This is a genomic window from Flagellimonas spongiicola (assembly GCF_023502425.1).
GTDB lineage: Bacteria > Bacteroidota > Bacteroidia > Flavobacteriales > Flavobacteriaceae > Flagellimonas > Flagellimonas spongiicola.
Window position 1 is genome coordinate 634388 of sequence record NZ_JAMFMA010000001.1, and the last position, 230686, is coordinate 865073.

A 230686-nucleotide genomic window follows, 5' to 3' on the forward strand; every position below is an offset into this window, starting at 1 on the left:
AGCTTTGACGTTGAGTTATAGGCTATAAAAAAACCGCCTCAATCGAGGCGGTTTTCAAATAGAGCTTTGTTTCAGCATTATTTGAATTAGTCAAAGGTATACCCGTTATCCGCAGCTACTTTATCCGCAACTAAGGTACGTAGCGCCACGACATTGGGTTGATTTGTATATTTCGTAAAACGTTTTAATCCCATCAGCATCATGCGCTGTTCATCGCCTTCTGCAAAAGAAACAATGGCTTCTTTTCCTTTTTGATTAATGATGTCCACTGCGCGATACAAATAAAGCTTGCTCATAGCAATTTGCGCTTCTTGTGCTTCTTCACCAAAGCGTTTAGCATTTTTCTCTGTTCGTAGAATCGTGGATTCAGCCAAATAGATTTGAATCAAGATATCTGCCGCTGACATCAATAACATTTGATGCTCCTCTAATGCAGGACCAAATTTTTGAACTGCACTACCGGCAACCATAAGGAATACTTTTTTCAAACGGGCCACCAAGTCTTTTTCCTCAGCGAACAATTCTGAAAAATCTGGAGTGTCAAAAGAAGGGATGCCCATAAGTTCTTCGCCAACCGCTGTTGCGGGCCCTAACAAATCTACATGGCCACGCATCGCTTTTTTGACCAACATCCCAACAGCCAACATCCTATTGATTTCATTGGTGCCTTCATAGATTCTGGAAATCCTTGCATCTCTCCAAGCTGATTCCATCGGTGTATCAGCACTAAAGCCCATGCCACCAAAAATTTGGATGCCTTCATCTGTCGTGTGCTGTACGTGTTCTGAAACAGCTACTTTCAAAATGGAACATTCAATTGCATACTCTTCCACACCTTTCAACTCAGCTTCTTGATGTGAGTTTCCTTCTGATTCACGAATCGCAATTCGGTCTTCAATATTTTTTGCAGCTCTATAACATGCAGATTCGTCAGCATATGCATTGGTTGCCATATCTGCTACTTTGGCTTTAATGGCACCAAAATTCATGATAGGCGTCTTGAATTGGATTCGCTCATTGGCGTATTTCACAGCTTCCGTGGTCACTCTACGTTGTGCTTCTAAACAAGCGGCAGCCAACTTGATCCGCCCAACGTTTAGGGCGTTCATAGCTATTTTAAATCCATTGCCTCTTTCGGAAAGCATATTTTCCACGGGTACTTTGGTTTCATTAAAGAAAACCTGACGCGTGGAGGAAGAATGGATACCCAACTTCTTTTCTTCATCACCCAATGTGATACCATTATCTGGATCATTATCAACTATGAAACCTGTAATGTTTTTGTCATCCTCAATTCTTGCGAATACAATGAACAGATTGCAGAAACCAGCATTGGAAATCCACATCTTTTGTCCAGTAATATTATAATGCTTGCCATCTTTGGATAAAACCGCCTTTGTTTTTCCTGAGTTGGCATCTGAGCCAGCGCCAGGTTCCGTTAGACAGTAGGCACCAAACCATTCGCCAGAAGCGAGTTTAGGAACGTATTTTTGTTTTTGTTCATCCGTTCCATATAGGGTTATTGGCATAGTTCCAATACCGGTATGCGCACCAAAAGCAGTACTAAACGATCCCGTGGCACCTGAAATGTAGTCGCAAACAAGCATAGTTGAAACAAATCCCATACCCATACCGCCATAAGCTTCAGGTACGGCAATGCTCAACAATCCCAATTCACCAGCCTTTCGCATGGTTTCTTCCGTATAGGCGTAGTCTTTTTGTTCAAAACGTTCCCAATGTGCCCAAAGCTCTCGATCAACGAATTCTTTGGTGCTTTCACGCATCATTTTCTGTTCTTCATTTAAATCTTCTAAGGTGAAAATGTCTTCACATTTGGTTTCTTTGACCAAAAACTGTCCACCTCTTAGGATATCTTTATTTATAGTTTCTGTGCTCATGCTAGTAAGAATTAAGATTCAAGAACCAAGAACTAAGACTTAAGGGAAAGTCCATTTTGGAAGCCTGAAATCATTTTTTGTAATTGTTCAATTTTTTTTGATAGTTGGAGAAATTGTTTTCTCTCAATATAGTTTCTTCTATACGCTATGGTCAGTTGAGTTTCCCATTCAAAACTTGACCCTAAACTCGTTTCCAAGTAAGTATTTAGATGTTTTTTTGAGGATTTATTGGTACCTTCTGCTATATTACTTGGAATTGAAATAGCACATCTCATTAGTTGTGAAGCTAAATTGTATTTTTCAAAATCAGGGAAGTTGTTGATGAACCTGTATGTTTCTTCAACAATGTTCATTCCTTCTTCCCAAATTTTTAGCTTCCTGAAATTATGCCGTTTCATTCTCTTGTTTCCTTTCTCTAATCGTCTTGCCTCTAATTAAGGAACTCATAAATACCTGCGGCACCTTGTCCTGTGCCAACACACATGGTTACCATACCGTATTTACCTTTCATTTCACGCTTGCGCATTTCATCAAAAAGTTGAACGGACAACTTTGCACCTGTGCATCCTAATGGATGTCCTAGGGCTATGGCTCCGCCGTTAACATTTACTATTTCTTGGTTTAATCCGAGTTCTCGGATTACTGCAAGTGACTGGGATGCAAAGGCTTCATTGAGTTCAATCAAACCTACATCCTCTTGTTTTAAACCTGCTTGTTTCAACGCTTTTGGTATGGCTTTGACTGGGCCTATACCCATGATTCTGGGCTCTACTCCGGCAGCGGCATAATTTACCAATCGGGCGATGGGTTCCAAATTCAATTCTTTAACCATGTCCTCACTCATCACCATTACAAAGGCAGCGCCATCACTCATTTGAGATGAATTTCCGGCAGTAACGCTTCCACCAGCTGCGAATACAGGTTTCAATTTGTTTAATGTAGGGATGTTGGTGCCTTTTCTTGGTCCCTCATCTTTGTTTACTGTATATGATTTGGTTTCTTTTTTACCCGCATCATTGATAAAGGTGTGTTCCACTTCAATAGGGACTATTTGATCCTGGAATCTATTTTCCTCTTGTGCTTTCAAAGCTTTCATATGCGAATTGTAGGCAAACACATCTTGATCTTCACGGGAGACTTTGAATTGTTGGGCTACTGCTTCCGCAGTAAGTCCCATACCCCAATAGTAATCTTCATTTCCTTCTTTGGCAGTGGCATAATCCGGAGTGGGTTTATACCCTCCCATGGGAATATAGCTCATGCTTTCGGAGCCGCCTGCTATGATACAATCGGCCATACCTGACTGGATTTTTGCCGTTGCAATACCGATGGTTTCCAACCCAGACGCACAGTAACGGTTTACGGTTACACCAGGGACATCGTCAATATTAAGTCCCATTAGGGAAATTAATCGAGCCATATTCAATCCTTGTTCGGCTTCTGGCATGGCGTTACCAACGATAACATCATCAATACGTTTTTTATCTAGATTGGGTAGCTCTTTCATCATGTGTTCAATGGTTTCTGCTGCCAATTCATCAGGTCTTTTGAATCGGAAGAGTCCCCTAGGTGCTTTACCCACTGCTGTTCTATATGCTTTTACGATATAGGCTGTTTTCATTTCTTAATTTTTAAATTCTGTTTTAGCCTTAAATTCTTCTTTATAATGTTTGTCATACTTAGAGTCGTAATACCAGTACTCGTCCAACACGGACTTATAACCGATACGGATTCTGATATTTGGGATATTATGTTTTACAATGCGAGTTTGGTCATTGTAAGGAAGTCCAAATAGCATCATTGACTCACCAGCGGTAAATACGTAATTGCCAATGGTACTGTTGGTCAAAATATCGTAACCAAAGGTCCTTTCTGGATTTAAGGAACTCATGAGTTCATCTATATCGTTCATCGTTTTACCCTTGTATTCCACTTGGACAGAAGTTACTATTGCTGGACCAGTGCCCTTATTTGTAATTTGAATCCCAAAATGCGCATTGTTTGACTGTTGCGTTAAACTTAAATAGGGCCATACCATCGATTTCTGCTGGGATTTCATAATCCCTGCTTCATAAATAGAGGTAACCATGGCGATAATACTAATAACTAATGCCATAAGTGTTCCAATACTCTGAAGACGATCAGCTCTGGTACTTGACATATTCCTTAATTACGCAACGGTTTTCCAGTTTTCAACATATGCTGAATACGCTCCAAGGTCTTTCTTTCAGTACATAATGATAGAAAAGCCTCTCTTTCAATATCCAATAGGTATTGCTCTGTTACATAACTGGCTTCTGACAAATCGCCACCAGCCATTACATAGGCCAATTTATTTGCCATTTTCTTATCATGTTCAGAGATATAGTGGCCTGCTTCCATTGAATCGGTTCCTACTAAGAACATTCCGAGTGCTTGCTTTCCGAGAACCTTTACATCCTTTCTCTTAACTGGTTTGGTGTATCCTGCCTCCGCCATCAACTTGGCATGTGCCTTGGCTGTTGCTATTTGTCGGTCTTTGTTGACCACCACTACATCTTTACTTTTTTGGAGGATACCCAAGTCAAATGCCTCATAGGCCGATGTGGAAACCTTGGCCATACCGATGGTCAAGAAGTATTCTTGCAGCACATTCAATTCCACATCATTTTTGCGGAAGGTATCTGAAGCACGCAGGGCCATCTCCTTAGAGCCACCACCGCCTGGAATAACGCCTACACCAAACTCTACCAGACCGATGTAAGTTTCTGCTGCTGCGACCACTTTATCTGCATGCATGGACAATTCACAACCTCCACCCAAACACATGCCATGAGGTGCAGAAATTGTTGGTATTGACGAATAACGCATTCGCATCATTGTGTCTTGGAAATATTTGATTGCCATGTTCAGTTCATCATACTCTTGTTCCACCGCCATCATGAAAATCATTCCAATATTAGCACCTACTGAAAAGTTGGCACCTTGATTTCCAACAACTAGTCCTTGGAAATCTTTCTCGGCAAGATCTACGGCTTTATTAAGGCCTGCGAGAACATCACCCCCTATGGTATTCATTTTAGATTGGAATTCAACATTTAGAATTCCGTCACCTAAATCTTCTATTACAACACCGCTATTTTTGAATACTTCATTGGTTTTTCGGATGTTGTCCAAAATAATAAAGGCATCTTGACCAGGAACTTTGGTCATTTCCTTTGAAGGGATATCGTAAAAATAGGTGGCACCGTCTTTGACTGCATAGAAGGCTGTATTTCCTACCTTTTGCATTTCGGTTACCCAAGCTGCAGGTTCAAGACCTTCAGCTTTAATAAATTCCAAACCTTTCTCCAATCCAACGGCGTCCCAGATTTGAAATGGACCATGTTCCCAGCCAAAACCGGCCTTCATGGCATCATCAATCTTGTATAACTCGTCCGTAACCTCTGGGATTCGATGTGATACATAGGCAAAAAGTGCACCAAAACTCTTTCGGTAAAACTCGCCAGCTTTGTCTTTCCCATTGGTTAATACAGAAAATCTATCAACAACCTTGTCAATGGTTTTGGTCAATTCGAGTGTAGCGAATTTTGCACTCTTTTTTGACCTGTAGTCCATGGTGTCCAAGTCCAAAGTGAGAATTTCACTTTTACCGTTGTCACCTTTAATTTTTTTATAGAAACCTTGCCCTGTTTTACTTCCAAGCCATTTATTGTCAACCATGGTCTTGATGAAGTCTGGTAATTGAAAGAGTTCCAATCGTTCATCTTCCTTGCAATTTTCATGAATTCCATTTGCAACATGAACCAAGGTATCCAAGCCAACGACATCCACTGTTCTGAAGGTGGCTGATTTTGGCCTTCCGATAACTGGGCCGGTCAACTTGTCTACTTCTTCTACTGTCATTCCTAAATCCTTCACCGCATGAAAAAGACTTTGAATACTGAAAATCCCAATACGGTTTCCAATAAACGCTGGTGTATCTTTTGCAACTACGGAAGTTTTTCCTAGGAATTTCTCACCATATCCGTTTAGGAAGTCCAATACTTCTTGTGAAGTGTTTGGGCCAGGAATGATTTCGAAAAGTTTTAGGTATCTAGCAGGGTTAAAGAAGTGTGTGCCACAGAAGTGTTTTTGGAAATCTTCACTTCTTCCTTCATTCATGAATTTAATTGGAATACCTGAAGTGTTGGATGTGATCAAGGTACCTGGTGTACGATGTTTTTCAAGATTCTCGAAAACCTGTTTCTTGATGTCCAAACGCTCAACTACAACCTCTATAATCCAATCTACATCACCAACTTTGGCAATATCATCTTCCAAATTCCCAGTGGTTATTCGGGAAGCGAATTTTTTATGGTAAATAGGGGAGGGTTTGGATTTTAAGGCACCTGCTAGGGAGTCATTTACAAGACGGTTACGAACTATCTTATCTTCCAAGCTGAGCCCCTTGGATTTTTCCTTTTCATTCAATTCTCTTGGAACAATGTCCAATAAAAGGACTTCGACTCCAATATTGGCAAAGTGACAAGCAATGCCGCTACCCATGATTCCTGAACCGATAACAGCAACTTTATTGATATGCCTTTTCATTAATGGATTGTATTAATTTGTTGATTTTATATATATTTTCTTGTCGACAATAAGCTTGTTTATCACCGAAGCCGTTTTGAAGAAGCTTTGTAATTCCTCTTCTGAAACATTTTCTTTTACCACTTCATTGAATCGCAATACCACGTCCTTAGAATCCTTTCTTTTTTCAAGCCCCAAAGCTGTTAAGTGTATTAACACACCTCTTCCATCTTTTGGATTAGGTTTGCGTTGAATGTAACCGCGTTCCTCGATACTTTTTAATATTCGGGAAAGACTTGTCGCCTCCATGCCCATTTTAGGTCCTAATGCAGTACTCGGAGTCCCCTTTTTTGGATCAATACTGAGTAAGGTAAACCCAATGGCCATGGTAAGTCCGTAGTTCTTGGCTTCTTCGTTATACATTTTACTTACTGCTTGCCAAGTGGCCCTGAGCGCATAATCAATGGTCAAATCTTTCATAGAACAGGATTGGTGTCTCCAAATATACAAAAATATATTATGCATGCATAATAAATTCAGTATTGTTATTCTATCCTTGTTTCCTCCCATGATGTATCCGTCAATTCAAAAGCACTATACGTCAATCGAGCCAAAAAATATCGAATGTATTGCCATAAACTGCATTAAAAATTTAAACATGATGAAATCGATTTACACGTTTTTGTTTGCAATTTTTGCAATCGCAACACTTTTTGTTTCCTGTAGTAAGGATAAAACAGATGATCAGGCTACACCTGAGGTTGACTTACCTGAAGTTAATAGTTTTAGTCCGCAAACAGGACCTGTTGGAACGACAGTGACCATTAATGGCAGTGGATTTTCTGAAACTTCTGGAGGTAATGTGATTCAGTTTGCTGGTACTACAGCGGAAATTACTTCCGAAGCCACCAATAAATTAGTTGTAACTGTACCTTCTGGAGCAACAACTGGTTCGATTACGGTGAAAGTAGGAGCCAACACGGGGACTTCAAGTACAAGCTTTACCGTAACCACTACCAATGAAACCGCAATTGAGTTAGATGTTTCAAGCTTGGAGATGTTCACTTTTGATATTGAATCCATAGAAATCACAAATCTGCAGGATTTAGAGGGGCAAACTGTTTCCTGGACTTCCGAGGATGAAAGCATTGTAACCGTAAGTGAAGGTACAGTTATAGCCCACGCAGCAGGCGAAACCAATATCACAGTTATGGTAGGGGAACAAACTAGCATCGTATCTGTTATTGTAAATCCTAATATTTATGCGGTAGGGTATCAAGATGGATATGATTTTGCGATGCTTTGGAAAAATGGAGAATCCATCGCCTTAACAAACGGTTTGTCAGAGTCTAGTGCCAACTCAATTGCTGTTTCTGATGAGGGCGATACTTATATTGGAGGTTATGTTGTCGAAAACAATGTCTACAGAGCTACCGTATGGTGGAATGATGTTGTGCATTATACCTTGGGAGATCCTATGTTTCATTCCGTAGTAAACAGCGTCTATTTGGCGGATAACGGAGATATTTATACAGCAGGGTACATTCGAGATGAAAATGGGGATAGACATGCCCATATTACACTAAATGGTCAACTTCTATATTATGATGAAGATGAGTCGGAAGCTGAAGACATTATTTTGAATGGATTTCAAGTTGTGTTTGTTGGCAATAAATTTGACATAGAAAATGATAATGATGTTGCCGTTATGTGGGTAAATGGTGCAGAGGATTTAGTATTTGATGATGAATACGATCAAATTGGCGCATACTCAACGGCTAGTAAGATTCAAATTGTTAATGGTAGTCCTTATGTATTAGGGTCAAGCTATTATTATGAGGATCAAATTCAAAAGGGTCTATTTTGGGATACCGGTGAGTTAGACTATTCGGAGGGGAATGACGTACGATTTTATGATTTAACAGTTGATGCTTTTGGAAATAATACCTATTTGGTAGGGACTAGAAATGGTCATGCTGCATTGTGGCAAAATCAAGAAATATTGTATTCCTACTCTTTTGGTGAAGGCACAAATTCAATTGCGAGGGCCGTGGTAGAATATAATGGAGAAATACTAGTCGGTGGTTCGAAAAATGAAGGAAATGGTTATGTTGGAAAAATTTGGTCAGGCAATATGGAAGAGTTTTCTTTTACTGGTGATAATGGGAATACTGAGGTATACGATATTCTAGTAAGGTAATAGAGACTAACTTGGAAAGTTAAAAGGGCACTACATCTAGTGCCCTTTTTTTAATACCCGTATATACTATTATAAAGGTCGATATACTTTTCTTTTACAATCTTTCTTCGGAGTTTCATGGTTGGTGTTAAATGTCCATCATCTATGCTCCATACATCAGGCGTCAGACGGAATTGTTTTACTTTTTCCCATTTGGCAAAGTCTTCATTGGCCAAATCTACTTCTTCTTGGATACGGGCAATTACTTTTTCATTTAATGTGATATCCGAGTTTGCCCCAACCGTCAAGTTATGGCGGGTAGCCCATTCATTTAAAAATTCAAAATTAGGCTGAATCAATGCCGCTGGCATTTTTTCCCCTTCACCAACTACCATGATTTGCTCAATGAATCTGGATTGCTTAAATCTGTTTTCCAAAAGTTGCGGTGCTACGTATTTACCACCTGAAGTTTTGAACATCTCCTTCTTGCGATCGGTAATACGAAGAAACCCTTCGGCATCGAATTCACCGATGTCACCAGTGTGGAAATATCCATTCTTTAATACTTCGGCGGTTTTGGCCTCGTCTTTATAATAGCCCATCATCACATTAGGGCCTTTGCAAAGAATCTCGCCATCATCGGCAATTTTCACTTCAACACCTTGAATAACCTTACCCACGGAACCGATTTTCCAACCTTTGTTTCTTTCGTCGTTAACCGTGATAACAGGTGAAGTTTCTGTTAAACCGTAGCCTTCCATAACCGGCATGCCGGCCGCAGCAAATACCCGTGCCAAACGGGCTTGTAGGGCAGCACTTCCTGAAACCATTGTTCTAAGGTTTCCACCCAAGGCTTCCTGCCATTTACTAAAAATAAGCTTTCGGGCTATCCCTAGTTTCTTTTCGTACCACCACCCATTTTGGCCATAGGGTTCATATTTCAAGCCTAATTCAACAGCCCAGAAGAATAATTTTTTCTTGATTCCGGTTAAAGCGGCACCCTTGGCAATAATGGCGTCATAGACCTTCTCCAGTAATCTTGGCACAACCGTCATCACATCTGGTTTAACCTCTTTTACATTATCACTGATTTTGTCCAGGCCTTCCGCAAAATGAATTTCAATCCCGCAATAGCAATAGAGATATAAGATCATTCGCTCAAAAATATGGCATACGGGTAGAAAACTAAGTGCAATTCCACCTGTTTCAAATGGTACCCTTGGTTGACTGTTGAGTACATTGGATACTATATTATCATGTGAAAGCATTACCCCTTTTGGACGCCCTGTTGTCCCTGAGGTGTAGATTAAGGTAGCCAAATCTGCAGCTTGAACCGATTCTTTTAATTCCTCAACCTTGGACTGGGTATTTTCGTCTGCTCCTTTTTCCTTCACTTGGGACCAATGGTTGCAATTGTCTAATTGGTCAAAGGAATAAACATCTTTTAGATTTTTGAGATTTCCACTAATGGCAAGCACCTTTTGAAGTACTTCCTCACAGGACACAAAGCAATATTTTGCTTCGGAATGATTTAGAACATATTCGTAATCTTCTTCGGAAATGGTAGGATAAATTGGGACGGTCTGGGCACCTAATTGTAAAACGCCAATATCCATGATGTTCCATTCCGTTCTATTGGTCATGGAGATAATGGCAATTTTATCATTGGGTTTTACCCCCATTTGTAACAACCCCCGGCTAATGGCATTGGCTTGGTTTAAATAGTCCTGTGTAGAGGTAGCTATCCATTCACCATTTTGTTTGGTAACCAGCGATTTATCAAGGGGGAAATTTTCCAATTGAAAGTATGGAAAATCAAATAATCTGGTAACTGTTTGCATAGTAAGTTTCTGTAAAGTAATTGCAAAATAGGGAAAGGAGGCGGGATTTTAAAATGGAATTACCAAATGAAGCCCTATTTAATTGCAATATCTTTAATGAAAATCTAAAACCTTTTTCAGGCCTTGGAATATATCAATGATGTTTTTATTCCACTTAACTATAAGTAAACAAACTACTTACCCTGATGTTCCAAAACCCAATCTCGGGCATTCACAAACGCTTGGAGCCATGGTGATACGTCGTCATTTCTATCCTTTGGATAGTGTGCCCAGTTCCAGGGGAAGGTAGATCGTTCAATATGCGGCATGGTCACCAAATGCCTCCCGGTTGTATCGCACAGCATGGCCGTATTAAAATCACTTCCATTGGGATTTGCAGGATAACCCTCATAACCATATTTGGCCACCATATTATAATCCTCTTCCGTTTGGGTCAAATCAAATTTTCCTTCACCATGTGATATCCAAACACCCAATGTAGTGCCGGCCATATTGCCAAGCATCACAGAATTGTTTTCCTGAATTTTCACAGAAGTAAAACTACTTTCGTGTTTACCCGAATCGTTGTAGGTCATCTTTCCGTGTTCTTTATGCTCTGGATTAATCAAATCCAACTCCATGAACAATTGACAACCATTGCATATTCCAACAGATAAGGTATCCGGTCTTTCAAAGAAATTTTTGATGACTTTGTTGGCTTTTTCATTGTATTTGATAGCTCCTGCCCATCCTTTCGCACTTCCTAACACATCCGAGTTGGAAAATCCACCAACAGCTCCTAAGAATTGTACGTCTTCCAAAGTTTCACGACCACTAATCAAATCGGTCATGTGAACGTCCTTTACATCAAAACCGGCCAAGTACATGGCATTTGCCATTTCACGCTCCGAATTACTTCCTTTTTCCCTTAAGATAGCAGCAATCGGTCGCTTCCCTTCCGATTTATTTCTTTCCGGTAGATTTCCATTGAATTCTTCAGGAAACTGGTATTGAAGCGCCTGTTCCTTGTAATTTTCATATCGGTCCTTTGCCAAACCATTTGAAGTTTGCTTGTCATCCAATAAATAGGAGGTTTTATACCATGTGTCTCTAAGTGAATCCACATTAAGACCTATTTCCACGCCATTATTTTTTAGGAGCAATGTACTTTCGGAAACGACTTTACCGATATTAATGTAATTGATACCTGCTTTGTCCATTAGTTCAACAGCACTATTGTCCCTTACTTGAATCACTATCCCAATATTTTCGGCGAAAAGTAGTTTGATAATGTCTGATTCGCCAACAGCTGTCAAATCCAAAGTTGCGCCCAAATCGCGATCCGCGAAGCACATTTCCAATAGTGTTGTAATCAATCCACCCGACCCAACATCATGACCCGCCAAAACAAGGTCTTTTTTGATTAACTGTTGTAGGGTATTAAAAACGGAAGTGACATAGTCAGCATCCAAGACTGTTGGTGCAGCGCTACCGATTTCATTCTGGGTTTGTGCAAATGATGACCCTCCCAATTTGTGCTGGTCTTGCGAGATATTGATATAGTAAATATCCCCGCCATCCTTTTGGAATACGGGTTCCACAATTTTAGTGATATCATCACAATTGGCGGCCGCCGAGATGATCACTGTTCCAGGAGATAAGACCTCACCATCTTTATACTTCTGCTTCATGGAAAGCGAGTCCTTTCCAGTGGGTACGTTAATGCCTAAAGCAATAGCGAAGTCCGAAACAGCTTGGACCGCCTCATATAATCTAGCATCTTCCCCTTCATTTTTACAAGGCCACATCCAGTTGGCGGAAAGTGAAACCGATTTCAAACCATCTTTCAATGGTGCCCAGACAACATTCGTCAAGGCTTCGGCAATACTATTTCTGCTGCCTGCCACGGGGTCTATCAACGCAGAAATAGGAGAGTGTCCAATACTTGTAGCTATGCCTTCCTTTCCTTTAAAATCCAGTGCCATTACACCGCAATTGTTCAACGGTAACTGTAATGGACCGGCACATTGTTGTTTGGCCACACGACCACCCACACAACGGTCAACTTTGTTGGTTAACCAATCTTTACAAGCCACAGCTTCAAGTTGAAGCACCTGTTCCAGATAGTCATGGAAATGCTCCAATGCATACGGTACTTGGGGATAAGAACGGTTGATTTTAGTATCTTTTAGTATAGTTTTCGGAGAGCTTCCGAACATATCCGAAAGTTCCAAATCCATAGGCTTTTCTCCGGTTTTTTCCGAAGCAAAGGTGAATCGGTGATTACCGGTTACCTCTCCAACATTATAAAGGGGAGATCGTTCCCTCAACGCTATTCGTTCCAAAAGTCCTAGGTCGTTTTCCCCAATGACCAATCCCATTCGCTCTTGAGATTCATTTCCAATCAACTCTTTAGCAGAAAGGGTAGGGTCTCCTACAGGAAGGGCATCGGTATTGATTTTTCCGCCTGTTTCTTCTACCAATTCAGACAGACAGTTCAAATGCCCACCAGCGCCATGATCATGTATGGATACAATAGGGTTTTCATGGCTTTCCACCATGCCCCGAATAGCATTGGAAGCGCGTTTTTGCATTTCTGGATTGGATCGTTGCACCGCATTGAGCTCGATGGCGGAACTGAATTCACCAGTATCTGCACTGGACACGGCAGCACCACCCATACCAATACGATAATTATCCCCACCTAAAATAACAATACGGTCATTTTTATTCGGAGTATCCTTTAAAGCTTGTTCGTTTTTCCCATAGCCAATACCACCGGCCAACATGATTACCTTATCAAATCCTAATTTTCTTACTTCTTCTTGATGCTCAAACGTTAATACAGAACCAGCAATCAAGGGCTGCCCAAATTTGTTTCCAAAATCTGATGCGCCATTGGAAGCCTTGATTAAAATATCCATAGGAGTTTGATACAGCCAATCCCGTTCTTCCATACCTTCTTCCCAAAGTCGGTTTTCTTCCAATCGCGAGTAGGAGGTCATATAAACAGCCGTACCAGCCAAGGGCAGAGATCCCTTACCACCCGCCAAGCGATCACGGATTTCACCTCCTGAGCCTGTGGCAGCGCCGTTGAAAGGTTCCACAGTAGTGGGGAAGTTGTGGGTTTCCGCCTTTAGGGATAACACGGATTCAAATTCCGATTCTTTATAAAAATCAGGTTTGTCAGCTGTTTTCGGCGCAAATTGTATCGCTTTTGGTCCTTTGATGAACGCAACATTATCCTTGTAAGCGGAAACAATATCGTTGGGGTTTTCCTGTGAGGTTTTTTTAATGAGTTTAAAAAGGGAACTGGGTTGTTCCTCACCATCGATTACAAAGGTGCCATTGAATATTTTATGTCTGCAATGTTCAGAATTGACTTGACTAAATCCAAACACCTCCGAATCGGTTAGTTTCCGACCTATTTTTTTGGCGAGGTCCTCCAAATAACCTACTTCATCATCGCTTAGGGCCAATCCTTCTTTTTGGTTGTATTCGGAAATATTAGCTATCTCCTTAATTGGTTCTGGAGTAATGGCAATGGTGAAAATACCTTGATTTAGTTGCCCATATTTTTGAAACAACATGGGGTCATAATCCTGAAATCCATCCGTTACACAATTGAATTCCTCAATTCGGATGATTCCGGAAATGCCCATATTTTGCGTTATTTCCGTGGCATTGGTACTCCATGGTGTAATCATGGCAGCCCTAGGACCAACAAAAAAGGCGTCAAGAGACGCCGCGTTTATCTTAGGTTGGTTGCCGAACAACCATGTGAGTTTTTGAATGTCTTGTGGAGTAATTTCTTGTTCAGTCTGGACGGCCAAAACTTTTTTGGTCTGGTCCCCAAAGAAATGAATCATATCAGTATTGCAATTGAGCGGTTCAAGAAAGTGCAAATTTACACTTTTAAACAGGAAAAAATCGATTGGGAGGTAACAGTTTTTAACTGCAATTGTTGATAGGTTTAAATTCAAAAATTCAATAGTATGAACTAGGAATTTGAAGTTGCTCCTAACGCAAACTAAGGGTTACAACCTAAAATTATAACGCACCTTAAGTAATATTTGACGGTTTTGTAGTTCCCAAGGTTGCCCCATGGGGTTGAAGGAGTTGTTATTGAAAACCAAGAATACATCGCCTAAAGGCGAGAATATCCAATGCACGCGGATATTTTGTCCTAGGGTTCTGCTATCTGTATCGTATTGGAGGTAACTGTTCAATTGCAAATTGGAAGTTACATTGAAACGAACTCGGAGACCTGCCAAAGTCTGGTCAAAATCCCCAAATGGCAATCGTCCCACATTTCGGATGCCATTGAACTCAAATCCCAAAAGTGCGCTAGGATTCCAATTAAGACTTAATTCAAACTCGTCCAAAGTACCATCGTAAAAACTACCAAACCACCAAGTGGCTTGCCCGCTAAGTCTGCGTTTGGCAGCGAACTCGGCTTCTAGGCGGTACCGCATAAAGTGGTATTCGCCTTCCGGGATGGTAACATTATCCGCAATTTCAAATGGGACCAAAATATTCTCGCCAACAGGGCGCACGTTCGCTTCTACACGGTCACCACTCTCCAGTCGCCAGTTAATTGGAGCGGTAAAAACACTATAGGATTGCCATGGTCCTGATAAATTTTCAATGTAGGTCACAAAAAATTGGTGGAACATTTGTCTTAGCCAAGGTAGCTGAGGCCTAGGTGCGAAGGTTGCGCCTACACGCGAAAAATGTACGCCTCTCCGCGGTACAAAACCTAAAGATGGGTCAAATTCCTCGCCAATTCTGGCATATGTTGCAGCGATATCCCACCGGTCATTGGGATAATCCACTTTAAAACCAATTGCTGAACGATCTTCTGTCAAATCAGCTCGATTTGTCACCATAGCCCATGCGCCTACCAAAAAATTCTTGTCGCCATTGAAGCTCGTGGTCTGATACGTGAAATCCGCACCCGTCATCCAGCTGTTTTCCCGGCCCAAAGGATCCCCTGAAGATGCTATTAGGCCAACAGAACTTTCTTTCAAAACATTTCTTCGTAGCCGGATAACACCCATATTGGTTGGATCATATGGTTGCCCATCAAGTTGATAAGAATCGGTTCTGATACCGAGACCGCCAAAGGCAGTTTTCCCGATTCGGCCATTGAGTTTGGTACCAAGAATGATTGGAATCTGTGTATCGCCCCGCAGTCCGATTCTTCGACTAAAGAATGGAATAACGGTGCTTCTTCCGGTCCCAAAACCAAACTCGAAAATGTCAGAACCCTCAAGGAAAAAGGTTCTTTTTTCTGGGAAAAATAATGGGAAGCGAGTTAAATTGGTCTGACGGGTATCCACCTCGGTTTCTGCAAAATCGGTGTTTACGGTAAAAGTCGCCAAAACATTTGGGCCAATACGCTGATTGACATCCAAGCTAACATCCGGGTCAAAAACAGTGCTGCCATCCGCACCAATTTTATTCAGTTCTCCAACAAGTGATGGTCGTACATTAAGGCCCAACCCATAATTAAAATCGGGAAGACCGGTGACCAATCCCGCACGACTTGTTTGGATTAACCACTGATCTCGTTTGACGTTGGCCCATCGGATTGTTTCTTGATTGCGCTGTATGCGGCGTTCAATATTGAAACCCCACTCGTGCAGTCCTTTTTTAAACGATATGCTTTGAATCGGAATCACTAGCTCTGCTGACCATCCCTCTGCCGTAATTTGTGTTTTGGCATCCCATACGGCATCCCAGTCCGCATTTTCATCCTCTCCACGGTCCGATACAAGTGCATCGTATCTGGCAGCTAATGAATTTACCGCGAAAATGTAACCAGATTGCCCATCCAAAAAGGGGTCAATAACCAGTTTTACGTGATCTTCCTCGGAAACATCTGCATCCCTAATCTTTGAAAATCGAATAATTCCTTCGGTGTCCGTGTCATAACAAACAATTCCGATGTAAACCATTTTTGAATCGGTCAATACTTGTACCGTTGTTCGTTGTGAAGGTTCGCCACCCTCTTCCGGAACGGTGGTTTTAAATGTATCCAAAACAGGCGCGTTGGCCCAATCAGGTTCGTCTAAAATACCATCCAGTAGCATTCGCTCGGTGATTCGTCCTGATTCAAAGGAAGGTCTTTCTGTCATTTGTGCCCAGCAAAAGCTATTGGCCAATAAACAAATAACAATGGATATTTTAAATAGGTTGACGGTCAACGGTTTTGTCAAATGGAGAATCAAGGTTTAAGAATAACAAAATCGATTTATCCAAATGTAAGCTATTGTTCGTTTAGTCTGATTCTTAATTAAAAATAGAAAGAAAAAAGCCCCAAAATTGGGGCTGTCAAATCCAAAAACGGAAAATGACTATAACAACATTCCCCCGGAGGCTTCAATACGTTCTCCATTTACCCAATAGGCGTCATTGGTACAAAGAAATGCCACGATACTACCTATGTCATCGCTTTCACCTACGCGTCCTAATGCTGTTAAACTGGAAATGTAATCGACTACCCCTTGCGCTTGATCAAATCTTTCCTTGTTGAAATCGGTATAAATAGCTCCAGGTGCCACGGTATTTGCTCGAATTTTTCGAGCACCAAGTTCTTTGGCCAGGTAGCGTGTAAAAACTTCAATAGCCCCTTTCATGCACGCATAAGCTGCGTAACCTGGGAATGAAAACCGTGCAAGACCACTGGAGATGTTTACAATTCCACCTTCGTCGTTTAAAGTGTCCAGCAAGCCTTGCGTTAAAAAGTAGACGCCCTTGAAATGTACATTGACAAGTGCATCAAAATCCTCTTCAGAAGTCTCTGCGATGGAAGCGTTAAGGCCAAAACCAGCGTTATTGATCAAGTAATCAATTTTTTCAACTTCCCAAGTTTGCTTTAAGCGTTCTTGAAGTTGTTCTCTAAAGGTGGGAAAGGAAGCTATAGCTGTGGTATCCAATTTCAAAGCAATTCCACGCCCTCCTTGTTCTTGGATTTGCCCAAGTGTCTCCTGTGCGGCAGATTCATTGCTATTATAGGTTATGACTATGTCAAATCCTTTGTTGGCCAGCTTCACGGCCATATTGCGACCCAGTCCTCGGCTACCTCCGGTAACCAATGCGATTTTTCTTTTGCTCATCGTATTCGTTTTAGTGAGTGAATACGGCAAAGATCATTTTATGGCTGTTACTGGAAATGTGAATTAGAAACGATTTGTTGTAAAATTCAAACAATTTCAAGTTTGCGATAGGAGTTGGGCGAATACCCGGTCTGCTTTTTAAAAAAATTGGAGAAATGCGCTGGTTCCTCAAAAGCCAGTACATGCGATATCTCGGCAATGTTCCAGGTCGTATGTTTTATTAGGATTTTTGCTTCCTGGGCAATTCGTTCAGAAATAATTTGACTGGTATTTTTAAGCAGGCATTCTTTTAGTGCCCGATTTAAATGATTTACATGAATGCCCAATTGATCGGCAAAGCTGGATGGCGATTTGAGTTTTAGTCGTTGCATAGGGCTTTCCATAGGGAATTGGCGTTCCAAAAGATCCATAAATAGTCCAGATATCCGCTCAGAAGCATTGGAACTTATCAAGGTTTCATGCCGAGCTGGTTCCAATTTCATAGCAGTATGGATCAATTCAAAAACCAAATTGCGCAGCACATCATACTTAAAGGTGTAATCTGAGTTTATCTCTGAGAACATCCGTTCATAAATAGGTGTTATGGTAGCCATTTGTTCTTCTGTTAACAAGAACACCGGGTTGCTATTGGGCTGGAAGACTGGATACTGGGTTAAGTCCCCAAATTGATGGAAAAACGTATCAGTGAATACACAGAAAAAACCCGTTAATTGCTCATCAATCCGTTCCCAGTTGTATGGAATCTGGGGATTGGAAAAAACCAAAACCTGAGCATTCACGTTCACGATTTTATCCGCGTAGTGCACTTTACTCTTTCCTTTCACCAGGCTTATCTTAAAATAATCCCTTCGATTAAATGGCATGGCCTTAGGTTTGGGGCCAGCAAACTCATCCAATTTGAACACATTGAAATGACCTATTCCAGTACGAACACTTTCAGGGATGTAAGTGTTGGTTTTTTTGTAGAAATCCTCCAGTGAAACACGTTTGTCCATGTTTCAAAGTTATAGAAATCAAATAACAAGTATGGACGAACAGTTATTGTTTTTGAAGCAAGGCCATGTAAAATCCGTCGTAACCACTCTTGGAAGCGTATACTTTGTTTTCCTTGATCAAGGAAAATTCGGTTCCTGCTTCCGTGGCCAAAAACTGATTTACCTGTTCGCTGTTTTCCTGGGGTAGTACGGAACAGGTAGCATAGACCATCTGCCCACCTTTTTTGAGTATTTTACTGTAATTCTGCAAGATTTCCTGCTGTACGCCCATGATTCTATCGATGAATTCGGGTACCAGTTTCCATTTTGAGTCAGGATTTCTGCGAAGTACACCAAGCCCGGAACATGGGGCATCCAGTAACAAACGATCTGCGCTGTTGTGAAGCTTTTTGATGGTTTTATTGGATTCTATGACACGAGTTTCAACATTGTGCACCCCATTTCGTCGTGCGCGGACCTTGAGTTTCTTAAGTTTACTTTCGTAAATATCCAATGCAATCAATTGACCCTTATTCTGCATTTGGGCCGCCAAATGAAGGGTTTTTCCCCCAGCACCGGCACAAGCATCCACAACACGTTGTCCTGGTTTTACATCCAAATAGGGTGCAACCAATTGGGAAGAAGCATCTTGTACTTCAAATAGACCATCCTTAAAACTCTCTGTGGTGAATACGTTTTTACGTTCTTTGAGTTTTAAAGCGTACGGATAATCCGGAATGGTTTCTGTTTCAATCTCATGCTCTTGCAGTGCGGTACCCAGACCTTCTCTTTGGATTTTAAGTGTATTGGTGCGGAGGATTACTTCCGCTTGTTTGTTCAATGCTGCAATCTCTTTTGTCCAAAGTTTATCCCCCAAGGATTTCTCGCCAAGTTGGTCCATCCAATCGGGAATGGATTCCCTATACTTCCGAATTTTGGATAATTCATCAAACCTACCTTTAATGCGGCGCTCAGGGGTGCCTTCCAACTGTTTCCAATCTGGAATTCGGATACCTTTCAATACACACCAAACCGCAAACAAACGGAACAGATGAGGCCTAGTATAGGGTTCCTTTACCTCTGCGATTTCAGCATATAGTCGTTTCCATCGAACGATATCATAGGTGGTTTCTGCTATAAATCCACGGTCCCTTGCGCCCCAACGTTTGTCATAGCGCAATACTTTTTCAATGACTTTATCGGCATATTCGTTTTCATTGAAAATCAAATTCAAGGCATCAATTACTGCAAAAACAAGGTTTCTATGTAGGCGCATCAAATTATTTTAAGCATGCAAAGGTATGGTTTCTAAAAGGATTACCTGTAGTTTTGAAAAAACCATATTCCGTGAGATACCTATCTATTATTTTAGTTCTGTTGCTATTAATTGCGTGTTCTCCAATAGAACAAAACAAAAATATCACCTCTGTAGAATGGATGATAGTATTTAATGATTCTACCAGTATCCGAGCTATTGAATTCATAGATACCCAAACATTGGCATTTGCAGGTAGTAATGGGTTTTTTGGCACTGTGGATGTACAATCACAAAACGTTCGGTCCAATATACAAGTGCATGATACTTTAACACCTGGTTTTAGGGCTATTGCATGCACTAAAAACGATTTTTTTATGCTTTCAGCTGGTAATCCAGCATTGTTGTATAAGACTGGTAACAATGGAACCATGGAATTGGTATACAAGGAGGAAGGTGAAGGTGTATTCTATGATTCCATGCAATTTTGGGATGACGAAAATGGGATTGCAATTGGTGACAGTATGCATGGATGCCTGTCCATTATCCTTACACGCGATGGTGGAAAAAGCTGGAATAAGGTGGCGTGTTCCGAGCTACCCTCTTCTGAATCTGGTGAAGGCGCATTTGCTGCAAGTAATACTAATATTTCCATTTTTGGAAGCAATGCGTGGATTGCTACCACCGCAGGAAATGTATACAAGTCTGATGATTTTGGAAAAACATGGTCAGTGGTTAAAACACCAATAACCCATGAATTGCCAACCCAAGGCATATATTCCATGGATTTTTACGATAATAAGCTGGGCTATGCCATTGGTGGGGATTATACTCAACCAGATTCCAATTCCCGTAATAAAATTAGAACCCAAGATGGGGGCCTTACTTGGCAGACTGTGGCTGATGGATTGGAACCAAATTATAAAAGCTGTGTACAATTTGTCCCTAATTCCAATGGGGATAAGTTGGTTGCAGTAGGTTTTACAGGTGTCAGTGTTTCCAACGATGGGGGAGAACAATGGGATAAAATTAGTGATGAAGGTTTTTACTCCATTCGATTTTTAAATGACTCCATTGCCTATGCTTCCGGCAGGTACAAAATTGCAAAACTCACGTTTAAATAAAATAGCGGTGCAAAGCACCGCTATTTGAACTAACAACTAATTAAACCAACGTTATACGGTGACAACTACGTAGTGTCGTCCCGATTTTTTATACCAGACACCTCTGTATTTGTAGAGTTTTCTCCCGTTTACAACCACCACCCTCCTTGCGCTAGGTAATCGTCTTACCTTTATTCCTCTTGGCGCTGCACAGACCACATATCTTTTGCCACGGGCTTTGTACCATATCCCGTCAGCAAAATAAAAATTTGTCTTATTATGAACGACCACCTTTGGCTTATGTATGGTTGTCACCACTGTGCCGTGTTTGGGATAGACTTTTACTACAGTTCGTTGTGCACTTGCAACTATAGTTCCTAAAAGAGCCATTGTTATCATTAGGGTTTTCATTGTTTTCATAATGTAGATTTTAATGGGTTTTGATTCTTTGACTATAAATAGTTTGAAGGGTTTAATAAAAAAAGGAGCCAATTGGCTCCCTTTTTATGTATTTCATCGAATAGGTGTTTATCCACTATTTCTTCGCTTACGCATTTGTTGCAGCAACCGTTTTTTAAAATCTTCTTCAGCCTTTAGCAATAGAAGTGTTTTCTTGGGAGAAATAACATCCCTGATTTCTTCTAGAAACTCCTTTTCGGCCTCGTATTTGGCTTTCTGTATCGTATTGTATTGTTGCAATAAAGTTGCGGACTCATTGCTTGACAATTCTTCAATGAAAGCAATTCGTGAACGCAGCTCCAATCGTTCTTTTCTTCGAATCGTTTCCAGTTTGGCCTCATAGGCATTATATATGGGCCAAAAATTCTGCGCTTCACTACTAGTTAGATTTACCCTTTCGGTTATGAACGCTATCTTCAATGTTCTGATGCGTTCACGTGCAGGTCCCTGTGCGGTCATACTTGATGAAACCAGGACAAACGCCAATACTATAAACAGATTCTTAATCATAATTTTCATAATCCAAATTTAGGTCTTCCAAATCATCCACATTTTCATCTAGATATTCCAAAATGTTTTCGTCTTCCAAATTGGTCTCCAATACATCATTTAACTCTAATTCCTGTAAATCCAATACTTCCGCTATTTCATAGGTGGATAATGCATAGTCGGTAGATTCAAAGTAATCGGTGATTTCGGTACTTGCCAAATCATCAATGGTTAGTTTGGATTCATTATTCCAAATCAACCCAAAAAATAGAATAAGTACGGCAGCAACAGCAGTAATCCTATAGTATATCTTTCGGGAACCATTGAATTGAATAACCTTGGTGTCCTTTGTTTTGAGCTTTTTGAAAACAGATTGTGGGAGTCCTTCGAAATAACCTTCCGGAATAGTAAAACCATCCGATTCAGGAATGAGGGATGTTGATTTGATGTTCTCTTCCTCATGGATTTTGTCCATTAAACGGTCGTGAAAACTATCAAAGTAGCCCTCTGGAGTTTTGAATTTATTTTTTTTGTTCTCCTCCATCTTTTTTGGTTAGACCAAATTAACCAGCAATAGTTTAATTGCTCTTAAGATACGTTTCAATTTTTTTAACTGCCAGGTGGTAGGAACTTTTTAAGGCGCCTACCGATGTTTCCAGTGCCACTGAGATATCTTCGTACTTCATGTCCTGGTAATATTTCATGTTGAATACTAATTTCTGCTTGTCTGGGAGCGTTGCCAATGCCTTTTGCAATTTCAGTTGGATCTCGTCGCCTTCAAAATATACATCGGACTCCAATTTTTCCACCATTGCTGTTTTCAGTTCCCCATCGCTGATACCAGCCTTTTTTGATTTTTGCTTGAGAAAGGTCAGTGATTCATTGGTTGCAATTCTGTACATCCAAGAATATAGTTTACTGTCACCTTTAAATCCGTCAATATTTCGGTATACTTTAATAAAAGTATTTTGAAGAACGTCATCAGCATCATCGTGGTCCAATACAATTCTTCGGATATGCCAATAGAGTCTTTCTTTGTAAGTGTTTACCAACACTTCAAAGGCCTTGGCTTGACTTTCCTTATGCTTAAGCTCTTCTACTAAGGTTTCCTCAGTGATCAAATTTTTGTCGATTTGATACTATGACCACTAAGGTAACGAAAGGTTTAATCAACAGCTGACAAATTATGCCAAGCGAGTATATTGTTATCAACGACCAGAGAAGGAATTAAAGGGAGAAGGATTGCATTTCGACCAGCTTTTTGTAACCCTTGCCTAGTTTCATGAGCTCTTCATGTGTACCCTGTTCTTCGATTTTGCCTTTACTAATAACTACAATGGTATCGGCATTTTGAATTGTGGACAAGCGATGCGCAATAACCAAGGAAGTTCGGTTTTGCATCATTTTCTCTAAAGCGTCCTGCACCAACCTTTCGCTTTCGGTATCCAAAGCTGAAGTTGCTTCATCCAAAATCATAATTGGTGGATTCTTAAGAACGGCCCTAGCGATAGACAAACGCTGTTTTTGACCACCACTAAGTTTATTACCACTGTCCCCAATATTTGTGTTATAACCATTTGGCAATTCCATAATGAAATCATGTGCATTAGCAACCTTAGCAGCCGCTATGATTTCTTCTTCTGACGCATTTTCTTTTCCAAGTCCGATGTTGTTCCTCACCGTATCGTTGAACAAAATGGAGTCCTGGGTTACCAACCCTAGAAGTCCGCGAAGGGATTTTTTGGTGATATCCTTTATGTTGTTTCCATCAATACAGATTTCACCTTTGTTCACATCATAAAAGCGAGTAACGAGATTGGCAATCGTGCTTTTACCGCTTCCAGATTGACCTACCAAGGCAACCGTGTGTCCCTTGGGAACCACAAGATTGAAATCCTCCAACACGTAATCATCTTCATATTTAAAACTGACCTGATTTAGTTGAATATCAGTATTAAAATTAGATTTTTCGATAGCAGATGCTTTATCCTCAATGGGGTTTTCCGATTCCAGAATTTCCAAAACCCGTTCCGCTGCTGCATTACCCTTTTTAACTGAATAGGAGGCCTTACTAATTGCTTTTGCGGGCGTAAGAATATTATATGCCAATCCCATATACGCAATAAATGAAGCTGCATCCAAACTTCCTTCTATCAACACCAATCTTCCCCCGAACCAAAGCAGGATCCCAATGACCAATATTCCTAAAAATTCGCCTGTTGGCGAGGCAAGATTCTGTCTGTTCAGCAATGAGTTGGAAAAATGGAAAAAACGATCTGTTGATTTTTTAAAAGTGTTGAAAAACCGCGATTCGGAATTAAAAGCTTTGATAACACGTAAACCACCTAAGGTTTCCTCCACAATAGATAAAAATTCACCTTGCTCTCGTTGGACCTTGTCTGACTTACGTTTTAATGACTTTCCAATTCGTGAAATAAGCATCCCAGCTATAGGAATAAAAACAAAAACAAAGATGGTGAGTTTCACGCTGATCAAAAACATGACCATTATCGTGAAAAGTATGGTCAAAGGCTCACGAACGATCAATTCCAAGATGGATAAAAATGAATGTTGAATTTCCAACACATCAGAAGTGATCCTTGCAATTACATCTCCTTTCCTTTTTTCGGAAAAGTAGGAGATGGGTAGATCCACGATTTTGGAGTACATCTTGTTCCGAATGTCCTTAAGGACACCATTTCTTAAAAAGGTAATGAAATACATGGCCAAATAATTGAACACGTTTTTTAATAAAAACAGTGCCAATACCAACCCGACTACCAGAACCAGACCTTTCATTGGGTCCTCCCCAGAGTATTGGGTGACCTGGTAGTTCATATAGTCCATAAAGTAATCCTTCGCTTTTCCAATCCCCTCAAAATTGGGAGGTGCGCTCAATTGTTTGGTCTTGTCAAACAAAACGTTGAGCATTGGTATCAATGCTGCAAAAGATAATGCACTGAAAAGCGCATATAGAATATTGAAAAAAATGTTCAGAAAGCCATATTTGCGGTAGGGTACCGCATAACGGAGAATCTTCTTAAAGTAATTCATTCACTACAAGTTCAATTCGGAAACAATGCCTTCTAATTTGGCATCCAACTGCGAATTTACGGATTTGTAATCTGCTGCATTTTCCAGTGTGGTATTCGTGCTCATGTAAAACTTCACTTTTGGTTCAGTTCCACTGGGTCTAGCTGCAATTCGGGTACCATCTTCGGTTTCGTAGATAAGTACATTGGATTTTGGAAGGTCAATGGCCTTTTCCTCACCAGTCTGCACATTTTTAGCTAACGATGTGTTATAATCTTCAATCCAAACCACTTTAGAACTTTGAACAGTTTCTACAGGGTTCTCTTTGAAATCTTTAAGCATTTGCTTGATTTCTTCGGCACCACTGATGCCTTTTTTTGTCAAGGAAATTAATTTCTCTTTGTAAAATCCGAAACTCACATAACTATTGATGAGTTCTTCATAAAAGGAGCTGCCTTCTGCTTTGGCGTCAGAACCTATTTCGCAGGCAAGTAGAGTGGAGGTGACCGCATCTTTATCGCGTACAAAGTCTCCCACCATATACCCAAAACTCTCTTCACCACCACCTAGGAATTTGGAATCCGGAAAATCCTTGATCATTTTTCCAATCCATTTAAAACCGGTAAGTGCCGTTTTGAATTCCACGCCATAAGCTTTGGCCATCTGTTCCATCATTGGAGTGGAGACAATGGTTGAAGCAACAAATTCATTTCCTTTGAGTCCTTTTTCCTTGTATTTGTCCAAAAGGAACTTGGTCATCAAAATCATGGTCTGATTACCATTCAGCAGTTCCATTTTTCCTTCTAGGTTTCGAACAGCAATCCCCAATCGATCACTGTCTGGGTCCGTACCTACAACCATGTCTGCGCCAATTTCCTCAGCTTTTGCAATAGCCATGGCCAATGCAGCCGGCTCTTCAGGGTTTGGTGATTCCACAGTGGGGAAAGCACCATTAGGCTCCGCTTGTTCTGCTATCACGGTTACATTATTGTAGCCAGCCCTTTTCAAAACTTCAGGAATAGCGGTAATAGAAGTTCCGTGCAAAGAAGTGAATACAATTTTAAAGTCATCTTTGCCTTTGGCATTGAAATTTCCATTGGCTAACGAAGCTTCAAAAAAGGCTTCATCAACATCCTTATCAATTAGGGTAATTAAATCTGGATTGGCATCGAATTGAATATCCTCAAAAGACAGCGAATCAATTTCCGCAATGATCTCTCCGTCTTGCGGTGGAACGATCTGGCAGCCATCTGACCAATATACCTTATACCCATTATATTCTGGAGGGTTATGGGAAGCTGTAAGCACAATTCCAGCATCACATCCCAAATGTCTTACTGCAAATGAAAGCTCAGGGGTAGTCCGTAATTCTGAAAACAAAAATACCTGTATCCCATTTGCGGAAAAAACTTCAGCAACGGTTTTGGAAAGTGTATCAGAATTATGTCGGCAATCATAGGCAATCACCACCTTGATTTCCTTGTTCCCATGAACCTTTTTAAGGTAGTTACTCAATCCTTGGGTATTCTTGCCAAGTGTATATCTGTTGATACGATTAGTTCCAACGCCCATTACACCACGCATACCTCCTGTGCCAAATTCCAAGTTTTTGTAAAACCGCTCTTTGAGCTCTTCAGAGTCGTTTGCGATTAGATGTTGTATTTCATTTTTGGTTTCTGAATCGAAAAAATCGGTAAGCCAAGTTTGGGCAATTGAAGTGATGGAATCCATGTAAAGAATAGTGATTAAATACGGGGTAAAAGTACGAAGAATCTGTAATTACAGGACGCTAAACGTTAATTTTATTGGAGATGTTGTAGCGTGTATCATTTTTCCGCGAACGAACCATAATCTCTCCCAAAAAGCCTGCTAGAAAGAGTTGCGTTCCGATAATCATTGCGGTCAAGGCAATATAGAATTGCGGGCGCTCTGTAATAAGTCTTCCTGTTGGGTTCAAAAACAACTTATCAATACCAAGGTAAAGCGAGAAACCAAATCCAACCACAAACATGAAAACTCCTAATGCGCCAAATAAATGCATGGGCTGCCTCCCGAATTTGGAGACAAACCAAATTGTGATCAAATCCAGGAAACCGTTTATGAAGCGCTCTGCCCCGAATTTGGTATGCCCATATTTCCTGGCCTGATGTTGCACGACCTTTTCGGTGATTTTAGAAAAACCAGCATTTTTGGCCAATACAGGTATGTAACGATGCATATCTCCGGACACCTCAATGTTTTTAACCACCATTTGATCAAATGCTTTGAGTCCGCAATTAAAGTCATGTAACCGAACACCAGAGGTTCGTCTAGCCGCCCAATTGAACAATTTAGAAGGTAAATTTTTGGCAATGACAGAATCGTAACGTTTCTTTTTCCATCCTGAAACGATGTGATATCCTTCCTCCTTGATCATTTTGTAGAGCTCAGGAATTTCCTCCGGATTATCCTGTAAGTCGGCATCCATGGTGATGACTACTTCTCCTTGTGCTGCATGAAAACCGGCATGTAGTGCCTGCGATTTTCCGTAGTTCCTTAAAAATTGAATTCCTTTCACATTGGAATTCTTTTGTGCCAAGGCCTGTATGGATTGCCATGAGCCATCGGTACTGCCGTCATCAATGAAAATTACCTCATAAACAAAATGATTGGATTGCATCACGGATGCAATCCAATCATGAAGTTCAGTAAGGGATTCCTTTTCGTTTAATAAAGGGATAACAATGGAAATTTGCATTGATATGTTCTGGAATTCCCCTCAAAAGTAGCATTTTTTGACTTAGTATGCTGGCTTGTCCTTTTTCATGATCAAGCCGGCAATAAGGCTTACTACGAAACCCCAAATCACGGATATGATCATGAAAACTGCCATGATCACCCAGAAGAAACGCTTTTGCATTTCAATTCCTTGATCTGCCTGTTCTGCAGTTAAATTAGGATTTTGTTCCATCATTTTTTGCCTTCCAATCTCATATGCCTCTTCCATGAAATTAGGTTCGATGACATTTGAAAAAATCAAAAAATAAATTGTTCCTACTACAAAACTAATCGCAGCTACTCCAGCTCCCATTTTAAAGGCTTCAATGAGATTCAGATAACCTGAATTGGCTTTTTTGTATTGCATTATTGCAAGTACAACAAATAAGGCAACAATTGAGAACTGAACGGCTTGGATGCCGAATCCTTGTTCATGTTGCATACCGGCAATATAAAGCATTAGTGAAAAGACGATACCTGCTAGTCCAGCTAGAGCACCGAAGTTAAGTGAGAACCGACTCACTTTTGGTTGATTTTCTTCCATTATGAAAAAATTAAGGTTGTTAGCAGTTTGTTAGTGACCTTTGTGAAGGATTTGTTACAATTAAAATTAGAATTTTTCTTTTTTACTGAAATTAGGTTGGCATTATAAAAGAAATGATTAAATTTGCACCTCGAAAATTCTGAGATTAAGTATTAAAGGCGATGAGAAAAGGTATACACCCGGAAAATTATAGATTGGTAGCGTTTAAGGATATGTCCAATGATGACGTATTCATCACTAAATCTACCGCTGAAGCAAAGGAAACTATCACCGTTGATGGCGTAGAATATCCTTTGGTAAAATTGGAAATCTCCAGAACTTCGCATCCATACTATACTGGTAAGACCAAATTGGTTGATACAGCTGGTAGAATTGACAAATTCAAAAATAAGTACAAGAAATTCAGCAAAGACGAAAAGAAAGCCGAATAGGCAGAAATTTCTTAATAATATAATGACGCCCTTGATTTTTTATCATGGGCGTTTTTTATTTTTATAGCAGAAACTACGAACTACTAACATGAATTATATTTTAGCTGACGGCCCAAGAAGGGATGCTCTTCTGCCGTTCACATTTACCCGCCCAGTGGCCGAAGTACGAATTGGTATCTTGACCATCCGTGAGAAATGGGAAAAACATCTACAAACCCAAGTTAGTTTTAAAACCGAGGCTTATTTAGCGGAGAAATACCCATTGGTAACTGCACCGGACAATGTCGTAATCATTTCGTCCATAGTACCAACCAAGGAATTTGTGGATTTGGTGACATCGCTAAAAAAGAACCAAGCCATTTCTTATCAAGAAAATATTGTTGCTTACCGCACCGAAGCGCCGGAGCTAGAAAATGATATCTCTTCGTATGAGGTAATTGATTTTCAAGGATCCTTGATTACTGTAGACTATACCTGGGATATTTTTTCTAAAAATGGAGAAGCGCTACAGCAGGACTTCGATTTTCTAACCCAAGGCCGAAAAAGTGTCCCTATATCGAATACCAATAAGGTTATAGCTCCAGAGAATATATTTCTGGAAGAAGGCGCGAGCGTAGAACACAGTATTTTAAATGCATCCAAAGGTCCTATTTATATAGGTGCCAACGCGCAAATATGGGAAGGTGGACTAATTCGCGGTGCTTTGGCTTTATGTGACAATGCTATTGTGAAAATGGGTGCCAAGATTTATGGACCGACCACTGTTGGTCCTCATGGGAAAGTGTGTGGTGAAATCAATAATTCAGTGATTTTTGGTTATTCCAGTAAAGGTCACGAAGGTTATTTAGGAAATGCAGTTTTAGGGGAATGGTGCAACATTGGTGCGGATTCCAATAATTCGAACCTCAAAAACAACTATGCCAAGGTTCGCATGTGGAATTATGATACGCAAAAATTTGATCATACTGGTCTTCAATTTTGTGGTCTTATGATGGGAGATCATAGTAAAACGGCAATCAACACTATGTTCAATACCGGGACCGTAATTGGTGTTAACTCCAATATCTATGTCCCAGGATTTCCAAGGAACTTCATACCAAGTTTTAGTTGGGGCGGAGCATCTGGATTTTCAACTTATATGCCTAAAAAGGCCTTTGAAGCTGCAAAGGTTATGATGGCAAGACGTGGTAAAGAATTCAATGCCGTGGAAGCCAAGATTTTGGAACATGTATTTGAGTTGACCAAAAAATGGAGAAATTATTGATTGTCCTATTAAGATATTGGGTCATTAAACGCTAACTCGTTATCTGCTAACTTATTTCTATATTTGTAGCCCTTATTTTTTAATGTTGAATGAATAAGAAAGTTGCCTTTTATACCTTAGGTTGTAAGCTTAATTTCTCCGAAACTTCCACTATTGCCAGAAGTTTTGAAAAGGAGGATTTTGATCGTGTGGATTTTACGGAAACGGCGGATATTTATGTGATCAATACCTGTTCGGTAACCGAAAATGCGGACAAGCGTTTTAAGACCATTGTAAAACAGGCGCAACAAAAAAACCCAGAGGCTTTTGTGGCCGCAGTTGGCTGCTATGCACAGCTAAAACCTGAAGAGTTGGCGGCTGTGGATGGTGTAGATTTAGTTTTAGGCGCTACAGAAAAATTCAAGATTACCGACTACCTAAATGATCTGTCCAAAAATGTGCAGGGTGAAGTCCATTCTTGTGAAATAGCAGATGCAGATTTTTATGTGGGCAGTTATGCCATTGGCGACAGAACACGTGCATTTTTAAAAGTTCAGGATGGTTGTGATTATAAATGTACCTATTGCACCATACCATTGGCAAGAGGTATTTCAAGAAGCGACTCCTTGGAAAACGTGCTAAAAAATGCTTCGGAAATTGCTTCCAAGGATATTAAGGAAATTGTATTGACTGGTGTCAATATTGGCGATTACGGCAAGGGTGAGTTTGGGAATAAGAAACACGAACATACTTTTTTGGATTTGGTGAAGGCTTTGGATGATGTTGAAGGAATTCATAGGTTACGCATCTCTTCCATTGAGCCCAACTTATTGAAAAATGAAACCATAGATTTTGTGGCGCAAAGCAATTCCTTTGTACCTCATTTTCATATACCACTTCAAAGCGGCTGTGACGAAATCCTTAAAAAAATGCGACGCAGGTACCTTACCAATCTTTACGTGGATAGGGTTAAACGTATTAAGGAAACCATGCCACATGCCTGTATTGGTGTTGATGTTATTGTTGGTTTTCCTGGCGAAACTGAAGCTCAATTTTTGGAAACCTATCAATTTCTAAATGAGTTGGATATCTCTTACTTGCATGTATTCACCTATTCTGAACGTGACAATACCTTGGCTGCGGATATGGAAAATGCAGTACCAAAGAATGTTAGAAGCAAGCGGAGTAAAATGCTTAGGGGTTTATCAGCGAAAAAACGCCGAGCGTTTTATGAAAGTCAATTGGGTACTATGCGTACTGTTCTTATTGAAGGAGAGAATAAATCGGGATACATACATGGCTTTACAGAGAACTACGTAAAGGTAAAGGCGCCATGGAACCCAGAATTGGTGAATACGTTACACCAAGTTGAGCTTTCCAAGATTGATGAGGATGGTCTGGTTCGTTTTGAATTTGTTTCACAAAAAGTCATCGCATAAAAAAACCCCCAAATCTGGAGGTTTTCAATTAGTCAGTTTGTTGTTTTTAGATGCGTATTCCAACAGGAAGCATCTCCTTGTACTGTCTGTTCTTTCTTAAAAAACCTGCAATGTGAGGGCTGGTTGGGACCACTCGTAGGTTCTTTTCTTGGATTTCATGCAAAACGGCTTTAATAAAAGTTTCTTTAAAACCTTCTTGTGTAATTTCCTCAGGGATAACCAATTTGGTCAAAAATACTTTGCGTTCTTGAGAGGAATACTCAATTTTAGCCAAATGTCCATCAACCCTAGTTTCAAATTGGCGTAAGAAACTATTGTCATTAATTTCCATTTCTGTCATATAGTATTGTTTTAAAATTGACATAGCACATTACCGAAGTGGTAATATTTAATTGTCCTTTTGGTATTTTGTTCAAATTCAATGGGGCTTATTGCAAAAGGGACACAAAATTAGTCAAAATTTTGTTAATTTCCTAGTTCAAACGAGATTAGGTAAGAAATGCCCCAACCTAAAATCCATGTTTATTTGATGCCAGGGATGGCTGCCAATCCTTCGATTTTCGATGGCCTAAAATTGCCTGAGGAACAATTCGTATTGCATCGTCTTGAATGGTTCCTGCCGGAAAAAGGCATGAACTTTTCCGAGTATGCGAAAAAAATGGCCTCCAAAATCAAACACGATTCCCCTGTTTTGTTGGGTGTTTCTTTTGGTGGGCTTTTGGTTCAGGAAATGGCTCAATTTGTTTCCGCAAAACGGGTTATTGCCGTTTCCTGTGTTAAGCACCATTCAGAATTGCCTAAAAAAATGTTGTTCGCGAAATATACAAGGGCTCACAAGCTACTGCCCACGGGGTTGGTGAACAATGTTGAACTTTTGGCGCGCTACGCTTTTGGTGAAAAAGCAACCAAAAGATTGGAGCTTTATGAGCAATACTTGTCCGTTCGGGATAAACGCTATATAGATTGGGCTATTGATAGCATTGTGAATTGGAAACAAAAGCATTCACCGTCTACTTTGGTTCACATTCATGGGACAAAGGATGCGGTCTTCCCAATTGATAAAATCAAAGAGTGTATCGCTGTCAAAAATGGAACACACACCATGATCATTCATCGTGCGCGATGGTTTAATGAGCATCTTCCGGCAATTATTTTAGAAGAAGGAAGTTCTATATAGTATATTTATCCAAACAATACGGTATTCTATGAAACAGATAAAAAATATTTTGGCCGCAATAGGGCTTATGGTAGTAGTGGGTAGTTTGATTTTTGCAGTACAATCCACACCTAATGAAAAAGCTGAGGTCAAGACAGCAGGGGAAAGTGATGGGATTGCTAAAAGTGTTTCAGATGGTTATCAAATCAGTGCTATAGAAATACCAGAAGACTTGAACTTTGCCGGAGAATCCGTGCCGTTGGATGATCCTGAAATATTGGAACGTGTTGATCGTGAGTTTTTGGTGAATACCTATTGGCAATCCAATGCACTATTATTGATGAAACGCGCCAATAAGTACTTTCCAGTAATTGAGCCCATATTGGCAAAAAACGGCATTCCTGATGATTTTAAATATCTAGCAGTGGCAGAAAGTGGATTGCAAAATGTAGTGTCACCTGCTGGTGCAACAGGCTTTTGGCAGATTATGAGGGCTACCGGACGAGAATACGGTTTAGAGGTCAATGCCAATGTTGATGAAAGATACCATGTAGAGAAAGCTACACAGGTTGCGTGTGAGTATTTAAATAAATGGAATAAACGATTTGGAAGTTGGACCTTGACAGCTGCTGCATATAATGCAGGCCCTGCAGGTATCCAAAAATATATGAACATACAAAAGGCGGATGATTACTATGATCTTCTTTTAGGTGAAGAAACCAGTCGCTACGTATTTCGTATCATGGCCATAAAGGAAATCATCTCAAATCCAGACAAATATGGTTTTGCGGTCCAAAAAGATGACCTTTATCAGGCTGTGCCCACATTTTCGGTTGATGTGGATACAGCGGTTTCTAATTGGGCAGATTTTGCCAAGGATTATGAAATCAGCTACAAGGTGTTGAAAAGACATAATCCATGGTTGCGGGAACCACATTTGAACAATGCCTCTCGAAAAAAATATGTGGTTGAGATTCCGAATAAAGGATACTATCGGGAAACCAAATAAAGATTAAATCTTTTTCATTTGCTGCTGCATCATTTTGATCTGTTCAGACAGCATATTATTCTTATCCAACTTTTTTGCCTCTTGTAGTAATTGAGTGGCCTCTCTCTTTCTGCGCTTTTGCATGGAGATTCCAGCCAAACTTAGTTTGGCCATTGCCAAATCATAATCCATGGTCAACCCAAATTTGATGGCCTTTTTGAAGTATTTTTCAGCTTGGGTAAGATTTTTTTGTGAATAGATGATTCCGTGAAGGTAATTGTAATACCCTTGTTGTTTTTTAATCAGGGCAGTCTCAGGATTCTTTATTTTGGTAAGCCATTTCTGCGTTCCTTCCATATCTTGTTTACGCATCCGAAGAAAAGCCATCAAAATCATTTCATTCCTAAAATATAGGAAGATGAAAATCAGGGATAGTAGAATCAAGGCAATGCCGTTGCCAATGTAACCTTCTATAAACTGATACACAGCATAGGCATTGATAAGAACGGCAATTACGAGTTTTATATTTTTATTGAACATTATAGTAGAAATTAGTCCTGATTTCAGGAGGAGGCAAAAGTAGTGAAAACAAAATTAAATATTTTTTATTTCCACTTGTTAAAGTAAAAACTCTTCGTATATTTGCGCGCAGAATTTTTGAGGAAGAAAAACCTTCCGAACGTAAATCCATTAAAAAAGTTCCGAAATGAAAAGAACGTATCAGCCGTCAAAAAGGAAGAGAAGAAACAAACATGGTTTTAGAGACCGCATGGCGACTGCCAATGGTAGAAAAGTTCTTGCTAGAAGAAGAGCTAAAGGAAGAAAAAAACTAACTGTTTCATCCGAGCCAAGACATAAAAAATAATGAACAATAAATCGTTCATAATTAAAGGTGTTACTTTTCTAAGTAACACCTTTTTTTTGGACTTTCGTAAAATCAACGAGTAACACCCTATAGAATGCCGAAAAGAAAAGATTTAAAATCCATTTTGATTATTGGTTCTGGCCCTATCATCATCGGTCAGGCATGTGAGTTTGATTATTCCGGTTCCCAATCACTTAGATCCTTAAGGGAGGATGGTATTGAAACCATCTTGATCAATAGCAATCCCGCTACGATCATGACAGATCCTACCATGGCGGATCACGTGTATTTGAAGCCATTGAATACCAAATCTATCATTGAGATTTTAAAGAATCACCCAAATATTGATGCGGTATTGCCAACAATGGGTGGCCAAACGGCTTTGAACCTTTGTATTGAAGCAGACGAAAAAGGCATTTGGGAAGATTTTGGTGTTGAAATCATTGGGGTAGATATAGATGCTATCAACATTACTGAAGACCGTGAAAAGTTTAGGGAGTTGATGCTGAAAATAGGAATTGGAATGCCACCTCAGGCTTCCGCAACCTCTTTTCTTAAGGGTAAGGAAATTGCCCAAGAATTTGGATTTCCACTGGTTATTCGTGCTTCATTTACCTTGGGTGGGGCAGGAGCTTCTATTGTTTATGACCCAGAGGATTTTGATGAATTATTGAGTCGAGCCTTGGAAATTTCACCAATCCATGAGGTAATGATCGATAAGGCCTTGATGGGATGGAAAGAATATGAGTTGGAGTTATTGCGTGATAAAAACGACAATGTGGTCATTATTTGTACCATTGAAAATATGGATCCTATGGGGATTCATACAGGAGATTCAATAACTGTAGCTCCTGCAATGACGCTATCAGACCGCACGTTCCAAAGAATGCGGGACATGGCAATTCATATGATGCGAAGCATCGGGGATTTTGCCGGCGGGTGTAACGTACAATTTGCCGTTAGTCCTAATGAAAAGGAAGATATCATTGCTATTGAAATCAATCCTAGAGTTTCTCGTTCTTCAGCTTTGGCATCCAAAGCAACAGGTTATCCTATTGCCAAAATAGCTTCAAAGTTAGCGATTGGTTATACTTTGGATGAGTTGGATAATCAAATCACACAGTCCACATCAGCATTGTTCGAGCCCACTTTGGATTATGTTATCGTAAAAATTCCAAGATGGAACTTTGACAAATTTGAAGGTTCAGACCGAACGCTTGGATTACAGATGAAGTCTGTTGGAGAAGTTATGGGAATTGGGAGGTCATTCCAGGAAGCATTGCACAAGGCTACCCAATCTTTGGAAATAAAGCGAAACGGCTTGGGTGCTGATGGTAAGGGATACAAGGATTACGATAAAATTATAGGGAAGTTGAAAGTTCCTAGTTGGGATCGCGTATTTGTTATTTATGATGCGATTCAATTGGGTATTCCGTTGAAGACGATTCACGATATTACCAGAATTGATATGTGGTTCTTGAAGCAATACGAAGAACTACATTATCTGGAACAGGAAATCTCCAAGTATACGATAGAAAGTTTACCAAAGGCACTTCTTTTGGAAGCCAAGCAAAAAGGTTTTGCTGACAGACAGATTGCCCATATGTTGGATTGCTACGAAAGCGAGGTGCACAAGAAAAGAATGGCCTTAAATATAAATAGGGTATACAAACTTGTTGATACTTGTGCCGCGGAGTTTAAGGCGATGACACCGTATTATTACTCCACTTTTGAAGAGGAAATCGAAACCGCCGATGGGACTCGATTTGTTGCTAATGATAGTGAAGTGACCGACCGCAAGAAAATTGTGGTATTGGGCTCAGGTCCAAACCGAATAGGTCAAGGTATTGAATTCGATTATTGTTGTGTTCATGGCGTTTTGGCTGCTGCTGAATGCGGCTATGAAACAGTAATGATCAACTGTAACCCCGAAACCGTATCAACGGATTTCGATACCGCAGACAAACTCTATTTTGAACCCGTATTCTGGGAACATATTTATGACATCATCCTTCATGAAAAACCAGAAGGAGTCATAGTTCAACTTGGGGGTCAGACCGCCTTGAAATTAGCTGAAAAATTAGACCGATACGGCATCAATATCATCGGTACTAGTTTTGAATCTCTGGATTTGGCTGAAGATAGGGGAAGTTTTTCTACCTTGTTGAAAGAAAACAATATCCCTTACCCGCGATTTGGTGTAGCTGAAACGGCTGATGAGGCCTTGGAACTTGCGGACGAATTGAATTTCCCGTTACTAGTAAGGCCATCTTATGTTTTAGGCGGTCAGGGAATGAAAATTGTCATCAACAAAGAAGACCTGGAGGCCCATGTTGTTGATTTATTGCGTAGCATCCCAAACAACAAGTTACTTTTGGATCATTATTTGGATGGTGCTATTGAAGCGGAAGCGGATGCGATTTGTGATGGTGAAGACGTATACATTATCGGTATTATGGAGCATATTGAACCATGTGGTATACATTCAGGGGACTCCAATGCCACTTTGCCACCATTCAACTTAGGTGAATTTGTGATGCAGCAAATCAAAGATCACACAAAAAAGATAGCCCTAGCTTTAAATACCGTTGGACTCATCAATATTCAATTTGCCATAAAAGACGATGTGGTTTATATCATTGAGGCTAATCCTAGAGCTTCACGAACAGTACCATTTATTGCGAAAGCCTATGGTGAGCCTTATGTAAATTATGCCACTAAGGTAATGTTAGGCGAGAAGAAGGTGAAGGACTTCGAATTCAACCCGCAATTAGAAGGTTACGCCATCAAACAACCGGTGTTTTCATTCAATAAGTTCCCTAACGTCAATAAGAATTTAGGTCCAGAAATGAAAAGCACCGGCGAAAGTATATTGTTTATTGATAGTCTTAAGGATGATGATTTCTACAATCTGTACTCCAGAAGAAAAATGTATCTGAGCAAATAATACTAGCTTATTCTTGGTATCCACATGCCCATGGTGGCGGCAAAGGTTCCCAATGCCGTAATTAGGGTAAATACCACTAACGAAACGAACATGACTGCCTTCAAATTGGAGGCAGTTTTTCTTTTACTGATCCTATAGAGTTCATAAACAGCCAATGGAATGATATATTGACCAAAGCCTAGAAACACCAGAAACGGACCTCTAAACGTCTCCATATCAAAACCAACGGGACCGCCATTCACAAATAACCAGAACATTAGACCTATTCGGAAAAACCAAACACCGCCCATGGCAAGGAACAGCCGCATTACCCATTGACTATGGGATAAAAAATCCCGCTTCATCGCCGTACGAAGCGCCAATACTGCGAAGAGCAAGATCAATATCCCATTTAAACTAACACTGATATCGCCAACTAGGCCACTTATAGTGCCTTTGGCGATGACCATATAGATGCCGCTAAGACTTAAAAGGAAGGCCGCAGTTATATAGAACCGACCACTCCAACGGTGCAGTGTTGGTATTTTTTTTCGTAGTTGTGGGATAAATTGCATTGGACCCCCAAAAAGCACGATTACTGCAAAAAGAAGGTGTGTTGCTACCGCCAAATTCCCCATTGTTTCTCCTTCAACATAACCATGTGGAAGCACTCTATTCCATTTCATAAAATCTCCGTCCATTGCCGCTCCTCCATAAAATAAGGCAACATAGGCCGCAAATATCCATTGACCTAAAACGGTCACTATAAACCAAATTTTGGAAGTTTTATCCAATAGTGCATTGGACCAAATTGTTCTTTTTTCCCCAACAAGGGAAGTTTTATTTATCGTAGACATGAAGTATTGTTTAGTTGTTGGTGTGGTCTTTTATAACCTCTGGCGTAGCAAATCCTTTAAATAATAGCCACCCCATAAAAAGGATGAGATGAATGCCGTTTTGCGAGTAGAAATAAAAGCTCACGTCCAATTTGAAAATATTGGCCCAAGAAGCTGAAAAGACAAGTGTCATGGCCAACATTCCCCAGATAGCAAGCCAAGCTGGAATGTATTTGCTTTTTAGCAGAAAGTAGTAGAATAAGAAAGTAGCTGTCGCGTAGCTAATGAGTGCCAGAAAGTGAGAGCCGTAGTAATCCTCTATTTTCAAATCCCCCAAGGTCATTAAAACATCTGCAGGAAAACCTGTTTCAAGAGCGTAATGTTGCGCCAATTCCAGTAAAGATAGCGTGCTGATGTCTCCGTAGATTACAATGCCAAAGTTGATCAGCCAAATACTTAAGATTGCCAATGCAAGTTTAATATCATATTCCTTGATCCGCTTGAACAAGAGTAGCACTATAGCTAGCCATATAGTACTTGACAAAATGTCCAGAACTACCGCATATCTTGTATTTAAGGCATTTTCGTAAAGCAGCTGTAAATAATTAGGGTCTGATGTATCTAAGCCGCTAAGGCCCCTCAAGCTCAAGGATGGTACACCTACTGCTATGACCAATACCAGCAGAATCCCAACTATTCTTCCAAGTTTTTGATTTGATTTCATGATGTTCGTTTTTTGATTGATGAAAACGGATGGTACGCTGTGAATACCATCGCGTATAATTGATTGATGATGAAATGTTGTTGTAGTTTAAAGTATGCCCCGCTTTAAATCAAACATGGGTTTGAGGTAGTTTTGTATCACATAGCCCCAAGGAATCACCAGGGTATCTATAATAACCGCAGTGATGCAAATTGCATAGAAGGATTCGGCTTCCGGGGTTATGGCCCCCGTTAATTTCATTGGCGGATATACCGTTAATGCCCATGTTGCTTTATAGCCCAACTGCAAAAGGATCAAGGGTAGCATTTTTACAGGATAGCGTATACCTAAACCCATTAATGTGGCGTATACCGCCCAAAAACTGAACGCTACACCTTCCAAATACCCCAATGGTTCAGCAGGCTGCAAGAGATATGCCCATGCCTCATAGGCCAAACCTATGAAGGTGAGGAAGTAAAGTCCACGCATGAGCCATAATCTCCATTTTGGTGGTTGTTTCCCTAGATTAGGGACAAGTTTTTCTTCTGTTGGTTTCATGATTGTCCGTCTTTTGATTGATGATTGATGATTGATTGATAATGATTGTTCGTTTTTTGATTTTGTTATTCTTCCATTATTTGAATGTTTTTGATTTTGCCATTAAGATTCACTTTTCCACTCGTCAAATTTTTATAGAGGACTTCGCTGAAATCGATATCCAAATCCGCAGAGCAGGCGTCCATTAATTCCAAATACAAGTACTCACCTTTTAAGGTGTTCTCGGATTTAAAATAGACTTGGGAGGTTAACATCAGAGAATCCAATTGTGGTGTTCCCAGTTGTATCAACACCGTATCTTTTTTCCGTATATCCTTTAGCATTTGAATATCCAATCTATTGTTGTCCACTATAGTTTGAATTGAATCCATTACATAATCTGGTGCAGTTATCTTCAAATAGGGACTGTCAGATTGTTCAAATACCAGAGTGAATTTCCCAATTGCTTTTAGCGATGTAAATGCTCCCGGTGTTCTTTGTTCTTCCAGTATTTCTGTTGATTTCAACTTGGCTTTTTCGGATTTTACACTGCGATGCACTGCAAATTGAAAGAGCAGGGAGAAAAAGAAAACGGAGATCAACGCTCCCAATAAAAGAAGGTTACTTTTTTTCATTTTTCTGTTCGTTGTAAGCGTTTTTCAATTCCGTGAAAGAAATATTCAGCAAATCCATTTTTTTGAAGACATCCGGTAAGCTTTGTTCTAAAAATTCCTTTCGCTTGATTTCCAATACTTTGGAATATCCGTCTTCTGCAACGAAATAACCAATGCCACGCTTGTTATAGATAACTTCAAGATCTTGCAGGTAGTTGAATGCCCTTATGGCGGTGTTAGGATTGACTTCAACCATCATGGCCACTTCCCGTACAGATGGAATCCTGCCGCCTTCCTGCCAATCTTTTATCAATATGTTTTCGTAAAAGAATTCCACAATTTGTAAATAAATGGGTTTGCTATTGTCAAAATCCATCCTATACCTCCTTTTCTTTCATCTTAAAGTAGGCTACGACTAGCATGAATGGTCCAAACAACAAACCGTAAAACCATCTCCCCACGGTCGAAAAATCAGCTCCTATAAAGGATACCGATGCCATTCCATTTTTTGGCATGACATCGAAGCCACCGTTTAGAAGACCAAAAAGTATCAAATGGAAAACTATAAACCCAAGTGTTAGCAAGCCTAAAGCAAGCAATGTTTTCACGAGTCTGTTTTTTGCAAATGTCATTGCACCAACCATGAATATAGGTTGGATGAACAAATACACCCCTACAATGCTCCAATAGGACGAAGAGAATAGGGCCAATGGATCTAGGTTTGCACCAAAAAGAATTCCTCCAACGAGTAATGCTATAAAGCCTACTGCTAGGGCAATGATTGAAATTGTCACTATATAGAGTAGGGTGGCAGTGATCCATTTGGATAGTAGACGTTCGGAGGTAGACACCGGCAAAGCCAAGTATAAATGATTGGTTTTAGGACTACTGAATTCACGGAATAAGGCAAAACTGAATAACAGACCCATTGGAATGAATACCAAAGTGAAAATTCCAACGAACTCCTCCGAGGTCAATTGCTTGTCCCAAATCATATTGAAAATGGAAAAAAGAAATATCAAAATGGCCGCTACGGCAAGACTGGAGGTAATCGTACCACGTAACAATAGCAAATCCCGTTTGATAAAAAGGAAAACCCTGGTGATGTTGAAACTTTGATTCATTTTAGGCGTGTTCCAATAATTGATTTATAGTTTGACGTTCTTGTAAAACGCCATTGAAAAGGAGCTCAAGATCCATTTCAGATTCATCTTTTTCTCCGCGTTTGACAATGGTTTTACCTCCAAATGCACCTTCCGAGTGCACTATTTCATTCTTATCCTGACCAGAGGCCCGTCCAAACCAAAGCACTTCCGAAATCCTTTGTAACGATTGGTTGAGCACAACTCTGGCATCATCAAGTATGATGACATGATTGATAAGACTGTGAAGGTCTCTCACCTGATGGGTTGATATCACGATGCATTGACCTTTGTCTACAGAAGCGGCCATAACTTTTCTGAATTGACTTTTGGATGGAATGTCCAAACCATTGGTGGGTTCATCCATCAATAATAAACTTGTATTTACAGCAATACCAAATGCAATTAAAACCTTCTTTTTCTGCCCGAAAGAGAGCGTTGGTATCGTTTTTAATGGATTGATATTGAATTCTTTGAGCAATGAATCAAAATGTTCTTGTGAAAAATTCGGGTAGAACTTTGAGTTCATTGTAGCAAAAGTATTGACAGATACAGCAGGGAGTTCAAAATCTTCAGGAACCAAAAATACTTCTTGTAGTACACTGGGATAACGTTGGGATGTCGGTATGTTGTCAAATCGGCATTCCCCAGATTTAGGATACAACAAACCCGTGATTACTTTGATCAGTGTGGTTTTCCCTTCGCCGTTTTTGCCAAATAAACCATAGATGTTGCCCGTATCTAGGTTTAAGTCAATGGACTTTAGCACTGATACTTGATTGGGATAGTTGAAATACAGGTCTCTGATATGCAACATTTATAGTGTATTAGATAACTAGAACACTACAAATGTAAATAAATATTTTGATCTGCCAAATCTTTAAGATAGTTTTGGGTCGTTCAAGTGTGGCTAATGGAAGGAGTGGGGCCATTGTGATGACCCCTTGGATGGCTTATTGCGATACGAATTCTGATAGTCTGTCAAATACGGACCCCCAACCATTGTAAAAGCCCATTTGTTCTTGTTGCTTGCAATATTCTTCGGTTTCATGTACACAATGAAACGTAAATTTAGTTGTATTGCCATTTGCTTCAAATAGGGCCTGGATTTCAACGCCCTCCGTCATTGGTTTAAAATTAGCAGTTGAAATGATACGCGCTTTTGGAACAATTTCCTTGTAAATGCCATCGGCTATAAACTCGCTTCCGTCCTGCATGGTCATGGCGTATTTCCAATTGCCACCTTCCTTGAATTCATGTTGTAGCACCTTGGTTTGCATGCCTTTTGGTCCCCACCAGTTTGCAATATGCTCAGGTTGTGTCCAAGCTTCCCATACGAGATCTAAGGGTGCATTGAATGTTCGTTCCAGTGTTAATGTTCGATTTTCAGGATTGTTCATCGGTCTTATTTTGTATTTGATTTAAGTAGTTTTCGAATGCATCTAGTTTGTCCTCCCACAGTTGTTTGTATTGATCAATCCAGAGAAATGCAGGAATCAGTTTTTTAGGCTGAATCAGACAATGGCGCTCCCTTCCTTTTTGGCTAAAGGCTATTATACCGCATTCCTCCAGTATTTTAAGATGCTTGGATATGGCAGGTCTGCTGACATTGAACTGCTCGGCAACCTCATTCACCGTAAGCACTTCCTTGGCCAACAATTGAATGATGTCTCTTCTAACGGGGTCTGCTATAGCTTGAAAAACATCACGTCTCATATTTAAGTAACCATTTGGTTACAAATATATATGTAACTATCTGGTTAAGCAAAAAAAATTGAGAAAAGGGTTTTCGATAAACCCTTTTTCCAATGAATTTATGAATTGGTTGCTTCCGCGATAGGCGTAAGTGTGCTAATTGCAACTCGATTCCATACGTTGATTGTGGATATGGCCATTACAATGTTGGCAAAGTAATGTGCATCAAAAAGTGATATGGCGTGTTGATAGGTTTCTTTGGTTAAACCGTGCTCGTGAATTTTTGTGATTTCTTCGGTCATTTTAAGAATCACCTGTTCTTCTTCCGAAAAGGTATCTGTATGCCACCATGCATCCAATAAATGCATCCGTTCATGTGATTCCCCCATTTTAATGGCTTCCTTGGTATGCATATCGATGCAAAAAGCACAACCATTGACTTGGGAGGCCCTGATTTTTATTAATTTGTAATGATTGGGTTGGAGCTTACTGTTTTGTAAATACCCTTCAAGACCGAAAATGGCTTGATACGCTTTTGGCTCAACTTCACTTATTTGGATTCTTGATTCCATGTTTTAAGATTTAATATTTGAATGCAAGTTAGCCTGCAGCCAAATGGATAAACTTAAACAGGTTTAAGAACGTTTTTTAGCGCGAATTTCACTAACGTACTCTGGGGTTAGTCCTAAGAAGGAAGCGATTAACTTTTGTGGTACACGTTGGGCAAATTCAGGGAAGTTTTCTGTAAAATGAAAATAGATTTCTTCTTTGGATAGGTCGTAGAGGTATCTCATTTTAACCAAAGAAGCACCATAAGCAATCTGGTATACCTTTCGAAAATAGCGTTCCATGATTGGATAATCCTCCAATAACGCTTTGTAATTTTCGCGACTTATTGCCAACACAGTTGTTTGGGTAACGGCTTGTATATTGAAATTCGTTTTTCCGCCTTTTTGGAATTGGAGAAAATCCGTTAACCACCATCCTTCTATAGCGAATTGAACTGTTCTTTCCGTGCCTTTTTCAGTAAGGAAATACATGTTCAAGCATCCGTCCAGTACAAAATAAAGTGTGTTACAGTGATGCTCAGCAGTTTGGAGCATCTCCTTTTTAGCTGATTTTTTAAGTTCAAAACGGTTTAAAACACTATCAAAGTCCGAAGGACTTAAATCCACATATTGCTTTATATGATCATAAAACCGATTCGTCATTACTTAAGTGAAGATTACGGCTATTCTTCCCATTCAGTATGGAAGATGCCATCACGATCTAGACGCTCATACGTGTGGGATCCAAAATAATCCCTTTGCGCCTGAATCAAGTTTAATGGTAGTCTACTGCTTGTATAAGCATCAAAATAAGTAAGCGCATTGGATAGGCCAGGTAGCGGGATTCCATTTGCAGCTCCAAAAGCTACCAATTCCCTAGCTGCGCCCACCGTTTCTTTTACTTTTTCAACAAAGGAAGGTGATAACAATAAGTTTTGTAGACTTTCATCTGCTTGAAAAGCTTCTGTAATGTCCGCCAACAGCGCAGCACGTATAATGCATCCAGCACGCCAGATTTTCGCAATTTCACCTAACTCCAACTCATAGCCATATTCTTTAGAAGCATCCGCTAATTGGTGCATACCTTGGGCATAAGTGATAATGAAGGCGAAGTAAAGCGCTTGTTCTGCTTTGCTGACCAATGAAGCCTTGACTACGGATTCTACATTGGGCCTGTCATAGAGTTCATCGGCTTTTATGCGTTCATCTTTGAGTGCGGATATTTCCCTCATGCTCACGGCAACATCTATTGTTGGCACAGGGATACCTAAGTCCATCGCATTCTGGGAAGTCCATTTACCAGTACCCTTTTGTTTGGCCTTGTCCAATATTTTGTCCACCAGGTGACCATCAGATAATTCGTCTTTTTGTTCAAATATTTCCGAAGTGATTTCCACTAAAAAGGACTGTAGCCGACCAGCATTCCACTGGGCATAGGTTTCATGCAATTCTTCATTAGTCAAATTCCCAGCTTTTTTGAGGAGGTCATAAATCTCAGAGGTCAATTGCATTAAACCGTATTCAATGCCATTATGAACCATTTTCACATAGTTGCCTGCTGATTTTGGCCCCAAATAGGTCACACAAGGTTCGCCGTTGTATTTGGCGGACACCGCTTCAAATATTGGTTTTACATATTGATAGGCTTCTCTAGATCCCCCTGGCATTATACTTGGTCCTTTTCTGGCTCCCTTGGCACCTCCAGAAACACCTGCGCCAAAAAAGTTGATACCTTTTTCTTTTAAGTAAGCTTCTCTGCGATCTGTATCTGTAAAAAAGGAGTTTCCACCATCTATGATGATGTCACCTTTATCTAAATGTGGCAAAAGACTATCAATTACAATATCAACTACTTTTCCTGCAGGTACAAGAAGCATAATTTTTCTCGGAGAGGTAAGTCCTGCTACAAATTCGGCAGCGTCAGTTGTGGCATTCACTTTATCGGTATTTCCACCTTCAGCTATCAAGGCATTCACCTTTTCTTCATCCAAGTCATTTCCAAAGGCGGTAAAGCCATTATCTGCGACATTAAGGATGAAATTTCTTCCCATTACACCGAGACCAACCAATCCAAAATCGTAAGTATTTGCCATTTTTGTTTCTATTTTTATGTCTTTTGTTAAGACATGACTTAGTAAGTACTATCAAGAATTACGAACCTAAAATAAACCTTATATTCGTTATGCTCAAAAATACGATGGTCCCATAAAATATTAATGGTAAATCGTTATTTCAATTCAATTTTTGCGCATAAAAAACTAATCCACAGGAGTTTTATGAAAAAGACGGAAAACCAAATACTTGTCATTTTTGGTGCATCAGGGGATTTGACCGCTAGAAAATTAATACCAGCCCTTTTCAATTTATATGTTGCAAGGCAATTGCCAAAGAATTTTGTAGTTCTTGGAGCAAGTCGAAGTGACCTCACCGATGAGGAATTCAGGAATAGAGTTGTTTATGAAAGCCCATATTTAAAAGAGAAAATTGAAGACCTCAAAGAAAATTACATCCAAGGGTTTGCTGATAAAATATTTTATGAGGATTTGGGTGGAACCTATGACACGGCATATGATGGCTTGCGAAAAAGGGTTGAAGGATTAAAAAAGGACTTCCAGACATCGGGGAATATCATTTACTATTTATCTACTCCTCCTACTTTGTATGAAACCATTGCACAACGTTTGGCTGATGCGGGCATGAACACGCAAAACAACGGTTGGAAACGCTTGATAGTTGAAAAACCATTCGGCTATAGTTTGGATACCGCTCGAAAATTAAATCAGGGTCTGCACCAGTTCTTTACTGAGCCGCAGATTTATCGGATTGATCATTATTTGGGTAAGGAAACCGTACAGAACCTATTGGTTACTAGATTTTCCAACAGCATTTTTGAACCCTTATGGAACCGGAATTACATTCACCACGTAGAAATTACAAATGCCGAAAGTGTTGGTGTGGAAAAAAGAGGTGGTTACTATGACAAGTCTGGAGCTTTACGCGATATGTTCCAAAACCATTTGTTACAGATAGTTTCGTTGGTGGTTATGGAGCCGCCAATTGGAGATCAACCTGAAGAAATTCGAAACGAAAAGGTTAAGGCCTTGAAATCGCTACGAATCATGAAGGATGAAAAAACCTTGTGGGACAATACGATACGTGCACAATATGTGGCATCTGAGGTGAACGGGAAAAAAGTAAAAGGTTATCGTGAAGAAGAGGGCGTGGACCCAAACTCTACTACAGAAACCTATGCTGCCATTAAGTTCTTTGTGGACAACTGGCGTTGGGAAGGCGTACCTTTTTACGTTCGGACTGCAAAACGAATGCCAACCAAGGTAACCGAAGTAGTGATACACTTTAAGACACCGCATCATCAAATTTTCAAAGATTCTGGGGTGAATAGTAAGGACAATAAATTGATTATCAGGATACAACCAGATGAAGGTATCCTGATGAAATTTGGTGTAAAAGTGCCAGGACAAGGTTTTAAGGTAGAGCGTGCAAATTTAGATTTCTATTATTCCAGTTTGGCTGAAACGTATGTCATGGAAGCCTATGAAAGATTATTGTTGGATGCGATGCAAGGTGATGCCACCCTATATGCGCGTGCTGATGAGGTTGAAGCTGCTTGGGAGTTTGTAGATCCTATTTTGGATTATTGGAAGAATGGAAAGGATGTGCGTATGTATGGATATTCAGCAGGAGTTTGGGGACCAGAGAATGCAGATGAACTTATAGATGATTTAGGTACTTGGCGAAATCCAGGTGCAAGTTTGGCTGAAGATCCAGGGTACTGTGTGATATGTTAATTGCTTAATTGTTGATAAAAAGGAAACAAAGTAAATGGAATTGAAGGTTTACAATAATAAACAAGAAGTTGCTGAAGCGTTTTCAAACTACTTTTTAGAACTGACCAAAGGTCAAGAAGAAATTCATGTCGCACTTTCAGGGGGAAGCACTCCAAGGGTGATTTTTGACATTCTTGCGGCTGATTTTGCGGACAAAGTTGATTGGGGGCGTATACATTTTTATTGGGGAGATGAACGTTGTGTGCCACCTACCGATGAGCAGAGCAATTACAAAATGACAGTGGATCATTTGTTTTCCAAATTAGCAATACCAGCGTCAAATATTCACCGGGTATTAGGAGAAAACGACCCCAACGCTGAAGCAATGCGATATGCGAACTTATTGGAAATCAACTTGGATAGGGTAGGAGGGATTCCACAATTTGATCTTGTTATTTTGGGAATGGGCGATGATGGCCACACGGCATCCATATTTCCGCACGAAATTGAGTTATGGGAGGCAGAGGATCATTGCGTAGTCGCTACGCATCCAGAATCAGGGCAAAAAAGGGTCTCTATCAATGGCAAGGTGATCAACATTGCCAAAGAAGTGGTGTTTTTGGTCACTGGTTCCTCCAAGGCGGAAAAAGTGCATGCTATTATTGATCAAACCGAGAATTTCCTAAATTATCCTGCGGCATTGGTCAAACCAAGTTCTGGAAAGTTAAAATGGTTTTTGGATAAAGAGGCAGCTTCTCTTATTGCTCAAGATTAAGTTGAACATTTTCTCCTTCCAAAAAATGTAGGTATTCATTGACCTGGAATTTTTTTGAACGGTATTTTGAATCCCTATCTGATGCGGATAGCTTGCGTTCTTTGCTTCGCGCAAACCTTCGCAATCCATTTTTATCATTAACAATTAACCCAGGTATAGAGATGTTGTTTCCTTCGCCATCTTTTGCAACCATTGTAAAATAAGAGGAATTACAATGTTTGGTCTTCCCGGTCTTCACATTTTCAGATTCCACACGGACACCTACCACCATTGAGGTTCGACCAGTATAATTGATAGAGGCCTTTAACGTAACCAACTCGCCAACTTCAATGGGGTTCAGAAAGTTTACACGATTTACGGAGGCAGTTACACAATAGGCCTGCGAATGCTTTGAGGCACAGGCAAAGGCAATCTGATCCATCAAGTTAAGGATATGTCCACCATGGACCTTTCCTCCAAAATTGGAATGTGAAGGAAGCATTAATTCTGTAATTGAAACACGGGATTCTTTTGCGGTCTTGTACTTTTTCATTTGTCTAAAGGGTACATTTTGTTGAATCAAAAAATTACAGTTCTAACTTAGGTTCCTCGTAATTGTCTTCCTCCGCTCGTTTTAGAATTGGTTCTGGGATGGATTTTTTGGCCTTGGCGCCCATTTTTTTCAGTTTTTCAATGCTGGTCACAATGTTACCTCTGCCTTCAACCAGTTTGTTCATGGCGCCACGATATTCGTTTTTGGCCTCATCCATTTTTTTGCCAACTTTGGTCAAGTCGGTAACAAAGCCTTCAAATTTGTCGTACAATGCACCGGCCTGTCTAGCAATTTCTATCGCATTCTTCTGCTGCTTCTCATTGCTCCACATGGTGTCTATTGTACGAAGCGTGGCCAACAAAGTTGAAGGGGTTACTATTACAATGTTCTGTTCAAAGGCTTTATTGTATAGACTATTGTCATGGTTTATAGCCACTGCAAAAGCGGGCTCAATTGGTACAAATAACAACACAAAATCTGGGCTTTCCATCTCATAGAGATCCTCATATTTTTTTGCCGATAGCTGTTCAACATGTTTCCGCAAAGAATTGATATGATCTTTTAAATGCTTTTGCTTTGATTCTTCGTCCGCGTTGGTGTAACGTTCATAATCAGTCAAGGAAACCTTTGAATCCACTACCATTTTTTTGCCATCTGGTAAATGGATGATAACATCTGGCATAACCCGTGATCCATCTTCACGTGCAAAACTTTGTTGAACACTGTATTCGCGGTCTTTTTCCAAGCCCGATTTCTCAAGAACACGTTCCAAGACCAGTTCACCCCAATTTCCTTGCATTTTGCTGTCACCTTTTAGGGCTTTGGTCAAATTTTCCGCTTCTTGGGTGATTTTCAAGTTTTGGTTCTGTAGATTTAGTAATTGCTCCTTTAAGGCTGAATGTATGCTGATGTTCTCTTTTTGAGTGGCCTCCACTTTTTTCTCAAATAGTTGGATTTTTTCCTGCAGAGGGGTAAGAATTTGTTTAATGTTCTTTTGATTTTGTTCGGTGAATTTGGTGCTTTTCTCGTCTAAAATCTTGTTCGCCAAATTCTCAAATTCCTTAGTGAACTTTTCTTGAAGCTTTTCTACTTCCTCTTTTTGTTCGGTATTGATGCGTTGAAGGTTCTCCAAATCCGCCTGATACCGAACTATTTGGTTGCTTTGCTGCTCTTTTTCCGAAAGTAATTGCTTTTTTTCTTCATCCGAAGTCAACAATTTATCATTTAAAGACTTTACCGAAGTATTCAGCTGTGATTCCCGTTCGACCCAAACACTTTGGTCCGATTTAGTCTTTAGCTTTTGAATATACATGCCCAACAAAAGACCAATTCCAGTGCAAACCGCACCTAGTATTACATAAATCAACTCGCTACCCATTAGTATATAATCTTCAGATAAAGATAAAGGAGGAATGTTAAACTAGACTATTTTTTTACTTTAAAACCACCAGTTCGTTCATCGAATTCCAATAGGTTTTCCGGGAATAGGTTGTCAAACTGTTTTTGTGCGATTAATTCCTGAGGTGATCCAAATGGGTTTTTGGTGCCATTTAGGATAAGAATTTTATCGCATAATTGGATGGCCAAATCTATTTCGTGCGTACTGAAAACTATGGTTTTACCCTTTTTATGTGCTAATTGCCGTAGCATTTTCAGAATTTGAACCTTGTTGTATAGATCCAGATGGGTCGTGGGTTCATCCAACAATATTATGGGCGTGTCTTGTGCTGCGGCTCGAGCAATAAGTACTCTTTGTAGTTGTCCATCACTCAATTCGTGACATTTTCGCATTGCTAACTCTTCCAAGTGAAATGCGTCAAGATTCTGCTGAATATGCCTTTTATCTTCATCGGTCAACTTACCGATCCAATTTGTATAAGGTTGTCTGCCCAAAGCAATCAATTCGGAAACCCTGAGGTTTTTTGATGCAGGTTGTTCGGTAAGTACCAAACTAATGGTCTTAGCCAACCCATGTGGTTTTAATTCAGCTATTTTATGGCCATTAATAAATGCTTCACCGCCTAGTGATGGTTGTAACTTTCCCAATGTTCGAATCAAGGTGGATTTTCCAATTCCGTTTACCCCAATTACTGCACACAGTTCTCCCTTGGGCAAGGTCATTTCAATGTTATTGCAAATGACTTTTGTGCCATAACCAATACTCAGATTTTCAGTGCGTAAAGAATAGCTTTGATTGGACATTAAAACATCATTTTACGTTTTCGAACTAAAAGCCATATCACAACCGGGGCACCGACCAATGAAGTAATCGCATTGATAGGAAGAATTTCAGCCGAATTTGGTAATTGCGCAATGGTATCACAAAGTAGCATTAGTATCGCTCCATACAAAAAGACGGCAGGAATCAAGATTTTATGTTCCATAGTATCAAACAGCTGCCTGGTTAAATGCGGCACGGCCAGACCAACAAATGCGATAGGACCGGCAAAGGCAGTTACACCTCCAGCCAATATGCCAGTGGCAATGATGATGACCAATCGTGATTTTTTTAAGGATACACCTAGACTTTGAGCATAGTTTTCACCTAACAGATAGGCATTGAGTTTCTTTATGGAGAAAATTGCCATAAGTGTCCCTAGACCTACAATAACGGCTAGGAGGGACACCTGGTGTGATGATAAGTTACCCACGCTCCCAAAAGACCAAAAAACAAAACGTTGAAGGTTCTCGGCACTGGTAAAATAGGCCAAAACACTTACTACGGCTGAGGTTATGCTACCAAACATCAATCCTATAATGAGCAATGCCATGGTATCCCTAATGCGTTGTGCCACCAAGATTACCACCAGAAGAACTAAAAAACTTCCCAAACTAGCAGCCACCACCAACGAAATATCATTCAAAATACCAAAGGCAAAAATTCCTGATAAAAAGGAACTGCCCATTAGTAATAATGCAGCACCCAGACTAGCACCAGAACTGATACCCAAAACAAATGGCCCAGCAAGAGGATTGCGAAACAAAGTTTGCATTAGCAGTCCACTTAGGGCTAAACCACCGCCTACTAAAATAGCCGTAAAAGCTTTTGGTACCCGATAATTCCAGAGAATATAATTCCAGGATTTCGTTTCCATATTGTTGCCGGAAAGACCGGACAGGACATCTAAAAAGGGAATATTCACCGATCCAGAACTGATATTTAATAAAACTGCTAAAATCAGGGCAAGCCCAATGAAGATAAATGTAATTGAATATGTGGTTTTGGTATTCATTTACTCCAAAGGACGGAAAAAATGTGGTTCATAATTGGGTAATAAACCTGGATGCAAAATTGAAATCAGATCTTTAAGGACCAAGTCCGGTCGTTGCGGTGCCAATTCATAAAACAACAAACCGCCAGTTTCACCTTTTCGAATGGCATTTGAATATATTTTTGAATTGTCAAAGGCCCTAAATTGTTCATAGTGTGAATTGGCTTGTAGCAATTCGCGATAACTTGCGTGTAAGGAAGGATTAAACCAATACTCTGCCTGGGAACCTTTTTCCAAGACGGCTTCTAAACTCAAACCGATGCTTCCTTTCTCATCGGAATCAGACCATAGGTAGTTTGCATTGGCATCTTCTAAAAACTGGGCCATCCAACTATTGCCGCCGGCAACATACCAAACATCTTTATATAATCCACCCGTTAAAACAGAGGGCTGTGTTGTTGCTTTGAGTGCTAATTTCTTGGCTGTTAAATAATCCTTTTCAATTTTATTGAAAATGCTATCTGCCAATTCATTTTTATTGAAAAAAGGAGCAAAGAATTTTATCCATTCGGCTTTACCCAAAGGGGATTGCTCTGTCCAATCACCATTGTACACCAAGGGAATTCCAGATTGAACTAGGGTCTCGTAAGCCTTGTTGGTGTCATTGATACCAAAGCCAACTACGAGTTCTGGATTAAGTTCCAGAACAATCTCGGTATTAACATTTTCATTGGTTCCCAATTCCTTGATTTTTCCTTGAGACACTTTTTTACGAGCAGTGGGTGAAGAAATCAAATCAGTATTGGGGAAACCTACAACTGCATTCAATACCCCTAATGCTTCTAGTGAGGGGATATGGGTGGTTGAAGTAATCACTAAATTCTGAACTGGAGTTGCGATTATTGCATCATACGTATCAGCCGGTAAACTAATGGATGCCAACCCTTCTTTTGGAACTAAGGCATAACTAAATGTGGTTTCTGAACCCGGCCAGGGAGATGAAACTTCAATGATTGTAACCGAACCTTCTGATCTGATTTGAAAGCCTGTGGCATATTTCAATCCATTTGAAACAGAAGATTGGTCAACCTTTTGCGCCTCCTTTTTTTGGATACAACCTGATAATCCAACTAAGACTACGCCAATAAAAATCTTGTAAATGATGCGATACCTACCCATTCCGTCAAAAGTAATATTATTTAACTTTTTCAAAAAAAGATTAAACAGAATCATTAATTTCGCGCTGAATTTTGGTTTCTGCATGCGTTGCATGCAGAATTAAAAGGGAATCTGGTGCAAATCCAGAACTGTTCCCGCAACTGTAAATTTTTTACCGCTATGTCGGTGCCTCTTTTTGAGGATATCGTTTTCTGCAATGCCACTGCCTAATGGGTGGGAAGGCAAAACGATATAAAATAAGTCAGGAGACCTGCCATGTTCGAAACAAACATTGTTAAACTTTCGGGATAAAGGTTTACGTATGGGACAGCATACTATTCTCCCGTTTATTCACTTAAACGAAATGAAAAAAAGTAATTTATGGTTAAGTACTGCTTTATTGGCAGCACAAGGAATTGTTGCGCAAAACCAACAGCAAGATTCCATTCAACTACAACAATTGGACGAAGTAATCGTCAGTGACTCTCGATTTGAACTTAAGCGAGAGAATTCCGGTAAAACAGTAATTAAGATAACCGCAACCGAATTGGACCGCAGCCAAGGATTGACCGTTGCGGAATTGATCAACACCAAAAGTGGTATTGAAATTGCTGGAACAAGAGGACGGGATGGCTCTGTATTTGGTGTGTTTGCCCGAGGAGGTCGGGGTAGACAAGCATTGGTCATAATCGATGGGGTTCGTGTTTCCGACCCGTCTTCATTCTCGCAAGAGTATGACTTAAGATTGCTTTCCACATCCAACATTGAATCCATTGAAATCATAAAAGGTGCGGCGAGTACACTCTATGGAACTAATGCTGCCACCGCGGTAATCAACATTACAACAAAGAAAAGTGAAGAAAAACCTATTACTGCCAACTTTAAAACTACGTTGGGGACTAATCAAACAGCTAATGATCGGAACAACAACCTTGGTCTAATACGAAATGAAGTCGCTGTGAATGGCAGCTTGAACAAGTTTTCGTACGGTGTGGATTTTTCCAATAGATATGCAAGTGGTTTGTCGGCCGCTATTACTGCTGAAAACGAAGAAGATATCACATCGCAATATGCGACGAATATTCGCTTGGCCTATAGATTTTCCAATAGCTTCAATGTGGCGATTTACGGGAACCAAACGCGTTTTACAACTGATTTTGACCAGGATAGGGCTGAAGCACCAAATACATCAAGGATTGAACAAGAACGCTTAGGGATTTCTGCAGATTTAGATTATGGAAGTGGTTCCCTGTTTTTAAATGGTGCCTATACCACCTATGATAGCTTCAACGTAAGCACCTTTGGCGAAAGCACTTCGGAAGGGGAGAACTTGGTATTGGACCTTTATAACAAAATGGTCTTATCCGATAAATGGCATACCATACTTGGTGTGAATTACATAAAGGACAAAGCAGTGTTCTCCAGTGAAGCCGATTTTACCATTTTAGACCCCTATTTCAATGTGGTCTATGTTTCTGATACCGGTTTTAATTTAAATACTGGTGCAAGGCTCAATACACATTCTGAATATGGAAACCACTTTGTTTACAATGTGAATCCTTCTTATGCTTTTCCAACAACTGATGGATATATAAAACTATTGGGTTCTTTCGCAACCTCCTATATCACCCCTAATTTGATTCAGTTATTTGGTGATTTTGGTGCCAACCCTGATTTGGAGCCGGAAGAAAATAGAACTTTAGAAGGTGGGATTGAGTATTATGTGAATGACAAACTCCGATTAAGTGGATTGTATTTCAATCGTAATGAGAAAAACACCATAGGTTTTGATCAGAATTTTACTAGCATCAATATTGCAGATGAAATTGATGCAAGCGGTGTGGAAATTGAAGCTAGTTGGAATCCAATAAAGACAATTTCGGTGGATGCGAACTATACCTTTACAGAACGCAAGGGCGATGCTGCAATCCGTATACCAAAGCATAAAGCCAATTTGACTGTAGGATATCAATTATGTAAAACCACCAATTTATCGTTCAGCTACGCGTATACGGGACAGCGTTTTGACACGGATTTCTTTACATTCACTAATGAATCCCTGGAAGCTTTTTCATTGGTAGGTTTGTATGTAGAGCATGAGTTAATACCAGAGCGATTAAAAGTTTTCATCAATGGTTCAAATCTGCTAAATGAGGATTTTGTTGAGGTAATTGGATTTACGACTAGGGGTAGAAATGTAAGCGCGGGTCTCAATTTGAAACTTTAAGCATAACTATATTGTAGAATGATAAAAGTCTGTTCTTTCTTACCTGCGGTTACTCAAATGCTATATGATATGGGTTTGGAAGACCATTTATATGGCATCACATTTGAATGTCCGGAACGGGCTTTGGAGGAAAAGCAACCGATTGTTCGTTGTGTATTGGAGGGTAAGGATTTAAGTAGTCAAGAAATTGATGCGCTTTTTTCCGCAAGCAAACATCAAGGCAAGGACTTATATTATGTAGAGGAGGAGCTATTGGCGCAAATTGCCCCAGATATCATCTTTACCCAAGATATGTGTGATGTTTGCCAGATTGATACCGCTTGCACTGCTGCTGCAGTTGCCAAGCTGGAAAAGCAACCCCAGTTGATATCCATAAGTCCAGAATCCTTGGATGACGTTTTTGAATCTGCAGTCACCATTGCAAGAGCTCTGGGTAAGGAGGAATTGGCCTATGTCTATCTGGAGAAGCTTCAATTACGTATTCAATCTGTCGTGGATAAACTGCGTAGAGCCAAAGCGCTGCCAAAGCGTGTACTTTTGATGGAGTGGTTGGACCCAATTTTCAATTGCGGACATTGGATACCATATCAAATTGGATTGGCTGGTGGAATCGATATGCTTTCCAATCCCTCAGGCGACAGTATTGTTACCTCTTGGGATAAAATTCTCAAGTATGACCCTGAAATATTGGTGATTGCACCTTGTGGTTTCAATAGCACCCGTACAAAGCAAGAAATTCATATTTTGACCGGTAAACGAGGATGGAGTGGTTTGACGGCCGTTAAAAACAATCAGGTATTTATTACGGACTTTGATTTGTTCACCCAATCATCTGCAAATACCTTGGTAAATGGTATAGAATTATTAGCCGGGATTTTTCATCCTGAAGCTGTTCCCATTCCAAAAGAATTGAACTCTAAGTATCACAAACTGGACATGCTTACAGTAACTCAATAGCATAAAATAAAAGCGGCTTATTAGCCGCTTTTATTTTTTATTTTTCGAAGTTTAACACTTTGTCCAAGTACATATTATCAAGCATAGGTGTCTGCAATCTTGAACTTGTAAACGACTTGGCAGGCATTTGAACGGAAAACCCTCTTTTGGTGGTTAAGCCTGTGATTTCTTCAATGGCCTTTGCCAATAAAGGTTCATTAGGGTCTCCTAATTCCCCTAGGTTTTCCAAATCCTCTTCCAAAAGAATATTTGGAGCCAGACCTTCAGTATAATCAAAGAATCCATCGGCATTCTCGTTTCTACCTACCAAAGGTTGTATTCCCCAGCTGTTATCCGGGTTGATTTCATTTTCGCGGTCTGCATTGTAGATGAAACTATTGTCCCTGTCGTCAACCAACGTAATGGAAAACTCATTTTTACCCCTTGTAGTTTCTCCAATATGAATGACGTCTACGTAAGGTGCAAGTCCATTCATCACCAACTCACTTGCCGAAGCTGAACTGTTGGTTGCCAATACGTAGACACGATTAAGATTCAAGGTATTGATAGGAGTAGTACCAGTGGTGCTTGCAAAATAATCCTCCAATTGTGCATCACTTAACTGATTTTGTATTTTACTGTTCCAACGTTGTCTGATATACAATTCATCGGTATTGGTGCTATAAACCATACTGGCTAATAACCTAGAGGTATTGACTGAACCACCAGGATTGTATCGCATATCCAACACCAACTCTGTGGCTCCTTCTGCAACGAAATCAGCAAAAGCAGCATTCAATTCCTCATTGAAACTGCTCAAAAAGCGATTGTACATCAAATAAGCGATTTTTGTACCGTTAATATCCAAGGTTTTGGCCACCAAAATAGGGTCCTCAACCTGGTTTTCAATTTTGGTGAGTTCAATTTCAGTGGAATTATCTGTAATCACACCATCAGCGATATCGGCAAGTCCTAGCGTATAGGTATCGTTATCACCAAATAGTAATCCAACATAATTATTTAGGGTAAGCTGAGTGCCATTCACCCTTGTGAAAATGTCCCCTCTTTTGATATCCGTGGTGGATGCGTTGGAGTTGGGTACAATATATTGTACGTAGCCAAATATATCATCACCTTCAGAGAATCTGACCAAACCAAATTCCAAGCCATTGCTTTTGGAAACACCACCTAAATTATTCACCAATTCCTTGTAATCCTCATTAAGGAAACTGAAACGGTCTTCACCAAACAACAGAATGTCAAAGAAAAAATCAGAAGGATTTTGGTGCTGGGAGAGAAACTCTGTGAATTCCTCGTCGTTGGCAAAGCGTGTATCTGCAAGCACCGGAACATCCGCTTGCCAGAAGTACCATAAATTCATGGCATTCCACATGAATGCCTGGGCATCCAAATCGTCATTGATAGTACCTGGAGGGTCTGGATTAGGATTGTCAATTCCGTTATCATCACTGGAACAGCTAACAAATAGCAGTCCAGATGCAATAAAAGCAAACAGTAATTTCTTCATAGCTAAATTTTGGTAAAATTCATCAAATTTCGTTCCACAAGTTTTGGAGGCACAAAGGATTTGTAGAATATTTTTCTAATTTCTTACAATTAATTTTACCACAAAATAGCCACTTAACGGCAGATTACAAATTTTTTGTAACAAATTTCGATATGCGTCGTCGTGATTATGTAAGCGACAATTTAAAGCTTGCAACAACTAGCAAAACCAAATGAAACAAAGCGAATTTTTAAATGTAGTGATGCCCTTCAAGGATAAACTATACCGACTGGCAAAACGTCTGTTGGTGTCCAAAGAAGAAGCTGAAGATGCTACACAAGAAATTTTGCTGAAACTCTGGTCAAAGAACGAGTCCATGGGTGAGTATAAAAATGTAGAAGCATTTGCCATGACAATGACCAAGAATTTCTGTTTGGACCGATTAAAATCCAAACAGGCCAGTAATTTGAAATTGGTACACAGCAATTACGAGGACGAGAAGACCTCATTGCAAAAACAACTTGAGGCTGAAGATAGCGTAAGATGGATGGAGCGTATCATGGAGGAATTACCGGAACAGCAAAAAATGGTATTGCAACTACGTGATGTGGAGCAATACGAATTTGAGGAAATCTGCGAGCTGCTGGATATGAAACCAACCGCGGTACGTGTGACCCTCTCAAGAGCAAGAAAAGCAGTACGACAAGAATTGATTAAAAAGCATAACTATGGAATTGGATAACATAGAAAGATTATTGGAAAAGTACTTTGAGGCAACAACAACAGTAGCCGAAGAGCAAACATTACAGGCTTATTTTTCACAAGAAGAAGTTGCTTCCCATTTGGAGCAGTATAGGCCCATGTTCAACTACTTTTCCATTGCCAAAGAAGAGCGATACACCAAGCAGGTGCCACTAAAACCTAGAAAAAGAAATTACAAGTGGCTATCCATTGCGGCAGTGGTCGTCTTAACAGTAGGCATCTATTTTGGAAATTACCAAATAGAGCGCAATAAAGAGCGCGAGCAGGCAAGAATTGCCTATGAAGAAACAAAGAAAGCTTTTGAACTTCTTGCTGAAAATTTTGGAAAAGGCACGGACAAAGTGGCTTACCTACAAGAGTTTGAAATAGCAAAACAAAAAATTTACAACAACAATTAATACAAAAACGATGAAGCGCAATATTTTAATTTTAATGATGGCCATTATGCCTTTGGCCGGTTTTTCACAATCACTTTTTGACCGATTTGAAGATTTGGACGAAGTGACCTCAGTTGTGGTCAACAAGAGTATGTTCAATTTATTGGCGAAGATTGATGTAGAAGTAGATGACCCAGAAGCTCAAGACTTTATGGACATTGCAAGCAGTTTGAAAAGTTTAAAGGTGTTTACTACAGATAACAAGGAAATTGGGGATGATATGAAAGCCTCTGTCCAAAAATACCTTAAGTCTTCAACCATGGAAGAGCTAATGCGGGTAAAGGACAAGGATGCCAATGTGAAGTTTTACATTAAGGAAGGTAAAGATTCCGACCATGTAAGCGAGTTGCTAATGTTCGTTACAGGGCTAAAGGAAGTGGAAGCAGATGGCCGAAAATTTGAAACGGTACTGTTGTCTCTGACCGGGGATATCGATTTGAATAAAATCAATTCCCTTACCAATAAGATGAACTTGCCAAAGGAATTGAACAAAGCAGGTAAAAAAGAATAAAAACCATCAATCAAAAAACGTTAATCATGAGAAAATTAGGTTTAATCATTATGGCAATGGCACTTCCCTTGCTAGGTATGTCCCAATCCATATTTGATAAGTATGAAGATTCGGAAAAAATTGGTACGGTAACGATCAACAAAGGAATGCTGAAGCTTGCGGCTACAGTAATGGAACATGATGAGGATGAAGATACCCAACAATTTGTGGAAATCGCCAGGAGCATCAACAACATCAAGGTTTTTATGTCGGAAGATGCAGATGCATCTGCAGATATGAACGCTACCATGAAGAAATACGTGAAATCCTCTAAACTTGAGGAGTTGATGAAAGTGAGAGATGGAGACACACATGTAAATTTCTACATCAGAAATGGCAAAGATGATACCCATGTGGCCGAACTTCTGATGTATGTCACCGGCATAGACGAAAAACACCATGACAAAAATGGGCGTAACTTTGAGACCGTGCTATTGACCATGACTGGAGATATTGATTTGACCAAAGTGGGTTCGCTCACACGGAAAATGAAGCTGCATAAAGGCTTGAACAAATTAGAAGAACATTAAATTGAAATACCCCTGGCCCTACATCAAGGCCGGGGATTTTCAGCATAAATTACCAACAATGAAAAAAGTAGTAAAAGGAATGATGCTGGCAATTGCGGTGGTTTTGGCTTCCTGCTCCTCTCAGCAAAGTCTTCAGGAATATTATGTTGACAATTCCGAGAATCCCAACTTCATCTCAATAGATGTTCCCGCAAGTATTCTTAAAATGGATGGCGTAGACCTAACAGAAACCCAATCTGATGCCATTGAATCATTAAGAAAATTCAATCTATTGGCATTTAAGAAAACAGCGGATAATGTTGCGGAGTACAAAGCTGAGAAAATTAAGGTAAAGGAAATCCTCAAAGGAGAGGATTTTGTGGAGTTGATGAAAATCAATTCACAATATGGAAAAGGAGTCATAAAGTACATTGGGGATGAAGATGCCATAGATGAGGTAATTCTGTACGGAGATAGCAAGGACAAAGGATTTGCTTTGGTTCGAGTACTCGGTAAGGACATGAATCCAGCACATATCGTACAATTAATGCAAGCCATCCAAAAATCAGATTATGACGGTTCTGGATTGGGCGAAATAGGAGAATTCCTAAAAGGATAAACTAAACCATCAATCAAAGAACGAATCCCGTGGCAAACTGTCACGGGATTTTTTTTGTGGTATACCAAGAGAATAAATGTGACCTTCTCGCTATCTTAGTGTCTCATTCAGAGAACAATAACTTATCAAGAAAATCATATGGAAAAAGCAGAGGAATGGATTAATTACGGTTTAGAACTGGCCAAGGAATTTGGCCCAAAATTGCTAACGGCGATTCTGATTTATATCATTGGTTCTTGGGTAATCAAAAGAATCATTTCCGCCACGAGGAAAGTAATGTCCAAAAGCAAGTATGAAGAATCGCTTCAGAAGTTTTTATTGAACCTTTTTTCATGGACCTTGAAAGTGTTCTTGATTATTCTTGTGATATCCAGATTAGGCGTGGATGTAACCACCTTTGCGGCGGTAATTGCAGCTGCTGGTTTGGCAGTTGGATTAGCGTTACAAGGGTCGCTTTCCAATTTTGCTGGAGGCGTATTGCTTATGATTTTCAAACCTTACCGCATAGGGGATTTGGTGGAAGCACAGGGTGTGCTTGGCGTTGTCAAGGAAATTGAGATTTTCACCACTAAATTGGTTTCCCCGGAGAACAAGCTGTTGATTATTCCCAATGGAGCCATGGCCAATGGCAATATTACCAATTACACAGCAGAAGGACAGATAAGGGTAGATACAGTGATTGGAGTTGATTACGGAGAAGACATCAAAAAGACAAAAGAAGTATTGTTGGGTGTGCTAACCTCAAATCCACTGGTTTTGAAAGATCCCGCTCCGTCAGTAAATGTACTGGAGTTGGCAGATAGTTCTGTGAATTTTGCAGTACGACCCTTTTGTAAACCAGAACATTATTGGGATGTGTATTTTGCAACTTACGAAAATTGCAAATTGGCACTTGACGAGGCAGGTATAGAGATTCCTTACCCACATCAAGTAAATATCAGAAAGCCGGAATAAGACACTATCCTTAACAGCTATTTACCCGATGTTTTGCATCGGGTTTTTTATGTAACATTATTGCGTATTACTTTCAACTATTTTGCTGCTAATACTAAAAATACTACATTTAAAAATCCGGAGCCTTAAAAAATATAATCCAAAACCTATTTTTGGATTTAAAGTGCTTGGATAAAACAACCTCATTAATTTTTTCAACCTCTCATTTTCAACCTCATTTGGATAAGGTTTTTTTCGCTTATCCCAAATGAAAAATGTCGCATTACGTCACCTTTGGGTCACGGTGCGCAATAGCATAAATACAAATACTATATAACTATGAAAATGAGTAGATTACATTTAATTGTGCTTGGTGTTATGATGTCCATATTCACCGCAAATTCGCAAGAATTTAAACTTGGGGCAGGCCTAGCTGTGGGTACTGAGGCAAGTATTGACGAAGATTTTATGGGTGACCCCGCACTTGGCGTAAACCTAAGAGGTGTTTACAAGATTACCGATAAATGGGGTCTTACAGGCGGAGCTACGTATTTCTTTTCCAAAGTCCCTGAACCACTTAAAAGCACCATTTATGTACTCAATTTTGACGGCACTTACTCTTTCGTTAGTAATCCTGTCTTGGATTTTTATGGCCTTGTTGGCTTTGATGTTGGCTATATAAAGATGGAAGATACTGTAGAAGGTATTGAGGCTGATGACACACTTACAGGAATGGAAGTGGGTATCGGTATAATTACACGATTTGGTTTGTTTTTTGAAGCCAAAGCAGAGGCAGCATTGGAACAAGGTCAGTTTACCTTGGGATATCTGATTCAGCTGTAGCTCCTAAATGGTCACACAATGGTAGGTTTGCCATTCATGCATTGATGATTGTGTCTAAACTAAAATCCTGTAAAAACTTCTAATTAAGTGAACAAGGATTGCCCCAAATACAAACCTTTTAACCTATTTAGAAAATGAAAAAAATACTATTTATCCTAACTGCAGTGCTTTTTATAAGCTGCGATAAAGATGATACAGATTTGACTTGCCTTAGTGATTGTACACTAATTCAAGGACAATTTTTAACCTCTAAAGGAGCACCATTACAAAACGTTAATGTAAGCATAAATTACTATGAAAGTCATGGTATTGGTGCTTCTATAAGAAGAATTAAGAAAGCAAAAACTGATGAAAACGGAAACTTTCAAATGAAGTTTTACATAAATAACGATGAGTTAGGTAAGGTCCCTGGGTATTTTCAGTTTGTGTACGATTATAGCGAATTGGACTCTGAAGTTTTTATTGACTCAAGCGAATACAACAGTTATGTTATTGGTTCAATTTATTCGCGCGATACTATTATTGATGTGGAATTCTATAATCCTAAAAAGGCTTATATCACCATTAACTTAAATAATTTCATACCTACCAATCAAGATGATTTCTTCACTGTTAGTTCCCTTTACCCCATCGGCAGGAGAATTGGGCAAAATCAATTTATCAGTTCACCTTATCAATTAGGGTATGATGGCAATAAAGCTTTTGCAACAGCAATATATACAACTGTAGATAGCGTACTTGTCGCAGAAAGTGATTATAACCGTCTAAGTATTATGAAAAGAAAAAATGGCGGAGAGACACTTGAAGAAAACCATGAAATATTTGTACCAGTTGACAGCTCGATCGTGCTCGACTATGATTATTGACTATAGTTGATTCATATTCTACAATTTGAAAGCAACGCACCCATTACTAACTAACCCCAAATACTAATCTTTTAACCTATTTAGAAAATGAAAAAAATACTAGTACTATTTGCTCTTTTTGTGGGGCTTGATGCCCACGCGCAGTTGCATATTGATTTTGAAATTGCCAACAAGACCAATGAAGTTTTTGGTCCCTTGGATAAAAGTAAGATCCCGCATGGCATGTTATTGGATTATGGCTATGACTTTTTGGAAGTAACCAATTACGATGGGGTGTTACGGGACAATAATTATATTGTTCCCTCGGTATACCGGGATCTGTACAATAGTGTAGTCTCCATGCGTACCCATCTACTCGTGCCCAAATTGGTAGACCCCATAGCATTGGAGCAAAGTTGGAAAAGTACTTCCAAATCCTTGGCGAACAAAGTAGGCAAGGGCACCTTAACCACATCTGTGGTGGTCAACGGACTTTACTATCACTATTCCAAAATCAGGGAGGATGCCCTAGATCAAGGCTTGATTCAAGTAATAGATGGAAAACAGTATGAAGATGTCTTTATAAATACACAATGGCAAAACCCCTACGAGACCAAGGAAGTGTTTGCCATGACCTTACCCGTTACCCGTATCAACAATTCCAAGATTGCCCTCTTGTTGGAAGAAAGTGAATGGCGGACCAACCAAGATGCATTGGTGGAAAGTTTTGCGGTGGATTTTGGTGATGGCAGCGGTTTTCAGCCTTTGGTATTGGGCAAGACCCTGGGACATCATTTTGCGCAAGATGGCGATTTTGTCTGGACGTTTCGGTTAAAATTGATGGATGGCACTTTTAGGTATTGTAGAACCCCCGTGAAAATCACAGGGAAAGCAAAATTAGAAACTTTGACCACTCGCAACCCAGCTTGTTTGAATGATCCATGGGAAGTAATTATTCAATCAACCCAAGCATATAAAGGTAGTACTGGTTCTGCAAGCATTCAAATTGCTCCAGCTGATGTTTGTAATTTAATCAATAAGCCGCTAATCGTAGTTGAAGGTTTTGATCCTCATCTTTTAGGAAACCACCCAATTTATGGGGATACTCATCTTGAACAATTTTTATACGATATTGATGTAAAATATGGAAGTGAAGGCTTGATTAATCTTATTACTGAGCATAATGCAGAAGGCTTTGATATCATATACGTCAATTGGGATAATGGCACGGATTGGTTACAACGTAATGCCTTTGTACTGGAAGAAGTCATCCGCTGGGTCAACCAGAACAAAACCGATGATGCCGCTCCCAATGTAGTGCTGGGGCAGAGTATGGGCGGGGTCATTGCACGTTACGCCTTACGAGATATGGAAAATAATAATGAAGACCATGATACCAGTCTTTACATTAGCCATGATGCACCGCACCAAGGCGCACATGTGCCACCCGGAGCTTTGTACATGGTAAGGCACGCCTTAAATGAGATCATCCAAACCCCGGCTGGGGATATTGGTGTAGCCATTGCCAGTGGGCATTTTCCAGTAGATGACGCACGCAAACTAATAGACAGACCTGCGGTAAAACAATTATTGGTCAACTATGTGAACAAAGAATATGAAGTAAACAATGAAGAACATAAGATATGGCAAGAAGCTTTACAAAATATGGGCTATCCGCGGCAGACACGGAACATTGCATTAAGTAATGGCAGTCATTGTGCGCAAACCTATGGTTTGGCGCCGGGGCAAAGCCTGTTCAGACTTTATGGCTCCGGTAGCACTAGTCCCGGCACGGATTTGATCACTTTTATAACAGGATTGGGGTCTGTAGTGGGTGCTGCCTTGGGCGATATAGCGGCATTATTTATGGGATACTTGCCCGGGCAGACCAAACTTAAGATTGACTTTCATATATGGGGTTTTCCCGGGAACCAAGAGGATCAATTGTACAAAGGCTGGATCCAGTACGAAAAAAAGTTTTTATGGGTTGCACCTTTAATGCGTAACATTACCAATAAAAGCTTTAAATGGGAAGGGAGTGATTTGTTATTGGATAATTATCCAGGAGGGGCCATGCCTTTTATTGACAAAATTAAGGAATTTGAAGAATTTGAAATAAATTTCTTTGGTTCTTATAATCTGGATTTGGAATCGACTTCATCTATGAATTTTATTCCTACCGTAAGTGCTTTGGATGTGGGAGGTGGTCTAACTCCATTAGCTGCCGAGAATTACCTCGCCAAATATAGTATAGGTATCCCACAACCACCTGAATTCCAAGTCCCTTTTGATAACTATACCACCACCTACAACGCACTCAAAAGTAATGAAGGGCACATCACCTTTAACGCCCAAAACGGGGATTGGCTTGCCAATGAACTTAACAATGCTGCTACACTTTTTGACTGTATTTTTCTTTGTGAACCAAAGCAAATAGAAGGTAATGATGTCCTCTGTAAAGAAGAACTCTATTTTGTGGATGTGGTAGGGGACACCCAAGTACAATGGAGTTCAAGCAACCCTGATGTGGCTTTTCCAACAGCACCTAATAGTGCGGCTACATCGTTTACTACGCCTCCCAATACTTATAGCCAAGAGGTAACAATTACAGCTGTATTGACTTCAGCTGCTTGCGGCAATGAACCTGTAGTCCTAGAGAAAACAGTGCAAGTAGGAAAACCTGGCTTACCGTCGGATTTATACGGTCCGGAATTGGTTGCAACAGGTGCTATGGTCAGTTACTTTGGTGGTCCGGCTCAAGGTGCCGATTTTTATGAATGGCGCTTGCCCTATCCTTTTGACCGGGTAAATGTAATTGACGTATTCGGGGATACCTGGCAAATTTTAAAATCTGTGGATACCTACCAAAGTGCACATGTATTTACGGGTAATGCCGCGGATGATGGTTATGTCCAACTTATGGGGGTAAATGACTGTGGTCTTGGCCCTGCAAAATTGCTGTATGTGGAACATTCTGGCGGTGGAGGTGGTGGAGGCGGGATTCCGCTTCAAGAGATGAAAGCTGTAGAAGGAGATGCCATCAATGACGGAATCTTGATTTATCCAAATGTGGCATCAAATGAAGTGCATATTTCCATAGCTCCATATACGGAGGGAGAGGCGGAACCTCCATCAAGAATATTGGGTGTGACTATTTTTCCGCAGTTCCAACAATTGCCAATCAAGCAGATTTCTTATCACGTTCCGGGAGTTGTACACGCCGAAGTTCCGGTTTTTGATTTGGCTACAGGGTATTATGCAATGGTGGTGAACACCAATCGGGGCCCGGTGTACAAAATTCTAATTAAGGACTAGGAAATCGTAGTATAGCTAGTTTTAAACCCCAGTATAATTTGCTGGGGTTATTTGTTTCAACTCTTCTTTGATACCAGCGGAAACGTCTAAAGTGTCGATAAAGTCCGCAATGGATTTTTGCGTGATTTTTGTATTGGTCCTAGTTAAACCCTTTAATGCTTCGTAGGGATTTGGATAGCCCTCGCGGCGCAAAATGGTCTGAATGGCCTCTGCAACTACAGCCCAATTATCTTCTAAATCCTGCTCAAACTTTTCGGCGTTCAGCACCAATTTGTTCAATCCTTTTAACGTGGATAACAATGCAACTTGGGTGTGCGCAAAAGGTACACCAACATTTCTTAAAACGGTACTATCGGTTAGATCTCGTTGTAGTCTCGAAATCGGTAATTTGGCTGATAAATGTTCAAATAAGGCGTTGGCAAGCCCTAGATTTCCTTCGGAGTTCTCAAAATCTATCGGGTTTACCTTATGCGGCATGGCAGAAGAACCTACTTCTCCTTTTTTTATTTTTTGTTTGAAGTAGTCCATGGCGATATAAGTCCAGATATCCCGATCCAAATCAATGTAAATGGTATTGATTCGCTTTAGGCAATCAAACAGAGCTGCCATATGATCATAATGCTCTATTTGTGTAGTAGGGAACGAATGGTGCAATCCAAGTTTTTCCTGAACAAAACTCTTTCCAAAACCTTTCCAATCGATATCTGGATACGCAACTTTATGGGCATTATAGTTTCCGGTTGCACCGCCAAATTTGGCAGCACTTGGAATGTCATTTAAGAGATTGAACTGCTCTTTCAGGCGTTCCACAAACACATCGATTTCTTTGCCTAATCGAGTAGGGGATGCGGGTTGACCGTGGGTTCTTGCCAGCATTGGTATTGCTTCCCATTCTGTGGCCAGTCCCTTTAATTTTTCAAAAACTTCAAAGTACAAAGGAACATATGCCTCGTTCATTGCTTCTTTGATGGACAATGGAATAGCGGTGTTGTTGATATCCTGGGATGTTAAACCAAAATGGATGAATTCCTTGTACTTCTGAAGTCCTAGAGCATCAAATTTTTCCTTGATAAAATACTCAACCGCCTTTACATCATGATTGGTTGTTTTTTCAATTTCCTTGATGGCCAAAGCGTCCTCAGCGGAAAAATCCAGATAGATTTTTTGCAAGTCACCAAACATAGTGGTATCAAAATCCCCTAATTGTGGTAGTGGAATTTCGCAAAGCGCGATAAAATACTCGATTTCCACCCGAACGCGGTATCTGATCAGAGCCTCTTCAGAAAAATAAGTGCCAAATGCTTCAGTTTTGTTGCGGTATCTGCCATCAATAGGAGAGATGGCGTTGAGTTGGTTCAATGACATGCCGTACTTTTTGAAAGCTGCAAAGATACTTAAACCAAAAGAGTTTAATGGCCTAATTTGGCAAGCTTGTCCAAGGTTTTTTTCGCACTGTTTTTATAACCGGATGTGCCTTCAGAAATTGTTGCTTCCAAAATCATTTTCAATTCAGGATGTACCCAATCAAATTTTCCGCCTAAATAAAACAAAGTACGCATTGAAAAAACTTTGGCTGCTACTTTGTGTTCTCCAATAAACCAGTCAAAACAGCAGGTCATGATCGCTTCCAAGTGATTCTGGCTTATATTTTTAACGAAAATGGGATCTTTGTGCTTGAAATACGTTTCGCAAAGCATTTGGCAAACATGGGCCATTGGTCGAATACTGGATTGATCTTTTAGTTCAGTCAATACTTGTGAAAAGTCATCCATAAACGGCAGTAAGTAGACCAATTTTTTGCGCATTAAATGGTCAAAAGTCCAACTGGCATTAAAAGTATCTTCCTTGTCCTGCGCTTTGATTTCTTTGAGCAGGTCTCCAACCAGATCAGGCGCTTGTTCTAAAATAGCTACTAGTCCGGTAATTTGCAATTTGGATAGTCGGCCAGAATTAACGGCCAAATGGAGCTCGTCTGCAGTCAATTTATTGCCTATTTAGAAGTTGTTGTGTTAACTCTGGGACTCCCGTGGTAGCAGTATTCGGAATTATTGTCAAATTCTGATACTCCGTTGCTGTAACATTCGGCTTGGGATCTATAAAATAAATGGGTATACCACTGGGCACATAATTAATGAGGCTTGCCGCAGGGTACACTTGCATTGAGGTTCCAATTATTATCAATAGGTCCGCAGTTAATGTAATCTCTATGGCATGTTCCAACATAGGAACCATTTCACCAAACCACACAATATGCGGTCTAAGTTGATGTCCTTTGGGGTCTAAATCACCGAGGACCAAGTCCTTTTTCCATTCTAGCACATAATTTTCATCAACTGTACTTCGTACTTTGAATAGTTCGCCGTGAAGGTGCAATACATTGGTGTTTCCTGCTTGTTCATGCAAATTATCAACGTTTTGTGTTACAATATGCACATCATATTTGGATTCAAGAGCTACAAGTGCTTCGTGTCCGGCATTAGGATTCACCTCCAAAAGTTGCCTTCTTCTTTGGTTATAGAACTCCAATACAAGCTCCGGATTCCGGGCATAACCTTGAGGTGAGGCAACCTCCATAACATCATGACCTTCCCAAAGTCCATTGGCATCCCTAAAGGTTTTCAGACCACTTTCGGCGCTCATTCCCGCACCGGTCAATACTACAATTTTTTGTTTGTTATCCATGTGTGTCTAAAAATATGAAAATCATTTTTCGCTATCTTGGGTTTTATGTTTAATTCCGATTTGTTGACTTATCTGGAAACCTATTTGACCGAAGAGCGTAAACTCCGGTTTATGAATGTTCTGGAGAATAGAACCAAGTATTTAACAGTGGCCATTGAGGATGTATTTCAATTGCACAATACCAGTGCCGTTATTCGAAGTTGCGATGCTTTTGGTATACAGGAAGTACATGTGATCGAGGATCGTTTTGGACAACGTTTGGATAAAAACATTGCGATGGGTGCTGAGCAATGGGTGGATGTGAATCGATTTAATACCACTACGGATTGTGTGAACGCATTACGGGAAAAGGGATATCAAATTGTGGCGACCACACCACATACAGCATCTAACTTTTTGCATGAATTTGAGATTGATGGTCCAACAGCTTTGTTTTTTGGTACCGAAAAGGAAGGGTTAAGCGAAGAAGTATTGCAACAAGCGGATAAATTTATAAAGATTCCCATGGTGGGTTTTTCTGAAAGCCTCAACATCTCAGTATCAGCAGCCATTATTATTCAGGAACTTACCCAAAAATTGCGCAGTTCGGATTTGGATTGGGAAATGACAGCTATTGATATCTTGGAAAAACGTTTGGATTGGACCAAAAAGTCTATAAAGGATGTTGAGGGAATAATTGCGCGCTATCAGACCCAATAAACTTTTTTGTATTTTGTAGGGTAACCAATAAATAACAAATCAAAATGACTATGCTACTCTATATTTTAGGAGGGATCGTACTTCTTATCATTGTTTTGGCAATGATAGCACCAAAATCCTATAATGTGTCACGTTCAATAGAAATTGACCAACCACGGGCTGTGGTTTTTGACAACCTTCGGTATTTAAAGAACCATGATCAATGGTCTCCTTGGAACAAGAAAGATCCCAATATGGAAAAAAAATTCACTGGTACCGATGGTGAAGTCGGGGCGATAAGTTATTGGAATGGAAATAAGGATGTTGGTGAAGGAGAACAAGAGTTGAAGAAAATTGAGGATGGACATCGCATAGAGTCTGAATTACGCTTTTTAAAACCTTGGAAATCTACTTCGGATGCTTATTTGGTAACTGAAGACAGTTCAAATGGGGGTACCAAAGTAACATGGGGATTCTCAGGCAAAAACAAGTTTCCGTTTAGTATCATGATGCTGTTTATGAATATGGACAAAGCCGTTGGTGGAGACTTTGAAGAAGGCTTGGCTAGTTTAAAGGCCATATTGGAAAAATAAGAATTGTAGCAAAACCATGGCGATGGAACAAAATATGGTAGGCTGGTTCGAAATTCCGGTTCTGGATATGGAACGGGCGAAAGCGTTTTACGATAAAGTATTTCAGATAAAGATACAGGTACAGGATTTTGCAGGTACCTTGATGGGGTGGTTTCCTTGGGCTGAAGGCAAAGCAGGCGCAAGTGGGTCATTGATTCAAAATAAAGCGTATGAACCAAGCAATACGGCCGGAGTATTGATTTATTTTTCGAGCCAAGACCTACAACAGGAATTAGATAGAGTTATTGAGGCAGGTGGAAAAATCCTAAACCAAAAAACACAGATAAGTCCTGATGTTGGCTATATGGGTGTGTTTGAAGATACGGAAGGTAACCGAATAGCACTCCACTCCAGAGCTTAAATTATTCCGCAAGTTCCAAAAGCGCAATATCGTAGTCATTATCCAACTCAACCCTTCCTTTTGAAACCATAACTTCGGTTCCTGAATAGGTGTCATATAGCATTGTGCCATCGCCAAAGAAACCTTTGACATATAGCGATTTTTTACCTTTTGGAAGGTCTAAAGCAACAACCACCTTATCCTTGTAGTCACCGTCAACATAAGTTCGAGAGAATACATAAGGCTTTTTTGCCAAACGTTTGTGTTTGCCAGCTCCTACAGCAGGGTGATCTCTTCTAAAGCTTCCCAGTTTTTGCCAATGTTTATGGATTTTCTGGGTTTCTGGAAGGCTGTCCAAATCTTGCCAATTCATAAAGGAACGCAGCGTTGCATCCCCTTCTGTACCTTCAATAATCAAACTTCTTGAAGTTTCGTCACCATAATAGACTTGTGAGGCTCCTGGTGTTAGCAACAGCACATTGGCAGTATAATACGGTTGAGTACGTTCTTTGTCGAATGGACTTCCATCATCATGAGAGGTCAAATAATTAAGGACACTCTTGCCTTTTAGTTTGGTATGTAAAAGGCGGCTGTACTTCTTAAATATCTTTTCGTAATCTTCATTAGCATCGATTTTTAAATCGAAATTGATAAGACTTTTGAAGCCATAATCGAAAAAGTCCACTTTTTTGTCGCCAAAATCAAATTCGCGACCACCGCTTATCCCATAATTATAGACTTCGCCTACCATATAAAAAGGATTTTCGTCCAAAACCTGATCTGGATGCTTTTTCTTCCAAGTCTCAAAAGCATACGACGCCTCTTTGTAAAGATCCGACCAAGATTCCTCATTTACATGTTTAACGGTGTCTACACGGAAACCATCCACACCATAATCATTGATGTAATCAGTCAACCATTTAATGATATAAAATCGAGGGGCTCTTGGGTAACCCGTACGTTCAAAAAAGAGTTGCAATTCGTCTAACTCCTGGCTCAATCTACCTTCGTCTTTCCATTTGGCCAATAACGCATCAGGAAGTTCCACCGCCTCATCCGATTCTGTTAGGATATCTGGGAGATTCTCAACCAAAGTGCATGCTGTGGTGTTTTCATAGGTGGTAAATTCACATTTGGGACCAGTTCGTACCCATTCTTCGGGCCATACAGGGTCTATATCGGTAACAGGTCCAGTATGATTCAGCACCACATCCAGTAAGACACGTATTCCGCGTTTATGGGCGGCCTTGACTAGTTTTTCAAGATCTTTCTTGGAGCCAAAATTTGGATCAATGGCAGTCCAATCTTTTGCCCAATACCCATGATAGGCATAGGTATTCCCAGTTCCTTCATCAGTAGAACCGTGCACTTGCTCCACAACAGGGGTGAACCAAATGGCATTGATTCCCAGATCAGAGAAATAGCCCTCTTCTATTTTTTGCGTTACTCCCTGAATATCCCCGCCTTCAAAGCCTCTTAAAACCGCTGTTTCATTGTTTTGGTCAAATTGCACTCCCTTGTCGGGATTACCTATGTTGAAGCGGTCTGTTAAAAGGAAATATACATTGGCACCTTCCCAGGCAAAAGGAATATCTTTTTCAATGATAGCTTCAGCAACCACTTGGGTATCTTTTTTTTCTGGTTTTTTGGCTTCTTTACATCCAAAAACAAGGGAAATAAGGGACATGATAGCAAGTAGTTTTTTCATCAATTGGGATTTTAGTTAAAACTATAAAATGCTTGTGGAACTAGAAAATTTATTTAGTGCCAGCCCAAAATGAAATATGTTTAAGAGATTTTACCTGCGATTCAGTACGCGATATTCCTCATAACAACTGGATATGGCATCCAAGATTTGAAGGTCATTGGCGGTATTGATAAATGATCGGGAGTAATTGCAATTATTAAGAATATCTTCTATATCAACCTTTTCCAATTGTAGTAGTTCGGTCAAGGTCTCTCGGTCAAATTTTGAAGCCAATAAGTCCCGGATGTCATCATCTTGCTTCATCTGTTGAAGCTTGCGCATTTGCTTGGGTTTTTTTCCAAACAAGTTCCGGAGTAGGTCAGCGGGATTGAGAATCGCTCCCAAAACCTTGGTTACAGCACTGGGACTTTTGCTTCCGCCTTCGTAACTTTTAGATAATCCAGAAATACTGTATTGGTAGGCATTGTTGCTTATGGGGAGATTCTTGACATCAATCTCCAAATAGCCTGTTAATTGATATGGCCTTACAATAACTTCTTCCAAGGCATAGGCCAATTCAGTCAATGCAATTTCCGTTTCTTGGAATTTGAACATATCACTGGTAACCCTGACTTTTTCGGATTTATATCCAAGAAAAGTTAAGTACAAGGTATCATTAACAGCCGCTGGAATGGTGAATTTTCCTTTTTGCCCCGTAATTGTTCCGACAACCTTATTTAGGTTGATAACGTGAACGCTGACCATAGGAAATCCATTTTGTGCATTGACAACAGTGGCAGTGATTTCACCTTCTTCCACTGGCTCTTCAGCATCCTGTCCAAATCCTAAATATGCGGTAAGAATAAATAATGTAAGTAGAACTCTTTTCATGCAATCTTTGTAGCCATAAATGTACTAAACAAAGAAATAAAATTGGGAGTTATCTTGGTTTTAATATAGAATTAACTAATGAAAACCGGGTTTCCTTCTACCGCCTCTTTTACCGGAACCTCCTTTTCTACTTCCTCGGAAAGACCTATTATCGCCACCTTTTCGATGTCCTCTTTTGCGATCCCTCTTTCTTCCGCCTTTACCCGAGGATGATGGGTTTTTGGACACCTCAACATTTATAAATCGACCCTTGACCTTGAATTCAGTGAAAGTTTGCAGTACCAAATCAGTGAGTTGCGCGTCTGTATTGAAAAACGAAAAACTGTCCTTGGTGTCAACATTGAACACATCGTCTTTATCCAGATTTAAGGTGTCTCGTAAAAAGTCTTTTAGGGACATCCAATCGTACCCATCCCGCTCTCCAACGTTAATGAAGTAGCGCACAGATCCGTCGCTTTGTTTGTTACCTCTGCCTTCACTTGATTCACTTCTATCCCTGCGTCCCTCATCAGAAGAATTTAAATCGCGGGTTTTGCTGTAATAATTATAGAAGCGTGTAAATTCTACTGAAACTATCTTTTTTATCAATTCTTCTCGATCCAGTCCTTCCAAAACATCATGAATGGCCGGCAAATAAGCATCAATTTCAGTGTTGGTTTCAGTTTCCTTTATTCTACTGGCAAGATGATACAATTGGATTTCACAAATTTCGATTCCCGTTGGTATTTTTTTGGAAATGAACTCTTGCTTGATTTTCTTTTCTATCGCCTTGATTTTCCGAAGCTCTGATCTGGTCACGATAACCATTGATATACCGGATTTACCAGCTCTACCAGTTCTTCCACTACGGTGGGTGTAGGTTTCTATTTCATCGGGAAGCTGATAGTTGATAACGTGCGTTATGTCATCAACATCTATTCCCCTTGCGGCAACATCTGTGGCCACCAACATTTGTACCTGTTTCTTTCTAAAAGAATTCATTACCAGATCTCGCTGGTTTTGACTTAGATCACCATGCAGCGCACCTGCATTGTAACCATCTTCTATCAATTTTTCCGCAACACGTTGGGTATCTCTTTTGGTTCTACAGAATACTACCGAAAATATTCCTGGGTTGGCATCGGCCAATCTTTTTAATGCAGGATATCGATCACGACCCCCTACTTGATAATACTCATGTTGCACTGTGGAAGCTCCTGCATTCTTAGTCCCAACGGTAATTTCTTGGGGCTTGTGCATGAATTTTTTGGCGATCGTAGCAACTTCTTTAGGCATGGTAGCTGAAAACAACCAAGTGAACTTCTCCTGCGGGGTATTTGAAAGAATATCCTTGATATCCTCATAAAATCCCATGTTCAACATTTCATCTGCTTCATCCAGCACGCAATAGTCTATTTTAGAAATGTCGACCATACCACGACCGATCATATCCTTCATTCGACCCGGGGTGGCTACCACTATCTGCGCACCACGCTTGATCTGTCTTGCTTGCTCAGTTATGCTCGCACCCCCGTAAATGGCTACAGTGTTTAGTCCCTTAACGTATTTTGAATACAGTTTTAGTTCGTTTGTAATCTGAAGACAGAGCTCACGGGTAGGGGACAAGATCAGTCCCTGTGTGGTTCTACTTTCGGACTGGATCTTCTGAATCATTGGGAACCCAAATGCAGCGGTTTTTCCCGTACCAGTTTGGGCCAAGGCAACCAAATCTGTTTCTTCTTGTAATAAAATAGGAATGGCTTTGTCTTGAACTTCAGAAGGAGTTTCAAATCCAAGATCGGAAATAGCATCCAATAGGGGTTTGTCCAACCCCAAGGTTTCAAATTTTGTCATAGCGGTGTATACCTTAAATCGCAAATATGTTGTGTTGCATAGAGCGATTTTTGGAATACGCATTTAAGCTCCGCGCAACACCATGCCCATACCGGCGGCGTTTATAAAGGCGCAAAGGTACACCAAATTGTTTAGCTGGAGATTATAATTGCCTGTTTTTGAAAAAGGAAACCAATTTTTGCATAGCCCTGGCTCTGTGGCTGATCCTATTTTTTTCGGCTGCGGACATTTCGCCGAAGCTTTTTGAGTACCCTTGCGGTTGAAATATGGGGTCGTATCCAAACCCGCTTTGTCCCTTTTTCGCGTTTAGAATGGAACCTTCAACAATCCCACTAAAAACAAAGCTCTCGTCATTTAAATTCAGATGAATCACAGTTTTGAAATGTCCATTTCTGTCATTTTCGTTCTGTAATTTGGACAATACCTTATCCATGTTCGCATTGGCGTTTTTACCTAGTCCGGCATAACGTGCTGAGTATACACCGGGATCACCATTAAGAGCATCAATTAATAAACCCGTATCGTCCGAAAAGCAATTGAAACCATAGGTTTCTGTTACATGATCTGCTTTTATTTTAGCATTTTCTTCCAAAGTTTCACCGGTTTCCGGAATCTCCTCCATACACCCTATATCATCCAACGAAAGCAATTCAATTTCTGCAGGAAGCAGTTGTTGGACTTCCCTTAATTTGTGTGCATTGTGGGTGGCAAATACAAGTTTCACGTAATTGGTTTAATCGAAATTAGACCCAAAAGTAGTAATTTAGATGCTTTCGAATTTTCTTATGAAACTAAAGCTACTTCCTCCGTTGGTCATGGTTATTTTTGGGGTATTTATGTATCTCTTGAATCGATTTTTACCGGTTGGTGATTTTGATTTTTTTGGACGGATGGAACTTTCCTATGGACTCTTTATGCTTGGACTGCTGGTCATTGCTATTGGAATAGGCCAATTTGTTTATGCCAAGACCACAACCAATCCCATAAACCTTGATAAATCCTCCCAATTGGTAACGAACGGGATATTCAAATTCTCAAGAAATCCAATGTATTTAGGGATGCTGCTTCTTTTACTAGGGTATGGCTTGCGGCTGGGGAATGCCTTCAACACATTATTGGCTGCGGGTTTTGTGTATTACATGAACCATTTTCAGATCAAACGGGAAGAGGCGGCCTTGACCGAGCTTTTTGGAAAACCGTATTTGGACTATTGCAAAGCAACTAGACGTTGGTTCTAAGGTAATAATGGTCTGTTTCTATTCATTTTGAAACATTTTAGGGGTGTTTTTTGATATATCCGCAATTGTCTACTGATTTTGTAGTGTATTAGATCCATGGATGGATATTATGTTTAATTTTATGCCTTAATTTTTGTAAGAAATACATGGTTGAAGTGGGACGCAAATACGTATTTGATTTTGATAGCACCCTTACAAGGGTGGAAGCATTGGATGTTCTGGCGGAGATGACGCTTCAGGGTAAATCCAACCGAGATGAAGTTATTCAGGAAATTCAGGATATTACCAACCTTGGTATTGATGGGGACATTTCTTTTACCGAATCCCTGGAAAGAAGAATAAAATTATTGAATGCCCATAAAAATGATTTGGATGGATTGGTGGATGAATTGCGTCAAAAGATCTCTAAATCCATTGCTTCAAATAAAGAATTTTTCCAGAAGTATTCAGATGATATCTATGTGATTTCATGTGGTTTCAAAGAATTTATTGACCCTATTGTGGAGGCGTATAACATTCCTTCAGAAAGAGTCTATGCCAATACTTTTACGTTTGATGAAGAAGGAAATATTACTGGATTTGATGAAGGCAACGTATTGGCTTCCCATAATGGTAAGATAGAATGTCTTAAAAATCTGGATTTGGATGGTGAGGTACAGGTTATTGGCGATGGGTATAGTGATTACGTAATGCGCGAAGCTGGTATTGCCGATAAGTTTTTTGCCTACACGGAAAATGTGCATCGGGACAAAGCTGCAAATAATGCTGATCATGTTACCCCTAATCTGGATGAGTTTTTGTTTGTCAACGATTTACCACGAAATATTTCCTATCCTAAAAATCGAATAAAGATTTTATTACTGGAAAATGTGCATCCTGATGCGTTTGACAACCTTTCAGAGGATGGATTTTCGGTTGAATTGGTAAAGCACAGCCTGTCTGAAGAAGAATTGATAGAACGTATTAAAGGTGTGCATGTATTGGGTATCCGCTCTAAAACCCAGGTCACCCAGAAAGTTTTGGATGCTGCCAATAAATTATTGGTCATCGGCGCATTTTGCATTGGTACTACTCAAATTGATTTGGAATATAGCAAACAAAAAGGGGTGGTGGTTTTCAATGCTCCATATAGTAATACGCGTTCCGTTGTGGAATTGGCCATTGGTCAAATAGTGATGTTAAAACGTAACATATTTACAAGGAGCACGGAGATTCATAATGGGGAATGGAATAAAACAGCAATAAATTCACGCGAGGTTCGAGGTAAGAACCTAGGAATTGTAGGTTACGGTAATATTGGTAAACAATTGTCCGTACTGGCCGAATCCATGGGAATGCGTGTCTATTATTATGATGTTTCAGATAAATTGGCCTTGGGTAATGCTATTAAATGTTCTTCTTTGGAGGATTTACTATCAGTTTCTGATGTGGTCACGCTTCACGTAGACGATAATAAAGCGAATAAAAATTTCATCGGCGAACGTGAGATTGAACAAATGCGGGATGGTGCAATCTTGATCAATCTGTCTAGAGGGTTTGTTGTGGATATTGATGCTTTGGCATCGGCACTAAAAAGTGGAAAACTTGGCGGAGCAGCTGTGGATGTATATCCATCGGAACCAAGAAGCAACGGAAAATTTGAAACGGCTTTACAAGGACTGCCCAATGTAATCCTAACTCCACATATTGGTGGTAGCACAGAGGAGGCCCAACGTGATATTGCGGATTTTGTGCCGAACAAGATTATGGATTATATCAATTCTGGAAACACTGTGGATGCCGTTAATTTCCCTAACATTAGGTTACCCAAACAGACCAACGCCCATAGGTTTTTGCATATTCATAAAAATGTTCCGGGAATTATGGCCAAGATCAATGAAGTATTGGCCAAGTTTGAAATGAACATAACAGGTCAATTTCTCTCCACGGATGACAAGGTAGGATACGTAATTACCGATTTGGACAAGGAGTACAACAAAGAAGTTGTAAAAGCATTAAAAAACGTAGAGCATACCATAAAGTTCAGGGTGCTCTATTAATAGCAAATTGGGATTCCTTAAAATGGGTTTTCACCAATTGATAAACCCGTTTCACAACATTTTTAGTGGTGCCGAGTATATTCAACCTAAATTGTAGGCATATTCTTACTTATAATTGCCTAAATGAAGATTGGAAACTTCGAAATATTTAAAAAAGGTTTTAGGGCCTATTACCTACTTGTGATATCTATTGTGGTGCTGACGATTACCATTCAGTCCATGACGCAATATTCCCTGAACAAGCAGCGTTCCACCGCGTTAATTGTCAATTTATCCGGAAAACAAAGGATGTTGAGCCAAAAAGTACTCAATGAACTCTATTCCTGTAGATACCATAATTGCGATTATGCCGAAATGAAGCTGGCCTTGACCAAGTTGTACCAAATGAATCGGTTTTTACAGGAAGGAAATGCGGCATTACGTTTAGAACCTTTGGAAGACGAAACGATTCTGAAGGAATTCTCAAGATTGGAACCTCATGTGGAGTGGCTTTACAGTGAGTTGAAAAACTTCCGGGATTTCGAAGAAGTATCTTTTAATGATGTAAGGTACCGGGTGGATCGTTTTGTTACGATAATGGATGGAATTGTGTCTTTGTTTCAGAAAAAAGCGGAGAAGGATATCAAGACAATGATGATCATAGAGCTGGAATTGGCCATTTTTTCTATCGTAATTCTCATTTTTGAAATATTCTTTATTGTAAATCCGATTATCAGTAGAATAATGGATCAAAAGAAAAAGCTTTCGGAAATAGCCTGGCATCAATCACATGTTTTTAGTTCACACATGAAAAATATTGCTGATCTACAATATGTGTTAAAAGTTGAAAAGGATCCGGTGCGCCAGAAAGAGATTTACGGATTTATTGCTGAGGAATTGGACGAACTAAAGAAAGTGTCAAAGCGAATGGTAAAATCATTGGAAAAAACCACAAGTGAGGCTAAACCCCATCATTTAGTTATACGGAAAGTAGAAAGTTTTTTGGAGAAATATAAACTAATGCCCTCCAATTCCGAGCTTATTGATGATGGTAAGGTTCATTCCGTAAAATCGTAAATCCGCGATAAACTTGTTCAACTAAGAATAAACGGACCATCTGATGGGAGAACGTCATTTTAGATAAACTCAACTTCTCGGTACAACGTCTGTAAACAGCCTCGCTAAAACCGTAAGGCCCACCAATAATCATAACCAATCGTTTGGTGCCACTGTTCATTTTCTTCTGCAAGTAATTGGAGAAATCTACCGAGGAAAATTGCTTGCCTTTGTTGTCCAATAATACCACCGAATCCGAGACTTGCAACTGATTCAATATAAGTTCGCCTTCACGCTCTTTTTGCTGATTTTCGGAGAGGTTTTTGCTGTTTTTGATATCAGGTATGAGCTCAAAGTTAAACTTTACATAGTGTTTTAGGCGTTGCTCATACTCCTGAATTAAGAGAGCCAATTCTTTATTATCTGTCTTGCCAATGGCCAGTACCGTTATTTGCATGACCAAAATTAATTTTTTCCTTTTAAACAAGGACCAAGGACATTGCACAGGGAGTAATGTTTTTATTATTTTCGTTAAAACCCCATTTTGATGATTACCCAAAATCAATTTCAAACAGAATTAGACCTTATAATTGCCAATGCCATTAGAGAGGATGTTGGAGACGGTGACCACAGTTCATTAGCTTGTATTCCCGAAACAGCAACGGGTAAAGCCAAGCTCCTAGTGAAGGATAAAGGTATTTTGGCTGGCGTGGAGTTTGCCCAACAAGTCTTCAAATACGTAGATCCAAAATTAACTATGGAAGTTCAACTTAAAGATGGTACTGAAGTTAAATACGGCGATATCGCATTTTACGTTGAAGGAAGTTCCCAAAGTATTCTAAAAGCAGAACGACTCGTGCTCAATGCTATGCAGCGAATGAGTGCAATAGCTACCAAAACCAATTTTTTTGTAACATTATTGGATGGCACGCAGACTAAGATATTGGATACACGTAAGACGACACCTGGAATAAGAGCTTTGGAAAAATGGGCGGTTAAGATTGGCGGCGGTGAAAATCATAGATTCGCCCTTTATGACATGATCATGCTCAAGGATAATCATATTGACTTTGCAGGAGGTATTAGCGGTGCCATTTCAAAGACGAAGAACTACTTGAAGGACAATGGAAAAGATTTAAAAATCATTGTTGAGGCCCGAAATTTGGAAGAAGTGTCAGAAATTTTGGAATCCGGTGGTGTATATCGAATCTTATTGGACAATTTCAATTATTTAGATACCCGTAAGGCTGTTCAAATGATTGGCGAAAAATGCCTTACCGAGTCATCCGGCGGGATTACGGAAGAAACAATCCGCAAATATGCAGAGTGTGGCGTAGATTACATTTCTTCCGGGGCACTTACACATTCGGTCCATAACTTGGATTTAAGTTTAAAAGCTGTTTAATGTCAGTTGCAATAGAAGAGCGGTTAGAGAAAATTCCAGTGGTCAATTGGCTGGTTCGATTGCTGAAAAGCATCAAATTAAAGGCATTTGAAGGACTATCGTTTTATGACCTCTTGGAAATGTATCTATTGGGCATTGTAAAGGGTACACTATCTGCCCGTGCCAGTTCTATTGCCTTTAGTCTCTTCATGGCCTTGTTTCCGTTAATGATATTTTTGGTGACGCTGGTTCCATTTTTAATCCCTTATGTTAGCGTGGGAAATGAAAATTTTGACGGACAATTTTTGTTGTTCCTGGAATCCTTTTTACCCTCTGCTACCAGCGACTATTTTGGTGAGATCTACCAACAAATCAAAGATCAAAAACGAGGTGGCTTACTTTCTTCTACTTTTTTGCTTTCCATTTTTTTAGTCGCCAATGGCGTTAATTCCATTTTTGGTGGATTTGAGAATTCATATCATGTGGAGTTGACAAGGAATTTCCTTAGACAATATGCCTATGCCTTGATGGTCGGTTTAATACTTTCCATTTTATTGATTGTTGGCGCCGTCGCATTTGTGTATTTCGAATTCTATATTGTGGAATATACTAGCGAGTATTTGGGTAAAACACTGGGTTACGATGTGGAAAAAGGAGATACCATAGGCGTACAGTTGACTAAAATCCTGTTTTTTATGGTTTTATCTTATCTAACAACCGCAATACTCTACTACTTTGGAACTGCAGAGGGGCGTAAGGCAAGATTCTTTTCCGCAGGTGCCTTGATGACCACACTTCTTTTTGTGCTTACTTCCTACCTGTTTGGTGTTTACGTGGAAAAATTTGCCAGGTACAACGAACTGTATGGTGCACTAGGAGGGTTATTGATTCTTATGGTGTTTATCTGGTTAAATTGTAACATTCTTTTGTTAGGATTTGAGCTTAATGCGACACTAAACTCATTAAAGAAAAAGCATGAAAGGCAAAAAGCTAGTTAACGGAAGCATTTTAATACTATGCTTGTTTTACTGTTTGAGTGTGCGTTCCCAATCGGTTTTCGGTAAATGGCGCACTGTGGATGATATAAGTGGCGTAACCAAGGGGATTGTGGAAGTCTATGAAAAAAATGGCTTGCTACAAGCAAAAATTGTGAAGATACTTGAAAAGGGTAGGGAGAATGCGGTATGTATCAAATGTAAGGGTGATTTAAAAGATAAGCCGGTTCTAGGTATGCATGTGATGCAAAACTTCAAACCCAACAATAAAGGAGAGTACAAGGGCAGTACGTTACTGGAGCCTGAAAGTGGCACTACCTTCCGCGGTAAGGTTTGGTTGGATCCAGAGGATAGCAATAAATTAATGGTAAGAGGGTATCTTGCCTTCTTTTACCGGACCCAGACCTGGCATCGGTTAACAGAGGAATAGTGTATGCAGTATTTTTTGGATGTGGTGCTCCCCATTCCATTGGAGCGTCTTTTTACCTATAGGATATCTGAGCAGGAGGCCAAGTTTCTTGTCCCAGGTATGCGTGTGGCGGTACCCTTTGGCAAATCCAAAATTTACACCGCTTTGGCGTTTCAAGTGCATGAAAATGCACCCACCGCTTACGAGGCCAAAGCAATTTACCAAATACTTGATGAAGATCCTTTGGTCAATGGATTTCAGCTAAAACATTGGCAGTGGATTGCCAGTTACTACATGTGCACCATGGGAGAAGTTCTCCGCAGTGCCCTGCCCAGTGCCTTTTTGTTGGAAAGCGAAACCTTGATTTTACCCAACAAAGAAGCCGAAATTGATGAAATGGGCCTTAAGGATGATGAATTCTTGATTTTTGAGGCATTACAACATCAATCTTCTTTGAAAGTAGGGGAGGTAAGCGGAATTGTGGATAAAAAAAATGTCCTTCCTCTCGTAAACCGATTGGTTCAAAAAGGTGTGATTTTACAAAAGGAGGAATTGTATGAACAGTACAAACCAAAATTGGTCCGTTATGTAAAACTAGGAGAGGCGTATCAATCGGAAGAAAAACTGGAAGCATTGCTTAACGAATTGACCAGGGCGCCAAAGCAGAGTCAGGTTGTATTATCCTTGTTTCAATTGGAAGCCTCCACCAAAAAACCAATTCGTGTGTCCGATTTAGAACGCGATAGTGGTGCATCCAAGGCTGTCATAAAAGCGTTGATAGATAAAGACATACTTGATGAATACCACCTTCGAAGAGATCGGGTGGAACAAGGTCAGGAATCCGATTCCGTAGCGCATATTTTGTTGAATGAACATCAGCAAAAGGCTTTGGACGCAATTCAACAAGGTTTTGCCAATTCAAAACCAGTGCTGCTTCATGGGGTAACTTCTGCAGGTAAGACCGAAGTATACTTTAAATTGATTCAGGAGGCACTAAATGATGAAAGGCAAGTACTTTATTTACTTCCTGAAATTGCATTGACCACCCAGTTGATCAATAGACTACAACATTATTTCGGTTCCAAGGTGTCCGTTTATCATTCCAAATACAGCATTCATGAACGAGTAGAAGTTTGGAATAACGTCCGCGAGAATGCCGAAAAGGCCCGAATAGTCATTGGAGCACGTTCCGCTCTTTTCTTGCCCTTTTCCAATTTGGGGTTAATTGTTATTGATGAAGAACATGAGAGTTCATTCAAACAATTTGATCCAGCACCGCGTTATCATGCTCGGGATGCGTCCATAGTTTTGGCAAATCTACATGGTGCAAAATGTTTATTGGGCTCGGCTACGCCAAGTATTGAGAGCATGGATAATGCTAAAAAAAATAAATACGGATATGCGTCCATTGCCTATCGCTATGGTAATGTTTTGCTTCCGGATATCAATTTGGTGGATATTAAGGAAGCTACTCGAAAAAAAAGAATGAAAGGGCATTTTTCTGAAACCTTGTTCACTGCAATAGAAGAAGCTTTGGAGGAAGGTGAGCAAGTAATTCTGTTTCAGAACAGGCGCGGTTTTGCACCCATTGTGGAATGTACAACATGTGGACATTCGGCCCAATGTCCCAATTGCGATGTCAGCCTTACTTATCATCAACATAGGAATCAATTGCGTTGCCATTATTGCGGTTACCATATGGCATTGCAACAAGCATGTTTGGCCTGTGGCAGTCATACTTTAGATAAAAAAGGTTTTGGTACAGAGCAAATAGAACAAGAACTAAAGGAGCTTTTCCCTGAGGCCAAAACAGGAAGAATGGATTTGGATACGACTCGGGGCAAATATGCTTATGAAAAAATAATCACCGCCTTTGAGCAACAAGAGATGGATATCTTGGTCGGAACACAGATGGTGACCAAGGGATTGGATTTTAGAAATGTGAGTTTGGTGGGTATCATGAATGCTGATTCTTTATTGAATTTTCCAGATTACCGTGCGCATGAAAGAAGTTATCAGTTGTTGACTCAAGTGGCTGGTAGGGCCGGAAGAACTAAAAAAAGGGGACGGGTACTTATTCAAACGTATAACCCATACCATCAAATATTGCAGCAAGTAACGACAAACAGTTATGATAAAATGTTTGCAGAACAATATTATGAAAGAGAGCAATTTAAGTATCCGCCTTTGGTGCGCATCATTAAATTGACCCTAAAGGATCGGGATTACAATAAACTCAATGAAGCATCGGATTGGTTTGCTGGTTCCTTGCGAAATGTTTTGGGTCAACAAGTCCTGGGACCAGAATACCCACCCGTTTCAAGAATCCGAAGACACTACCTAAAAAACATTTTGGTGAAGACGCCCAGGAATCTCTCCATTGCACAAACAAAAAATAGCATTAAAAGAATTGAAAAATCTTTTAATGCTATTTCCAAGTATAAAAGTGTACGACTGATCTACAATGTAGACCACATATAATCGTCTTATACGTTTGCTAGAGCCTCTGCGAGCTCTGTCTTTTTGTTTCTGCTCAACGGAATCTGTCTTCCCCCTACCTCTACATTCTTACTGTTGAACTTTTCTATTTTTTCCAGATTGACAATATAGGATTTGTGAATCCTTAGGAATTTTTCAGCCGGTAATTGTTTTTCAAAAGCTTTCATGGTGGAAAGGATAACAATGTTGGCCTCATCGGTTACTAACTTAATGTAGTCGCCCAATGCTTCAATCCATTTAATATCGTTTAAGATAACCTTACGTTTCTTAAGGTTACTTTTTACAAAGATGTGCTCTTCATCCTCATCCACACGGTTCATCTGCTCGTATTTGGCAACAGCTCTTTTTACAGAGGATTCAAAACGTGCAAGTGTGATGGGTTTATGAAGGTAATCAGTTACATCATAATCAAAAGCTTTTAAGGCATAATCCGGTTTTCCGGTGATTAAAATAACCTGTGGTGGGTTTTCCAAAGCTTCCAATAAATCAAATCCGCTGATGATAGGCATTTCTACATCAAGGAAGATCAAATCGATGTCGTGGTTCTTTAATCCGTTTTTGGCTTCAATAGCATTACTGTATTCAGCTACCAAGGCAAGATGAGGGTGATTGTTGACTAATTTTGCAACGGCCATCCGCTGCATGGAAGAGTCGTCTACAATTATACTTTTTAATTTCATAGAATGGGGTGATTTGTAGGGTTTTAAATCATCGGCAAATTACACAAAAACAACGTTTAAGTGCAACAAAAGATGTAAACATGGTCTATTTTGTTGTGTACATTACCATATACGTTACGTAGGTTTAAATGGTTCATAATTGTTAATAACTATTGACTCTTAAACGAAGAATTTCACCTTTTCTTGCGGAGATGAGCTTTTATTACTAATTTTGCGCTCCTTTAAAATAATAATGTATGAACCATTACGAAACTGTTTTCATTTTGAATCCCGTTCTATCTGAGACCCAGATAGAGGAAACAGTCAAGAAATTTGAAGATTTCTTGATTAAGAATGGTGGCAAAATGGTCTCCAAGGAAAACTGGGGACTTAAGAAATTAGCCTATCCCATTCAACACAAAAAAAGTGGCTTTTACCACTTATTTGAATTTACCGTTCCAGGTGAGGTAATTACCCCTTACGAATTGGAATTTAGAAGAGATGAACGAGTTATGCGTTTCTTGACCGTTAAGTTGGACAAACACGCTATTGCTTGGGCAGAGAAAAGAAGAACCAAATTAAAAGCAAACGCATAGGGTATGGCATCTATTGAACAACAAGCAAAGTCTAAAAAAGATGGGGAAATCAGGTATTTGACCCCATTGAATATTGAGACCAACAAACAAAAGAAGTATTGCAGGTTCAAAAAATCAGGTATCAAGTATATCGATTACAAAGACCCAGATTTCTTGATGAAGTTGGTAAACGAGCAAGGTAAATTATTGCCAAGAAGACTTACAGGAACTTCCTTGAAATACCAAAGAAAAGTGGCTCAAGCCGTTAAACGTGCACGTCACCTAGCTTTAATGCCGTACGTAGGCGATATGTTGAAATAAAAAATACTGAAGAATGGAACTTATTCTAAAAGAAGATATACAGGATTTAGGATTTAAGGACGATATCGTTACGGTAAAGAACGGTTACGGAAGAAATTACCTTATTCCTAAAGGATTGGCTGCGTTGGCTACTCCGTCAGCAAAAAAAGTTTTGGCTGAAAACCTTAGACAACGTGCGCACAAGGAAAAGAAAATTATTGATGAGGCCAACACTAAGGCAGAAGCCTTGAAACAATTGGAAATCAGAATTCCTGCAAAAGTAGGAGCTGGTGACAAATTGTTTGGTTCAGTAAGCAACATTGATTTGGCTGCTGCATTGGATAAAGCTGGTCATCAAATCGAAAGAAAGTTTATCAATATCAAAGGTGGAACCATTAAAAGAGTTGGGCCATATGATGCTCAAATCAGGTTGCACAGGGAAGTTATCGTTGATTTTCCATTTGAGGTAATCTCCGAAGCCAAGTAGGAAAACACTTTATTTTCGGTTGATAAGTTAAAAAGAGCTATGCGTGCATAGCTCTTTTTTTTGTTTATGTTTGTAGTTACTCAAAACTAACTCTACATGAAGAACATTTTAGCAATCGGAACACTGTTTTTAATGGTGTTCACATCGGGTTTTGCCCAAGTCACGACATCCAACATCAGGGGAACTGTTGTTGATGATCAGAACGCTCCACTCTTTGGAGCAAACGTAGTTGCTGTTCACACTCCAACGGGAACACGCTACGGTGCCATAACCAATGAAGAAGGACGTTTTAACTTATTGAACTTAAGGGTTGGTGGACCGTATGAGGTTACCATTTCTTATGTAGGTTTTGCAACAAACGTTAAAAACGAAGTTTTCCTTTCCTTGGGTAAAACGTATAATCATAACATTTCCATGGTATCAGACAGCCAAGCACTCGATGAAGTAGTGGTGGTATCTGATCAAACCGGGACTTTTGGTAGTGATAGAACGGGTGCGGAAACCAGTGTGGGTAGAAGGGAATTGACTCGATTGCCTACCATTTCCAGATCAACAAATGATTTTACGCGATTGGAACCCACTGCCAGCGCGGGATCGTTTGGCGGTCGAAATGATCAATTCAATAATTTTTCATTGGACGGAGCTATTTTCAATAATCCATTTGGTTTGGATGCCGCACAACCCGGTGGGCAAACGGAAGCTAATCCAATTTCCATTGATGCGATTGAGCAAATTCAAGTTAGTACAGCACCTTACGATGTTACCCAATCTGGATTCACGGGTGCTTCTGTGAACGCGGTTACTAAAAGTGGAACCAATGAGTTTTATGGAACGGTTTATGGATTTTATCGCAATGAAAGCTTAACCGGAGGCAAGGTAGGTGGAGATGATGTCTTTAAAGCTGATTTGAGTCAGTCCCAGTACGGTATTAGTATTGGTGGTCCAATAGTGAAGAACAAATTATTCTTCTTTGCCAACTTTGAAAAGGACGATAGAACGGATTTAGGATCTAATGGATTTGTACCGAATAGAGGTTCTGGAGCCATCAATGAATCTAGGGTGTTGGCATCAGATTTTGAATTGGTATCCAATATATTAAGCCAAGTTTCAATTGGAGATGGTGTATTCTACAATCCAGGGCGATATGAAGGCTTCAATTTTGATCAAGAATCTACCAAAGGTATTTTTAAATTGGATTGGAACATCAATGAAAATAACAGATTGGCCATTATCTACAATTTCTTGGATGCATCCAAAGAAAAACCTGCGCATCCAACCGCATTGGGCTTTAGAGGACCAAATTTGAGCACACTGCAATTTGAAAATGCTGGGTATGAAATAAACAATAGGATTCGGTCCGTACAGTTGGAATTGAATTCTACATTATCTGATGAAGCCATCAACAAACTACAGGTTGGTTATACCCATTTTGATGATTTCAGGAATCCACTTTCAACTCCTGCACCTACTATCACATTGCTGGACGAAAATGGTGCATCAAATTACATCATTGCCGGTCATGAACCTTTTTCAATCAACAATAGATTGGATCAAAAAGTTTTTCAATTGACTAACAATCTTAACTTTTTTAAAGGGGACCATACCTTTACAGTAGGTTTCTCATTTGAAAAGTTTGAGTTTGACAATTCATTTAATTTAGGCGTATATGGGGCTCAAGGTGTATTCTTTCCAACAGGTTCCATAGCGGATTTCCGAGGACTGGATGCGGCTGGTGAAGCAGCATTGGTTAATTTTTATCAGGGTGCGTTCAATGCGGCAAGGGCTGCGGACAATGCTTTGAATGCTGCAGGTGAAGGAAATCCTGGAGGATGGGCATTAGCAGAAACCAACGTAGGGCAAATGGCATTTTATGTTCAAGACGAATGGAATGCTTCCGAAAACTTTAAGTTAACCTATGGATTGCGTGTGGATAGACCTTTGTATTTTGATTCTGCCCAAAAGGCACAGGATGTAATTGATAGGGCGCCTGCTGTTGTACCGGATATTCCATATGTGAATCCTAATAACGGAGAAACGGTCTTGATAGACAATACCCAATTGCCGACCAATGCCTGGTTGATTTCACCACGTGTCGGGTTTAACTGGGATGTGGAAAATGCAAATAACCTGCAAATTCGAGGTGGGTCAGGTATTTTTACCGGTCGTTTTCCATTTGTGTGGTTAGGAAATCAAATAGCCAATCCGAACGTATTTTTCCTAACCGCTGTTGATCCAGATTTCCAATGGCCGCAGGTCTGGAGAACCAGTTTGGGTGTGGACAAGCAATTGGAAAGTGGTTGGATATTGACTGCTGACCTATCGTACTCCAAGGATTTTAATGGTCCACATGTGCAAAACTGGGGCTTGCTACCTCCATCCCAAAACCTTCAAGGGGTTGATAACAGACCAGTTTATGCAGCTACTGATTTGATAAATAACGCCTATGTTTTCTCAAATTCTGATGAAGGAAGAATATGGAATGCGGTTTTTAAAGGACAGAAAACATGGGACAATGGATTATACGCAAGTTTGGCCTATAGCTATTTAAATTCGAAGGATGTAAATTCCATTGAAGCAGAAATTACTAGTGATGCTTTTGCTGCTAATGCTATTGTTGATGATGCCAACGCAGATGTACTTTCCTATTCAAGATACGGTGATACACATCGTTTTGTTGGGGTGATTTCCAAAGCATTCAAAACTGGAACTACGGTATCCACGTTCTTTGAATATGCGCAAGGCGGAAGGTTCAACTATATCTATGGTGGGGACATAAACAGAGATGGTTCTAGTATCAATGACCTATTATACATTCCAACTGCCGCGGAAGTCAACCAGATGAATTTTGCTGAGCCCGGGGATGCTGCTGCATTTGAAGCATTCATCCAACAAGATGATTATTTAAGTGATAACAGGGGGTCTTATGCTGAACGTTACGGGGCTTTGGCACCATGGAGAGGACGTTGGGACCTGAAAGTACTTCAAGACATCAAAATTGCAAATAAAAATACCATCCAGTTAAGTTTGGATGTTTTGAACGTTGGAAATCTAATCAGTTCTGATTGGGGAATTGTTGAAATCCCTACGAACCAGCAAGTATTGGGGGTAACCATAGATGATAACAATAATCCAACCTATAGTTTTGATGAAAATCTAACAGAAACATTTAGTTCAGATACAAGCTTGCTTTCTAGATGGCAAGCGCAGTTTGGTGTGCGCTACATCTTCAACTAATTAAGGCAAATTTATAAGGGAAAAGGTCGTGCGAAAGCCCGGCCTTTTTTATTTTTGCCCGATGAAATATGCTAGATTGACACAGCAGCAATTGGAAGAGCTGCATCCAGAATTTATCAACTTTTTGGCAACCCAATCCATTACAGCAGAAGAATGGGCTACCATCAAAGAAGAGAAACCAACCGTTGCTGAAGAAGAAATCGATGTTTTCAGTGACTTGATTTGGGAAGGCGTGCTGTCCAAAGTGGAATACTTGGAAAATATATCGGAGATGCATATGCACTTGTTTCATTTGACCGATAAGGAAATGAAATTGTTCTCTGTCAAAATCCTTAATCCAGAAATTGATTTAAGAACCGAAGAAGGTTTTGGTTGGTTTAAACGTAATTTTCAATCCGATTTTGTGGAATACCTAACAGCTTCCAAAGCGTATTCGGAGGATAAGAACAAGGATAAATTTGATTTGATTCAGCAAGGTGCGGTCATTACTAAAGGTGACTTGTATCAATGGTTTGAACAGATCATGGAGTAGTTGACGGAAATCAGAAATCGGATATCAGATTCCGGATGTCAGATATTAGATATCAGAAACCTGACTTCTGACAACTGTCTACTGACAACTGATTTCTGACAACTGACCACTGAACTCTGACAGCTGAGGACTGACCACTGAACTCGTATATCACTTATATTTGCACCAGAATTTTAGCGCATGCCACAAAAACCGTCTATACCAAAGGGAACAAGGGATTTTTCGCCAACTGAAGTTGCCAAACGAAACCATATCATTCAAACGATAAAGCGGAATTTCGAATGCTATGGCTTTCAGCCGATAGAAACACCTTCATTTGAAAATTCTGAAACTTTGATGGGCAAGTATGGAGACGAAGGCGACCGACTGATCTTCAAGATTTTGAATTCAGGGGATTTTATTTCCAAGGTCGATGATGTAACCTATAGCTCCAAAAACTCGGCATCTTTAACCCCGAAAATCTCTGAAAAGGCCCTGCGATATGACCTTACTGTGCCTTTTGCGCGTTATGTTGTAATGCATCAAAATGAAATTGATTTCCCATTCAAACGCTATCAAATTCAACCGGTTTGGCGTGCTGATAGGCCACAAAAAGGACGTTTCAGGGAATTTTACCAATGCGATGCAGACGTGGTGGGTGCCAAATCACTTTTGCAGGAAATTGAATTTGTACAGCTTTATGATGCGGTTTTCTCTGATTTAGGTCTAGTTGGTACCACAATCAAACTCAATAATAGGAAAGTACTGTCTGGTATTGCTGAAGTCATTGGCGCTCAACACTTATTGATTGATTTTACAGTGGCCTTGGACAAGTTGGATAAAATTGGGGAGGAAGGCGTAAAAAATGAAATGTTGGCCAAAGGGATATCAGAGAACGCCATTGCAAAAGCTGCCCCATTGTTTTCCATGAATGGTTCCAATCTTGAAAAACTTGAACAATTAAAAACATTATTGGTGACTTCCGAAATTGGAATGGCGGGAGTAGCTGAACTACAGAGGATTGTATCTCAAATCAGCCAACTTGGTTTAACATCTGCCAAGATGGATATTGATGTAACCTTGGCAAGGGGACTGAATTATTATACCGGTGCCATTTTTGAGGTATCTGCGCCTGATGGAGTGAAAATGGGTTCCATTGGTGGTGGTGGTCGTTATGATGACCTTACAGGTATTTTTGGTTTGAAAGATGTTAGTGGTGTTGGAATTTCCTTTGGGTTAGATCGTATCTACCTGGTGATGGAAGAGTTAGGATTGTTCCCTGAAAGCTTGGAACGTTCTATAGAAGTTCTGTGCATTAATTTTGGTGATGACGAGAGTATCCAATCCTTAAAGCTTGTCGGTAGTTTAAGGGCAAGTGGGATTAAAGCGGAAGTGTATCCGTCAGCTGCTAAAATGCAAAAGCAAATGAAGTATGCCAATAATAGGGATATCCCCTTTGTTGTTTTAATTGGGAAACAGGAATTGGACAACGGAACATTTATTGTCAAGAATATGGAAAGCGGTGCACAGGAGACGTATCAATTCAATAATCCGGATATCTTTATTAAAAAGCTAGGCGCTTAAGAATTTCCTCAATTACAAATTGGTAGTATTGGCTTCCATGAGGAACAAAATCAGGCAATCCCTTAGCATTCACCTTAGATTGGAAACTGGAAATAGATACCAATTTTAGGTCATCCACTTCACTATCTTGTTTTACTAATGTAGAAACGGATTGATTTAGCTGACACAAGAAAACATTGTGATACTCATTGTCAATCAATAAATCCGAATGTTGATGCGATGACTTGAAGTACCCAATCTTAACGAGTTCTTCTGGATTAATCGTTAGGCCGATTTCTTCTTGTACTTCACGCAGCACTGCCATCTCTGGGTTCTCACCACTAGCCATATGACCCGCTACAGAAACATCCCATAAAGATGGGAAGGTGTCCTTAGTATCCGCTCTTTTTTGAAAAAGTAACTCTCCTTGTGAAGTGTAAAACCAGATATGCACCGTTGGGTGGAAATAACCATTTAAATGTGCTACTGATTTTAGACACGTCTTACCCGTGGGTCTACCATCGGAATCCAGAATGTCCACTAGTTCATCCATGTATACAAATTACAGTATATGGATGAATTTGAATTCAATTAATCGAAGTAACTAAAAGTTTCCCCGGATTCGATATTCAAAAGCGTTTCATATATGAGTCTGATTACATTCTCAACATCGTCCTTGTGAACCATTTCCACGGTGGTATGCATGTAGCGAAGCGGCAACGAAATCAATGCAGATGCTACACCGCCATTACTGTAGGCAAATGCATCGGTATCTGTACCTGTATATCGGGATGAGGCCAATCGCTGGAAAGGTATTTTTTTAGCTTCCGCCGTCTCAATGATACGCTCGCGCAGTTTGTTTTGCACCGCAGGCGCATAAGAAATTACGGGCCCAGAACCGATGGCTGTTTCCCCTTCTTTCTTTTTATCGATCATTGGGGTAGTGGTGTCATGGCAAACATCCGTAACAATAGCTACATCAGGTTTTATGGTTTGGGTGATCATTTCTGCACCACGTAAACCAATCTCCTCTTGCACCGAATTGGTAATATATAGGCCAAATGGAAGTTTAACGTTATTCTCATGAAGCAATCGTGCTACTTCCGCAATCATAAATCCACCTGCACGGTTATCAATAGCGCGACAAACAAATTTGTTGTCATTAAGAACCTGGAATTCATCCGGATAGGTTATCACACATCCTACATGTACCCCCATTTTCTCTACTTCCTCTTTGTCTTTGGCGCCTATATCGATGCAAATATTGTCCAATTTCGGAGGTTCCTCTTTGGATCGATTACGTGTATGAATCGCTGGCCAACCGAATACACCTTTCACAATTCCTTTTTTGGTATGGATGTTCACCCATTTGGATGGTGCTATTTGGTGGTCGCTTCCACCATTTCTTATGACATATAATAAACCATTATCTGTAATGTAATTCACGTACCAGGAAATTTCATCCGAATGCCCTTCAATAACTACTTTGTACTTAGCTTCTGGGTTGATTACGGCTACAGCGGTCCCGTATGTATCCGTGATAAATTCATCAACATAGGGCTTTAAATAATCCATCCAGATTTTTTGACCTTCCCATTCATAGCCCGTGGGAGAAGCATTGTTTAGGTACTTTTCAAAAAATTTCAAGGATTTAGTGGTGATGATTTTAGATGCTGCCATGTAAAAGGTTTAGTACACAAACATAGTAATATTCACTTTTATTTAATAGCCATTTTCCAGCTTTATACTTAATTTTGATTGACTTTTGACCTATGAATCGAATGATGCGTTTTTACGTTGCTGGCATTTTTCTTTTACTATGCTTGTCTGGTTTTTCCCAGGAAATCAAGAACGATTCCCTTAGCGATTATTATGTCAGGTTTGAAGGGGATTCTATTCTCTATAGCTCCATTGCTTTGGATGAGGTATTTCTTTTTGATAAACTTGAATTTGGGGATCGAAAGGAAAAATTAAGGTATTACATACTTCGCAGAAAGACCTTGAAGGTATATCCCTATGCTAAGTTGGCAGCTGAGCGACTTGTGGAGCTCAATGATAGTTTGGCACACATCAAAAAGAAACGACACCGAAAGAAGTACACTAAAAAAGTGCAAAAGTACATTGAGGGGGAGTTTTCCGCAGAACTTAAAAAATTGACCAGGACGGAAGGTCAGATTCTTGTAAAACTCATTTATCGTCAAACCGGAAAGACTGCTTTTAGTTTGGTAAAGGATCTAAGAAACGGTTGGCGTGCCTTCTGGTACAACACTACGGCTAAAGCTTTTAAAATTAGTATTAAAGAAGAATTCCACCCGGAGCGAATCCATGAGGATTATTTAATTGAGGACATTTTACAACGTGCATTTGCCTCAAATAGATTAGATCGGCAGAAATCTGTTTTGGATTATGACTACGCCCAGCTTAGCAATAAGTGGAAAAAAAGTCCTCCAGAACGGAATTAGGATTTGGTCTCTTTACCAAAGATAGCGTCCAACATAATCTTTACTGACCGAAACCCCAGATAAATGGCAAGTGCTCCAAAAAAAAGGCTTAAAATCAAAACAGGCAAGAAAAAAGGGTGCTCTTCATTTTTTATGGCCTGATAGAAGGTTGCCGGGGCCAAAAACATAAAAAATGCGGTAAGCAAAAAGGATTTGATTCCTTTTACCAGTAAATCCTTGTTTGTATGTTTCATACCGCAAAGTACCAACTTTGGGCTATATTTAGAACAACTTATTCAAAATTTCATGGAATTATTGGTCGTGGCTTTGGTTGTCACTTTTATTATTGTTGCTACCATAAGGTTTAAAATGCACCCTGTCTTTTCACTTACATTGGCAGCGGTATTAGCGGGATTTTTCTTGGGTCTTTCTTCTCAAGATATAATGAAACATATGGCTGAAGGATTTGGTAAAACCCTTTCCGGTATCGGTTTGGTAATAGCTTTTGGTACTGTAATCGGTATTTATTTGGAAAAAACAGGAAGTACTAAGGTTTTAGCCAATACCATTTTGAAGCTTATAGGGTTAAAACGATCACCTTTGGCGTTGAATTTAGCAGGATATGTAATTTCCATTCCGGTGTTCTGTGATTCTGGTTTTATTATTTTATCGTCTTTGAATAAGGCACTAAGCAAGAAATCTGGGATTCCAATAATGGTGTTTGCCGTGGCGTTGGCCACGGGTTTGTACGCTGCACACGTATTTGTACCTCCTACACCTGGGCCGCTTGCGGCTGCTGCAATCTTGGATGCAGATTTAGGTATGGTGCTCATTTTGGGTCTTGTGGTTTCTGTACCGGTAGCACTTTCTGGTTATCTATGGGCACGATTTATTGGTAAAAGACTGATTCAGGACAGGGTAATATCCGAAGAAAATGATTCAAATGATGATATAACGCCAGACATAAAGCCGGTAAATGCATTTCTTCCTTTAATCATCCCTATTCTTTTAATCGCATTGAAATCCGTAGCCAATTACCCAACCTTACCTTTAGGTAATGGACAGTTGTTCCAAGTATTGGATTTTCTTGGAGCGCCAATAATTGCATTGTTAATTGGTGTGTTATTCGCTTTTATAATGGCACGGAATATACCCCGAGAGAAGCAAAAAAAGTGGGTTCCGGAAGCTTTTAGGCAAGCAGGTTCCATAGTATTGATTACTGGTGCCGGCGGTGCTTTTGGTGCCATCCTTCGGACGCTGGATATGGCAAGTATTTTTGATTTATCCCAGACTTCAGGACTGGGAGGTATTTTAATCGCATTTAGCATTGCAGCGGTATTGAAAACAGCTCAAGGTTCTTCTACTGTAGCTATAATCACAACATCCGCAATATTAGCACCTTTGTTGGAGCCCTTCGGATTGATTTCAATATCTGACAAGGCATTAACAGTACTTGCCATTGGTGCAGGTGCAATGACGGTCTCGCATATAAATGACAGTTACTTTTGGGTTGTATCCCAATTTTCCAATATGAATGTTAGAACAGCATTAAAAGGGCATACATTGGCCACTCTTTTTCAAGGTTTAACGGGAATAGCAATTATAGTGCTGCTATATTACTTATTGTAGTGTAATCTGATATTTGTATTCCTGCACAACTGCAAAATAGCCCAACGCGAAAGATTCCGGTCTTTGCACGTTGTCAAATATTTCAATGTTATCCAATCCCGTAATGTCAAATACATTTCCTCGTGGCGTTACAGCTGGCGTTTCAAATACCCCGCCATCGTCCTGGGTTTGTTCTACCAGTAGATCAATGTAATTGAAGAATTGTTGGTCGGCGCCCATTAAGCTAATCTCGATTTGATCACCCGCTTCAGCATCTCTTTCCAAGAAATAGGAAAACTCAAATTGTTGTCCGTCAATAAATTGATCATCAACAGCTAAAAACTCCCCAAGGCCAAAATCAAAAACATAATGGTTTTTTTCTTCAGGAATATCTGTGAATGTGACTTTTATTTCAGTGTCGTCTTCATCAAAAAGAGTATCAAAGCCTTGTTCTGCATTATCTATTGGTACGGCTGGGACATAATTGGTCTGTGCTGCGTAACGTTTGCCTTCATGTTCTATAATCAAGAAGAACACGGTATTTGGGTTTAAAAACTCCGTTCGTATACGATCATCAACGGTTCCTACGGTATCCGGTTCATATAGTCCGGTTCCAGGAACAAATTCCTTTAGAATTTTAGGACTTAGGTTTAAGAGGTCTGGTGAATCTGGATTTGGTTCACCAACTAAGACAACTGCTCTTTCCAGCTCAGTGACGGTAGGTTCTTCAAAAAAGCCATTGGTTTTGGTTACCTGTATGGCAATTGGAACAAACTCGTCCCCGAGATTTACACGAGCCAGCCCATTTACAATAAGTCTGGTTTCCGTTTCCGGTAAGTCTACATCGATTACATCTTCGCAAGCAAGTAGTAGAAGGCAAGTAATCATAAATGCAATTCTACAACTCATAGTATTCAATTTTTAGTCCAAATAATCGGATTTTGGGTGTGATTTACTCAATTACCAAACTTGCTTTACGTTCTTGTACCACAGCGAAATAGCCTAAAGGGAAGTCTTCCGGCCGGTTAACATTATCAAATACCAAGATGTTGTCCAGGCCAGTTATATCAAAGACATTTCCTCGGGCGGTCGCTGCCGGTGTTTCAAAAACGCCACCATCATCTTCGGTCTGTTCCACCAATAAATCCATATAGTTGAAAAACTCCAAATCGGCGCCCATCATACTAACTTCTATTTCATCTCCAGGTTCCAAGTCAACATCATAGAAATATGAAAATTCAAATTGTTGCCCATCTATAAATTGGTCGTCTGCCGCTAAAAACTCCCCAAATCCGAAATCAAATACATAATAATTGTCAATGCCTTTAACATCCGTAAACGTTATTTTTATTTCGGTATCATCCTCGTCAAATAGCGTTTCATCACCTTGCTCAATATTATCAATCGGGACCACAGGGGAATAGGGCGTTCTTGCAGCATATGTCCTGCCTTTATGTTCAACTACCAAAATAAAAACGGTCCCTGGGATAATTTGGGCACTGATACGCTGATCCTCATCAAAGGTAGGGTCAGGTACGTAAATTCCAGTTCCCGGATTTACCTCTGCAAGTGAGGAAGAAGCTAGATTTTCCAAAATTTCTGGGGCATCCGGATTTGGTTGGCCGTAAAATATTATAGCACTTTCAAGCTCTGTCACTGGGTTATCCTCGAAGAAATTGGTGGTTTCCGTCACTTTAATTTCAACAGGAATGAATTGTTGGCTTTCGTCCACACGAAGTACGCCATTGACTATTAATCTAGGCTCTGTGGTTGGTACTTCTACATCGATAACGTCTTCACAACCCCAAAGACAAACTACTAAAACGAGATATGGTATAATGCGTTTCATGTCAAAATTTGAAGTTATAAGTTATGGCAGGGATAATTCCGAAAATGGCAGTTCGCACGGCTTCATTACGTCCCGTATCTTGATTTTGCCTAAAGTTGATGGAAGCTGCGTTCTTTCTATTGTATACATTGTAAACGCTAAAAACCCATTCGGATTGAAAGCTTCTATTCCGCTTTGGCTTGTTCTTTAATGTTGCAGATATATCCAGTCGATGGTAATCTGGCAATCTCGTTTGGTTTCTCAATCCAAAAAATGGAACTACCAATTCTTGGAATTCAAATTGCCCCACAGGAAAATTTGTAGGTTGGCCAGTTTGATATACAAAATTGGCATTGAAGTTTAAGCGTTCATTGTAATCAAAGCTTCCATACAGTGCAATATCATGCGTCTTGTCAAATGGAGTGCTGTACCATTCCCCAAAATTGATACCAGTCTCCAAATTAGAACGGCCATTATCCACCACCGGGTCTCTTCCAGGGGTGCGTTGCTCAGAACGGGATAAGGTGTAGGCCAACCAACCCTGGAATCTACCCTCATTTTTCCGAAGCAGAAACTCAAGTCCGTAAGCCCGTGCTTCTCCATTTAGAATCACCTGTTCTATAGCATTGTTTGCAATAAGGTCAGCCCCATCTATATAGTCAATTCTGTTTTGGATGTCTTTGTAAAAAGCCTCAACTTCTACGGAATATTCACCCTCATTTATGTTACGGAAATAGCCCAAAGCGTACTGATCCAATAATTGGGGTTCTACAAAAGGTCCACTCGGCGTCCATACATCCAATGGAGTAGGGGAGCTGGTGTTGGATAGTAGATGGAGGTATTGGGCAAGTCTAGTGTAACTGGCTTTTATGGAGTTGTTGGGATTCATGGCATAGGCCATGGACACACGTGGCTCCAAATTTGTAAAACTAGATAGGTTGGTGCCTCGTCCAGGATTAATGGTATCAATCGGAGTAGCTTCTCTATATACTAATTGAAACGGGTCAAATTCAACAGGCTGGTTGTTTTCATAGACAAATAGTTCATCCTGACCCAATCGATTAAATAGGCTCACACGCAGTCCATAATTGACACTTAGCTTATCCGAAATTTTATGCTCAACATCCACATAGGCAGCAGATTCATTTGCATATTTTTTAGTTAGCTGTTCCTCAATAATTCCGGAATCCTCGCTATTGGGTTTTATTTTTCCTGGATTAAAAACATAATAGATGTTATTGAGTCCATAATTCACTTGAAATTTATCGTTCAGGTAATGTTTTAAGTCGTATTTGAGGTTAAAATTCTGAATACCTGAGTCCCATTCAAATCCAACAAAATCAAGTTCCAAACCATAAAAGTAGTCTGAATAGATAAGCGATAGGTTTGAAAAAAGGCGATCGGAAAACAAATGGTTCCATCGAAAATTACCAACGGCATTACCATAGGTGTTCACAAAACTGTCGTTAACGCTAAAGAGATCTCTACCAAAATATCCGGAAAGGAAAATGCTGTTGTTCTCGTTAATCTTATGATTGATTTTGGTGTTTAAGTCGTAGAAATAAGCTTTATTACCCACATCAAATAGCGGTAAGAAAAGATGGGCATATGAGCCTCTACCTCCTACTAGGAATGCAGTACGATCCTTTTCAATAGGTCCTTCAATGAGTAAGCGGCTTGCAACGGCACCGATACCCCCACTGACCTTTAAATCTTTACTATTTCCTTCTTTCTGGAAGATTTCCAATACCGAAGAAACACGTCCACCGTACCTTGCTGGAATTCCCCCTTTAAATAATTTCACATCCTTGATCGCATCTGGATTAAATACCGAAAAGAAACCAAACAGGTGTGATGAATTGAATATGGTCGCCTCATCCAATAGAATTAAATTTTGGTCCGCAGCACCTCCACGAACATTGAATCCAGAAGATGCTTCTCCTGCATTGGTAACTCCAGGCAACAGCACCAAGGATTTAATTACATCGGCTTCACCTAGGACTACAGGTATTTTTTTTATGGTCTGCGCAGACAAGGTATTCACGCTCATTTGCGGTTTTCGAATATCCAAACGTTCCGCATCATCCGTTACCACCACTTCTTCCAACTCCTCAGCTTCTTCGGAAAGTTCAAAATCCCGTCGAATATTTGAGTTAAGATTAATGGTTTGTCTCACATCTTGAAATCCCAAGTAGCTTACCACAATTTCATATTGACCACGGGGAAGGGTGATGGAATAAAAACCATATTCATTGGTAGTGACTCCAGTTTGTAAATCTGGAAAAGCCACAGTTACACCAATTAAAGTTTCATTACTGCTTCCTTCTGAAATGGTTCCGCTTAGGGTAAACTTTTGTTGGGCATGCGATTGAAATAGCGTAAGAATTAGCGTAAAGATCAGTAGTAATGGTCTTTGAAGCATGCTTTTTTGAGTTTTTTAAATTTAGGAATATCTACTTAACTACCAAACAAGTAATACTACCGTTATTCAATAGTGAGTGACCGCGTATTGAACTCGGACAATACGAAGTAACCAAATGGAGGGTGATTGGGATTGGTTGTATTGATTATGTTGCCCCGAACATTTGAAACCGGTACGGAAAATGGCCCGCTATTGCCTTCTTCTCCAGCTTGTGTCAAAACCTGTTCGGCATAATTGGCAAAATCTTTGTCAACACCAAACAGCGTAACGGTAATCAACCTTCCTGGATTTATATCTTCATAAAAATAAGAGAAGGTCAATTGTTGATTTTGAAAAAATTCATCATCCACCACCAGAAAATTCTCGAATCCAAAAGCAAAAAAATAATAATTACGTTGATTGGGAATATCCGTGAAAGTAACTTTCACTTCCGTCTCTTCCTCTTCGTCAAACAAAAAGCCATCTGCCTGCTCCAAATTATCGATGACTGTTCCATTTACCAATTGTTGGGTTGCCCTATAAGTTTCACCCTGGTACATTACTTCCAGCGTGTATTCCCGGCCAAATTGCAAGGTGGGCATTCCCAAATCAAAAACTCCGGTCTCACTTTCAGAAAGCGGATATTCTTGACCAGTTGATTCATCAATAAGCTTCACTTGAGCATTTACGGCTGCTGGGACATCATTGACCAGAAACGGCGCTGTCAATGTTAGTTTTATCTGTCCAGCGGTAATTGGGTTGCCATTATTGGCATTGTAACCCAGTAGGGCATCTATGACCAATTGTGGGTCGGATGTTGGTAAATCAGGATTTATGACATCTTCGCATGATGCCATGCATAAACTCAACAGAATAAGTAGCAGACTGTGTTTCAAACCATAACGATATTGGGACATTGGTCTAATATAGACAAAAATCCTTTCGAAAGATATGGTCAAAAAACACTGGTAAGTGTTCGAAAACCTATGCTAAACTTGCAAGAATAGTATTTAGTGTAGCGCTTGGACGCATCGCTTCAGCTGCTTTGTTAGCATCTGGAAGGTAATAACCACCGATGTTTACCTGCTTACCTTGGGCATCTATTAATTCTTGGGCAATTTTAGCTTCATTATGGCTTAGCTGCTCGTAAACAGCTCCAAAAATTGATTTTAGCTCAGCATCTTCATTTTGGTTGGCCAATTGTTCAGCCCAATAAAGACATAGGTAAAAATGACTTCCCCTTGTGTCTAGTTCATTGACTTTACGAGAAGGTGATTTATCGTTATCCAAGAATTTCTCCGTTGCCTTGTCTAAAGTGTCCGCTAAAACGGAAGCTTTTCCGTTCTGGTTTTTCTCGCCATAAAATTCGAGTGAAACGCCTAGAGCTAAAAATTCTCCTAAGGAATCCCAGCGTAAGTGACCTTCTTCCAAAAATTGTTCAACGTGCTTAGGTGCTGAACCACCCGCTCCTGTTTCAAAAAGACCACCACCATTCATTAATGGTACGATTGATAACATTTTTGCGGAAGTACCAACTTCTAAAATTGGGAATAAATCGGTTAGATAATCCCGTAGTACGTTTCCAGAAACGGAAATGGTATCTTTTCCATCCTTTACTCTTTGCAATGTGAATTTCGTTGCTTCGATTGGAGAAAGAATATGGATTTCCAATCCATTTGTATCATGATCTTTGAGGTAATGTTTCACCTTTGTGATCAATTCAGCATCGTGCCCCCTAGCTTCATTAAGCCAGAAAACGGCAGGTGTGTTGGTTGCGCGCGCACGGGACACAGCCAATTTAACCCAATCTTGAACTGGAGCATCTTTAACTTGGCACATTCTCCAAATATCACCTTGGGCTACATCATGGGCAAGTAAGTTCTTATTTGTTGAGGTGCTAACCACGTTAACTATACCGTCAAAAGGAATTTCAAATGTTTTGTCATGTGATCCATATTCCTCGGCTTTTTGCGCCATTAGACCTACATTGGGAACGGTCCCCATGGTAGTTGGATCAAACGCACCATTTTCTTTACAAAAATCGATGGTGGCTTGGTATACGCCAGAATAACTACTATCTGGAATTATTGCTTTGGTATCCTGCAACTCACCATCTTTATTCCACATTTTACCAGAAGTCCTGATCATTGCAGGCATGGATGCATCAATGATCACATCACTTGGCACATGAAGGTTAGTGATGCCCTTATCCGAATTGACCATAGCCAAATCCGGGCCATTTTCTATATTGGCCGCAATTGCAGTTTCTATCGCTGCTCTTTTATCCTGGGGTAGTTCCTGCAACTTGTCCAATAGGGTTTCTAAACCATTGTTAGGATTGATTCCCAAACTATCGATTGTTTCCCCATATTGCTTAAAAACATCGGCGAAATATACTTCTAAGGCATGGCCAAAAATAATTGGGTCTGAAACCTTCATCATTGTAGCTTTAAAGTGCAAAGACAACAATAGTCCTTGTTCTTTGGCCTCAGCAATCTCTTTTTTAAGGAAATCCACCAATGCTTGTTTGCTCATAACGGTAGCATCAATGATTTCATCTTTCTGCAAGGCAACGTTTTCTTTCAAAACGGTTGTATTGCCATCTTTGCCAACAAGTTCAATTCGGATTGCGTCAGCGTTTGGCATGGTCAGGGATTTTTCATTACTTCTGAAATCTCCATGATCCATTGTAGCTACATGGGTTTTGGAATCTGACGACCAAGCTCCCATGGTATGCGGATTCTTTTTGGCGTAGTTTTTAATTGCCTTTGGTGCCCGACGGTCTGAATTCCCTTCTCGCAGCACAGGGTTTACCGCACTACCTTTTATTTTGTCATATTTGGCTTTGATAGCTTTCTCTTCCGCACTATTCGGTTCATCTGGATAGTTAGGTAGATTGTATCCTTTTGCCTGCAGCTCTTCAATGGCTTCCTTCAACTGCGGAATGGAGGCGCTGATATTTGGAAGTTTGATAATATTGGCCTCTGGAGTCTTCGCCAAATCACCTAATAATTTCAAATCATCTGGAATTTGTTGGGAATCTTCAAGAACTTCTGGGAAAACCGCTATAATTCGACCAGCAAGGGATATATCCTTGGTTTCTATTTCAATATTTGCGGTTTTTGTAAAGGCTTTTACAATGGGGAGAAAAGACTGGGTTGCCAAAGCTGGGGCTTCATCAGTCTTAGTATAAAAAATCTTAGCCATTTAGGTGTTTTTATTCGAGCGGTGCAAATATACAATTTATGGCTGTTGGTATACTAAGGGAAAAGTGGAAAAGTGTGATATTGGGGTGTTAAAGAACAAAAGCCATATCTATGTCGAAACATTGATATGGCTTTCTGAAAAGAGCTAAAAGATTTTATTTTGCGTTGCCACAAAATTGCAACCATTGATTGCATCCGTTGCTCCTTTGACGTTTACTCAACACTATGTTTTTAATTATTCAACTAAACAACATCTTGAAAAGTTTCCTTTTGTTTCCTAAATCCTATCAAAACGAAAAATTGCTCTTTCGCCCGCACATAGGATTTTGTATTTCTATTTAGGTCCTGCCGAAGCTTTTCCTCTTTCGAAATTCCTTTTGTGATCAGTAGTGTTACCAATTTAAAAGGGAAACATCAGTATTTAAAGAACGTCAACTTTAAATGTAAATATGAATTTGATTGCTCTCCTTCATATTTGTTTGACTAAATTATAATAAACTCTTAGAAAACCAAATTTTGTAAGCCATTAAAAATCAACAACATATGAACTACACTTATTAACAATTGTTCATAAAAAAAGCACCTCGAAAGGTGCTTTTGTTTTGTTGTGCGGAATTGGGATTAGCCCCTAACTTCCTTGATACGTGCTTTTTTACCAGTTAACCCTCTGAAATAGAAGATTCTAGAACGACGTACCTTACCTTTTTTGTTGACTTCGATTCTTTGAAGTGCAGGCATATTAATCGGGAATATTCTCTCTACCCCAACCGTACCAGACATCTTTCTAATGGTAAAAGTCTCCGTTGCACCAGTTCCTCTACGTTGGATTACAACGCCTTTGAAAAACTGTGTACGTGTTTTTTCTCCTTCCTTAATCTCATAATAAACTGTAATAGTATCACCAGATGAGAAATTTGGAAATTCTTTTTTTGGAACAAATTCGTCTTCAACAAATTTTATTAAGGATTCCATGTTATTTTATTTATGGTTTTAACAAGATCAACTTTCACGGATTTCGTCAGAGGTTGATTTTGAGACTGCAAAAGTAATGCAATATTTAGAATTGACAATATAAAATTATCTTTTTGAATACGTATTGCGCCTTAAGATGCCTTCTGAACTCTTTTAAAAGCATACATAGCGAGTCCTATAGCAAAAAGTAAATGTGGCAAAGGTGATAGCATTGCACTTATGCTGCTCCATGTCAGCACAGCTTCCGGACTTTGTCCAGCGGCTAACATACTTGTGGCAAAACCCAAAAAGGTAAAAAACAATGAAAGTATGCACCCAATCAACATCAGGATGGTACTTGGATGTTTCCTCTTACTGACCAGAATTCCGCTACCAACTATAATAATCAGTTGAGCCACTACTGCCAAGATTGAACCTATTGCAAAGTAAATCGTGTAAGCTTCGCCCATTTCTTTTATTTTAATAAATCAGGTCGTTTTTCTTCCGTTCGTTCCAGTGCCTTTTCCTCGCGCCACTTTTCGATTTTGGGAAAATCACCGCTTAAAAGGATTTCCGGCACATCCATTCCCTTATACGAAGATGGTCTTGTATAAACCGGGGGTGCGAGTAAATTATCTTGAAAAGTATCAGTCAAGGCAGACGTTTCATCATTTAAAACACCAGGTAGCAACCTAATGACGGAATCACAAAGCACGGCGGCTGCAAGTTCTCCTCCTGAAAGTACATAATCACCAATTGAGATTTCCCGCGTCACAAATTTATCTCGAACCCGTTGGTCCACACCTTTATAATGGCCGCAAAGAATAATGAGGTTTTCTTTTAAAGAGATTTCATTCGATATCCCTTGGGTTAGCGTGTCTCCATCGGGAGTCATATAGATGATTTCGTCGTAATCCCGTTCAGCTTTTAGTTTAGAAATACATTTGTCAATGGGTTCAATCATTAGGACCATTCCTGCTCCGCCGCCAAATTGGTAATCATCTACTTGTTTGTAATTACCGATACTATAATCCCGTAGGTTATGGAAATGCACTTCTACCAAACCTTTTTCCTTGGCCCTATGCAATATGGATGCATTAAATGGACTTTGCATTAACTCTGGTAAAACTGTTATGATATCTATCCGCATAAGTGCAAAAATAGTGGAATAATGGGATGCTCTATTTTGGATTTGTCCAAAAGTAATGCAAGTAGGATTCATCCTTGTCCCAACCCAAGCGTTCGTAAAGTTTCTGGGCAGGATTATCCAAAGCCGTCTCTAAACCTACCCCTTTGAAATTTTTTGATTTACAAAGTTCTTTCGACTCATTTAACAGAGCTTCGCCAATTCCTTTATTTCGAAATACCGGATCAACGTATAGATCATTCAAAATATACATGGGTTCCATGGAAACCGAGGAAAATGTGGTGTATAGTTGTGTAAAGCCAGCAGCTTTGCCTTCCACAAAAGCCACAAAAATTACATTTTCGTTATTGTTGAATCGTTCTATTAGGAATTTTTCAGCAGAAGCTATATCCGATTCCTGACCATAAAATACCCGGTAGGCATCAAAAAGTGGTAGGACAAGCTCTAGCTCATCTATGGTGATTTCCTTTACCATTTTCAGAAGGAAGTGGAAATTGGTTTACTTCTTGTTTTTATTCAGTTCGTCTTGAAGCTGTCTGCTTATTTTTTGCTCTCTTTCTAGAGCACGTCTTCTGTGATCTTCGAATTCATTCTCAAGATCGGCAAGGGATTCTTTGGCCTGGTTGGTAAGCACATTGCTGTTTCTGAACTTATAAATGAACAGTAGCAAGAACAAGGTTAAACTTATAATGATGCCCCATAGAATCAATTTATAAGTTCCCTTACTTACTTGGGCTCCAAAAAACGACATGCTGTCTTTTTCGTTGGTAACGGTTTTCAGATTATTGGAGGTTTCCTGAAGCTTGGCATTTAAATCTTCGATTTCCGCCTTGTTACTTGTGATGGTAGCAGTCAAATCCTTTATGGATTTGCTAGCAGTGGTTACGGAATCGAAAATACTTGCTTTGATTCTGTTTAGATCGCTTAGGCGAATCACTTCATAACGAATGCCATTGGCCCTATAGTTTCCCGACTTTTTCTCCAATTGTTGGAACTGTCCGACCAAGGTATTGTCTTCTTCAGCTGCCGAAGATTCCTGAGCGGAAAGCGTAAACACTGGGGTGAGTAGGGCTAGTGCAAAAATTAATCGTAATGTTCTCATGGTCAATGTTCTTTATATTTTAGATTAAGGGAAGGGCGAAATTACACCAATAAACCAAAATTCAAAAGAAAATCACCATTGGTCAACGGTCTCAACCGTTTGATTACGCCATTAATAATATGTGTAACGTCTTACCTTTGCAATGTATTTTGCAAGTCTGATCACTTGATGTGAATATCCATATTCGTTATCATACCATATATATAATACGACACTTTTACCATCTTTGGATACCAAGGTTGCTTGACTATCATAAATTGATGGGGCAGAAGCACCTACAATATCTGAGGAAACCAGTTCATTGCTAAGCGAGTATTGGATTTGTTCCACCAAGTCACCTTCCAGTGCATATTTTTTAAGAATAGTATTCAAACTTTCTTTTGATGTCTTGTTTTTGACCTCTAGATGCAGAATGGCCAAAGATCCGTTAGGTACAGGAACACGGATGGCATTGGAGGTTAATTTTCCCTTTAGGGATGGAAGTGCTTTTGCCACAGCAGCACCGGCTCCCGTTTCTGTAATCACCATATTCAATGCAGCGGCTCTACCTCTTCGGTATTTCTTGTGCATATTGTCCACTAAATTTTGGTCGTTGGTGTACGCGTGAATGGTTTCCAAGTGTCCCTTTTTGATTCCAAGCGAATCCTCCATCACCTTTAAAATAGGCGTGATGGCATTTGTGGTGCAGGATGCAGCTGAATAGATCTTTGTTTTTTCGGGATCAAACTCAGTATGGTTTACGCCGTGTACAATATTAGGTACTTCTTTACCTGGGGCGGTAAGAAGGACCCTGCTAGCGCCTTTGGCCTCCAAATGTCTGGAAAGGGCTTCCTTGTCTCTAAAAGCGCCAGTATTGTCAATGATCAAAGCGTTGAAAATACCATACTTGGTATAATCAATGGATTCTGGTTTGTCTGCGGTGATAAATCTTACCGTAGTGCCGTTCACAAGTAGTGCATTGTTTTCCACGTCCACATCAACAGTACCCATGAATTGTCCATGAACAGAATCGGTTTTGAGCAGTGCAGCGCGTTTTTCCAATATCTCTTGAGTAACTTCACCTCTTACCACAATAGCACGGAGTCGAAGTTGACTACCGCGACCAGTTTTGGCCATTAATTCTCTTGCGACCAAGCGTCCAATTCGTCCAAATCCATAAAGTACTACATCTTTAGGTTTAATTTCTTTGGATGCATGGGCATCTTTTAATTTTTCAAGCACAAAGGCTTTTACATTTAGATGAGTGTTGTCATCGGAGTGGTACTCATAGGTTAGCTTACCAATATCCAACTTGGCTGGTGGCAGGCTAATGTCATTTATGGCTCTTAATATCTCAACAGAATCGAATATAGAGATGGGTTTTTGGACAAACTCCCCTGCATATTCGTGTAAATTAATGATATCACTGACATTTTTGTCAATGATTTGGTTCTTGAAAAGGACAACTTCAATGGCTTTATCATACCAGAGGTCACTGATGATTTTAATGAATTCAGTAGTTGCTTTTCTACGGTCTGCTTGGAAAGCAAGTTCCTTTTCATAGGACTTAATGTCGCTCATAAGTGTTTGATTATGGTTATCATTAAATATTTGGCAAAATTATAGATTTCAAACGTTTTCGTAAAAAGAAAGGGCAATAAAAAAGCACCCTTTTAGGGCGCTTTTCAAGGTCTTGCAAAGAAATTGGATTATTGTAGAATTAATCGTTCTTTTTCTCCTTTTTCGTTGATCATTGTGAAGCTTGTCCGACCATATCTTGAGATTTCCCCAAAATGCTCACGAGCATCATCAATGTTGTTGATTTCATTGTCATCCAAGGCAATGATGACTTTGTTTTCCAAATCATATCTGCCATAGCCTTCTGGAACGTCAATGATTTTTACACCATTTTTTACACCAAATTTCTTTTTATCGGCATCCGATAGATTTTTGACCATAAAACCGGTATTTGGTAAAATGATTGAGTTTTGTTTTTTGAGCGTAACACTTTTGACGAGTCTTCTACCTTCTCGATCTACAGTTACTTCTATGGTGTCACCTGGTCTTTTGGAAGAAAGATATCCTGTAAGCTCCGAAAATTTACGCACCTTGATATTGTCCACTTGCTTAATAATGTCGCCTTCCTGCAAACCTGCATCTGCAGCGCCAGAGTCTTCGGAAACTTGGGAAACATAAACGCCTTCAATTTCATTCAAGCCCATTTCAATAGCAGCTCTGGAATTTACATTGGCAGCAGAAATTCCTAGCAGTCCTCTTTGAACGTTGCCAAATTCCATAATGTCCTCAACTACCTTTTTGGCAATATTACTAGGAACCGCAAAAGCGTAGCCTACATAAGAGCCTGTTTGGGAAGTAATTGCGGTGTTGATGCCTATTAAATCTCCATTGGTATTTACTAAAGCACCACCACTATTTCCTGGATTCACGGCGGCATCGGTTTGTATAAAACTTTGGTTGCGTCCTAAACTTCTTGCCTTGGCGCTTACAATACCAGCAGTAACAGTGGACGTAAGACTGAACGGGTTGCCAACAGCTAGTACCCATTCGCCAACACGGGCATTATCGGAATTCCCAAATGCTAAGTAGGGGAGTGGATTATCCACGTCAATCTTCAATAGTGCGATATCTGAGTTGGAATCCGTACCAATTACTTCGGCATCATAGGTTTTCTTATTGTTTAGTGTGACCTCCAATTGCGTGGCGTTATCGATTACATGGTTATTTGTAACGATGTAGCCATCTGGGGAGATTATTACTCCAGACCCAGTCCCAATTTGAGGTGTTTGTTGACGCTCAAATCCATAAAAGAAATCGGCAAGGCTACCAGAATTACCTTTACTAACGCTTAAATTCTTCACGTGAACAACGGCATTCACGGTTTTTTCAGCAGCTATTGTGAAGTCAACTTCGTTAATACCAGCACCTTTTGCGGAGGTGGTGAGTGCACTAGTGCTAATCAAAGGAGTTTCTTCTCCTGTAGCCACCCACTTATAGGTATTATCTTCAAAAAAAAGTTTATATGCGCCCAAAGTAATGGCACCTGCAAATATGCTTACAAGTAGTAATCCGCCTAGTCTCTTCATAATTCAGTAATAATTTAACATTTAGGTTCAACAAAATTAAATGAATCTGTTAATGCCTTAGTCGGTTTAACTCGTTTTTAACTACAAAAAAATCCTTAAAGAATACGCTATCTTTGTTCCTTTGCTAAACGTTATGCAGGTCGATTTTTACAAATACCAAGGCACTGGAAACGATTTCATTTTCATTGATAATCGTCAAGACATTTTCCCCAAAAATGATACCAAATTGATTTCAAAACTTTGTGACCGAAGGTTTGGGATTGGGGCTGATGGATTAATATTACTTGAAAATGATTCCGAAGTGGATTTCCATATGGATTATTATAATTCTGATGCAAGCCAAAGCATGTGTGGTAATGGAGGTAGATGTGCTGTGGCATTTGCCAAATACCTTGGGATGATTCCTGAAAAAACAACTTTTAGGGCTATTGATGGTATCCATGATGCCGGAATTGATTCCGAAAACGTGGTGACATTACAGATGCATGATGTTACTGAAGTACGCGAAAAACCGGCATATAGTTTTTTAAATACGGGCTCACCACATCATGTGCAGATTGTAGAGGGACTGGAAAAATTTGATGTAAAAAAGGAAGGTGCAAAATTGCGTTATGGGATGTATGGTGAATCCGGTAGTAACATCAATTTTGTAGAACAGCAGAACGAGGATTCTTTTGATGTCCGTACTTATGAACGAGGTGTTGAAAATGAGACCTTATCATGCGGTACTGGCGTAACTGCAGTTGCCATAGCAATGCATAAAATCGGCAAGACCCAATCCAATAAAATCAACATCAATACTAAAGGAGGGGATTTGGCCATAAGTTTTGAAACAAGCAACGGAGCTTATTCAGATATTAATTTAATTGGTCCCACACAACAGGTGTTCAAAGGAGAGATTACATGGTAAACCTCACGGGAAAACATATATACTTACGAGCGTTAGAACCCCAGGATTTGGATTTCCTCTATCTGTTGGAGAATGATACTGCGGTTTGGGAGATCAGTGGCACACTTAAACCGTATTCCAAAAAAGTGCTACGCTTGTATTTGGACAATGCGCATCGGGATATATTTGAAGTAAAACAATTGCGTTTATGCATATCTACCATGGATGACAATTGTATCGGTCTTATCGATTTGTTTGATTTTGACCCAAAGCACAAGCGAGCGGGTATAGGTATTATTATCATAAAGCCCGAAGATAGAAACAAGGGATGGGGTGCAGAAGCATTGGAAATCCTTTGTTCCTATGCGTTTTCCGTTTTGGATTTGCATCAATTGTATGCTAACATTTTAGAAGAGAATAAGGCGAGTATACACTTGTTTGAAAAATTAGGATTTGTTCAGATAGGAACTAAAAAGGATTGGATTAGAACCAATTCGGGATTCAAGAATGAACTGCTATTTCAAAAAATTAAATCATAATGCACCTTAAAAGAGTACTTTGGGCAACAGCCGTTTTAGGATTGGTAATCTGTGGAGTTATCGCATATCAAATCTACAGTGCCATATTTAGTCCCAATACCCAATTCAATAATGATGAAGCTTATGTATTTATCCCATCGGATGCAACTATGGCGGATGTTAAAGTGTTATTGGAACCCTTAGTGAAGAATATTTCCACATTCGAGTCTGTTGCAGAACGGAAGGGATACAGCGGCAATATCAAAGGAGGAAAGTATGCTATTATGAAAGGGATGAGCAATAATGATATGATCAATACGCTCAGGAGCAGAAATATTCCGGTAAAGGTGTCTTTTAATAATCAAGAATCAGTTGCTGCATTAGCAGGAAGAATCGCCCAACAGATTGAGGCGGATAGTGTATCACTTTTAAAGGCGTTCAACGATGCGGAGTATCTGGACCGCAATGGATTTGATGATGATACCAAATTGGGGATGTATCTTCCAAATACCTATGAGTTCTTTTGGAATACCAACGCAGACGGATTTAGATCACGCATGCTTAAGGAGTATCAAAAATATTGGACTGCAGAGCGGTTGGATAAAGCCCAAAAACAAAAAATGACCCCTGCACAGGTAATTTCTTTGGCTGCTATTGTGCAAAAAGAAACCGTAAAGTCCGATGAACGAGCTAGAGTTGCTGGGGTTTACCTAAATCGAATTAAAAAAGGGATTTTATTGCAGGCCGACCCTACGGTGATATATGCCATCAAAAAAGAAACGGGCAATTACGACACCATTATTAAACGTGTGCTCTACAGGGATTTGGAAATTGAATCGCCTTATAATACCTATAAAAATAAAGGAGTACCCCCTGGTCCAATCACTATGCCGGACATTTCTTCTATTGAAGCAGTTTTGAATCCCGAGAATCACAAGTACCTGTATTTTGTTGCTGATGTTTCCAATTTTGGTTACCACATGTTTGCTGAAACCCTTGCGCAGCACAACCGAAATAAGGTGCAATATGTCCGATGGCTAAATCAGAAAAATGTACGTCGATAGTACTGCTTGTCGTTAATATTCAGCATTTTAACGTGTTTTAAGCCACTTTTAAGAAATTCTTAGGAGCTTTATCATTGTTAAAATAAAGTCTCCCCCTATATTTGCCGGCCAAATTTAATTTTAATGTGATAGTGCATTGAAATATTAAATATGTTGATTATGAAAAGATGGATTGGTTTTATACTGCATCTTGCCATGGTTGTAATTTTGACGAGTTTCGTTTCCTACACAGCCCCTGTTAAAGTGGATGTGAAGATTCCAAATTCGTTGATTGTTAGCGGAAATGAAGAAACTAAAGTTATGTTTCAGCCTGCCGCTTATGTTGAAGAGATGCAAAACCCTCCCTTTGTTGGGACAGCGTACAACGGATTCAAGGAAGCATTGGCTTTTAAGGAATCACAAGGACGATATGATGTGGTGAATACATTGGGGTATATGGGAAAGTACCAATTTGGTGCAGGAACCTTAAAACTTTTGGGTGTATACAATGCCACTAATTTCTTAAATGACCCTGTATTGCAGGAAAGGGCTTTTGAGGCCAACGTTGCAAGGAACAAGTGGATTTTGAGAAGGTACATTAAATTGTACAACGGAAAGAAAATCCGAGGTACGGAAATTACGGAATCCGGAATCATTGCTGCCGCACATTTGGCAGGTGCCGGTAACGTGAAAAAGTACTTAAGGTCTTATGGTAATGATGATGTTGCAGATGCTTATGGCAGTAATATCTCGTATTATATGCGTAAGTTCTCTGGATTTGATATCTGTTCCATTCCCCAGAAAAAGAATGCAAAGATTTAAATTGGAATTATAGTATTGTAAAAAAACCAAGGCCATGCCTTGGTTTTTTTATGCCTGTAAAACAAATATGGCAGGCCGTTTGTTCAAATCCAGTGTTATTTCACTCCATTCGTGCACGCTTTTTGTCTGAATGAATTCCGTTGGAAGGGTTATGTCACAGGCTATGCATAACTGCGTGCCTTTTTGAAGCACCCTTGTTAGTTCATCAATCAGTTTTTCATTTCTGTATGGAGTCTCCATGAATATTTGGGATTGGCCTTTCTCTTTGGATAGCTTTTCCAATTGCTTCAGCTTGGATTTTCGTTCAGCCTTATCAATTGGTAAGTATCCGTTGAAAGCGAAATTTTGACCATTCATGCCACTGCTCATCATCGCCATTAAAATGGAAGATGGCCCTACAAGAGGAACAACTTGGATACGTCTCTCATGCGCAGCTTTAACCACGGCTGCACCTGGGTCAGCAATACCTGGACAACCTGCTTCTGACAAGACTCCAATATTGTGTCCGCTTATACATGGGTCTAAATAGGAGGGAATCACCTCTGGGTCCGTGTATTTATTTAAGGTCTCAATATGCAATTCTGGTTGTACTTTCCCGGGGCTTACTTTTTTTATAAAACGTCTAGCGGTCTTTTCATTCTCAACCACATAGTAGTCGATGTTCTCAATGGTACGTTTAATGGAGATGGGCAATACTTCCAATGGAGCATTATCACCCAAAGTGGTAGGAATCAAATATACTTTACCTAATACTAGTCCTGGTTTGTTTTCCTCCATATCCTCAAATCAGATTTTTTGCAATGGCCTCACAAGCTTCATCAACCATTTGGTAAACGTCCTCAAATCCATCTGGTCCTCCGTAATAGGGGTCAGGAACTTCCGTAATTCCTAAATCGACTTCATCCAATAACAATTTTACTTTTTGGGTATCATCATTGTTCCTCGCCAATGCCATAATGTTTGATAAGTTACTGCGATCCATTGCATAAATCATATCAAACGTCTCAAAGTCGGTTGCGCTGAACTTGCGACATCTTTGTTTGCTGATATCAATTCCATGCGTACCGGCAACTTTTATTGATCTTGGGTCCGGAGGGTTGCCAACGTGGTATCCTGCTGTACCAGCGGAATCCACATAGACCAAATCCGGATTAACTTTAGATTTTAAAACACCTTCAGCCAAGGGTGACCTGCATATGTTACCCAAGCAGACCATTAAAACCTTGGTTTTCATTGTAAAGAAGTTTGGTTTAGGAGAATTTCTTGTTCAGGTCTTCTATATACTTTCTGAACTGCTTATCGGTTTCGGCCAAATTGTCTACAGTCTTGCACGCATGCAATACTGTGGCATGATCTCTTTTTCCAATTTGAGATCCAATACTTGCCAAAGAGGCCTTAGTGAATTTTTTGGCGAAGAACATGGCCAATTGTCTTGCCTGAACGATATGGCGTTTTCTGGTTTTGGATTGAAGTGTTGCCACATCCATTTCAAAATAGTCAGAAACCACCTTTTGGATATAATCAATAGAAACTTCGCGCTTGGTATTCTTCACAAATTTTTCAACAACCTGTTGTGCCAACTCCAAAGTAACCTCACGTTTATTGAAAGAGGATTGGGCAATCAATGAAATGATGGCTCCTTCCAGTTCCCTAATATTTGTTTTGATGTTCTTGGCAACATGGTCGATGATCTCTTCTGGCATTTCAACACCATCGCGGTACAATTTGTTTTTAAGGATGGACACCCTTGTTTCATAATCCGGACTTTGTAGCTCTGCTGAAAGTCCCCATTTGAAGCGGGAAAGCAATCGTTGCTCTATGTCTTGCATATCCACCGGCGCTTTATCCGATGTAAGTATGACTTGCTTCCCATTTTGGTGCAAATGGTTGAAAATATGGAAGAACACATCCTGGGTACCTGATTTCCCGGATAAGAATTGGACATCATCAATAATCAACACATCGATCAACTGATAAAAATGGATGAAATCATTACGAGTGTTCTTTTTGACCGACTCAATATATTGCTGTGTAAATTTTTCTGCCGAAATGTACAACACAGTCTTTTCAGGATACTTGTCTTTGATTTCTACGCCAATGGCATGTGCCAAATGGGTTTTGCCCAAACCAACACCTCCAAATACCAATAAAGGATTAAAGGATGTGCCGCCAGGTTTATTGGCAACCGCCATTCCAGCCGATCTTGCCAAACGATTGGAATCCCCTTCAAGGAAATTCTCAAAATTATAGTTTGGATTCAGCTGTGATTCTATTTTGATATTCCGTATACCGGGAATCACAAAAGGATTTTTAAGCTCTGGGCTTTTAGATGTAATTGGAACATCCAATTCCTGAGGTCCAACTGCGGTACGGTTCGAACTAGGTATTTGTTCTGTAAAAGGTTCTTTATTGCCGTACTTATTCTCCATTTTAATGATGTAAATAAGTTTGGCGTTTTTTCCCAACTCCTTGGTCAAGGCAACTTTTAAAAGTTTTACGTAATGTTCTTCCAGCCATTCGTAGAAAAATTTACTGGGAACTTGAATGCTCAGCGCATTGTCTGTTAACTTGATAGGTTTAATAGGTTCAAACCAAGTCTTGAATGCCTGCGGTTGGATATTATCCTGGATAAAAGCCAAACAACTGTTCCATACGGAATTTGCAGTAACACTCATAAAAGTTTTTCCTAGTTTTATTGGTTAGCCTTAAGCTTTGGGTCAAAGCATCAAAAGGTTAATGGATGCTCATTGAATGCGACAAATATGTGAACAAAACTTTTAAAAAAAAAATCATTTTGCCATTGAATTATTTGTTTTTTTTTCGCATGTTTCCTTAACGTAAACAGAGCCTCTAAATATATAATTTTTCAGTTAATAAATGCGGATAAATTCATTTTCTTTTCGGGTCCGATATGTGGAAACCGACCAGATGGGCATTGTCCATCACTCTAGCTATGTGCCTTACTTGGAAATGGGCAGGATTGAATGGTTGAGGGCACTTGGTGTGTCGTATATGAAGATGGAAGAAAATGGTATCATCCTTCCTGTAATTTCCCTACAAATCAATTATAAAAAATCTGCCCTTTATGATGATCTCATAACCGTGGAAACGCGCATTAAAAAAATGCCTTTGGTCAAGATTGAATTTGAATACAGGATTTTTAACGAGAAAAAGGAACTTTTGACCGAAGCGACCACCGTCCTTGCGTTTATGGACAAGGCTACCAACAAGCCAATTAAATGTCCGGAATATATCTTGGAAAAACTAAGGGATTAATCTATTGAAGTGATTTTCACATTTTGCATTTGTTCAAAAAGCTGGTGTGTTTGTTCCGCTTCACTTTTTCGAACGGCCACGGTCATGTTACACGTAAAGGCCATTTCCTGATACGCAATTTGAATTTTGTTTTGTTTTATGGTTCGCATGACCTTGTCCATTTCTGGATACCCAAATTCCAACTTGAACGACGACTTAACAAGTTGTTCCACCACGGTAGCACCTGCTAAAGTTTCCTGGGCTGCAGTTTTATATGCCTGGATCAATCCGCCAACACCTAATTTTGTTCCTCCAAAGATGCGCACCACTGCAACAAGTATATTGGTTAATCCATGGGCTTGAATTTGGCCGTATATGGGCATGCCGGCTGAATTATTTGGCTCACCATCGTCGTTAGCCCGATAACGAATCTGATCCGTACCTAATTGCCAAGCATAACAGACATGGTTTGCTGTATGGTGCTTTTTCCTTAAGCTATCAACCAAAGGTTTAACCTCATCTTCTGAAACAATTGGATAAGCATACCCGAAGAATTTACTTTTCCTGTCTTTGTAGAGGATTTCTGGTGCAGGTTCTTTTAAGGTTTTAAAACTATCCATGGGTTAGAACAAGGCTACCAATATAATACTTAGCACTGCCAACCCAATACCACACCAATTTTTAATGCTAAGCCTTTCCTTGAACAATACTATAGCCAACAATGTACACAACATTACCACTGCTACATTATTAATGGTAAATATGGCGGCGCTGCTTAAACTTTCATTTTGCAGGGCTTTGAGTAAAAAGAATATGGAGAAGTAATTGGGGATTCCCAATAATACACCACCAATTACATTTTTGAGGTTCATACCTACCTTTTCTTTTGTGACCTTGTACCCAATGAAGACAAATCCAGATAAAGCTGCAAAACCAAAGGTCATTGAAGAAAAAATGGCTACCTCATTAGCCTCCAACATTCGCTCTTCGAAATATTTAATGCTGGTATCTATAATTCCAGAACCCAAAAAAACAAGTAATGGCAGAATCAAGGTCTTTTTTGAGATGACCATTGAATTAGATTTAATGGAAGTGAAATACACCGCTGCGAGGGCAAGTACAATACCCAGTACTTGCAGGGTAGAGAGATGCTCCTGGTACAACCAAACACCAATTGCCACAGGGATGACCAACGACATTTTGGTGGCTACCGAGGCAACAGCGACACCGGCAACTTGGGATGCCTTAGCCATTAAATTAAATATTAGGATGAAAAAAATACCCAGGGCCATAGCGCCAAGGAGCCATGATGAGCTTGCCAATTCACTTAAACTAATTTCCCCATCATAGACAAATAGACCTACGGTGAATGCAACCACATAATTAACAACAATGGCGTAAGGAGTTTGAACCTTATAGACATCAAACATCTTGAATACCACAAATATGGTACTGGTGCAAAGAACACTAAAGAGTAATGCGAGCATTAAAGGTGGTTTTTTAATTGCGTGATATCTTCTTGACCAACTTTCAAATTCCAAACATGAATACCTAATTCTGCAGCGGCATCCGTGTTTTCCTTGGTATCATCCACAAACAGGGTTTCTTTGGCGATCAGGTTATTTTCGTTCAAAACAAATTCAAATATTTCGGCATCCGGTTTACGCATACCCATCTCATAAGAAAGATAAAACACTTCAAAAGCATTTTTAAACCGGTTGAATTTATCAGCCCCAATATAATCACGGACAAATTCAATATGAATGTCGTTGGTATTACTCAACAAAAACAATCGGTATTTGTTGGATTTGGCCATTTCTTCCACGAATTCCAATCGGGAATCTGGAAATTCCTTTAGTACTGCGTTCCACGCAGCTATCAGTTCTGTTTCCGATGCTTTTGGAAAAAGTTTGGCCACGGTATCCAGAAAGTTTCTGGAACTAATCAAGCCCTTTTCGTAGGTGTTGAATAACTGCTCCAGTTCCGGTGTAATTCCGCTGAAACCAAATTTCACCATTTCCCTTGCAGTTGCAGGTTTGTCCAGGTCGATGAAAATATCGCCAAAATCCAAGATTATATTCTTAATCATTGCGTAGTACAGTTAAGGTATCCGATATAATATTTTTGCTGTCAATAGTGTGTCCATATATGGTTGGACTTTTTACTCCAGAACCGAATTCAGCGTTTCCAGTAAAAACGCGTGCTTCGTCCCAAAGGTTTGCATCAATGAAACTTTGTAATGTTTCCCTACCACCTTCAATCAAAAGACTGGTAATAGATTGGCTAAACAGGTAATTGCAAATTTGCTGTGGTAAATTCTTGGTGAAATCAACGAAATGATATTGGACTCCACTATTACTTTTGCCTTCTACAGTTTGTGCAGTAAGTACATGTGTTTTTATTGAGCCGTCCAAAACGTTGAACTCAGCGGGAATGCGCAAATTTCTGTCCAAAACAATCCGAATGGGGTTTTTACCTGACCAATTTCGAGTAGAAAGTTTGGGGTTATCTGTTAGAACCGTATTGGTGCCAACCAATATTGCCTGCTCTTCACCTCGCCATTGGTGAACCAGTTGCTTGGAACTTCCGTTACTTATCCAAAAAGGTTCCGGATTGTTTTTCCTTACTGATTGTTCTGGAGCTATAAAACCGTCCTTGGTTTCTGCCCATTTTAAAATTATATACGGTCGCTTCTTTTCTTGAAAGGACAAAAAACGTTTGTGATGTTCACGACATTCTGCTTCTAAGACACCAAGAGTTACTTCACACCCCGCTGCTTTTAACTTCTGTATGCCCCTTCCAGCAACCTTGTCATGCGGGTCTTGCAATCCGATAACGACCCTTGGAATGTTTTTTTGAACGATCAAATCCGCGCAAGGAGGCGTTTTTCCAAAATGCGAACATGGCTCCAAAGTAACATACAGCGTAGCGGATTTCAGCAGTTCCTCATTGGAAACAGCGCCAATGGCATTTACTTCAGCATGAGCACCACCATAAGGACTTGTGAATCCTTCCCCAATGATCTTTCCATCATTTACAACAACACTGCCCACCATAGGATTAGGAGCCACTTTTCCTAAGCCTTTTTTGCCCAATTCAATGCATCGCAGCATGTATTTTTCGTGTATATTCACCAGACAAAAATAGAACATAAAAATACAATATGACCAAGGTCGAAATAAGGGAAATCCAACCTGAGGATAATGTTCAAGTAGCCCAGGTAATACGTAGGGTACTTGAGGATTTGGGAGTGCCAAAAGTAGGCACAGCATATGCCGACAAAGCCTTGGAAGATATGCATGGAGCATACAACGTGCCAAAGGCAACCTATTTCGTGGTAGAAGAGGAAGGAAAAATAATTGGATGCGCCGGCATTGCGCAGTTGGACAACTTTGAGGGGAACGTCTGTGAGCTGCAAAAGATGTACTTCCTGGAAGAAGCCAGAGGAAAAGGATTGGGTGCTAAAATGATACAAACTTGTCTGGACAAGGCGAAAACATTTGGCTTTGAACAATGTTATTTGGAGACCATGCCATATATGGAGGCTGCTCAAGAGTTATACAAGAAAAATGGATTCGAATACATTGATGCCCCGATGGGAAATACGGGTCATTATTCATGTCCTGTTTGGATGCTAAAAGAGATTTAAGTGCTTTTAAGGGATATTAAAAATATTTTCCACAAGGAGTTGGACGAAATTTACCCCAAGGAAGAAGTAGATTCTTTTTTCTATAGTTGTGTAGAACACTATTTGGGTCACGAACGATTTATTTTAGTCGTTCAACCCAATTTGACATTGACCAAAGATGAGGAGGAACCTCTATTTTATGCATTGTCGGAAATAAAAAAGGAAAAGCCTTTGCAATACATTCTCGGCGTTGCACATTTTATGGGCATGGATTTTAGTGTGAATTCCCATGTGCTGATTCCACGTCCTGAAACAGAAGAATTGGTAGAATGGATAGTATCGGAAGTGACGGCAATGCGTGAAGTTTCTGAATTGAAAATATTGGATATCGGAACAGGTAGTGGTTGTATAGCAATAGCATTGGCTAAGCGTTTACCACAAGCACATATAACAGCAATTGATGTCTCAATAGAAGCATTGAAAGTTGCGGAAGCTAACGCCAAATCAAATAATGTATCGATCAAGTTTAAGAATCAGGATGTCCTAGACCCCAATTTTAACCTTGAAACCAAATTTCATATTATAGTTTCCAATCCTCCTTACGTACGTGAATTGGAAAAGGAGTCCATAAAAAGCAATGTCAAAAATTTCGAACCGCATCTAGCCTTGTTTGTTAAAGATGAAGATCCATTATTATTTTATCGCGTAATTACAAACATTGCCAGAAACTCTTTATTACTTAAAGGACACATCTATTTTGAGATCAATCAATATCTGGGATCCCAAACACAGGCGCTTTTAGAAGCGGCCAATTTTTCAGAAATTGAACTCAGAAAGGATATTTTCGGAAATGAACGCATGCTAAAAGGATGTTACCAATGAAAAACATAGCCGTATTTTGTGGTAGTAGTGATGGCAATGAACCAAAAGTATTGGATTTGGCCTACGAGTTAGGAAGAGTTTTGGCCAAACAGAATATTGGTGTGGTATATGGCGGGGCCAAAATTGGCTTAATGGGCAAGGTTGCGGAGGGGGCACTTTCAATGAATGGCAAAGTATTTGGGGTAATTCCACTTTTTTTAAAGCGAAAGGAAGTTTTTCATCCTCGGTTGACTGAACTTATTACAGTGGATACCATGCATGAACGTAAATTGAAAATGCATGAACGATCAGATGGATTTATCGCACTACCAGGTGGGTTTGGAACGTTAGAGGAACTATTTGAAATCATCACATGGGGCCAATTGGGATTGCACCAAAACCCTATTGGGGTGTTGAATCCTGACGGTTTTTATGACCCGATGTTGACCTTATTGGACACCATGGTTGCCAAAGAATTTTTAAAAGAAGAAAATAGGGATATGGTATTGGTCGACCATACCATTGATGGTTTATTGACGCAAATGAAGAACTATCAGCCAATTGCCGTTCCCAAATGGATAGCGAAAGAACAGACATAAATGAGTATAGCTTCAAAAATAACTGCACTTAGAGAAGAACTACGGGAGCATAATCATAATTATTATGTGTTGGACAACCCAACCATATCGGATTATGATTTTGATATTAAACTCAAGGAACTCCAAAAACTGGAGGAGGAACATCCAGAATTCCATGACCCAAGTTCACCTACCTTAAGGGTAGGAGGAGCAGTAACAAAGAACTTTGAGACAATTCAGCATGAGCACCGAATGTATTCTTTGGACAACTCATATTCCAAGGAAGATTTGGAGGACTGGGAAAAACGAATTCAACGAATATTGGGTGATGTTGCGGTGGAGTTTACCTGTGAATTAAAATATGATGGCGCATCCATAAGTCTAACCTATGAAGAAGGCAAGTTAGTGAGAGCCGTAACACGAGGCGATGGTTTTCAGGGCGACAATGTAACCACAAATATCAAGACCATTAAATCAGTACCCTTGCAATTGAAGGGCAGCTATCCGCCAAAATTTGACATAAGGGGTGAGATCATATTGACCTTGGAAGGTTTTGCCCAAATGAACAAAGAACGTTTGGAAGCTGGTGAAGAGGCGTATATGAATCCTAGAAATACGGCATCAGGGAGTTTAAAACTACAAGACAGTGCTTTGGTGGCGCAACGCCCTCTAGAATGTTTGCTTTACAGTATTGTAGGGAACAACTTGGAAATCAATTCCCAATTTGAAGTACTGGAAATGGCCAGGTCCTGGGGCTTTAAAGTACCCACGGTGGCAAAGCTTTGCAAAACCACGGATGAAGTGATGCAGTTTGTGGAGTATTGGGACCAAAAGCGTCATGATTTGCCCTATGAAACAGATGGTGTGGTAATCAAAGTGAATAACCTTAGACATCAGGAAGAACTGGGTTATACGGCAAAAGCACCACGTTGGGCAATGGCCTATAAATTTAAGGCAGAACAAGTTTCCACGATTCTTAATGAAATAACGTATCAAGTTGGTAGAACAGGAGCAATCACGCCGGTTGCCAATTTGGAACCTGTGTTGCTAGCAGGAACTACGGTGAAGCGCGCTTCTTTGCACAATGCAGATCAGATTGAAAAATTGGACATTCGCGAGGGAGACACGGTGTTTGTTGAAAAAGGAGGGGAGATCATACCAAAGATCATTGCCGTTGATTTTGCGAAACGCCCAGCTACTTCAGTGTTGACCCAGTATATCCAACATTGCCCGGAATGTCAAACGCCTTTGGTAAGAAAAGAAGGTGAAGCGCAGCACTTTTGTCCAAATGACACAGGTTGTCCTCCACAGATCACAGGTAGAATTCAACATTTCATTTCCAGAAAAGCCATGGATATTGAAGGACTAGGCGGTGAAACGGTTGAGTTATTGTTTAAAGAAGGACTTATTTCCAACTATGCGGATTTATATACGCTGACCAAGGAGGAAATTGTGCCGTTGGAACGCATGGCGGAAAAATCTGCGGAAAATTTGGTTAACGGGGTTTTGGCCTCCAAGAACATCCCTTTTGAAAGGGTGCTGTTTGCATTGGGAATCCGCTATGTGGGGGAAACCGTAGCCAAAAAATTGGCGAAGGCCTATAAGAATATTGATGCCCTGATGACAGCTACGGAGGAAGAATTAATTGCAGTTGATGAAATTGGAACCCGAATTGCGGAGAGCGTAGTCGCATTTTTTGCGAACCAGAAGAATTTGGAAATTGTTGAACGTTTAAAATCCTACGGATTACAGTTTTCATTATCGGAAGCGCAATTGGAAAACCAATCTGAGAAGCTTAAAGGACAAACTTTTGTGGTTTCTGGTGTGTTTGAAACCGTTGGTAGGACAGAACTAAAAAAACTCATTGAGGATAATGGGGGAAAGGTGGCATCTTCCATTTCATCCAAAACAAGTTTTCTTGTAGCAGGGGCAAATATGGGACCCAGTAAAAAAACGAAAGCAGAAAACCTGGGTGTACCTATTATTTCTGAACACGATTTCCTGTCAAAATTGAATTAATCTTCATTTCATGGGAACCAAGACGAAAACTATGGTGTAAGTTTCGCTTTTGTCAGTTTTTTCCTTAAATTGAATCCATGGGAGATACCTATCAAATTGTAACAGGAATCATGGCGGGTTTTGCCGTGATCTACATTTTGATGGAAATCATATTGAACGTAAATGGTATAGATGATGATACTTCCAATATTATACTTTTGGAAGCCTCAAAAAAGAAACTGTTTTTTATTCCATTTGCCTTAGGGGCAATTCTTGGACATCTTTTTCTAGGGACTACAAATACTGCTTTTGAAATGTCCGATTCACTTTATCCTGTTGCCATTTTGTTTGGGTCAGCAACCATTTCCGTAGGGATTGCGTATTGGAAAGACTTTAAAAAACCATTGTGGTTTTTGAGTCTGTTGTTGGTTTTGGGATTGGTATATGGACATCTTTTTTGGTCAATGAATTATGCATCATGAAAAATTTCGTTGAAAAAAATAAAAAAGCCTTAAAAATAATCAAGATCGTAATTGCTACGCTATTGGGTATTATGGTGATTATCGATATCATACTAGTCCGGCTGGAAGATCGCGGTTTCCCAACCTTTAGTGAAGTGATCAAAAACAACCGAACTTCTTTGATTTGGCTAAATTTTCTCTTGGGAGGATTAGTTGCAAAAGTTTTTTATAATAGGGTGGTGACTACGAAGGAACGTGAAATCTCTGGCTTTTTCACTTTTCTGGCCATGTTGATTTTATTGTATGCTTTTGGTCGCTTATTCACCATCGAAATAGATACGCCGTATCATTTATTGATTATGATTTGTGGTGGAATCCTGGCCTACAGGGCATGGCCCCAATATATCCAAGATGACGAAACCCATTGATTACAACCAATTTTTGGAAACCTTGTCACAAAATGAACCGCCAACCCTTTGGGATGAAGGTTTGCAAGCACTTTGGTACGATGCAAAGGGCAATTGGAATGCTTCCCATGATATTGCACAAGACATGCAAAACCCCACAGGAAGTTGGATACATGCCTACTTACACAGAAAGGAAGGTGACAAATGGAATGCAGGATACTGGTATCGTCAAGCTGGAAGACCATATCCAACTATTAGTTTGGAGGAGGAGTTGCAAGTGATGGTAGAACATCTTTTAATTCATTAATCTGTTCGGACAAAACGTTGTTCTCCTGCGTCGAATTCAAATTTGTAAATATCGTACTTCCCACTTCTTGCATCTTTTTCCAATTTTTGGGCCATGACCAACTGATCCCCATCACTTCGAAGACTTATCATTCCATATCTGGTCAAATACGAATTGATTTTCTTGTATTTCTCAACCATATCTGCCTTTAAGTCAGCTAAAATTTGCTGATTGGCCGGAGAGTCTACAAAATTAGCCTTGAAATCATCAAAGGCTTTTTGCGCTTCTTCCCATTTTTGGTATTTGTTCACCAATTCAGGTATGGTAGCTGACGAAAAGTCCTTATTAGATCTAGCCAATTCAGTACTGAAAATCAGTGGTTTTTTACTGTAACCAGTTTTGCCCAAAGCGCCTAGCGTATCTGGTCTAGGGTGACTATAATTTTCATCGTCCCCGCTAGAAATTACAGTGCCCAACGCATTGATATTTTCAAGAAATTCGTAGCTAAATAAGTGGCTTCCATGATGACAGGCTTTCGCAATATCAGCTTGTAAAACGGATTTTGCATTGCTTCCCAATTTTCCATTGATATATTCCCCAGCTTCTTCGTTGATGTCGCCACCTAACATGACTCTTAGTTTCTTGAACTTTAGCATCAAGAGTACGGAATGTCCGTTTTTGGTTTTACCATTGTTTTTTAGAAAGGGCAGCACTGTATGACCATCCTGTTGATCCAAAATAGGGGCTATGACCTCTACAGAACACTCGTTGGCACCACCGTTTCCAATCATAAAACCAGAGTGATTGTTGAGGGCCACAAACTCGGGTTGATTGGTTTGGTTTAAAGCCAAAGCCATGGTTTCTGGGAATTGAGAGCCATTTCCACTGGAATTATTGGGGTCGTTCAAAATATTTTTCACCGCCAAATCTGTGAGTTCAAGCGACAGCAAATAGTCTTTTTGGTCCGAAAGCTCTTCCACTTTGCCTAGTTCAGTATTCCAACCTTTAGCATGATCTACAGGTCGCTGCACGATGCCACTGTGGAAGATTTTATCGAATTGAATGGCATTTTCTTTAAAAATGTCCGCAAACCCTAGGTAATGGTCATTATCTGGATGACTGACTATGGCTTTGAATTTCATGGGAAGACTATCATTTTCATCCAAATTAAAGCGCCAATACAGATATCGGTACATATTGTCGCCTTTCCCAGCGTCAATAAGATAATGTTCATCGTCTGGGGTAACCATATGACACCCATCACCTTGGCCAATGTCTACAAAATTGACTTCCAACACCCTGTTTTTTTGAATGTTGTCCACGGAAATCCAACCTGTTTTATTTCGAGAATGTACTTGAACTCTATTATTGACTACTTCTGTGTCCAGAATAGTAATGAAATCTCCAAAAAGTAGATGTTGTACCCACGTATTGGATGTTTCATCTTTTAAGATTTTGGCATCAGGAAATCCAGCGAATGTAAATTTAATTGGCCCATTTGTGGTGAACAAAGCGGAATTCAATTGTGGCATTTTAGTAAGGAATTAAGTTTGAAACTGTAGACGTTGTTGCATCTTAAGATAAGAAATTTCGCATTTCAAACCCTTGTTCTTGTGGTAGTTGTAAGAAAAGATGTGTGGATTGGCAATTATTTACACCTTTAAGATCAAGATAGCTCAATTTGGGCATCCATCAACTCAAAATAGGCATCCGTCAATTAGGAGGCTGTTTTCCTTTTGGTACTGCTCATATTTGGGGTTTAACTAAAACTCTAAAATTATGAAACTGAGAATTTTGCTACTAGCCGCATTGGTTGTCTTTATGCTGCACTCTTGCGGAAAGGATGACACACCGGAAACGGCCAATAGGGCCCCTAAAATGGCAAATCAAAATAAATCCATTTCTGAGGATACACAACCTGGCACTTCCTTTTATACTGTGGTAGCAAGTGACGAAGATAAAGGAGATACATTGGAATTTTCCATTACGGAAAACGACAACGGACTGTTTACCATTAATACGAAGACTGGAGCTTTAAGTGTGGCCAGTGGGCAATCCTTGGATTTTTCCGTAAGTCAGACACACACCATAACGGTAAGTGTTACTGATGGTACGGATTCCACATCCGCCACCGTTACAATCACTGTTACCGAAGGAGAAGTACTAGTTGGAGCCGCTCCGGTAATGGTAGATCAGGAATTTGAAGTGGGCGATAATACCTCTGATTCTGATATCCTTGCATTAATAATGGCTACAGACGACGATTCCGAAAACTTGCAGTTCTCCATCAAAACCGATGAAGATAACTTGTTTAAGATTACACCTGAGGGAGCGTTAAGTCTTAAAGAGGGTGAGGAACTGGACAATTGGGAAGCTGATACGCATGAGCTAGAGGTAAGTGTTACTGATGATGAGATTATTGTGGATGCGAAGATCACGCTTAATGTTGTTGACAAACGTTCGTTTATTACAACTTGGAAAACTAATAATCCGGGAGAGAATGTAACTATTGCTATAGGCATGCTGGACTATGATTTTGAAATTAATTGGGGAGACGAATCCGCGGTTGAAAACGTCACAACAAATTTCTCTCCTCTTACACATGATTATGAGTTCGCAGGTACATACAAAGTTTCTATTCGTGGCAAGTTTCCTGGAATGTTTGCCGAAGGGGGTACTACATCTGATAAATTGTTTTCCATTGATCAATGGGGTGAAATAGAGTGGGAAAATCTGCATAGTACGTTTGCAGGATGCATCAATATGATTTATAAAGCAAAAGATGCGCCGAATTTAGCAAAGGTATCAGATATGTCATACATGTTTGCAAATGCAAATGTTTTTGATGGGAACCTAAACGAATGGGACGTCCAAAATGTGACGAATATGTCCAATATGTTTCGTAATGCCGCAGCTTTTAATGGAAATTTAAGTAATTGGAAAACTTCGAAAGTAACTGATATGTCATTCATGTTCAAAGGTGCTGCTTCTTTTAATGGGGATCTTTCTGGATGGGATGTTACCAAAACTGAAACCATGGAAAATATGTTTGAGGATGCAACTTCTTTTGAAGGGAAAGGTCTGGAAAGTTGGGAAGTAAAGGGTGTTTCAGATATGTATCTCATGTTTAAAGATGCCAGCTCATTTAATGGTGAAATTGAAGACTGGGATTTAAGCAATGTTGATAGCATGACTGGCATGTTCCTAAATGCGATTAGTTTTAATCGCTCTCTAGAACATTGGAACCTTAAAAAGGCACCAAATATGCTTAACATGTTACAAAATTGTGGAATGTCTGTAAATAATTATGACGCAACTTTAATTGGTTGGGCAAATAACCCCAATACTCCAAATAATTTAGCCATGGGTGCAAAGGGTTTATACTACTGTGAAGGTGCCGATGCTCATGAAACTTTAACTGAAGTCAAAGGATGGACTATATCTGATGAAGGTACGGACCCTAATTGCGAACTTTAAATACCTATTCAAATAAAACTAAAACACCAGTGGTATATGGTATGCTACTGGTGTTTTTTGTTTTCTAAACTGAAATACTCACTCCATCCGCAGAAATAGAATGCTGCTCATCAAAGTAAAAATCGATACGGCCCAGGTTAAGGCCATAGGCCCCAACTTGGTTGACTAAAACAGAAGCTCCGTTTAAGTTGGTTCGAATTTCAGGTTTATCTAAAAAGGTATGAGTATGACCTCCTATGATTAAATTGGTGTTGTAAGTGCGCTGGGCCAACAACACATCCGATGGCCGTTGCGGATTTTCATATTCGTAACCTAAATGCGAAAGACAGATAATTAAATCACATTGTTCTTCCTCCTTAAGCAAGCGTTCCATATCCAAGGCAATTTCGTAAGGGTCGTTATAAATAGTCTCCTTACTAAGTCGTTTGGTCACCAACCCATCCAAGGCGATTCCTAACCCATACACCCCAATTTTCAAACCATCCAGCTGGTAAGTTTTATACGGTTTTACAAATCCGTCGAGCACCGTTTTCGAAAAATCATAATTGGCAGAAAGTAAATCAAATGTACCATGGGGTATTTGAGCCAACAGCCCATCAACTCCATTGTCAAAGTCATGGTTGCCAATGGTTGCCGCATCATAGTTGAGTTTGCTCATTAATTTAAACTCCAATTCACCGCCGTAAAAATTAAAATAGGGAGTGCCTTGAAAGATATCCCCAGCATCAAACAACAAGGTATTGGGGTTTTCGTATCTAATTTGCTCTACCAAGGTAGCTCTGCGGGCCACCCCTCCTAAATTGGCATAACGCGAATGCGTAGTTGGAAAAGGGTCAATATGACTGTGTACATCATTGGTGTGCAAAATGGTGATATGCTTTCGGTTTAAAGTGGAACAAGCGTTTAAACTTAATCCGCCGAGTCCCACTAAGGCTGAAGCACCTGCAGTCTGGGCAATAAATTTTCTTCGTTTCATCTATTTACGTTGAATGAATCGGTTGTCTACATTTGCGGTTACCGTATCCACTTTTTTGAAATAATCGATAATTGCATTACGCACAAGATATCCGGTATCATGGACGGAGACCATATCATTGAAAAAACCAATACTAGGACCTCCTTGGACCAAATAATCAGATGTGGCTACGTAATAATTTCTGTTTTCGTCAAAAGGGCTACCATTGACATTGACGGATTCCAAATTGCCATTTTTGTCCAAAACAATTTGCATTCCGGCAATAGGGTGTACACGAGACGAATTGATTAAATAATCAATTAAATTTCGCATGGCCTTGCCATCCAATTCCACCACAGCAATGAAATTTTCGAAGGGCATCACCTCATAGGCGTTCCTCGCGGTCACATTTCCGGCAGAAATTATAGATCGAATACCACCACGGTTGAATACCGCAAAATCCAACTCCTTGTCCGTCTGTTTTAAAAACAATGGTCTGGTTTCCTTCAACAAGATATCCACCAACAAATTGCCCATACTGGTATTGCGTTCACCATCATCCAAGACCAAATCTTTTGGTACAATGGCCAATGTGCTGTCCAAAACCGCATTAATACGATTTCTATAAGGTGCCACGTAGGCCTCAATGGAATCGACGGCGGTATAGCTTTCAGTTATTGGAATAATAGTACCCTTGACTTCAGAGAGTTGCGTGGGGTCGTTCTTGCAAGAAGCTAAAATACAAATTGTTATAATTGAAACAATTTGTTTTATTTTTAAAATATTCACTAACGTATCTTTGTTTTAAGGAGTCTGGGTAGAATATTTACCTTTGTAAAAATGCATAAAAATAATGTTTTTAAAAGGGCTCCAAGATAAATTTAAGGTTAAATCGGGTCAAAAATACTTGCAGGAAGTAATGCTAAAACCAGCAGCAGTAGTTGGTAGAAGCAAGGGAATCTCAAGTATTGGTTGTATTGTGGATGTGGATAATTTTAAGAATGCTGAGGTATTCTATGACCTAATCGATGAATACGAATTAAGACCCAATGCCATCAAGATCATTGGCTATAAAAGAGAATATGATAAAAATTCACCATATGCCATCCAGATTTTTTCCGACAAGGATTTAGGTTGGAAAGGTGAGATTGAAAATGGCTACGTATTGGAGTTTTTGGGTAGGGAGTATGATATGCTGATAAATTATTATCAGGAAGACAATTTATTAATGAAATTATTGTCCGTTAAAACCCCGGCCCGCTTAAAAGTAGGTTTTGGTGCATTGGATCCTAAAATCAACGATTTGATTTTGAATACGACCTTAAATGATTTTGATTTATTCAAAAGCGAGTTGAAAAAGTATTTAAAGGTTTTAAACGAATTGTAATGGAGCAATTAATGGGAACAGGGGTTGCATTGGTGACGCCTTTCCAAGAAGATTTTACGGTTGACACAGCTGCTTTGGAGCGCATTGTGGAGTTCAACATTCAAGGAGGTATTGATTATTTGGTGGTACTGGGTACTACGGGTGAATCTGCTACCTTGTCCAAAACGGAGAAACAATTGGTTGCAGATACTGTTGTGCGTGCCAATGCTGGAAGATTGCCTTTGGTTTTGGGTGTTGGGGGAAACAATACTGCTGCTGTAATTGAAGATTTAAGGATATTGGATCTTTCGGAATTTGCTGCTATTCTATCTGTTTCTCCATATTACAACAGACCAACCCAGGAAGGGATTTACCAACATTTTAAAGCAATTGCCAAAGCATCGCCTGTACCTGTAATCATGTATAACGTACCCGCACGAACCGGTAGTAATATGTTGGCCGAAACTACAGTGCGTCTGGCTCATGATTCACCCAATATAGTTGCCATAAAGGAAGCCTGTGGGGATATGACCCAAATCGACAAGATCATCAAAGGGAAACCCGATGAATTTATGGTAATTTCAGGAGATGATTTTACGGCATTGCCCACGGTCTTGGCCGGCGGAGCAGGGGTTATCTCAGTATTGGGCCAAGGATTACCAGAATCCTTTTCACAAATGATTGCATTGGGGAGCAATGGAAATGCCGAACAGGCTTATGAAATCCACTATTCATTGTTACCTATGATGCATCTGATATTTGAAGAAGGCAACCCCGCCGGAATCAAGAGTATTTTTGAGGCATTGGATTTATGCAAGGCTGGGGTAAGACTGCCGTTGTTGGAAGCTACGCCATCGTTAAAACAACGAATCGCAGATTACTTAAAATCACTGGATAGGGTACCGGCATAGCCAAAGTTAAATGTTCGCCAAAACCCTTGGCGAAAACTATCGCACCACCTTATTTTTAGCGTTGGATTTCTATTTTTTAAATCCATTGATTATCACTAATTTTGCAAAATGTTTTTGAAAATGAGGTCGATTCTTCCGTTATTTTTCGCGCTAATTTTATTTTCCTCCTGTAATGAGTACCAAAAGGCACTTAAAAATGAGGACGTTAAGGTAAAGTACGATTTAGCACAGAAATACTATGACGCTGGTGATTTTAAGCGGGCAAAACGCTTGTTCGAACAAATCGCACCAAGGTATGTGGGTAAACCTCAAGGTGAACGGGTGATGTTTTTCTTTGCCAATTCTTATTTTGAAACCAAGGATTACTATTTGTCCGGTTATCAGTTTGAGCGTTTTATCAAATCATATCCTAGAAGTGATAAAGTACAGGAAGCTTCTTTTTTAGGCGCTAAGAGTTATTACAAACTTTCTCCGGCCTATTCCCTTGACCAAACCGACACAGACAAGGCATTATCAAAATTGCAGACTTTTATCAACACCTATCCAGAATCTGAATTTTTTGAAGAGGCAAATACCATGGCCAGGGAGTTGACCGCCAAAAAAGAGAAAAAGCAAATTGAGATTGCCAAACAGTTCAATAAGTTGGGGAAATTCAACTACCCTATATTGGTTTCTGCATTGACAGCTTTTGATAATTTCATTTCGGACAACCCTGGTTCCATATATAGAGAGGAAGCCTTATATTATAGAATAGAAGCGGCTACCAATTTAGCCTTGAACAGTACTGAAAATAAAAAGCAAGAACGTTTGCAGGAAGCACTGTCATCGTATAACAATTTAATGCGTTATTTCCCGGAGACCTCTTTTAAAAAGAAAGCGGATAATCTCTCCGAAAAAATACAGAAAGAATTGAGCGTTTATATTGAAAACGCCAAATAAAAGTTTAAACAATCCGTATATGCAAGATTTAAAAAACACCAAAGCTCCCGTTTCTACTGTTACGCACAACCGAAACGAATTTGATGAGAAGACGGAAAACATCTACGAAGCAATTTCAATTGCTTCAAAAAGAGCGATCCAAATCAATTCTGAAATAAAGAAAGAATTGTTGGAAAAACTAGAGGAATTCGCAACATATAGCGATAGCTTGGAAGAAGTTTTTGAGAACAAAGAACAAATTGAGGTTTCCAAGTTTTATGAAAAACTTCCAAAGCCACATGCGCTTGCTGTTATGGAGTGGTTGGAAGATAAAATCTACTACAGAAACACAGAGAAAGACGCCTAACATATGCTGAGCGGTAAAAATATCCTTTTGGGCGTTACCGGGGGAATTGCCGCATACAAGACAACTTTTCTTGTTAGGTTATTGATAAAAGCTGGTGCTCAGGTCAAAGTAATAATGACCCAAAGCGCCAGCTCTTTTGTTTCCCCCCTTACACTTTCCACCTTATCCAAAAATCCAGTTTTATTGGATTTTGTGAATGAAGAGGACGGAAGTCTATCGTGGAACAATCATGTAGAACTAGGTCTTTGGGCAGACCTGATGGTAGTGGCACCGGCCACTGCAAATACCTTGTCCAAAATGGCAAATGGTACTTGCGACAATTTGTTGTTGGCGACCTATTTGTCTGCAAAGTGTCCAGTTTATTTTGCTCCTGCTATGGATTTGGACATGTACAAACATCCCTCGACGGAAGCTTCTCTAAATAAACTCAATTCATTCGGAAATATAATGATACCCGCAGAATCCGGGGAGTTGGCAAGTGGATTGCATGGTGAGGGTAGAATGGCAGAACCAGAAAATATTCTGAGCTTCTTAATGGATGACTTAAAACAGGGGCTACCATTACAAAACAAAAATGTACTGATTACCGCAGGCCCTACCCAAGAAGCTATAGATCCTGTCCGTTTTCTGGGAAATCGTTCTTCTGGAACAATGGGCTTTGAACTGGCAAAAAGAGCGGCCAATTTAGGTGCCAAGGTGTTTTTAATAGCTGGACCAACTAATTTGGATATTGTTCATGAGAACATTCAATTGGAACGTGTTACATCAGCTCAGGAAATGTACGATGCCTGTCACAAGTATTTTGATCAAATTGATGTAGCCATTGCGGCTGCGGCTGTTGCGGATTACCGTCCGAAACATGTGGCAAAGGAGAAAATGAAGAAGAAAGCGGGCGATTTGACACTGGAATTGGAGCGCAGCCCAGATATTCTTTTGTCCCTTGGAAAACGAAAACAAAATCAATTTTTGGTTGGCTTTGCCTTGGAGACGGAAAATGAGTTGGAAAATGCCAAAGGAAAGTTGGAACGCAAACATTTGGATGCAATCGTTTTAAATTCCTTGAAAGATGACGGAGCAGGTTTTGGGGGTGCCACGAATAAAATAACCTTCATTGATAAGAATTCACAGATAAAAACGTTTGCATTGAAGACGAAGCCAGAAGTAGCTTCGGATATTTGGGAAGAAATTATCACCAGAATTCATGCGTAGGCTCATTACCGCTGTTTTACTTTTATTCATCCTGCAAGTTTCCTTTGCCCAGGAACTAAACTGTACGGTTACCGTCAACTCTGATCAGGTAAGCCAGACCAATCAACAGATTTTTAGAACCTTGGAAAGGTCGCTTAGTGACTTTGTAAACAAAAGCAAATGGACCAACAGGGTATACCGAGAAAATGAACGCGTTAATGCAAGGATGTTCATTACCGTCAGTCAATATGAATCTGATAGGTTTGAGGCCAATATTCAAATTCAATCTTCAAGACCGGTATTCAATACTTCCTACGAAAGTCCAATTTTCAACTATAAGGATGATGCATTCAACTTTCAATATTTAGAATTTCAGCCTTTAGTCTACAATGAAAATGTCTTTGAATCCAATTTGATTAGTGTTATAGCTTATTATGTGTATGTAATCCTCGGTTTGGATGCTGATACGTTTTCATTGGAAGGTGGTGATGAGATGTTTCGCAAAGCTCAAAATATTGTTACCCAGGCGCAAGGATCCAATTTTTCTGGTTGGAACCAAGAAACAGGTGAGCGCTCTCGGTTTGAGTTGGTGGATAACCTAATGAGCAATTCATTTAGGGAGTACAGGATTGCGATGTACAATTACCATAGAAAAGGGTTGGATATCCTCGGCGATAACAATAGTACGGGCAAACAGGTGATTGCTGGTAGCATGCGATTGTTTGAGACCTTGATCAAAAGAAGACCCAATGCTTTTTTGATTCAAACTTTTTTCGATGCGAAATCTGAGGAAATCCGTAATATTTTCTCCGACGGACCTAAAGTGGATATTGTAAAGCTTAAGGAAACCCTCAATCGCGTAGCTCCATTTTATTCCAGTACTTGGAACGAAATAAATTACTAGCCATTTTCTTCAAAGTGCTATATCTTTACGGGATAAATCCGCTGTATTGCTAACAAATCTTTCCATTCAGAATTATGCATTGATTGATGATGTGAATGTTCCATTTTCCAATGGTTTCACAACCATCACCGGTGAAACAGGAGCAGGTAAGTCCATTTTATTGGGTGGGCTTTCCTTGGTTTTAGGAAATAGGGCAGATTTGTCCTCACTTAAAAACCAAGACCAAAAATGTATTATCGAAGCGGATTTTGATGTTTCCAAATACGATTTAAAACAGTTTTTTTCTAAAAATGATTTGGATTATGAGGATCACACCATTTTGAGAAGAGAGATTTTACCTAGTGGCAAATCAAGGGCGTTCGTGAATGACACACCTGTAACATTGGACATACTAAAAGGACTTGGTGGGCGATTGGTGGATGTTCATTCCCAGCACCAAACCCTTCGCATGACTGAAAATGAATTTCAGTTAAAGGTTGTTGATGCTCTTGCTGCTAACCAAGACAAGCTTTCCTTGTATAGAAGTCAACTAACCGTTTATCGAAGCGAGACAAAAGCACTTCAAGAATTGTTGGATTTCCAGGCAAATGCGTCTAAGGAGCATGATTATAATAGCTTTTTATTGTCAGAGCTTGAAGCGGCCAAATTGACCAGTGGGATGCAGGAAACCTTGGAAGCGGAATTTGAGCAATTGAACAATGTTGAGCAAATCATGGAGCAATTGGCTGCAGGTCATCAATTGCTAAATGATGAGCAGCTAGGTCTTTTAGGACAATTGTCGGAATTGAAAAGGGTGTTTCAGAACTTGGCCAATTTTGGAGATTCCTACACCAACTTAAATGAGCGCGTGCAATCCTTGTTTATTGAAATGGATGATGTAGCAGAAGAATTGGAAACCATCAAAGATAAGGTAGAGGCAAATCCGGAAAGATTGGAAACCGTCAATGCCAAATTGCAACAATTGTACGACCTCCAAAAAAAGCATCAGGCGGCAACAGTTGAGGAATTGATTGTTATTCGGGAAGAGTTGTCTTACAAAGTAAGTACCATTGAGAATATTGAAGATAGTATTGCCGAAAAGAAGTTGTTAGTGCAAAATGCCACTGACGAGTTGGAAGCTGCAGCGATTGCTATACGAGACGCAAGAAATGCTGTGATTGCAAAATTAAAAACGTTGCTCCAGGAATACCTATACGAATTAGGGATGCCATCAGCCAGTTTTAAAATTGAAATCAATCCTTCGGAAGCCTTCAAGACCAATGGGAAAGATGATTTGGTTTTTCTCTTTTCTGCAAACAAAGGGTCTGACTATGGGGAATTAAAAAAAGTGGCTTCAGGTGGTGAACTCTCAAGAATCATGTTAGCTATCAAATCCATTTTAGCAAAATATGAGCAATTACCAACCATGATGTTTGATGAAATAGACACTGGGGTTTCTGGAGAAATTTCGAATAAAATGGGTGAGATAATGAAGGATATGAGTGCGCATATGCAAGTATTTTCAATTACCCATTTACCACAAGTGGCCTCTAAAGGTCAGCAACAATTCAAAGTTTTTAAGGAAGAGAACCAGTCAGGCACGACTACGCACATGAAAAAACTAAATGTTGATGAACGCGTAACAGAGTTGGCAGAGATGCTAGGTGGCAAAAATATTTCAGAGTCGGCGTTGGCACACGCAAAGCAGCTTTTACAGTAAAAAATCACCGGTTTGGGATATCCTTCAAAATCATTTAGAATGGATATCTTTGCCGCAAAACCAACAATAAATATTCAGTATGTCATATAATCTATTAAAAGGCAAGCGAGGAATCATTTTTGGCGCCTTGGATGAAAATTCCATAGCTTGGAAAACAGCAGAGCGAGTGCATGAAGAAGGTGGGACCTTTGTTCTTACCAATGCACCTATTGCTATGCGAATGGGTAAAATCAATGAGTTGGCGGAAAAAACCAATTCCCAAATCATTCCAGCGGATGCAACTAATGAAGAAGACCTTCAGAATTTGGTTGCTCAAGCAATGGAAATCCTTGGTGGTAAATTGGATTTTGTTTTGCATTCCATAGGCATGTCTGTCAATGTTAGAAAAGGACGTGCATATACAGATGAAAAGTATGATTTTACTGCCAAAGGTTGGGATGTTTCAGCGCTATCCTTTCATAAAGTAATGCAATCCTTGTTTAAGGCTGATGCCATGAACGAGTGGGGTAGTATTGTGGCATTGACCTATATGGCAGCACAACGAACTTTTCCAGATTATAACGACATGGCGGATAACAAGGCATACTTGGAGTCTGTTGCAAGAAGTTTTGGATACTTTTTTGGGAAGGAAAAGAAGGTTCGTGTGAATACCATTTCCCAGTCGCCAACTCCAACTACAGCTGGTCAAGGTGTAAAAGGATTTGATGGGTTCATCAATTATGCGGAAAAAATGTCACCATTGGGTAATGCAACTGCGGCAGACTGTGCTGATTACACTGTGAGTCTTTTCTCAGATTTAACCCGGAAGGTAACCATGCAAAATCTTTTCCATGACGGAGGATTTTCCAATACAGGCGTAAGCCAAGAAGTAATCGACGAATTCAGCGAATAATTCAGCTGTGAACTCATAAGGGCCATCCAATAAAGGATGGCTTTTCTGTTTAAGGATGAATGTACAGTTTTCCATAATAGTCCCGGTATACAATAGACCAGAAGAAGTGAGGGAATTGCTCCTCAGCCTCAAAAACCAAGAGTTTTCTGAGCCTTTTGAGGTGGTCATTGTTGAGGATGGTTCTTCGGAGACTTCAGAGCCCATCGTCGCTTCTTTCCAAAATGAACTGGATATTTCCTATTATTTCAAACCAAATTCCGGGCCGGGCGACTCTAGAAATTTCGGAATGGCAAAAGCCAAAGGCAATTACTTTATCATTTTGGATTCCGATTGCATCCTTCCGAGTCAGTATATGAATGAGGTGCGGCGTGAATTGAAATCAGAATTCGTTCATTGCTTTGGAGGACCTGATGCAGCTGACGAATCCTTCTCAGCTGTCCAGAAGGCCATCAACTATGCTATGACATCCTTTTTTACCACAGGAGGTATTCGAGGTAGAAAGAAGGCTGTTGGGAAATTCCAGCCACGCAGCTTCAACATGGGATTATCCAAAGAAGTATTTGAGAAAACCAAAGGGTTCGGGAGAATTCATCCAGGCGAGGACCCTGATTTGACTTTTAGAATTTGGGAAGCTGGTTACGATTCACGATTGTTCCCGAATGCATATGTTTATCATAAGAGACGAATTGATTGGAGTAATTTTTTTGTTCAAGTAAACAAATTTGGTCTGGTAAGGCCCATATTGAACAAATGGCATCCAAAAACCGCAAAACTGACATATTGGTTCCCTTCACTATTTATCATGGGTATATTAGCAGCTATCTGCCTTTCATTGTTCGGATACCATATCCCCATTTTAATTCTAGGAATCTATTTTATTGTACTTTTCCTAGATGCTTTGTACAGCACAAAAAGTCTTTTAGTTTCGATTTTGGCTATCTGCGCAACCTTGTGCCAGTTTACTGGATATGGATTAGGTTTCTTAAAATCCACAATCTTGCTTAATTTTAGTAACAAAGAACCAGAAGCGATTTTTCCCAAATTGTTCTTCAAAAACAACTAAGGTGGTCAAGAATATCATGCAAGGCTTAAACCGGAAGAAAGTGAAGGTGTTTTTACTTTTTTTGATATGCTCTTTCTTCGCTTGGTTCTTGAGTAATCTTTCGGAATCATATGAATCACGGGTTAATCTAAACCTGAATTACCGAAATTTACCGGACACCCTGTTGTTGGGAAACAATGCCGTTGAAACCATGGAGGCCAAATTAAGGACTAGTGGATTCCAGTTTCTTTATTATAAGTTTTGGAATAAGCGTGTGAACTTGGATTTAGCTGAGGTAGAATATAGAAACGGACGATTTTTGTTAAGTGAAGACCAGTTAAAGAAGCAATTGGATAGGCAGTTGTCGCAAAATATTTCCTTACTGGATCTTGATAGAAACCAACTAACGGTTGACTTGTATCAAGTTGCGAGAAAAGAAATACCAGTCGTAGCACAGCTGAACATTGAATATGAGCAGAACTACATTTTGGATGGGCCACCAGTTATAAATCCAAAAAATGTGACTATAAAGGGGCCAAATAGCGAAATAGATACGATCCAACGTATTTTAACCGCAGAAATTAAATTGGTCAATGTCTCTACCGACTTTACGCAAGAAGTGCAGCTGGTTTTTCCAAAAAATTTGGTCAACAGTATCTTCTCGCATTCCCGGGTGGCAGTAACCGGAAAGGTTGCAAAATTTTCAGAAGAAGTATTTGAGGTTCCAGTTCGGGTAATCAATCATCCTGAAGGTTATCAAGTGAAGACTTTTCCTAATTCGGTCAAATTACTATGCAAGGCCACAGTGGAACGTTTAAAATTGCTTTCCCCCAATAATTTTGAAGTAGTTGCGGATTACAAACAACTAGGGAATGCAAATGGGGATGAATTGATACTTGAGGTGTTTCGTCAACCGGAAAATGTTTATGATTTAAAGTTGATGGTAAACAAAGTTAATTTTGTTTTAGAGCAAGAATGAGAATAGTTGGGCTTACAGGTGGAATAGGGAGCGGAAAAAGTACAATTGCCAGGATGTTTCGGGAATTGGGTATACCTGTGTACGATTCAGACGAAGAAGCCAAAAAGTTAATGGTTGATTCACCAAAAGTAAAATCCGCTATTATGGATTTGTTGGGAGCGGAATCATATGTTGATGGTAAATTGAATCGCTATTATGTTGCTTCAAAGGTGTTTGTGGACCCTGATTTGCTCCTTTCCCTGAATGAGATAGTGCACCCAGCAGTCCGCGAGCATTTTAACTTGTGGGTAAAAAACCAAGAAAGTCCATATGTAATCCAAGAGACTGCATTGATATATGAAAATGGAGTTCAGGAGCAATATGATGCGGTAATACTGGTGGTTGCTCCGAAAGAAATTCGATTGAAACGTGTTATGGATAGGGACAATGTGGATTCGAAAAAAGTCCAAGATCGCATGGACAACCAAATGGATGATTCGCTCAAAAAAGATTTGGCCCAACATGTGATCACTAATTTGGATTTGGAAAGTACACGCCGACAAGTGTCAGATCTTCACCGTGTACTGGTGAAAGCCAAGAATTGATTTACCATTTTAACATTTTTGTTAAGGTTAGGTTAAACGATAAAAGGCCTAAATGTTAAATTTCTAATTTTACCCCAATGAACAAGAAGCTATTTGTTCTTCTCGTCATTCTTATGAGCTTGTCCTTAATCGGGATAATTTTTGTTCAGGTTTACTGGATTAGAACTTCGATAAATGACAAGGAGGAGCAATTCTCAAGAACAGTTACGGACATCCTGGATAAGGTAGCAAGTAGGGTGGAGAAAAGGGAGATGAAGGATTATTCAGATCGTTTGGCTTCATTGGTAGATAGTGTGGACCAACCCAAATCTACCCAGTTCAGAAATTTTTTGTTTGTAGACAGGGATTTAAACTCAGATGAAATTCTCTTTTATTCCCATGGAATACTTGAGGAAGATTACAATATATCATCAACGTTCTTTGATAACTTAACAGGGGAGGAGGATTCAACAACCATTACCAACTTCACAAGCAAGCGTACAAAAGCGGTTTTTCGTGAGGAGTACGGCTTGGATGGTAAGAGTTATAGTTTGACACCCATACAACGTGCAGAAAAAATTGGTGGCCTTTCAAGTATTGAGAAGCTTGCTTTGGAAGATGTATTTATGGAATATGCCAAAAGTAGGCCTATCCATAAAAGGGTGACCAAACAAGAATTGGAACTGTTACTTGGACAAGAACTTGGAAACAGGAACATAGATATAGACTACGAGTATGGAGTCTATAGTCAAGGTTACCCGACCAAAGTGAAATCCAAGAAGTTCAAATTTTCGGAATCTAAAATGTACAAGGCGCCAATATTCAAGGATAGTGAAGGGCTTAGTAATTTTTCATTGCTGCTCACTTTCCCATCCATGAATAAATTCTTGTTTCAATCCATTATGGGCATGGCTTTGTTGTCTTTGGTATTTACGTTGGTCATTATGGTGGCATATTCCAGTGCGATCTATCAATTGATCAAACAAAAGCAGATTTCAGAGATTAAAACAGACTTCATCAATAACATGACCCATGAATTCAAAACGCCGATTGCGACAATCAATTTGGCAGTAGAGGCCATACGAAATCCAAACTCAATAGAGGATAAGGAAAAAGTACTTCGCTATTTGGGAATGATCAAGGATGAAAATAAACGTATGCACGCCCAAGTAGAAAATGTCTTGCGGATATCCAAATTGGAGAAAAACCAGCTGGATATCAGTAAAGACAGGGTTGATGTTCATGATATTATTGAAGATGCGGTAACCCATATTGAATTGATTGTTGCAGATAGAGGTGGTTATGTGCATACGCATTTGGATGCTGGACGTTCAGAAGTTCTAGCTAACGACACCCATTTTACCAATGTGATCGTGAACATGTTGGATAATGCCGTCAAATATTCACCTGAATCCCCAAAAATTGATGTATATACCGAATTGGTGAAAAATAGCATCATAGTTAAGATCAAGGATCAAGGTGCAGGAATGAGTAAAGTGGTTCTTAAAAAAGTGTTCGAAAAGTTCTATCGAGAACACACCGGAGACATTCACAATGTTAAGGGACACGGATTAGGACTAGCTTATGTAAAACGAATAGTAGAAGATCATCAGGGAGAGGTTTATGCCGAGAGTGAAAAAGGTAAAGGCAGTACTTTCTTTATAAAACTCCCCTTAATTTAAAACATATGGAGACAGAGAAAAAGAAGATTCTATTGGTAGAAGATGATCCCAATTTTGGGATTGTTCTCAAGGATTACTTATCCATGAACGACTTTGATGTTGTTCTTGCCAAAAATGGAATGGAAGGGTTTGAAAAGTTCAAAAAAGACAATTATGACGTTTGTATTTTAGACGTCATGATGCCTTACAAGGATGGATTTACCTTGGCTCGCGAAATCAGGGAAAAGAATGAGAACGTTCCAATTATTTTCCTAACAGCTAAAACCATGAAGGAAGATGTCCTAAAAGGTTATAAGGCAGGAGCAGACGACTATTTGAACAAGCCATTCGATTCTGAGGTATTGCTAATGAAACTTAAAGCAATTCTTCAAAGAAAAGCTTCAAGTACTCTGGCTGACAGCAAGCAATTCGAATTCGAAATTGGTAATTTCCATTTGAATTCCAAGCTGAGGTTCCTAACATATATGGAAGAAGAACCTATTAAATTGTCTCCTAAGGAAAATGAGTTATTGCGTTTGCTTGCCTTGCATGAAAATGATCTAATGCCAAGGGAATTGGCATTGACCAAAATCTGGCGGGACGATAATTATTTCACTTCTCGAAGTATGGACGTATATATCGCCAAATTGCGTAAGTACCTTAAGCGAGATGATGTGGTCGAAATCCTAAACATTCATGGTGAAGGATTTAGATTGGTCGTTAAAGCAGAAAATCAATAAAAGATTATAAAACACATAAAAAGCCACCTTTGGGTGGCTTTTTTTATTGATTGTTATTTGATGCCAGATACTCCAGAATTTTCGCGACAATCTCCTCTGGACCGGAAGTGATAGAAACTTCAAGTGCCGAAGCTGGTGTTTCCAAAGTATCAAATTGTGATTGCAATAATGCAGATGTCATATAATGTGATTTGCGTTTTTCCAATCGGGATTTTATAAGGTCGAATGAACCTGTTAAATGAATAAAAGCCATTTGACCTTCAATTTTATTCCTTAATAGCTTCCGATAGGTCTTTTTTAAGGCCGAGCATGCAATTATTGCTCCATGCAATTTATGCTCAACTGCTAGTTCATTCAGACGAATAAGCCATCCTTCCCGGTCATGGTCATCTAATGGAATGCCATTGGACATTTTATCAATATTCGCTTTGGGGTGGAAGTCATCGCCGTCAAAAAAAGGAATGTCCAGCTGGTCGGACAGCAGGTGACCAATAGTGGATTTACCTGTGCCGGAAACACCCATGAGGATAATGATGGTATATTTTGAGGTCATGGTGTCTAGTTTAATTGCAATTGATTCAATACAGTGGTTAAATCATACATATAATCCACCCATATGATCTGTTCGTTTTTACGGAGCCATGTAAGTTGCCGTTTTGCAAATCTTCGGGTATTCTTTTTTATTTCCTCCACTGCAGTGGCCAAATCAAAACTGCCATCCATATGTGCAAACAACTCCCTATAACCCACTGTTTGAAGGGCATTCAGATTTCTAAATGAATACAGTGCCTTGGCTTCTTCCAATAATCCATTTTCCATCATCAAGTCAACTCGCTGATTGATTCGATCGTAGATGACTTCCCTTTCGGCATTTATTCCCACATAAACAGCATTAAAATTACGAATAGGTTTATCTTGTTTTAAGAATGAGCTGTAAGGTTTTCCTGCGGAAATGCTTACTTCTAAAGCCCTAATAACACGATGCGGGTTCTCTAAATCCACTTGTTCGTAATAGTTGGGGTCTCTTTTTTTAAGTTCATCTTGCAAACTAACAAGTCCCAGATTTTCAAGGTTTTTATTTAGCTGAATTCGAAGCCCAGGGTCCACCTGTGGAAAATTGTCGAGTCCTTTTATTACTGCATCCACATATAGTCCGCTCCCACCTACCATAACCACGGTCTTATGCGATTTATACAAGGAATCCAATTTGGCAATTGCATCATGCTCAAAATCGCCAACCGAATAAGGCTCATTTATGCTGATGTGTTGGATGAAATGATGCGTTACAGTATCAAGCTCTTCACGCGTGGGGACGGCGGTTCCTATCTGCATTTCTTTGAAAAACTGTCTTGAATCCGCAGATATAATCTCCGTTCCGAAATGTTGGGCAAGTTCTATTCCCAATCTCGTTTTTCCAATGGCCGTTGGGCCTACCACCGCAATGAGGGTTTTGGAACTCATAGTAACTCGCCGCAGTTATAACAATGGGTCGCATCATCGCGATGTCCTTCAGCGGTACAACTAGGACAAGCTTGAGTGTTGGTGTGGACCAAATGATTGCCCTTTTTACCTTTTTGATGCTTGGAAAACTCTACTGTGACAATGCCAGTGGGCACCGCAATGATTCCGTAACCCAATATCATGATTACGGTTGCAAAAAACTGTCCTAGATTGGTTTGCGGAGCAATATCACCATAACCTACGGTGGTTAGTGTTACAATGGTCCAATAGATACTACGCGGAATACTGGTAAAGCCAGCCTCATCACTTTCAATTAAGTACATGGCCGTACCAAGCATTACAGAAAGTATCAATACAACGTAAATAAAGACTGCAATTTTAGCACGGCTCGCCTTTAAGGCTGCCTTTAATTGCGAAGCTTCGCCCAAGAATTTCACCAACTTCAAAATCCTAAATATCCGTAGCAATCGAAATGCCCGAATGGCCAACAGAACCTGAGAACCTGCTAAAATATAGGAGAGGTAGAGCGGAATGGTAGAAACAAAATCCACAATTCCATAAAAACTGAAGACATATTTCCAAGGACGGCGGATACTAATAAGACGTGCGATATACTCCAAACTAAAGAAAATCGTAACGACCCATTCAAGGGTGAGCAATAGTTTGTGATGGTTTGCATCAATCTCCTTTACACTTTCCAGCATTACAAGGACAACACTGAGTACAATAAGAAAGACCAGGACGATATCAAAGATTTTACCTAACGGTGTATCCGCTTCATAAATGATTTCATGAATGGTATTTCTCCAGCCTGACTGTGTTTTTTGTCTTTTCAATCGGTGGGTGTTAACTCCAAAATTTTGAGATGGTCGTTTTTCCTCAGATACGACTCCACTATGAAGGTGGTATTATCATCACTTGTCATTGGAGTGGTAATTGATTCCAATATATGAATATTATTTATTTGATGGTTGAGTTCCACATAGCCATAGCCTTTTAAAACGCCTTCTCTAATAAGTATAAAACTGCGTTCTCCTAGCTCTCTACCTTTATCCAAAATCGCAATATTCTTTTGGTTGATGCTGTATTTTAGGAATGCCTCTTCTAGTTTCAGGTTAAATTCCTCTGCGTTGTTATGGTTAATACAATTGTTCGCGGGTGTTAAATTTGTGCCATTTGAAGCCAATGCCAAAGTATCCGGGCAGAGATTGTATTCTTCACTGATTTTTTTGAGGAAGCTTTTTGCTGAAGGAATCCCGTTGAATCCAATGTTCCGCTGTTTTTTAAATCGATGTTTCACAATTTCCAGTGTTATATGATCCGTACCGTTTTGATAAAAATTCAGCACATGCGAAAACAGCTTCTTTTTGGCTACCTGGTTATGTTTTGGCCTTGTCTTTTGCATTTCTTCATACTCCTTTAGAATTGCGACCAATTCACTGCCTGTTCGTTCAAAAGAAACTTTTTTGGTCTCTTTTTGAAGCTTTCTTGCCAGTTGCCCAACGTTGGTAAAATGCTGATTGACTCTTTTTTTAGCGTTTTTGGTCTTTCCCAGAAAAATTATCTCGCCGTCTCGGTCATGCATATAATACACTCCAGTTTCAGAAGGTAACTCTGATACAATATCCAATTGGGTAGGCGATAATTCACCTTCGGTTTCTTCACGGATAACCTCTGTTAAAATGCGTTTATCTGAATCTTTGTCTAGAAGTAGCCTAAAAAGTTTTAATGTGGCGATGGCATCTCCGTTGGCCCTGTGTCTATCGCTCATAGGAATTCCAAGCGAGCGTACCAGTTTACCTAGGCTATGCGATTCGGCATCAGGGATAAGTTTCTTGGATAGGTCAACAGTGCATAGGGTCTTGCGTTGAAAATCATAACCAAGTCTTCTAAACTCAGTACGCAAAATTCGATAGTCAAACTGGGCATTATGGGCAACCAAAACTGCACCTTCCGTAATTTCCACAATTCGTTTGGCAACTTCATGGAACTTTGGCGCTGTACGTAGCATTTTATTATTGATGCCAGTAAGTTTAGTGACAAAAGGTTGAATTTCCCGTTCAGGATTCACCAGACTGATGAATTGATCTACCACCTGATGTCCATCAAACCTGTGGATTGCAATTTCCGTTATACCTTCTTCATTGTATTTGCCTCCGGTGCTTTCTATATCAAGTACAGCGTACATGGAACTGACAGATAAATGGATTAATTGTAGTTACGCACACCAAAGATACTACTTCCTATGCGCACCATGGTACTGCCTTCCTCAATGGCCACTTGGTAATCTCCACTCATACCCATTGAAAGTATGCTGAGACTATCAATTTTTTTCTTCACGGAATCATAAATGGTTTTGAGATTCCCAAATTCTTTGCGAATCTGAGTTTGGTTCTCGGTAAATGTGGCCATTCCCATAAGTCCACAAATCCTTACGTTTTCCAGTGCTTTGAATTCATTAGAGGTAAGCAAAGCGTTCAATTCTGACGTATTAAGCCCGAATTTGGTGGATTCCTCGGCAATATGTATTTGCAACAAGCACGGTATAATTCGATTGTGCTTCATCGCTTGCTTATTGATTTCAGTTAACAATCGTAAACTATCAACACCATGTACAAGTGACACAAATTCCGCCATGTATTTGACTTTGTTGCGCTGTACATGTCCGATCATGTGCCATTCAATATCCTTGGGTAGCTTTTCCCATTTTTGGGCCATTTCCTGAATTTTATTTTCCCCAAAAACGCGTTGTCCTGCTTCATAGGCAGCCATAATATCCGTTTCAGGTTTGGTTTTGGAGACCGCTACAAGCGTTACGTACTCTGGTAAAGCATCTTTTATATTGGCAAGATTTTCTTTGATCATAGGCGCTAAAATTCGTAAATGGTCATTCCGCTGCGTAATTTGGGTTCTATATAGGTGCTTTTGGGTGGCATTACCTGTCCGGCATCAGCTATCGCCTTAATTTCCTCAATGGTTGTTGGCACCAAATTAAATCCAACCGCATAATCCCCTTTATCTATGTTATCTTTCATTTTTAGCACATTATGTTTGCCGTATCCATATGAAATGCGCTTGTCCTTCCTTAAATCGTGAATACCAAGAATGGGCTCCAAAATGGTTTTATATAAAATTTGTGTGTCCAATTTACTCAATGCATCGGTGAACCCATATACAGTTTTACGTAGGTATAGCGAATAATACTCGCCATCCAAATACATTCCAAAATGGTGTTTTTGTGTTGGCTTGTACAAACCGTCATCACGTTTTTCAATTCTGTAGAGTTCATCCAGTTGTATTAGGAATTCCTCCTTTGTGAATCCATTTAAGTCCTTGACCATCCGGTTAAACTCATATATTTTGATTTCCGTCTCTGGAATCAAATACGCCATAAAGTAGTTATAGGGTTCTGTGCCCGAATGATTTGGGTTTGCTTCTTTCTTCTTTTTCGCTAGCAAGTTGGATGAAGCACTACGGTGATGGCCGTCCGCAATGTAAAGTTTGTCCGTTTGTGCAAAACAGGTTTGTAGATTGCCAATCGTGGCGGAATCATCAATTTTCCAAAGTTGGTGATTGTATTTGTCTGTTGTAGTAAAATTGTATTCGGGTTCTTTTGATGCTTCATTTCTAATTATCTCATCAATGGCGCTGTTATTGGCGTAAGTAAGTAAAACGGGTTCGGCGTTAAAGCCAACTACATCCAAATAATCGGCAAAGAGTTTTTCACGTCTTTGGATGGTGTCTTCGTGTTTTTTAATGACATCATTTTGATAATCCAATACACTACAAGCGCAAAAGAAACCTAAACTATTGAAATCGCCTTTGGATATTTGATACAGATAAAAACAAGGTTCATCATCCTTTAAGAATATGTGGTCTTCCAAAAACTCCAAATAACGGTTGTGAACCAACCTAAAACGCTCCCTACCTTTGGTGTTTTTATGGAATTTAAATCCCGGATTGATGATATGCAAAAAGGAAAACGGATTGTATTTCAAAACCGATTTCAATTCATCCTTAGGATATTCTTCATAAGAGCGAGAAGCAACAAATGAAGCTTTGTCCTTAGCAGGTCTAATTGCTTTAAAAGGTTTTATAACCGCCATCTATCAGCTAAATTGACCCGCTACTTTTTCTGCCTTTCGAGACTCCGAATAATCATAAAACCCTTCTCCGGATTTGACACCCAACTTACCTGCCATAACCATATTGACCAATAGGGGGCAGGGTGCATACTTCGGATTTTTAAATCCATCGCACATCACATTTAAAATGGAAAGACAAACATCTAGACCAATAAAATCTGCAAGTTGAAGTGGTCCCATGGGGTGTGCCATTCCCAGCTTCATAACCGTGTCAATTTCAGAAACACCAGCCACCCCATTGTATAGTGTTTCTATAGCTTCGTTTATCATCGGCATAAGAATCCTGTTGGCAACAAAGCCAGGATAATCATTTACCTCAGTCGGCGTTTTTCCCAATTTAACGGAGAGATCCATAATGGTTTTGGTTACCGCGTCAGAAGTACTATAACCTCTAATGATTTCAATTAATTTCATTATTGGGACCGGATTCATAAAATGCATTCCAATTACCTTTTCCGCTCTATTGGTGGCGGCAGCGATCTGCGTAATTGAAATTGATGATGTATTTGTGGCAAGAATGGTATTCGCAGCACATATCTCATCCAATTCTTTGAAAATCTTTAGTTTGATTTCCAAATTTTCAGTTGCTGCCTCTACAACTAAATCAACATTTTTAACACCTTCAGAAAGACTGGTGAAGGTGGATAGGTTATTCAATGTATCTGATTTTTGTGCCTCAGTTATTTTTTCTTTGGACAACATACGGTCCAGGTTTTTGGTTATGGTGGCAATTCCTTTGTCCAGGGAGGTTTGTGAAATATCAATCAGATTGACTTGATGACCGTTTTGGGCAAAAACATGTGCTATTCCATTACCCATGGTTCCTGCTCCAATTACTGCAATTGTATTCATGCTATGTATTATTTGTATTGAGGGTTCTAAGTGAACCCTTTGGGTGAATCAAATTAAAAAGAACCGATGATCTGCAACGCGACGCGTAATGCTTTGGTTCCTTGCTCTAAAGTAACCACCGGTACCGTATCATTATTTATGGCATCTGCAAAAGTCTCCAACTCGTCCATAATGGCATTATTGGCTTCAATCTCCGGATTCTCAAAATAGATTTGTTTTTTTTCACCTTCGGCGTTTTGCAGGATCATATCAAAATCACCAGGTTGTTCCGGTGCATCTTTCATTTTCACAACCTCTACTTTTTTCTCGAGGAAATCTACTGAGATATAGGCGTCGCGCTGAAAAAATCGAGATTTTCTCATGTTCTTCAGGGAAATCCTACTGGAGGTAAGATTGGCCACACAGCCGTTTTCAAATTCGATGCGGGCATTGGCAATATCTGGGGACTTACTAATGACGGAAACCCCGCTGGCATTGATTTGTTTCACCTCAGAATCCACAACGCTGAGAATGGCGTCAATATCATGGATCATGAGATCCAATACTACGGGCACATCCGTACCTCGTGGATTGAATTCAGCCAATCGATGGGTCTCAATGAACATTGGTGTGTCAATATTGTCCTTAACTGCCAAAAAAGCTGGGTTGAAGCGTTCTACATGTCCAACCTGCCCTTTTACTTTATGCTTTTTGATCAATTCCAACAATGCCTCAGCTTCTTCCAAGGTATTGGTGATGGGTTTTTCAATAAAGATATGCTTCCCTTTTTCAATGGCCTTTTGGGCACAATCATAATGTGATAGCGTCGGGGTAACAATGTCCACTACGTCAACAGCATCCATTAGCGTATTGATGTTGGCATAATGGGTGTAGCCAAATTCATCGGCTACTTTTTTTGCATTGATTTCGTCTGGATCATAAAAACCAATCAGTTCGTATTTTTCCGATTCGTTTAGGAGTCTTAGATGGATTTTACCCAAATGTCCGGCACCAAGGACACCAACTTTTAGCATACCTACTGTTTTTGTCAAAAATAAGGATATGCCACCACTCTTCCATGAAAAATAAGCGTTGAAGACGCTATTAATTTTGATGGGTTCTTTTTAAATTCGTGGGCCAGACCCAGCCAATGAAAGACACTTTAAAACATCAAGGAATGCGCAATCAGCTAGCAGATGTGTTGATTGCCAAAGGAATACAAGAACAAAAGGTGTTGGATGCCATAAGAGCTATTCCAAGGCACTTGTTTTTGGATAGTGGCTTTGAAGATCATGCATATCAGGATAAGGCGTTCCCAATTGGAGCTGAGCAAACCATTTCACAACCTTACACTGTGGCATTTCAAACAGAACTACTCCAGATAAAGCCAAATGATGCTATTTTGGAAATTGGCACGGGTAGTGGTTATCAAACGGCTGTTTTGTTGCATTTGAAGGCTAAGGTCTTCACCATTGAACGGCAACAGGAATTATTTAAGAAAACGAAACTGTTCTTTGGCAAAATGAACTATAGGCCTAAAAAGGTAATTTTTGGAGACGGTTACAAAGGGTTGCCCGAGGATGCGCCATTTGATGGCATAATAGTGACCGCGGGAGCCCCACATGTACCCAAGGCCCTACTTTCCCAATTAAAGATAGGCGGCAGATTGGTTATCCCAGTTGGTGTGGATAGCCAGGTTATGACCTTATTCCAAAGAAAATCGGAGAAAGCGTTTGAAAAACAGGAATTGGGTTCATTTCGTTTTGTTCCACTACTGGAAAACAGAAACTAGGTCATCCTAGTTGTTGAAGTTCTTTTTTATCCGGGATAAATCCCGCTTGTTGTCCCGGTCCTTTATGGTTTCACGTTTATCATAAAGCTTTTTACCCTTGGCCAAACCTACATTTATCTTTGCCAATCCTCTTTCATTGATAAAAAGATTAAGAGGGATAATCGTTAACCCGGTAGTAGTAACCTCCCGTCTAAGCTTTTTAAGTTCTCTTTTATTCAACAATAATTTGCGAACGGCCTTGGGTTTATGATTGTAATGTCCTCCGTGGCTGTATTCATCTATCTGCATATTGACCACGAAAAGTTCACCACGATCATTGAATTCACAAAAGCTTTGGGACAAGGAAGCCTTGCCTAGCCGAATGGATTTAATTTCCGTTCCGCCAAGAACAATGCCAGCGGTATAGGTATCCAAGATTTCATAATCGAACCTTGCCCGCTTATTTTTTATGTTAATGTTTTGTTGCATCGGCACAAAAATAGAAACTCTTTGTAATGTTGCAGTGCATTTTACGAATATCTATGAAACCTTTCCAAATGAAAAAAGCACTCTTCGGATTGATTCTAGTAGCAATCATCTCATGTAAACAGGAAACGAAACCCAAATTAACGGCACAGGAAATTGTGGATAAGTCCATTGAGGTGAGCGGTGGCAAACTTTATAAGGAAAAAGGAACATCTTTTATGTTTCGCGAAAGGAAATATATTTCAGCGTTATCGAACGGTGGAAAGGTTTTAAAGCGAATTACTTATTTGGATTCCGTAACAATTACAGATGTAAAGACCAATGCTGGGTTAACACACTACTTTAATGATACTATAGTGGAATTGCCCGATTCCATTGCTTTTAAGTATGCAAATTCCGTGAATTCAGTGCATTACTTTGCACGTTTGCCATATGGTTTGAACGATAAGGCCGTGAACAAAGAATTTTTGGGCGAGGAAGTTATAAAAGGTGAATCATTTTACAAGCTTAAAGTTTCATTTCAACAAGAAGGTGGAGGAAAAGATTTTGATGATACGTATTTGTATTGGTTTGATAAGCAAACATTTAAGCCAAGGTATTTAGCGTATGACTATCACACTGATGGGGGCGGACAACGTTTTAGGGAAGCATACAACGAGCGCTATGTTGGCGATATCCGATTCGTAGATTATAACAACTTTAAACCAAAAGATAAGTCCTCCAATCTTATGGATATTGGCAAACTGTTTGAAGAAGGTAAATTGGATTTGTTATCCAAAATAGAGTTGACTGATATTGCAGTGGAATAAACTTAATCCATCTGTAAACGTATATCGGTAGCTTCGCCGTCTATAATGCGGACAATGAAAAGACTGCTGTTGTCCGAATCATCTATATGCTCGTATTTTTCAAAACCAAGCATATTATTTACGAATTCCGGGGTTGTATTACTATGTCCTACCACAAGCACATTTTGGCCCTCATTTTCTGCTTTAAAGGCTTCAATATCCACATTTGAAGGGTCGTAATATTGAATGGTGATGTTCTTTTTTACTGATGTAGGAGCCGCTGTCATGGAAGTTCGTTCGTAGTTGGTGGAATAAATGGCATCCATTTGGATTGGATCAAAAACTTCTGCCCATTTGATGGCTCTTCCCAAACCGTCCTGGTTTAGTTCAGGGTCTCTATTTTCTGGATTCGTTCTATCTTTCTCTGCATGCCTAATAAAATAGAACGTGGAAATAACTGGGTCTTTTTTAATTTCCATATCTTTATTTGAGTCGTTGCAGCTAATTACCATTAATGTGGTAATGGTTAGGACAAAAAATAGTTTGGTGATTCGCATAATTACTGATCTAGAGTTCCCTTTATTTTACGTTTGTTGCATTTAAAAGTAACGTTTAAATTTCATTTTATCGTATGCTCCGAAATCTGGTTTGGCTGTCCATGTTATTGTTGACAACGGTGTTAAGGTCTCAGGAACTAGCGTTGCCTGCTGATTTACGACAGCATAATTTGACCCAGTTTAATGCAAGTCTGGTCAATCCAACCTATGCACTGGACTGGAATATGCCAAATGCTATCGCTTTATGGAGTCGCTGGCAATGGCAGACGGTAGACGGGGATCCAACAACCATTTTATTGAATTACACCCAACAGATAAATTCTGATGCCGCGGCGGGCGTTGGTTTTTTGCAACATAACACGGGAACATTTCTTAATACTGGACTTAACTTAAATTATGTGCATTCATTTTCACTGGAAAATAATATTAGTTTTTATGTTGGGGCCAATGTTTATGGATTTCAACAAAAACTCGCAGACGATAGGTTTATGCCCAATCCAGACATAGATCTGCCTGAATTGGAGATATCAGAAAGTTTTATTCTATTGTTTTCGCCGGCAATTCGTTTACAGGTTAACCAATTTAATTTAGGGCTTATGGTGGAAAATGCCCTCGATGTCAATTTTTCGGATAGTGAGGGTGGAAGCGGGGATTCTGGAACTGTAGTCACCGGGACAATTAGCAATGATTTTCCCGTTGGGTTGTTCAACGGCTTTATACGCCCAATAGTTTATGTAAAGTCCATTCCTAATGCCGATACACAATTTGGGCTAAACGGACTTTTATCAACTTCCAAGTTTTGGGTTCAAGGCGGATATAACAGTTTTTATGGCGCATCTGGTGGTGCAGGTGTGACTTTTGCCAAGCAATTTTCAGTAGGTGCACTCGTCGAATTTGGTCTGGATGATCAGCTTCAAGACGAGAAATCTACCATAGAATTGGTGATGGCCTATCACATCGGAAAAACTGATACCGATAAAAGTGATTTAGAGCAGGAGTTGAATGCTGCGGAAGAAGAGGCCTTGGAACGTCTGGAGAAAGAAGAAGAACAGAAGCAACTTGAAGCGCAGCAAAAGCGCGAAGCAGCTAAAAAACAGCAGGAAGAAGAGTTGAAATTGGCCGAGGAACGTGAGCGTGAAACGGCACTTCAAAAACAAAAAGATTCCATAGCGGCAGCGGCACTTGCTGAAGAGCAAAGAATAGCCCAAGCAAGACAACGTCGCCAAGATTCTTTGTCCAATGCAGAACGGATACAGCAGGAAAAAATCGAACGGGAAGTGGCAAAGGCTGCAAACCAACGTAGACTGGATTCCATTGCAGAAGTCCAAAAAGAACAGCAATTGCTGGAAGAACAGCGAATTCGAGATAGTATTGCACAGGTACAGCAAGAAAAAGTAGAAGTCAGACCCAATGAAAAATATGAGGAAGTGGCAACTGCCGATGGTCTTGAACCAGGATTTTATCTGATTGCCAATGTTTTCGGAACCAAGAAGTATTTTGATAGCTTCATGCAAGAATTGCAACAAAAAGGATTGAATCCAAAATCATTCTTTAGGTCACTTAACAAATACAACTATGTTTATTTAGCGCGTTACAACTCTATGCAGGAGGCCAGACAGGCAAGGGACAGCAAATTCAACGGGAAATACGATGGCAAAACCTGGATTTTTAGAGTAAGGGCCGAATAACCCCTTATCTTGTCGACTCTTTATTGTTTTGGCCAAATGGCCTGTTTTCTTTTTTTCTTTAATTGGAGTTTTCGTAATGGCAGTTCATAGATGTTTTCAATACGTATCTCATTTTGAATAATCGTCCTTGAGAAAAGAAATCTTTTGGTTTTTAGTGCTATCGTGGGACAAAATTCACTTGCTTTTGTATTAATGAAATCACCTAGATTTTGTGGTGTACTCCAGAAATCATCTTTATTTTTAAAACTTATATAGAGGTCAGTATTACCGTAGCCTCCATCGCGGTTGGAGATAAATATCAAAAAATCTTCATTTGCGGATATATAAGGATTTGAATCACTAAACTTCGTGTTTATCCCACCTTTGAGGACTTCAGCTTTGCTGTAACCTTCATTAGACCATTTGCTAACATAAATGTCGTTGCTTTCATTTCTACGCGTAAAATAGATATTCCCATTTAACGCCATGGTCGCATAAAATTCATGCTTTGCAGTATTAATGGTTTTCGGAAGTAGTTTAGGTTTCGTCCAACTTTCCGCTGTTTTAGTGAGCATGTAAACATCGTATCCTCTTTCTTCTGTTAGTAGACTGTCGAACAAAATGTGTTTGCCATTAGGAGAAAAAGTGGGGTCGATTTGGTTTACATTAGTGTTCGCGAAAAATGCCTTTTGTGCTTTTTTCCATTTTCCATTGATACGCCGTGATTCAAAAAGATGCAAAGAATCCCGTCCTCCATAGGCTTTTACAAATAACAGTTGATTGCCTTCAGGAGCTATGCTGATACCGAAGGATCGGTTGTCAGAAATATGTTGTGGCTCAAAGATTTTTATTTGCGCATGCAGCTGTGAACCAGTTAACAAGTAGGCTAAGAATAGGATACGGAACATATTGATGATATTTAATCGATTTGTCTTATTCTTACGGCATTGGGTTGCTTTAAACCAGCTGCACCTGCGGTAACAAAATCTTTGATGAATACTCCGTTGGCGCCGTACATTTTGATTTCAGAAGTGCCGCCGCTGCCTATTAAGATGTCCCCGTTTGGGAAAAAGTCCACACCTTCTGGTTGATTCAAACCACTTGCAACAAAATCGGTAACATATTCACCTGCGGCATTGAATTGTACGACTTTGTTTCCAGACCAATCGTTAACAAATAGATTGTTCTTTTCATCAAACCAAATATCTGTAGGACCCGCCAGACCTGCACTGATAAATAAACCTAGATCATTGCCTTCCGGGTCAAATTTTCGAACAGTTTTATCTCCAAAAGATGAAACATAAAGATTGCCGCTGGAATCCCATGCCAGACCAATACTTCTGGAAATGGCTACATCCGTAAACTCGTCCACAAATGTTCCATCCAATTGATAGCGAAGTACAAATCCGTTTCCTGCCCATTGTAGAACGTACAATAGATTGTCAGCACCTATTTTCATACGGGTTGGACCACCAATTCCTGATGCGAAATTTCCTGTTGGTGCACCTGTGCTGGCATTGTATTTAGTGATTTCTCCGGAGTTAAGGTTGGAAATGAGTACTTCTTCATCAGTTTCCATAAAGAGGATATCCTGAGGCCAAGCTAAATTTTCGTCGATAAATACAGTCCCGTTTTGGCCATTTTCATCATAGCGCAGTATTTGCCATGGGCCCGTATTGAAACTTGCTGCATCGCTGACATATACAAAGGTGCCTGATTGTGAACTTGAGTTTATTATTGTAATTGCATAGGTGGAGGAAACGCCACCGGAGCTGGCTGTGATGGTAGAATTACCAGTGTTTTTCCCAGTTACAACACCGCTGTTGGTTACCGTCGCGTTGCTATTATTGGATGACCAACTAATACTTCCGGCTATGGGAATAGTAGCCCCAAATTGGTCTTTACCGGTCACATTCAATGTGGTCGAATTGGTTCCTGATAAATCGAGTTGATTTCCATTGGAAGAAGTTATTTGTAAACTTGTTAATGCCGGAGTTGGGGCCGGGGTATCATCACTAGATCCATCACTGGATCCACAGGAGAAAATCAAAGCGAAAAGGAGATAAGTAATAACTTTTTTTGATTGAATAATTGAGGGTGCATTCATATTGATCGTTTAAAAGGTTATATAAATGGCACAAATAGCATAGCTAATCTTGCCGAAACAAATGAATACATTCTGTATGCGAAAAAGATTTGCCCTTATAAAGGTTTACAAAATAAAACGGTAGAAAATCGAACGAATACGTCCTATGCAGATTCCTTATCGGCTTGCTGCATAAACTGTTTGGGGGTCAAACCGGTATTTTTTTTGAAAGCAGCATAAAAGGAAGCTCTATTGTTGAAGCCTGAAGCGAACATGACATCGGTAACAGTCATGTCTTTTTCGGTTTTGAGCATTTCCTTGGCTTCTTTGATCCGGTATTGGTTAACGAAATTGAAGAAATTGGCATCAAAATGCTCATTGATTACCTGTGAACAATGATGCCTGGATATATCGAGTTCCTCAGCAAGATCATCCAATCTGAAATCATGATTTAGATAAGGTTTCTCCTGATTCATATAAACTTCAAGTTTATCCCTTAATTCCTTCGAAAAAGCTGTGGTCAGCCCTGTATTTTTATATTTCATTAAAGGAATCACCTTTTTAATGGGAAGTCCATCAAAAACCTCAGGTTGCACAAAACCAAAGTAAGCAAGGGTGGAAATGAAAAATACCATCGCACCTCCAATAAAATAATCATGTTCCGTAGTGAGTACTCCAATTCCGCTTAATACAAAATAAGTGGTAAACGACAGTACGTAACCCAAATAGGAAAATGAAATCCATTTTAGCCAAGTTTCTCGATTTAGGCTGGATATGCCTTTCACCAATTGCCAAAAGATCAAACCGAAATAGAGGAACATCAAACCAATGATGAGTTTGTTCTGGTGTTGGGAAAAGTAATGGATATAGAAAACGATTCTACGATTATTGAACAACTCCAGTTTCACTTCCGGGTTCATGAAGTAGATTTTGGAATAGTTCAACAGTAGTAATGAAAAAGGAAGTAAATGGATGATGTCCAGCCATTTAAACTGTGTTTTAAATACCACTCTTCTGATATAAAAGAACAGAATTGGCCCATAAAGAACCCATACCAGAATATTAGTGAAGAGAATGATAACACATTTGGGAGTGAACAGTTTTCCAGACCAATAGAGGACATTGTAAAAAACGTTATAACCAAAAAGCAGTACGTAAAAACCTAGTAATCGATTCGCAACTTTATCACCTCTTTTCTTCAAGAATAGCAAAACTGCTAGCACAAATGCCAAAAAAGAAAAAAGCGAAAAGAGATACTCGTAGGTATTCATGGAACTGCAAATAAGCGAATCAAATCATTAGTTTAATGGTATTGAGTGCTAAGAACTGTTGAAAACTGTCCAACAGTAAAACTACAACGGTATTGATTCTTAAGGTTTTCGTATCTCTTGTTTCACCAAATGATCCAAATAGGCTATGGTGTTGACAAGGTATTTTCGGTCACGTGTCATTGTGGACATGGCTATGGAGCCTTGCAACATGGTAAACAGCTGCTTTGCAAATTGGAGTGGGGGAACCGGTAAGTGAATCTCCCTATTTTTAAACCCGTTTTCCAAAACCAAAGCTATCTTACCTTCAATTTCCTTGACTGTTTCTTTTACGGCAGCGGCTAATAGGTCGTTGTTGTTCTGAGCATCAACACCAACATTTAGGATAGGACAACCCCCCATTGGTAAAGTAAAGACGTCATACTGTTTATAGAATCGTAGTAAAGAATCCAGCTTTGCCATGGCACCACCCTCAACATTCAGCTTATCATCCAAAATGGACAGCAAATGGTTTCGATTGTATTCAAATGCTGACATGGCCAACGACTCCTTATTTTCAAAATTCCCGTAAATCGCGCCTTTGGTAAGTCCTGTTGCCTCCGTCAAATCACTCATGCTCGTTCCCACATATCCATATTTGTTGAAGATGGGGGCAACGGTCTCAATAATGTAAGCTGTGGTCCGTTCGGCTTTGGTAGACATTTTTTGGGTTCAGTTGGTAGTAGCTAATATATAAAAATATACTGTTGGGTATCAACACCCTGCATTTTTTAACATCACTGCCAGGCACGGTATAAAAACTGGATGAAATTAGCATGCATGATATTCTCAACATCCTCTGATTTATAGCCTCTAGCAGTTAACAGCTCTGGTAGCAACTGTAGATCGGCAATAGTGTCCAAGTCATAAGGTGATTGCTCTTTACCAAATGCGCCGTCCAAATCAGTCCCTAAACCAACATGTTTGGAGTTGCCTGCAAGTTGGCAAATATGGTCAATGTTATCCACCATCTTCTCCAAGGAAACACCCATATCTTTTGGATTTGATTGCCCGCGAACCCAATTGGGAACCATCATCCACGCATCCAATGGCATTCCTATTACTGCGCCTTTTTCAATAAGGGCCATTAGTTGCTGGTCGTTAAATTGTCGGTTATGATTGACCAAGGAACGGCAATTGCTGTGACTTGCCCAAATAGGTCCGTCAAATGCATTCATTGCCTCCCAAAAACTTTGGTCGCATAAATGGGTGGCGTCCAGGATTATATTTAAGGACTGCATTTTTTTAAGTAGTGCTTTTCCCTTATCCCCAATTCCACCCATAGCATCTGTACCAAATGCATAAACACCGGGGCCATAGTGTGCTGGTCCTATTGCTCGCAACCCATTTTCATAAGCAATATCCAAATAATCGATATCCACAATAGAGTCTGCACCTTCGAGACTTAATACAAAGCCTATGGGCTTATTATCAGCATTGGAATCCCATAATTCCAAATGGGTTTTTAGCTCATTGACATTCGTGATTTGTGCCATTTGCCCTTCCTTTACCATAGTTTGATACCATGCTAACTGTCCTTGGGTTTGTGCCCATGCTTGCTGTTGGGAGTTCCATCCCGGCAACTGATTGTTGCGGTACGAATATCTTGCAATTTGAGTTGCCACGCAGAGTCCAATATTTCCTTTTCGCATGGCATCCAAGGAAACCGTATTTTTTCCTCGATCTGGTTTGTCTTTCATGCCGCGTTCCATATTGCGTATTTCAGATACCGGCAATCGAAGATCTCTATTCCACTCCAAAGCATTCATGGAGAGGTCCAAATGAGCGTCAAAAATGAACATTGATTTTGGGGTAAGGGCTTATTTATTTTTTTAGCTGAAACATAGCTTCAATTTCCACCGGTATGCCTTCTGGTAGCATCATTCCAACGGCACTGCGGACTCCAATACCTTTTTCTTTTCCGAAAACATCAGCCATCAATTCGCTAAATCCATTGATAACATAAGGTTGTTTACCAAATTCAGGAGTGCAATTGACCATACCAAGAACCTTTACTACACGTTTAATTCGGTCTAGACTGCCAAAATGCGTTGTAATGGTTGCCAGCATGGTCAAGCCCACTTGGCGGGCCGCCAATTTTGCTTGATCTTTATCCAAATCGTCACCAGCTCTTCCAATCATTAAGGTGCCATCTGTGTTCATTGGTCCCTGACCTGAAACATATAGAAAATCATCAACTACTAAAACCGGTTTATAAACACCGGCTGGTGGTGGTGCAGGTGGTAAAACCACACCAAGTTCTTTTAATCTTTCTGAAGGAGTATTTGCCATTTTTTTAAATAATTGTGTTTAAAACCAAAACACCCAACAAGCCCATAATTCCGACTAGGGTTTCCATTACGGTCCAGGTGGAAAGTGTTTCTTTTACAGTTAGGTTGAAATATTCTTTGAACATCCAAAATCCAGTATCGTTGACATGTGATAGCATCAAACTACCTGAACCAATGGCAAGAACCATCAGTTCCGCACTTACTCCAGTACTTGCAGTGAGCGGCAATACAATTCCTGCAGCCGTAAGTCCAGCTACCGTAGCAGAGCCCACACTAACCCGAATAGCCGTGGCAATTAACCAAGCCAATATCAAAGGTGAAATACTGGAACCTTCCAAACTGGATGCTATATATTCACTTACTTTACTGTCAATCAATACTTCTTTAAGCGCGCCTGCGCCGGCTATGATCAGTAGGATCATGGTAATGGTGGAAACGGAGGTGGAAATGGATTGCATGACCGTTTTCATATCCTTACCTCTTGAAATACCTAAAGAATAGATGGCAACCAAAACTGAAATCAAAAGCGCTATAACAGGATTTCCCAAAAATATCAATATTTCCTGAAGGAGGCCTTCAGAAAGTAAGTTTTCACCTGCTATTCCAATTCCTATTAAAATAATTGGTAATAGTGCTGTCAAAATGCTTAATGCAGTGGATGGCAATTCTTCTTCCGGAATCAAGACTGGGTTGTAAAATTCCTTTAAGGGTTTAGCTTCCACATTTTTAATCGTCCGGGCAAATAATGGTCCAGCGACCAGTATTGCAGGTATTGCAATTACAATTCCATACATCAGTGTTTTGCCAATATCCGCATTGAACATTGCCGCAATAGCTGTTGGAGCAGGATGGGGTGGAAGATAGCCATGGGTGACGGACAACGAAGTCAACATGGGCAGTCCCACATAGAGCAGGGGCAAACCTGTGGATATGGCAATAGTGAAAACCAAAGGAATAAGGATCACAAATCCTACGGAGTAAAACATAGGAATACCTACAATGAATCCCGTAACTACCATGGCCCATTGCACGTTTTTAACCCCAAAGGCATCGACCATTCTCGTGGTGATGCGTTGTGCGGCACCACTATCCGCAACGAGCTTACCAAGCATTGCGCCGAGTCCAAGAATCAACACCAAGAAACCTAGGGTGTTTCCTATGCCACGCTGAATGGATTTCACAATATCCGGTAAGTGCATACCTTGAAAAATACCGACAAACAGGCAAACAATTATGAAGGCCAAAAAGGCATTCAATTTAACTCTGGCAATTAGTACGAAAAGCAGTAGAATGCCTAGAACGGCGATAATGATTGGCATAGGTGGTTGAGTAAAACCCCTAAAATAAAGATTTGTATGGACTTTGAAGATTTCATTTACCTGAAATTTTGTGCCATATAAAACGCAACAAAGAAAAACCCCCTATCTCGTCCGAAACAGGGGGTGAAATTTGATGTATTGCAATTTACTCTACCAGTTCATTTTGGTTTCTAAAAACCAAGGAGTCATCAAACGAATCCAAAAGAATGATGCTTTCTACTTTGATTTTGCCTGCAAGCAGTTCTTTTGACAAGTTGTTGAGCACTTCTTTTTGCATGAGGCGTTTTACAGGTCTTGCACCAAATTGTGGATCATATCCTTTGCCCGCCAAATATGCAATTGCTTCTTCCGTAGCATCCAATGTAATATGCTGTTTGGCCACCATTTTTTTCAATTGCTCTAACTGCAAGCGAACAATTTCCTTGATGTTCGATTTGCTCAGCGGCGTAAACATGATAATGTCGTCTATGCGGTTTAAGAACTCTGGTCTTATGGTCTTTCGTAGGAGACCCATTACCTCAGTTCTGGCGGCTTCTGCCGCTTGCTCCAAATTGTTGGCATCTTCAAACTTTTCCTGAATAATTGGACTACCCATATTACTGGTCATGATGATGATTGCATTTTTAAAATCAGCAACGCGACCCTTATTATCTGTTAATCTACCTTCATCCAGCACCTGCAAAAGAATATTGAAAGTATCCGGATGGGCTTTTTCTATTTCATCCAAAAGGACAACAGAATACGGTTTTCTACGTACAGCTTCCGTTAATTGCCCACCTTCATCATATCCAACATAACCGGGAGGTGCACCAACAAGTCTACTTACGGCATGACGTTCCTGATATTCACTCATATCGATTCTTGTCATAGCGTTTTCGTCATCAAATAGGAAGGCCGCTAAGGTTTTGGCCAATTCTGTCTTACCTACGCCGGTACTTCCTAAGAATAGGAATGAACCAATAGGCTTTTTTTCGTCCTGCAGACCGGCCCTACTTCTTCGGATGGCATCAGATACTGCGGTAATCGCTTCTTCCTGACCTACTACGCGCTTGTGCAGAACCTCCTCCAATTTCAGTAGTTTCTCACGCTCGCTTTGAAGCATTTTGGTAACAGGAATACCTGTCCATTTTGCTACAACTTCAGCAATATCCTCATTGGTGACTTCTTCCTTGATCAAAGTGCCAGCGGATTGTTGGGCAGCAAGTTCGTCCTGAAGTTTTTCCAATCGTTCCTGGGCTTCTTTGATTTTACCGTAGCGCAATTCCGCTACCTGTCCGTAATCTCCATTTCGTTCGGCTCGTTCAGCTTCCAATTTGAAATTTTCAATATCCTGTTTTGTTTTTTGGATATTGTCCACCACAGTTTTTTCACTTTCCCATTGCGCAAAAATCTCGTTTCGTTCTTCCTTTAAATTGGCCAACTCAAGATTTAAGGTTTGAAGCTTTGCTTTGTCATTTTCGCGTTTTATCGCCTCAATCTCAATTTCCAACTGCATGATTTTACGGTCCAAAACATCCAATTCCTCTGGTTTTGAATTGATTTCCATCCGTAATTTCGAAGCAGCTTCGTCCATTAGGTCAATAGCTTTATCTGGTAAAAAACGGTTGGTGATATACCGTTGTGAAAGCTCTACAGCTGAGATCACTGCTTCATCCTTGATTCTCACCTTGTGGTGGGTCTCATATTTTTCCTTGATTCCGCGAAGGATGGAAATTGCACTTTCAGTATCGGGTTCGTCAATGACCACTTTCTGAAATCTTCGTTCCAAGGCCTTGTCCTTTTCAAAGTACTTTTGGTATTCATCCAAAGTAGTAGCCCCAATGGCTCTAAGTTCTCCTCTTGCCAAAGCAGGTTTTAGAATGTTTGCAGCATCCATAGCACCTTGACCTCCGCCTGCACCAACCAAGGTGTGGATTTCATCAATGAACAGGACAATGTTTCCGTCGGATGAGGTTACCTCTTTAATTACGGCTTTTAACCTTTCCTCAAATTCACCTTTGAATTTGGCTCCGGCAATTAGAGCTCCCATGTCCAAGGAATAAATGCTTTTGTCTTTAAGGTTTTCAGGGATATCCCCTTGCACAATTCGATGGGCAAGTCCTTCGGCGATTGCGGTCTTACCTACACCCGGTTCTCCAACCAACATGGGATTGTTTTTTGTTCGCCTCGATAGAATCTGAAGCACACGCCGAATTTCCTCATCCCTTCCGATTACGGGATCAAGCTTACCGCTATCTGCCAATTGGTTCAAGTTTTTGGCATATTTCTCCAATGAATTATAGGTGTCTTCGGCACTTTGCGAAGTTACTTTTCCACCTTTCCGCAATTCATTTATGGCTGCTTTAAAGTCTTTTTCGTTTACGCCTTGATCTTTGAGAATTTGCGCAATCTTACTTTTGGATTTGAAGATGGCAAGTAGCAAATGCTCAATCGACACAAATTCATCACCCATGGTTTTAGCAATACTATTCGCTTCATTCAACGATTTTCCTGCTTCCCTGGAAAGCATTATTTCACCGCCATCTACTTTGGAAAAACTTTCCAGCTCCTTTTCCAAAATCTGGCTCAACAATGCCGTATTGACGTTCAGTTTCTTTAATATGAATGGGAGCACATTTTCATCGACAGAACTAATTGCCTTGAAAAGATGTTCATTTTCTATTTGCTGATGCCCCATGGTATGTGCAAGTTGCTGTGCTTGCTGTAGGGCTTCTTGTGATTTTATAGTGAAGTTGTTGAAATTCATATTCAATTGTTTTTGTCTTAATTGGTCAACAACCTTACCAGATAGGTTTACGCGTCAAAATGTCGCAAAACGCCTGAAAACACAAGACATTTCGTCAGTTTGTAAGCTTTTTGTACAAGCACGACATAACATATAAATTTGCAGCATGGGATTATTCGGAAACGTATTCGGGAAAAAAGAAAGTGGAGAAAAAAAAGAATCCAAAATACCGTGGGTAGCTTTGGAATCTGTTGATCAGTTGAATCAAATTGAGAAGGATTCAAGTGAACGCACCCAAGTCATTTTCAAACATTCCACAACCTGTGGAATCAGCCGAATGGTTTTGAATATGTTTACTGGAAGTTATGTGCTTGGGGATTCAATCGATATTTATTTTTTGGATTTACATGCCCATAGGGCAGTTTCCAATGCGGTGGAATCGAAGTTTTTGGTACGTCATCAATCCCCACAATTATTGATTTTGAAAAACGGGGAGGTTACCTTCCATACCTCACACGGGGCAATTGCCGATTTGGAATTGGCACAACTCGTTTAAAAAGATAAAATAGAAAAGTGCAGTTGGGATTGGCAAGGAATGGGTGCCAAATCCGAATCAACTGCACTTTTTTTATGGTGTAAATCCTAGTCGTTAAAGTGGTTTTGTACCACCATTTGATTTTGCGAGATAATGGATTTCAATCGTAACTTGAGATCTTCTCCTGCATCATAGACCATTTGCTCATTGGTTGGGAAAGGCACGGCCCTAACATCCAACAATGGAATTAAATCCGTATCCAAAGCTCTTCTATCCCCTTTATAATTGGCATAAATATGTTCAAATACAAACTCAGTAGCCAAAGGGTAGGAGTTGATTTCCTGTCCATTGGATAAATCGGTATAGCTCACTTTTGCAGCAATCTGAGCTGCTTTGAACTGGGTAAACTGATAAAAGTTACATCTAACGGTTCTCAATTTATCTACTTGGATTTTATTACCAAGGCTGTCTTTGACCACATTACCCTCGTTATCCAACAAATATTCAAATCCATCTTTGATCTGTTTTTCCTTTATGATCTGCTTTTCCCGCACTTGCTCTGGAGATATATTGATCTCCCTGAAATTTACATTCAAAGCATAATCATAGGTAATATCATTTAGCGGATTGGTATGGAATTCAGTCCAGAAATTGTTTATACCATATGCATTGAAATCCAACAATTCTTCTTCCAGACGCTCCGGAATGATCTGTTCGGTTTCATTTCCAATTTCTACACGAACATATTCAAGCCCCTTTGTGTACGCCTCATTCATTTTGGCAACAGTCTCTTTATATCCAGGATTGATTTCCTGTAAATATTTCAGCTCGTCATAAGCAGCTCTATAATCCAGTTTTTGTTGTGCTTCGGTCAAAAGACTGTTTGCATTGCTGTACAAATAACCGGAAAGCTTGTTTTTGGTGACCAATATCTGTGTATCGTAATTCTGGAAATCAAATCGAGCATCTCTACCTTCCTCATAAATTGCCAAAGGCATCAATGGTCGGATTCGCTGCTGTATTTCCTTCAATTGTAGATACTTGTTATAGACCACTTCAAAGTTTGCAGGGTTCCCGTCTTGTAGCAAAAAGGCAATTTGCTCTTGCTCCCGCTGGGTATTTTTCGCAAAGGCATCTTCTAGCATCAGCACATAGGCCTGATGTCCTTTTTTCGTCTTGTTTTCTGCAAGGTTTTTGATTGCTTTGTTCATTGCGGATCTATAATTTCCACTGTTCAAAGCTTCCTGGGTTTTCTTAACTCCGCCACAGGCAGAAAGTAAGACCACTATTCCAATGAGTAAAGTTTTTTTCATGGCTTTTGATTTTATTGGTTATTGAAGTGTTTTCAACTGCCGTGCCAAAAACCTTCTTTTTATTAACGAAAAAGGTCGAATGGTAGTATAATATCGATGAAATGCATTTTTTTGGGCATTTTTTCCTTCTGCGAATTGCTGTTAACTGCTGTTTGATAAGTTTGATTTTTGACACATTTTTTTTGTGCTTCGTTAGCTTTTCTATTCGTAATTTTAGCACTTCTTAATTTGAACTGAAATGCAAAGAGACCACCGAATTTTTGATCTGATTGAAGACGAAAAACAAAGACAATTGGAAGGCTTGGAACTGATTGCTTCCGAGAATTTTGTAAGCCCACAGGTAATGGAAGCTGCTGGGTCTGTATTGACCAACAAGTATGCTGAAGGATATCCAGGTAAGCGCTATTATGGCGGTTGTGAGGTGGTTGATCAGGTGGAGCAATTGGCCATTGATCGTGCCAAGGAATTGTTTGGTGCAGTCTATGCCAACGTTCAACCGCATTCAGGCTCTCAGGCAAACGCCTCAGTGTATCACGCCTGTCTGCAACCAGGGGATACTATTCTTGGGTTTGACTTGTCCCATGGGGGACATTTGACCCACGGTTCTCCGGTTAACTTTTCTGGTAAACTTTACAATCCAGTTTTTTATGGGGTTGAGGAGGAAACTGGAATGCTCAACTATGATAAAATCCAAGCGATAGCCGATAAGGAAAAACCAAAAATGATCATCGCAGGGGCATCTGCCTATTCGCGAGACATGGATTTTGAGAAGTTCCGGGAAATTGCAGATAGTGTGGACGCCTTGCTTTTAGCTGATATATCCCACCCAGCGGGGTTAATTGCAAAGGGAATCATGAATGATCCAATTCCACATTGCCATATTGTAACCACTACTACACATAAAACTCTTCGCGGCCCAAGAGGTGGATTGATTTTGATGGGTGAGAATTTTGAAAATCCATGGGGTATCCGACTGAAAAATGGAAATCTCAGAAAAATGTCAGGCCTGTTGGACTTGGCTGTATTCCCAGGTAACCAAGGTGGTCCTTTGGAACACACCATTGCCGCCAAAGCTGTAGCCTTTGGTGAAGCACTTAGTGATGACTTTTTACATTACATCATCCAGGTGAAGAAAAATGCGGAAGCCATGGCAAAAGCCTTTGTAAGCAGAGATTACAAAGTAATTTCAGGAGGTACGGACAATCACATGATGCTTATTGATTTACGCAATAAGAACATTACCGGGAAAGATGCGGAAAAAGCACTGGAGAATGCGGCAATAACGGCAAACAAGAACATGGTTCCTTTTGACGACCAGTCGCCTTTCATTACTTCCGGAATCCGTTTTGGAACTTCGGCAATTACCACAAGAGGGCTTAAGGAAGCCGATATGGAAACCATTGTTGGTTATATCGACGAAGTGTTGATGAATCCAGAAGACGAAAAAAGTACGGCTGCAATCAAACAAAAGGTGAGTGAACTTATGGGTTCACGTCCTTTGTTCAGCGCATAGGTATTTTTTTGGAAGTTCCGGGTTCAAATCCCTTTGCGTTGCTAATCCAAAAGGAAGAAATCTTCCTTGCTCATGGATTTTGATTCCAAAGAATAAATCATCGCATCTTGCTGTGGCCCCTCGTCGAAATAGAGTCCCCAATGATCAAAATAGTTGGGGGCATCAGCTTCAGACCCCATGGCATTGGATGGAGATTCCTCGTAAACAGACACAAAAATCTCGTACGGCATTTCCGTAAGACCTTTTGTGATGTACACAAAGTGTTCACTGGTACTATTGATAATGGCACCTAGTTGGTCTGGAACGCTGTAGTCAAATATCCTGCTTACAATAATGGAGGTGTCCTTAAAGTGAAGGGATAACTCGGCAATATCAATATTACCTCCATTCTTTTCACTCAATTCTCCAAATGCAGTATCAAATGAGGATTTCCCTTTGTCATTACATGCAAGTCCACCCCAGTCCATGGTATTGAAATAGTGCAGACCCTCGGTAAGCCCAAAATTGCATGAAATGTCGAGGATTAAGTCGGTTCTTTCTTTTTCTGTGTCGTATTGACACGTAATTGTAACTTCTGCAAAGAAATCCTTTTCTAGGATTCTCGAGAATTCATCTAGTCCTTCTGCTGTTACAAATGACCTTATACCAGCAAGGGGGAATATGATGTTGGATCGTTTTTGGTATGGCATTTCGTTTCTTCATCGTGTTCTCTCTCAAAGTTAAAACGAATGTTTCACCTACGATTGCGTGAAATCCTTAAAAATTCTGGGGGTTTTCTCCAATTTCACCCCTTTTTTTAGGTTTTTTGACAAAATGTTAAAATTTCATCTTCGGGAAAATGACAATTGTCAGCTAGATATCGATTAAATGAAACCTCGGTTTTTAGCGGCCAAAATTAGCGCAAGATCATTCTCATTCTCGGTACCGAACAAGGTTTTCATATGCCTTTTTCGATTTTCTATTGAAGAAGGTGACAAACGAATGTGTTTTTCCAAATCCTTGTTTTTGGTTCCTACTGACAAGTGATATAGAATTTTCTTATCCTTTTCATCCAGGTCAATATCGTTGCGGAGTTTTTTACGGATTGCTCCCAACGCCTTAGACGAATAATAAGGCGGATTTAAGGTAACGGTCTTTACTGCATCTTCCAATGTTTTAGGGTCGATGTCGTTTTTGATTAAATAGCCATCCGGGTCTACGGACTTTAAAATGCTATTAATTCTAAAGTTGTCGCTAAACGAAGACATAAAGATAATTTTGGTTTCTGGAACCAAACGTCTGGCTAATTTTCCTAGGTCTTCTCCGGAATGTGGCTGTTCCTCATTGGGCGGAAACAATTGTACATCCAAGAACAGGATATCATATTTAAAAGAATCAACCGATTCCTCTATCATTCGTTTTCCCAATTCATAAGAATTGGCGGTATCAACAATAATGGAATACCCTTCAAAAACTATGCGTTCCAGGATAAATTTATATCCCAGCATGGTCATTTCATGATCGTCTATTGTAAGTATTCTAAGCGTACTCATGTTTTGTTGTTTAAAGATTTAGGCGTTTACAGTTTCTGTTTGCTCTTCTAAATTGATTTTTGGACGAACGTATCTGGCTGGGATTTTCACTAGTACTTCGGTACCTTTTCCTGGTTCACTTACAACTTGAAGGTTGCCCCCAATTTTTTCCGCTCTTGATGCCAGGTTGCGCATTCCAATACCGCCTTTTCCTTTTTTGACTACAAAACCGACACCATCGTCCTGTATGGTCAAATACAGCATACCTTTGTCTAAGGAAAAATTGACCTGCATATGTTTGCATTGTGCATGTTTTACACTGTTTTTCAGTGATTCTTGTACAATGCGATAGGAATTGATCTTGATATCACCTTCCAAGGCATCCCATTCCACGTCATCCTCATAATTAAAAGAACATTTCACTCCTGAGGACTTTTCCGTGGTGTCTACCAGTTCCTTCAGGGAAACGATAAAATTATAAAATTTTTCGTACGAGGAGTTGTTCATTTCATGGGAAATTGTACGAATTAAATCCTCCACTTCCTGTAATCTGGTTAGGTTCTTGGCACGCAGTTCTTCGGCTTCCTCGCTCTTGTCTGCGTTTAAACCACTTAGGAACAATCGTATGCTGAGCATTTCGCTCAAAACACTGTCATGGAGTTCTTCGGATACCCGTTTCTTTTCAGTTTTCTTACCCTCCTCAAATTTGCCTTGTTGTGAAAGCATGAGATTATAGATCTCGTTGTTGGCTTTCTGTTGTTTTTGTTGGAACTTAAGTCTGTTGTTACTTACCCGTTGTGCCAAAATGATGTAAATGGCCACCCCTGCAAAGAGTAGGGCAAGGGCTACCATGGTCCAGATGAATTTGTCCCGGGTCAAGGTTTCATTGCGCGCAATGACCTGATCGGTCTCCAAACGGATACGCGCGAACTTGTCCCGTGTTGTGCGCTCCTCTTCTTTAATGACTTCACTTAGATCATAAAAGGCATCAGAATAAGCGACAGCATTTTCGGTATCAATATGGGTAAGTAAACGGAGTAGTTCTAAATGATGAAAGTTGTTATTGGCGGCTATGGCAATGTCCAGGCCTTCTTTGGCTTGAAGTCTTGCGTTGATCGTATCGCCTTCTGCAGCCAATACTTCGGCATAGTACTGCTTCCCTCTGGCATAATCATCATTGAATACTTCCGATTCCTCAAAACTAATAAGTGCCTTATTCAATAATTCCTTGGGTTCATTTGTATCATTTTTGCCTTTGAAAATGGAATAAGCCAAACTTACCAATGCCATAGGATAAAGTTCTAAATCCGTTTCATTCAAATTATGTTCGGCTATTAATTGTCTATATGCAATCTCCGCATCATAGAATCTAGATGTATCTAATAGAACATGGGCGATATTGTTTTCATTTTGACGATATAGATCACTTTTATCTTTAATATTTAACTTTCTAATGGTTTCGCCTGCTTTGCTATAATATTCCAATGCAGATTCATAATTACCCATGTCACTGGTTATCATGCCCAACAAATTGTTACAATTGTAAATTCTTCTTTGATCCTTCAATTCAATGAACGTTCTCAAAGCTTCAGTGACACTTTGTTCTGCGCCTAGATAATCAATGAAGAAATTTTCAACAGAACCCATGCTGTAAAGAATTCTCGCCTTTAGCGATAACGCAGTGGAATCAGAGGGTAATGAACTGAAGCTTTTATATGCTTTTTGATAGTAGTAATAAGCACTATCCATTACTCCATATGAACGTTGGAAGGCGGCCATATCCCAATAAGATTCCCCTTCAGCTTTATAGAGTTTGCTTTTGATCGCCAATTGCAGCACTTCTGCATTCATATTTCTAAAACCAAGAGAATCATCTAGCCGTTTATAAGCTAAGGAAATTCGGGATAAGTGATCTAGTTTTGTTGTGTCATTGCGTATTTGTAACGTCTGTGTTTTGGCCTCTTCCAAAAAGTGCGTACGCTGTTTGAAACTCAAATGCGCAGAATCCCTGCTGGCATCAATGAGGACATTGATGTTTTCGGCATGCGAATTCGATTCCGGATTGGAGGTTCCAGTACTATCCCCACAGGCCATTAACAATACAAAAAGAAATATGAAGTAACTGTATTTCAAGTGAATGCGAATAAAATATGCGTATAATTGTTTTCTTTTACTACAAGGTAAAAAAAAAGCCCCAAACCCTAAGGGTTATGAGGCTTTTCAATACGTCTAATTTTTGTTATAATTCCCTATCGTCGTTAGCAATAAAAAATAAATCAGAATACCTTTTTGATTTTTGCAATCGAAACTTTTCAGTTTTAATTGAAATGTGATCATCTGCAATCAATTCGGCATCACTACCTGTGTTTTCTTCATTTGTAGATTTATCAGTCGAATAACAACTTAAACAAATCGTGCAACTCAAAATTAGAAAAGATCTTAAGGCTAGCGAATTCATGGAGGTTGATTTATTTTTCAAATTAAGATCTATCGTCACCGTCAGTTTGTTTTCCTGTAGTGGAATCCTGATCCAAAGTTTCAAATAGTGCTTCAGTCTCGCTTACATCGCTCTCCGCTTCGCAAGAAAATAAACCCATAGTCATTACTACTACTGCAAAAATACTTACAACCTTTCTCATCATCTTCGTGTTTTTTTGGTTAGAAAATTTGGTTAACGCCTCCAAGATATTCTGAGACCAAAAAAAGATGAATCCCCCAGGCAATGTTTTAGTATTTGCAGGGATTGTATTAGAATTTGTCTTAAAAGTGTAAGAATTACACTAATTATAGGTGTTTATTGCCGTTTTGGAGAGCATTTCCTTTAAATCCTCCACCTTTTCCTTATAGGTCTTGGAGAACGGCAGCTCGTCTTCGCGCTCGTTGCGCAAGGTGCAGATGGATTTGCCAAAGTTGATACGGCCCACGTACCGGCTATTCAGGATATAGCTTTGGTGGATGCGGATAAAACTGGCGGGTAATTGTTGTTCAAAAGACTTAAGGGTCTTAAAAGCACTGACCACATGGCCATCACGCATAAAGAAGTCCGTAGAATTGTTGTCGGATTTCAAATACATAATGTCATTGGTGTTCAAATACCTATAATCGTTGTAGGATTTGAGGCAGAGTGTTGCAGGCACAGTTTCTTTAGGGAACCGTTTGCGCAAGCGCAAAACTGTTTTCCTAACATCAAACTCGTTGTGCGGTAAGACCCAATAGTCAAAGAAACCACTTTTAATAGCGTTGTATGCGTATTTTTTAGATTCGGAATATCCGATGATTATGGGGAGCGTATTCAAGAATTGATTGAGTTCCGTGACCATATGAAAGTACGCCATACCTTCCTGGTTCAGATTGATAAGTACAACGTCCGGAGAGAATTTGAGGATGGTGTTCAACCCATCTTCTGCATCGGTTGCTGTACCCACACAACTGAAATCTTCGTACTCCCTCAGATAAAGCTGCAATTGCAGTTTTGAAGTCGCATTAGAATCGATTATGGTATAGGTGTAATCCATATGTAAAACGCTGGTTGCAAGTTACTAAGCCCTAAAAAAACCTCGTTGCATTTTTCCCTTAAAAAAACTGGGGGATTCCCGCAAAAAGGGTGTTTTTTAACGGTTTTTTTCTTAAAATCGAGAAAAAAATCAGTTTTGTGAATGAAATTCGAACGCCCCGATATCGGGAATTGGGGAACGATCAATACCGATGATATCCGTGCTAATGGGTGGTGAAATATCTGGATCAGCGGCATCAATTGCGAACGAGTCTGGGCCAATACTAAATTGGTTATTAAAAGGTAAGAAAAAATCCGGTTCTTTATCAAAAATTACTTCAATATAACGATTAGGGTCGGCAAAGTTATAAAGCGGATTCGTTGTAAACGAGTTATTTATGTCATTAAATTGGACAAGACAATTTTGAAAGCTAAAGTTAAATTCGGCTTCTTCATCAGCTTGTAACAGATATTCCACAGCCGAGCTGCCCGTAACTATGGTATTGATGAAATCCGCTTGCTCCAAATTACCGCCCTGGTTTTCTTTAAAATTATTGATGGCCAGCGCCACGCCACTTCTAAAACCATTGTTCCAATAGTTGGCTATAGTGCAATGCATAAACTGGTAGCTTCCTCCTAGATCTATCAAAAAGGAATTGCCTCCAGCACCACCTAGTATGGTGTTTGTGGCTGCAATGGAAGCGGTAGTTGCCCAAAGGTTTTGGTTTAAACTGTTGAATATCTGTGTGTTTCTCAATGTTAGGGTGGGGGAGTTCAGTGGAAAACTACCATCAACACGGAGGCCTACTGTAGCATTTTTGATGGTAAGGTGTTCAAGTTGGTTGTTGGTGCTCCCTTCTTTTACCCATAGGGTGCCCCATTGCCCTGGTTCATCGGCATAGCCGGGTTCCAATCGGTCACCTTCAAAGATGACCTCGTTTTCCATAAGTTCCTGATCTTCGCTCAGGGCACCATTCACCAAGAGACTAGCTCCACTTTCCACGATCAAGCCTGAATTGTTATGAAAGTGGACACGGGTACCGGCATCCATCTGTACTGTATTTCCACTGGTTACCACGGCATATCCATATATGACATACGGTTTTTCATTGGTAAACTGTAAATGCTCGTTTTCTAGGTAGAAGCCTTCAACATAAACCGGGTTTCCTTCAGCATCTACATCGATTAGTACGGTTTCTTTGCTACCATCGGCTTGCGTTTGGGGATAAAGGAAAATGGCATCTTTGACCAAGGTCACCAGTTCTACACGTTGGGTTTCTTCTCCTATACCAAACAATAAACCTTCGGTCAATAAAAATTCATTCGCATTGGTTTGGGAAACGTCAAATGTGGTTTCTATAAAAATAAAAAGGCTGTCTTTGGCCAGCAATGGGATATCCGAGAATTCCTTACCTGCGGATCCATCCACATTCAAACGATAGTTGCTGCTTTCGCCAGTCTCCATTCCGATAAACGGAATATTGATATCGCTAATACCTTTATTATAGACTTTTAAGGAATAGGTGGCACTACCAATATTGCTGAAAATAGTATCTAGAAACACCGTATCCTTTGAAAACGTCAAATTACCGGTGCTGTCCGCATACTCAAAATCTTTACGGCAGGACCCCATACTTGCGAATAGTAGCAGCACCGTACATACGGAAATAAGATTAAGATACCAATGTTTCACCTTTACTAAAATAGTTGCTGAATGGCTTCTGGTACGCGCTTTGGCTTTAAGCTGGCAGCGTCTAATAGGCACCATTCCGTAATAGCTTTAACTAGAAGTTGGCTGGTTTTATTGTTGGAGATCTCCACTACACGGATAGACAATGGGCCTTTGGTCTCCTTAATATAGGTAGTGAGTTTAAGCTCTTCGTTTAAAAAGGCCGGTCTGTGGTAGCTAATGTTGTGGTTCTTTACCACCCAAACCAGATCTTTCCGTGATTTTTCGTCAACTGCAAATTCCCAATGGTTTTTGGATATATCCTGCACCCATTCTACATATTGGATATTGTTGACATGTTGGTTATCATCCAAATGATTTTCCCCGACCGTCAACATTTGGGAATAGGTTTGCATTACTACTTTCTTAGGATTTTCACCTCGAAGAGCTTGTCCCAGTTTTTACCCGTGACAAAAAATGTTTTATGCTCCGGGTGATAGGCAACGCCATTGAGCACAGAATTACTTTCATCCCAATTGGCACCCTTTTTTATTTTTCCTTTGAGCCCACCAAAATTGATTACGCCCTCAATGGCACCGGACGTAGCATCGATAATCATCATGCTTTCCTTTTGATAGACATTGGCGTAAATCTTGCCATTTACATATTCCAGTTCGTTGGCTTTATTGAAAATAGACTTGTTGGTAACCGTTTCAATATAGCCAAATTCCTCGAGGGTATCGGGATCTAAAAACCAGATGCGTTCGGTTCCATCGCTCTTGAAGATTTTCTTGCCATCGTTGCACAATCCCCAACCTTCCTTGCTTTTTCCGTAGACAAAATCCTTCTTTTTCTCCAAGGTGTTTGCGTCGTACACATAACCAATTCCCTTTTGCCAAGTCAAATGGTACAATTGGTCGTTCATTAGGGTTATGCCTTCTCCAAAAACATTGGGGTCCATTTCAATGTTTTCAAGTATCTCGCCTGTCTCAAAATTTACTTTTCGCACAACGGATGAACCCCGTTTCCCTGTGCTTTCATATAAGGTACCTTCATTGAATTCCAAACCTTGGGTATATGCATTGGTGTCATGCGGATAGGTGTTTACAATCTCATAGGTATAGATTTCTGGAGCGGCTTTTGCCAATAACCTGAAATCCTTTTCAATTTGAACCGATTCTTCCCCATAGTTTATTTTGGCGACGAGGGTTTTGTTGCCCAAAGTGCTGGAGTTCAACGTTATTTTGCCATTGCTTTCTGAGAGTTGCGCACCATCAATACTATATTGGACGTCTGAAAGTTCAATTTCCTTTTTGTTTTTGATTGCCACGCCTACTTCTTGACCTTGTTGGAATTTGTTTCCTTTTCCTTCCAACTGGATAGCAAAAAGTTTAGTGGGGTCGTTTTCACCACAACCTAGAAAAAATAGCAAAAAGCCTAGGAAGGACGCCAGTTTGAACATATCTTGAATTGTTTGTTTCATGAAAATAGACTTGGATTCCGAAATTAAGAATGAAATAGGATTGTGGCAAATTTAAAATGGTCGTATATTTGCATTTGGCAAGTCCTACACGACCAGCTCCTGCAAAATCCCCCAGGGCGGGAACGCAGCAAGGGTATGCGGTCGTAGCGGTGCGATGTAGGTAGCTTGCCTTTTTTTGTACCCAAAATTCTCCTGATCATGTATCTTTCCAATCAATTTAAAAGTGCAAATAATGGATAAAAAAGTGGTATTGATTACCGGTGGTTCATCTGGAATTGGAAAATCCGTAGGCCAATATTTGACCGCAAATGGTTTTACAGTTTATGGTACCACCCGTAATACTTCAAAATATCCTGATTTTGATGCCTTCGAGTTGATAGAATTGGATGTTAAGCTTCCAGAAATCGTGAATAAAGCCGTACAACTGGTTATTGAAAAAGAAGGACGACTGGATGTCCTTATCAACAATGCTGGTGTTGGTATCACCGGTCCCATAGAGGAAACCCCTCATGAGGAGATCCTAAGTGTTTTTGATACCAATTTCAACGGTCCTATACATATGATGAAGGCGGTTTTGCCACAAATGCGAAAACAAGGCGGTGGTCTGATCATAAATACCACATCTATTGCTGGATATATGGGCTTGCCGTTTAGAGGGTATTATTCGGCTACCAAGGGTGCATTGAACATTGTTACCGAATCCTTACGAATGGAGACCAGGAAGTTTGGGATTTCGATTACCAATCTGGCTCCGGGCGATTTTGCAACCAATATCGCTGCTGGCAGATATCACGCACCTGTCATCAAAGGTTCCGCATACGAAGCTGACTATCAGAAAAGTTTGGATTTAATGGATGAACATGTGGATGCCGGTGGTGACCCTTTGTTGGTTGCAAAAAAAGTACTTAAGATTATCCAAAGCAAAAAACCGAAAGTAAATTACCCAGTGGGGGAATTCACGCAAAGGCTTTCGCTGGTTTTAAAACGGTTACTTCCTGCACGACTTTACGAGAAACTTTTGCTCAATCATTACAAGCTCTAAACTTCATGGCATGTTTTTTGATTTTAGGTGAATCATGAAACCAAAGAACATTACAATCATCATTTTATTGGCAGCATCAAGTTTACTTTTTCAAGGCTGCGACGAGATTTACGAGTGCGTTTTCAACATCAATCCAGAAATTCATGATAGACCATTGGAAATTGGATTTGTTGGCGAACGTTACTTTGACGAGGTGACCGCTGAGATAAGCAATGAGGTCAACGACAACGATTATTATTACGACTTTGAAGTTTATGGGGATATTCCACCTGGCTTGTCTGTTGATATACGAAGAAGGTCTGTTGAATTTTTTGGAAGACCAGAAGAGCGAGGTAACTATAGGTTCACTGTAGAACTGTTTGTGGAATCCTATGATTATTATGGATATGATGGCAGCCCTACATGCTCCGATTCGGCGATACGTCAATTCACAATTCAAGTTGTGGATTAATACCTTCCTAACATTTATTTTATTCCAATTTTGAAGTGAAGCCTCGTTTATGTTGTAAATTCGCAAGGAATTTGTTTACAACTTAAAACAGCTTTACAAGGATGAAATTTTTTATAGACACGGCCAACTTGGACCAAATTGCGGAAGCACAGCAATTAGGTGTGTTGGATGGGGTTACCACAAACCCTTCCCTAATGGCCAAAGAAGGTATTACTGGAACCAAGAATATTTTACAACACTACGTGGACATCTGCAATATTGTGGATGGAGACGTTTCTGCGGAAGTTGTTTCAACGGAGTTTGAGGCCATGGTAAAAGAAGGGGAGGAGTTGGCAAAACTTCATGACCAAATCGTGGTTAAAGTTCCAATGATCAAAGACGGTGTAAAAGCACTGAAGTATTTTTCAGATAATGGTATAAAAACCAATTGCACCTTGGTTTTTTCTGCGGGTCAGGCTTTATTGGCTGCAAAAGCAGGAGCTACCTACGTTTCTCCATTTTTGGGCCGTTTGGATGATATTTCAACAGATGGTTTGAACCTGATAGCTGAGATTCGCCAAATCTATGATAACTATGCTTTTGAAACGCAGATTCTAGCTGCATCCATCAGACACACAATGCATGTTATTGATTGTGCTAAGATTGGAGCAGATGTAATGACAGGACCCTTATCCTCCATTACCGGATTGTTGAAACATCCACTTACGGATATTGGATTGGAGAAATTCTTAGCAGATTACCGCAAGGGTAATTCCTAAATCAACAAAAAGCTAAATGATACAAGCCCTGATTTTCGGGGCTTTTTTTATGACTTAAAAGGAATAATACAAACTAGCGAAGGCATCTACCACCAAGGTGTCCTTAGCTATGACACATTTGTAGAGGTCATCCAAGATTAGGGAAGTTTGGATTTCTTCAAAATCTGCTCCGTAAAATTGGTTTTCAGGATTTAAATTGTATTCAGCCAATAGGTTTTGCCATTGTGTGTAACTTGTCTTGACGTTGATACCCACAAATCGATATTCTGGATGTTTTTCCTGCAATTTGGCCACATGTTTAGCAACATTCTTTAAATGCCTTCTTTGACTTCCGGTCCAGAAATAGAACACGGTTTGCTTTTCTTTGCTGATATCCTTGAGGTTGACCGGTTCATTATCCATATTGGTCACAACAAGATTGGGCAGTGCACTACGGGGTTGGAGGTTTTGGATACCTTCATACAAATCCGCTATTTCTTCCTTATGGTCCTCGTCTGAGGATAACTTTTGGAATTTTTTCAAAAAGATTTGACATTCTTCACTGGCCGAATGTTCCTTTAGCAAATAGTCCATGGCTATGTTACGGAACAGTAGATTTCTCAATTGGTCATCCTGCACCAAACTATCCACCAAAAAGAGCTTGTGTTTATTGTAATGCAATCTACCTACTTCCTCCTTGGTTTCTTCCATATCACCACATCCGTTCATACAGGCCATATAGGATATGTTTCCAAAATGATACTTTACATAATCAAAATACGGTCTGAAGTATGCTAATTCACTATCATTAAAATCTATTGTTTCACGATACGCATAAAAATCTTCCGGTAAATCTGGGAAAGTGCTTAATCCCGATTTCTTCTTGTAATAAAATGGATAGGTCTCCCTGTGTTTGAAACTTTGGAAATTTACAGAAGCCTTGACCAAGTTTATCGCTTTTTCAGAAAGTTCATTTTCCGCCAAGAAATTATTCAACTGTGTTGTTTTAATTGCTTGAAGCGAATCCAACTTGGCATGGAATTCATCGGGAGCTAAATGATAGTAGCTATAGATTTCTTGTTCCTCTTCTTCATGTGTGAGGAACATCTCAATCAAAAAATTGTTGATTTCACTACCCTGACCGGTAAACACCAAGGATTCATCAAACTCAACGGTATTCAATCGAATTAGAATGCTATCGCCTTCCTGAAGATATAGATATTGCAATTCCGGACTGTGGTCAAAATGATAGAGTCCTTCTTCAATGCCTTGTAATTTAAATGAGAATCGATTGCCTTCATCCAATTTAACGGAATCGATATAAGAATCATTCCGGTAAAGCACTACAAATTCGCTTGTTGGATTCACAATCTCACCACCAAAAAAAACCGTGGGACATTCACCAGGGGTGCCCGTACACGCTATTATCGATAAGAGAGAGAGGCTGAGTAAAATTCTAATCATACAACTGGGAACAATCTTGTTCGACTACCAAAATTAAGAATAGCGCCAAGCATAGCTTGTTAACGGCTAGTTAAATGTTGTAAAAGCTTGAATTAGCGTAGTTTATTATTATCGATTTAAATTGGATTTCAGAGTCGCTTTTAGCTACTTTTGCAGCCTAAATTAATCAGTACATGTTATCAGTTTCAAATCTATCGGTACAATTTGGTAAAAGGGTGTTGTTTGATGAGGTCAATGTGACCTTTGCCCATGGGAATTGTTATGGAATTATTGGTGCCAATGGAGCGGGAAAATCCACCTTCCTTAAGATATTGTCAGGTCAAATTGATGCAACATCTGGAAGTGTGCATCTTGAGCCTGGCAAAAGGATGTCCATTTTGGAACAAAACCATAATGCGTATGATGAGTATCCCGTATTGGAGTCTGTTGTCATGGGGAATAAACCACTGTTCAAAATAAAAAAGGAAATTGATGCCCTTTATGCAGATTACACAGATGAGAATGCGGAAAAGATAGGGGAGCTACAGGTGCAATTTGAGGAAATGAATGGTTGGAATGCAGATAGTGATGCTGCAGCCCTATTGTCAAACCTTGGTATTACGGAAGAATTGCATTACTCCACCATGGCCGAAATGGATTCGAAACTTAAGGTACGGGTGTTGTTGGCGCAAGCCCTCTTTGGTAATCCAGATGTATTGATCATGGATGAGCCTACCAATGACTTGGATTATGAAACCATCAACTGGTTGGAAAACTTCTTGGCCAACTACGATAATACGGTGATCGTGGTATCTCACGACCGTCACTTTTTGGACGCAGTATGTACGAGCATTGCTGATATAGATTTTGGCAAAATCAATTTGTTCTCCGGGAATTATACGTTTTGGTACCAAAGTAGTCAGCTGGCGGCAAGACAGCGCGCCCAACAGAACAAAAAAGCAGAAGAAAAGGCAAAGGAGTTACAAGAATTCATTCAGCGGTTTAGTGCCAATGTTGCCAAAAGTAAACAGGCTACTTCCCGTAAAAAGATGTTGGACAAGCTTAAAATTGAGGATATTAAACCTTCAAGCCGGAGATATCCAGCTATCATTTTTGATCGTGAACGCGAAGCAGGTGATCAAATTTTGAATATTGAAAAGCTATCTGCTACTTCTGAGGATGGCGATTTGCTGTTCAAGGATGTCAATATTAATTTGGCTAAAGGAGATAAAGTGGCCATTATTTCAAAAGACTCTAGGGCTACAACTGCATTTTACGATATCATAAATGGTGTCACCAAAGCGGATACTGGTTCATATCAATGGGGCGTCACTACCAATCAATCGTACCTTCCTGCTGATAATGCTTCTTTCTTTAACGAGGACATTAATCTTGTGGATTGGTTACGGCAGTGGGCTAAAACCGAAGAAGAACGCGAAGAGGTATACATACGTGGCTTCCTTGGTAAAATGTTGTTTAGTGGGGAAGAAGCACTTAAAAAGTGTACCGTGCTTTCTGGTGGTGAAAAAGTTCGTTGTATGTTGAGTCGTATGATGATGCTTAGAGCCAATGTGGTAATGTTGGATGAGCCAACGAATCACTTGGATTTGGAAAGTATTACGGCATTCAACAACTCACTGAAGAATTTTAAGGGTACGGTATTGTTGACCACACACGATCATGAATTTGTACATACCGTTGCTACACGAATCATTGAGTTGACTCCTAAGGGTACAATTGACCGCTACTTGAGTTTTGATGATTATATGTCGGATAAGAACATCAAAGAGCAGCGTGAAAAAATGTATGCCTTGGAAACGGTTTAAGTTTAAGGTCAAGCGTTAAAGTACTTACTATTCCATATGGCAGGATTAAAATTCTTGCCTAGGGCGAAGCCGTAGAAAATGAATACGGCTGCAATCCATTTGAACATAAAGAAATAGATAATCCAGAATTCGGCGGTACTGTTAGTTTTGGAAAATAGCCCGCTAGGCACCAGTAAGGTGACGAAGTAACTGATCAATAGCGCAAATAACACCAAGTTTACCATATTCTTGAATGGCCAGACCAGTAACTTACGCAAAGGATGCAGATCATTGCCCCATTTATGAACCAAACAATAATAGTGGTTCCCCATGGGAACAAAAAGAAGCGGATCATCCTTATCCTTTAATTTGAACAATTTGGAGGGCGCCATAATTTTAAGGCCATCTAGTTCAGTTTGATGTCTATTTTGCAAATCTTCAATGGCGGAATTGGCAGATAGTGGTAACTCGCCTTTAAAGTACTTCAAATCCAAGAACCTAAGTCTGTAGTCCACACACACCTTTTTAATTTGCTCAATATGGTAGATGCGCGATGTTTCCAATTGGTCAAAATCAAATTGATTTTTAGCCAACGTAACTTCTGAATTTGGATGTGTTTCCTCGGAAGAATGTGCAATGTTCAGATGACTCAAGGAAGTGCGTAATGTTTTGCGAAAAGATGCATCGTTAAACTTAGCGTCACGAGTTTTTTGAAGCTGGAGTTCAATGTTGGTATCTGGTATTTTTATCATGTTTCATAGCGTATTTATCTCAAAGTTAACCAATTGGAAAATGGCGCTGATAAAATTGCGCAAAAATCAAATGTTAACATTATGTTAAATCGATTTTGATGTCGATATTTTGAATGTGAATCAATCAAAATAATGTATCTTATCGATGTTTTTGGCATTTGAACGTACAAACAAGTATATCTTGCTTGTTTTATGAGCTCCCAAAGATTACTGAACCAATATGAAAGCCCTCTTAACCAAAATCCTACTTGGCTTATGCCTTGCCTTTTCGGCTTTGTCCTTTGCACAAGAAATTGAGTACGTTTCCCAAGATTTAGAGGTTGAGCAAATACCATCCAATCAACATAGTATATTGTTGGCTGCAGTAAAGGCAACAGAAATGGATGTTATGATGGAAGATGCAGGACCATTTACAGTTTTTGCTCCTTCAGATGCTGCTTTTGAGCGCTTTTCAGATGGGAAGATCCAAGAACTTTTGAACTCCGAAGATAAGAGTGGGCTTAAAACCTTGCTGGGTTATCATATTGTGGCGGGACACTTGACAGCTTCAAGAATTTTACGAGCTATGTGTAAGGGTAATGGGCAAGCCAGTTTTACCACCATTCAGGGCAAGAAACTTGTAGCACAATTGGACGGATATGATATCGTATTGACAGATCCAGTTGGCAACAAAGCTCGTATCACCACTGCGGATGTTAGCGAAGGTAATCGCGTAATCCATGAAATTGATAGTGTAATTGTGCCAACACAATTATGGGGTTCCTTACCTTAGTTCAGCTCCCAATTCTTTTTGAAATCTTGAGGTAAGTTTTGACATGATTTTGTCAATCTGCTTATCCGTCAGCGTTTTATTCTCATCCAATAAGGTGAAACTAACTGCGTACGACTTTTTGCCTTGCGGAAGGTTCTTTCCTAAATAAACATCAAACAGATTTACATTTCTAAGTAATTTCCGTTCAGTTCCCCAAGCTAAATCATAGACCTGTTGGAACGAAATGCCTTCATCCAATAACAAAGCCAAATCACGGGTAACCTCGGGATATTTGGGAATATCCTTAAATACCTTGTTTTTTCGGTTGATCAAACTTAAAACTGCATCCCAATCCAAATCTGCATAAAAAACTGTTTGTTTGATATCAAACTCTTTGGTCAATGTATTTGCTACCACTCCAAAATCCCCAATGTGCTTTCCGTTAACACTGGCACCAAGCCCTTCGGAAAACATTCCATTTGTTGAGGGTTCCAATTGGATATCATTAATACCTAGCCGCGCAAACACGGATTGAATCATCCCTTTCAAATAAAAGAAATCCGTTTTTTCCGTACTGGACGTCCAGCTACTTGATTTTCTGTCACCGGTAATATATAGGGCTAGATGTTGATGCTCTTTGTTCCCCGCATCTGCTTTATGATACGTTTTTCCAAATTCAAAAAGCTTTAAATTGCTTTTTTGTCGGTTTAAATTGTATGAGATAGTCTGTAAGCCAGAAAACAACATACTGGTCCTTAATACAGAGAGGTCTGCACTTAGCGGGTTTAACATTCCTACCGCAGCGGCTTCGGAATTGTTTAATTCCAGGGTATTGGAGGCAACCAAGCTATTTGTCATGATTTCATAAAATCCTTGAGCGGCAAATGTGTTGGCTGCAATGTCCTGGATTCTATGATTTTCATACTTGGAAGTTTGCGCAATGGATGCCGTTAATTTTTCCTTATGATCAATGTTGTTATAGCCATAAACACGCAGGATCTCTTCAATAACATCCACTTCGCGTTCTACATCAACACGGTAGTTTGGAATGGTAAGGCCAAGACCGGATTCAGTTACGTTGTTTACCTTTATCTCTAAGGAAGTCAGAATGGATTTGATGGTATCTCTTGGGATTTCTTGACCTATCAATGAATTGATTTTGTCAAATGTCAAGAACACCTGCCGTTCCTGTGCTTTTTTAGGATAGAGATCTACGACTTCAGAACTAATGTCGCCTCCAGCAATTTCTTTAATCAACAAAGCAGCTCTTCGGAGTGCGTATTCAGTCATATTTATATCAATCCCACGTTCAAAACGGAAAGAGGCATCCGTGTTCAGGCCATGTCTCTTCGCAGATTTACGAATGGACACAGGATTGAAATAGGCACTTTCAAGGAAAATGGAAGAGGTATGTTCTGTCACACCAGATTTAATTCCCCCAAAAACACCAGCAATACACATGGGATGCTCAGCATCGCATATCATTAGGTCATCTTCATGCAATTCACGCTCCACATCGTCCAGCGTTACAAATTTCGTTCCTGCCGGAAGTGTTTTTACTTCAATTTTTCCACCTTTGATTTTAGCCGCATCAAACGCGTGCAAGGGTTGCCCTAGCTCATGAAGTACATAGTTGGTAACATCCACCACATTATTGATGGGTGACAATCCAATGGCTTTTAATCTATTCTTCAACCAGTCTGGAGATTCCTGAACGATTAGGTTGGAAATGGTGACTCCACAATATCTTGGTGCAAGCTGGCTATTTTCAACTTCCACGTCAATTTTAAGGGAACGATTATCAATTAAAAAGTTACTTGTCGATGGTGTCAATAGTTCTTTTTGGATTTCTTGCTGTTCCAATCCAGCTTTCAAATCCCTAGCTACACCAAAATGGCTCATGGCATCAGCTCTATTCGGTGTCAATCCAATTTCGAAGACTTTGTCTTTTTCGATTTCAAACACTTCTGCACATGGAGTTCCGGGCACCAAGGTTTCGCCTAGAACCATTATTCCAACATGACTTTCACCTAATCCCAGTTCGTCTTCTGCACAGATCATCCCGTGACTCTCCTCACCTCTGATTTTTCCTTTCTTTATTTGCCAAGACTCACCTTCATTGGTATACAGCGTAGTACCGATTGTGGCAACAGGAACCTTTTGTCCTTTTTCTACATTTGGGGCACCGCAAACGATTTGAACAGGGGCTTCTGCACCTATGTCAACGGTAGTAACCTTTAAACGGTCGGCATTCGGATGCTTTTCGCAACTGAGTACATGGCCAACAACAACACCATTTAAACCTCCCTTAACAGACTCGAAATTAGAAATACCTTCTACTTCCAGACCCAAATCTGTTAACAACTCACCGGTTTTCTCCGCCGCCCAATCTATCTGCAAGAACTGCTTTAACCAGTTGTAAGAAATCTTCATACCCCAAATTTAAAGTGGACAAAGATAAAACAATAGGTGTAGACATTCAATGGAATTTAAGCGAGGATTTATTGCCTAGAGTGTAAGTTATTGAAGGGAATTGCGATATTTGATACAAATAAGTTCAGGTATGCAATTCAGTAAAACAATATTCCTCTTAGGATTTGTACTTCTCATTTCGTGTCAAAAGAGCGTGAAGCCTTTAAAAGTAGGGGATTGGTGGGGTGCTATGGACGTCTCAGATTCCGAAACACTGCCGTTTAATTTTACGATTTCCAAGGATTCGGAAGGCGAATACATCATGACGATGTTTAATGCGAATGAGGAAGTTGTTGTGGATGAAATAGTTATGGATAACGGTGACCTTAGAATCCAAATGCCCATTTTTGAGGGGTACATCTCTGGCACCTATGATGAAAATAGTATGCAAGGAAGCTTTATTAAAGAGAGCCTGAATCGTATTGTTCCTTTTCATGCTACATTCGGGAAAAGAGATCGTTTTGAACTGACTGAGGAGGCCGCTGTGAATGTTTCCGGAATTTGGGAAACCAATTTTAAAGATGGAATGGATGATCAATATCCAGCAAAAGGAATATTTGAACAGCAAGGAAGTAGGGTCACAGGTACGTATAGGACCAATACGGGTGATTATCGATTTTTGGAAGGAGCTGTAAATGGCAACACACTTAAACTTTCGGCATTTGATGGGGCTCATGTGTTTTTGTTCACGGCTGAAGTAACAGATAGTATCATGGAGGGTACCTTTTATTCAGGTAATCATTCAGTGGAATCCTTTACCGCAAAACGGAATGCTGACTTTGAACTCCCGGATTCCAATTCTTTGACCTATTTAAACGAAGGCTTCGATAGATTCAATTTTAGTTTTGAAAACGAAAATGGCCAGCTGGTTAGTTTAACTGATGAGCAGTTTCAAAATAAACCCGTCTTAGTACAAATTATGGGTACTTGGTGCCCGAATTGTTTGGATGAAACTCGGTTTTATGTGGATTACCTAGAAAAAAATCCCGATTTGGACGTGCAGTTCATGGCTTTAGCTTTTGAATATGCTAAAACCAAGGAAAAGGCTTGGGAAGGCATTTCCCGATTAAAGGAAAGGGTAGGGGTTCCTTATCCAGTGTTATTGGCACAATATGGCACTTCGAGCAAACAAAAAGCTAATGAGAAACTACCAATGTTGAATCATGTGTTGTCCTATCCAACTACTATCTATATTGATAGGGAAGGGGACGTAAAGAAAATCCATACTGGATTTAATGGGCCGGCTACTGGTGAAAAATATGAGGTTTTCAAAAAAGAATTTGACAGTACAATTAGAGGACTGACTTCAGAAAAAGAAGAGGAAGTGGCGCTTAGATGATGGTAGATTTGCCTAAATCGATGTTTTCATCGTTCATATTGAAGTCATCTCCATTATCCACAATGTTTTCGGCAATGAAATCTCCCACTTGATTGGTGCCATATTGACTTTTGGAATCAATATCCGGGGTTACGATTTTCTTTCGTAGGGATTTGTCCACAGCTTCTCTTACGGACATGGCCTCTTCAAACAAACCAAAGTGTTCCAACAACATTGCAGCTGATAAAATGGAGGCCACCGGGTTAGCAATGTCCATACCTTTTGCCTGCGGATACGAACCATGGATAGGTTCAAACAATGCACTTTCCTCACCAATTGAAGCAGAAGGCAAGAGTCCAATAGAGCCTCCAATAACACTTCCTTCATCTGATATGATATCGCCAAACATATTACTGGTCAAAACAACATCAAATTGGGAAGGATTCAGTATGATTTGCATAGCTGCGTTATCCACGAACATATAATCCAAGGTTACATCAGGATAGCTCTCACCAATTTTAGTGACTACTTTGCGCCAAAGTCTGGATGATTCAAGTACGTTGGCTTTATCCACTAAGGTTAATTTGTTGCTTCTGTTCTTTGCCGCTTTAAAAGCTAAATGCGCAATTCGACTAATTTCTTTTTCCGAATATTCGCAAAGGTCGGAAGCTACCGTTCCTTCAGTATTCAACTTTTTCTCTCCAAAATAGATGCCACCGGTCAATTCTCTATAAATGGTGAAATCTGTACCTTCAACAATTTCCTTTTTTAATGGCGAATTATGGATAAGCGCAGGAAAAACTTTTACAGGCCTAATGTTGCTGAATAGTCCCAACGCTTTGCGCAGTTCCAACAACCCCTGTTCAGGACGAACTGCGGAATCAGGATTGTTATCGTATTTTGGGTCACCGATTGCACCGAAAAGCACCGCATCCGCATCTTGACACAGGCTCAAAGTTGTATTTGGTAATGGTTTGCCTTTGCGCTCAATTGCAATTGCGCCAACAGCAGCCTCCCTAAAATTAAATTGATGATTGAATGTTTCTTCTACAGCTTCAAGACACTTCACGGCTTGGGCTAGAACTTCAGGCCCAATACCATCTCCAGGCAACAATGCAATATTCAAGTTCATGTAATGGTATTTAGGGACCTAACCATAAAATTTAAGCCATACTTTGAATGGAAACCCCGCTGGTTTCAATAATTTCATGAATATCGTTGTCCATGATTTCTTTTTTACGATCGGCGTATTTCAAGAAATTGTCATAAACAGCATCCAATTGGATTTTTGTAAGCTCATAACCTACATTTTTGGCACGATATGCCAATGCAGCTCTACCGCTACGCGCTGTCAACACAATAGAAGACTCGCTTACACCAACGTCCTTAGGGTCCATGATTTCGTAAGTCTCTCGCTGTTTGATTACACCATCTTGGTGTATGCCAGAGCTGTGCGCAAATGCATTAGAACCAACAATTGCTTTATTCGGCTGTACAGGCATTCCCATTTTTTCAGACACCATTTGACTTGTGGATAACAGTAATTGGCTATTGATATCCGTATCCAAGTTCAGATAAGGATGCTGTCTCAAAATCATCACAACTTCTTCCAAGGACGTGTTTCCTGCACGTTCACCAATTCCGTTTATGGTGCATTCAATTTGTCGGGCTCCGTTCATAACACCAGCTATGGAGTTTGCCGTTGCCAATCCCAAATCATTGTGGCAATGACAAGATAAAATGGCTTTATCAATGCCCTTTACGTTTTCTTTGAGATATTTCATTTTGGCACCGTATTCTTCTGGCAAGCAGTATCCAGTAGTATCTGGAATATTCAAAACGGTTGCCCCGGCCTTGATTACAGCTTCACAGACTTGTGCCAAATATTCATTATCTGTTCTTCCCGCATCTTCAGCATAAAATTCTACATCCTCAACAAAACTTTTTGCATAAACTACAGCATCAACCGCACGTTCAATGATTTTATCTCTTGTAGAATTGAACTTGAATTTAATATGTGAATCGGAAGTACCGATACCGGTATGGATTCGTGGCCTTTTTGCAATTTTGATGGCATCAGCAGCAACTTCAATGTCTTTTTTTACCGCCCTGGTAAGTCCACAAACTGTTGCATTTTTTACCAACTGGGCTATTTGATTTACGGAGTTGAAATCCCCTGGACTTGAAATTGGAAATCCAGCTTCAATGATATCAACACCAAGTTCATCTAAGCGTTCAGCAATGACCAACTTTTGTTTGGTGTCCAATTTACAGCCTGGGACTTGTTCCCCATCCCTAAGCGTTGTGTCAAATATTTGTACCTTATCTTTACCCATTATTTAAGCCGGTTTATTCTAATATATACGAAGATAGCCCAGTGCTTGGCAAGATCGATAATTCGCTTAAATCCATTACAATGTTAAATTGTATTTCAAGTAGTTTAAATAACTGTAATACAATAGTTTAAAGTATATTTTTTACGATGACAAATACCCATAAGGATGCACTCTTTGTACTGATTGAATCGCTTTCTAAATCTGAAAAGCGTCAATTTAAGTTGTATGTGGGTAGATTAGGTGTAAACACGGACGCTAAATTTTTGGCGCTTTTCAATCTTTTGGACAAGATGCGTAGTTATGATGAAAAGCAGATTTTAGACAGTGGAATTGTCAAAAAAGCGCAGCTCTCAAATTTAAAAGCGCACCTCTACAAACAAATTCTTGTTAGCTTAAGATTGAATCCTGTGAATCAGAACATACGCGTTCAGATTCGAGAGCAATTGGACTTTGCAACTATTCTGTATCAAAAAGGTCTTTATAAGCAAAGCTTGAAGATTTTGGATAAGGCCAAAAATATGGCTATTGAAAACGAGGAAAAAAATGTGGCCTACGAAATTGTCGAGCTTGAGAAAATAATTGAGACCCAATACATTACAAGAAGTATCCCCCATCGGGCCGATGAATTGGCAGTCCAGGCAAAAGAACTGTCCGAGGACAATGTAATGACCAGTAAATTATCCAATCTCTCGTTGCAACTGTATAGTATGATGTTGAAGGTAGGGTATGTTAGAAACGACGAGGATCTTCAAGAAGTCAGGAGCTATTTTGAAGCGCAGTTACCCAATTACGTCCTGGAAAAACTCGGATTCCGTGAAAAACTTTGGTTGTATAAGGCACATTTGTGGTACAGTTTACTTACTCAAGATTTTCTTTCGTCCTATAAATATGCCAGTAAGTGGGTGGATATGTTCTACGAGCATAAGGAAATGATTTCCTTGAATCCTGTATTTTTCTTAAAAGGAAATCACTATTTGCTGGAAGCTTTATTCTTTGTAAAGTATGCTTCACAGTTTCGTGAAACGCTGGAGCGACTTGAAAATCAAGTCAATAGTTCAGGATTTCCAAGCAATGACAACATTACTTCGCTCGCCTTTCTCTACATTAATTCGAACAAACTGAACCTGCATTTTTTAGAAGGTACTTTTGAAAAAGGCTTGTACTTGGTCAATATTGTGGAGTACGGTATTAAAAAGCATCGTTCGCGTATAGACGAACATCACATTATGCTCCTCTATTACAAAATTGCATGCCTTTATTTTGGTACTGGAGACCATAAGAATTGTATCGTGTACCTTAAAAAAATCATTACCAACAAAAACCTTAAAATGCGCGAGGATCTTATGTGTTTTGCGCGCGTGTTAAGCCTAGTGGCGCATTATGAAGCGGGCATGGATTATCATCTTGAAGTTCAACTTAAGAGTACGTATAAATTCTTGCTGAAAATGAACGATTTACATGCGGTTCAGAAAGAAATGATAAAGTTTTTGAGAAGCCTGGGTGAAATTTACCCAAGCGATCTAAAAGGGGAATTCCAAAAATTGTACAATGAACTTAAAAAGTATGAGAATCACCCTTATGAAAAACGTGCATTTCTCTACCTTGATATACTTTCATGGTTGGAAAGTCATTTGGAAAACAAACCTGTCGGCCAAATCATAAGAGAGAAAGCCTTGGCCATAAGCCGCTAACAGGCATCCCAAAGGTTGTCTTTTGGCAAAGGAGCTATAATTTCCAAGGATTCTTTTTTTACGGGATGTTCCAACTGTAGTTTTCTTGCATGTAAATGAATTCCACCATTTTTATTGCTTCTCGCAGCTCCGTACTTTAAATCCCCTTTTATTACACATCCTTTCGCGGCCAATTGCGAGCGGATTTGATGATGCCTACCAGTTTTCAAATCAATCTCCAGTAAAAAATGCGAATCCAATTTTTTAAGTACACGGTATTTAAGTATTGCCTTTTTACTATTGGCCACTTCAGAATCATATGCGTAAGATTTGTTCTGCTTCGGATTCCGTACCAACCAATGTGTCAATTCTTCTGAATCACTGGGCGGTTCATTTTTAACTATGGTCCAATAGGTTTTTTTGGTTTTGCCTTCTGCAAATAATTTATTCAACCTAGGTAAAGCCTTGGATGTTTTGGCAAATAGCACGATTCCTGAGGTTGGTCTGTCCAAACGATGGACTACACCTAAAAAAACGTTTCCTGGTTTATCGTACTTGATTTTGAGATAGGCCTTGACCACATCGCTCAGTGGTGTATCCCCCGTTTTATCCCCTTGAACAATGTCACCAACTCTTTTATTGACCACTATTATGTGATTGTCTTCGTATAAGACCAAAAGATTGGATGGATTCGATTTTTCAGCCAACAGAACGGAAATCTAGTGTAAGTGCGACTTAGTATTGCTCTTCCTCATTTGGAAAGTCCTTACTTTTTACATCATCAACATATTGGGATATGGCTTTACTCATATCTTCATAAAGGTTCATATATCTTCGTAAAAAGCGTGGATTGAATTCATGGGTCATACCTAAAAGATCATGCACAACCAGAACTTGACCGTCTACACCACCACCTGCACCAATACCGATTATTGGAATTGAAACACTTTTGGCTACTTCTGCCGCAAGCTTGGCAGGTATTTTCTCCAAAACAATGGCAAAACAGCCGGTTTCCTCTAAAAGTTTGGCGTCTTCCATGAGCTTTTTGGCTTCCTCCTCCTCCTTGGCCCTCACGGTATAAGTTCCAAATTTATAGATGGATTGTGGTGTAAGACCCAAGTGACCCATAACAGGAATGCCAGCCTCAAGAATTCTACTTATGGAAACTTGAATCTCTGCACCTCCTTCAACCTTAACTGCATGAGCGCCACTTTCTTTCATGATTCTGATAGCCGAACGCAATGCCTCCTTTGAGTCACCCTGGTAGCTTCCAAAGGGAATATCCACAACCACTAATGCACGCTTAGCTGCACGTACCACTGAGCTAGCGTGATATATCATTTGATCTAAGGTTATGGGTAAAGTAGTTTCGTGACCAGCAATTACATTACTTGCTGAATCCCCTACTAATATGACATCCACATTTGCAGCATCCACAATTTTTGCCATGGAAAAGTCATAGGAAGTAAGCATGGATATTTTCTCACCTGACTGCTTCATTTCCACCAATGACCGCACCGTAACCCTTTTGTATTCTTTTTTTGCAACTGACATCCGTTTGGTTTTAGTGGTTAAATGTAAGCAGATTTGATTAAATTGACCCGAAATCAAAAAACGATACAAATGAAAAAATTTCTAACACTTTCACTTTCAGTACTTGCATTTGCCCACCTTTCCGCCCAAGGTCCAAACGCTGATGGTTATGAGCAAGATAAGGCAGCTGTGAAAAAAGTAATTGAAACCTTCTTTGATGGTTTTCACAAGCAGGATTCCACCATTATTAATACAACAGTGGCGGATCATGTGGTACTTCAAACTACAGGAAGAGATAAGGAAGGGAAGACTAGGTTTAGAAATGAAGAATTTCCAAAATTCATCCAGTCCATTACCAGTATTCCGGATAGTATTAAGTTTCAGGAGAAACTTACCTCATTTTCGATTCAGGTTGACCGCACCATGGCCAACGCTTGGGTAGGATATGAGTTTTGGTTAAATGAAGAATTCAGTCATTGTGGCATCAACTCCTTCCAATTGGTGAATTTTGATGGGGATTGGAAAATCATCTACCTCATTGATACAAGGGGTAGGGCAGACTGTGGGGTGGAATAAGTACTATTGAAGCAGGGAAACTATATCCTTTTTTAACAGTTCGATGTCCTCGGTTGCAGTCCCGTTGTATACACCACGGATTTGCTTTTGCTGATCGACCAAAACAAAATTAGGGGTGTGGATAAAATCCTGTAAACCACCATCACCATAATCAACAACGGCAAAGTAACTTTTCCGGGCCAGATTGTAAATATGGGATTTGTCCCCTGTGGTGATATTCCATTTTGAGTCTATTGCACTATGTCTTTCCGCATATTTTTTGAGGATGGGAACGCTATCCAATTCTGGGGTAACTGACATGGAGAGGAACATCACATCATCATTGTTTCTAAAGGTTTTCTGTAATTCCTCCATATGATTGCTCATTATTGGACAGATACTCGGGCAACGTGTAAAAAAGAAATCCGTAACATAAATTTTGTTCGCATAGGTGTCCTGGGTTATCGTTTTACCGTTTTGGTTGATTAGCTTAAAATCAGAGACCAAATGTTCACTTTTACTATATTCCAGTTGGGCATCCACTAGCTCTGGGCTGAAATCCTGAGGGCCTAAAACAGGCAATTCATTCTTGTTAGGTAGGTTAATTACTAGAAAAACCAAAATACCCATGGTCAAGACGACCATGGACAATTTGTAGAGACTACCCCATTTTGGAGACTTCATTTTGGTTATAAAATTGAGGTATTGATTTTAATATCTGCATGTTCCCATGCCTTATCGAATTCTGTTTTGATTTTTGCTGCTTCATCTATTTTACCTTGCGCTTTTAGGCTATTATGAAGGCCTATCAATGACCATCCATTTTGACGTAGTACATCCAAATCTTCTCGAAACACTTTTTCAGCTGCTTCGTACTTGTTGGCATTCATAAGGACTGCGCCCAAATTTTGTCGTGTTGGTACATGCCAGGCAGCTGGTTCAGTGTACGTTAGTTGGTCCTCATATTCAACAGCTTTTTCCAAGTGCATTATTGCTTTTGCAGTATCACCGTTCAAGGCGGCAAGTTCACCCGCAACCACCTCATAGGCAATTTTGGCGATGTTTACGGAAGGATTATGTGCTGTTGCAATCAATTCCTCTATTGCTGGATCGTTTTTCAAGGCCTCAATAGCATTCAATTCTTCTTGGGCTTCTTTTGCATTTCCTTTTCGAACAAACGCCATTCCACGGGCATAATGGCGAATCAAATTCAAATGTTTGATATCCTTATTTGCAGCAGGGATGGTCAAAATTTCATTCCATTTCCCAAACCGGATATAGGACAACATTGGAGTTGAGGCGAAATCTTGTAAAAATGGCATGGTGATGAATTCACCAACAGGTACTTTTTCGGCGGTTTTTTTAGCCGCATCAATAGCGATTTCACTATCACCTAACAAGCTAGCCGCAGACCATAAAAAATGAATATTATGCGGATAGTATCCTAAAGGATACAATCCTTGGGAATAACATTGTGAAATGTAATCCTCATCGGCCAAAATCGCAGCTTGGTTTGCCGTAACTGCATCCAAATAACGACCTACCCGTATGTAAATATGTGATGGCATATGCACTATATGCCCTGCAGCTGGCATCAGACCTCCTAATTTATCCGCACTTGCTACACCTAAATCAGGTTGTGGAAGTTCCACCATGTGGATATAATAATGATGTGCTCCTGGATTGTTGGGATTGATTTCCATTGCCTTTTCCAAGGCCAATTTGGCAGCAGGGATGTTAGGGGAAGGATTTCCTTCATCGTCCCAGTAATTCCAAGGAACAGTATTCATTACGGAAGCTGCATATAGCACTTGGACCTCAGCGTCATCCGGGAATTCTTTAAGCACCTTGGCCATGGCATTCATGTACGCCATATTCAATTCGGCCACATCTTTTGTTAGGTCTTCGCTGTACCTTGCTGTCAAGGCATTAATCAATGCTTTTTCCTTGGCCGAAGCATTTGCAGAAAGTTTGACCGCCTTTGCAAGTGCCTCATTGGTTTTGATTTTGCGCTCATCTGGAGGTAACGGGTCATTGATATTTGGTCCTAAAGCATAAGCCTGACCCCAATACGTCATTGCCGCACCTGGATCTAAGCGGGAGGCTTCCATGAAAGAACGATGTGCCTCAGCATGGTTAAAGGCATACGTTAATTTTAAGCCTTGATTAAAAAAAGTTTGGGCGCGTTTATTAGCCGTGGTAATGGGATAAGTTAAATCTCCTAAATTTTCAAAAAGCGGTGAGATTTGCTGTGTGGAATCCACTACTTCCAATAAATAGGTTGTGGGTGTGCATTTAATAAAATTAAATGAAGCGCTCTGTCGAATTTCTTGCGTATTGGCTTCAGGATTATTGGCAAAGTGATGTACCAGCACAATCAATCCCAATGCAATGACTGCAATGCCGAGTTTGGTTTTCATAAGGTTCGCGTTGTTGTTAATTTCAAAGTGGCACAATATACCCAATCTAAATATAAGTAAATCAGATAGTTGTGTGTGTTGTCGTTTAGTGAGTATAAATGGTTGAATAAGACCATTTAGTCGCTTGGCAAGCAATGATTTACTTTTTATTCTTTCTTTTTACCCTGCGTTTTTTTAGAAAATTAAAAGAAGTGGAGATGGTATGCGCGCGTAAGCCGTTAGATCTCGAATAGTAGAAATAGCGAAATGAAAAATTATGAAGTCCTCGATTTTTCCGATTAGCGGGCCAATGTTTCCAACCTAGGCCGAAGGTCCATGTGTTTATGGTGGACAAATCGTAGTCCGAGGTATAATAGGATTCGCCAGGGTCGTGTTCTCCTTTTGGAGCGAAAAATCGTGAACCTTTTTGTGTATAAAACCTAGCACTTGGCAATATAGTCCACTTGGGTCCTAGTTTAATCGCGGTTTCGTTATCCAATGTAAGTCCTAATATGCCAAAATCATCCGTATAGCCCCGAATTGAATTCTTGAAAATGATACCACCTTTGGTAAATGTATTCCAGCGCAGTGATACAGCAAGTTTTTGGCGTTCATCAGGTAAATGCTCAACTCCGCGGGTATCGTCATTAAAAAAGATGCGATGAAACGGCGTTGCCAATAAACCGCGTTGTAAGCTCAGCACCGAAAATATACCAATGGTGTTGCGTTGATCCACAACTTGTGTAAATCCCAGACTTAAATTATACGAATCCCGTTTGTAGTCATCGTACCATTCTTGAAACCTAAGCTCTACAGGATAGATCAAGAATTGGGGCTCGGAAAGAAAACCGTCATCCAGTCTACCCCAGCGTAAATCATCATTGAAAACCTGAAGTTCTGCGGAATAGGTTCGCATATCGTTTTTAGACGTTTTGCTCCAACCCAAAAACTTGCCAAAGGAAGCATAATCCGATTCAATTGAACCACTCAAACCAATGGTTACGGTGGTTTTGCTTTTTTCTAAATACCTAGAATATGTTAATGCGGAATAGCTCCGTGCATCCAATCTTGAAGCGGAAGATTGGATATTGTCAATATTATCTGTTGAAGCCGAGGAAATGATATCTGCACCCAATTGAAAATGGTAACTGTTCTTGCCAACGGTTTTATTCATATTGAACGATGGACCATATACGGTTAATCGCTCTGTTCCTTCACCTCCGGTTACTGCAGAATTATCCCCGCTTTGTAAATAGTGGTTATAGAGTAACTCTACTTCGGTTTCTTTAAGTTTGAATTCAGATTTTTCCCGTTCCTGTGCTTTTGCTACGAGAAATGAGAAAGCAAGACTACCTACAAGTACGGTGCGTTTGTTCATTTAATTGCAACCGCAGCCTCCACTGCCTTTTTTGCCCTCTGCAACCACTGCACCCTCCCGAATTGCGCAAACATATTGATGGAACTTGACTGCACTAGAGCCTGCCATTAACATTTCTGGGTCGTTTATGTATTGTCGCTCGTATGGTTTTAATGTTGTGGAACAGGATTCCATACAGATTAGCACACTTCCCAATAAAATGAATCTATACAGGTATCGCTTCATATTGTAATTGTTTGGTGAAGGTTACTTTGTTTTCATCGTCTATAAAAATGCCGTGTGTTTGTGGCAATTGGTTCAAAAAAGTAACGCCTTTTGGCATTCCCATGGTATATACTGCTGTAGCGAGTGCATCGGACAATTCAGCGCTGGGTGAAAATATGGATACACTTTTGATTCCCGTAACAGGCAATCCGGTTTTTGGATTTACCGTATGGGAATAACGTTTACCCTTGTGAACAAAGTGTTGTTCATAATCACCAGATGTAGCAACAGCAGCATTGTTTAGCGGGATATAAAACAAACTTTGCTTTCTATTATCCGGATTGGCTATGCCAATGCGCCAATCATTACAATTTTCATCCTGTCCAAAAGCCGTTAAATCCCCACTGGCGTCGATATAACCATTTTGAATTCCAGCAGAGCGCCATTTATCACGCACCTTATCCGCGGCATATCCTTTGCCAATGGCCGCTAAACTAATACGCATTCCCTTTTTTCTTAAATATGCAGTATGCTGGTCTTCATTCAACTGTAAATTCTGAAATCCAACCATTTCAAGCATAGGTTTGATATCCGATTCTTTTGGTAGTTCAAAAGCCTTGTTTTTGAATCGATACAATTGCTTTAACGGTCCCATTGTAATATCAAAATATCCTTTGGCTAAATGAGATATTTGAATAGCGCGCTTCAACAATTCTATCACCTCAGAGTTGACTTCAATTTCTTCAATCCCTGCGTTTGCATTGATTTTACCAATTGCGGAATCTTCTTTGAATTCAGACAATAGCCCCTCAATTCTTTGAATTTCAGCCACGCCTTCGTCCAATAGTTTTTCCGCTTGAACGGCATCATTCAACACTAGGCCCAGTTCAAAAGTGCAACCCATAAGTTTACTTTGTCTTTTGAACTTTTGCATTTATTCGGGAAGATGAATTTTGATTTGATGGATGAAGTCAGCTGTGCTTTGGTCGATATATTCCAGATTTGCTCGTTCGCCGGTATTTACATTGACCAAAATGATGGTGGGAAAAATGCCCTGGAAATTATACTTTTCAGCCATTTCTGAATTATAGGCTTTGGTAGCAGCATCCTGTTCCTTGCGCTGAGGGAAATCTATTCGTTCCAAGGAAATTTCTGTGTTACTCATAAAGCCTTGAAAGGTATCATCGGTGAGTACGTTACGCTCCAAACGAATGCAATTTACACACCAATCTGAACCTTCAAACAGGATTAACTTGTACTGGGAGTCTGCTCGTTCTGGTATAAACGAAAAGAGCGTGAATACCAAAATTAACAGTGAAATGAATTTTGAGGTTGATTTCATTCTTACTGTATGTTCATATACTAAGATAGTCTAGTTAGCAATCACTTAAAAATACGCCAACCGCCAAACCACCTTCTGAGGTTTCTTTATATTTCGTGTTCATGTCCTTTGCAGTTTCCCACATAGTACTTACCACCTTATCTAAAGGAACTTTTGCATCCTTAGGGTCTGTGTCCAGTGCCAGTTCAGCAGCATTGATAGCTTTTATGGCTCCCATGGAATTTCGTTCTATACAAGGCACTTGCACCAAACCGCCTATGGGATCACAAGTCAGTCCTAAATGATGTTCCATTGCAATCTCAGCGGCAATTAAAACTTGGTCTGGCGTTCCACCTAAAAGCTCCGTAAGTGCTCCAGCAGCCATGGCCGAAGAAACCCCGATTTCTGCTTGACATCCGCCCATTGCTGCCGAAATTGTAGCTCCTTTTTTAAAAATACTTCCAATTTCACCAGCTACCAATAAAAACTTTTTTATGTGCTCAAAATCCGCTTTATGGTTTTCTATTACCATATAATACATTAACACAGCTGGAATTACACCTGCACTCCCATTGGTTGGAGCGGTCACCACACGACCCAAGGAGGCATTGACTTCATTTACGCTTAAGGCGAAGCAACTTACCCATTTGAAAATTTGTCGAAACTTAACAGTGGTTTTGCGAATAACTTCCAACCATTCCTGAGGATTGGAGTAGGAGAGTTCACCTTTTAACTTTTGGTGCATTTCATATGCCCTGCGTCGCACATTCAAACCTCCTGGTAAAACACCTTCCGTATGACATCCTAAATACATGCATTCCAACATGGTGGACCATACGCGATTTATCTCTTTATCAATTTCTGTAGGTGTACGTAGCGAAAGCTCGTTTTCCAGCACAACCTCAGAGATAGGTTTAGCTTTGGTTTGACAGTAATTTAAGAGCTCATCACCTGTTTTTATTGGACACGGAAACGATTTGAATACCTGCTTATTTTCCTTAGCATGCTCCAAAGCTTCTTTGACCACAAATCCGCCACCAATAGAGTAATAGGTTTCCTGAACGGTAGTTCCATCTTCCAAGCGGGCTTCAAATCGCATGCCGTTAGCGTGGAACGGTAAAAATTCTTTTTTGAAATGGATATTGGATTCAAAACCAAAAGGAATCGACTTTTTACCGCCTAATTTCAGTTGACCACTTTGCTTCAATTCCTCCAACGTTGGATCAATAGAAGCAGTTGGAACCGTTTCAGGGTCGGCTCCAAGCAATCCCATAACAACTGCCACATCCGTAGCATGGCCTTTTCCTGTCAAGGATAGGGATCCATAAAGATAGACGTCTATAGTTGCAACAGTTTCAAATTGTTTATGCTCTTGGAGTTCATCTATCCATCTTTCTGCAGCTCTCCAAGGTCCTAATGTATGGGAGCTAGATGGTCCAACTCCAATTTTCAACATATCAAAAACGCTGATACATTCCACGGGCAAAATTGTTTAGTCAAATATAAGAAGAGCGATGTTAGTTTTCGTGGCTCTTTCGCAGATGTTAAAAATTAATTTAACATTTTACTTATCGGTCCTGCAACTGACCAATGTGCAGTTCTAAAACATATTTTAAATGTCTGCCACCTTGTCATATTCAATGGCATGGCATGATCATTGACATGTTATGTGCGAGACAAAAATGAATTTTCAACGATATAACTTTAAATAAAATGAGCAAAATTATAGGTATAGACTTGGGTACGACCAACTCCTGCGTCTCTGTAATGGAGGGTAACGAGCCCGTGGTAATCCCAAATGCTGAAGGGAAGAGAACCACTCCTTCAGTCATAGCCTTTGTTGAAGGTGGTGAGATTAAGGTGGGTGACCCGGCAAAGCGTCAGGCGGTAACCAATCCTCATAAAACTATTTATTCCATCAAGAGGTTCATGGGAAATAAATTCTCTGAATCAAAAAAAGAAGCTGATCGTGTTCCTTACAATGTTGTAAAGGGAGATAACGATACGCCTCGGGTAGATATTGATGGACGTTTATACACTCCCCAAGAGTTATCTGCTATGATTCTTCAGAAAATGAAGAAAACTGCAGAAGATTATTTGGGACAAGATGTGAGCAGAGCTGTTATTACTGTTCCTGCTTATTTCAATGATTCCCAACGACAGGCAACAAAAGAGGCAGGTGAAATTGCTGGTTTGACGGTAGAGCGAATCATTAATGAACCTACTGCGGCCTCCTTGGCATATGGTTTGGATAAAAAAGATACAGACCGAAAAATCGTGGTTTTCGATTTTGGTGGCGGTACTCATGACGTTTCCATTTTGGAATTAGGTGATGGTGTTTTTGAAGTATTGGCAACGGATGGTGATACCCATTTAGGTGGTGATGATGTTGATCAAAAGATCATAGACTGGTTGGCAGAGGAATTCAAAGCTGATGAAGGTATGGATTTGAGAGAGGATGCCATGGCCTTGCAACGTTTACGTGAAGCTGCAGAAAAAGCCAAAATTGAATTGTCTGCGTCAGCTCAAACAGAAATAAACCTACCGTATGTTACGGCTACAGCATCTGGACCAAAGCACTTGGTAAGATCATTGAGTCGTGCAAAATTTGAGCAATTGATTGATGACTTGGTCAAGAGAACCATTGAACCTTGTGAGACTGCTCTTAAGAATGCAGGACTATCCAAAAGTGACATTGATGAAATCATCTTGGTAGGTGGTTCCACTCGAATTCCTGCAGTTCAAGAAGCTGTTGAACAATTCTTCGGCAAAAAGCCTTCAAAAGGAGTAAACCCAGATGAGGTAGTTGCGGTTGGAGCTGCTATTCAAGGTGGTGTATTGACTGGTGATGTAAAAGATGTGTTGTTATTGGATGTTACGCCATTGTCATTGGGTATTGAAACCATGGGAAGTGTCTTTACCAAATTGATAGAGGCAAATACAACCATTCCTACCAAGAAATCACAGGTGTTTTCCACAGCGGCGGACAATCAGCCTTCTGTAGAAATCCATGTATTGCAAGGGGAGCGTCCAATGGCTGCTGATAACAAGACTATTGGTAGATTCCATTTAGATGGGATACCACCTGCGCCAAGAGGAACACCTCAAATTGAAGTTACCTTTGATATTGATGCCAATGGTATCATCAAAGTATCTGCAACAGACAAGGCAACAAACAAAACACAGGATATCCGAATTGAAGCTTCTTCTGGTTTGACCGATGAAGAAATCCAAAAGATGAAAGCCGAAGCGGAAGCTAATGCTGAAGCAGATAAAGCTGCTAAAGAAAAAGCGGATAAGTTGAATGAAGCGGATGGAATGATTTTCCAAACAGAAAAACAACTTAACGAATTTGGAGATAAGCTTTCTGATGATAAGAAGAAGCCGATAGAAGAGGCATTGGAAGAATTAAAGAAGGCCTATGAGACCAAAGATGTAGCGGTAATTGAACCGGCTTTGGAGAAAATCAACGAGGCATGGAAGGTCGCTTCTGAGGAAATGTATAAAGCACAGGCTGATGCTGCTCAAGCTAATGGCGCTGGTCCAGAAGCGGCAGCAGGTGATGCAGGTGCAAATGATGCCGCGGAAGGAGATAATGTAGAAGATGTTGATTTTGAAGAAGTAAAGTAATCTTCAGATTAATTCATAAAAAGGCCCTCTAAAAAGAGGGCTTTTTTATTTTCTAAAATATTGCATAGGAGGCACCAATGGTAAAATTGGTAATAGTACCATTAACAGCTTGGCGTAAGGGATCATCTTTAAAGGAATATCTAAAGTCCAATTCAAGTTTGCCTATTTGAAAACCACCACCTAAGGCAATGTTAAATACGGTTTGATTAAAGCTTTGATCTATAAGACTGGGTTGAGGAGTAATATTGCCGTTTAGATTGTTATTTACAACAAAATATGGCCCCAAGAAGAAACTCGAGTCTTCACCAAACAATACGTGGTATCTACCACCAAATTGTATTCTTAAAAAGGGATAACTCACAGTATTTTCAAATTCATCGGTTTGATTATCGGATTCATAGGCAAAATTATAATTGACATCAGCCAAAACGGATACTCTTTTATTTGGTGATTTTGCCCTAACACCAAAACCGATCATGGGATGCAGCTTTTGTTCATATTCTAGATCATCGTTGGCATTGTTGTTGCCAAGAACATGTGCTTCTAATTTAGAAGAATTCAAACCCACATTGAAAACAAAATTAATGCTACCCTTGTTTTTGGAAGTCAAAGATGTTTCAATGGCAGCTGTACTATTATCTCCGGAACAATTATTATTGGTAATGAAGTACTTGATGAGGGCACTCTTCTTAAAATCGGGGATTTTGATATCCGAATCATAGGAACAGGCAATGTGACCTTTAAGTTGTCTTATGTAGCCTTTGTTTTCAGTAATATACTCACTACTAATACTGGTGGGATCATTTCTGAACGTGTATTTTTTGTACACCAATTGCGTTATTCCGGTAGCATCGGTTTTGAAAAAGAACTTTTCTGAACCATTGTTTCTAAAGGTATATAAGGATTTTTCACCCTGCACCAGTGCTTTCAGCAATATGCTTTGTTTTTCATATTCCAGTTCCCGGTTACTGTTTATTCTTGAAGTTGCATCACTTGATAAATCAGCAAGCATGTCAAATCTTTGATACTTTACAATTCCATAAACCTCGATTTCATTTAGCAGGGATGTTTGGTAATTTTCGGATCTACCATCTTTTGTGTTTCTGAATGTAATGGCAAACGGGTTGTTCGTCCAGTTTTTTTTCTTGATGTAGCCCTCTTTTTTTTCTCCATTTTTTAGGACAATATGTCCTTCTTGAAAATTGAATTGGGCGGTACTTAAGAAGGGAATGAAAAATAAAATAACAATAAAAGTTCTCATGTAAACTAGTTAGGTTAAGTCAGCGAAAGTAAACACATTGAACGAAGATTGTGGGTAATTTCGTATCCAAAAAGCAGGTATTGTTTTCTGAAGATTGTAGTTGCTTGGAGAACAACGAATTGGAAAGGTTAATTTTTTTCCGAGAACAATTCAGTAGTGTAGTTTAACAATTCCAATCCCCCTGATTCACCATGGCCAGGAACGACAACTTTGGTATCTGGGTATTTTTCTAATAGTTTTTCAACTGTTTTTGGCCACTCTTTAATATTGGCTTCACCAATATACCCTTTACTTGCACCAACGGATTTTACTAGACAGCCACCAAATAGAACGTTTTCTGAAGGAATGTAACCGACAACATTGTCTATGGTATGGCCTTGACCAACAAAGGCGCATCGCGCTTCTTTATCGCCAACCTTTATTTGAATATCCCCCTCAAAGCCATATAAGGGTACAGGCCTTTGGTAGCGTGACGCAAATTCTATGGTCTTAAGATTGGCATAGGATGGTATTCTGGCGTCGTGGAACGCTTCAAGTCCAGCAAGGCAATCCCTATGTGAATGCGTAGGAATGATGGCAACCACGTTTACATCCAATTCGGAATCAACCCAGGCCAATAGTTCTCTGGAAACTGCATCATCTACGGGGGTATCAAAAATTACCGCTTCATCACCGTTGGCGTAAATCAAACCATTACAGCCTACTTTACCAAAATCATCCGTTTCTAGATATGATGTATGTACGTAAGAATTGGGAGCAACGCGCTCAAGTGTTAAGGTCTCGGTATCATAAACTTTGCCTAAGGTTTCATCCTTGCACCCTGCGCATAGAACAATTGTGAGCAGGATAAACGTAATTTGAATTCTCATTTTATTTTTTGAATGATAGGGTTGAATGCCTTGGACGCAACCAAAACTACATCCCCGACATTTAAATTTTTGATCTCAGATTCTTGGGCGATGACTTTTACCATTTCATTGTGTATTAAAACGGTTACTACATATACCACATCTTCTTTTTCAATCTTTAGGACATTGCCTTTAAACTTAAATTTACCACTGAGTTTCTGATTAAAAAAAACTTCCGTTGGAGTGCCTTGTTTTACAACTTTGCCTTCCTCCAAAACATAGACACGGTTGGAAAGTTTATGGATTTCACCAATATCATGACTCACTAAAATCGTGGTGAGGTTGTACCGCTCATGCACTTTCTTCAAATACGTCTGAATTTTCAATCGCATGGTTATATCCAAAGCTGCTAAAGGTTCGTCCAGCAACAATATTTTAGGGCGTTGCACAATGGAGCGGGCAAGAGCCAGTCGCTGTCTTTGTCCGCCTGATAAGGTAGCTGGCTTTCGATTTTGGATTTTTTCCAGTTCCATAATTTCAACAAGCTCTGCAATTTGGGATTTGTTTGTACTATCGGTAGAGGCAAATTCTAAATTCTGAAGAGCTGTTAAATGTGGAAACAAAGCATAGTCCTGAAATACAAATCCCACCTGTCTCTCCTGGGGTTTCATGTCAATTTTATTGGATGTATCCAACCAGATACTGCCGTCTACAACTATCCGGCCTGAATTGGCCTTCATGAGACCCGCCAAAATGCGTAAAGCCGACGTTTTACCAGCACCGGAAGCCCCATAAAGAGTGACCAAATCACCCGCTTCAATCTGGATGTTCAAATCCAAATTTAAAAGACCATTTGGTCCTTCGAGACTTTTACGCACTTGAAAGGCTATCATTTCGTAAAACGTTTTAGATAGCCACCGTTCACAAGATATACCACTAACAAAATGCAAAATGTTATCCCAAATAGTATCAGGGAGTAGGAGTTTGCAGCACTATAGTTCAATGCTTCCACCTCATCGTAAATGGCGATGGAAGCCACTTTTGTTTTTCCCGGGATATTTCCGCCGATCATAAGTACAACACCAAACTCACCAACGGTATGGGCAAATGAAAGTACGATACCGGTTAGTAATGACGGTTTAATGTTGGGTAACAATACTTGAATCAATGTTTTGGTTTTGGATTTTCCCATTAAATATGATGCTTCCTTAAGTGAAGGTGAAAGGGAACTCAAGCCAGATTGTATAGGATGAACCATAAAAGGTAAGCTATAGATAATCGAAGCTAGAACCAATCCAGTAAATGAGAATACCAATTGGATTCCTAAGGTTTCATTGATCCAGTTTCCAAATGCATTGTTTGGACTGAAGGCGATTAAAAAATAAAATCCCAATACAGTAGGAGGGAGCACCAATGGCATGCTCACTAAAGTTTCTAGGATAGGTTTTAACTTGGCTTTTGAATAAGCCAACCAGTAAGAAATTGGAATAGCAATCACGAATAGTAGAATTGTGGTGACTGCAGCCAGTTTAAAGGTCAATATCAAGGGTTCCCAATTCATTTGCCGGATAACATGACTTCATTAAGTTTAATCATTGCGAATACGGAAACACCTGCTACCAGATTTAATTGCTCAACGGCCCTAGTGCTAATTACGGAAACCAATGGACCTAATTCGGAATTCAGAACCACCTTCGACAAAAGTTCACCGCTATCAACATGGGATACATTTGCAGCGATTTGATTCTGTAGACTAATCGTTTTCAACTTTTCAGTTGCAATTACCACTTCGGTTTCCTTAAATAGCACCTGAATGGGGCCACCAATTTTTAGGTAAGCTGCAGTTTTTGGCGTTTCAATAATTATGGATTGAATCAACTGTTGTGATTCCAACTCAATGGAAACAAGGGATAAATTCCCACTGGTTTTTATGTCTACAATGTTTCCTTGAAAACTATTCATCCATCGAATATCCGTAATTCTGTAAAATATCCTGTGCTTCTTCGGAGAAAATAAAGCTATAAAATTCCTCTGCAGATTGCCTTATTCTATCATTATGTTTTAACAAGACCAACCCTTGGGCAATTGGGGTATAAGTGTTCGGATCTAATTCAACCCAATTTCCTTTTCCGGAATCAGACATTTTTAGCGCAGATGCTTTAGCAGTAAAGCCCATCTGTGCTGCTTCTGTTTGCAAGAATTGATTGGTTTGCGAAATGCTCTCACCATAAACCAATTTTCCTTTTAGACTATCTAACAATTCATAATTCTCCAGTACCTCTATCGCTGCCTTGCCGTAAGGAGCATTTTTGGGGTTGGCAAGTGCAATATGCCTTACTTCCGTTTTGTTAAGCGAACTTAACTGTATTGAATCATTTTCTTCCAATGCGTATAATACCAAATGCCCATAACCATAGACTCTAGGTGAATCAATTGTTTTGCCCTCTTTGAAAAGGAGATTAGGGTATTTCATATCGGCTGATAGAAATATGTCATATGGCGCACCTTCCATTATCTGCGAAGTTAGTTTTCCGGATGAACCAATAATCAAGTCACATTCTATTCCAGTTGTTTTTTCAAATTCTGAAGTAATTTCTGAAATGGCATATTGCATGTTTGATGCAACCGCAATTGTGAGCCTATTATCAGATTTCCCTTCACATGAAACCAGGACTATAAAACAGGATATTAAAAAGATTCGAAGGAAACCCATGATGCCTTGAAAAGTTGGATTCTAAAATACGTAAATCATTGTTCAAGAAACTAGTATTAACTTGGATTTAGGGAAAATTAAGGCATCAAAAACCCCTTAACAAGCCAAATAGCATTTAAGGGGTTTGTTGTATTAAGGGACACTAATATTCTAGAATTCAGAACTTAAAACACTAAAGCTGATTACTCCAAAATTTCCAAGAACCGCCTTCCCGGTATTTCTGTCAATGATGTTTCCGGTAATATTAACGGGAGGAGTTGAAAACAAAGGTCCCAAATCAAAATCGTCACCATCATTGGTCGTATTGTCTTCTTGAATCGATAGATTGGAATAAAATTGATAGCTGCCCGGGTTTAAATTAAAAAGCGTAGCCACAATTGAGTTCCCTGAAATTTCAAACGATTCGATAAAAGCTTCCGTATTGCCATTGAATATCGTATCCGGAGTAAGTTCAAATATGGTAAACAAGAAATCGGAACCACTGAAGTAATCCAGTCCCAAATAATACAAATTGGTGTCATCTGCGGGATCTTCGAAAATTACACGAATAGCATTGTTATTGCTCTCAATCGATTTAATTTCAACAACAGGTTTCAATGTTTCCTCGATTGAGATATAACTTCCCATTCCTGGTATTTCTATTTCTACCCAATAAGCATTTCCGATCATTGGGGAAATCTGAGATTCGCTGGTGTAAATGCCATCATTTACAGTAAAACTATCTGTTATTAGTGATTCCTCTCCAGATTGATTACGCGTAAACAGCGAAATCTCAGCGCTGTTTATGGGAGCATAATTCACATTATCAACTGGAACGGTCTGTTGGATTTCGAACGTAACATTTCCGGGTGCATTCCCCATTCCTCCAAAAATGAAAACCTGTGGCTCAAATTCAATGTCGGGGTCGATTTCAGTGGAACAACCAAGTATGAAAAGTGAAGCAAATAAAAATAGAATAGTGTATATGGATTTCATATTGGCTAGAATTTAAAATTGTATGTGATGAATGGAATAGGGGACCCGATTACAGAAAACTGAAAGGTGCGAATCTGGTCACCGTTGAAGGTGGAATAGGTTGAAAAAGGATTCTTATGGCCATATAGATTGTAAACGCCAAAAGTCCAACTACCCACCCACTTTCGTTGTACTTTCTTTTCAGGATTATAAGTAAATGACAAATCAACGCGATGTGTATCTGGGATTCGAAATGCATTTCTATCGGAATAAGTGAAAAATGGACTATTGTATAGCCGTGCCGTAAATCTACCGGTAACCTGAGTTATGGGTCGACCAGTTTGATAGGTGGCAAAAACACCAACAGACCACTTTTTGCTCATTTGATAATTACCCGTAAAATTCACAAGATGTGGACGGTCATAGTTGGATGGATAATACGCACCATCATTAAGATTCTCATTGGGAAATGGACTGGTTGTTTTTCTTCGAGTAACGGTGTAGGCGTAATTCAAGTTGCCAGTTAGTTTACCTATGTTTTTATGAATGGATAATTCCCCACCATAGGAGTACCCATCTGCATTTAGTAGTTGGGTTTCCAGATTTTCATTTATAAAAAGATCCGCCCCGTTTTTATATTCCACCATATTTTTGAAGGTTTTGTAATATCCTTCCAACGAAAAATTATATTCCTGATTTGGTGAATCATAGGCGTAACCACCAGAGATTTGATTGACTTCCAGTGGTTTAATGTGTGTTCCTGAAGGCTTCCAAATATCAAAGGGTAGGGCCGCAAATGTGTTGGAAATCAGGTGGATGTATTGAAATGTCCTATTATATCCCAATTTGAGGGACTTTCTGTCGGATATGTCATATTTCATGGATAATCGGGGTTCTAAACCTGAATAACTTTCAATTAACTCCCCAGAATCAAATTCATTTTCAGCAATTATGGTATTTAGAGTCCTCGGTAGGTTCGGGTCATATTCTGCCACGGTAAACGGACCAAAATTCCCAAACCAAGAATACCTCAGACCAGCATTTATTGAAAACTTGTCCCATTCCTTCTCAAATTCCAAATAAGGAGCCAACTCCAATCCTGTTTCGGTGTCAAAATCCACTCTGTTTATCCCAGCTTCTGAACTGGTTATTTTTGCTGGCGAAAATTGATATAAGGTATTGTTGACACCAAAGCGCATTTTGGTACCCAAACTCGGATATAAGGTGAAATCAGGTTTGAAAATCCAATTTTCCACTTGAGATTCCCAATTCACGGAACCACCTGAGGAATTGGATGGAATGCCATCTGTGTTTTGGGATGCTAAACGGTATTTGTAACTACTGTAAATGGCGGAGGCATTCATAAATAGTTTTTCGGAAAAAACATGGTTCCATCGCAAAGTAGCGGTTGCGTTTTTCCATCTAAAATCGATGCGCTCATCCGCTTCTTGTTCTCCTTCGGAATTGACATCCCCTTCAAAACCCAATCGCATTACATCAGCACCAAAATACCCTGATGCATAGAGGGTGTTGTTCTGATTAATAGCCCATTTTAGTTTTGTATTCAAATCATAGAAATACACCTTGTTACTTTCGGTGTCTTCAAACAATGGAAAAAACAGGTCGAAATATGATCTCCTGCCAGAGATTAGATAACTTACTTTTTCTTTGGCCAGCGGTCCTTCCAAGGTGAGTCTTGAAAAGAGTAATCCTAGGCCTCCCTGTCCCTGAAACTTCTTAGTACTTCCTTCACGCTGCCTAATTTCCAGAACAGATGAAGCCCTACCACCAAAACGCGCAGGAATTCCACCTTTATAGAGCTTTAAATCTTTAATAGCATCTGTATTCACCACGGAAAAGAAACCCCAAACATGCGAGGAATTATAAATTGGGGCTTCATCCAAAAGTATTAGGTTCTGGTCAATGTTCCCTCCGCGCACGTTGAAACCTGTAGCTCCTTCTCCGGCGGTAGACACACCAGGTTGCGTTAATACGGCCCGGGTAACATCCGGTTCCCCAAAAAGCGCAGGAAGGCGTTTAATGTTTTCTGGACTTATGTTCGCTGTACCATTAAGAACTGTGGATACTTGACTATTGACTTTTGAATTCGCAAAAACGAAAACCTCTGATAATTCATTGGAAGTTGGTTGCAATTCAATGGAAAGATTTTGATTGCTATTTAAGTCGATATCCAGTTCCTGTTGCTCATAACCAATGTAAGAAATGCGTAGTGTATACCTGCCGGAAGGAAGGGTCAAGGAGTAGAACCCATATTCGTTGGATACCACACCTTTTTGAGAGCCAACTACCAAAATAGAAGCCCCTAACAATGTTTCACCTGTTTCGGTATCCAATACGTTTCCGCTAAGCGTGAAATTTGCTTGTGCGGTTTGGGGAATTGGTTGCTTTTTTGATAAAATAATGCTCTTGTTTCGAATCGTAAAGGAAATTCCAGTATTCTGAAACAATGTTGCCAAAACTTGTTGGATTTCCTCATCGACCAAATTTAAATTATAGGTATTGGTATCTTTTACATTATCGTTGTTGTAAATGAAATGATAGGAAGACTGTTCCGTAATTGCATCCATAATAATGCTCAGTCTCGTATTCTCAAATTCCAGGGTCAATCGCTCCTGCGCCATTGCCTCATTGGCAAATACCTGCATAACCATGATTAGGTAGAGCGAAAATGTGAATTTCATTGAGGTTAAAAATTTTTGTAGCGTACAGTGCTGCCCTGTCAGTAATGCATAAGGGTTTTTATTCATACTTTTGAATGTTGATAATTAGTACTTTTTCGATATTGGACTATTATTGATGTCGATGTGGGAAAACCGCCATTTTCCCACATTTTTTTATTCTACGGTCCAGATTCCGTCTGTATTTTCATTGAATTTGAAGGTTTTGGTTAACTGTAATGTTTCTAGAATATCTTTAGCCGTGGCTGATGCTTCAAAGTATCCTGTAAAGCGGGACTCGGCAAGTATGGGATTTCTAATTTGAATTTGGATGTTTCGCTGAAGGCTTAAATCCATTGCAATTTCATTAAAGGTTTTATCGGAAAATTGAAATACACCTTTTCGCCATGCGATGATGTGATTCGTGTTCTCGATAGTGGATTTAATTAAATTTTGTTCCAGTTGTTGATAGCGCACTCGGTCTTTGGGAACCATCAGGATAGTATCTTGTACATCTTTATGGGACATCGCTACACTTCCTTCTAATAAAACCGTTTCTGTGTAGGCGGTTTGGGAATAGGATTTAACATTGAATTTGGTTCCTAGGACTTGTACCGACGAACCATCTGAAGTTGTGACCGTAAACGGGTTTGATTTATCATGTGTAACTTCAAAAAAAGCTTCTCCTGTCAATTCTAGCGTTCTGGGTTTTGCTTTCAAATAGCTTAATTGACTTGACGAATTCAACCAAATCAATGTCCCGTCAGGTAATTCCAGCTCTTTTTGTTCCCCATATGTAGTGGCTATTGTGATGGTTTTTTCAGGTTTCAGATATAGGAAACTCAGTCCGATAAAAAGGATAGCCACAGCAGCGTATTTCCAAAGTTTTGGAAGCCAAGGCTTCTCTTTGGTATTCGAATCGATAGCTGCAAAAAATCGTTCTTTGACAACTTCTAAGTCAGGATATTCCGGTGTTGTTTCGCCTGTTTTCCCGTAGGTCTTTGAAATATCATCAAATCGTTGCTTGTCAAAGGAAGAGGAGTCTTTCCAAGCAATAATGCGTTCTTTGGTTTCCTTGTCCGCTGTGTTGGACACATAGGCCCAAATTTCAGTATCGGTAATATTCGTTGGTTTCACGGTTCTAAGGTTTGGTCAACAATCGCCTTTGTAGTATAGACGTTTTAAAAATGACCCTACCCTATGTTAATCCCGATTTTTTTTGAGAGCTTGTTTTAAGATTGTGAGTGCCTTTGAGATATGGGACTCCACTGTTTTAACGGAAATGTCTTTTATAATGGCTATTTCCTTATACGAATAACTATTGATTCGCGACATTTTGAAAATTGTGCGGGTTTTTTCGGGTAATTGTTGAAGTAGCATTTGAATCCGTTCCTGAATTTCCCATTCTTGACTTAATTCCTCAAACGTTTGTTGGTTTAACTGATAAAGGTCAATATGCCTTTTCTTGACCTTCTCTTTTCTTAAATGATCCAATACTTTGTGCTTAAGGATGGTCATTAAGTAGGCTTCGAACGATTTTATTTCCGTGGGGTCAAATTGTTCCCAGAGTTTGATAAAAGATTCTTGCACCACTTCTTCAGACGCATCCGGATCTTTTAAGATGTTGTAGGCAAAATGATAGAGTTTGCGATAATGCAAATCAAATAAGATCGAGAAACGTTCCCGTTTATCCTTTTGGGATGCCATTTAGCAGATTGAATTAACTTTTGCTAAATCTACAAAAGTCATTCAACAATTATTTATGATGAAGTTTCAATACTTAGGAAGCATTGTTGTCGGCAATGCGTTCAATTGTCAAGGGTTGATTTAAGACCTCGACTTTCATGATTTTGTGCGGAAAGTCTGTGCTGATGTAAATTGTGTTGGAAACAGGCCCATTACCGTGAAATTCAATTTTATGGACATTATGCTTAGCTGTTCCTATTTCAATTTCTTGCTGCTCAACATACTCTAATTTCATTGTACCGGTTGTAGCGGTATTCATGAAAAATACATTAAGTTCCTCGTTTAAGGTTTCAGGATTTTTTACATATGGAAGCATTCCAAAAACCTCGGCACGAACCACCGTAGGTTGGCCAAAAACCGTATCTATCACCTTAATACGATCTCTACCTTCACCAAGTCCTTTAATTTCAAAAGTCCCCTTTAAATCCATAGCGCTGCTTCGCGTAAAATCCACCTTTTGCGAAACAGGTCCCATTTGGGCACTCATATCAACCGCTTCCGTAAAGCCTTCGATTCTGTTAAATGTCAAAACAAAATTTTCGTTGATTACGCCATCCATTACGGATTCGTCCCTAAAAATCAATTTGTTATCATGTTCCGTCATTTCCCAATCCCAATGCCCTACTTTTTCAGGACCTTGTAAAATATGGAATTGGTCTAAAGATGAAGAATTTGATTGTATTGCCACTTCTTTATCAAGCCAAGAGGTCTTCTCGGTACAAGAGCAAAAGACTAGAAAAATACAGACAAAACTTAGCTTTTTCATCACTGTTCGTTTTTTGATTGATGGTGTTTTAAATCCTTACATATCAATATTAGATATGTTATACTCGAAAAATCAACGCGATACGGATTTTTTTATATGCGATACGGATATTTTAATTGTAACTAGTTAGTTAAAACTATAATGAAAAGATGATATATAGTCCGTTTATTCCAAATGGTAAAAAAGGATTAATGTTTATAATGATGTTCGGAGCTCGTGGTTTGCGAAAAAATCTTTGGGTGGGGTAAATTCGGTTGGATTATCAGTTATGAGGAACCCTTTCATGATAGGCAACAATTCATCAAATACTTCTCGAAATAGGTCATGCGAACCATATTTTACTTCAAGTATTTTTGAATGGCGATGCTGCCTTGCAATCTCGTAGGTATTGCTAAGTGGTGTACGTGCATCCTGAGTGCCACAAATCAATAATATGGGGACTTCAGACGGTCTGGGTTTCAAGTTTGTTTCAATAATAGGGTTGATACCTAAATCTTCACAAGCGATAAAATTGATATTGTTAAGTGCATCGCCCAAAATAGCATTTGATGATTCCTTATGTACCTGTTCCCACCTTTCTTTGGAAGCCCCGGAACTGCAATCTGTTGCTACCGCCATTAGATTTCTGTTTTCAAATCTTCGAATTTGATAAGCGTATTCCCCCAACCAATTAAAATTACCGGACTGCATTTCCAAATAGCGAAAGGGGATTTCCCTATAACCAATTCTGCCCAGTTCCAACGCGGTTATAAGCTGTAGGTCATATTTTCCAACTACAATGGACTTTTCTTCTAAATCATTGTTACTGAAATTTACCGTAACAGGATTTTGCTCCAGTTCTGATAGGATTTGTTCGACCAAGTCCATGAATGAAGGAATCTGCTTATGTAATTCTTCGTTTTCGGCAACCATTTGTGAAAGCCCTTCAAGTGAACAATCTGCCGTGCTTGGTAATTTCACGGTATGGCTTAAACCTTCAGGGCTATCCAATAGGGCCCTATCCACGTTTTCAGGATGTGCACCGATATAATTTAGAGCATGGAAACTTCCAAAACTGCCACCAAATAAAATTATTTTGTCATAGCCCAAATCCTTCCGGATGGATTCAATATCAGAAACCATTGTAGTTACATTATAACTTTGTAATAATCTGTCTTTTGGGAAATTCCCATAACATTCATTGATGTATTTGCGATATGCTTGCTCAAATCTTGAAGGCGTTAGTGATTCGTTCAAATCAAGGTTAATAAAACCTGGGCACGCCAGATTGGGCTTGGAAAATCCATTACCTCTTTGTTCCAAGATTATCAAATCACTTTTTTCGTTAAGTTCTGAAATCATTGGCAATACCGTTGGTAGCTGTTCCAAAATAGATGGACTATCACCAGGCCCGCCAGCCAAGACGAAGATTGGTGGTAATTTGTTTTGAGCTTTTGTTTTTAATCGAAAGAATGGAAGTTGAATAATAGGGGAGTCCTGGTCATCTGGATTTTCAGGTAGTACCATTTCTCCCCATTCTCCAACGAACTCAATATTGTTATCAGCTGTTATGGTTTTCAATTTTAGGTTCAAGGAATTGTGCTGGCAGGATGCAACTAATAAGCTGAGAATGAACGTCAAAACCCTGAGATCAATCAGCATGTAATTTTTCAATTTCATGGTTTCAGAAATCTGATTTACCAAAAAAACCTTCGAGCATTTCAGATTCATCCTGGGTAAGATTTTCCCTAAACATAATTTGCAAGGATTTGTTCGAAATAGATGCTTCAAAGGGTGCCAAGGAGAGGTATTCGTCTATTGGTAATGTAGCCATCCCTTCAATATAAGTTTCAAAAAACGATGTTTGGTCCAATCCGCTTAAAGCGGTAAGCCTTGACCTAATGTCCTCCATACTGTACAATTCGTTAGTGCCTGCAAAATCCCGATAGAGTCCGCGCATCAAGTAATCTAAGTTTTTGGAATTCCCAGTGTGCTTTCTTATGATCATGTCTTGGGCAATAGCGGCGAACATGCCCCCTGCATAAATTAAACCCCAATGTCCATGTTTTTGGTCGCCCTGTACCATGGCAATAGTGCCAAGTCCGTCATCGTTGATGTACCGTTGATAAAACAATTGGTTTAACACATCAAGAAAAGCTTGGTCGTCCATAAAACCAATCTGTCTTAGCGATTTTAGAGTATAGTAATTTGTGAATCCTTCTTTAAACCATTCTAGACGTTCATTTTCTGGAATAAAGGATTTACCGTTCCATAAATGGAAGAATTCATGGGCAAATATGAATTTGGATAGCATTTTGGACATTGGGTCAGCATCTTTTTGGACCATAATACTGATATTGTTTCCAAGCACTTCACCATCTGTTTTTTCTGCCTCGTTGATGACTACCACGCATGACTTCAAAGTGCTACCTGGTGGTGGATTTGGTATGCCTCCCATTAATTGTATGTAGTAGTCCATTACCCCATTTGCCATTTTTAGATATTCGGCTTTTTCACTGATCACGCCGTTGCCCCCTAAGGCAAATCGCAACTCAAAACCATCTTTCTGAATTTTTGTCTCTTCTTGCTGACCAATAAAAAACATGGATAGCGTTACGTCCAACATCGTATTTGCCTCTAGAATTTTAGGATTCTCTTTTTTAGGCTCCCAGGGATGTGTGAGTTTCATAACGTTTGGAATATTGAATTTTAGCTCAATATTGGTCTCATCCAAATTGTTATAAATGAAAAGCGTTCTTCCTGCATAAAAGTTTCCCCAATCAGTTGAATAGGCTACCCCATCTAAACCACCACTCCATTCATGTTCCATGTGGTCTAGATGGTATTCATAATTCAAGGTTATCCTTTTGTTATGACCATCATTTACAGTCCATCCTCCATCTTCATGCTCGGTTATACTTAAATCTCGACCCTTGTCATCTGTTGCGCTTAGGTTTTTTATAAAGTTAGCCCACCTTCTGGGGAGTTGCTGCGCTCCATTTGCCATATAGAGTCGGGTACCGTTCATTTTAAGATTACCTTCTATTTTTAGAATATCAGGTTGCTTCTCATGCAATGTAATGTTGTATGAAACATTTTTAGGATTTTCGGCGATTGTTCTGTTTGGCTTGGTGCCATACGTGAAGCAGGCAAATAGCATACCACACAAAAGTGTGTTCGCAATAGTGCTCAATGTGATTTTCATTGTTTGTGGAATTGATTGATGAAAAGGAAAAGTTCCCTTGATGAATTACAAGTTTACCACTTACTTAAGCTCAGATGATTGAAATATTGTTCGGAATTGCGATTCCGAATAAGTGTAGACTTATAGGTTCTTTATGAAATCGGACGGGGTAGTGCCCATTTCTTTTTTGAATGCGGAATAAAATGAAGATGCGGAACGAAAGCCTGCTTTTCTGGCTAAACCCATGATAGTGTAGTTGGTATGTGCATTTGTTCGGATTTGTTTCAACACATGATTAATCCGCATACGGTTGATGAAGTTATTGAAATTGGTACCACTTCCATCATTAATGATTCGGCTCAATTCCGAGTAGGGGATCCCGATGGCTTTGGACAGGTTTCGGATATTCAGACCAGGATTGGTATAAAGTTGTTTCTCCTCGATTTCTTCAATAACAAGCGAATATTCATTGGACTCTTTTATACTGGATTTACGTTTCATTTTGGGGTTAACATCCGATGGGAGTAATTTTTTATAGAAAATTACAATGGTCAGACTTAAGAAAAGCAAAGTGATGTTTAACCGAATTATTGAACTCAGTGGTTGGATGAGATTACCAAAGAATAGTATCAAAAGGTTCACCATCCAAATAACAGCAATCCCCCAAAATAGCACATGATCCAATTTTGCATTTCTCTTTGTGTGCAATATTGGCAATGACTTAGCGGCCAAATAGAGATAGATGAAAAAATGAAAGTTCCAAAACAATTTGTGAATAGGACCAGAAACCATTGATTCAACTATGGATGTCAAAATATTGCTTGACGGTATAAATTGTAAGGTAATCAGACCTAATATGATCATACCAAAAGGGCTAAGGTGCATCCAGCTTCTTTTACTGTTAGCATCAGGTGATTTGTCCGAAACTATTAAATACAATAATGGAGCAATTGTATAGGCCAGGGCATTGCTAAAAACTTCATAGTTAGGGAAAACACTATGGTAGCCGCTATGGTTCAAAACTGTATTTAAGATGGTAAGTCCCAATACCAAAAGCAATAGCGCGACAAGTTTATTTTTTTTATTCGATTTCGGGGAATTGGTTCGGTAAAACCAAATGGACAAAACCAAGCAGTTTGCAACGCCGAAGGCGTTGAGTAAAAGAGTAATATCCTTCACAAATGTGATTCCTAAAAGATTTTCCGCAATCATAAGATTCTGTGCTAAAAACAAAAGCTTGCTACTAAAGTAGCATCTGTTAGGTTTCAAATCAACTTTTTTTATGATAAGATTAATGGGTAGTAAATTTGGTGGAAGCCCTATGCTTCAATGCAAATGAATATCGTTTCATTCTAAAGAAATTACCTAATTTAACAGAAAACCAATTAGACTTGATTTATGTATACTCGACGTATATTTCCAGTGAAAGGAGTTATAAGGTGGACACGGAGACACATTTTCCTTTTTTTATTACTAGCAACGATTCCCGTAGTCCTTTTTGATATTATTCGTTGGAAATGGCTTCATGTACCTTGGTTACCTCTCGGTGTTTTGGGTACCGCAGTAGCCTTTATAGTCAGTTTTAAGAACAATGCATCTTATGACCGACTTTGGGAGGCCCGAAAAATTTGGGGAGGTATTGTAAACGCTTCCAGGTCATGGACAGTAATGGCCAAGGATTTTGTCACCAATAAAAATGCTGTTCAACCTAAAAGTGAAGAAGAACTTTGGAAGATAAAGCAGGAATTGGTACATCGACATGTTGCGTGGCTGACAGCATTACGGTACCAACTTAGAAAAGACAAACCATGGGAAATGCATCTAAAAAACCAGAAATCCAATAGCGAGTTCAGAGCCACCCAATATACCGTTATGGAAGATTCAGTTCCTGTTGAAGAGGCGATAGCTCCTTATCTCGAACAGAAAGAGATGGATGAAATTTTTGCTAAAGGCAATCAAGCTTCGCAAATTCTGGGTATTCAATCCAGACGATTAGGAGCATTGATGGCGGATGGACATATTGAAGATTTCAGGCACATGGAAATGATGTCCATGATTACTGAATTTTATACACTACAAGGAAAAAGTGAGCGTATAAAGAACTTTCCCTACCCAAGGCAATTTGCAACCTTGAACTTTGTTTTTGTTTGGATTTTCATCCTATTGCTGCCCTTTGGAATAATGGAGGAATTTGAAGTAATTGGAAACAAGATCATTGGATATCTGCAAGTAAACCCCGCCTATTTCAAGATAACACAAGAATTGCAACTATTTATAGGAAAACACTTTGTATGGTTTTCCATTCCTTTTAGCGCATTGATTTCATGGGTTTTCCATACCATGGAAAAGATTGGTGAGAATACCGAAAATCCATTCGAGGGAGGACCAAACGATGTTCCGATTACGGACTTAAGCAGAGGTATTGAAATTGACATTAGACAATTGATTGATGATGTGGACATACCCGCACCTTACCAATGGAAAAATGATATAGTGATGTAGTAGGTTATAATGGCGTAGGAAGTAGCGAACGAGCTCAGAACTTTTTGTCAATTATCCTTTTGCTTTTTGAAGTGATGTTTCCAATGCTCCAACAATATCGGCTAAATCACGTGTCAATATGCTTTCGTTCGCGGTAAGCTTAACAATACCTTCATTATTGGCCCTTCCTAGCCAGATATTATGTTCGGTATACAAGTTGGTCGCCATTTTTTTTAAGTCCACAGTTTTATCCAATTTAAGATTATGGATATTTGTGCCATTCTCTAAAGACGAAACTTCAATTCCCTCTAGTTTATTGAGTTTTTGCACAAATTCATTAAAGACGGATACCACTGTTTGCCATCGGGTATCAATCCCTTCCAAATAATGCATGGCCATGGCGGTATTGCCCCAACTTTGAAAAGTTGTTCCCCCATAAACTTTGATATAATGGGAAATTTGGTCAATTATGGCTGCATACCCACAGAGCATTGCCCCACCACCAGCGTTTAAATATTTGTACAAGGAGATATATACCGTATCAAAATAAGAAGCGTATTCAGAAACAGGAACACCCGAGTATGCAGCAGCAATGTGTATTCTTGCACCATCTAAATGCAATTTGTAGTTTTCTTTTTTACAATAGGCGGAAATTTCCTTGATAATGTTGATAGGGACCATTCTTCCATCCGCTCTACGAACTGGATTTTCAATGGCGATTGTACCTAAGCCACTTTTAAAAACCTCACCCGTTGTGGTATAATCTATAGCTGATTTCAACGCTTCCAAATCAAAAAAGTGTTTGCCCTTACCAACTCCAATCAATCGTTTGCTGTGTACACTTTGGGCAGCATCTGCTTCATCTCTATAAATATGTGAATTTTCAGGCACGATTACTTTGGTATTGGAACCGTTGAGCAGCTTAATGGCCAATTGATTGGCCATGGTTCCCGTGGGTAGATATATAGCCTTTTCCTTTCCAGTAAGTTTGGCAAAAGCGTATTCCAATTCCTTGGTTGCACCCCCATTTCCATAGAAGTCGGGTCTTATTGTTGATTCAACATCAATTTTCTGTAGTCTATCAATGTAATCTGATGGTGAAAGCCCTAAACCGTCAAAAATGAAGTTTACCAAAGGCTTTTTATCGTTAGTAGCTAGATGGTTTTCATCGGTAAGCGTGTTAAACCCAAGTGCTGGTGTTAGAAATGGTAAGGTGCCAAGACCGCATTTCTTTAAGAATTCCCTTCTTTTCTTCATGTTTCCAATGTGTTTTTTGCAAGCTATTGATTCGAACTAAAATTATGGATTTACCAATTTATCCAATAATATGAAGTAAAATTTTAACAATAATGTATATAAATCCCTATTTTTATGAAAGAATCAAAAAACTAATATCGTATGAAAAAACTTGTATTGTTTTCTTTAGTGCTCGTATTTGGAGCAATGTCGACCTATTCCCAAGGCCGCTTTCAAGCAGGCGGACATTTGGGATTACCTGTAGGGGATGCTGGTGATTTGGCAACTTTTGCCATTGCCATCGACCTGGCTTACATCTTGGAAATTGATGATAACATCAGTGCAGGACCTAGAATAGGTTATTCACATTCTTTTGGCGATGAAGCCAATATTGGAGGATTCACTGTAGATATTGAAGATGTACAGTTCTTACCTATTGGTGGTCGGGCACAATTTGACATCACGGATCAATTTTTGGCCCGAGCGGAATTGGGTTATGCATTAGGTATTAACGATGGAAATGATGGCGGCTTTTATTGGAGCCCTCAAGCTGGGTATAGCATAACAGAAACTATTGATCTTATCCTTTCCTATAGAAGTGTATCCTTGGATGGAGACTCATGGGATATTGTTTCCCTAGGAGTGGACTTTTGGTTCAACTAGTGGATGAATCAATGAATAAACGTTAAGGCCTTGACAATTTCAAGGCCTTTTTTCTTGCAGATTTTTTATAACCCGCCAATCTAGTACAATTTGAAATGTCTTAAAGATTGTTTTAATCTACAAGAATATTGGTGAGCGCATACATTTCATCAACTAGGGGTAAGGTAATACCGTTATTCCCATCACCCAAATGTATAGTGCTGATAATAGCCTCCCCGATCACATAACGTCCTTTAAGCGTTCCGTCGGCATCTTTATGGATTCCTTCAATGGGATAGGCGCTTAAATACTCTTCTAACTTAGCATTGGCATATGTGGTTTTTAATCCCCAAATGGCATGTAGAATTAGGGGCTCTCCATTTGAGTCGTTTCCAACATAAAGCATATTATGGCCTTTTTTTCTAAGGATTGTCAGAAAGGGAACGCCTTTGTCTTTGATCAATTGGGACTTTGCTATTGAGTTGCCTGACAAATCATATTGATTTCCTATCAATACTTGATCTTTTGAGTCACGCGGTAGCCATATTTGAAACGTACCCAATAAATCCCTAATCATGGAAGAACAATCCCTATTCTCAAGATAACCACCCCAGCCGTAGGGTCTGCCCACTAAATTGGCAACTAGTTTTTCCAGGTTGGTTTTATCAAAACTATGCCCAGCAAAGGCAACTTTATTTTTGGCCACCTTGGCTTTTTTAATTGTTGCGTTCAAATTCTCGTCTGCATTGACCCAAAAAACTTCTACCGCATTCGATTCATTTAGCAATTCATCATACGGGAGCACCATCCCCATTTTGGCATTTATGGCAAAGTTGAAGGTCTTGCTAATTAAATTCAAAGTATCAGATTGTGGCATACAGTACCTTCCATTTTGCCATTTCTTTGTAAAGCTATCATCCACAAAGGCCAAATCGCGCATAGGAACCCACCCCTTATAATAAGGGCTAATTACATAGGCCCATTGCTTATCTTTTGTAGAATGGGCAATTAATACAGGCGTATTTGCCCATAGGCTAGTATCCTGGAAATAGTCAAATGGGAACCCTTCACCTGCTTTGGAATAGGTGTCAAAACCAGGGCGGTGAGTCGGTAACCTGCGCAAGTTTGTATGAGCGATTACAATACCCTTTCTATTCAAATTCGGAAAATCTTCAGTGGTTACGTTTTGCACGATTTCCTCACGTTGCCATTTCGTATGCGGTTTTTTGTTTTCTCCATACCATGCATCATCCTTGAGGTAAGTTTCCAAATAGGAAAGATTTTTACCGGGCACGGAATCCATTTGTTGTAGTAGCTTTTCTGCAGGGGTGTTCCAAGGGGCAAAGAAATTTTGAACAAATTGCGTATGCATCGAACTTGGGATTTCAACGGCTGATTCAGGATAGGTTAGCTCGTTTAACGCATACGTTTCCAATTGGAATTCATGATTGTCCATCTTTTCAGTAACACAACCCGAAAGTGCTATTAAGCTTAAAATATGTAGATAAAAGTAGGAGCGGAGAAAATTGGGTCGTTGGGTTTTTGATGAGTGATACATCTGAGTTAAAAGCATAAGCCCTTATGTTTTTAAAAGGTAATAATTAGGGTTAGCAATGATTCCTCTAAACTAAGAAAATTAAGGAAGTAAAATGGGATTTCAGGACAGTGTGTCTAGGATTTAGGCATTGACCCACTTGGCATTTGTCCATACCTATTCACGTAATGTTTGTAGAAAACAGAATATTCATTAAAACCAAAACACGCCACTAACTGGTTGATGGATTCAAATTCCAATTTAGAAGTTAACAGCTTATGAATGGCGGTAATTCTTAAATCAAGATGATATTGGCGTGGGGATTTACTGTAAATCTTTTTGAATGTCCGTACAAGATGGTATTTGGAAAGACATGCAATTGCCGCCATTTCATCTAGATGAACAGACTCACTTAAATTGTCTTCCAAATATTCCCTGACCAATGATAAACGCCGGAAAATTTCCAATCGCGTAGATTTTTTCTTGAAATCCAGATTGTTCTTCTTTAAGAAGTGTTCATTTTGGGCAATAATGACATCTTCCGCCAATTCCATGTAAAAATCCAAATCCAAAATCTCCGGTGCATTGATGACCTTGGAAACAATTTTCTTCAGTTCTTTTGTATTCCGATAACTTTTTATCCTGTAAAAAGGAATGTTCTCCATATGAGGTTCGTCAAAGGGATAATCCAAGATTTTATCCCCCATGCTAAGCATAAAAAGCGATTTTCTGAGTATTTCTTCCTTTAGGAAAATAGAAGTTGCGGCTCCTTCGGAATGTAGAAACTCTACCTTGGATTCAGGTTCTATAAAAAGTATGGAGCCCGCCGACAGATTTTCCAATTTTCCATCTACCAGATATCTTTCATTTCCTGCTATCACGCATTTAAGCGCAAAAGACGAAGCATAGGATACAGGTGAGGGGTTCTTTGGAGATGTACCATGGGATAAATAAATTTCGTTCGAAAAACGGACCGGAAACTTTGGCATATTTCCATTATCAATGCGAACGATATTATTGCGATACTCCAACATGTTGATTGATGCGAATAAACTCAAAGCTAAGATAATCGCAGAATTTGCTTCTTTTTTCAGGTGACCTCAAAATAAGCAATAATTGAAATGTCACAACTTCGTACATATTAGATCTTTAATCGGTTTTAACAACAGATTTAGCTGTTGAGTTGTACCACATAAAAAATGCGTAGGATGAAAATTAATATAGAATACCAGTTTTTGATTTGGCTATTTCTGCTCGGAATTGGCTTTACCGCTTGCTCCAGTGATTCCAATGGCGCAGGAACTGATGATGTGATTGTTGCCACCGGAAATGAAAGGGAAGAGGATGATGATACAGATACAGAAGACAGCATTCTTGGCTATTCCTTGGAAAAGTTGCAGGCTGTAGAAGCGTGGGCAATCCAAAATACAAAGACTGCTGCAGTAATCATACTTGTGGATGGAGAGATTTTATACCAATGGGGGGATGTTGATAGAAAATTCATTACACATTCTACTAGAAAGAGTTTTATGAGCGCTTTGTATGGTAAGTATGTTGATGATGGCACTATTGATATGGAAGCAACTATGCTCGATTTGAACATAGATGATATTCCGACCTTAACGGACCAGGAAAAGACGGCCACAGTAAAACATTGCCTGCAATCTGTTTCAGGCGTATTTCATACTGCAGAAGCGGAGTCTGAATTTATGCATGATTTGAAACCAGATCAGGATTCACATGTCCCTGGAACTTTTTGGATATACAACAATTGGGATTTCAACGTATTGCGAACAATTTTTGAGCAAGAAACCCAAAATAACTTTTATGCGGCGCTCAAAACTGACATTATGGATCCCATTGGGGCCAATTTTGAATTGTCAGATAGTATTTCTTGGACTCCAACAAGATCCATACATCCTGCCTATATGTTCACCATTTCTGCAACGGATATGTCCAAATTTGGACAGTTGATGCTGAATAAGGGCAACTGGAATGGCAATCAGCTTGTACCGGAATCGTGGGCAGATGAAAGTACGAAGTACTATTGGGATGCCGAGATATACAATGGGGACGGTTATGGTTATATGTGGTGGGTTGCCACAAACTTAAATGCACGACCGTATTTGCCCAATTGTGATCTACCTGCAGGTACATATTCCGCAAGGGGAGCAGGTGGTCAATGGATGGAGGTTATACCGCAAAAGAATATGGTTTTTGTCCATTTAGTGGATACGTATATCAAGAATCAGGTGTCATTTGAGAATATTGGTACCATACTCCAAATGGTGTTGGATGCAGAGCTTTAGTAATTGCTCTTAACGCATAGGAGTACCTGGTGACACATCGGGCAAGTATACACAGCCATCCCATTCAATAGGTTTGATATTGATGAAATAATTGTTTTCCCGCATACGAAGCAATGAGTTCATCCATGTTTTGGAATTGTTTGTGTTGTCCTTCCAATGAATGTAATAAGGTTCTGTACCAATCTTTGCCATGGTCTTTTCAATGCCATTTGGACTACTTTGCGGAATAGTGTCAATAAACCTTGAATCGATAGTATGCCAATCATTCCAAAATTTGCCGCCGCCATAGGTCATGCCTACAATGAACAAACTATCCTTGAGTTCTTGTTTTAGGATTTCACCTGCTGGGGTGAAAAAGCCATAAAGCCCATCTTGATGCTGTGTTTCAGTTTTGGTATGAACCACGTGATCTATGAGAATAACCTTGGCGTCTTTCTTATGTTCCAGGACCCATTTGACATTTTCTGCCATTGCTATTTCACGCCCGTTTAAGCCAACATATTCTGGTGTGCCGTTTCGCTGGCCCATATAATTTCTGTAATAGTTTTCAGCCATTCGCATTGCCATGGTACTTTGCTTGGCCCATTGATATTCCTGATTAGAACTTTTTGAGATAAACTGGTCTTTGTTTATTTGGAAATAATTTGACATTTCAACTAATATCCGTGCGAGCTCATCACGGTCTGCTTGCGACAATTCATTGATGTATTTTATTCGCGCATTTTCAGATAGGATTTCTAACCAGGGTTCAAGTCTTTCGCTTTGAGCTGTGGCATAAGGAGCATCTACAGTTTCCAGGTATTCCAAAACATTGTTTAACGGCGTCTTCCAATTGTGGTAGAAACCACCAATATCAATGCCGTAGTACGATAATTCATTCTCATGGGAACGGTTGTATTCCCGCATCCATTCAATAAGCGTGCGACCTTCTTGCCATGCAGCATACATTTTGTTGATGCCATTATTCCAAGGAGCTACGGCGTGTGGTTTGTTTTTGATGTAGTTGTATGCTAATCTTGACTCGGGCAAACCACTTTCGGTAACTACTGTGTTAAATCCATGTTCTTCTACCAAATAGCGAATCATTCGATGATGTAGCTGTAGCATTTCCTTACAGTTGTGGAACCCTTCGGATAGGGCAATCACCTTGTAATTAGCAGCATTCTGGAAAATAGCCTCCAAATCCGAATTACTTTCGGACTCGGTGAATGAATTAAGGGTAATCTTTTTTTGCTGCGCCCATTCAACAAACTCGGATTGACCACTAAGGTGATCTTGAGGACTGGTATTTTTCTTTTCATGACAAGCACTAAGAAGTGCTACGAACACTATTGAAACAAGCTTAATATAGGTTCTCATCATTTGGTTGTACATCTACGTTTAGGGTGTATTTTTAATCAACAAATAATATGCTGTATGCGTAGATACTCATTTTGCAAATTACAGCCAAGGGTTCGTATATGAAAAACAGGAATTTCCATTTACAATCTTTCTTATTTAGGCAAAAAGGTTAGACACGGGTTGGAAGCCTTAAATTTAGCATTATTGCGCCTGTTTTTATGTACAATGATGTGTACTATTATTTTTTTCACTCTTGTACTAAATTTCTAAAATAATATTCAAAATCCGCATTTATCAAACCTGCTTGAGCTTTACCCCTTTTACCAATAGCCATATTCCAAATATTAATTCGAACATTGCACCTGGAGCCATTACGATCATGAGGTTTTTAGGGAATTCTGGCAAAAGTATCTGTAAACCAAAACCTAATAATACAATGATGTATGTAAACAATGCCCAATAGCCCAGCCATTTCGGTATATATGATGCAGACAATAGCAGCGACATGAATATAATTGCACCAATGCTCATCAAAATTAGATGAAGATTCCAACCAATATTTGAAATGTCAAAAAATAGCGTTGCCAATGAATCCAGTTCAATATGGTTGAAGTTATATTTATCTGCTTTCTTTAGAATGGTCAGTGGAGCAAAATTTATAAAAAGAATCACAAACCCTAAAACTACCTCAGCTGTTCTAAAAACAAGACCAAGTAGTGCTCGATTTTTATGAATGTTTTTTGTAACTAAATAAAGAGCTACCGCCATCCACATTACAAGAACAAACATTAGCATATCCAAAAATTCGGCTATTCTAAATTGAACTTCTGATTGAAGCAGTGTTTCCGTTTTATGTAATCCTGGTTTAATCCAAAAATTATTTACAAAACCGATTAAAGTCGTTAGTAAATAGGTGAATCCCACAATTTTAGCTTGCTTCTGTATAGTCTTTTGTGAAGTATTATCAATCATAATTTCATGTTTTAATTTAGCGATGTAATACTTCGGAGACGAGCCAAAACCAATAGTGTTACAGTGGGAAAACAACAGTAATCGGTATCGCTTTTAAAATCTGAAAAATGTCACACAACGGTCTAGGCTATGATTTCGTTGTGTAATCATCCGCAGGTTGATTCTGACGAAAATCATATATAAAAATATGCAGAATGCTTTTTTCTTATCAATTTAGCGGTATGAATTATACTCTGTGTTTGATGCTGTATCTTAATTATTCTTAAGGTAGTCCAGGGCGAGTCTCATCATGGCTTTCATCCCTAAATTCATTCCTGTATCGTCTACATAAAAATCCGGTGTATGATGATCCGCTACCGTTTTGGGGTCCTTACCGGGAGGACATCCACCAATATCAAAGAATAGACCAGGAATTTCTTTCTGGTAATAGGAGAAATCTTCACCTCCTGTGATCGGCTTCATCACCTCATACTTTCCTGCACCTGCTGCACGCTTGAGGGTCGGGAGCATCTGCTCATACAGCGAAGGATCATTATAGGTGACCGGATTTCCTTTATCAATAGTGATGGTGATCTCAGCATTGTTGGATTCTGCAGTCTTAGTGGCCACCTCTCTTACCCTTTTGTGTACTAGATCCGTCATTTCGGGATCTAGAGTTCTTATGGTACCCAGCATGTAAAGATTCTCAGGAATGATATTGGAGCGATTTCCACTGTGAATGGCCCCCACCGTAACAACAGCAGGTGCCGTGATTAAATTGGCATTTCTGCTGACCACTGTCTGGAGGTTGTTGATAATCTGTGCAGCCGTTACGATTGGATCGGTACCAGACCAGGGTGCTGAGCCATGGGATTGCTTTCCATTGATGTCGATGCGAAAAGAATGAGAAGCAGCATAAATCCCCTCAGGGCGAGACCGAAGTGTTCCTACTGGCGTAAAAGCGTCAATGTGCAAACCAAATATGACATCCACGTCTGGATTCTTTAGCACTTGTTCTTTGATCATGAGTTCCGCACCTCCTTCTTCTCCAGCAGGTGCTCCTTCTTCAGCGGGTTGGAAAATTAATTTAACGGTACCCGGGACTTGATCCTTCATTTCCCAGAGCATTTTTGCTACGCCGAGTAAGATGCTCAGGTGTGTATCATGTCCACATGCATGCATGACGGGGACCTGTTCCCCATTATATTCTCCCATTCGCTTGGAAGCCCAAGGGATGTCCACACGTTCTTTTACAGGTAGTCCGTCTATGTCTGCTCGTAGGCCTACGACGGGTCCAGGTTTTCCACCTTTCAATACTGCCACCACACCAGTTTTGGCCACTCCAGTCTGCGGTTCGTATCCGATTTCTCGTAGTATTTTAGCGATTCGCTCAGCGGTCTTGAACTCACGATTGCTTAATTCCGCATTTTCATGAAACCAATGTCTCCAGTCGATAACCTGCTTTTCGGTACCGTTGACCATCTTGTCAATTTGTTTATCAAAAGTTTGGCTGAATGCAAGTATGGAGCTACTCAGTAGCGCTAGGGTTAAAATTTTTTTCATAAGGTTCATATTTATGGGTATGGCATCTAACGGGCGCGTGTACGAGTAGTAGCGGATTTCTACTAACAACCCTTTCAGTTTTGTACTGACCTCTGTTTGATGTTTATTCTTTCGTTTTATCAATTAAATCGCTATTGCTAATACACATTGTTAGCAGCTGTATTAAAATAATCGTCTACAATTGAGTAGGTTTTATCTACTATTCTATTTTCAAAAAAGTCATCATTATTTGATAGCATTACAATCGTTAAAGGACGCTTTCGCTCATGAATCACAAAATTTTGTGCACCATACCAAAGACCTCCATGCATAGCAAGAGAATCTGTCACTTCCCAACCCATAGCATAAAATGATGGTTTATTCTTTAAAATCTCTAAATCCTCTGAGCATAATTCAATATCCATAGATATTGGCTTAAAAATTAACTGATGTGATTCACCATTTAGGATGGTTTTGTTACGGAGTGCTTCAATATAATTGGCATAATCATTCAAGCTTAGATAAATACCTCCTGGACCCACTAATTCATCCATGCGATGACCTTCTACTGATTTCCATTTATAAAGGCTATCTCGCTCATAACGATAGGCATATTCTGGAATTTTGGAAGCATCTGCATCATCTATATATTGAGATGTAGTCATTCCGGCTTTATCGAAAACATGCGTCTTAATATAATGCTCAAATTTCATTCCGCTGACCTTTTCAATAATTTGGGCCAGGGTGGTATACGTACCATTATTGTATTCGAACGCAGTTCCAGGTGGAAAACGGATTACTTCATTTTTTGCATACCATTCTATGGTATCTTCATTACTAGCATACCCGTTGGAGTGCGTTGTACTATTTTCAATTATCCAATCGGCATCTTCAATGCCTGAAGTATGCGAAATGAATTGTTTGATGGTTACATTTTTAAAAATTGGATATGGAAAGTATTTATAAATTGTATCAGTTAACGAAAGCTTGCCTTCTTCCATTAGTTTTAATATTCCAAGACATGTAAACTGTTTCGCCAGAGACGCTGATCTCATATTGGTTGAAGGTGTAATTGGCTCTTTTGTTTCAAGATTGCGCAAACCATAACCTCTATTAATTATTTTCTTGTTGTCGTATAATACTAGTAATGCAGCGCCTGGACTATTTTCATCAAAGTGAGTACCATATAAAGAATCTAATTTTGCCTGAAGATCACCATAATCGGAATGGTTGAATGTGCGTTCTTTGTTTTCAGTTTTGCAAGAATATAGACTTATAACAAATAGGACTAAAATTATTCTCATGTGGTTTATTTGTATTGCTGCTAACGGTTTCGGCTATCAGTAGTTGCGTGGGTTAGCACTTAACTTTACAAGTACACACCGAACTGAAAATCCGCGAGGATATTCAGAAGTAGGCGAGCGGTAGCAATTACTTATAGCCATTGTTGGCAGCCGTATTTTTTATTTTTTCTAACGTCTTAATTGCCGCTCGATTAACAACTTTCCATTCCTTTGTTTTCACAAAGTCATCAAAGTACGGTAAATCGTTCGTGGTCTTGTCACTTATATCGTTTAACGTTTTGTCAAAGTCAGAAAGTAATTCTCTTTCTTTCTCATCAAACGCCATTTTGAATTGAGTCGACTCGGGATGGTAAAAGTCATCTGCCCATTGACAGAATAGTTCAGCTGAAACCTGGGCAATCGGGACATTTTTTTGATATTTCAATTGCTCTTCTTTCGAAGACCACAAGTCCAAGATATTCATAACGTTTTGCCTAATTCTATTGGCTAATTCTATATCGTCTATTTCCGTCATTTTTATATAGCTGTCAACTTGTTCATAGAAACGTAATATACATCTCTAAACACCCAAATTAGGAATAAAACTGCTGGTTTTAAAAGAAGCTATAAAAATGAAGAAATAAAAAAGCCCCTTATTAAAGGGGCTTTTAAACTTAGATTGCGGAGGAAGAGGGATTCGAACCCCCGGAGGTGTGACCCTCAACAGTTTTCAAGACTGCCGCATTCGACCACTCTGCCATTCCTCCAATGCGGGTGCAAATATACTAAGCTTTTTTATTTACAAAAAAACCTGACCACTTTATTTTAATTAAGATTCCCAATCCATCAATACCACTTACTTTTGTGCCCATGGATCAATGGTACCATTATGTGCTTTTAGTGGTTGTGGGTTTTGCCGTAGGCTTTATCAATACCGTGGCTGGTGGTGGTTCATTGCTCTCATTACCCACCTTGATATTTCTGGGATTACCGCCGGCCGTAGCCAATGGAACCAATAGGGTGGCTATTGTAATACAAACTGCAATGGCAACTGCCGGATTCAAAAGTAAGGGCGTATCCACATTTCCTTTTAATATATACCTCGGTATTTCCGCTTTTTTAGGAGCTATCGTGGGTGCTCGTATTGCCGTGGATGTTGATGGCGAGGCATTCAACAAAATATTAGCTATTGTAATGATATCCGTGGTTTTGATTATCCTATTCAAACCCAAACTAAAACTTGAGGAAATGCAGGAGCGTTTGACCGGTAAATATTTATGGGTCAGCATCATCGTCTTTTTCTTCTTTGGTATTTACGGAGGCTTTATTAATGCTGGGCTTGGATTTTTGATGATTCTTTTCATGCATTTTTATAACCGGATGAACCTGGTTAGAGTCAATGCCACCAAGGTGATGGTCGTATTTATCTATATGCTGGCTGCATTGGCAGTTTTTGCTTTTAACGATAAGGTGGAATGGAAAGTTGGTCTGATATTGGCCATTGGAAACGGAACGGGAGCCTGGGTATCCAGCCGTTTTTCGGTGAAGAAGGGTGATGGATTCATCAAAAAATTTTTGGTGGCCATGGTACTGGTCATGGCTATAAAACTTTGGTTTTTTAATTGATAAAATAGTTGGAATATGCCCGGATTTGAACTTTTTGGGGAAAACGAGAAAAAACAAGTACAAGATGTCCTCGACTCTGGTGTATTGATGCGTTATGGCTTTGATGGCATGCGTAACGGCCATTGGAAAGCCAAGGAGTTGGAAAAGGCCTTAGCGGAAAGGATGCAGACAGGATATGTACATCTTACCAGCAGTGGTACATCCGCTTTAACCGTTGCTTTAGCCAGTGCAGGCGTGGGAGCAGGGGATGAGGTAATCATGCCTACCTTTACCTTTGTTGCAAGTTTTGAGTCCATTCTTGCCTTGGGCGCAGTGCCAGTTTTGGTTGATGTTGATGATACCCTAACCTTGTCCCCAAGTGCAGTACAAAAAGCGTTGACCGATAAAACCAAGGTGATCATGCCGGTCCATATGTGTGGGTCCATGGCAAACCTCAAGGCTTTGCAGGAAATTTGTAAGGCTAATGCTATTTTATTATTGGAAGATGCCTGTCAAGCCATTGGTGCAACGTATAATGGGCAAGCAGTGGGGAGTATTGGGGATTTAGGATGCCTTTCCTTTGACTATGTAAAGACCATTACCTGTGGAGAAGGTGGTGCATTGCTGACCAATAAAGAGGCCTATTACCAGAATGCACATATGTACTCAGATCATGGACACGACCATATTGGTTCGGATAGGGGAGCGGAGGCGCACCCTTTTTTAGGTTACAATTATCGAATTTCCGAACTGAATGCAGCCGTGGGATTGGCACAAGTGGCGCG

Annotated in this window: 223 protein-coding genes, 1 tRNA gene, 1 other RNA gene and 1 riboswitch (2 of these 226 cut by a window edge); of the genes, 87 read left to right on the forward strand and 138 right to left on the reverse strand. The window is 39.8% G+C overall.

What is annotated here, in order from left to right:
* Positions 1-28 carry the 3' portion of a PorT family protein gene (locus tag M3P19_RS03005; RefSeq protein ID WP_249656137.1) on the forward strand. The gene continues 1181 nt to the left of window position 1, outside the view, so only the last 28 of its 1209 coding nucleotides appear in the window; its start codon lies off the left edge, out of view; its stop codon occupies positions 26-28.
* A 58-nt stretch (positions 29-86) separates the two neighbouring features.
* Here M3P19_RS03005 and M3P19_RS03010 read toward each other — a convergent pair whose 3' ends face one another.
* From M3P19_RS03010 to M3P19_RS03035, 6 genes are read right to left on the reverse strand one after another with little or no spacing between them, the layout of a single operon-like run.
* Positions 87-1898: an acyl-CoA dehydrogenase family protein gene (locus M3P19_RS03010; protein WP_249656138.1), complete on the reverse strand. Its 1812-nt coding sequence runs from the start codon at positions 1896-1898 to the stop codon at positions 87-89.
* Positions 1899-1930: 32 nt separating this feature from the next.
* Positions 1931-2296 carry a four helix bundle protein gene (locus M3P19_RS03015; RefSeq protein WP_249656139.1) on the reverse strand — a complete coding sequence of 122 codons (366 nt, stop codon included), beginning with the start codon at positions 2294-2296 and terminating at the stop codon, positions 1931-1933.
* Positions 2297-2328: 32 nt separating this feature from the next.
* Positions 2329-3519: an acetyl-CoA C-acyltransferase gene (locus tag M3P19_RS03020; RefSeq protein WP_249656140.1), complete on the reverse strand. Its 1191-nt coding sequence runs from the start codon at positions 3517-3519 to the stop codon at positions 2329-2331.
* Between the two features lie 3 nt (positions 3520-3522).
* The gene (locus M3P19_RS03025) at positions 3523-4059 is read right to left on the reverse strand and encodes a hypothetical protein (protein ID WP_249656141.1); all 537 of its coding nucleotides are present in this window, start codon (positions 4057-4059) and stop codon (positions 3523-3525) included.
* Positions 4060-4064: 5 nt separating this feature from the next.
* On the reverse strand, positions 4065-6470 hold the full coding sequence (locus M3P19_RS03030) for a 3-hydroxyacyl-CoA dehydrogenase/enoyl-CoA hydratase family protein (RefSeq protein ID WP_249656142.1): 2406 nt from the start codon (positions 6468-6470) through the stop codon (positions 4065-4067).
* 12 nt (positions 6471-6482) lie between these two features.
* The gene (locus tag M3P19_RS03035) at positions 6483-6929 is read right to left on the reverse strand and encodes a MarR family winged helix-turn-helix transcriptional regulator (protein ID WP_249656143.1); all 447 of its coding nucleotides are present in this window, start codon (positions 6927-6929) and stop codon (positions 6483-6485) included.
* A gap of 178 nt (positions 6930-7107) precedes the next feature.
* On the opposite strand from M3P19_RS03035, the gene M3P19_RS03040 reads away from it, so the two are divergent.
* Positions 7108-8649 (forward strand): IPT/TIG domain-containing protein, encoded by a 1542-nt coding sequence (locus M3P19_RS03040; protein WP_249656144.1) that lies wholly within the window; start codon positions 7108-7110, stop codon positions 8647-8649.
* A 50-nt stretch (positions 8650-8699) separates the two neighbouring features.
* On the opposite strand, the gene M3P19_RS03045 is transcribed toward M3P19_RS03040, so the two are convergent.
* The 6 genes from M3P19_RS03045 to M3P19_RS03070 all read right to left on the reverse strand — a co-directional run bounded on the left by M3P19_RS03045 (position 8700) and on the right by M3P19_RS03070 (position 19819).
* Complete coding sequence (locus tag M3P19_RS03045; protein WP_249656145.1) at positions 8700-10469, reverse strand: AMP-dependent synthetase/ligase; 1770 nt, start codon at positions 10467-10469, stop codon at positions 8700-8702.
* 173 nt (positions 10470-10642) lie between these two features.
* Positions 10643-14317 carry a phosphoribosylformylglycinamidine synthase gene (gene purL / locus M3P19_RS03050; protein ID WP_249656146.1) on the reverse strand — a complete coding sequence of 1225 codons (3675 nt, stop codon included), beginning with the start codon at positions 14315-14317 and terminating at the stop codon, positions 10643-10645.
* Positions 14318-14485: 168 nt separating this feature from the next.
* Entirely contained in the window at positions 14486-16588 is a 2103-nt protein-coding gene (locus M3P19_RS03055) for a carbohydrate binding family 9 domain-containing protein (RefSeq protein ID WP_249656147.1), read from the reverse strand.
* A gap of 219 nt (positions 16589-16807) precedes the next feature.
* On the reverse strand, positions 16808-17569 hold the full coding sequence (locus tag M3P19_RS03060; RefSeq protein ID WP_249656148.1) for an SDR family NAD(P)-dependent oxidoreductase: 762 nt from the start codon (positions 17567-17569) through the stop codon (positions 16808-16810).
* Between the two features lie 86 nt (positions 17570-17655).
* Positions 17656-18564 (reverse strand): helix-turn-helix domain-containing protein, encoded by a 909-nt coding sequence (locus tag M3P19_RS03065; RefSeq protein WP_249656149.1) that lies wholly within the window; start codon positions 18562-18564, stop codon positions 17656-17658.
* Positions 18565-18607: 43 nt separating this feature from the next.
* On the reverse strand, positions 18608-19819 hold the full coding sequence (locus M3P19_RS03070) for an RsmB/NOP family class I SAM-dependent RNA methyltransferase (RefSeq protein WP_249656150.1): 1212 nt from the start codon (positions 19817-19819) through the stop codon (positions 18608-18610).
* A gap of 71 nt (positions 19820-19890) precedes the next feature.
* Here M3P19_RS03070 and M3P19_RS03075 point away from each other — a divergent pair, with 71 nt between their 5' ends.
* Positions 19891-20922 (forward strand): WD40/YVTN/BNR-like repeat-containing protein, encoded by a 1032-nt coding sequence (locus M3P19_RS03075; protein WP_249656151.1) that lies wholly within the window; start codon positions 19891-19893, stop codon positions 20920-20922.
* A gap of 51 nt (positions 20923-20973) precedes the next feature.
* Here M3P19_RS03075 and M3P19_RS03080 read toward each other — a convergent pair whose 3' ends face one another.
* From M3P19_RS03080 to M3P19_RS03115, 8 genes are all read right to left on the reverse strand, one after another.
* Complete coding sequence (locus M3P19_RS03080) at positions 20974-21321, reverse strand: DUF6515 family protein (protein ID WP_249656152.1); 348 nt, start codon at positions 21319-21321, stop codon at positions 20974-20976.
* Between the two features lie 108 nt (positions 21322-21429).
* On the reverse strand, positions 21430-21879 hold the full coding sequence (locus M3P19_RS03085) for a hypothetical protein (RefSeq protein WP_249656153.1): 450 nt from the start codon (positions 21877-21879) through the stop codon (positions 21430-21432).
* Positions 21863-22393 (reverse strand): hypothetical protein, encoded by a 531-nt coding sequence (locus tag M3P19_RS03090; RefSeq protein WP_249656154.1) that lies wholly within the window; start codon positions 22391-22393, stop codon positions 21863-21865. The genes M3P19_RS03085 and M3P19_RS03090 overlap by 17 nt, the downstream gene beginning before the upstream one ends.
* 34 nt (positions 22394-22427) lie before the next feature.
* Positions 22428-22970, reverse strand: coding sequence for an RNA polymerase sigma factor (locus M3P19_RS03095; RefSeq protein ID WP_249656155.1), 543 nt, complete (start codon positions 22968-22970; stop codon positions 22428-22430).
* A gap of 106 nt (positions 22971-23076) precedes the next feature.
* Positions 23077-24903 (reverse strand): ABC transporter ATP-binding protein, encoded by a 1827-nt coding sequence (locus tag M3P19_RS03100; protein WP_249656156.1) that lies wholly within the window; start codon positions 24901-24903, stop codon positions 23077-23079.
* Positions 24904-24906: 3 nt separating this feature from the next.
* Positions 24907-26613, reverse strand: a complete 1707-nt coding sequence (locus tag M3P19_RS03105; protein ID WP_249656157.1) for a phospho-sugar mutase — start codon at positions 26611-26613, stop codon at positions 24907-24909.
* A 58-nt stretch (positions 26614-26671) separates the two neighbouring features.
* Positions 26672-27619 carry a glycosyltransferase family 2 protein gene (locus M3P19_RS03110; RefSeq protein WP_249656158.1) on the reverse strand — a complete coding sequence of 316 codons (948 nt, stop codon included), beginning with the start codon at positions 27617-27619 and terminating at the stop codon, positions 26672-26674.
* Between the two features lie 42 nt (positions 27620-27661).
* Complete coding sequence (locus M3P19_RS03115; protein WP_249656159.1) at positions 27662-28183, reverse strand: DUF4199 domain-containing protein; 522 nt, start codon at positions 28181-28183, stop codon at positions 27662-27664.
* Positions 28184-28344: 161 nt separating this feature from the next.
* On the opposite strand from M3P19_RS03115, the gene M3P19_RS03120 reads away from it, so the two are divergent.
* The 3 genes from M3P19_RS03120 (at position 28345) to mtaB (ending at position 31296) form a co-directional block, all read left to right on the forward strand.
* Positions 28345-28614 carry a type B 50S ribosomal protein L31 gene (locus tag M3P19_RS03120; RefSeq protein WP_249656160.1) on the forward strand — a complete coding sequence of 90 codons (270 nt, stop codon included), beginning with the start codon at positions 28345-28347 and terminating at the stop codon, positions 28612-28614.
* 88 nt (positions 28615-28702) lie between these two features.
* Positions 28703-29878, forward strand: coding sequence for a GlmU family protein (locus M3P19_RS03125; RefSeq protein ID WP_249656161.1), 1176 nt, complete (start codon positions 28703-28705; stop codon positions 29876-29878).
* Positions 29879-29967: 89 nt separating this feature from the next.
* Positions 29968-31296, forward strand: a complete 1329-nt coding sequence (gene mtaB, locus M3P19_RS03130) for a tRNA (N(6)-L-threonylcarbamoyladenosine(37)-C(2))-methylthiotransferase MtaB (RefSeq protein ID WP_249656162.1) — start codon at positions 29968-29970, stop codon at positions 31294-31296.
* 46 nt (positions 31297-31342) lie between these two features.
* On the opposite strand, the gene M3P19_RS03135 is transcribed toward mtaB, so the two are convergent.
* Entirely contained in the window at positions 31343-31636 is a 294-nt protein-coding gene (locus tag M3P19_RS03135) for a GNAT family N-acetyltransferase (RefSeq protein ID WP_073176257.1), read from the reverse strand.
* 159 nt (positions 31637-31795) lie between these two features.
* Between M3P19_RS03135 and M3P19_RS03140 the strand changes: the two genes are divergently transcribed.
* The gene (locus M3P19_RS03140; protein WP_249656163.1) at positions 31796-32473 is read left to right on the forward strand and encodes an alpha/beta hydrolase; all 678 of its coding nucleotides are present in this window, start codon (positions 31796-31798) and stop codon (positions 32471-32473) included.
* 28 nt (positions 32474-32501) lie between these two features.
* Positions 32502-33461 carry a lytic transglycosylase domain-containing protein gene (locus M3P19_RS03145; protein WP_249656164.1) on the forward strand — a complete coding sequence of 320 codons (960 nt, stop codon included), beginning with the start codon at positions 32502-32504 and terminating at the stop codon, positions 33459-33461.
* 3 nt (positions 33462-33464) lie between these two features.
* Here M3P19_RS03145 and M3P19_RS03150 read toward each other — a convergent pair whose 3' ends face one another.
* Positions 33465-33980, reverse strand: a complete 516-nt coding sequence (locus M3P19_RS03150; protein WP_249656165.1) for a DUF2892 domain-containing protein — start codon at positions 33978-33980, stop codon at positions 33465-33467.
* 166 nt (positions 33981-34146) lie between these two features.
* On the opposite strand from M3P19_RS03150, the gene rpmH reads away from it, so the two are divergent.
* Positions 34147-34305 (forward strand): 50S ribosomal protein L34, encoded by a 159-nt coding sequence (rpmH, locus tag M3P19_RS03155; protein WP_249656166.1) that lies wholly within the window; start codon positions 34147-34149, stop codon positions 34303-34305.
* A 94-nt stretch (positions 34306-34399) separates the two neighbouring features.
* A complete protein-coding gene (carB, locus tag M3P19_RS03160) occupies positions 34400-37252 on the forward strand; it encodes a carbamoyl-phosphate synthase large subunit (protein ID WP_249656167.1) in 2853 nt (950 codons plus the stop codon).
* 2 nt (positions 37253-37254) lie between these two features.
* Here the strand turns inward: carB and M3P19_RS03165 are convergent, their stop codons facing one another.
* The 12 genes from M3P19_RS03165 to gndA all read right to left on the reverse strand — a co-directional run bounded on the left by M3P19_RS03165 (position 37255) and on the right by gndA (position 45399).
* Positions 37255-38088, reverse strand: coding sequence for a DUF2306 domain-containing protein (locus M3P19_RS03165; protein ID WP_249656168.1), 834 nt, complete (start codon positions 38086-38088; stop codon positions 37255-37257).
* A 10-nt stretch (positions 38089-38098) separates the two neighbouring features.
* Positions 38099-38791 carry a DUF4386 domain-containing protein gene (locus tag M3P19_RS03170; RefSeq protein WP_249656169.1) on the reverse strand — a complete coding sequence of 231 codons (693 nt, stop codon included), beginning with the start codon at positions 38789-38791 and terminating at the stop codon, positions 38099-38101.
* 87 nt (positions 38792-38878) lie between these two features.
* On the reverse strand, positions 38879-39328 hold the full coding sequence (locus M3P19_RS03175) for a hypothetical protein (RefSeq protein ID WP_249656170.1): 450 nt from the start codon (positions 39326-39328) through the stop codon (positions 38879-38881).
* A gap of 65 nt (positions 39329-39393) precedes the next feature.
* Positions 39394-39942: a GIN domain-containing protein gene (locus tag M3P19_RS03180; RefSeq protein ID WP_249656171.1), complete on the reverse strand. Its 549-nt coding sequence runs from the start codon at positions 39940-39942 to the stop codon at positions 39394-39396.
* Entirely contained in the window at positions 39929-40297 is a 369-nt protein-coding gene (locus M3P19_RS03185) for a GntR family transcriptional regulator (RefSeq protein ID WP_249656172.1), read from the reverse strand. The genes M3P19_RS03180 and M3P19_RS03185 overlap by 14 nt, the downstream gene beginning before the upstream one ends.
* Before the next feature lies 1 nt (position 40298).
* A complete protein-coding gene (locus tag M3P19_RS03190) occupies positions 40299-41045 on the reverse strand; it encodes a hypothetical protein (protein ID WP_249656173.1) in 747 nt (248 codons plus the stop codon).
* A 1-nt stretch (position 41046) separates the two neighbouring features.
* Positions 41047-41880: an ABC transporter ATP-binding protein gene (locus M3P19_RS03195; RefSeq protein ID WP_249656174.1), complete on the reverse strand. Its 834-nt coding sequence runs from the start codon at positions 41878-41880 to the stop codon at positions 41047-41049.
* A gap of 136 nt (positions 41881-42016) precedes the next feature.
* Entirely contained in the window at positions 42017-42463 is a 447-nt protein-coding gene (locus M3P19_RS03200; protein WP_249656175.1) for an SRPBCC family protein, read from the reverse strand.
* Positions 42450-42779: an ArsR/SmtB family transcription factor gene (locus M3P19_RS03205; protein WP_249656176.1), complete on the reverse strand. Its 330-nt coding sequence runs from the start codon at positions 42777-42779 to the stop codon at positions 42450-42452. Before M3P19_RS03205 ends, M3P19_RS03200 begins: the two co-directional genes overlap by 14 nt.
* Before the next feature lie 98 nt (positions 42780-42877).
* A complete protein-coding gene (locus tag M3P19_RS03210; RefSeq protein ID WP_249656177.1) occupies positions 42878-43330 on the reverse strand; it encodes a carboxymuconolactone decarboxylase family protein in 453 nt (150 codons plus the stop codon).
* Between the two features lie 63 nt (positions 43331-43393).
* The gene (locus tag M3P19_RS03215) at positions 43394-43969 is read right to left on the reverse strand and encodes a Crp/Fnr family transcriptional regulator (RefSeq protein ID WP_249656178.1); all 576 of its coding nucleotides are present in this window, start codon (positions 43967-43969) and stop codon (positions 43394-43396) included.
* A 20-nt stretch (positions 43970-43989) separates the two neighbouring features.
* The gene (gene gndA / locus M3P19_RS03220; RefSeq protein ID WP_249656179.1) at positions 43990-45399 is read right to left on the reverse strand and encodes an NADP-dependent phosphogluconate dehydrogenase; all 1410 of its coding nucleotides are present in this window, start codon (positions 45397-45399) and stop codon (positions 43990-43992) included.
* 183 nt (positions 45400-45582) lie between these two features.
* Here gndA and zwf point away from each other — a divergent pair, with 183 nt between their 5' ends.
* Together zwf and pgl are read left to right on the forward strand one after the other, a co-directional pair.
* Positions 45583-47115 carry a glucose-6-phosphate dehydrogenase gene (gene zwf, locus M3P19_RS03225; RefSeq protein WP_249656180.1) on the forward strand — a complete coding sequence of 511 codons (1533 nt, stop codon included), beginning with the start codon at positions 45583-45585 and terminating at the stop codon, positions 47113-47115.
* A gap of 34 nt (positions 47116-47149) precedes the next feature.
* Positions 47150-47869: a 6-phosphogluconolactonase gene (pgl, locus tag M3P19_RS03230; RefSeq protein ID WP_249656181.1), complete on the forward strand. Its 720-nt coding sequence runs from the start codon at positions 47150-47152 to the stop codon at positions 47867-47869.
* Here pgl and M3P19_RS03235 read toward each other — a convergent pair.
* From M3P19_RS03235 to M3P19_RS03255, 5 genes are read right to left on the reverse strand one after another with little or no spacing between them, the layout of a single operon-like run.
* Positions 47853-48401, reverse strand: coding sequence for an acyl-CoA thioesterase (locus M3P19_RS03235; RefSeq protein WP_249656182.1), 549 nt, complete (start codon positions 48399-48401; stop codon positions 47853-47855). The two genes, pgl and M3P19_RS03235, sit on opposite strands and share 17 nt — an antisense overlap.
* 34 nt (positions 48402-48435) lie before the next feature.
* The gene (locus tag M3P19_RS03240; RefSeq protein ID WP_249656183.1) at positions 48436-49779 is read right to left on the reverse strand and encodes a DNA recombination protein RmuC; all 1344 of its coding nucleotides are present in this window, start codon (positions 49777-49779) and stop codon (positions 48436-48438) included.
* A 47-nt stretch (positions 49780-49826) separates the two neighbouring features.
* Positions 49827-50603 (reverse strand): ABC transporter ATP-binding protein, encoded by a 777-nt coding sequence (locus M3P19_RS03245; RefSeq protein ID WP_249656184.1) that lies wholly within the window; start codon positions 50601-50603, stop codon positions 49827-49829.
* The gene (locus tag M3P19_RS03250) at positions 50603-51634 is read right to left on the reverse strand and encodes an iron ABC transporter permease (RefSeq protein WP_249656185.1); all 1032 of its coding nucleotides are present in this window, start codon (positions 51632-51634) and stop codon (positions 50603-50605) included. Before M3P19_RS03250 ends, M3P19_RS03245 begins: the two co-directional genes overlap by 1 nt.
* Positions 51635-52825 carry an ABC transporter substrate-binding protein gene (locus M3P19_RS03255; protein WP_249656186.1) on the reverse strand — a complete coding sequence of 397 codons (1191 nt, stop codon included), beginning with the start codon at positions 52823-52825 and terminating at the stop codon, positions 51635-51637. It lies immediately after the preceding gene.
* Positions 52826-52847: 22 nt separating this feature from the next.
* Positions 52848-53064: riboswitch (cobalamin riboswitch) on the forward strand.
* A gap of 71 nt (positions 53065-53135) precedes the next feature.
* Here M3P19_RS03255 and M3P19_RS03260 point away from each other — a divergent pair.
* Positions 53136-54998, forward strand: coding sequence for a TonB-dependent receptor plug domain-containing protein (locus tag M3P19_RS03260; RefSeq protein WP_249656187.1), 1863 nt, complete (start codon positions 53136-53138; stop codon positions 54996-54998).
* 18 nt (positions 54999-55016) lie between these two features.
* Entirely contained in the window at positions 55017-55955 is a 939-nt protein-coding gene (locus tag M3P19_RS03265; protein ID WP_249656188.1) for an ABC transporter substrate-binding protein, read from the forward strand.
* A 37-nt stretch (positions 55956-55992) separates the two neighbouring features.
* Here the strand turns inward: M3P19_RS03265 and M3P19_RS03270 are convergent, their stop codons facing one another.
* Positions 55993-57462, reverse strand: a complete 1470-nt coding sequence (locus tag M3P19_RS03270; RefSeq protein ID WP_249656189.1) for a S41 family peptidase — start codon at positions 57460-57462, stop codon at positions 55993-55995.
* 211 nt (positions 57463-57673) lie between these two features.
* Here M3P19_RS03270 and M3P19_RS03275 point away from each other — a divergent pair, with 211 nt between their 5' ends.
* The 9 genes from M3P19_RS03275 (at position 57674) to M3P19_RS03315 (ending at position 66254) form a co-directional block, all read left to right on the forward strand.
* Positions 57674-58183: an RNA polymerase sigma factor gene (locus M3P19_RS03275; protein WP_249656190.1), complete on the forward strand. Its 510-nt coding sequence runs from the start codon at positions 57674-57676 to the stop codon at positions 58181-58183.
* Complete coding sequence (locus M3P19_RS03280; RefSeq protein ID WP_249656191.1) at positions 58170-58601, forward strand: hypothetical protein; 432 nt, start codon at positions 58170-58172, stop codon at positions 58599-58601. Before M3P19_RS03275 ends, M3P19_RS03280 begins: the two co-directional genes overlap by 14 nt.
* 10 nt (positions 58602-58611) lie before the next feature.
* Positions 58612-59151 carry a DUF4252 domain-containing protein gene (locus tag M3P19_RS03285; RefSeq protein WP_249656192.1) on the forward strand — a complete coding sequence of 180 codons (540 nt, stop codon included), beginning with the start codon at positions 58612-58614 and terminating at the stop codon, positions 59149-59151.
* A 26-nt stretch (positions 59152-59177) separates the two neighbouring features.
* Complete coding sequence (locus M3P19_RS03290) at positions 59178-59720, forward strand: DUF4252 domain-containing protein (RefSeq protein ID WP_249656193.1); 543 nt, start codon at positions 59178-59180, stop codon at positions 59718-59720.
* A gap of 58 nt (positions 59721-59778) precedes the next feature.
* Complete coding sequence (locus tag M3P19_RS03295) at positions 59779-60318, forward strand: DUF4252 domain-containing protein (protein ID WP_249656194.1); 540 nt, start codon at positions 59779-59781, stop codon at positions 60316-60318.
* Positions 60319-60456: 138 nt separating this feature from the next.
* Positions 60457-61272 carry a mechanosensitive ion channel family protein gene (locus tag M3P19_RS03300; RefSeq protein ID WP_249656195.1) on the forward strand — a complete coding sequence of 272 codons (816 nt, stop codon included), beginning with the start codon at positions 60457-60459 and terminating at the stop codon, positions 61270-61272.
* 324 nt (positions 61273-61596) lie between these two features.
* Positions 61597-62094, forward strand: coding sequence for an outer membrane beta-barrel protein (locus M3P19_RS03305; protein WP_249656196.1), 498 nt, complete (start codon positions 61597-61599; stop codon positions 62092-62094).
* Positions 62095-62228: 134 nt separating this feature from the next.
* Complete coding sequence (locus M3P19_RS03310) at positions 62229-62960, forward strand: hypothetical protein (RefSeq protein ID WP_249656197.1); 732 nt, start codon at positions 62229-62231, stop codon at positions 62958-62960.
* Between the two features lie 87 nt (positions 62961-63047).
* The gene (locus tag M3P19_RS03315; protein WP_249656198.1) at positions 63048-66254 is read left to right on the forward strand and encodes a lipase family protein; all 3207 of its coding nucleotides are present in this window, start codon (positions 63048-63050) and stop codon (positions 66252-66254) included.
* Between the two features lie 21 nt (positions 66255-66275).
* Here M3P19_RS03315 and purB read toward each other — a convergent pair whose 3' ends face one another.
* Genes purB through M3P19_RS03330 form a run of 3 tightly spaced genes read right to left on the reverse strand, consistent with a single transcriptional unit; the run spans position 66276 to position 68936 of the window.
* Positions 66276-67619 (reverse strand): adenylosuccinate lyase, encoded by a 1344-nt coding sequence (gene purB / locus M3P19_RS03320; RefSeq protein ID WP_249656199.1) that lies wholly within the window; start codon positions 67617-67619, stop codon positions 66276-66278.
* Positions 67620-67663: 44 nt separating this feature from the next.
* Positions 67664-68236 carry a hypothetical protein gene (locus M3P19_RS03325; RefSeq protein WP_249656200.1) on the reverse strand — a complete coding sequence of 191 codons (573 nt, stop codon included), beginning with the start codon at positions 68234-68236 and terminating at the stop codon, positions 67664-67666.
* A gap of 1 nt (position 68237) precedes the next feature.
* Positions 68238-68936, reverse strand: a complete 699-nt coding sequence (locus M3P19_RS03330) for an SIR2 family NAD-dependent protein deacylase (protein ID WP_249656201.1) — start codon at positions 68934-68936, stop codon at positions 68238-68240.
* A gap of 45 nt (positions 68937-68981) precedes the next feature.
* On the opposite strand from M3P19_RS03330, the gene M3P19_RS03335 reads away from it, so the two are divergent.
* Genes M3P19_RS03335 through M3P19_RS03345 form a run of 3 tightly spaced genes read left to right on the forward strand, consistent with a single transcriptional unit; the run spans position 68982 to position 70607 of the window.
* Positions 68982-69635, forward strand: a complete 654-nt coding sequence (locus M3P19_RS03335) for a TrmH family RNA methyltransferase (protein WP_249656202.1) — start codon at positions 68982-68984, stop codon at positions 69633-69635.
* A gap of 44 nt (positions 69636-69679) precedes the next feature.
* Complete coding sequence (locus M3P19_RS03340; RefSeq protein WP_249656203.1) at positions 69680-70207, forward strand: SRPBCC family protein; 528 nt, start codon at positions 69680-69682, stop codon at positions 70205-70207.
* Positions 70208-70229: 22 nt separating this feature from the next.
* Positions 70230-70607: a VOC family protein gene (locus tag M3P19_RS03345; protein WP_249656204.1), complete on the forward strand. Its 378-nt coding sequence runs from the start codon at positions 70230-70232 to the stop codon at positions 70605-70607.
* Position 70608: 1 nt separating this feature from the next.
* On the opposite strand, the gene M3P19_RS03350 is transcribed toward M3P19_RS03345, so the two are convergent.
* From M3P19_RS03350 to M3P19_RS03365, 4 genes are all read right to left on the reverse strand, one after another.
* Positions 70609-72294 (reverse strand): alpha-amylase family glycosyl hydrolase, encoded by a 1686-nt coding sequence (locus M3P19_RS03350; RefSeq protein ID WP_249656205.1) that lies wholly within the window; start codon positions 72292-72294, stop codon positions 70609-70611.
* 90 nt (positions 72295-72384) lie between these two features.
* Positions 72385-73164: a carboxypeptidase-like regulatory domain-containing protein gene (locus tag M3P19_RS03355; protein WP_249656206.1), complete on the reverse strand. Its 780-nt coding sequence runs from the start codon at positions 73162-73164 to the stop codon at positions 72385-72387.
* Between the two features lie 75 nt (positions 73165-73239).
* Complete coding sequence (locus M3P19_RS03360; protein ID WP_249656207.1) at positions 73240-74997, reverse strand: DEAD/DEAH box helicase; 1758 nt, start codon at positions 74995-74997, stop codon at positions 73240-73242.
* A gap of 142 nt (positions 74998-75139) precedes the next feature.
* On the reverse strand, positions 75140-75721 hold the full coding sequence (locus tag M3P19_RS03365) for a non-canonical purine NTP diphosphatase (RefSeq protein ID WP_249656208.1): 582 nt from the start codon (positions 75719-75721) through the stop codon (positions 75140-75142).
* Positions 75722-75782: 61 nt separating this feature from the next.
* Here M3P19_RS03365 and M3P19_RS03370 point away from each other — a divergent pair, with 61 nt between their 5' ends.
* The 3 genes from M3P19_RS03370 to M3P19_RS03380 all read left to right on the forward strand — a co-directional run bounded on the left by M3P19_RS03370 (position 75783) and on the right by M3P19_RS03380 (position 79330).
* Positions 75783-76235, forward strand: coding sequence for a methyltransferase family protein (locus M3P19_RS03370; protein WP_249656209.1), 453 nt, complete (start codon positions 75783-75785; stop codon positions 76233-76235).
* A gap of 146 nt (positions 76236-76381) precedes the next feature.
* Complete coding sequence (gene serA, locus M3P19_RS03375; protein WP_249656210.1) at positions 76382-78274, forward strand: phosphoglycerate dehydrogenase; 1893 nt, start codon at positions 76382-76384, stop codon at positions 78272-78274.
* A 123-nt stretch (positions 78275-78397) separates the two neighbouring features.
* Positions 78398-79330, forward strand: a complete 933-nt coding sequence (locus M3P19_RS03380) for a type IV pili methyl-accepting chemotaxis transducer N-terminal domain-containing protein (RefSeq protein ID WP_249656211.1) — start codon at positions 78398-78400, stop codon at positions 79328-79330.
* Here M3P19_RS03380 and rlmH read toward each other — a convergent pair.
* Complete coding sequence (gene rlmH / locus M3P19_RS03385) at positions 79293-79766, reverse strand: 23S rRNA (pseudouridine(1915)-N(3))-methyltransferase RlmH (protein ID WP_249656212.1); 474 nt, start codon at positions 79764-79766, stop codon at positions 79293-79295. The genes M3P19_RS03380 and rlmH overlap by 38 nt on opposite strands.
* A gap of 90 nt (positions 79767-79856) precedes the next feature.
* On the opposite strand from rlmH, the gene nadC reads away from it, so the two are divergent.
* From nadC to priA, 4 genes are read left to right on the forward strand one after another with little or no spacing between them, the layout of a single operon-like run.
* Positions 79857-80714, forward strand: a complete 858-nt coding sequence (gene nadC, locus M3P19_RS03390) for a carboxylating nicotinate-nucleotide diphosphorylase (RefSeq protein ID WP_249656213.1) — start codon at positions 79857-79859, stop codon at positions 80712-80714.
* On the forward strand, positions 80714-81691 hold the full coding sequence (locus tag M3P19_RS03395) for a YihY/virulence factor BrkB family protein (protein WP_249656214.1): 978 nt from the start codon (positions 80714-80716) through the stop codon (positions 81689-81691). Before nadC ends, M3P19_RS03395 begins: the two co-directional genes overlap by 1 nt.
* Complete coding sequence (locus tag M3P19_RS03400; RefSeq protein ID WP_249656215.1) at positions 81669-82118, forward strand: DUF2147 domain-containing protein; 450 nt, start codon at positions 81669-81671, stop codon at positions 82116-82118. Before M3P19_RS03395 ends, M3P19_RS03400 begins: the two co-directional genes overlap by 23 nt.
* 3 nt (positions 82119-82121) lie before the next feature.
* Complete coding sequence (gene priA / locus M3P19_RS03405) at positions 82122-84578, forward strand: replication restart helicase PriA (protein WP_249656216.1); 2457 nt, start codon at positions 82122-82124, stop codon at positions 84576-84578.
* A gap of 5 nt (positions 84579-84583) precedes the next feature.
* On the opposite strand, the gene M3P19_RS03410 is transcribed toward priA, so the two are convergent.
* Positions 84584-85276, reverse strand: coding sequence for a LytR/AlgR family response regulator transcription factor (locus M3P19_RS03410; RefSeq protein WP_073176311.1), 693 nt, complete (start codon positions 85274-85276; stop codon positions 84584-84586).
* A gap of 236 nt (positions 85277-85512) precedes the next feature.
* Here M3P19_RS03410 and rpsF point away from each other — a divergent pair, with 236 nt between their 5' ends.
* The 6 genes from rpsF to hisS all read left to right on the forward strand — a co-directional run bounded on the left by rpsF (position 85513) and on the right by hisS (position 91946).
* Positions 85513-85851, forward strand: coding sequence for a 30S ribosomal protein S6 (rpsF, locus tag M3P19_RS03415; protein WP_249656217.1), 339 nt, complete (start codon positions 85513-85515; stop codon positions 85849-85851).
* Positions 85852-85854: 3 nt separating this feature from the next.
* On the forward strand, positions 85855-86151 hold the full coding sequence (gene rpsR, locus M3P19_RS03420; protein WP_055392375.1) for a 30S ribosomal protein S18: 297 nt from the start codon (positions 85855-85857) through the stop codon (positions 86149-86151).
* Between the two features lie 13 nt (positions 86152-86164).
* Positions 86165-86617 carry a 50S ribosomal protein L9 gene (gene rplI / locus M3P19_RS03425; protein ID WP_249656218.1) on the forward strand — a complete coding sequence of 151 codons (453 nt, stop codon included), beginning with the start codon at positions 86165-86167 and terminating at the stop codon, positions 86615-86617.
* Positions 86618-86713: 96 nt separating this feature from the next.
* On the forward strand, positions 86714-89851 hold the full coding sequence (locus M3P19_RS03430) for a TonB-dependent receptor (protein WP_249656219.1): 3138 nt from the start codon (positions 86714-86716) through the stop codon (positions 89849-89851).
* A 61-nt stretch (positions 89852-89912) separates the two neighbouring features.
* A complete protein-coding gene (locus M3P19_RS03435; protein WP_249656220.1) occupies positions 89913-90383 on the forward strand; it encodes a DUF6495 family protein in 471 nt (156 codons plus the stop codon).
* 180 nt (positions 90384-90563) lie between these two features.
* A complete protein-coding gene (gene hisS / locus M3P19_RS03440; protein ID WP_249656221.1) occupies positions 90564-91946 on the forward strand; it encodes a histidine--tRNA ligase in 1383 nt (460 codons plus the stop codon).
* Here hisS and M3P19_RS03445 read toward each other — a convergent pair.
* Complete coding sequence (locus tag M3P19_RS03445; protein WP_249656222.1) at positions 91927-92478, reverse strand: NUDIX hydrolase; 552 nt, start codon at positions 92476-92478, stop codon at positions 91927-91929. The genes hisS and M3P19_RS03445 overlap by 20 nt on opposite strands.
* 38 nt (positions 92479-92516) lie before the next feature.
* Positions 92517-93605, reverse strand: a complete 1089-nt coding sequence (locus M3P19_RS03450; RefSeq protein WP_249656223.1) for a M42 family metallopeptidase — start codon at positions 93603-93605, stop codon at positions 92517-92519.
* Positions 93606-93706: 101 nt separating this feature from the next.
* Between M3P19_RS03450 and M3P19_RS03455 the strand changes: the two genes are divergently transcribed.
* Positions 93707-94387, forward strand: coding sequence for a DUF4294 domain-containing protein (locus M3P19_RS03455; protein WP_249656800.1), 681 nt, complete (start codon positions 93707-93709; stop codon positions 94385-94387).
* Here the strand turns inward: M3P19_RS03455 and M3P19_RS03460 are convergent.
* Positions 94384-94620 carry a DUF6095 family protein gene (locus tag M3P19_RS03460; RefSeq protein ID WP_249656224.1) on the reverse strand — a complete coding sequence of 79 codons (237 nt, stop codon included), beginning with the start codon at positions 94618-94620 and terminating at the stop codon, positions 94384-94386. The genes M3P19_RS03455 and M3P19_RS03460 overlap by 4 nt on opposite strands.
* A gap of 52 nt (positions 94621-94672) precedes the next feature.
* Here M3P19_RS03460 and M3P19_RS03465 point away from each other — a divergent pair, with 52 nt between their 5' ends.
* The gene (locus M3P19_RS03465) at positions 94673-95995 is read left to right on the forward strand and encodes a GntP family permease (protein ID WP_249656225.1); all 1323 of its coding nucleotides are present in this window, start codon (positions 94673-94675) and stop codon (positions 95993-95995) included.
* Here M3P19_RS03465 and M3P19_RS03470 read toward each other — a convergent pair.
* The 12 genes from M3P19_RS03470 to M3P19_RS03525 all read right to left on the reverse strand — a co-directional run bounded on the left by M3P19_RS03470 (position 95987) and on the right by M3P19_RS03525 (position 109692).
* Entirely contained in the window at positions 95987-96883 is an 897-nt protein-coding gene (locus M3P19_RS03470) for a DUF4249 family protein (protein WP_249656226.1), read from the reverse strand. The genes M3P19_RS03465 and M3P19_RS03470 overlap by 9 nt on opposite strands.
* A 43-nt stretch (positions 96884-96926) precedes the next feature.
* On the reverse strand, positions 96927-97823 hold the full coding sequence (locus tag M3P19_RS03475; protein ID WP_249656227.1) for a DUF4249 family protein: 897 nt from the start codon (positions 97821-97823) through the stop codon (positions 96927-96929).
* A gap of 1 nt (position 97824) precedes the next feature.
* Positions 97825-100224, reverse strand: coding sequence for a TonB-dependent receptor (locus M3P19_RS03480; RefSeq protein WP_249656228.1), 2400 nt, complete (start codon positions 100222-100224; stop codon positions 97825-97827).
* Between the two features lie 62 nt (positions 100225-100286).
* Complete coding sequence (locus M3P19_RS03485) at positions 100287-101120, reverse strand: DUF4249 family protein (protein WP_249656229.1); 834 nt, start codon at positions 101118-101120, stop codon at positions 100287-100289.
* Positions 101121-101187: 67 nt separating this feature from the next.
* A complete protein-coding gene (locus M3P19_RS03490) occupies positions 101188-103410 on the reverse strand; it encodes an NADP-dependent isocitrate dehydrogenase (RefSeq protein WP_249656230.1) in 2223 nt (740 codons plus the stop codon).
* A 620-nt stretch (positions 103411-104030) separates the two neighbouring features.
* Positions 104031-104381, reverse strand: a complete 351-nt coding sequence (gene rplS / locus M3P19_RS03495) for a 50S ribosomal protein L19 (RefSeq protein WP_249656231.1) — start codon at positions 104379-104381, stop codon at positions 104031-104033.
* A 131-nt stretch (positions 104382-104512) separates the two neighbouring features.
* Entirely contained in the window at positions 104513-104830 is a 318-nt protein-coding gene (locus M3P19_RS03500) for a hypothetical protein (protein WP_249656232.1), read from the reverse strand.
* 5 nt (positions 104831-104835) lie between these two features.
* Entirely contained in the window at positions 104836-105510 is a 675-nt protein-coding gene (gene trmD, locus M3P19_RS03505) for a tRNA (guanosine(37)-N1)-methyltransferase TrmD (protein WP_249656233.1), read from the reverse strand.
* A gap of 31 nt (positions 105511-105541) precedes the next feature.
* Positions 105542-105982 (reverse strand): GNAT family N-acetyltransferase, encoded by a 441-nt coding sequence (locus M3P19_RS03510; protein WP_249656234.1) that lies wholly within the window; start codon positions 105980-105982, stop codon positions 105542-105544.
* A 24-nt stretch (positions 105983-106006) separates the two neighbouring features.
* Positions 106007-106609 (reverse strand): tumor necrosis factor receptor family protein, encoded by a 603-nt coding sequence (locus M3P19_RS03515; RefSeq protein WP_249656235.1) that lies wholly within the window; start codon positions 106607-106609, stop codon positions 106007-106009.
* Positions 106610-106720: 111 nt separating this feature from the next.
* On the reverse strand, positions 106721-108169 hold the full coding sequence (locus M3P19_RS03520; protein ID WP_249656236.1) for a glyceraldehyde-3-phosphate dehydrogenase: 1449 nt from the start codon (positions 108167-108169) through the stop codon (positions 106721-106723).
* A gap of 128 nt (positions 108170-108297) precedes the next feature.
* Positions 108298-109692, reverse strand: coding sequence for a S1C family serine protease (locus tag M3P19_RS03525; protein WP_249656237.1), 1395 nt, complete (start codon positions 109690-109692; stop codon positions 108298-108300).
* Positions 109693-109825: 133 nt separating this feature from the next.
* On the opposite strand from M3P19_RS03525, the gene dapF reads away from it, so the two are divergent.
* The 4 genes from dapF to M3P19_RS03545 all read left to right on the forward strand — a co-directional run bounded on the left by dapF (position 109826) and on the right by M3P19_RS03545 (position 112964).
* A complete protein-coding gene (gene dapF, locus M3P19_RS03530; RefSeq protein WP_249656238.1) occupies positions 109826-110602 on the forward strand; it encodes a diaminopimelate epimerase in 777 nt (258 codons plus the stop codon).
* Complete coding sequence (locus M3P19_RS03535) at positions 110596-111120, forward strand: GNAT family N-acetyltransferase (protein WP_249656239.1); 525 nt, start codon at positions 110596-110598, stop codon at positions 111118-111120. The genes dapF and M3P19_RS03535 overlap by 7 nt, the downstream gene beginning before the upstream one ends.
* Entirely contained in the window at positions 111120-112163 is a 1044-nt protein-coding gene (gene mltG / locus M3P19_RS03540) for an endolytic transglycosylase MltG (protein WP_249656240.1), read from the forward strand. The genes M3P19_RS03535 and mltG overlap by 1 nt, the downstream gene beginning before the upstream one ends.
* A 159-nt stretch (positions 112164-112322) precedes the next feature.
* Positions 112323-112964, forward strand: a complete 642-nt coding sequence (locus M3P19_RS03545) for a lysozyme family protein (protein ID WP_249656241.1) — start codon at positions 112323-112325, stop codon at positions 112962-112964.
* Between the two features lie 48 nt (positions 112965-113012).
* Here M3P19_RS03545 and M3P19_RS03550 read toward each other — a convergent pair whose 3' ends face one another.
* Genes M3P19_RS03550 through dnaA form a run of 3 tightly spaced genes read right to left on the reverse strand, consistent with a single transcriptional unit; the run spans position 113013 to position 115639 of the window.
* Positions 113013-113741 (reverse strand): SAM-dependent methyltransferase, encoded by a 729-nt coding sequence (locus M3P19_RS03550; protein WP_249656242.1) that lies wholly within the window; start codon positions 113739-113741, stop codon positions 113013-113015.
* Between the two features lie 4 nt (positions 113742-113745).
* Positions 113746-114198 (reverse strand): low molecular weight protein-tyrosine-phosphatase, encoded by a 453-nt coding sequence (locus tag M3P19_RS03555; RefSeq protein ID WP_249656243.1) that lies wholly within the window; start codon positions 114196-114198, stop codon positions 113746-113748.
* 16 nt (positions 114199-114214) lie between these two features.
* The gene (dnaA, locus tag M3P19_RS03560) at positions 114215-115639 is read right to left on the reverse strand and encodes a chromosomal replication initiator protein DnaA (protein WP_249656244.1); all 1425 of its coding nucleotides are present in this window, start codon (positions 115637-115639) and stop codon (positions 114215-114217) included.
* Positions 115640-115841: 202 nt separating this feature from the next.
* Here dnaA and M3P19_RS03565 point away from each other — a divergent pair, with 202 nt between their 5' ends.
* Entirely contained in the window at positions 115842-116240 is a 399-nt protein-coding gene (locus tag M3P19_RS03565; protein WP_249656245.1) for an acyl-CoA thioesterase, read from the forward strand.
* On the opposite strand, the gene M3P19_RS03570 is transcribed toward M3P19_RS03565, so the two are convergent.
* From M3P19_RS03570 to ribD, 4 genes are read right to left on the reverse strand one after another with little or no spacing between them, the layout of a single operon-like run.
* The gene (locus M3P19_RS03570; RefSeq protein WP_249656246.1) at positions 116237-116839 is read right to left on the reverse strand and encodes an IMPACT family protein; all 603 of its coding nucleotides are present in this window, start codon (positions 116837-116839) and stop codon (positions 116237-116239) included. The genes M3P19_RS03565 and M3P19_RS03570 overlap by 4 nt on opposite strands.
* Positions 116840-116842: 3 nt before the next feature.
* Positions 116843-117706: an EamA family transporter gene (locus M3P19_RS03575; RefSeq protein WP_249656247.1), complete on the reverse strand. Its 864-nt coding sequence runs from the start codon at positions 117704-117706 to the stop codon at positions 116843-116845.
* Positions 117706-118308, reverse strand: a complete 603-nt coding sequence (locus tag M3P19_RS03580; RefSeq protein WP_249656248.1) for an HAD family hydrolase — start codon at positions 118306-118308, stop codon at positions 117706-117708. The genes M3P19_RS03575 and M3P19_RS03580 overlap by 1 nt, the downstream gene beginning before the upstream one ends.
* Entirely contained in the window at positions 118301-119371 is a 1071-nt protein-coding gene (ribD, locus tag M3P19_RS03585; RefSeq protein ID WP_283777901.1) for a bifunctional diaminohydroxyphosphoribosylaminopyrimidine deaminase/5-amino-6-(5-phosphoribosylamino)uracil reductase RibD, read from the reverse strand. Before ribD ends, M3P19_RS03580 begins: the two co-directional genes overlap by 8 nt.
* An 11-nt stretch (positions 119372-119382) precedes the next feature.
* On the opposite strand from ribD, the gene M3P19_RS03590 reads away from it, so the two are divergent.
* The 7 genes from M3P19_RS03590 (at position 119383) to M3P19_RS03620 (ending at position 124459) form a co-directional block, all read left to right on the forward strand.
* A complete protein-coding gene (locus tag M3P19_RS03590; RefSeq protein ID WP_249656250.1) occupies positions 119383-119868 on the forward strand; it encodes a GNAT family N-acetyltransferase in 486 nt (161 codons plus the stop codon).
* Complete coding sequence (prmC, locus tag M3P19_RS03595) at positions 119869-120729, forward strand: peptide chain release factor N(5)-glutamine methyltransferase (protein ID WP_249656251.1); 861 nt, start codon at positions 119869-119871, stop codon at positions 120727-120729.
* Positions 120726-121307: an LOG family protein gene (locus tag M3P19_RS03600; protein ID WP_249656252.1), complete on the forward strand. Its 582-nt coding sequence runs from the start codon at positions 120726-120728 to the stop codon at positions 121305-121307. Before prmC ends, M3P19_RS03600 begins: the two co-directional genes overlap by 4 nt.
* Entirely contained in the window at positions 121308-123305 is a 1998-nt protein-coding gene (ligA, locus tag M3P19_RS03605; RefSeq protein WP_249656253.1) for an NAD-dependent DNA ligase LigA, read from the forward strand.
* 77 nt (positions 123306-123382) lie between these two features.
* Positions 123383-123766 (forward strand): hypothetical protein, encoded by a 384-nt coding sequence (locus M3P19_RS03610; protein WP_249656254.1) that lies wholly within the window; start codon positions 123383-123385, stop codon positions 123764-123766.
* Positions 123763-124173, forward strand: a complete 411-nt coding sequence (locus M3P19_RS03615) for a hypothetical protein (protein ID WP_249656255.1) — start codon at positions 123763-123765, stop codon at positions 124171-124173. Before M3P19_RS03610 ends, M3P19_RS03615 begins: the two co-directional genes overlap by 4 nt.
* Complete coding sequence (locus M3P19_RS03620) at positions 124157-124459, forward strand: hypothetical protein (RefSeq protein WP_249656256.1); 303 nt, start codon at positions 124157-124159, stop codon at positions 124457-124459. Before M3P19_RS03615 ends, M3P19_RS03620 begins: the two co-directional genes overlap by 17 nt.
* Here the strand turns inward: M3P19_RS03620 and M3P19_RS03625 are convergent.
* Positions 124456-125970 (reverse strand): ComEC/Rec2 family competence protein, encoded by a 1515-nt coding sequence (locus M3P19_RS03625; RefSeq protein ID WP_249656257.1) that lies wholly within the window; start codon positions 125968-125970, stop codon positions 124456-124458. The genes M3P19_RS03620 and M3P19_RS03625 overlap by 4 nt on opposite strands.
* Before the next feature lie 247 nt (positions 125971-126217).
* Here M3P19_RS03625 and M3P19_RS03630 point away from each other — a divergent pair, with 247 nt between their 5' ends.
* Positions 126218-127915 carry a BspA family leucine-rich repeat surface protein gene (locus M3P19_RS03630; RefSeq protein ID WP_249656258.1) on the forward strand — a complete coding sequence of 566 codons (1698 nt, stop codon included), beginning with the start codon at positions 126218-126220 and terminating at the stop codon, positions 127913-127915.
* 64 nt (positions 127916-127979) lie between these two features.
* Here the strand turns inward: M3P19_RS03630 and M3P19_RS03635 are convergent, their stop codons facing one another.
* Positions 127980-128891 carry a metallophosphatase gene (locus tag M3P19_RS03635; RefSeq protein WP_249656259.1) on the reverse strand — a complete coding sequence of 304 codons (912 nt, stop codon included), beginning with the start codon at positions 128889-128891 and terminating at the stop codon, positions 127980-127982.
* Complete coding sequence (locus M3P19_RS03640; protein ID WP_249656260.1) at positions 128892-129659, reverse strand: 5'-nucleotidase C-terminal domain-containing protein; 768 nt, start codon at positions 129657-129659, stop codon at positions 128892-128894.
* A gap of 64 nt (positions 129660-129723) precedes the next feature.
* Here M3P19_RS03640 and M3P19_RS03645 point away from each other — a divergent pair, with 64 nt between their 5' ends.
* The 13 genes from M3P19_RS03645 to M3P19_RS03705 all read left to right on the forward strand — a co-directional run bounded on the left by M3P19_RS03645 (position 129724) and on the right by M3P19_RS03705 (position 142100).
* The gene (locus tag M3P19_RS03645; RefSeq protein WP_249656261.1) at positions 129724-130257 is read left to right on the forward strand and encodes a DUF6913 domain-containing protein; all 534 of its coding nucleotides are present in this window, start codon (positions 129724-129726) and stop codon (positions 130255-130257) included.
* A complete protein-coding gene (gene dapA / locus M3P19_RS03650) occupies positions 130257-131147 on the forward strand; it encodes a 4-hydroxy-tetrahydrodipicolinate synthase (protein ID WP_249656262.1) in 891 nt (296 codons plus the stop codon). The genes M3P19_RS03645 and dapA overlap by 1 nt, the downstream gene beginning before the upstream one ends.
* Before the next feature lie 108 nt (positions 131148-131255).
* Positions 131256-132086 carry an outer membrane protein assembly factor BamD gene (locus M3P19_RS03655; RefSeq protein WP_249656263.1) on the forward strand — a complete coding sequence of 277 codons (831 nt, stop codon included), beginning with the start codon at positions 131256-131258 and terminating at the stop codon, positions 132084-132086.
* A gap of 19 nt (positions 132087-132105) precedes the next feature.
* Positions 132106-132432 carry a DNA-directed RNA polymerase subunit omega gene (locus tag M3P19_RS03660; protein WP_147744181.1) on the forward strand — a complete coding sequence of 109 codons (327 nt, stop codon included), beginning with the start codon at positions 132106-132108 and terminating at the stop codon, positions 132430-132432.
* Positions 132433-132435: 3 nt separating this feature from the next.
* Positions 132436-133641, forward strand: a complete 1206-nt coding sequence (coaBC, locus tag M3P19_RS03665; RefSeq protein WP_249656264.1) for a bifunctional phosphopantothenoylcysteine decarboxylase/phosphopantothenate--cysteine ligase CoaBC — start codon at positions 132436-132438, stop codon at positions 133639-133641.
* Entirely contained in the window at positions 133634-134524 is an 891-nt protein-coding gene (gene porD, locus M3P19_RS03670) for a type IX secretion system protein PorD (protein WP_249656265.1), read from the forward strand. Before coaBC ends, porD begins: the two co-directional genes overlap by 8 nt.
* 46 nt (positions 134525-134570) lie before the next feature.
* Positions 134571-136223, forward strand: coding sequence for a DNA repair protein RecN (gene recN / locus M3P19_RS03675; protein ID WP_249656266.1), 1653 nt, complete (start codon positions 134571-134573; stop codon positions 136221-136223).
* Between the two features lie 79 nt (positions 136224-136302).
* Entirely contained in the window at positions 136303-137115 is an 813-nt protein-coding gene (locus tag M3P19_RS03680; RefSeq protein WP_249656267.1) for an enoyl-ACP reductase FabI, read from the forward strand.
* A 55-nt stretch (positions 137116-137170) separates the two neighbouring features.
* A complete protein-coding gene (locus M3P19_RS03685; RefSeq protein WP_249656268.1) occupies positions 137171-138178 on the forward strand; it encodes a glycosyltransferase family 2 protein in 1008 nt (335 codons plus the stop codon).
* A 1-nt stretch (position 138179) separates the two neighbouring features.
* A complete protein-coding gene (locus M3P19_RS03690) occupies positions 138180-139136 on the forward strand; it encodes a CdaR family protein (protein WP_249656269.1) in 957 nt (318 codons plus the stop codon).
* A complete protein-coding gene (gene coaE, locus M3P19_RS03695; protein WP_249656270.1) occupies positions 139133-139720 on the forward strand; it encodes a dephospho-CoA kinase in 588 nt (195 codons plus the stop codon). Before M3P19_RS03690 ends, coaE begins: the two co-directional genes overlap by 4 nt.
* Before the next feature lie 77 nt (positions 139721-139797).
* The gene (locus tag M3P19_RS03700) at positions 139798-141381 is read left to right on the forward strand and encodes a sensor histidine kinase (protein ID WP_249656271.1); all 1584 of its coding nucleotides are present in this window, start codon (positions 139798-139800) and stop codon (positions 141379-141381) included.
* A 5-nt stretch (positions 141382-141386) separates the two neighbouring features.
* Positions 141387-142100 (forward strand): response regulator transcription factor, encoded by a 714-nt coding sequence (locus M3P19_RS03705; protein ID WP_249656272.1) that lies wholly within the window; start codon positions 141387-141389, stop codon positions 142098-142100.
* A 43-nt stretch (positions 142101-142143) separates the two neighbouring features.
* On the opposite strand, the gene M3P19_RS03710 is transcribed toward M3P19_RS03705, so the two are convergent.
* From M3P19_RS03710 to M3P19_RS03745, 8 genes are read right to left on the reverse strand one after another with little or no spacing between them, the layout of a single operon-like run.
* A complete protein-coding gene (locus M3P19_RS03710; RefSeq protein ID WP_249656273.1) occupies positions 142144-142653 on the reverse strand; it encodes a gluconokinase in 510 nt (169 codons plus the stop codon).
* 5 nt (positions 142654-142658) lie between these two features.
* Positions 142659-143561: a tRNA (adenosine(37)-N6)-dimethylallyltransferase MiaA gene (gene miaA, locus M3P19_RS03715; RefSeq protein WP_249656274.1), complete on the reverse strand. Its 903-nt coding sequence runs from the start codon at positions 143559-143561 to the stop codon at positions 142659-142661.
* Positions 143558-144397 (reverse strand): ion transporter, encoded by an 840-nt coding sequence (locus tag M3P19_RS03720; RefSeq protein ID WP_249656275.1) that lies wholly within the window; start codon positions 144395-144397, stop codon positions 143558-143560. The genes miaA and M3P19_RS03720 overlap by 4 nt, the downstream gene beginning before the upstream one ends.
* On the reverse strand, positions 144394-145749 hold the full coding sequence (locus M3P19_RS03725) for an exonuclease domain-containing protein (RefSeq protein ID WP_249656276.1): 1356 nt from the start codon (positions 145747-145749) through the stop codon (positions 144394-144396). The genes M3P19_RS03720 and M3P19_RS03725 overlap by 4 nt, the downstream gene beginning before the upstream one ends.
* Before the next feature lie 20 nt (positions 145750-145769).
* On the reverse strand, positions 145770-146426 hold the full coding sequence (locus tag M3P19_RS03730; protein ID WP_249656277.1) for a YggS family pyridoxal phosphate-dependent enzyme: 657 nt from the start codon (positions 146424-146426) through the stop codon (positions 145770-145772).
* Positions 146427-146431: 5 nt separating this feature from the next.
* Positions 146432-147667, reverse strand: a complete 1236-nt coding sequence (locus tag M3P19_RS03735) for a DUF1015 domain-containing protein (RefSeq protein WP_249656278.1) — start codon at positions 147665-147667, stop codon at positions 146432-146434.
* Between the two features lie 3 nt (positions 147668-147670).
* Complete coding sequence (locus M3P19_RS03740; protein ID WP_249656279.1) at positions 147671-148558, reverse strand: 3-hydroxybutyryl-CoA dehydrogenase; 888 nt, start codon at positions 148556-148558, stop codon at positions 147671-147673.
* Between the two features lie 53 nt (positions 148559-148611).
* Positions 148612-149571: a Gfo/Idh/MocA family protein gene (locus M3P19_RS03745; protein ID WP_249656280.1), complete on the reverse strand. Its 960-nt coding sequence runs from the start codon at positions 149569-149571 to the stop codon at positions 148612-148614.
* Between the two features lie 116 nt (positions 149572-149687).
* Between M3P19_RS03745 and M3P19_RS03750 the strand changes: the two genes are divergently transcribed.
* Positions 149688-150329: a protein-L-isoaspartate(D-aspartate) O-methyltransferase gene (locus M3P19_RS03750; RefSeq protein ID WP_249656281.1), complete on the forward strand. Its 642-nt coding sequence runs from the start codon at positions 149688-149690 to the stop codon at positions 150327-150329.
* A gap of 6 nt (positions 150330-150335) precedes the next feature.
* Here M3P19_RS03750 and smpB read toward each other — a convergent pair whose 3' ends face one another.
* Entirely contained in the window at positions 150336-150797 is a 462-nt protein-coding gene (gene smpB, locus M3P19_RS03755) for an SsrA-binding protein SmpB (RefSeq protein ID WP_249656282.1), read from the reverse strand.
* A gap of 68 nt (positions 150798-150865) precedes the next feature.
* On the opposite strand from smpB, the gene M3P19_RS03760 reads away from it, so the two are divergent.
* Positions 150866-151603: a DUF6503 family protein gene (locus M3P19_RS03760; protein WP_249656283.1), complete on the forward strand. Its 738-nt coding sequence runs from the start codon at positions 150866-150868 to the stop codon at positions 151601-151603.
* A 2-nt stretch (positions 151604-151605) separates the two neighbouring features.
* Here the strand turns inward: M3P19_RS03760 and M3P19_RS03765 are convergent, their stop codons facing one another.
* Positions 151606-152061, reverse strand: coding sequence for a histidine phosphatase family protein (locus M3P19_RS03765; RefSeq protein WP_249656284.1), 456 nt, complete (start codon positions 152059-152061; stop codon positions 151606-151608).
* A gap of 152 nt (positions 152062-152213) precedes the next feature.
* Here M3P19_RS03765 and M3P19_RS03770 point away from each other — a divergent pair, with 152 nt between their 5' ends.
* Positions 152214-153827, forward strand: coding sequence for a PorP/SprF family type IX secretion system membrane protein (locus M3P19_RS03770; protein ID WP_249656285.1), 1614 nt, complete (start codon positions 152214-152216; stop codon positions 153825-153827).
* A 20-nt stretch (positions 153828-153847) separates the two neighbouring features.
* On the opposite strand, the gene M3P19_RS03775 is transcribed toward M3P19_RS03770, so the two are convergent.
* The 8 genes from M3P19_RS03775 to clpB all read right to left on the reverse strand — a co-directional run bounded on the left by M3P19_RS03775 (position 153848) and on the right by clpB (position 163555).
* A complete protein-coding gene (locus M3P19_RS03775) occupies positions 153848-154714 on the reverse strand; it encodes a TolB-like translocation protein (RefSeq protein ID WP_249656286.1) in 867 nt (288 codons plus the stop codon).
* A gap of 11 nt (positions 154715-154725) precedes the next feature.
* The gene (locus M3P19_RS03780; protein ID WP_249656287.1) at positions 154726-155913 is read right to left on the reverse strand and encodes an Ig-like domain-containing protein; all 1188 of its coding nucleotides are present in this window, start codon (positions 155911-155913) and stop codon (positions 154726-154728) included.
* A gap of 143 nt (positions 155914-156056) precedes the next feature.
* On the reverse strand, positions 156057-157163 hold the full coding sequence (locus M3P19_RS03785) for a helix-turn-helix domain-containing protein (RefSeq protein WP_249656288.1): 1107 nt from the start codon (positions 157161-157163) through the stop codon (positions 156057-156059).
* Positions 157164-157262: 99 nt separating this feature from the next.
* Positions 157263-157862, reverse strand: coding sequence for a TetR/AcrR family transcriptional regulator (locus M3P19_RS03790; RefSeq protein ID WP_249656289.1), 600 nt, complete (start codon positions 157860-157862; stop codon positions 157263-157265).
* Positions 157863-157936: 74 nt separating this feature from the next.
* The gene (locus M3P19_RS03795) at positions 157937-159001 is read right to left on the reverse strand and encodes a dipeptidase (RefSeq protein WP_249656290.1); all 1065 of its coding nucleotides are present in this window, start codon (positions 158999-159001) and stop codon (positions 157937-157939) included.
* A 22-nt stretch (positions 159002-159023) separates the two neighbouring features.
* Positions 159024-159491 carry a RidA family protein gene (locus tag M3P19_RS03800; RefSeq protein WP_249656291.1) on the reverse strand — a complete coding sequence of 156 codons (468 nt, stop codon included), beginning with the start codon at positions 159489-159491 and terminating at the stop codon, positions 159024-159026.
* Positions 159492-159495: 4 nt separating this feature from the next.
* Positions 159496-160809, reverse strand: a complete 1314-nt coding sequence (locus M3P19_RS03805) for a gluconate:H+ symporter (RefSeq protein WP_249656292.1) — start codon at positions 160807-160809, stop codon at positions 159496-159498.
* A 145-nt stretch (positions 160810-160954) separates the two neighbouring features.
* Positions 160955-163555 carry an ATP-dependent chaperone ClpB gene (clpB, locus tag M3P19_RS03810; RefSeq protein WP_249656293.1) on the reverse strand — a complete coding sequence of 867 codons (2601 nt, stop codon included), beginning with the start codon at positions 163553-163555 and terminating at the stop codon, positions 160955-160957.
* A 145-nt stretch (positions 163556-163700) separates the two neighbouring features.
* On the opposite strand from clpB, the gene ytxJ reads away from it, so the two are divergent.
* Positions 163701-164090, forward strand: a complete 390-nt coding sequence (gene ytxJ / locus M3P19_RS03815) for a bacillithiol system redox-active protein YtxJ (RefSeq protein ID WP_249656294.1) — start codon at positions 163701-163703, stop codon at positions 164088-164090.
* 86 nt (positions 164091-164176) lie between these two features.
* Here ytxJ and M3P19_RS03820 read toward each other — a convergent pair whose 3' ends face one another.
* The gene (locus M3P19_RS03820; protein ID WP_249656295.1) at positions 164177-165382 is read right to left on the reverse strand and encodes a hypothetical protein; all 1206 of its coding nucleotides are present in this window, start codon (positions 165380-165382) and stop codon (positions 164177-164179) included.
* A 238-nt stretch (positions 165383-165620) separates the two neighbouring features.
* On the opposite strand from M3P19_RS03820, the gene glyA reads away from it, so the two are divergent.
* Complete coding sequence (gene glyA / locus M3P19_RS03825; RefSeq protein WP_249656296.1) at positions 165621-166895, forward strand: serine hydroxymethyltransferase; 1275 nt, start codon at positions 165621-165623, stop codon at positions 166893-166895.
* A gap of 41 nt (positions 166896-166936) precedes the next feature.
* Here the strand turns inward: glyA and M3P19_RS03830 are convergent, their stop codons facing one another.
* The 8 genes from M3P19_RS03830 to M3P19_RS03865 all read right to left on the reverse strand — a co-directional run bounded on the left by M3P19_RS03830 (position 166937) and on the right by M3P19_RS03865 (position 175051).
* A complete protein-coding gene (locus M3P19_RS03830) occupies positions 166937-167584 on the reverse strand; it encodes a hypothetical protein (protein ID WP_249656297.1) in 648 nt (215 codons plus the stop codon).
* A gap of 174 nt (positions 167585-167758) precedes the next feature.
* Positions 167759-168427: a response regulator gene (locus tag M3P19_RS03835; RefSeq protein ID WP_249656298.1), complete on the reverse strand. Its 669-nt coding sequence runs from the start codon at positions 168425-168427 to the stop codon at positions 167759-167761.
* 18 nt (positions 168428-168445) lie between these two features.
* Entirely contained in the window at positions 168446-170539 is a 2094-nt protein-coding gene (locus tag M3P19_RS03840; RefSeq protein WP_249656299.1) for a tetratricopeptide repeat-containing sensor histidine kinase, read from the reverse strand.
* A 347-nt stretch (positions 170540-170886) separates the two neighbouring features.
* Positions 170887-171045, reverse strand: coding sequence for a hypothetical protein (locus M3P19_RS03845; protein WP_249656300.1), 159 nt, complete (start codon positions 171043-171045; stop codon positions 170887-170889).
* 141 nt (positions 171046-171186) lie between these two features.
* A complete protein-coding gene (locus tag M3P19_RS03850; protein WP_249656301.1) occupies positions 171187-171921 on the reverse strand; it encodes a LytR/AlgR family response regulator transcription factor in 735 nt (244 codons plus the stop codon).
* Between the two features lie 129 nt (positions 171922-172050).
* Complete coding sequence (locus tag M3P19_RS03855; RefSeq protein WP_249656302.1) at positions 172051-173592, reverse strand: hypothetical protein; 1542 nt, start codon at positions 173590-173592, stop codon at positions 172051-172053.
* Positions 173593-173597: 5 nt separating this feature from the next.
* Positions 173598-173966: an acyl-CoA thioesterase gene (locus tag M3P19_RS03860; protein ID WP_249656303.1), complete on the reverse strand. Its 369-nt coding sequence runs from the start codon at positions 173964-173966 to the stop codon at positions 173598-173600.
* Between the two features lie 20 nt (positions 173967-173986).
* A complete protein-coding gene (locus M3P19_RS03865) occupies positions 173987-175051 on the reverse strand; it encodes a glutaminyl-peptide cyclotransferase (RefSeq protein WP_249656304.1) in 1065 nt (354 codons plus the stop codon).
* A gap of 75 nt (positions 175052-175126) precedes the next feature.
* Between M3P19_RS03865 and ffs the strand changes: the two genes are divergently transcribed.
* The 4 genes from ffs (at position 175127) to fsa (ending at position 177302) form a co-directional block, all read left to right on the forward strand.
* An RNA gene (gene ffs / locus M3P19_RS03870) (signal recognition particle sRNA small type) lies at positions 175127-175225 on the forward strand.
* Between the two features lie 58 nt (positions 175226-175283).
* Complete coding sequence (locus M3P19_RS03875; RefSeq protein WP_249656305.1) at positions 175284-176093, forward strand: SDR family oxidoreductase; 810 nt, start codon at positions 175284-175286, stop codon at positions 176091-176093.
* 34 nt (positions 176094-176127) lie between these two features.
* Positions 176128-176544, forward strand: coding sequence for a hypothetical protein (locus M3P19_RS03880; RefSeq protein ID WP_249656306.1), 417 nt, complete (start codon positions 176128-176130; stop codon positions 176542-176544).
* Positions 176545-176645: 101 nt separating this feature from the next.
* On the forward strand, positions 176646-177302 hold the full coding sequence (gene fsa, locus M3P19_RS03885) for a fructose-6-phosphate aldolase (RefSeq protein WP_249656307.1): 657 nt from the start codon (positions 176646-176648) through the stop codon (positions 177300-177302).
* Positions 177303-177356: 54 nt separating this feature from the next.
* On the opposite strand, the gene M3P19_RS03890 is transcribed toward fsa, so the two are convergent.
* Positions 177357-178745 (reverse strand): TlpA family protein disulfide reductase, encoded by a 1389-nt coding sequence (locus M3P19_RS03890; protein ID WP_249656308.1) that lies wholly within the window; start codon positions 178743-178745, stop codon positions 177357-177359.
* Positions 178746-178918: 173 nt separating this feature from the next.
* Here M3P19_RS03890 and M3P19_RS03895 point away from each other — a divergent pair, with 173 nt between their 5' ends.
* A complete protein-coding gene (locus tag M3P19_RS03895; RefSeq protein WP_249656309.1) occupies positions 178919-180550 on the forward strand; it encodes an ABC-F family ATP-binding cassette domain-containing protein in 1632 nt (543 codons plus the stop codon).
* Positions 180551-180558: 8 nt separating this feature from the next.
* Here M3P19_RS03895 and M3P19_RS03900 read toward each other — a convergent pair whose 3' ends face one another.
* Positions 180559-181281 (reverse strand): hypothetical protein, encoded by a 723-nt coding sequence (locus M3P19_RS03900; RefSeq protein ID WP_249656310.1) that lies wholly within the window; start codon positions 181279-181281, stop codon positions 180559-180561.
* Between the two features lie 220 nt (positions 181282-181501).
* Here M3P19_RS03900 and M3P19_RS03905 point away from each other — a divergent pair, with 220 nt between their 5' ends.
* The gene (locus M3P19_RS03905; RefSeq protein WP_249656311.1) at positions 181502-182053 is read left to right on the forward strand and encodes a fasciclin domain-containing protein; all 552 of its coding nucleotides are present in this window, start codon (positions 181502-181504) and stop codon (positions 182051-182053) included.
* Here M3P19_RS03905 and pheT read toward each other — a convergent pair.
* Positions 182045-184465: a phenylalanine--tRNA ligase subunit beta gene (gene pheT, locus M3P19_RS03910; protein WP_249656312.1), complete on the reverse strand. Its 2421-nt coding sequence runs from the start codon at positions 184463-184465 to the stop codon at positions 182045-182047. The genes M3P19_RS03905 and pheT overlap by 9 nt on opposite strands.
* A 130-nt stretch (positions 184466-184595) precedes the next feature.
* Here pheT and M3P19_RS03915 point away from each other — a divergent pair, with 130 nt between their 5' ends.
* On the forward strand, positions 184596-185843 hold the full coding sequence (locus tag M3P19_RS03915) for a peroxiredoxin family protein (protein WP_249656313.1): 1248 nt from the start codon (positions 184596-184598) through the stop codon (positions 185841-185843).
* On the opposite strand, the gene leuB is transcribed toward M3P19_RS03915, so the two are convergent.
* A complete protein-coding gene (leuB, locus tag M3P19_RS03920; RefSeq protein WP_249656314.1) occupies positions 185836-186954 on the reverse strand; it encodes a 3-isopropylmalate dehydrogenase in 1119 nt (372 codons plus the stop codon). The two genes, M3P19_RS03915 and leuB, sit on opposite strands and share 8 nt — an antisense overlap.
* Before the next feature lie 31 nt (positions 186955-186985).
* A complete protein-coding gene (locus M3P19_RS03925; RefSeq protein WP_249656316.1) occupies positions 186986-188158 on the reverse strand; it encodes a 2-isopropylmalate synthase in 1173 nt (390 codons plus the stop codon).
* Positions 188159-188304: 146 nt separating this feature from the next.
* On the opposite strand from M3P19_RS03925, the gene M3P19_RS03930 reads away from it, so the two are divergent.
* Positions 188305-189849: a hypothetical protein gene (locus M3P19_RS03930; RefSeq protein WP_249656317.1), complete on the forward strand. Its 1545-nt coding sequence runs from the start codon at positions 188305-188307 to the stop codon at positions 189847-189849.
* Here the strand turns inward: M3P19_RS03930 and M3P19_RS03935 are convergent.
* Positions 189846-190535, reverse strand: a complete 690-nt coding sequence (locus M3P19_RS03935; RefSeq protein WP_249656318.1) for an RluA family pseudouridine synthase — start codon at positions 190533-190535, stop codon at positions 189846-189848. The genes M3P19_RS03930 and M3P19_RS03935 overlap by 4 nt on opposite strands.
* Positions 190536-190563: 28 nt before the next feature.
* A complete protein-coding gene (gene panB, locus M3P19_RS03940; protein WP_249656319.1) occupies positions 190564-191382 on the reverse strand; it encodes a 3-methyl-2-oxobutanoate hydroxymethyltransferase in 819 nt (272 codons plus the stop codon).
* A gap of 69 nt (positions 191383-191451) precedes the next feature.
* Between panB and M3P19_RS03945 the strand changes: the two genes are divergently transcribed.
* On the forward strand, positions 191452-191937 hold the full coding sequence (locus M3P19_RS03945) for a nuclear transport factor 2 family protein (protein ID WP_249656320.1): 486 nt from the start codon (positions 191452-191454) through the stop codon (positions 191935-191937).
* 3 nt (positions 191938-191940) lie between these two features.
* Here the strand turns inward: M3P19_RS03945 and M3P19_RS03950 are convergent, their stop codons facing one another.
* The 7 genes from M3P19_RS03950 to M3P19_RS03980 all read right to left on the reverse strand — a co-directional run bounded on the left by M3P19_RS03950 (position 191941) and on the right by M3P19_RS03980 (position 198698).
* Positions 191941-192600 carry an SCO family protein gene (locus M3P19_RS03950; RefSeq protein WP_249656321.1) on the reverse strand — a complete coding sequence of 220 codons (660 nt, stop codon included), beginning with the start codon at positions 192598-192600 and terminating at the stop codon, positions 191941-191943.
* Between the two features lie 5 nt (positions 192601-192605).
* The gene (locus M3P19_RS03955; protein WP_249656322.1) at positions 192606-194336 is read right to left on the reverse strand and encodes a tetratricopeptide repeat protein; all 1731 of its coding nucleotides are present in this window, start codon (positions 194334-194336) and stop codon (positions 192606-192608) included.
* Between the two features lie 139 nt (positions 194337-194475).
* On the reverse strand, positions 194476-195693 hold the full coding sequence (locus M3P19_RS03960; protein ID WP_249656323.1) for a DUF3570 domain-containing protein: 1218 nt from the start codon (positions 195691-195693) through the stop codon (positions 194476-194478).
* Complete coding sequence (locus M3P19_RS03965) at positions 195694-195918, reverse strand: DUF4266 domain-containing protein (RefSeq protein ID WP_249656324.1); 225 nt, start codon at positions 195916-195918, stop codon at positions 195694-195696.
* Positions 195899-196801 (reverse strand): FAD:protein FMN transferase, encoded by a 903-nt coding sequence (locus M3P19_RS03970; RefSeq protein ID WP_249656325.1) that lies wholly within the window; start codon positions 196799-196801, stop codon positions 195899-195901. Before M3P19_RS03970 ends, M3P19_RS03965 begins: the two co-directional genes overlap by 20 nt.
* Before the next feature lie 30 nt (positions 196802-196831).
* Positions 196832-197239, reverse strand: a complete 408-nt coding sequence (locus M3P19_RS03975) for a thioredoxin family protein (RefSeq protein WP_249656326.1) — start codon at positions 197237-197239, stop codon at positions 196832-196834.
* A 34-nt stretch (positions 197240-197273) separates the two neighbouring features.
* Positions 197274-198698: an L-serine ammonia-lyase gene (locus M3P19_RS03980; protein WP_249656327.1), complete on the reverse strand. Its 1425-nt coding sequence runs from the start codon at positions 198696-198698 to the stop codon at positions 197274-197276.
* Between the two features lie 233 nt (positions 198699-198931).
* Between M3P19_RS03980 and dnaK the strand changes: the two genes are divergently transcribed.
* Entirely contained in the window at positions 198932-200848 is a 1917-nt protein-coding gene (gene dnaK, locus M3P19_RS03985) for a molecular chaperone DnaK (RefSeq protein ID WP_249656328.1), read from the forward strand.
* Between the two features lie 52 nt (positions 200849-200900).
* Here dnaK and M3P19_RS03990 read toward each other — a convergent pair whose 3' ends face one another.
* The 14 genes from M3P19_RS03990 to M3P19_RS04055 all read right to left on the reverse strand — a co-directional run bounded on the left by M3P19_RS03990 (position 200901) and on the right by M3P19_RS04055 (position 216246).
* Entirely contained in the window at positions 200901-202109 is a 1209-nt protein-coding gene (locus M3P19_RS03990) for a hypothetical protein (protein ID WP_249656329.1), read from the reverse strand.
* A gap of 128 nt (positions 202110-202237) precedes the next feature.
* Positions 202238-202978: a subclass B1 metallo-beta-lactamase gene (gene bla / locus M3P19_RS03995; RefSeq protein ID WP_249656330.1), complete on the reverse strand. Its 741-nt coding sequence runs from the start codon at positions 202976-202978 to the stop codon at positions 202238-202240.
* The gene (locus M3P19_RS04000; protein WP_249656332.1) at positions 202975-203850 is read right to left on the reverse strand and encodes an ATP-binding cassette domain-containing protein; all 876 of its coding nucleotides are present in this window, start codon (positions 203848-203850) and stop codon (positions 202975-202977) included. Before M3P19_RS04000 ends, bla begins: the two co-directional genes overlap by 4 nt.
* Positions 203847-204518, reverse strand: coding sequence for a molybdate ABC transporter permease subunit (modB, locus tag M3P19_RS04005; protein ID WP_249656334.1), 672 nt, complete (start codon positions 204516-204518; stop codon positions 203847-203849). Before modB ends, M3P19_RS04000 begins: the two co-directional genes overlap by 4 nt.
* Positions 204515-204919, reverse strand: a complete 405-nt coding sequence (locus tag M3P19_RS04010) for a TOBE domain-containing protein (protein ID WP_249656335.1) — start codon at positions 204917-204919, stop codon at positions 204515-204517. The genes modB and M3P19_RS04010 overlap by 4 nt, the downstream gene beginning before the upstream one ends.
* On the reverse strand, positions 204912-205670 hold the full coding sequence (modA, locus tag M3P19_RS04015; protein ID WP_283777902.1) for a molybdate ABC transporter substrate-binding protein: 759 nt from the start codon (positions 205668-205670) through the stop codon (positions 204912-204914). The genes M3P19_RS04010 and modA overlap by 8 nt, the downstream gene beginning before the upstream one ends.
* A gap of 150 nt (positions 205671-205820) precedes the next feature.
* Positions 205821-206645 (reverse strand): DUF4249 domain-containing protein, encoded by an 825-nt coding sequence (locus M3P19_RS04020; RefSeq protein ID WP_249656337.1) that lies wholly within the window; start codon positions 206643-206645, stop codon positions 205821-205823.
* Between the two features lie 5 nt (positions 206646-206650).
* Positions 206651-209326 (reverse strand): TonB-dependent receptor, encoded by a 2676-nt coding sequence (locus tag M3P19_RS04025; RefSeq protein WP_249656338.1) that lies wholly within the window; start codon positions 209324-209326, stop codon positions 206651-206653.
* Positions 209327-209479: 153 nt separating this feature from the next.
* On the reverse strand, positions 209480-210439 hold the full coding sequence (locus M3P19_RS04030) for a FecR family protein (RefSeq protein ID WP_249656339.1): 960 nt from the start codon (positions 210437-210439) through the stop codon (positions 209480-209482).
* A gap of 66 nt (positions 210440-210505) precedes the next feature.
* Positions 210506-211009 (reverse strand): RNA polymerase sigma-70 factor, encoded by a 504-nt coding sequence (locus M3P19_RS04035; RefSeq protein WP_249656340.1) that lies wholly within the window; start codon positions 211007-211009, stop codon positions 210506-210508.
* 73 nt (positions 211010-211082) lie between these two features.
* Entirely contained in the window at positions 211083-211814 is a 732-nt protein-coding gene (locus tag M3P19_RS04040; RefSeq protein ID WP_249656341.1) for a hypothetical protein, read from the reverse strand.
* Positions 211815-212009: 195 nt separating this feature from the next.
* Positions 212010-213473 (reverse strand): alpha/beta hydrolase, encoded by a 1464-nt coding sequence (locus tag M3P19_RS04045; protein ID WP_249656342.1) that lies wholly within the window; start codon positions 213471-213473, stop codon positions 212010-212012.
* 4 nt (positions 213474-213477) lie between these two features.
* Complete coding sequence (locus M3P19_RS04050) at positions 213478-214998, reverse strand: M61 family metallopeptidase (RefSeq protein ID WP_249656343.1); 1521 nt, start codon at positions 214996-214998, stop codon at positions 213478-213480.
* A 120-nt stretch (positions 214999-215118) separates the two neighbouring features.
* The gene (locus M3P19_RS04055) at positions 215119-216246 is read right to left on the reverse strand and encodes a helix-turn-helix domain-containing protein (RefSeq protein ID WP_249656345.1); all 1128 of its coding nucleotides are present in this window, start codon (positions 216244-216246) and stop codon (positions 215119-215121) included.
* Positions 216247-216375: 129 nt separating this feature from the next.
* Between M3P19_RS04055 and M3P19_RS04060 the strand changes: the two genes are divergently transcribed.
* Entirely contained in the window at positions 216376-217479 is a 1104-nt protein-coding gene (locus M3P19_RS04060; protein ID WP_249656346.1) for a bestrophin family protein, read from the forward strand.
* Positions 217480-217530: 51 nt separating this feature from the next.
* Here the strand turns inward: M3P19_RS04060 and M3P19_RS04065 are convergent, their stop codons facing one another.
* Positions 217531-218715 carry a threonine aldolase family protein gene (locus M3P19_RS04065; RefSeq protein ID WP_249656348.1) on the reverse strand — a complete coding sequence of 395 codons (1185 nt, stop codon included), beginning with the start codon at positions 218713-218715 and terminating at the stop codon, positions 217531-217533.
* Positions 218716-218856: 141 nt separating this feature from the next.
* Between M3P19_RS04065 and M3P19_RS04070 the strand changes: the two genes are divergently transcribed.
* Entirely contained in the window at positions 218857-219357 is a 501-nt protein-coding gene (locus tag M3P19_RS04070; protein WP_249656349.1) for an outer membrane beta-barrel protein, read from the forward strand.
* Positions 219358-219469: 112 nt separating this feature from the next.
* Here M3P19_RS04070 and M3P19_RS04075 read toward each other — a convergent pair whose 3' ends face one another.
* Complete coding sequence (locus tag M3P19_RS04075; RefSeq protein WP_249656351.1) at positions 219470-220909, reverse strand: C40 family peptidase; 1440 nt, start codon at positions 220907-220909, stop codon at positions 219470-219472.
* 98 nt (positions 220910-221007) lie between these two features.
* On the reverse strand, positions 221008-221904 hold the full coding sequence (locus tag M3P19_RS04080; protein ID WP_249656352.1) for a helix-turn-helix domain-containing protein: 897 nt from the start codon (positions 221902-221904) through the stop codon (positions 221008-221010).
* Positions 221905-222078: 174 nt separating this feature from the next.
* Here M3P19_RS04080 and M3P19_RS04085 point away from each other — a divergent pair, with 174 nt between their 5' ends.
* Positions 222079-223179 carry a serine hydrolase domain-containing protein gene (locus tag M3P19_RS04085; RefSeq protein ID WP_249656353.1) on the forward strand — a complete coding sequence of 367 codons (1101 nt, stop codon included), beginning with the start codon at positions 222079-222081 and terminating at the stop codon, positions 223177-223179.
* A 9-nt stretch (positions 223180-223188) separates the two neighbouring features.
* Here M3P19_RS04085 and M3P19_RS04090 read toward each other — a convergent pair whose 3' ends face one another.
* From M3P19_RS04090 to M3P19_RS04115, 6 genes are all read right to left on the reverse strand, one after another.
* Complete coding sequence (locus M3P19_RS04090) at positions 223189-224538, reverse strand: erythromycin esterase family protein (protein ID WP_249656354.1); 1350 nt, start codon at positions 224536-224538, stop codon at positions 223189-223191.
* 276 nt (positions 224539-224814) lie between these two features.
* On the reverse strand, positions 224815-225492 hold the full coding sequence (locus M3P19_RS04095) for a DUF4386 domain-containing protein (protein WP_249656355.1): 678 nt from the start codon (positions 225490-225492) through the stop codon (positions 224815-224817).
* Positions 225493-225744: 252 nt separating this feature from the next.
* A complete protein-coding gene (locus M3P19_RS04100) occupies positions 225745-227043 on the reverse strand; it encodes an amidohydrolase (RefSeq protein ID WP_313791609.1) in 1299 nt (432 codons plus the stop codon).
* A gap of 128 nt (positions 227044-227171) precedes the next feature.
* A complete protein-coding gene (locus M3P19_RS04105; RefSeq protein WP_249656356.1) occupies positions 227172-228317 on the reverse strand; it encodes a serine hydrolase domain-containing protein in 1146 nt (381 codons plus the stop codon).
* Between the two features lie 127 nt (positions 228318-228444).
* On the reverse strand, positions 228445-228831 hold the full coding sequence (locus tag M3P19_RS04110) for a hypothetical protein (RefSeq protein ID WP_249656357.1): 387 nt from the start codon (positions 228829-228831) through the stop codon (positions 228445-228447).
* Between the two features lie 147 nt (positions 228832-228978).
* A tRNA-Ser gene (locus tag M3P19_RS04115) sits at positions 228979-229063 on the reverse strand.
* Between the two features lie 103 nt (positions 229064-229166).
* On the opposite strand from M3P19_RS04115, the gene M3P19_RS04120 reads away from it, so the two are divergent.
* Positions 229167-229922 (forward strand): sulfite exporter TauE/SafE family protein, encoded by a 756-nt coding sequence (locus M3P19_RS04120; protein WP_249656358.1) that lies wholly within the window; start codon positions 229167-229169, stop codon positions 229920-229922.
* A 15-nt stretch (positions 229923-229937) separates the two neighbouring features.
* Positions 229938-230686, forward strand: partial view of a DegT/DnrJ/EryC1/StrS family aminotransferase gene (locus M3P19_RS04125; protein ID WP_249656359.1) — the 5' portion only. 445 nt of this gene lie beyond the right edge of the window; the window shows 749 of its 1194 coding nt (coding positions 1-749); the start codon lies at positions 229938-229940; the stop codon falls past the right edge of the window.

Coding starts and splice junctions, on each gene's coding strand:
- M3P19_RS03010 (WP_249656138.1), bottom strand. CDS start 1,898: ATGAGCACAGAAACTATAAATAAAGATATCCTAAGAGGTGGACAGTTT.
- M3P19_RS03015 (WP_249656139.1), bottom strand. CDS start 2,296: ATGAAACGGCATAATTTCAGGAAGCTAAAAATTTGGGAAGAAGGAATG.
- M3P19_RS03020 (WP_249656140.1), bottom strand. CDS start 3,519: ATGAAAACAGCCTATATCGTAAAAGCATATAGAACAGCAGTGGGTAAA.
- M3P19_RS03025 (WP_249656141.1), bottom strand. CDS start 4,059: ATGTCAAGTACCAGAGCTGATCGTCTTCAGAGTATTGGAACACTTATG.
- M3P19_RS03030 (WP_249656142.1), bottom strand. CDS start 6,470: ATGAAAAGGCATATCAATAAAGTTGCTGTTATCGGTTCAGGAATCATG.
- M3P19_RS03035 (WP_249656143.1), bottom strand. CDS start 6,929: ATGAAAGATTTGACCATTGATTATGCGCTCAGGGCCACTTGGCAAGCA.
- M3P19_RS03040 (WP_249656144.1), top strand. CDS start 7,108: ATGATGAAATCGATTTACACGTTTTTGTTTGCAATTTTTGCAATCGCA.
- M3P19_RS03045 (WP_249656145.1), bottom strand. CDS start 10,469: ATGCAAACAGTTACCAGATTATTTGATTTTCCATACTTTCAATTGGAA.
- purL (WP_249656146.1), bottom strand. CDS start 14,317: ATGATTCATTTCTTTGGGGACCAGACCAAAAAAGTTTTGGCCGTCCAG.
- M3P19_RS03055 (WP_249656147.1), bottom strand. CDS start 16,588: ATGACAGAAAGACCTTCCTTTGAATCAGGACGAATCACCGAGCGAATG.
- M3P19_RS03060 (WP_249656148.1), bottom strand. CDS start 17,569: ATGAGCAAAAGAAAAATCGCATTGGTTACCGGAGGTAGCCGAGGACTG.
- M3P19_RS03065 (WP_249656149.1), bottom strand. CDS start 18,564: ATGGACAAACGTGTTTCACTGGAGGATTTCTACAAAAAAACCAACACT.
- M3P19_RS03070 (WP_249656150.1), bottom strand. CDS start 19,819: ATGCGCCTACATAGAAACCTTGTTTTTGCAGTAATTGATGCCTTGAAT.
- M3P19_RS03080 (WP_249656152.1), bottom strand. CDS start 21,321: ATGAAAACAATGAAAACCCTAATGATAACAATGGCTCTTTTAGGAACT.
- M3P19_RS03085 (WP_249656153.1), bottom strand. CDS start 21,879: ATGAAAATTATGATTAAGAATCTGTTTATAGTATTGGCGTTTGTCCTG.
- M3P19_RS03090 (WP_249656154.1), bottom strand. CDS start 22,393: ATGGAGGAGAACAAAAAAAATAAATTCAAAACTCCAGAGGGCTACTTT.
- M3P19_RS03100 (WP_249656156.1), bottom strand. CDS start 24,903: ATGAATTACTTTAAGAAGATTCTCCGTTATGCGGTACCCTACCGCAAA.
- M3P19_RS03105 (WP_249656157.1), bottom strand. CDS start 26,613: ATGGATTCCATCACTTCAATTGCCCAAACTTGGCTTACCGATTTTTTC.
- M3P19_RS03110 (WP_249656158.1), bottom strand. CDS start 27,619: ATGCAAATTTCCATTGTTATCCCTTTATTAAACGAAAAGGAATCCCTT.
- M3P19_RS03115 (WP_249656159.1), bottom strand. CDS start 28,183: ATGGAAGAAAATCAACCAAAAGTGAGTCGGTTCTCACTTAACTTCGGT.
- M3P19_RS03120 (WP_249656160.1), top strand. CDS start 28,345: ATGAGAAAAGGTATACACCCGGAAAATTATAGATTGGTAGCGTTTAAG.
- M3P19_RS03125 (WP_249656161.1), top strand. CDS start 28,703: ATGAATTATATTTTAGCTGACGGCCCAAGAAGGGATGCTCTTCTGCCG.
- mtaB (WP_249656162.1), top strand. CDS start 29,968: ATGAATAAGAAAGTTGCCTTTTATACCTTAGGTTGTAAGCTTAATTTC.
- M3P19_RS03135 (WP_073176257.1), bottom strand. CDS start 31,636: ATGACAGAAATGGAAATTAATGACAATAGTTTCTTACGCCAATTTGAA.
- M3P19_RS03140 (WP_249656163.1), top strand. CDS start 31,796: ATGCCCCAACCTAAAATCCATGTTTATTTGATGCCAGGGATGGCTGCC.
- M3P19_RS03145 (WP_249656164.1), top strand. CDS start 32,502: ATGAAACAGATAAAAAATATTTTGGCCGCAATAGGGCTTATGGTAGTA.
- M3P19_RS03150 (WP_249656165.1), bottom strand. CDS start 33,980: ATGTTCAATAAAAATATAAAACTCGTAATTGCCGTTCTTATCAATGCC.
- rpmH (WP_249656166.1), top strand. CDS start 34,147: ATGAAAAGAACGTATCAGCCGTCAAAAAGGAAGAGAAGAAACAAACAT.
- carB (WP_249656167.1), top strand. CDS start 34,400: ATGCCGAAAAGAAAAGATTTAAAATCCATTTTGATTATTGGTTCTGGC.
- M3P19_RS03165 (WP_249656168.1), bottom strand. CDS start 38,088: ATGTCTACGATAAATAAAACTTCCCTTGTTGGGGAAAAAAGAACAATT.
- M3P19_RS03170 (WP_249656169.1), bottom strand. CDS start 38,791: ATGAAATCAAATCAAAAACTTGGAAGAATAGTTGGGATTCTGCTGGTA.
- M3P19_RS03175 (WP_249656170.1), bottom strand. CDS start 39,328: ATGAAACCAACAGAAGAAAAACTTGTCCCTAATCTAGGGAAACAACCA.
- M3P19_RS03180 (WP_249656171.1), bottom strand. CDS start 39,942: ATGAAAAAAAGTAACCTTCTTTTATTGGGAGCGTTGATCTCCGTTTTC.
- M3P19_RS03185 (WP_249656172.1), bottom strand. CDS start 40,297: ATGGATTTTGACAATAGCAAACCCATTTATTTACAAATTGTGGAATTC.
- M3P19_RS03190 (WP_249656173.1), bottom strand. CDS start 41,045: ATGAATCAAAGTTTCAACATCACCAGGGTTTTCCTTTTTATCAAACGG.
- M3P19_RS03195 (WP_249656174.1), bottom strand. CDS start 41,880: ATGTTGCATATCAGAGACCTGTATTTCAACTATCCCAATCAAGTATCA.
- M3P19_RS03200 (WP_249656175.1), bottom strand. CDS start 42,463: ATGAACAATCCTGAAAATCGAACATTAACACTGGAACGAACATTCAAT.
- M3P19_RS03205 (WP_249656176.1), bottom strand. CDS start 42,779: ATGAGACGTGATGTTTTTCAAGCTATAGCAGACCCCGTTAGAAGAGAC.
- M3P19_RS03210 (WP_249656177.1), bottom strand. CDS start 43,330: ATGGAATCAAGAATCCAAATAAGTGAAGTTGAGCCAAAAGCGTATCAA.
- M3P19_RS03215 (WP_249656178.1), bottom strand. CDS start 43,969: ATGACGAATCGGTTTTATGATCATATAAAGCAATATGTGGATTTAAGT.
- gndA (WP_249656179.1), bottom strand. CDS start 45,399: ATGGCAAATACTTACGATTTTGGATTGGTTGGTCTCGGTGTAATGGGA.
- zwf (WP_249656180.1), top strand. CDS start 45,583: ATGAAAAAGACGGAAAACCAAATACTTGTCATTTTTGGTGCATCAGGG.
- pgl (WP_249656181.1), top strand. CDS start 47,150: ATGGAATTGAAGGTTTACAATAATAAACAAGAAGTTGCTGAAGCGTTT.
- M3P19_RS03235 (WP_249656182.1), bottom strand. CDS start 48,401: ATGAAAAAGTACAAGACCGCAAAAGAATCCCGTGTTTCAATTACAGAA.
- M3P19_RS03240 (WP_249656183.1), bottom strand. CDS start 49,779: ATGGGTAGCGAGTTGATTTATGTAATACTAGGTGCGGTTTGCACTGGA.
- M3P19_RS03245 (WP_249656184.1), bottom strand. CDS start 50,603: ATGTCCAATCAAAGCTATTCTTTACGCACTGAAAATCTGAGTATTGGT.
- M3P19_RS03250 (WP_249656185.1), bottom strand. CDS start 51,634: ATGAATACCAAAACCACATATTCAATTACATTTATCTTCATTGGGCTT.
- M3P19_RS03260 (WP_249656187.1), top strand. CDS start 53,136: ATGAAAAAAAGTAATTTATGGTTAAGTACTGCTTTATTGGCAGCACAA.
- M3P19_RS03265 (WP_249656188.1), top strand. CDS start 55,017: ATGATAAAAGTCTGTTCTTTCTTACCTGCGGTTACTCAAATGCTATAT.
- M3P19_RS03270 (WP_249656189.1), bottom strand. CDS start 57,462: ATGAAGAAATTACTGTTTGCTTTTATTGCATCTGGACTGCTATTTGTT.
- M3P19_RS03275 (WP_249656190.1), top strand. CDS start 57,674: ATGAAACAAAGCGAATTTTTAAATGTAGTGATGCCCTTCAAGGATAAA.
- M3P19_RS03280 (WP_249656191.1), top strand. CDS start 58,170: ATGGAATTGGATAACATAGAAAGATTATTGGAAAAGTACTTTGAGGCA.
- M3P19_RS03285 (WP_249656192.1), top strand. CDS start 58,612: ATGAAGCGCAATATTTTAATTTTAATGATGGCCATTATGCCTTTGGCC.
- M3P19_RS03290 (WP_249656193.1), top strand. CDS start 59,178: ATGAGAAAATTAGGTTTAATCATTATGGCAATGGCACTTCCCTTGCTA.
- M3P19_RS03295 (WP_249656194.1), top strand. CDS start 59,779: ATGAAAAAAGTAGTAAAAGGAATGATGCTGGCAATTGCGGTGGTTTTG.
- M3P19_RS03300 (WP_249656195.1), top strand. CDS start 60,457: ATGGAAAAAGCAGAGGAATGGATTAATTACGGTTTAGAACTGGCCAAG.
- M3P19_RS03305 (WP_249656196.1), top strand. CDS start 61,597: ATGAGTAGATTACATTTAATTGTGCTTGGTGTTATGATGTCCATATTC.
- M3P19_RS03310 (WP_249656197.1), top strand. CDS start 62,229: ATGAAAAAAATACTATTTATCCTAACTGCAGTGCTTTTTATAAGCTGC.
- M3P19_RS03315 (WP_249656198.1), top strand. CDS start 63,048: ATGAAAAAAATACTAGTACTATTTGCTCTTTTTGTGGGGCTTGATGCC.
- purB (WP_249656199.1), bottom strand. CDS start 67,619: ATGTCATTGAACCAACTCAACGCCATCTCTCCTATTGATGGCAGATAC.
- M3P19_RS03330 (WP_249656201.1), bottom strand. CDS start 68,936: ATGGATAACAAACAAAAAATTGTAGTATTGACCGGTGCGGGAATGAGC.
- M3P19_RS03335 (WP_249656202.1), top strand. CDS start 68,982: ATGTTTAATTCCGATTTGTTGACTTATCTGGAAACCTATTTGACCGAA.
- M3P19_RS03340 (WP_249656203.1), top strand. CDS start 69,680: ATGACTATGCTACTCTATATTTTAGGAGGGATCGTACTTCTTATCATT.
- M3P19_RS03345 (WP_249656204.1), top strand. CDS start 70,230: ATGGAACAAAATATGGTAGGCTGGTTCGAAATTCCGGTTCTGGATATG.
- M3P19_RS03350 (WP_249656205.1), bottom strand. CDS start 72,294: ATGAAAAAACTACTTGCTATCATGTCCCTTATTTCCCTTGTTTTTGGA.
- M3P19_RS03355 (WP_249656206.1), bottom strand. CDS start 73,164: ATGAAAAGAGTTCTACTTACATTATTTATTCTTACCGCATATTTAGGA.
- M3P19_RS03360 (WP_249656207.1), bottom strand. CDS start 74,997: ATGACAAAATTTGAAACCTTGGGGTTGGACAAACCCCTATTGGATGCT.
- M3P19_RS03370 (WP_249656209.1), top strand. CDS start 75,783: ATGAAACTAAAGCTACTTCCTCCGTTGGTCATGGTTATTTTTGGGGTA.
- serA (WP_249656210.1), top strand. CDS start 76,382: ATGGTTGAAGTGGGACGCAAATACGTATTTGATTTTGATAGCACCCTT.
- M3P19_RS03380 (WP_249656211.1), top strand. CDS start 78,398: ATGAAGATTGGAAACTTCGAAATATTTAAAAAAGGTTTTAGGGCCTAT.
- rlmH (WP_249656212.1), bottom strand. CDS start 79,766: ATGCAAATAACGGTACTGGCCATTGGCAAGACAGATAATAAAGAATTG.
- nadC (WP_249656213.1), top strand. CDS start 79,857: ATGATTACCCAAAATCAATTTCAAACAGAATTAGACCTTATAATTGCC.
- M3P19_RS03395 (WP_249656214.1), top strand. CDS start 80,714: ATGTCAGTTGCAATAGAAGAGCGGTTAGAGAAAATTCCAGTGGTCAAT.
- M3P19_RS03400 (WP_249656215.1), top strand. CDS start 81,669: ATGAAAGGCAAAAAGCTAGTTAACGGAAGCATTTTAATACTATGCTTG.
- priA (WP_249656216.1), top strand. CDS start 82,122: ATGCAGTATTTTTTGGATGTGGTGCTCCCCATTCCATTGGAGCGTCTT.
- M3P19_RS03410 (WP_073176311.1), bottom strand. CDS start 85,276: ATGAAATTAAAAAGTATAATTGTAGACGACTCTTCCATGCAGCGGATG.
- rpsF (WP_249656217.1), top strand. CDS start 85,513: ATGAACCATTACGAAACTGTTTTCATTTTGAATCCCGTTCTATCTGAG.
- rpsR (WP_055392375.1), top strand. CDS start 85,855: ATGGCATCTATTGAACAACAAGCAAAGTCTAAAAAAGATGGGGAAATC.
- rplI (WP_249656218.1), top strand. CDS start 86,165: ATGGAACTTATTCTAAAAGAAGATATACAGGATTTAGGATTTAAGGAC.
- M3P19_RS03430 (WP_249656219.1), top strand. CDS start 86,714: ATGAAGAACATTTTAGCAATCGGAACACTGTTTTTAATGGTGTTCACA.
- M3P19_RS03435 (WP_249656220.1), top strand. CDS start 89,913: ATGAAATATGCTAGATTGACACAGCAGCAATTGGAAGAGCTGCATCCA.
- hisS (WP_249656221.1), top strand. CDS start 90,564: ATGCCACAAAAACCGTCTATACCAAAGGGAACAAGGGATTTTTCGCCA.
- M3P19_RS03445 (WP_249656222.1), bottom strand. CDS start 92,478: ATGGATGAACTAGTGGACATTCTGGATTCCGATGGTAGACCCACGGGT.
- M3P19_RS03450 (WP_249656223.1), bottom strand. CDS start 93,605: ATGGCAGCATCTAAAATCATCACCACTAAATCCTTGAAATTTTTTGAA.
- M3P19_RS03455 (WP_249656800.1), top strand. CDS start 93,707: ATGATGCGTTTTTACGTTGCTGGCATTTTTCTTTTACTATGCTTGTCT.
- M3P19_RS03460 (WP_249656224.1), bottom strand. CDS start 94,620: ATGAAACATACAAACAAGGATTTACTGGTAAAAGGAATCAAATCCTTT.
- M3P19_RS03465 (WP_249656225.1), top strand. CDS start 94,673: ATGGAATTATTGGTCGTGGCTTTGGTTGTCACTTTTATTATTGTTGCT.
- M3P19_RS03470 (WP_249656226.1), bottom strand. CDS start 96,883: ATGAGTTGTAGAATTGCATTTATGATTACTTGCCTTCTACTACTTGCT.
- M3P19_RS03475 (WP_249656227.1), bottom strand. CDS start 97,823: ATGAAACGCATTATACCATATCTCGTTTTAGTAGTTTGTCTTTGGGGT.
- M3P19_RS03480 (WP_249656228.1), bottom strand. CDS start 100,224: ATGCTTCAAAGACCATTACTACTGATCTTTACGCTAATTCTTACGCTA.
- M3P19_RS03485 (WP_249656229.1), bottom strand. CDS start 101,120: ATGTCCCAATATCGTTATGGTTTGAAACACAGTCTGCTACTTATTCTG.
- M3P19_RS03490 (WP_249656230.1), bottom strand. CDS start 103,410: ATGGCTAAGATTTTTTATACTAAGACTGATGAAGCCCCAGCTTTGGCA.
- rplS (WP_249656231.1), bottom strand. CDS start 104,381: ATGGAATCCTTAATAAAATTTGTTGAAGACGAATTTGTTCCAAAAAAA.
- M3P19_RS03500 (WP_249656232.1), bottom strand. CDS start 104,830: ATGGGCGAAGCTTACACGATTTACTTTGCAATAGGTTCAATCTTGGCA.
- trmD (WP_249656233.1), bottom strand. CDS start 105,510: ATGCGGATAGATATCATAACAGTTTTACCAGAGTTAATGCAAAGTCCA.
- M3P19_RS03510 (WP_249656234.1), bottom strand. CDS start 105,982: ATGGTAAAGGAAATCACCATAGATGAGCTAGAGCTTGTCCTACCACTT.
- M3P19_RS03515 (WP_249656235.1), bottom strand. CDS start 106,609: ATGAGAACATTACGATTAATTTTTGCACTAGCCCTACTCACCCCAGTG.
- M3P19_RS03520 (WP_249656236.1), bottom strand. CDS start 108,169: ATGAGCGACATTAAGTCCTATGAAAAGGAACTTGCTTTCCAAGCAGAC.
- M3P19_RS03525 (WP_249656237.1), bottom strand. CDS start 109,692: ATGAAGAGACTAGGCGGATTACTACTTGTAAGCATATTTGCAGGTGCC.
- dapF (WP_249656238.1), top strand. CDS start 109,826: ATGCAGGTCGATTTTTACAAATACCAAGGCACTGGAAACGATTTCATT.
- M3P19_RS03535 (WP_249656239.1), top strand. CDS start 110,596: ATGGTAAACCTCACGGGAAAACATATATACTTACGAGCGTTAGAACCC.
- mltG (WP_249656240.1), top strand. CDS start 111,120: ATGCACCTTAAAAGAGTACTTTGGGCAACAGCCGTTTTAGGATTGGTA.
- M3P19_RS03545 (WP_249656241.1), top strand. CDS start 112,323: ATGAAAAGATGGATTGGTTTTATACTGCATCTTGCCATGGTTGTAATT.
- M3P19_RS03550 (WP_249656242.1), bottom strand. CDS start 113,741: ATGGAGGAAAACAAACCAGGACTAGTATTAGGTAAAGTATATTTGATT.
- M3P19_RS03555 (WP_249656243.1), bottom strand. CDS start 114,198: ATGAAAACCAAGGTTTTAATGGTCTGCTTGGGTAACATATGCAGGTCA.
- dnaA (WP_249656244.1), bottom strand. CDS start 115,639: ATGAGTGTTACTGCAAATTCCGTATGGAACAGTTGTTTGGCTTTTATC.
- M3P19_RS03565 (WP_249656245.1), top strand. CDS start 115,842: ATGCGGATAAATTCATTTTCTTTTCGGGTCCGATATGTGGAAACCGAC.
- M3P19_RS03570 (WP_249656246.1), bottom strand. CDS start 116,839: ATGGATAGTTTTAAAACCTTAAAAGAACCTGCACCAGAAATCCTCTAC.
- M3P19_RS03575 (WP_249656247.1), bottom strand. CDS start 117,706: ATGCTCGCATTACTCTTTAGTGTTCTTTGCACCAGTACCATATTTGTG.
- M3P19_RS03580 (WP_249656248.1), bottom strand. CDS start 118,308: ATGATTAAGAATATAATCTTGGATTTTGGCGATATTTTCATCGACCTG.
- ribD (WP_283777901.1), bottom strand. CDS start 119,371: ATGTTCTATTTTTGTCTGGTGAATATACACGAAAAATACATGCTGCGA.
- M3P19_RS03590 (WP_249656250.1), top strand. CDS start 119,383: ATGACCAAGGTCGAAATAAGGGAAATCCAACCTGAGGATAATGTTCAA.
- M3P19_RS03600 (WP_249656252.1), top strand. CDS start 120,726: ATGAAAAACATAGCCGTATTTTGTGGTAGTAGTGATGGCAATGAACCA.
- ligA (WP_249656253.1), top strand. CDS start 121,308: ATGAGTATAGCTTCAAAAATAACTGCACTTAGAGAAGAACTACGGGAG.
- M3P19_RS03610 (WP_249656254.1), top strand. CDS start 123,383: ATGGGAGATACCTATCAAATTGTAACAGGAATCATGGCGGGTTTTGCC.
- M3P19_RS03615 (WP_249656255.1), top strand. CDS start 123,763: ATGAAAAATTTCGTTGAAAAAAATAAAAAAGCCTTAAAAATAATCAAG.
- M3P19_RS03620 (WP_249656256.1), top strand. CDS start 124,157: ATGACGAAACCCATTGATTACAACCAATTTTTGGAAACCTTGTCACAA.
- M3P19_RS03625 (WP_249656257.1), bottom strand. CDS start 125,970: ATGCCACAATTGAATTCCGCTTTGTTCACCACAAATGGGCCAATTAAA.
- M3P19_RS03630 (WP_249656258.1), top strand. CDS start 126,218: ATGAAACTGAGAATTTTGCTACTAGCCGCATTGGTTGTCTTTATGCTG.
- M3P19_RS03635 (WP_249656259.1), bottom strand. CDS start 128,891: ATGAAACGAAGAAAATTTATTGCCCAGACTGCAGGTGCTTCAGCCTTA.
- M3P19_RS03645 (WP_249656261.1), top strand. CDS start 129,724: ATGTTTTTAAAAGGGCTCCAAGATAAATTTAAGGTTAAATCGGGTCAA.
- dapA (WP_249656262.1), top strand. CDS start 130,257: ATGGAGCAATTAATGGGAACAGGGGTTGCATTGGTGACGCCTTTCCAA.
- M3P19_RS03655 (WP_249656263.1), top strand. CDS start 131,256: ATGTTTTTGAAAATGAGGTCGATTCTTCCGTTATTTTTCGCGCTAATT.
- M3P19_RS03660 (WP_147744181.1), top strand. CDS start 132,106: ATGCAAGATTTAAAAAACACCAAAGCTCCCGTTTCTACTGTTACGCAC.
- coaBC (WP_249656264.1), top strand. CDS start 132,436: ATGCTGAGCGGTAAAAATATCCTTTTGGGCGTTACCGGGGGAATTGCC.
- porD (WP_249656265.1), top strand. CDS start 133,634: ATGCGTAGGCTCATTACCGCTGTTTTACTTTTATTCATCCTGCAAGTT.
- M3P19_RS03680 (WP_249656267.1), top strand. CDS start 136,303: ATGTCATATAATCTATTAAAAGGCAAGCGAGGAATCATTTTTGGCGCC.
- M3P19_RS03685 (WP_249656268.1), top strand. CDS start 137,171: ATGAATGTACAGTTTTCCATAATAGTCCCGGTATACAATAGACCAGAA.
- coaE (WP_249656270.1), top strand. CDS start 139,133: ATGAGAATAGTTGGGCTTACAGGTGGAATAGGGAGCGGAAAAAGTACA.
- M3P19_RS03700 (WP_249656271.1), top strand. CDS start 139,798: ATGAACAAGAAGCTATTTGTTCTTCTCGTCATTCTTATGAGCTTGTCC.
- M3P19_RS03705 (WP_249656272.1), top strand. CDS start 141,387: ATGGAGACAGAGAAAAAGAAGATTCTATTGGTAGAAGATGATCCCAAT.
- M3P19_RS03710 (WP_249656273.1), bottom strand. CDS start 142,653: ATGACCTCAAAATATACCATCATTATCCTCATGGGTGTTTCCGGCACA.
- miaA (WP_249656274.1), bottom strand. CDS start 143,561: ATGAGTTCCAAAACCCTCATTGCGGTGGTAGGCCCAACGGCCATTGGA.
- M3P19_RS03725 (WP_249656276.1), bottom strand. CDS start 145,749: ATGTACGCTGTACTTGATATAGAAAGCACCGGAGGCAAATACAATGAA.
- M3P19_RS03730 (WP_249656277.1), bottom strand. CDS start 146,426: ATGATCAAAGAAAATCTTGCCAATATAAAAGATGCTTTACCAGAGTAC.
- M3P19_RS03735 (WP_249656278.1), bottom strand. CDS start 147,667: ATGGCGGTTATAAAACCTTTTAAAGCAATTAGACCTGCTAAGGACAAA.
- M3P19_RS03740 (WP_249656279.1), bottom strand. CDS start 148,558: ATGAATACAATTGCAGTAATTGGAGCAGGAACCATGGGTAATGGAATA.
- M3P19_RS03745 (WP_249656280.1), bottom strand. CDS start 149,571: ATGCTAAAAGTTGGTGTCCTTGGTGCCGGACATTTGGGTAAAATCCAT.
- M3P19_RS03750 (WP_249656281.1), top strand. CDS start 149,688: ATGAAAGACACTTTAAAACATCAAGGAATGCGCAATCAGCTAGCAGAT.
- smpB (WP_249656282.1), bottom strand. CDS start 150,797: ATGCAACAAAACATTAACATAAAAAATAAGCGGGCAAGGTTCGATTAT.
- M3P19_RS03760 (WP_249656283.1), top strand. CDS start 150,866: ATGAAAAAAGCACTCTTCGGATTGATTCTAGTAGCAATCATCTCATGT.
- M3P19_RS03765 (WP_249656284.1), bottom strand. CDS start 152,061: ATGGAAATTAAAAAAGACCCAGTTATTTCCACGTTCTATTTTATTAGG.
- M3P19_RS03770 (WP_249656285.1), top strand. CDS start 152,214: ATGCTCCGAAATCTGGTTTGGCTGTCCATGTTATTGTTGACAACGGTG.
- M3P19_RS03775 (WP_249656286.1), bottom strand. CDS start 154,714: ATGTTCCGTATCCTATTCTTAGCCTACTTGTTAACTGGTTCACAGCTG.
- M3P19_RS03780 (WP_249656287.1), bottom strand. CDS start 155,913: ATGAATGCACCCTCAATTATTCAATCAAAAAAAGTTATTACTTATCTC.
- M3P19_RS03785 (WP_249656288.1), bottom strand. CDS start 157,163: ATGAATACCTACGAGTATCTCTTTTCGCTTTTTTCTTTTTTGGCATTT.
- M3P19_RS03790 (WP_249656289.1), bottom strand. CDS start 157,862: ATGTCTACCAAAGCCGAACGGACCACAGCTTACATTATTGAGACCGTT.
- M3P19_RS03795 (WP_249656290.1), bottom strand. CDS start 159,001: ATGTTCATTTTTGACGCTCATTTGGACCTCTCCATGAATGCTTTGGAG.
- M3P19_RS03800 (WP_249656291.1), bottom strand. CDS start 159,491: ATGGCAAATACTCCTTCAGAAAGATTAAAAGAACTTGGTGTGGTTTTA.
- M3P19_RS03805 (WP_249656292.1), bottom strand. CDS start 160,809: ATGCCAATCATTATCGCCGTTCTAGGCATTCTACTGCTTTTCGTACTA.
- clpB (WP_249656293.1), bottom strand. CDS start 163,555: ATGAATTTCAACAACTTCACTATAAAATCACAAGAAGCCCTACAGCAA.
- ytxJ (WP_249656294.1), top strand. CDS start 163,701: ATGGGATTATTCGGAAACGTATTCGGGAAAAAAGAAAGTGGAGAAAAA.
- M3P19_RS03820 (WP_249656295.1), bottom strand. CDS start 165,382: ATGAAAAAAACTTTACTCATTGGAATAGTGGTCTTACTTTCTGCCTGT.
- glyA (WP_249656296.1), top strand. CDS start 165,621: ATGCAAAGAGACCACCGAATTTTTGATCTGATTGAAGACGAAAAACAA.
- M3P19_RS03830 (WP_249656297.1), bottom strand. CDS start 167,584: ATGCCATACCAAAAACGATCCAACATCATATTCCCCCTTGCTGGTATA.
- M3P19_RS03835 (WP_249656298.1), bottom strand. CDS start 168,427: ATGAGTACGCTTAGAATACTTACAATAGACGATCATGAAATGACCATG.
- M3P19_RS03845 (WP_249656300.1), bottom strand. CDS start 171,045: ATGAGAAAGGTTGTAAGTATTTTTGCAGTAGTAGTAATGACTATGGGT.
- M3P19_RS03850 (WP_249656301.1), bottom strand. CDS start 171,921: ATGGATTACACCTATACCATAATCGATTCTAATGCGACTTCAAAACTG.
- M3P19_RS03860 (WP_249656303.1), bottom strand. CDS start 173,966: ATGTTGACGGTCGGGGAAAATCATTTGGATGATAACCAACATGTCAAC.
- M3P19_RS03865 (WP_249656304.1), bottom strand. CDS start 175,051: ATGAAACAAACAATTCAAGATATGTTCAAACTGGCGTCCTTCCTAGGC.
- M3P19_RS03875 (WP_249656305.1), top strand. CDS start 175,284: ATGGATAAAAAAGTGGTATTGATTACCGGTGGTTCATCTGGAATTGGA.
- M3P19_RS03880 (WP_249656306.1), top strand. CDS start 176,128: ATGAAACCAAAGAACATTACAATCATCATTTTATTGGCAGCATCAAGT.
- fsa (WP_249656307.1), top strand. CDS start 176,646: ATGAAATTTTTTATAGACACGGCCAACTTGGACCAAATTGCGGAAGCA.
- M3P19_RS03890 (WP_249656308.1), bottom strand. CDS start 178,745: ATGATTAGAATTTTACTCAGCCTCTCTCTCTTATCGATAATAGCGTGT.
- M3P19_RS03895 (WP_249656309.1), top strand. CDS start 178,919: ATGTTATCAGTTTCAAATCTATCGGTACAATTTGGTAAAAGGGTGTTG.
- M3P19_RS03900 (WP_249656310.1), bottom strand. CDS start 181,281: ATGATAAAAATACCAGATACCAACATTGAACTCCAGCTTCAAAAAACT.
- M3P19_RS03905 (WP_249656311.1), top strand. CDS start 181,502: ATGAAAGCCCTCTTAACCAAAATCCTACTTGGCTTATGCCTTGCCTTT.
- pheT (WP_249656312.1), bottom strand. CDS start 184,465: ATGAAGATTTCTTACAACTGGTTAAAGCAGTTCTTGCAGATAGATTGG.
- M3P19_RS03915 (WP_249656313.1), top strand. CDS start 184,596: ATGCAATTCAGTAAAACAATATTCCTCTTAGGATTTGTACTTCTCATT.
- leuB (WP_249656314.1), bottom strand. CDS start 186,954: ATGAACTTGAATATTGCATTGTTGCCTGGAGATGGTATTGGGCCTGAA.
- M3P19_RS03925 (WP_249656316.1), bottom strand. CDS start 188,158: ATGGGTAAAGATAAGGTACAAATATTTGACACAACGCTTAGGGATGGG.
- M3P19_RS03930 (WP_249656317.1), top strand. CDS start 188,305: ATGACAAATACCCATAAGGATGCACTCTTTGTACTGATTGAATCGCTT.
- panB (WP_249656319.1), bottom strand. CDS start 191,382: ATGTCAGTTGCAAAAAAAGAATACAAAAGGGTTACGGTGCGGTCATTG.
- M3P19_RS03945 (WP_249656320.1), top strand. CDS start 191,452: ATGAAAAAATTTCTAACACTTTCACTTTCAGTACTTGCATTTGCCCAC.
- M3P19_RS03950 (WP_249656321.1), bottom strand. CDS start 192,600: ATGAAGTCTCCAAAATGGGGTAGTCTCTACAAATTGTCCATGGTCGTC.
- M3P19_RS03955 (WP_249656322.1), bottom strand. CDS start 194,336: ATGAAAACCAAACTCGGCATTGCAGTCATTGCATTGGGATTGATTGTG.
- M3P19_RS03960 (WP_249656323.1), bottom strand. CDS start 195,693: ATGAACAAACGCACCGTACTTGTAGGTAGTCTTGCTTTCTCATTTCTC.
- M3P19_RS03965 (WP_249656324.1), bottom strand. CDS start 195,918: ATGAAGCGATACCTGTATAGATTCATTTTATTGGGAAGTGTGCTAATC.
- M3P19_RS03970 (WP_249656325.1), bottom strand. CDS start 196,801: ATGGGTTGCACTTTTGAACTGGGCCTAGTGTTGAATGATGCCGTTCAA.
- M3P19_RS03975 (WP_249656326.1), bottom strand. CDS start 197,239: ATGAAATCAACCTCAAAATTCATTTCACTGTTAATTTTGGTATTCACG.
- dnaK (WP_249656328.1), top strand. CDS start 198,932: ATGAGCAAAATTATAGGTATAGACTTGGGTACGACCAACTCCTGCGTC.
- M3P19_RS03990 (WP_249656329.1), bottom strand. CDS start 202,109: ATGAGAACTTTTATTGTTATTTTATTTTTCATTCCCTTCTTAAGTACC.
- bla (WP_249656330.1), bottom strand. CDS start 202,978: ATGAGAATTCAAATTACGTTTATCCTGCTCACAATTGTTCTATGCGCA.
- M3P19_RS04000 (WP_249656332.1), bottom strand. CDS start 203,850: ATGATAGCCTTTCAAGTGCGTAAAAGTCTCGAAGGACCAAATGGTCTT.
- modB (WP_249656334.1), bottom strand. CDS start 204,518: ATGAATTGGGAACCCTTGATATTGACCTTTAAACTGGCTGCAGTCACC.
- M3P19_RS04010 (WP_249656335.1), bottom strand. CDS start 204,919: ATGAATAGTTTTCAAGGAAACATTGTAGACATAAAAACCAGTGGGAAT.
- modA (WP_283777902.1), bottom strand. CDS start 205,670: ATGGGTTTCCTTCGAATCTTTTTAATATCCTGTTTTATAGTCCTGGTT.
- M3P19_RS04020 (WP_249656337.1), bottom strand. CDS start 206,645: ATGAAATCCATATACACTATTCTATTTTTATTTGCTTCACTTTTCATA.
- M3P19_RS04025 (WP_249656338.1), bottom strand. CDS start 209,326: ATGAAATTCACATTTTCGCTCTACCTAATCATGGTTATGCAGGTATTT.
- M3P19_RS04035 (WP_249656340.1), bottom strand. CDS start 211,009: ATGGCATCCCAAAAGGATAAACGGGAACGTTTCTCGATCTTATTTGAT.
- M3P19_RS04040 (WP_249656341.1), bottom strand. CDS start 211,814: ATGAAAAAGCTAAGTTTTGTCTGTATTTTTCTAGTCTTTTGCTCTTGT.
- M3P19_RS04045 (WP_249656342.1), bottom strand. CDS start 213,473: ATGAAATTGAAAAATTACATGCTGATTGATCTCAGGGTTTTGACGTTC.
- M3P19_RS04050 (WP_249656343.1), bottom strand. CDS start 214,998: ATGAAAATCACATTGAGCACTATTGCGAACACACTTTTGTGTGGTATG.
- M3P19_RS04060 (WP_249656346.1), top strand. CDS start 216,376: ATGTATACTCGACGTATATTTCCAGTGAAAGGAGTTATAAGGTGGACA.
- M3P19_RS04065 (WP_249656348.1), bottom strand. CDS start 218,715: ATGAAGAAAAGAAGGGAATTCTTAAAGAAATGCGGTCTTGGCACCTTA.
- M3P19_RS04070 (WP_249656349.1), top strand. CDS start 218,857: ATGAAAAAACTTGTATTGTTTTCTTTAGTGCTCGTATTTGGAGCAATG.
- M3P19_RS04075 (WP_249656351.1), bottom strand. CDS start 220,909: ATGCTTTTAACTCAGATGTATCACTCATCAAAAACCCAACGACCCAAT.
- M3P19_RS04080 (WP_249656352.1), bottom strand. CDS start 221,904: ATGTTGGAGTATCGCAATAATATCGTTCGCATTGATAATGGAAATATG.
- M3P19_RS04085 (WP_249656353.1), top strand. CDS start 222,079: ATGAAAATTAATATAGAATACCAGTTTTTGATTTGGCTATTTCTGCTC.
- M3P19_RS04090 (WP_249656354.1), bottom strand. CDS start 224,538: ATGAGAACCTATATTAAGCTTGTTTCAATAGTGTTCGTAGCACTTCTT.
- M3P19_RS04095 (WP_249656355.1), bottom strand. CDS start 225,492: ATGATTGATAATACTTCACAAAAGACTATACAGAAGCAAGCTAAAATT.
- M3P19_RS04100 (WP_313791609.1), bottom strand. CDS start 227,043: ATGAACCTTATGAAAAAAATTTTAACCCTAGCGCTACTGAGTAGCTCC.
- M3P19_RS04105 (WP_249656356.1), bottom strand. CDS start 228,317: ATGAGAATAATTTTAGTCCTATTTGTTATAAGTCTATATTCTTGCAAA.
- M3P19_RS04110 (WP_249656357.1), bottom strand. CDS start 228,831: ATGACGGAAATAGACGATATAGAATTAGCCAATAGAATTAGGCAAAAC.
- M3P19_RS04120 (WP_249656358.1), top strand. CDS start 229,167: ATGGATCAATGGTACCATTATGTGCTTTTAGTGGTTGTGGGTTTTGCC.